The 230,686-nt window shown below is 58.6% G+C and carries 175 protein-coding genes, 1 tRNA gene and 2 pseudogenes (1 of these 178 running past the window's edge); 86 read left to right on the forward strand and 92 right to left on the reverse strand.

Annotation, left to right across the window (positions count from 1 at the left end; genetic code table 11):
* Positions 1-127 precede the first annotated feature (127 nt).
* The 10 genes from tal to H6650_05160 all read left to right on the forward strand — a co-directional run bounded on the left by tal (position 128) and on the right by H6650_05160 (position 14,841).
* On the forward strand, positions 128-1,234 hold the full coding sequence (tal, locus tag H6650_05115; GenBank protein MCB8951376.1) for a transaldolase: 1,107 nt from the start codon (positions 128-130) through the stop codon (positions 1,232-1,234).
* A gap of 90 nt (positions 1,235-1,324) precedes the next feature.
* Entirely contained in the window at positions 1,325-2,323 is a 999-nt protein-coding gene (locus tag H6650_05120; protein ID MCB8951377.1) for an endonuclease/exonuclease/phosphatase family protein, read from the forward strand.
* Positions 2,324-2,350: 27 nt separating this feature from the next.
* On the forward strand, positions 2,351-3,502 hold the full coding sequence (locus H6650_05125) for a hypothetical protein (protein ID MCB8951378.1): 1,152 nt from the start codon (positions 2,351-2,353) through the stop codon (positions 3,500-3,502).
* A complete protein-coding gene (locus H6650_05130; GenBank protein MCB8951379.1) occupies positions 3,499-4,659 on the forward strand; it encodes a glycosyltransferase in 1,161 nt (386 codons plus the stop codon). Before H6650_05125 ends, H6650_05130 begins: the two co-directional genes overlap by 4 nt.
* Before the next feature lie 5 nt (positions 4,660-4,664).
* Positions 4,665-5,033, forward strand: coding sequence for a YraN family protein (locus tag H6650_05135; GenBank protein MCB8951380.1), 369 nt, complete (start codon positions 4,665-4,667; stop codon positions 5,031-5,033).
* 3 nt (positions 5,034-5,036) lie between these two features.
* The gene (miaA, locus tag H6650_05140; GenBank protein MCB8951381.1) at positions 5,037-5,972 is read left to right on the forward strand and encodes a tRNA (adenosine(37)-N6)-dimethylallyltransferase MiaA; all 936 of its coding nucleotides are present in this window, start codon (positions 5,037-5,039) and stop codon (positions 5,970-5,972) included.
* Between the two features lie 273 nt (positions 5,973-6,245).
* Complete coding sequence (locus tag H6650_05145) at positions 6,246-8,603, forward strand: hypothetical protein (GenBank protein MCB8951382.1); 2,358 nt, start codon at positions 6,246-6,248, stop codon at positions 8,601-8,603.
* Positions 8,604-9,681: 1,078 nt separating this feature from the next.
* A complete protein-coding gene (locus H6650_05150) occupies positions 9,682-9,882 on the forward strand; it encodes a hypothetical protein (protein MCB8951383.1) in 201 nt (66 codons plus the stop codon).
* A gap of 86 nt (positions 9,883-9,968) precedes the next feature.
* Positions 9,969-14,366, forward strand: coding sequence for an RHS repeat-associated core domain-containing protein (locus tag H6650_05155; GenBank protein ID MCB8951384.1), 4,398 nt, complete (start codon positions 9,969-9,971; stop codon positions 14,364-14,366).
* Positions 14,367-14,385: 19 nt separating this feature from the next.
* Positions 14,386-14,841 (forward strand): hypothetical protein, encoded by a 456-nt coding sequence (locus H6650_05160; protein ID MCB8951385.1) that lies wholly within the window; start codon positions 14,386-14,388, stop codon positions 14,839-14,841.
* Positions 14,842-14,914: 73 nt separating this feature from the next.
* On the opposite strand, the gene H6650_05165 is transcribed toward H6650_05160, so the two are convergent.
* Positions 14,915-15,334 (reverse strand): hypothetical protein, encoded by a 420-nt coding sequence (locus H6650_05165; GenBank protein ID MCB8951386.1) that lies wholly within the window; start codon positions 15,332-15,334, stop codon positions 14,915-14,917.
* 27 nt (positions 15,335-15,361) lie between these two features.
* On the opposite strand from H6650_05165, the gene H6650_05170 reads away from it, so the two are divergent.
* Positions 15,362-16,381, forward strand: a complete 1,020-nt coding sequence (locus H6650_05170; protein MCB8951387.1) for an RHS repeat-associated core domain-containing protein — start codon at positions 15,362-15,364, stop codon at positions 16,379-16,381.
* 37 nt (positions 16,382-16,418) lie between these two features.
* Positions 16,419-16,703, forward strand: coding sequence for a hypothetical protein (locus H6650_05175; GenBank protein ID MCB8951388.1), 285 nt, complete (start codon positions 16,419-16,421; stop codon positions 16,701-16,703).
* Between the two features lie 156 nt (positions 16,704-16,859).
* On the opposite strand, the gene H6650_05180 is transcribed toward H6650_05175, so the two are convergent.
* The gene (locus H6650_05180; protein ID MCB8951389.1) at positions 16,860-17,081 is read right to left on the reverse strand and encodes a transposase; all 222 of its coding nucleotides are present in this window, start codon (positions 17,079-17,081) and stop codon (positions 16,860-16,862) included.
* A 199-nt stretch (positions 17,082-17,280) separates the two neighbouring features.
* Between H6650_05180 and H6650_05185 the strand changes: the two are divergent.
* From H6650_05185 to H6650_05200, 4 genes and pseudogenes are all read left to right on the forward strand, one after another.
* A pseudogene (locus tag H6650_05185) lies at positions 17,281-18,156 on the forward strand (RHS repeat-associated core domain-containing protein).
* A gap of 866 nt (positions 18,157-19,022) precedes the next feature.
* The gene (locus H6650_05190; GenBank protein ID MCB8951390.1) at positions 19,023-19,226 is read left to right on the forward strand and encodes a hypothetical protein; all 204 of its coding nucleotides are present in this window, start codon (positions 19,023-19,025) and stop codon (positions 19,224-19,226) included.
* Between the two features lie 231 nt (positions 19,227-19,457).
* Positions 19,458-20,522, forward strand: a complete 1,065-nt coding sequence (locus H6650_05195) for an RHS repeat-associated core domain-containing protein (protein MCB8951391.1) — start codon at positions 19,458-19,460, stop codon at positions 20,520-20,522.
* A gap of 117 nt (positions 20,523-20,639) precedes the next feature.
* Complete coding sequence (locus tag H6650_05200) at positions 20,640-20,993, forward strand: hypothetical protein (GenBank protein MCB8951392.1); 354 nt, start codon at positions 20,640-20,642, stop codon at positions 20,991-20,993.
* A 516-nt stretch (positions 20,994-21,509) separates the two neighbouring features.
* Here the strand turns inward: H6650_05200 and H6650_05205 are convergent.
* The 4 genes from H6650_05205 to H6650_05220 all read right to left on the reverse strand — a co-directional run bounded on the left by H6650_05205 (position 21,510) and on the right by H6650_05220 (position 25,231).
* The gene (locus H6650_05205) at positions 21,510-21,965 is read right to left on the reverse strand and encodes a hypothetical protein (protein ID MCB8951393.1); all 456 of its coding nucleotides are present in this window, start codon (positions 21,963-21,965) and stop codon (positions 21,510-21,512) included.
* Positions 21,966-22,014: 49 nt separating this feature from the next.
* Positions 22,015-22,371, reverse strand: a complete 357-nt coding sequence (locus H6650_05210; protein MCB8951394.1) for a hypothetical protein — start codon at positions 22,369-22,371, stop codon at positions 22,015-22,017.
* Between the two features lie 645 nt (positions 22,372-23,016).
* Positions 23,017-23,742, reverse strand: coding sequence for an IS1/IS6 family transposase (locus tag H6650_05215; protein MCB8951395.1), 726 nt, complete (start codon positions 23,740-23,742; stop codon positions 23,017-23,019).
* A 592-nt stretch (positions 23,743-24,334) separates the two neighbouring features.
* Positions 24,335-25,231, reverse strand: a complete 897-nt coding sequence (locus H6650_05220; protein ID MCB8951396.1) for a hypothetical protein — start codon at positions 25,229-25,231, stop codon at positions 24,335-24,337.
* A gap of 116 nt (positions 25,232-25,347) precedes the next feature.
* On the opposite strand from H6650_05220, the gene H6650_05225 reads away from it, so the two are divergent.
* From H6650_05225 to H6650_05240, 4 genes are read left to right on the forward strand one after another with little or no spacing between them, the layout of a single operon-like run.
* A complete protein-coding gene (locus tag H6650_05225) occupies positions 25,348-26,766 on the forward strand; it encodes a DNA cytosine methyltransferase (protein MCB8951397.1) in 1,419 nt (472 codons plus the stop codon).
* Complete coding sequence (locus H6650_05230; GenBank protein MCB8951398.1) at positions 26,750-29,017, forward strand: hypothetical protein; 2,268 nt, start codon at positions 26,750-26,752, stop codon at positions 29,015-29,017. Before H6650_05225 ends, H6650_05230 begins: the two co-directional genes overlap by 17 nt.
* A 1-nt stretch (position 29,018) precedes the next feature.
* Positions 29,019-30,557, forward strand: a complete 1,539-nt coding sequence (locus H6650_05235) for a hypothetical protein (GenBank protein ID MCB8951399.1) — start codon at positions 29,019-29,021, stop codon at positions 30,555-30,557.
* An 11-nt stretch (positions 30,558-30,568) separates the two neighbouring features.
* The gene (locus tag H6650_05240; GenBank protein ID MCB8951400.1) at positions 30,569-36,571 is read left to right on the forward strand and encodes an ATP-binding protein; all 6,003 of its coding nucleotides are present in this window, start codon (positions 30,569-30,571) and stop codon (positions 36,569-36,571) included.
* Between the two features lie 272 nt (positions 36,572-36,843).
* On the opposite strand, the gene H6650_05245 is transcribed toward H6650_05240, so the two are convergent.
* The 6 genes and pseudogenes from H6650_05245 to H6650_05270 all read right to left on the reverse strand — a co-directional run bounded on the left by H6650_05245 (position 36,844) and on the right by H6650_05270 (position 42,487).
* Positions 36,844-37,431 (reverse strand): hypothetical protein, encoded by a 588-nt coding sequence (locus H6650_05245; GenBank protein ID MCB8951401.1) that lies wholly within the window; start codon positions 37,429-37,431, stop codon positions 36,844-36,846.
* Positions 37,432-37,603: 172 nt separating this feature from the next.
* Positions 37,604-38,615, reverse strand: a pseudogene (locus tag H6650_05250) (IS3 family transposase).
* Between the two features lie 125 nt (positions 38,616-38,740).
* Positions 38,741-39,049: a hypothetical protein gene (locus H6650_05255; GenBank protein MCB8951402.1), complete on the reverse strand. Its 309-nt coding sequence runs from the start codon at positions 39,047-39,049 to the stop codon at positions 38,741-38,743.
* 29 nt (positions 39,050-39,078) lie between these two features.
* Positions 39,079-39,492, reverse strand: a complete 414-nt coding sequence (locus H6650_05260) for an IS1 family transposase (GenBank protein MCB8951403.1) — start codon at positions 39,490-39,492, stop codon at positions 39,079-39,081.
* 401 nt (positions 39,493-39,893) lie between these two features.
* The gene (locus H6650_05265) at positions 39,894-40,094 is read right to left on the reverse strand and encodes a hypothetical protein (protein ID MCB8951404.1); all 201 of its coding nucleotides are present in this window, start codon (positions 40,092-40,094) and stop codon (positions 39,894-39,896) included.
* A 1,502-nt stretch (positions 40,095-41,596) separates the two neighbouring features.
* Positions 41,597-42,487, reverse strand: coding sequence for a hypothetical protein (locus H6650_05270; GenBank protein MCB8951405.1), 891 nt, complete (start codon positions 42,485-42,487; stop codon positions 41,597-41,599).
* Between the two features lie 72 nt (positions 42,488-42,559).
* Between H6650_05270 and H6650_05275 the strand changes: the two genes are divergently transcribed.
* The gene (locus H6650_05275; protein ID MCB8951406.1) at positions 42,560-43,708 is read left to right on the forward strand and encodes a tRNA-dihydrouridine synthase family protein; all 1,149 of its coding nucleotides are present in this window, start codon (positions 42,560-42,562) and stop codon (positions 43,706-43,708) included.
* A gap of 3 nt (positions 43,709-43,711) precedes the next feature.
* Here the strand turns inward: H6650_05275 and H6650_05280 are convergent, their stop codons facing one another.
* The 13 genes from H6650_05280 to H6650_05340 form a co-directional block, all read right to left on the reverse strand.
* Positions 43,712-47,239 carry a tetratricopeptide repeat protein gene (locus H6650_05280; GenBank protein MCB8951407.1) on the reverse strand — a complete coding sequence of 1,176 codons (3,528 nt, stop codon included), beginning with the start codon at positions 47,237-47,239 and terminating at the stop codon, positions 43,712-43,714.
* A 3-nt stretch (positions 47,240-47,242) separates the two neighbouring features.
* Positions 47,243-48,766, reverse strand: coding sequence for a hypothetical protein (locus tag H6650_05285; GenBank protein MCB8951408.1), 1,524 nt, complete (start codon positions 48,764-48,766; stop codon positions 47,243-47,245).
* Positions 48,767-48,860: 94 nt separating this feature from the next.
* On the reverse strand, positions 48,861-50,024 hold the full coding sequence (locus H6650_05290) for a hypothetical protein (protein MCB8951409.1): 1,164 nt from the start codon (positions 50,022-50,024) through the stop codon (positions 48,861-48,863).
* Positions 50,025-50,286: 262 nt separating this feature from the next.
* Positions 50,287-51,057 carry a hypothetical protein gene (locus tag H6650_05295; GenBank protein ID MCB8951410.1) on the reverse strand — a complete coding sequence of 257 codons (771 nt, stop codon included), beginning with the start codon at positions 51,055-51,057 and terminating at the stop codon, positions 50,287-50,289.
* Positions 51,058-51,063: 6 nt separating this feature from the next.
* A complete protein-coding gene (locus H6650_05300; GenBank protein MCB8951411.1) occupies positions 51,064-51,684 on the reverse strand; it encodes a hypothetical protein in 621 nt (206 codons plus the stop codon).
* 64 nt (positions 51,685-51,748) lie between these two features.
* Positions 51,749-52,267 (reverse strand): B-box zinc finger protein, encoded by a 519-nt coding sequence (locus H6650_05305; GenBank protein ID MCB8951412.1) that lies wholly within the window; start codon positions 52,265-52,267, stop codon positions 51,749-51,751.
* Positions 52,268-52,327: 60 nt separating this feature from the next.
* Positions 52,328-53,584, reverse strand: coding sequence for an adenosylhomocysteinase (locus tag H6650_05310; GenBank protein ID MCB8951413.1), 1,257 nt, complete (start codon positions 53,582-53,584; stop codon positions 52,328-52,330).
* A gap of 176 nt (positions 53,585-53,760) precedes the next feature.
* Complete coding sequence (locus H6650_05315; GenBank protein ID MCB8951414.1) at positions 53,761-54,723, reverse strand: carbohydrate kinase family protein; 963 nt, start codon at positions 54,721-54,723, stop codon at positions 53,761-53,763.
* Positions 54,724-54,948: 225 nt separating this feature from the next.
* Entirely contained in the window at positions 54,949-55,692 is a 744-nt protein-coding gene (locus tag H6650_05320) for a glycosyltransferase family 2 protein (protein ID MCB8951415.1), read from the reverse strand.
* A 6-nt stretch (positions 55,693-55,698) separates the two neighbouring features.
* Positions 55,699-57,027 (reverse strand): lipopolysaccharide biosynthesis protein RfbH, encoded by a 1,329-nt coding sequence (gene rfbH / locus H6650_05325; GenBank protein MCB8951416.1) that lies wholly within the window; start codon positions 57,025-57,027, stop codon positions 55,699-55,701.
* A gap of 593 nt (positions 57,028-57,620) precedes the next feature.
* Positions 57,621-58,877 carry a LysM peptidoglycan-binding domain-containing protein gene (locus H6650_05330; GenBank protein ID MCB8951417.1) on the reverse strand — a complete coding sequence of 419 codons (1,257 nt, stop codon included), beginning with the start codon at positions 58,875-58,877 and terminating at the stop codon, positions 57,621-57,623.
* Complete coding sequence (locus H6650_05335; GenBank protein ID MCB8951418.1) at positions 58,864-61,200, reverse strand: hypothetical protein; 2,337 nt, start codon at positions 61,198-61,200, stop codon at positions 58,864-58,866. The genes H6650_05330 and H6650_05335 overlap by 14 nt, the downstream gene beginning before the upstream one ends.
* 141 nt (positions 61,201-61,341) lie before the next feature.
* Entirely contained in the window at positions 61,342-63,585 is a 2,244-nt protein-coding gene (locus H6650_05340) for a lamin tail domain-containing protein (protein ID MCB8951419.1), read from the reverse strand.
* A 714-nt stretch (positions 63,586-64,299) separates the two neighbouring features.
* Here H6650_05340 and H6650_05345 point away from each other — a divergent pair.
* From H6650_05345 to H6650_05355, 3 genes are all read left to right on the forward strand, one after another.
* Positions 64,300-64,725, forward strand: coding sequence for a PPOX class F420-dependent oxidoreductase (locus H6650_05345; protein MCB8951420.1), 426 nt, complete (start codon positions 64,300-64,302; stop codon positions 64,723-64,725).
* Positions 64,726-64,807: 82 nt separating this feature from the next.
* Positions 64,808-65,209, forward strand: a complete 402-nt coding sequence (locus tag H6650_05350) for a nuclear transport factor 2 family protein (GenBank protein MCB8951421.1) — start codon at positions 64,808-64,810, stop codon at positions 65,207-65,209.
* A gap of 399 nt (positions 65,210-65,608) precedes the next feature.
* Positions 65,609-65,968 (forward strand): VOC family protein, encoded by a 360-nt coding sequence (locus H6650_05355; protein MCB8951422.1) that lies wholly within the window; start codon positions 65,609-65,611, stop codon positions 65,966-65,968.
* 99 nt (positions 65,969-66,067) lie between these two features.
* Here the strand turns inward: H6650_05355 and H6650_05360 are convergent, their stop codons facing one another.
* Together H6650_05360 and H6650_05365 are read right to left on the reverse strand one after the other, a co-directional pair.
* Positions 66,068-66,916: a phosphodiester glycosidase family protein gene (locus H6650_05360; protein MCB8951423.1), complete on the reverse strand. Its 849-nt coding sequence runs from the start codon at positions 66,914-66,916 to the stop codon at positions 66,068-66,070.
* Positions 66,917-66,938: 22 nt separating this feature from the next.
* Positions 66,939-67,604 carry a DUF2344 domain-containing protein gene (locus H6650_05365; GenBank protein MCB8951424.1) on the reverse strand — a complete coding sequence of 222 codons (666 nt, stop codon included), beginning with the start codon at positions 67,602-67,604 and terminating at the stop codon, positions 66,939-66,941.
* Positions 67,605-67,846: 242 nt separating this feature from the next.
* Here H6650_05365 and H6650_05370 point away from each other — a divergent pair, with 242 nt between their 5' ends.
* Positions 67,847-69,409 carry a LysM peptidoglycan-binding domain-containing protein gene (locus H6650_05370; protein MCB8951425.1) on the forward strand — a complete coding sequence of 521 codons (1,563 nt, stop codon included), beginning with the start codon at positions 67,847-67,849 and terminating at the stop codon, positions 69,407-69,409.
* A 22-nt stretch (positions 69,410-69,431) separates the two neighbouring features.
* Here the strand turns inward: H6650_05370 and H6650_05375 are convergent, their stop codons facing one another.
* Entirely contained in the window at positions 69,432-70,289 is an 858-nt protein-coding gene (locus H6650_05375) for an enoyl-CoA hydratase/isomerase family protein (GenBank protein MCB8951426.1), read from the reverse strand.
* Positions 70,290-70,306: 17 nt separating this feature from the next.
* On the opposite strand from H6650_05375, the gene rnhA reads away from it, so the two are divergent.
* Positions 70,307-71,203, forward strand: coding sequence for a ribonuclease HI (gene rnhA / locus H6650_05380; protein MCB8951427.1), 897 nt, complete (start codon positions 70,307-70,309; stop codon positions 71,201-71,203).
* A 2-nt stretch (positions 71,204-71,205) separates the two neighbouring features.
* On the opposite strand, the gene H6650_05385 is transcribed toward rnhA, so the two are convergent.
* Positions 71,206-71,424, reverse strand: coding sequence for a hypothetical protein (locus H6650_05385; protein MCB8951428.1), 219 nt, complete (start codon positions 71,422-71,424; stop codon positions 71,206-71,208).
* 396 nt (positions 71,425-71,820) lie between these two features.
* On the opposite strand from H6650_05385, the gene H6650_05390 reads away from it, so the two are divergent.
* From H6650_05390 to H6650_05405, 4 genes are all read left to right on the forward strand, one after another.
* A tRNA-Leu gene (locus H6650_05390) sits at positions 71,821-71,904 on the forward strand.
* Between the two features lie 306 nt (positions 71,905-72,210).
* Positions 72,211-73,257, forward strand: a complete 1,047-nt coding sequence (locus H6650_05395) for a hypothetical protein (protein MCB8951429.1) — start codon at positions 72,211-72,213, stop codon at positions 73,255-73,257.
* 290 nt (positions 73,258-73,547) lie between these two features.
* On the forward strand, positions 73,548-75,122 hold the full coding sequence (locus H6650_05400; GenBank protein MCB8951430.1) for a PAS domain S-box protein: 1,575 nt from the start codon (positions 73,548-73,550) through the stop codon (positions 75,120-75,122).
* Positions 75,123-75,180: 58 nt separating this feature from the next.
* Positions 75,181-76,518 (forward strand): CpXC domain-containing protein, encoded by a 1,338-nt coding sequence (locus H6650_05405; protein ID MCB8951431.1) that lies wholly within the window; start codon positions 75,181-75,183, stop codon positions 76,516-76,518.
* Positions 76,519-76,627: 109 nt separating this feature from the next.
* Here the strand turns inward: H6650_05405 and H6650_05410 are convergent, their stop codons facing one another.
* On the reverse strand, positions 76,628-77,272 hold the full coding sequence (locus H6650_05410; GenBank protein ID MCB8951432.1) for an FHA domain-containing protein: 645 nt from the start codon (positions 77,270-77,272) through the stop codon (positions 76,628-76,630).
* Between the two features lie 248 nt (positions 77,273-77,520).
* Between H6650_05410 and H6650_05415 the strand changes: the two genes are divergently transcribed.
* The 4 genes from H6650_05415 (at position 77,521) to H6650_05430 (ending at position 81,560) form a co-directional block, all read left to right on the forward strand.
* Entirely contained in the window at positions 77,521-78,507 is a 987-nt protein-coding gene (locus H6650_05415; GenBank protein ID MCB8951433.1) for a serine/threonine protein kinase, read from the forward strand.
* A gap of 268 nt (positions 78,508-78,775) precedes the next feature.
* A complete protein-coding gene (gene ugpC / locus H6650_05420) occupies positions 78,776-79,876 on the forward strand; it encodes a sn-glycerol-3-phosphate ABC transporter ATP-binding protein UgpC (protein MCB8951434.1) in 1,101 nt (366 codons plus the stop codon).
* Between the two features lie 251 nt (positions 79,877-80,127).
* On the forward strand, positions 80,128-81,141 hold the full coding sequence (locus tag H6650_05425) for an EamA family transporter (GenBank protein ID MCB8951435.1): 1,014 nt from the start codon (positions 80,128-80,130) through the stop codon (positions 81,139-81,141).
* 44 nt (positions 81,142-81,185) lie between these two features.
* Positions 81,186-81,560: a hypothetical protein gene (locus H6650_05430; protein ID MCB8951436.1), complete on the forward strand. Its 375-nt coding sequence runs from the start codon at positions 81,186-81,188 to the stop codon at positions 81,558-81,560.
* 131 nt (positions 81,561-81,691) lie between these two features.
* On the opposite strand, the gene H6650_05435 is transcribed toward H6650_05430, so the two are convergent.
* The 5 genes from H6650_05435 to H6650_05455 all read right to left on the reverse strand — a co-directional run bounded on the left by H6650_05435 (position 81,692) and on the right by H6650_05455 (position 87,502).
* On the reverse strand, positions 81,692-83,191 hold the full coding sequence (locus H6650_05435; GenBank protein MCB8951437.1) for a hypothetical protein: 1,500 nt from the start codon (positions 83,189-83,191) through the stop codon (positions 81,692-81,694).
* Positions 83,192-83,308: 117 nt separating this feature from the next.
* Complete coding sequence (locus H6650_05440) at positions 83,309-84,772, reverse strand: FAD-binding oxidoreductase (GenBank protein ID MCB8951438.1); 1,464 nt, start codon at positions 84,770-84,772, stop codon at positions 83,309-83,311.
* A gap of 13 nt (positions 84,773-84,785) precedes the next feature.
* A complete protein-coding gene (locus H6650_05445) occupies positions 84,786-85,472 on the reverse strand; it encodes an SDR family NAD(P)-dependent oxidoreductase (protein ID MCB8951439.1) in 687 nt (228 codons plus the stop codon).
* A gap of 103 nt (positions 85,473-85,575) precedes the next feature.
* Positions 85,576-86,373 carry a 1-acyl-sn-glycerol-3-phosphate acyltransferase gene (locus tag H6650_05450; GenBank protein MCB8951440.1) on the reverse strand — a complete coding sequence of 266 codons (798 nt, stop codon included), beginning with the start codon at positions 86,371-86,373 and terminating at the stop codon, positions 85,576-85,578.
* Positions 86,374-86,398: 25 nt separating this feature from the next.
* Positions 86,399-87,502, reverse strand: a complete 1,104-nt coding sequence (locus H6650_05455; GenBank protein ID MCB8951441.1) for a CehA/McbA family metallohydrolase — start codon at positions 87,500-87,502, stop codon at positions 86,399-86,401.
* A gap of 200 nt (positions 87,503-87,702) precedes the next feature.
* On the opposite strand from H6650_05455, the gene H6650_05460 reads away from it, so the two are divergent.
* On the forward strand, positions 87,703-90,681 hold the full coding sequence (locus H6650_05460; GenBank protein MCB8951442.1) for a hypothetical protein: 2,979 nt from the start codon (positions 87,703-87,705) through the stop codon (positions 90,679-90,681).
* 144 nt (positions 90,682-90,825) lie between these two features.
* Here H6650_05460 and H6650_05465 read toward each other — a convergent pair whose 3' ends face one another.
* Complete coding sequence (locus H6650_05465; GenBank protein MCB8951443.1) at positions 90,826-92,418, reverse strand: gamma-glutamyltransferase; 1,593 nt, start codon at positions 92,416-92,418, stop codon at positions 90,826-90,828.
* 653 nt (positions 92,419-93,071) lie between these two features.
* On the opposite strand from H6650_05465, the gene H6650_05470 reads away from it, so the two are divergent.
* The 7 genes from H6650_05470 (at position 93,072) to H6650_05500 (ending at position 102,715) form a co-directional block, all read left to right on the forward strand.
* The gene (locus H6650_05470) at positions 93,072-93,926 is read left to right on the forward strand and encodes a hypothetical protein (GenBank protein ID MCB8951444.1); all 855 of its coding nucleotides are present in this window, start codon (positions 93,072-93,074) and stop codon (positions 93,924-93,926) included.
* Positions 93,927-93,947: 21 nt separating this feature from the next.
* A complete protein-coding gene (locus tag H6650_05475; protein MCB8951445.1) occupies positions 93,948-95,429 on the forward strand; it encodes a cytochrome c3 family protein in 1,482 nt (493 codons plus the stop codon).
* A 171-nt stretch (positions 95,430-95,600) separates the two neighbouring features.
* Positions 95,601-96,701, forward strand: coding sequence for a hypothetical protein (locus H6650_05480; protein ID MCB8951446.1), 1,101 nt, complete (start codon positions 95,601-95,603; stop codon positions 96,699-96,701).
* Between the two features lie 416 nt (positions 96,702-97,117).
* Positions 97,118-97,384 carry a 4Fe-4S dicluster domain-containing protein gene (locus tag H6650_05485; GenBank protein MCB8951447.1) on the forward strand — a complete coding sequence of 89 codons (267 nt, stop codon included), beginning with the start codon at positions 97,118-97,120 and terminating at the stop codon, positions 97,382-97,384.
* Positions 97,374-98,765, forward strand: coding sequence for an FAD-dependent oxidoreductase (locus H6650_05490; protein MCB8951448.1), 1,392 nt, complete (start codon positions 97,374-97,376; stop codon positions 98,763-98,765). The genes H6650_05485 and H6650_05490 overlap by 11 nt, the downstream gene beginning before the upstream one ends.
* 17 nt (positions 98,766-98,782) lie before the next feature.
* Entirely contained in the window at positions 98,783-101,635 is a 2,853-nt protein-coding gene (locus H6650_05495) for a pentapeptide repeat-containing protein (GenBank protein MCB8951449.1), read from the forward strand.
* Between the two features lie 282 nt (positions 101,636-101,917).
* Complete coding sequence (locus tag H6650_05500) at positions 101,918-102,715, forward strand: SGNH/GDSL hydrolase family protein (GenBank protein ID MCB8951450.1); 798 nt, start codon at positions 101,918-101,920, stop codon at positions 102,713-102,715.
* Between the two features lie 135 nt (positions 102,716-102,850).
* Here the strand turns inward: H6650_05500 and H6650_05505 are convergent, their stop codons facing one another.
* Positions 102,851-103,492, reverse strand: a complete 642-nt coding sequence (locus H6650_05505) for a lysoplasmalogenase (GenBank protein MCB8951451.1) — start codon at positions 103,490-103,492, stop codon at positions 102,851-102,853.
* A 324-nt stretch (positions 103,493-103,816) separates the two neighbouring features.
* On the opposite strand from H6650_05505, the gene H6650_05510 reads away from it, so the two are divergent.
* Complete coding sequence (locus H6650_05510; GenBank protein ID MCB8951452.1) at positions 103,817-104,791, forward strand: ABC transporter ATP-binding protein; 975 nt, start codon at positions 103,817-103,819, stop codon at positions 104,789-104,791.
* Positions 104,778-106,262, forward strand: a complete 1,485-nt coding sequence (locus tag H6650_05515) for a stage II sporulation protein M (GenBank protein MCB8951453.1) — start codon at positions 104,778-104,780, stop codon at positions 106,260-106,262. Before H6650_05510 ends, H6650_05515 begins: the two co-directional genes overlap by 14 nt.
* A 36-nt stretch (positions 106,263-106,298) precedes the next feature.
* On the opposite strand, the gene H6650_05520 is transcribed toward H6650_05515, so the two are convergent.
* The 3 genes from H6650_05520 to H6650_05530 form a co-directional block, all read right to left on the reverse strand.
* Positions 106,299-108,386, reverse strand: a complete 2,088-nt coding sequence (locus H6650_05520) for a hypothetical protein (protein MCB8951454.1) — start codon at positions 108,384-108,386, stop codon at positions 106,299-106,301.
* A gap of 19 nt (positions 108,387-108,405) precedes the next feature.
* Positions 108,406-109,794, reverse strand: coding sequence for an aspartate aminotransferase family protein (locus H6650_05525; GenBank protein ID MCB8951455.1), 1,389 nt, complete (start codon positions 109,792-109,794; stop codon positions 108,406-108,408).
* A 72-nt stretch (positions 109,795-109,866) separates the two neighbouring features.
* The gene (locus tag H6650_05530; protein ID MCB8951456.1) at positions 109,867-111,144 is read right to left on the reverse strand and encodes a hypothetical protein; all 1,278 of its coding nucleotides are present in this window, start codon (positions 111,142-111,144) and stop codon (positions 109,867-109,869) included.
* Between the two features lie 122 nt (positions 111,145-111,266).
* Here H6650_05530 and H6650_05535 point away from each other — a divergent pair, with 122 nt between their 5' ends.
* The gene (locus tag H6650_05535) at positions 111,267-113,255 is read left to right on the forward strand and encodes a hypothetical protein (protein MCB8951457.1); all 1,989 of its coding nucleotides are present in this window, start codon (positions 111,267-111,269) and stop codon (positions 113,253-113,255) included.
* A gap of 16 nt (positions 113,256-113,271) precedes the next feature.
* Here H6650_05535 and H6650_05540 read toward each other — a convergent pair whose 3' ends face one another.
* Together H6650_05540 and H6650_05545 are read right to left on the reverse strand one after the other, a co-directional pair.
* Complete coding sequence (locus H6650_05540) at positions 113,272-114,435, reverse strand: radical SAM protein (GenBank protein ID MCB8951458.1); 1,164 nt, start codon at positions 114,433-114,435, stop codon at positions 113,272-113,274.
* 98 nt (positions 114,436-114,533) lie between these two features.
* Positions 114,534-115,700: a radical SAM protein gene (locus H6650_05545; protein MCB8951459.1), complete on the reverse strand. Its 1,167-nt coding sequence runs from the start codon at positions 115,698-115,700 to the stop codon at positions 114,534-114,536.
* Positions 115,701-116,158: 458 nt separating this feature from the next.
* Between H6650_05545 and H6650_05550 the strand changes: the two genes are divergently transcribed.
* Complete coding sequence (locus tag H6650_05550) at positions 116,159-117,022, forward strand: SDR family oxidoreductase (GenBank protein MCB8951460.1); 864 nt, start codon at positions 116,159-116,161, stop codon at positions 117,020-117,022.
* Between the two features lie 17 nt (positions 117,023-117,039).
* Here the strand turns inward: H6650_05550 and H6650_05555 are convergent, their stop codons facing one another.
* The 4 genes from H6650_05555 to H6650_05570 form a co-directional block, all read right to left on the reverse strand.
* Positions 117,040-118,035, reverse strand: a complete 996-nt coding sequence (locus H6650_05555; GenBank protein ID MCB8951461.1) for a sulfotransferase — start codon at positions 118,033-118,035, stop codon at positions 117,040-117,042.
* Positions 118,035-118,874, reverse strand: a complete 840-nt coding sequence (locus H6650_05560; GenBank protein MCB8951462.1) for a class I SAM-dependent methyltransferase — start codon at positions 118,872-118,874, stop codon at positions 118,035-118,037. The genes H6650_05555 and H6650_05560 overlap by 1 nt, the downstream gene beginning before the upstream one ends.
* A gap of 76 nt (positions 118,875-118,950) precedes the next feature.
* On the reverse strand, positions 118,951-120,888 hold the full coding sequence (locus H6650_05565; GenBank protein ID MCB8951463.1) for a S9 family peptidase: 1,938 nt from the start codon (positions 120,886-120,888) through the stop codon (positions 118,951-118,953).
* A gap of 3 nt (positions 120,889-120,891) precedes the next feature.
* Positions 120,892-122,046 (reverse strand): M20 family metallopeptidase, encoded by a 1,155-nt coding sequence (locus tag H6650_05570; protein MCB8951464.1) that lies wholly within the window; start codon positions 122,044-122,046, stop codon positions 120,892-120,894.
* 241 nt (positions 122,047-122,287) lie between these two features.
* Here H6650_05570 and H6650_05575 point away from each other — a divergent pair, with 241 nt between their 5' ends.
* The 5 genes from H6650_05575 (at position 122,288) to H6650_05595 (ending at position 127,520) form a co-directional block, all read left to right on the forward strand.
* The gene (locus tag H6650_05575) at positions 122,288-122,983 is read left to right on the forward strand and encodes a phosphatidylserine decarboxylase (protein ID MCB8951465.1); all 696 of its coding nucleotides are present in this window, start codon (positions 122,288-122,290) and stop codon (positions 122,981-122,983) included.
* Positions 122,973-123,680: a CDP-alcohol phosphatidyltransferase family protein gene (locus tag H6650_05580; GenBank protein ID MCB8951466.1), complete on the forward strand. Its 708-nt coding sequence runs from the start codon at positions 122,973-122,975 to the stop codon at positions 123,678-123,680. The genes H6650_05575 and H6650_05580 overlap by 11 nt, the downstream gene beginning before the upstream one ends.
* Positions 123,677-124,351 carry a hypothetical protein gene (locus H6650_05585; protein ID MCB8951467.1) on the forward strand — a complete coding sequence of 225 codons (675 nt, stop codon included), beginning with the start codon at positions 123,677-123,679 and terminating at the stop codon, positions 124,349-124,351. The genes H6650_05580 and H6650_05585 overlap by 4 nt, the downstream gene beginning before the upstream one ends.
* Positions 124,348-125,019 (forward strand): hypothetical protein, encoded by a 672-nt coding sequence (locus H6650_05590; protein MCB8951468.1) that lies wholly within the window; start codon positions 124,348-124,350, stop codon positions 125,017-125,019. The genes H6650_05585 and H6650_05590 overlap by 4 nt, the downstream gene beginning before the upstream one ends.
* A gap of 665 nt (positions 125,020-125,684) precedes the next feature.
* Positions 125,685-127,520 carry an aryl-sulfate sulfotransferase gene (locus tag H6650_05595; protein MCB8951469.1) on the forward strand — a complete coding sequence of 612 codons (1,836 nt, stop codon included), beginning with the start codon at positions 125,685-125,687 and terminating at the stop codon, positions 127,518-127,520.
* A 241-nt stretch (positions 127,521-127,761) separates the two neighbouring features.
* On the opposite strand, the gene H6650_05600 is transcribed toward H6650_05595, so the two are convergent.
* The 3 genes from H6650_05600 to H6650_05610 form a co-directional block, all read right to left on the reverse strand.
* Positions 127,762-130,032, reverse strand: coding sequence for a heavy metal translocating P-type ATPase (locus tag H6650_05600; protein ID MCB8951470.1), 2,271 nt, complete (start codon positions 130,030-130,032; stop codon positions 127,762-127,764).
* An 86-nt stretch (positions 130,033-130,118) separates the two neighbouring features.
* Entirely contained in the window at positions 130,119-130,454 is a 336-nt protein-coding gene (locus H6650_05605) for a hypothetical protein (protein MCB8951471.1), read from the reverse strand.
* A 277-nt stretch (positions 130,455-130,731) separates the two neighbouring features.
* The gene (locus tag H6650_05610; GenBank protein MCB8951472.1) at positions 130,732-131,739 is read right to left on the reverse strand and encodes a flippase-like domain-containing protein; all 1,008 of its coding nucleotides are present in this window, start codon (positions 131,737-131,739) and stop codon (positions 130,732-130,734) included.
* A gap of 327 nt (positions 131,740-132,066) precedes the next feature.
* Between H6650_05610 and H6650_05615 the strand changes: the two genes are divergently transcribed.
* Entirely contained in the window at positions 132,067-134,304 is a 2,238-nt protein-coding gene (locus H6650_05615; GenBank protein MCB8951473.1) for an NACHT domain-containing protein, read from the forward strand.
* A gap of 173 nt (positions 134,305-134,477) precedes the next feature.
* Here the strand turns inward: H6650_05615 and H6650_05620 are convergent, their stop codons facing one another.
* Both H6650_05620 and H6650_05625 read right to left on the reverse strand, forming a co-directional pair.
* Complete coding sequence (locus tag H6650_05620; GenBank protein ID MCB8951474.1) at positions 134,478-135,716, reverse strand: CDP-alcohol phosphatidyltransferase family protein; 1,239 nt, start codon at positions 135,714-135,716, stop codon at positions 134,478-134,480.
* 5 nt (positions 135,717-135,721) lie between these two features.
* Positions 135,722-136,162: an acyl-CoA thioesterase gene (locus H6650_05625; protein MCB8951475.1), complete on the reverse strand. Its 441-nt coding sequence runs from the start codon at positions 136,160-136,162 to the stop codon at positions 135,722-135,724.
* A 477-nt stretch (positions 136,163-136,639) separates the two neighbouring features.
* On the opposite strand from H6650_05625, the gene H6650_05630 reads away from it, so the two are divergent.
* Together H6650_05630 and H6650_05635 are read left to right on the forward strand one after the other, a co-directional pair.
* The gene (locus H6650_05630; GenBank protein ID MCB8951476.1) at positions 136,640-137,779 is read left to right on the forward strand and encodes an NAD(P)/FAD-dependent oxidoreductase; all 1,140 of its coding nucleotides are present in this window, start codon (positions 136,640-136,642) and stop codon (positions 137,777-137,779) included.
* 9 nt (positions 137,780-137,788) lie between these two features.
* A complete protein-coding gene (locus tag H6650_05635) occupies positions 137,789-138,637 on the forward strand; it encodes an RsmD family RNA methyltransferase (protein ID MCB8951477.1) in 849 nt (282 codons plus the stop codon).
* Positions 138,638-138,701: 64 nt separating this feature from the next.
* On the opposite strand, the gene H6650_05640 is transcribed toward H6650_05635, so the two are convergent.
* Positions 138,702-139,514, reverse strand: coding sequence for an META domain-containing protein (locus H6650_05640; GenBank protein MCB8951478.1), 813 nt, complete (start codon positions 139,512-139,514; stop codon positions 138,702-138,704).
* A 170-nt stretch (positions 139,515-139,684) separates the two neighbouring features.
* Between H6650_05640 and ychF the strand changes: the two genes are divergently transcribed.
* From ychF to H6650_05655, 3 genes are all read left to right on the forward strand, one after another.
* On the forward strand, positions 139,685-140,764 hold the full coding sequence (ychF, locus tag H6650_05645) for a redox-regulated ATPase YchF (protein MCB8951479.1): 1,080 nt from the start codon (positions 139,685-139,687) through the stop codon (positions 140,762-140,764).
* 170 nt (positions 140,765-140,934) lie between these two features.
* Positions 140,935-141,552 carry a hypothetical protein gene (locus H6650_05650; protein ID MCB8951480.1) on the forward strand — a complete coding sequence of 206 codons (618 nt, stop codon included), beginning with the start codon at positions 140,935-140,937 and terminating at the stop codon, positions 141,550-141,552.
* Entirely contained in the window at positions 141,500-142,360 is an 861-nt protein-coding gene (locus tag H6650_05655; protein MCB8951481.1) for a hypothetical protein, read from the forward strand. The genes H6650_05650 and H6650_05655 overlap by 53 nt, the downstream gene beginning before the upstream one ends.
* Positions 142,361-142,658: 298 nt before the next feature.
* Here H6650_05655 and H6650_05660 read toward each other — a convergent pair whose 3' ends face one another.
* From H6650_05660 to H6650_05690, 7 genes are all read right to left on the reverse strand, one after another.
* Complete coding sequence (locus H6650_05660; GenBank protein MCB8951482.1) at positions 142,659-144,005, reverse strand: transposase; 1,347 nt, start codon at positions 144,003-144,005, stop codon at positions 142,659-142,661.
* A gap of 246 nt (positions 144,006-144,251) precedes the next feature.
* The gene (locus H6650_05665; GenBank protein ID MCB8951483.1) at positions 144,252-144,533 is read right to left on the reverse strand and encodes a DUF4177 domain-containing protein; all 282 of its coding nucleotides are present in this window, start codon (positions 144,531-144,533) and stop codon (positions 144,252-144,254) included.
* A 236-nt stretch (positions 144,534-144,769) separates the two neighbouring features.
* Positions 144,770-144,982 (reverse strand): hypothetical protein, encoded by a 213-nt coding sequence (locus H6650_05670; protein ID MCB8951484.1) that lies wholly within the window; start codon positions 144,980-144,982, stop codon positions 144,770-144,772.
* Positions 144,983-145,339: 357 nt separating this feature from the next.
* Positions 145,340-145,477 carry a hypothetical protein gene (locus tag H6650_05675; GenBank protein MCB8951485.1) on the reverse strand — a complete coding sequence of 46 codons (138 nt, stop codon included), beginning with the start codon at positions 145,475-145,477 and terminating at the stop codon, positions 145,340-145,342.
* Between the two features lie 328 nt (positions 145,478-145,805).
* The gene (locus tag H6650_05680) at positions 145,806-146,615 is read right to left on the reverse strand and encodes a hypothetical protein (protein ID MCB8951486.1); all 810 of its coding nucleotides are present in this window, start codon (positions 146,613-146,615) and stop codon (positions 145,806-145,808) included.
* The gene (locus H6650_05685) at positions 146,531-147,157 is read right to left on the reverse strand and encodes a hypothetical protein (GenBank protein ID MCB8951487.1); all 627 of its coding nucleotides are present in this window, start codon (positions 147,155-147,157) and stop codon (positions 146,531-146,533) included. The genes H6650_05680 and H6650_05685 overlap by 85 nt, the downstream gene beginning before the upstream one ends.
* A 10-nt stretch (positions 147,158-147,167) precedes the next feature.
* Entirely contained in the window at positions 147,168-148,478 is a 1,311-nt protein-coding gene (locus H6650_05690) for a hypothetical protein (GenBank protein MCB8951488.1), read from the reverse strand.
* Positions 148,479-149,060: 582 nt separating this feature from the next.
* On the opposite strand from H6650_05690, the gene H6650_05695 reads away from it, so the two are divergent.
* Positions 149,061-149,927 (forward strand): DUF4277 domain-containing protein, encoded by an 867-nt coding sequence (locus H6650_05695; protein ID MCB8951489.1) that lies wholly within the window; start codon positions 149,061-149,063, stop codon positions 149,925-149,927.
* On the forward strand, positions 149,881-150,651 hold the full coding sequence (locus tag H6650_05700; protein ID MCB8951490.1) for a transposase: 771 nt from the start codon (positions 149,881-149,883) through the stop codon (positions 150,649-150,651). Before H6650_05695 ends, H6650_05700 begins: the two co-directional genes overlap by 47 nt.
* Positions 150,652-151,022: 371 nt before the next feature.
* Here H6650_05700 and H6650_05705 read toward each other — a convergent pair whose 3' ends face one another.
* The gene (locus tag H6650_05705) at positions 151,023-151,748 is read right to left on the reverse strand and encodes an IS1 family transposase (protein ID MCB8951491.1); all 726 of its coding nucleotides are present in this window, start codon (positions 151,746-151,748) and stop codon (positions 151,023-151,025) included.
* 41 nt (positions 151,749-151,789) lie between these two features.
* Between H6650_05705 and H6650_05710 the strand changes: the two genes are divergently transcribed.
* The gene (locus H6650_05710; protein ID MCB8951492.1) at positions 151,790-152,086 is read left to right on the forward strand and encodes a hypothetical protein; all 297 of its coding nucleotides are present in this window, start codon (positions 151,790-151,792) and stop codon (positions 152,084-152,086) included.
* Positions 152,087-152,168: 82 nt separating this feature from the next.
* On the opposite strand, the gene H6650_05715 is transcribed toward H6650_05710, so the two are convergent.
* From H6650_05715 to H6650_05740, 6 genes are all read right to left on the reverse strand, one after another.
* On the reverse strand, positions 152,169-152,747 hold the full coding sequence (locus H6650_05715) for a hypothetical protein (protein ID MCB8951493.1): 579 nt from the start codon (positions 152,745-152,747) through the stop codon (positions 152,169-152,171).
* 280 nt (positions 152,748-153,027) lie between these two features.
* Positions 153,028-153,630 (reverse strand): tetratricopeptide repeat protein, encoded by a 603-nt coding sequence (locus H6650_05720; protein MCB8951494.1) that lies wholly within the window; start codon positions 153,628-153,630, stop codon positions 153,028-153,030.
* Positions 153,627-156,890, reverse strand: coding sequence for a hypothetical protein (locus H6650_05725; protein MCB8951495.1), 3,264 nt, complete (start codon positions 156,888-156,890; stop codon positions 153,627-153,629). Before H6650_05725 ends, H6650_05720 begins: the two co-directional genes overlap by 4 nt.
* Positions 156,891-157,668: 778 nt before the next feature.
* Positions 157,669-158,265: a lysine exporter LysO family protein gene (locus H6650_05730; protein ID MCB8951496.1), complete on the reverse strand. Its 597-nt coding sequence runs from the start codon at positions 158,263-158,265 to the stop codon at positions 157,669-157,671.
* Complete coding sequence (locus H6650_05735; protein ID MCB8951497.1) at positions 158,255-158,539, reverse strand: DUF340 domain-containing protein; 285 nt, start codon at positions 158,537-158,539, stop codon at positions 158,255-158,257. Before H6650_05735 ends, H6650_05730 begins: the two co-directional genes overlap by 11 nt.
* Positions 158,540-158,549: 10 nt before the next feature.
* Complete coding sequence (locus H6650_05740) at positions 158,550-159,806, reverse strand: pyridoxal phosphate-dependent aminotransferase (protein ID MCB8951498.1); 1,257 nt, start codon at positions 159,804-159,806, stop codon at positions 158,550-158,552.
* Between the two features lie 193 nt (positions 159,807-159,999).
* On the opposite strand from H6650_05740, the gene H6650_05745 reads away from it, so the two are divergent.
* Together H6650_05745 and H6650_05750 are read left to right on the forward strand one after the other, a co-directional pair.
* Positions 160,000-161,025, forward strand: a complete 1,026-nt coding sequence (locus H6650_05745) for a potassium channel protein (GenBank protein MCB8951499.1) — start codon at positions 160,000-160,002, stop codon at positions 161,023-161,025.
* 29 nt (positions 161,026-161,054) lie between these two features.
* Positions 161,055-162,224, forward strand: coding sequence for a PLP-dependent transferase (locus H6650_05750; GenBank protein MCB8951500.1), 1,170 nt, complete (start codon positions 161,055-161,057; stop codon positions 162,222-162,224).
* A gap of 67 nt (positions 162,225-162,291) precedes the next feature.
* Here H6650_05750 and H6650_05755 read toward each other — a convergent pair whose 3' ends face one another.
* Complete coding sequence (locus tag H6650_05755) at positions 162,292-163,323, reverse strand: hypothetical protein (GenBank protein MCB8951501.1); 1,032 nt, start codon at positions 163,321-163,323, stop codon at positions 162,292-162,294.
* A 294-nt stretch (positions 163,324-163,617) separates the two neighbouring features.
* On the opposite strand from H6650_05755, the gene H6650_05760 reads away from it, so the two are divergent.
* Positions 163,618-165,138 (forward strand): aldehyde dehydrogenase family protein, encoded by a 1,521-nt coding sequence (locus H6650_05760; GenBank protein MCB8951502.1) that lies wholly within the window; start codon positions 163,618-163,620, stop codon positions 165,136-165,138.
* Here H6650_05760 and H6650_05765 read toward each other — a convergent pair.
* The gene (locus tag H6650_05765; protein ID MCB8951503.1) at positions 165,135-165,668 is read right to left on the reverse strand and encodes a GNAT family N-acetyltransferase; all 534 of its coding nucleotides are present in this window, start codon (positions 165,666-165,668) and stop codon (positions 165,135-165,137) included. The genes H6650_05760 and H6650_05765 overlap by 4 nt on opposite strands.
* Positions 165,669-166,030: 362 nt before the next feature.
* On the opposite strand from H6650_05765, the gene H6650_05770 reads away from it, so the two are divergent.
* Positions 166,031-166,570, forward strand: a complete 540-nt coding sequence (locus H6650_05770; GenBank protein MCB8951504.1) for a GNAT family N-acetyltransferase — start codon at positions 166,031-166,033, stop codon at positions 166,568-166,570.
* A 9-nt stretch (positions 166,571-166,579) separates the two neighbouring features.
* On the opposite strand, the gene H6650_05775 is transcribed toward H6650_05770, so the two are convergent.
* Positions 166,580-167,575 carry a hypothetical protein gene (locus H6650_05775; GenBank protein MCB8951505.1) on the reverse strand — a complete coding sequence of 332 codons (996 nt, stop codon included), beginning with the start codon at positions 167,573-167,575 and terminating at the stop codon, positions 166,580-166,582.
* Between the two features lie 449 nt (positions 167,576-168,024).
* On the opposite strand from H6650_05775, the gene H6650_05780 reads away from it, so the two are divergent.
* The 4 genes from H6650_05780 to H6650_05795 all read left to right on the forward strand — a co-directional run bounded on the left by H6650_05780 (position 168,025) and on the right by H6650_05795 (position 171,194).
* Positions 168,025-168,627, forward strand: coding sequence for a TetR/AcrR family transcriptional regulator (locus H6650_05780; GenBank protein ID MCB8951506.1), 603 nt, complete (start codon positions 168,025-168,027; stop codon positions 168,625-168,627).
* Between the two features lie 248 nt (positions 168,628-168,875).
* Complete coding sequence (locus H6650_05785; protein ID MCB8951507.1) at positions 168,876-169,379, forward strand: nitroreductase family deazaflavin-dependent oxidoreductase; 504 nt, start codon at positions 168,876-168,878, stop codon at positions 169,377-169,379.
* A 51-nt stretch (positions 169,380-169,430) separates the two neighbouring features.
* Complete coding sequence (locus tag H6650_05790; protein ID MCB8951508.1) at positions 169,431-170,570, forward strand: FAD-dependent monooxygenase; 1,140 nt, start codon at positions 169,431-169,433, stop codon at positions 170,568-170,570.
* 18 nt (positions 170,571-170,588) lie between these two features.
* Positions 170,589-171,194 carry a hypothetical protein gene (locus tag H6650_05795; GenBank protein ID MCB8951509.1) on the forward strand — a complete coding sequence of 202 codons (606 nt, stop codon included), beginning with the start codon at positions 170,589-170,591 and terminating at the stop codon, positions 171,192-171,194.
* Between the two features lie 548 nt (positions 171,195-171,742).
* On the opposite strand, the gene H6650_05800 is transcribed toward H6650_05795, so the two are convergent.
* The 3 genes from H6650_05800 to H6650_05810 all read right to left on the reverse strand — a co-directional run bounded on the left by H6650_05800 (position 171,743) and on the right by H6650_05810 (position 182,192).
* On the reverse strand, positions 171,743-174,352 hold the full coding sequence (locus H6650_05800; GenBank protein MCB8951510.1) for a S8 family serine peptidase: 2,610 nt from the start codon (positions 174,350-174,352) through the stop codon (positions 171,743-171,745).
* Between the two features lie 1,198 nt (positions 174,353-175,550).
* Positions 175,551-178,280 (reverse strand): exo-alpha-sialidase, encoded by a 2,730-nt coding sequence (locus H6650_05805; GenBank protein ID MCB8951511.1) that lies wholly within the window; start codon positions 178,278-178,280, stop codon positions 175,551-175,553.
* Between the two features lie 1,062 nt (positions 178,281-179,342).
* Positions 179,343-182,192, reverse strand: a complete 2,850-nt coding sequence (locus H6650_05810) for a DUF2723 domain-containing protein (protein MCB8951512.1) — start codon at positions 182,190-182,192, stop codon at positions 179,343-179,345.
* 126 nt (positions 182,193-182,318) lie between these two features.
* On the opposite strand from H6650_05810, the gene H6650_05815 reads away from it, so the two are divergent.
* From H6650_05815 to H6650_05830, 4 genes are all read left to right on the forward strand, one after another.
* On the forward strand, positions 182,319-182,750 hold the full coding sequence (locus H6650_05815; protein ID MCB8951513.1) for a LysM peptidoglycan-binding domain-containing protein: 432 nt from the start codon (positions 182,319-182,321) through the stop codon (positions 182,748-182,750).
* Positions 182,751-182,856: 106 nt separating this feature from the next.
* On the forward strand, positions 182,857-184,608 hold the full coding sequence (locus H6650_05820; protein ID MCB8951514.1) for a universal stress protein: 1,752 nt from the start codon (positions 182,857-182,859) through the stop codon (positions 184,606-184,608).
* Between the two features lie 199 nt (positions 184,609-184,807).
* Positions 184,808-185,200, forward strand: a complete 393-nt coding sequence (locus H6650_05825) for a hypothetical protein (protein MCB8951515.1) — start codon at positions 184,808-184,810, stop codon at positions 185,198-185,200.
* On the forward strand, positions 185,184-186,158 hold the full coding sequence (locus H6650_05830) for an amidinotransferase (GenBank protein MCB8951516.1): 975 nt from the start codon (positions 185,184-185,186) through the stop codon (positions 186,156-186,158). The genes H6650_05825 and H6650_05830 overlap by 17 nt, the downstream gene beginning before the upstream one ends.
* A gap of 7 nt (positions 186,159-186,165) precedes the next feature.
* Here H6650_05830 and H6650_05835 read toward each other — a convergent pair whose 3' ends face one another.
* On the reverse strand, positions 186,166-187,059 hold the full coding sequence (locus H6650_05835; protein MCB8951517.1) for an esterase family protein: 894 nt from the start codon (positions 187,057-187,059) through the stop codon (positions 186,166-186,168).
* 279 nt (positions 187,060-187,338) lie between these two features.
* On the opposite strand from H6650_05835, the gene H6650_05840 reads away from it, so the two are divergent.
* The 9 genes from H6650_05840 to H6650_05880 all read left to right on the forward strand — a co-directional run bounded on the left by H6650_05840 (position 187,339) and on the right by H6650_05880 (position 199,418).
* Entirely contained in the window at positions 187,339-188,283 is a 945-nt protein-coding gene (locus H6650_05840; GenBank protein MCB8951518.1) for an LD-carboxypeptidase, read from the forward strand.
* 130 nt (positions 188,284-188,413) lie between these two features.
* A complete protein-coding gene (locus H6650_05845) occupies positions 188,414-189,409 on the forward strand; it encodes an NAD-dependent epimerase/dehydratase family protein (GenBank protein ID MCB8951519.1) in 996 nt (331 codons plus the stop codon).
* A gap of 234 nt (positions 189,410-189,643) precedes the next feature.
* The gene (locus tag H6650_05850; protein ID MCB8951520.1) at positions 189,644-190,924 is read left to right on the forward strand and encodes a hypothetical protein; all 1,281 of its coding nucleotides are present in this window, start codon (positions 189,644-189,646) and stop codon (positions 190,922-190,924) included.
* Between the two features lie 21 nt (positions 190,925-190,945).
* Positions 190,946-192,238: a hypothetical protein gene (locus H6650_05855; GenBank protein ID MCB8951521.1), complete on the forward strand. Its 1,293-nt coding sequence runs from the start codon at positions 190,946-190,948 to the stop codon at positions 192,236-192,238.
* A gap of 122 nt (positions 192,239-192,360) precedes the next feature.
* Positions 192,361-193,677 (forward strand): sulfatase, encoded by a 1,317-nt coding sequence (locus H6650_05860; GenBank protein MCB8951522.1) that lies wholly within the window; start codon positions 192,361-192,363, stop codon positions 193,675-193,677.
* 38 nt (positions 193,678-193,715) lie between these two features.
* Entirely contained in the window at positions 193,716-194,093 is a 378-nt protein-coding gene (locus tag H6650_05865; protein ID MCB8951523.1) for a nuclear transport factor 2 family protein, read from the forward strand.
* Positions 194,094-194,120: 27 nt separating this feature from the next.
* The gene (locus tag H6650_05870) at positions 194,121-195,617 is read left to right on the forward strand and encodes a hypothetical protein (GenBank protein ID MCB8951524.1); all 1,497 of its coding nucleotides are present in this window, start codon (positions 194,121-194,123) and stop codon (positions 195,615-195,617) included.
* Between the two features lie 28 nt (positions 195,618-195,645).
* Entirely contained in the window at positions 195,646-197,463 is a 1,818-nt protein-coding gene (locus H6650_05875) for an aryl-sulfate sulfotransferase (GenBank protein MCB8951525.1), read from the forward strand.
* Positions 197,464-197,579: 116 nt separating this feature from the next.
* Positions 197,580-199,418, forward strand: a complete 1,839-nt coding sequence (locus tag H6650_05880; protein MCB8951526.1) for an aryl-sulfate sulfotransferase — start codon at positions 197,580-197,582, stop codon at positions 199,416-199,418.
* A 129-nt stretch (positions 199,419-199,547) separates the two neighbouring features.
* On the opposite strand, the gene H6650_05885 is transcribed toward H6650_05880, so the two are convergent.
* The 9 genes from H6650_05885 to H6650_05925 form a co-directional block, all read right to left on the reverse strand.
* Positions 199,548-201,629, reverse strand: coding sequence for an alpha/beta fold hydrolase (locus H6650_05885; protein MCB8951527.1), 2,082 nt, complete (start codon positions 201,627-201,629; stop codon positions 199,548-199,550).
* Positions 201,630-202,162: 533 nt separating this feature from the next.
* Positions 202,163-203,947 (reverse strand): ABC transporter ATP-binding protein, encoded by a 1,785-nt coding sequence (locus tag H6650_05890; protein MCB8951528.1) that lies wholly within the window; start codon positions 203,945-203,947, stop codon positions 202,163-202,165.
* 36 nt (positions 203,948-203,983) lie between these two features.
* The gene (locus H6650_05895; GenBank protein MCB8951529.1) at positions 203,984-205,774 is read right to left on the reverse strand and encodes an ABC transporter ATP-binding protein; all 1,791 of its coding nucleotides are present in this window, start codon (positions 205,772-205,774) and stop codon (positions 203,984-203,986) included.
* Positions 205,775-205,791: 17 nt separating this feature from the next.
* Positions 205,792-207,516, reverse strand: coding sequence for an ABC transporter ATP-binding protein (locus H6650_05900; GenBank protein MCB8951530.1), 1,725 nt, complete (start codon positions 207,514-207,516; stop codon positions 205,792-205,794).
* A 138-nt stretch (positions 207,517-207,654) separates the two neighbouring features.
* A complete protein-coding gene (locus H6650_05905; protein ID MCB8951531.1) occupies positions 207,655-209,397 on the reverse strand; it encodes an ABC transporter ATP-binding protein in 1,743 nt (580 codons plus the stop codon).
* Positions 209,394-209,573, reverse strand: coding sequence for a hypothetical protein (locus H6650_05910; GenBank protein MCB8951532.1), 180 nt, complete (start codon positions 209,571-209,573; stop codon positions 209,394-209,396). The genes H6650_05905 and H6650_05910 overlap by 4 nt, the downstream gene beginning before the upstream one ends.
* A gap of 255 nt (positions 209,574-209,828) precedes the next feature.
* The gene (locus H6650_05915) at positions 209,829-210,452 is read right to left on the reverse strand and encodes a tetratricopeptide repeat protein (GenBank protein MCB8951533.1); all 624 of its coding nucleotides are present in this window, start codon (positions 210,450-210,452) and stop codon (positions 209,829-209,831) included.
* A gap of 27 nt (positions 210,453-210,479) precedes the next feature.
* Complete coding sequence (locus H6650_05920) at positions 210,480-210,734, reverse strand: hypothetical protein (GenBank protein MCB8951534.1); 255 nt, start codon at positions 210,732-210,734, stop codon at positions 210,480-210,482.
* Between the two features lie 324 nt (positions 210,735-211,058).
* Positions 211,059-211,493, reverse strand: coding sequence for a hypothetical protein (locus tag H6650_05925; protein ID MCB8951535.1), 435 nt, complete (start codon positions 211,491-211,493; stop codon positions 211,059-211,061).
* A 286-nt stretch (positions 211,494-211,779) separates the two neighbouring features.
* Here H6650_05925 and H6650_05930 point away from each other — a divergent pair, with 286 nt between their 5' ends.
* Complete coding sequence (locus tag H6650_05930) at positions 211,780-212,790, forward strand: serine protease (protein MCB8951536.1); 1,011 nt, start codon at positions 211,780-211,782, stop codon at positions 212,788-212,790.
* A gap of 123 nt (positions 212,791-212,913) precedes the next feature.
* Positions 212,914-213,345, forward strand: a complete 432-nt coding sequence (locus H6650_05935; protein MCB8951537.1) for a carboxypeptidase regulatory-like domain-containing protein — start codon at positions 212,914-212,916, stop codon at positions 213,343-213,345.
* Between the two features lie 813 nt (positions 213,346-214,158).
* Here H6650_05935 and H6650_05940 read toward each other — a convergent pair.
* Positions 214,159-216,909 (reverse strand): hypothetical protein, encoded by a 2,751-nt coding sequence (locus H6650_05940; protein MCB8951538.1) that lies wholly within the window; start codon positions 216,907-216,909, stop codon positions 214,159-214,161.
* Positions 216,910-217,143: 234 nt separating this feature from the next.
* On the opposite strand from H6650_05940, the gene H6650_05945 reads away from it, so the two are divergent.
* Together H6650_05945 and H6650_05950 are read left to right on the forward strand one after the other, a co-directional pair.
* Positions 217,144-217,626 carry an Lrp/AsnC family transcriptional regulator gene (locus tag H6650_05945; protein MCB8951539.1) on the forward strand — a complete coding sequence of 161 codons (483 nt, stop codon included), beginning with the start codon at positions 217,144-217,146 and terminating at the stop codon, positions 217,624-217,626.
* A 96-nt stretch (positions 217,627-217,722) separates the two neighbouring features.
* On the forward strand, positions 217,723-219,198 hold the full coding sequence (locus H6650_05950) for an O-acetylhomoserine aminocarboxypropyltransferase/cysteine synthase (protein ID MCB8951540.1): 1,476 nt from the start codon (positions 217,723-217,725) through the stop codon (positions 219,196-219,198).
* Between the two features lie 199 nt (positions 219,199-219,397).
* On the opposite strand, the gene H6650_05955 is transcribed toward H6650_05950, so the two are convergent.
* The 8 genes from H6650_05955 to H6650_05990 all read right to left on the reverse strand — a co-directional run bounded on the left by H6650_05955 (position 219,398) and on the right by H6650_05990 (position 228,581).
* Entirely contained in the window at positions 219,398-219,790 is a 393-nt protein-coding gene (locus H6650_05955; GenBank protein MCB8951541.1) for a hypothetical protein, read from the reverse strand.
* Positions 219,791-219,942: 152 nt separating this feature from the next.
* Positions 219,943-221,076, reverse strand: coding sequence for a hypothetical protein (locus H6650_05960; GenBank protein MCB8951542.1), 1,134 nt, complete (start codon positions 221,074-221,076; stop codon positions 219,943-219,945).
* Positions 221,077-221,200: 124 nt separating this feature from the next.
* Complete coding sequence (locus H6650_05965; protein ID MCB8951543.1) at positions 221,201-221,911, reverse strand: hypothetical protein; 711 nt, start codon at positions 221,909-221,911, stop codon at positions 221,201-221,203.
* A gap of 33 nt (positions 221,912-221,944) precedes the next feature.
* A complete protein-coding gene (locus tag H6650_05970) occupies positions 221,945-222,997 on the reverse strand; it encodes an ABC transporter permease (protein MCB8951544.1) in 1,053 nt (350 codons plus the stop codon).
* Between the two features lie 11 nt (positions 222,998-223,008).
* The gene (locus H6650_05975) at positions 223,009-224,073 is read right to left on the reverse strand and encodes an ABC transporter permease (GenBank protein MCB8951545.1); all 1,065 of its coding nucleotides are present in this window, start codon (positions 224,071-224,073) and stop codon (positions 223,009-223,011) included.
* Positions 224,074-224,215: 142 nt separating this feature from the next.
* A complete protein-coding gene (locus tag H6650_05980; protein MCB8951546.1) occupies positions 224,216-226,300 on the reverse strand; it encodes an ABC transporter substrate-binding protein in 2,085 nt (694 codons plus the stop codon).
* A 236-nt stretch (positions 226,301-226,536) separates the two neighbouring features.
* Positions 226,537-227,568 carry a dipeptide ABC transporter ATP-binding protein gene (locus H6650_05985; GenBank protein ID MCB8951547.1) on the reverse strand — a complete coding sequence of 344 codons (1,032 nt, stop codon included), beginning with the start codon at positions 227,566-227,568 and terminating at the stop codon, positions 226,537-226,539.
* Positions 227,565-228,581 carry an ABC transporter ATP-binding protein gene (locus tag H6650_05990; GenBank protein MCB8951548.1) on the reverse strand — a complete coding sequence of 339 codons (1,017 nt, stop codon included), beginning with the start codon at positions 228,579-228,581 and terminating at the stop codon, positions 227,565-227,567. Before H6650_05990 ends, H6650_05985 begins: the two co-directional genes overlap by 4 nt.
* Before the next feature lie 515 nt (positions 228,582-229,096).
* On the opposite strand from H6650_05990, the gene H6650_05995 reads away from it, so the two are divergent.
* Positions 229,097-230,551: a hypothetical protein gene (locus H6650_05995; GenBank protein MCB8951549.1), complete on the forward strand. Its 1,455-nt coding sequence runs from the start codon at positions 229,097-229,099 to the stop codon at positions 230,549-230,551.
* A gap of 122 nt (positions 230,552-230,673) precedes the next feature.
* On the opposite strand, the gene H6650_06000 is transcribed toward H6650_05995, so the two are convergent.
* On the reverse strand, positions 230,674-230,686 hold the 3' end of the coding sequence (locus H6650_06000; GenBank protein MCB8951550.1) for a hypothetical protein. The gene runs 500 nt beyond the window's last position; 13 of the gene's 513 nt are visible here — the last part of the coding sequence; its start codon lies off the right edge, out of view; its stop codon occupies positions 230,674-230,676.

Here is a 230,686-nt window from a genome sequence, read left to right on the forward strand (position 1 = left end):
TTTTTGGAGGAGACTTCACCGGCTGCCGCCGACCACCATGAATGAAAATGGTGTGCCGTCGTAGCCCGATTTTCCAAATCGGGCGGGCGATTTGGAAAATCGCCCTACATTTTTGGAGGAGAACAAGATGAACCCATTGGTTGAACTACAGGCGCATGGGCAGAGTTTTTGGTACGACAACATTCGCCGCAAGTTGCTCGAGGATGGCACGCTGCGGACGTTGATCGCCGCCGATGGGCTGCGTGGCATGACCTCCAACCCGTCGATTTTTGAGAAGGCGATTGGGCAGAGCGACGATTATGACGAGCAGATGGCGGAGCTGGTCTCCACGGGACTGGATACGAAAGGCATCTACGAGACGATGGCGATCACGGATATTCAGATAGCCTGCGATCTTTTTGCCGATTTGTATGCCCGTTCCCATGGGGGCGATGGCTACGTGAGTTTGGAGGTGTCTCCCTATCTGGCGCGGGATACCGAAGGGACGGTGATAGAGGCGCAGCGGTTATTCGCTGCCGTGGATCGTCCCAATTTGATGATTAAAGTGCCGGCAACAAATGCCGGCATTCCCGCCATCCGCGAACTCATCAGCACAGGCATCAACGTCAACATCACCCTCATGTTCAGCATGGACCACTACCTTGCCGTCGCCCAGGCCTACATCGACGGCCTCAACGACCTGCGCGCCAACGGTGGCAACATCCGCCACGTCGCCTCCGTCGCCTCCTTCTTCGTCAGCCGCGTAGACTCCGCCGTTGACAAGAAGCTGGCTGCCCTAGACGATCCCGCCGCTGCCGCCCTCATGGGCAAAGTTGCCGTCGCCAATTCTCGCGTCGTCTATCAGCGCTTCAAAGAGATATTCCATGGCTCCCCGTTTGGCGAACTACGGGCGGCAGGCGCACCCGTGCAGAGGCTGCTCTGGGCCTCCACCAGTACCAAGAACCCCAACTACCTCGACACCCTTTACGTGGACGAACTGATCGGCCCAGAAACCGTCAACACCATGCCGCCGCAGACGATCGAGGCGTTTCGCGATCATGGCAAACCGGGCCACAGCCTGGAACGAGACGTGGAAAAGGCGCAATTGGCGCTCGACAATCTGGCCGAATTGGGCATCGACCTGGACGAACTGGCAGAGCAGTTACAGGTGGATGGCGTTGATGCCTTCGCCAGCTCCTTTGAGGCGTTGCTCAACACCATCAGCAGCAAAGCGTACGAGATGCAAGGGAGGTAGTAAAGCTTGGTTCGTCTTGCCACCCTGTTCTTTTTTCCTCCTTCTACTAATTGACGTTTCCGGCCTTATGCCTACAGCGAGGGGCTAGAAATGAAGACTATGTTGCGACCCTTCATTGTCAGAATCATTGTGGTGGCGACTATCTCCATATTGTTACTGACTTCTGCAACTGCCCAAAGAAAGGATTCTCATCAAGGTCTGGAAATGTTCATTAATCCGGAGACGGCCACATCTTTTTCTGTGCTTACAGCAAATGTCGGTAACTTGAGCTTGGGCTGCCGAAAATACCTGAATAATTTGTGTTACAAAGAAGTCGAGCAAATAATCGCCAATAACATTCAATTATTGGCTCCAGATATTGTTGCTCTGCAAGAAATCCTTGCTCCGTGGCAATGTGCTGCCCAGAAGGAAACAAATGATAAGAAAGTCTGTTTTGAGAATCAATCAGTACCTCAGGTGCGTAGATTGCTGGGTGACGCATATACCATTGTGTGCGATTCTCGAAACCAGTTTGAATGTTTGGGTGTGCGTACCGCCAGCGGTTCGATTCTCGGCTGTGAATCAGGATTAATGTGCAACTTCGCCCGCACTGCTCCTTCTTACAACGCATGTGATCAGGGCTTTACAGCATCGGCTGTTACCGTGAAGCTTCATGATGGTATTCTATTTGACGTTGTTAATGTTCATCTGCAAAGCACAAGCGCAGACTGTCGTTCCAGAACTCTCAGAGATCTTCTTGATGAAAGTATACGCTCTACCATAATTGAACAGGATCGTGTTCTCATTTTGGGGGATTTCAATTTTGATCCCTGGCGAGATAGTGATGAAAGTGTCGACGTGTGGCAAGAATTGTTTGACCAAGGATGGAGAGATCGCTCTTTTCGCTATCATGTGGTAAACAATGAGCGCAATAAACCGTACTTCACCTCATTTTTCCTTTTAAAATGGAGAACCTTTGATTTTGTTGTTAGCAATTTTGCCACAGGGGATCTTTCAGTCTTGGGCGAGTCGCCTGGTTCTGACCGGCTCGACGGAGGCAAAGGAATGGACCATCGGGGTGTTTATGGTATCTTAGCCTTTGAGCCGTAAATCTATTTATTGGGAAATAGGGCGCAGATGTTTACGGATTACTTGTTCAACGCTGTTGGCGCTGCTGGTTTTTCTTGGTTAGCAATTGCACTTCTGCTTGCCATATTCAACTATGTTTACGATACAGTGATGTGTTGGATAACGGGTGGCCTGGCACGCATACGACTGCCATCACGGGACAAGATAAGAACCGGCAGCTTATGGAAAGATATACGTATTTTGTCTCGCCTGTTTTGGCATCAGTTTCGTTTAGGCGGGCGTGGCCGTTGGCAAGAATTCCGTGCAGATACACTTTCCTGGCTATGGCCGTTAACCATTCTGGCTGTTCCTACTTTTCTCTACGGCTTCACCAAATCTTCGATTATTGAGAGTGTACAGGGCCTGAGCCAATTTGGCATTGTACTCGATAATTATAGACTGCCGCTATTCAAAATGCTGAATGATACGCTGCAGCATATCGTTTTTGCGGCAGCCGTCATCAATTCTGCCCTGACTTTCTTTCGTTACCGTAGCCGCAAGGCGCCAACGTGGTTTTCGAGATCAGCCGTCTTTCATTTAACGAGGCTGCTGATTATCGACGTTATTCTTGGTTATATGCTGATGACCATGGTCTTTACCTGGTTAGATTACGGTACAGCGCTCTATTCAGTTTTGAGCGATAATTCGATTCACTACCAGGTATTGGATCCAGATTTGATGTATGGTTTACATGCCTCGTATCAAGTAATCGTCTTGCTATGTGCCCTGCTCACTATTATTAGCTTTCTGCCTGCCATTATGTTAATACGCGAGAAATCGCAACACTATAATTGGACGTACTATGGCTTGATGTACGCCGGCATTTCTGCCTCCATCATACTTGGCTCCCTTCTGATTTATCAATTCCATGTTCGTCTAGGAATAATTCACGAATCAGCCTTAATGGTAGTGACAAACAGTGCTAATCTTGACCCCGCTCAACTGACATCTGGTGTAGGAATAGCGGATCTGGTTGCGCTACGATTTTTTAGCGTGATAAGAGATTTACCGGGTGGGTTCCCAATTCCATCCTGGATTACTTTTCTGGTGAGTGCAAGAAGTATTCTTTTTAGCTATGAATTATTGCTGATGCTGTATAGTGACGGTGAAAGACCAACGATCAGAGACATGCTTCGCAGGATTTTAGAAGTTGGTACATGAATATCCAGGCAAACGATAAGATCGCGATCTTATATCTCTCCGTGGGTTCTGGACACCAGATTGCTGCCGAAACAGTTGGGATAGCATTCGGCGAATTTTGCTCGTCCGATATGGTTTACGTTGCCGATCCTTTTCAGAGCGTAATGCCGGCAGCCCTGCTGGGCAGACTGCAAAGAATCTCGATTCGCTCTCTGTCCCGTTTTTATGAGTGGGCCTGGCATAATCAGGCAGTTGGCTCGTGGATTAACCGGCTGGCGAGCCTATGGTTTATGCAGCAAATATTGCTGCGAGAACTCTTGAAGGCAGATGCCGGCATCGTTGTTGCCACCCACGCCTTGCCTTGCGCCGTTGCCGTTCACCTTAAGCGCAGTCAAAAACAAGTAAAAAAGGTGTACGCAGTTGTCACTGATTTCGGTCTGCACAGGTCATGGCCGTGGCAATGCGTCGATCGCTATTTTGTTGGAAGCGAAGAAATTCGTGCCGACTTGATCCGCCTCGGCGTAAACATAGAACAGATTTCTGTCACCGGTATCCCCATAAGGGCTGGATTTCAAGCGCTACCCCAGTCAAAAGTATTCAGTTCAGGCGATGTCGCGCTGAAAGTTCTGGTAATCATGAGTGGTCTCAGAGATCACAGTTATGCTGTTGCCACTGACATACTGGTGGAGATGCTAGAAAAAGTGCGTGATTTAGAACCAGACCAAGTCAGATTAACGGTCGTTACAGGTCATAACACAAGGCTTTTTAACCAATTAAGTGCCACTGCTGGTGAAAATGTTGTGGTTTTGGGGTATGTAGACAATATGCAGGAATTGATGGGCGCACATGATGTGTTGGTGACGAAACCTGGCGGGCTTTTGATGGCAGAAGCACTGGCGATGGGCATGGCAAGCATTTTAGTTGGAGTGGGGCCAGGCCAGGAGACGGCAAACCGGAAATTCCTGACAGAACAAGGCGTTGCTTTCTCGGCGCAGACAGCCTTGGACATAATCCAACTCTTTGAGAAAATTAGAAGAGAACCAAGTATTTTGCAAGGGATGAAAAACAGGGCAAGACGCCTGGGCTATCCGGGTGCAACCATAGCAATCGCCTCCCAAATTCATGAGGACTTATTAAACAGCCACCAGCGACTCAAAGCCGGACTCGTCCCCCATTAAACATCATGAGTAAAGAGCGACAGAACCTTGGCGCGTGGGGCGAATCGGTGGCCGCCACCTACCTGGAGGCACATGGTTACCGCATCGTGCGGCGCAACTGGCGCTGCGCTCGCGGGGAAATCGACATTGTGGCCCAGATGGGGGAGACGTTGGTGTTCGTGGAGGTGAAGACGCGGCGCGGGCGGGCGCGGGGCACACCGGAGGAGGCGGTGACGCCGCGCAAGGCGGCGCGGCTGCTGAGGCTGGCGCAGGCTTACTTGCTGGAGGAGGACCTGGACTTGCCCTGGCGCGTGGATGTGATGGCGGTGGAGTTGGATGGTCGGGGCAAACTGCTGCGCTGTGAGCATTTGCCGGGGGCGGTGTTGGGCTGGTAACGTATGGCGAATTCGCAACGTTTGCCCCCGCTGCTGGTGATTGTGGGACCGACGGCTTCCGGCAAAACGGCTCTCTCCATCTCTCTCGCCCAGGCATTTGCCGGGGAAATTGTTTCCGCCGACTCTCGTCTGCTGTATCGTGGCCTGGATATTGGAACGGCCAAACCGACGCGCGCGGAATGTGCCGGCATTCCCCACCACCTCATCGACATCTGCGCGCCGGACGAAACCCTGACGCTCGGTCAATATCAGCGGCTGGTGTATGCCACCATCAACGCCATCCACGCCCGTGGTCGGTTACCCATCCTCGTCGGCGGCACGGGGCAGTATGTGAAGGCCGTCGTCGAAGGATGGGGCATCCCTGAGGTTCCGCCACACCCGCGGCTGCGCGCGGCGCTGGCTCGCCTGGGGGGTGCGGAACTGGCCCGCTGGTTGGCGCTGCTGGACCCGGAGAAAGCGGCGGAACTGGAGCCGCGCAACGTGCGCCGTGTCATTCGCGCTCTGGAGGTGACGCTGGTGACGGGGCGGCCCATTTCGCGGTTGCAGCGTAAGTCCCCGCCGCCGTACCGCGTGGGGATGCTGGGGCTGGCTGGCGAACGGACGTGGTTATATGCGCGGATTGATGCGCGGGTGGAGCGGATGATGGCGGCGGGTTTGTTGACGGAGGTGATGGGGTTGTGGCAGGCCGGGTATGAGGCCAGGCTCCCGGCGCTTTCTGGTCTTGGCTACCGGCAACTATACGACCATCTGGCGGGCAGGCTCACCTTGCCCGAAGCCGTGGAACGCATCAAATTTGAAACCCACCGCTTCGCCCGCCAGCAAAATACCTGGTTCCGCCGCGACGATCCCGCCATCCACTGGCTGGACGCCACCCGCCCCGATCTGCCTGCGGCGGCCCAAACCTGGGTCTCCGCATGGCTGGCCGGAAACAATGATTAGCTGTTCAATTGCCGAATGTGGTGAGACCGCGGTTAATCGTGGTCGGCAAAGTGGGGCGAAGTTGGTTGAGCCTGTCGAAACCAACGGCCTTCGACAAGCTCAGGCCGCGGTTCCCCCGAAATATTGAGAAGTTACCCCCGCAAACCTTAAAAAATAGCGAAAACGTTCTAAAACGGTTGACAACCGCCCCCAAATGGCCTAAACTTTCGGCCATTGTTGCCAAAGAAGAGCCAAATTGAGCCAAAGCCATAAGCCAGGAGGAGGAGGAGTCCCATGGTCCCTACGGTCGGTCTGTCCTTGCGTGCCGGCACGCACCTTATCACCACGTTTGCCCTATTGCTGCAACTATTGCTGACACCGTTCGCCACGCCCCCCAGCGTGCCGCCGACCCCTGGCCTGCACCAGGCGACGGTCGGCAGGGACATGGCGCCTCGCCTCGCCGCGCCGCTCGCCGGTCCGCAACAGGCGGCCCCCCTGCTGCCCCTGGCGATGAGCCTCTCCCCCGTGACCACCACAGTGGACCTGAACACCCCCCTCACCCTCACCCTTCGCATCACCAACAGCAACCCCATCACCCTCTCCGCGCCGCGGCTGCAACTGCCGGTCAACCCCGCCGTGCGCTACCTCTCCGGGCCAGGGCTGACGGGGGAAGCGGTCCATGAGGCGACATTGGAAATGCCGGCATTCCCCCCCACCAGCACCCACCTCCTCACCCTCACCCTCCACCTCATCGCCGCCCCCGACGCCGCCCCCATCACCCTCCCCTTCCAACTCCACACCGTGGAAACCACCGCCACCCTCACAACCATTACCCTGCAACCGACGCAAGCGCAACCACTGCCGGCACAAGCCCCCGCAGAAAACAACCCCACCCCCTGGGAACCCACCTACACCCCCCCCGGCGCCGCCGCCTACACCGGGGCCGCCACCCACGCCTACAACATCCCCATCCCCCCCGGCAGCGGCGGCCTACAACCCTCCCTCACCCTCGCCTACGGCAGCCGCGGCGTCGACAGCCTCACCGCCCCCCTCATGAGCGACGGCTTCGGCCTCGGCTGGTCGCTGGCGCAACCACAAATCAGCAACGGCAACGCCACCCGCCTGTTCAGCTTCGACGAAGGCTTCACCCCCCATCGCTTCACCCTCAACCTGAACGGCGCGTCTTACCGCCTGCAACCCTTCGCTCTGGACCCGGACAACCGGCATGGCCGCTACATCGCCCTGGGTGACGCCAGCCTGCTCATCGAGTACGTGGCCGACATCACCGGCCCCAACAGCACGGGCGAATACTGGCGTGTACGCACCGCCGCCGGCATCACCTACCGCTTCGGCTACAGCGCCGACGCCGAACAAGCCATCGCCCCCATCAACGGCCAACTCAACGCCGGCCAGCCCAAAAACCCAGACATCACCGCCTCCGCCTGGAAACTGGACCGCATCAGCGACCTCTACGGACGACACGTCGTCTACCAGTACGCCACCGCCTGCGGCAAAGTGTACGGCAACCCGAACCAATGCCGCAGCCCCTACACCGAAGTAGACGTCGCCCTCCAGACCCTCTCCTACAACTACATCAACGAAGCGCCGACCACCGTCATCTCATTCAACTATGACGACGCCGCCGGCAACAACGTCTGCTACAACAACGACGCCGCCAAACAAGACACCTACATGACGGCCGGCTGCTTCCGCCCCCGCCGCGTCACCGTGCATCAAGACAACCACCTCGTCTCCGCCACCACCTTCACCTACGACGCCGGCTACACCCATCACGACGACAGCCACAACGTCAGCCTGCACTACTGGTTCCTGAGCGGCATCACCCCCTACGGCGCCGACTTCAACGAGCAAACCGGCAGCGGCACCCCGCTCCCCGCGCAAACCTTCACCTACGCCCAGAACACCCACTACACCAGTTGCCAGGGCGACGACTGCGCCCGCCTGCTCACCCGCGTCGACAACGGCTACGGCGCCGTCACCACCCTCACCTACGAACGGTGGGACAACAGCGACATCAACGCCAAACACCCCGCCGGACGCTGGTTCGCCGTCGCCCGCCTGGACACCTGGGACGGGGTCGCCCACCGGTACGGCAGCAGCGCCGCCAGCGTCGCCGCCATCTACAGCCGCGCCGATGGAAGCGGCTGCTACGACGTGGTCGATTCCGGCTGCTATCTACCCGACACCGCCGCCAGCAGTGCCCTCGCCGGTTTCCAGACCGTTATCATGGACACGATAGAACCGGCCAACAACAACCAAATCCTGACACGGCAAGAACAGCAGTTCCGCATCGACGAATACTGGCTCAACGGCAAACCGAGCCGCAGCGCCACCTACCACCCGGACGACGCGGGGCTGAAACAGGTGACGGAAACGGAGTGGGGACGGGACGCCGTCTACTTCCCAATCGTGCGCGTGCAGGAAGAGCGGCAATTCACCCAGGACGGCCTCACGGTGCGCCAACTGACGCGAAATGTATACGACTATTTCCCCATCGACTTCGCCACCGCCTTTGGTGCCGTGCGTCGAATTGAAACATTTCTAGTTCAAACGGAATTTGTGTCTGAAAGGAAACTGAGGCATTGTTGGGCTTGTGACAGAACCAACAATCCCTCAGCAACGCAAGTATAGCACAGACAAAAACAACGCTCGGTGGGAATCACGACGGATTGTGATTCCAATGCAGTACGAAGAGTACCAAGAAACGATGACCGACCCACAACAAGCCAAAACCTACATTGAACAACAAATGGCAAGCCATCCCGAATTGTTTCCACCAGCTATGCAAGCCGGATACAAACTGCACGGATGGACAAGGCCATCGAAGAAAATGCCAGAAGTACACTTGCGCCGCATTCGGTTACAGATAGAGAATGAAGCGGGGCAAAAGCTGGCCTACACCATTGCCCCATGCGACCTGCTGCCTTATCTGGTAGGAACGGTAACAGAAGTAGAGAAGGCGCTCTTCTTGAAGCAGTTCGGTGTTCCCGATTGGGCGTTGACTTACGTGTTTGGGCGCAACGATAGCTATTGGTACCGTCTTACCGAGTCGTTTGGTCGATTCAGTCTAGTGGGAACGACCGTGAAAGAAGCAGAAAAGCTGCCAACTGATCTGTTAGCAGATGAAAAACATGCCAAAGCCCATGGCGGCAAATGGTACGTAGCCACGACAGTAGCCCAGGATTGCGTACTGGGGGCGGCTGTATCCCAGAGCGCCGATGCAGAAGGGTTGACCGCTGCTTACGAGGTATTCAAAGAAGAAGCACAGCAGCTAAACCCCAGTTACAAACCCGATTCGGTCAATGTAGATGGATGGGCAGCGACAAGTAAGGCATGGCAGACCCTGTTTCCAGCCATCACAATTATCCTGTGCTTTTTACATGCCTTCATCAAAATACGGGGGCGATGCAAGCGATTGGGTAACACCTACACCCAAATCAAACAGCAAGTGTGGGGTATCTACCAGGCGACAAGTCGTCCCGATTTCAAACAGGGCATTACCATGCTTCAGCAGTGGGTGATGCACAATCGAGACAAGTTAAGTGGTTATGCAATCGAGGCCATAGACAAACTATGTCAGCGAGCTGACCAATACTGTCTCGCATTTGACCATCCTACAGCCCACCGTACCAGCAATATGCTTGACCGCCACATGGGGCTTATGGCTCGCTGGCTAGCGGGTGGACGATATTTTCATGGGAATCTACAAGTGGCTGACCTGAGGACACGTGCGTGGGCGTTGTTGCACAACTTTCGCCCTTACTGTCCGCGATCAAAAGTGAGCAAGGAGTATCAGTCACCTGCTCACAAGCTGAATGGATTTGTTTATCGAGAAAACTGGCTAGAAAACCTCTTGGTTGCCTCATCTAATCAGGGGTTTAGGTGTAGCCACAAAAAACGATTGAACTAGAAACATTTGACCCAGACGATGCGAACACCCCCCACCACTGCCTGGAATACGCCTACGCGCACAACGTCAGCGGCGGCAACTGGCTGGTGAACAAACGGCTGCGGGAGAGCCGTTATGCCGGCAACTGCGGCAGCAACAAAATCAGCACCACCCTCTACCGGTACGACAACAGCAGCACCCCCCAAGACACCACCCTCGGCGCATTCGGCCAACGCACCTGGACATTACGCTGGCTGCCGGACAACGGCGTCGACTACTACCAAACCACGCACGCCACCTACTATGACAACAGCAGTCCGTATTATGGCCTGCCCCACCAAACGGAAACGTTCACCGACCTGAGCAGCAACACCGCCTACGCCACAGACGTACGCAACACAACCACAATCCAGGGGTATACCCCCCTCGGTATGCCGGCACAAACCACCACCACCGCCACCGGCGTCCCCGCGCAAACCAACAGCATCAACTACCACCCCACCTTCCCCTGGCTGCCGGCCACCGTCACCGACGCCAACAACACCAGCAGCAGCTACAGCTACGACCTGTTCGGTCGGCTCACCCACGTCTACGCCCCCGACCCGGTCAGCGGCAGTCCGACGCTCCTACAGGCGAGCACCGACTACGACTACGACCCCGGCGCGCAGGTGTTGACCATCGAACAAACCGCCTATCCCGACCCATCCGACCCGACGCAAAACCAGGTGAGCAAGCGGTTCTACAATGGGCTGGGGCAAGTCGTGCAAGAACGGCGGCTGAACGCGGAAATTGCCGGCAGCACCGACACCGTCATCTGGAGCCACACCGAATACGACGGACGCGGCCTCCCCATCTGCCAGACCACCCCCCAAAGCGGCGGCGCGCAAAACTTCCAACCCAAAACCTGCGCCAACTACAACCACACCACCACCCAATACGACCCCTTCGGTCGCGCCACCCACATCACCGCCCCCGACGGCAGCGCCACCACCACCACCTACGGCTTCCCCACCATCACCCCCGCCGCGCAGCCCGAACTGGCCAAAGTCCAGGTCACCGACGCCAACAGCCACACCATCACCTCCTACACCAACGCCTGGGGGCAGCTTTCCGTGGTGCGCGAGTTCTTCGGCGCGGCGCTGGCAGACAACGCAGACACCGTTTATACTTACGACGTTGCCGGCAACCTCACCCAAGTACAAACCTACGACGCCTTCAACGCCGGAACCGGCAACCTGCTGCGCCAGAACAGCATGAGCTACGATACTCTGGGGCGCAAAACCGACATGACCGACGCCGACATGGGTTACTGGACCTACACCTACGACACCAACGGCAACCTCCTGCGGCAGGAAGCCAACCCCGGCACAGCCGACCACATCACCCTCTGCTTCTACTACGACAACCTCAACCGCCTCACCCACAAAGGCAAACCCCCGTCCCCGAGCGGCAACTGCCAAAACAACCCGCCCCTCTCCGGCCCCAACCACCTCGCCAGCTACGAATATGACACCGCCGCCAACGGCCTCGGTCGCCTCGCCGCCATCCGCTGGGGCAGCGACCCAAACAACAACCACGAAACCTTCGCCTACGACCAACGCGGACGGCTCACCGGCCACACCCGCACCCTGGACAGCCACCCCTTCACCCTCGCCATCACCGCCTACGACAACCTGGACCGCCCCCTCACCACCGTCTACCCCGACGGCGAACTCGTGCAGACGACCTACGACCAGGAAGGCGAAAACACCCTCACCGCCGGCGCCAACGCCATCATCACCGACATCGCCTACAACCAGCGCGGCCAGATGACCACCCTGGCGCGGGGCAACGGACGAGACACTCTCTTCACCTACTACAACGCCACCGGCAGCAACGGCAACAGCAACTTCCGCCTGCAAAGCATCCACACCGCCACCCTGCCCGGCAAAGAAGACCTCCTCTCCCTCACCTACGAATACGACCCCGTGGGCAACATCACCCAAATCGTCGATAATCTGTTGGCGACAGACAAAAAGCAGGAATTCGAGTACGACGCACGCAACCGGCTCACCCACGCCTGGACGCCCCCCGCCGCCATCGACCCCTACGACCACGACATCGCCTACGACAAACTGGGCAACATCAGCCACTACGACGGCGCCAGCTACACCTACCATCCCGTGAAAAAAGACGCCGTCATCGCCATCAGCGGCGGCCAACAGTTCGCGTACGACGCCCACGGCAACATGATAGACCGCAGCGACAGTGCCGGCAACTACAGCCAGCAATTCGACAGCGAAAACCGCCTCATCAGCGTCACCACCGGCGGGCAAACCACCCAATTCTTCTACGACGCCGACGGCCAGCGCGTGCAGACCATCCACCCCGACGGGCGCATCACCTATTCCCCCTTCCCCCAATACGAAGAAGAACACATCCCCATCCCCCCCACGCCCACCCCCACCGCCACCAACACCCCCACACGCACCCCGACGCCCACACGTACGCCCACGCCCACCCGTACCCCTACCCCAACCAACACGCCCACTCGCACCCCCACCCCAACCAACACCCCTACGCGTACCCCCACCCCAACCAACACCCCTACGCATACCCCGACGCCCACCCACACCCCTACGCATACCCCGACACCCACCCACACGCCCACCCCATCATCCACCGCTACCCCGCCGCCAACAGCCACGCACACGCCGACAGTCACTCCCACCCCGCTGCCTGCCTGTCCGCCAGCGTTGACCTCGCCCCTCAACGGCGGCATCGCCCTCGTCAAAACCTTCTCCTGGCAGCCCTGCGCCGCCGCCGTCCGCTACACCCTCAACATTCGCGGCGACGGCCTGCCTCCGCAAGGCATCACCATCCCCACCGCGGAGACCAGCACCACCGCCCCCTGGCTCAACCTCATCCCCGGCGGCAGCTACAGTTGGAACGTGAAAGCGTGCTACACCCTCACCTGCGGCGACAGCAGCGACTGGTCCGCCCCCTTCACCTTCTCCTACCTCTACCAACCCACCGCCACCCCGCCCGCCGCCACCCCCACACCCGGTGGCGGCACCATCGCCCCCAGCCCCACCCCCTACGAATGCCCCACCGCCCTGCAAGAGCCGCCCGACGGCTCCACGCAGAGCGAACCACCCACCCTCATGTGGGCAGACCCCTGCGCTCCCGGCGGCGACGTCCTCACCGCCGGCTGGCACCAGGTGGAGATAACGGGACAGAACCAATCCCCCATCATCCTCATCGTCGCCGCCGAAAGCTACGACACCGGCTGGCTGCTCCTCCCCCCCGACAGCTACACCTGGCGCGCCCGCTCCTGCGCGGACGAAGACTGCGTCCAGGCCGGCCCCTGGCCCGAAGCCTGGTCCTTCACCTACGAAGACCCCATCCCCACCACCCCCACCCCACAAAGCCCACAAGCGCCCGGCGGCAACGGCGGCGGCATCCAGAGCGGCTACACCATCACCCAACGCAGCACCTACTTCCTCGCCGGGCAGGCCGTCGCCGTGCGCCAGGTCATCCCCGGCGAGACCAACAACCTGCTGCACCTGCACAGCGACCACCTCGGCAGCAACAGCGTCATGAGCTACAATAACGGTGGCGGCATGGTTGCCGGCAGCCGCACCCGCTACCTCCCCTTCGGCGCCTACCGCACCGCACCCACCCAAACCTATACCGACCTGGGCTACACCAGCCAGAAGCACAACGACGACCTCGGCCTCATCTACTACAATGCCCGCTACTATTTGCCCGGCATCGCCCGGTTTGTGAGCGCGGATACGGTTGTGCCGGATTCGACTAACCCGCAGAATTATAATCGCTACAGCTATACCTACAATAATCCTCTCAAATACACTGACCCATCGGGACACACTATTTGCCTAATGGGAGAGAATAGATGTAAAAACCCGGTAGATTTTGACCCTGTTCCAATAGGCATCGGGAATGAAATTGTCGATAGTATTGGCACAATTATTATCAATCTTAGTTGTGGGTTGTTGGGAGGGTGGTGTGAAGCTAAAGATGGCTGGTTAAAACCTTCAAGCAACGCTGACTACTTTGAGGCTCAACAAATGGCTCTGTTAGGGATGGTCAGTCCAGCAGGCGATTTAGCGGACGACATTTCTAGTAGTGTAGTCAAAGTATTCCGTGTAGAAGGTCATATCAACCAAAGGATAAACATTCTTGAAGATGGAATGGTGGAACTAATAGGAGACAATATGCTTTTTCTAAACTTCGGTAATGAAGAAAGAGCTATAGAGTTCTTCAACAAACGACTTGCACAGGGCATAGACGATGCCACAATTAAGTCGTTTACTGTTTCCAATGAATTTCTTCAATTATTGCGCGACAACGCAGTTCCAGAACAATTGGCGCGAGAATTTCCTAATGCACCGCTGGTGGTAGATATTTCAAAAGCCGCAGATCAATATGGCCTTCGCCCAGAGCAAATAGAGCAAATTTTGGATTTTATTTTGCCTAATAGTGGGCAGATCACGAGACCTTAGTGAATTTTGGAGTACCTTCATGAAAAGCGAATCAACCAGACTCAAGGATTTCAAAAACGGCGAAATACCCCAAGATCTTTATTTGAGCTTGTGCTTTGAGAGTAATCAGCCTGATGTGTGTATTTCCCGGATCGTTCAGGTTCTCGAGCTTGTTTTCAAGCATGATCCAAAGTCATGGCCTGATGATCATTATTGGAGAGAGAGCTTACCTGATTGGTTACTGAAAACCTTCAGAGTCTATTCGAAATCGGAACTAACAAGTATTTTGGCCACCAAATCCCGATGGCCTGATTTAGATTGGACTTTTGGATCTTGGATTGACAGAATGAAAAACAGGTGCTGGCGTTGGTGGAGCCTGGAAAGACAAGTCAATCTGACTACTTTATATCTATCAGTAGATGGACTTCCATGTTCTATCAAAGCTCTAGAACACTTAATCGTAGCTGCAGGAGGAAGCTCGTTGACTTTCCGTTGAGCAAAAAGGGCTGACCTTCACTGGAGTAGTTCGCGGCGTGTCATATATAAGGTTGACATGACACAAATAGTGACTACTTCACATAATCGGAGACAAATGAGAGTCTTGGCCCCCCGATGGCAATGTCCTCACGATGGGTTGATATGAGGTGGCGGAAGTGGGCAAGAACGTTCCCCCCAAAAACCTCATCGTCGCCGCCACGAGCTACGACACCGGTTGGCTGCTGCTGCTCCCCGACAGCTACAATTGGCGCGCCCGTTCTTGCCAGGACGAAGACTGCGTCCAGGCCGGCTCCTGGCCCGACGCCTGGTCGTTTACCTACCAGGAAGCTCCCACCCCCATGCCGCAAAGCCCGCAAGCGCCCGACGGCAACGGCGGCGGCATCCAGAGCGGCTACACCATCGTCCAATGCAGCGTCTACTTCCTCGCCGGGCAAGCCGTCGCCGTGCGGCAGGTCGTCCCTGGCGAGACCAACAACCTGCTGCACCTGCACAGCGACCACCTCGGCAGCAACAGCGTCATGAGCTACAGTAGTAATGGTGGCATGGTCGGCGGCAGCCGCACCCGCTACCTCCCCTTCGGCGCCTACCGCACCGCCCCTACACAACCCTACACCGACCTCGGCTTCACCGGCCAGAAGCACAACGACGACCTCGGCCTCATCTACTACAACGCCCGCTACTACCTGCCCGGCGTGGGGCGGTTTGTGAGCGCGGATACGATTGTGCCGGATGCCACAAACCCCCAAGCCTTCAACCGCTACACGTATGTTCTTAACAATCCCATTGCCATCATTGACCCTTCGGGACATAGACCATCAGATGGCTGTGATTATGAAGGTTGCTCACTTCTCAATGGTTTCGACCCTGACAGCACGTGGCAAGCACCAGATGGTACTCAAACCCCATGGGATCCGGTGGTAGCCAGCGACCAAGATTACAATCCAATTACCGAGGCAGTAATTCCTGGAATTGCGGTGCTATTTGGTGTGGCATCTCTGCCTACAGCAGTGGGGTACTTCGCAGGAGAAGTTGCTTGGCCTGCATTAATTAGGGGCGGTCAAGCGGTTGCTTCATGGTTATGCCTGGATGGTAATTGCTTAAATGAAGCTGAAGTGATTTACGATCGTGCGTTGCCAGCAGGAAATGGAGCAACAGATATACTTGGAAGAACGATAAGAATATCTCCCTTTGGGTCTACTCTGGATAAAATGCAAGCACTTTATCATGAACAGGTCCACGTCTTTTTTACACCCAGAGGTCCCTTTCAACAAATAAGGGCTGGCATTCGCTATTGGGCCTATGAAAATTCAAACTTGTTTAGGTATGCGGAGGAAGCTATCGCCGAGTCCACAGCACAGTTGCGTACAGGAGGTTCGTTACGAACAGGATTAAGTTTTCCGTTAATAGGCTATGATATAACTCCAGCACGAGTCGCAATAGAGGGAGGTTTAGTTGCAGGCGGGACCACATTGGGAGGAATTGGATTAGGTCAGATGCTCGAAAATTGGTTCAATTTGAATGTTGAACAAGAGCCATAAGGAAAATAATACTTGAACAAGAGCTATAAGGAAACTAATGCTTGAAAGCGAACAACGTGCAGTGAAAGAGGTGATCAAGATGATGTTCTTTGGAAGAAATCTCGGAAAATCCAAGAGTATAGTTACTAAAAGACAAGCCGTCCAAATTGCACGTGCGGAGTGTAAAAAACAAGATTGGCCATGGATAGAACCTGTGGAAATATCATCAAAATTCGGAAAATGGGTGGTACGTACTAACTCGCAGGCAATAGGTGCAAGTGCGAGAATTATTATTGACAAGCAAACCGGTAAAATCAAGAAAGCAGGTTATCTTCCGCGTTAAGGTAGATAGTTTGCCTTTTTCTTTGGTGTTTTCTTCTCTTAGTTTTCCCTGATTGGGGCAACAAAAGGGATGTCTGAGTAGATGTTTTGGGGGAAATGGTAAAGTGACCCCCATTATCAAGACTACGGATTGACGAAATTAAGGTGGATCATTGGGTCACAGAATTGGAGTGTTAGCGGCAAAATGAATATCGGCAGGTGTCAGGTAGCCAAGGTCCTGATGCGGGCGTTCGTAATTGCAGAGCTGGAAGCAGCCTGCCAAGCCGGTGGTCAGGTCGGACACTGTATCGTACTCTTGGATGTAAATGTTCTCGTGTTTGACTGACCGCCACAGCCGTTCAACGAAAATGTTGTCCCAGAACCGACTGCGTCCGGCCAGGCGGTCGCCGTTCGGAAGGTCGTCCCTGGCGAGACCAACAACCTGCTACACTTACATACGGACCACACTTCGGCAGGCTCAGGGCATGCCTGGGCAGCAACAGCGTCATGAGCTTCAATAATGGTGGCGGCCTGGTTGCCGGCAGCCGCACCGCTACCTCCCCTTCGGCGCCTACCGCACCGCCCCCAGCCAAACCTATACCGACCGCGGCTACACCGGCCAGAAGCACAACGACGACCTCGGACTCATCTACTACAACGCGCGGTATTACCTCCCCGGCGTGGGCCGGTTCCTGAGCGCGGATTCGATTGTGCCGGATGCCACAAATCCCCAAAGCTTTAATCGCTACTCATATGTTCGTAACAATCCTACCAATTTAGTAGATCCTACTGGTCACTTTGATCTTGGTTCAGAAGTAGATGGGTACAATACCAATTCCGAAGTGTATCAATATTATTTAGAGCAAGGATGGAAAGATGAGGATATTCGTGAGTTATTTAGGATCTGGGAAAATCAATATAAGGATTGGTGGAATTTATTATTAAAGGCAGAGCTTAATGACATTATTGACATTGATTCGAACGATTTTGCTCGGTTTAGACGTGATGGCAACGGCCAAATAAAATTAGAGAGAGCTTCACAATTTGATTTTGCAGGGATAATTGAAATCCGTCCAGATCATTTAGTATTTGGCTATTGGGATGCTTTTTACTTTGATAGTGGTCTTGATCCAAGACTTTATATTACAGAATTTAGTCCAGGTAATATGATTTTGGTGAGAAAAGGGTTTGGTGGAGCCTCGTCAGAAAGTTATGGCTATGTTGCTGGTACAGGTGTTTATAGAGATGCAAGCAATCCAATGCCTGAAGCCCTGAACTTTACTACTGCCGTAAAAGAAAGTGTAGGTTGGTTTGGTGGTGCGGCAGCCCTATTCGTTGCAGATGGACCTCTTCCTTTTGGTGATGCTTTAGGAACTGTGGCGGGTGGTATTGGTGTTATTGATTCTGTATGTGCTTGGAATTCTAATCGTATTTTGAGACATAGACTCTCACAATATGCATATTCGCACCGTTAACTAGGGTAGGACCTATGGTCAGAGGACAAAACTGTGGCTACGTTTTGCGAAGTTCCTCTGGAAAAAGAGGGCAGGGATTGCGACAGATATTTCCGTCACTGTAGCTGAAATCACCTTTGTACCAAGATTTAGAGCGCAACTAACGGAACCGGCATGCCTACGAAAGTTGAAAATTCGGGTGCAGGGCAAGGATTGAGACTGACACTGTGTTTGGACCTCTTCTACCTCTGGCAAATAGAAACGTAGCCGAGGTAAACTATGGCTACGTTTTTCGTAGCCTTTGCTACGTTAAACGTAGCCGACACTACGAATGGACATAGCCCGTGTTAACCTATGTCCTACCCTAGTTAACATGATGCTTACAATATCGTTCTAGTACGCCACAGTGTACTAGGGTATGCCGTTCATCTGGCACCAACTCAACTCCAACCGGTACCCTACTAACTGTTTACTTTCGAAGGAGTGGTATGATAGAAGATATATTCACGATTAGCGGGCTGGTTATCTTGATGACCTGGATGATCGTCAGGTTGCGCTCGCAAAGAAAAATTGTACATGTTTTAGGTATACTTGTAGGGATTTGGTTTATATGGATATTTTCAATACTAGACGTTTTAGCTTATCTCAAAGGGGAGAATATAAATTTCGTCATTGTAATAGGAGCATTTTTAATAGGCATTAGTATCATTCTGATGAGTGTAAAAGTGTTGAAAACTTGAGCGGAATGTGTCAATAGATTTGAGACACCAAAACTGCTTTGGTTTTCCCTAACCTGGACAAGCCAGAACCAAAAAGGGGTTGACCTGTCCTTACTGATGAATTGATGTAAAGTACCTCAAAATCCCCTGGACACATGAGGTGGCACAATGGCGATATCCCTGTTGAACGAGAAATACCAAGAAGCTATATACGGCACTTTACATTGCTACGACCGTGTCGTGCTTAGTGGCGCGCTTCAGCCCATCTGTTATGCCAAAGGGATGACCAAATACTTGTACACGCATGAGATTCGCATCTTCGATTATGCCAAGTTTGCTGAACCCTTGCGCGACCTGGTGCGTGTTCACTAAAGTGAACCCCATTGTCAAGACCACGAATTGACGAAAGCAAGATGGAACATTGGATCACAAAACCGATACGCTATCCTCATTGTCGCCGCCAAGCAGCTCGACACCAGCTGGCTGCTGCTGCTCCCCGACAGCTACACCTGGCGCGCCTGCTCTTGCTAGGACGAAGACTGCGTCCAGGCCGGCTCCTGGCCCGACGCCTGGTCGTTTACCTACCAGGAAGCTCCCACCCCCATGCCGCAAAGCCCGCAAGCGCCCGACGGCAACGGCGGCGGCATCCAGAGCGGCTACACCATCGTCCAACGCAGCGTCTACTTCCTCGCCGGGCAAGCCGTCGCCGTGCGGCAGGTCGTCCCTGGCGAGACCAACAACCTGCTGCACCTGCACAGCGACCACCTCGGCAGCAACAGCGTCATGAGCTACAGTAGTAATGGTGGCATGGTCGGCGGCAGCCGCACCCGCTACCTCCCCTTCGGCGCCTACCGCACCGCCCCTACACAACCCTACACCGACCTCGGCTTCACCGGCCAGAAGCACAACGATGACCTCGGCCTCATCTACTACAATGCGCGGTACTACATCCCTGGCATCGCCCGCTTCGCCTCCGCCGATACTCTCGTCCCCGACCCTGCCAATCCCAACTCCTTCAACCGTTATGCCTATGTTGGTAACAGCCCCATCATGGGGACGGATCCAGATGGACATTGTTGGCCCCTTTGCACGGCTATTGCCGGAGCCGTCATTGGCGGTTTGATAGGCGGAGCCGTGCAGGTTGTCAATAACGTCCGACATGACATGCCGCTGACAACTGATGTGGGCAAAGCTGTCACCGTTGGCGCTGTTGCCGGGGCTGTCGGAGGGACGACATTTGGCGCTGGCGCGGCCGTGCTGGGCACAGGATTTGCCGCCACCGTTGTTTCTGGAGCTGTCAGTGGTGCCGTAGCCGGGCAGGCTTCTATTGCTACTGGCAACATCCTGGACAACCAGCCCCTGACGCAAGACCTGGGCGACCCACACGACCTGGCGCGTGATGCCGCAATTGGTGGTGTCTTAGCCAGTGTCGGTTACGGTATCAGCAAGGGTCTCCAAGCTCTCTTACCTCAAAAGGTGGAAGCTCCTGCAGGTATGTTGGAGCCAGACCAAATCCACTACACGGATAAGGTAATAAGCCAAATGGGACATGGAAACTATACGCAGCAAACCGATTTTCATGGCTTTCCGAGAGAGGTTGATTTCTGGTTGCCTGATCAAGGAGTAATAAGTCCTATAGTAGGGGGTGATGGGATAACTCGTACTTAAGTCACGATAAGCGGTGGGTATAAGGGTAGAGCAGGTGTTTTTGAATATATTTTTGAGCCGGATGGTATAATAGTGAACCATCGCTACTTCAGGCCTGATCTTCAATAAGGGTGAAATATGACAAACGACATCCTTGAGCAATTACCAGAAGAATTACGTAAGCAAAGCATTGACTTGAGTATAACTATGGGAGTCAATAGTCTCGCCTGGTATTCGTCACTGATCCCACAAATTGTTCGATGGTGCTGGGAAAATGATGTTGCTATTCTTGGCGGTGATGTACTTGAACTCGATAAAGATGGTCAACTATCATACACGTATGATAATTGGTATATTAATTTCGATTCAAAGCTCATATGGCGGGATTTTGTTGCTAAATCATTAGAGTATGCTGTCCAGAATGTCCAGTCTTATGAAAAGCTCCTTTTGCCTAAAGCTCTTGTATTTGACTTAGTCTTTCATACTCAGTAGCCACAGATCGCAACTACTAAGCCTCTCTAGGAGAGGCTTGTAGTTACCTTGCATCAATATAAACACTCTACTTTTCGCTAAGTTTGTTGACATAAATAACCAATTAAGGGAAGCCGGTATCGTTTAGATGCCGGCATCCATCACCAAGAACCCTAAAGATGCGACAAAACAGACTTGTTTTCAGGTCGAAACACTCGCGGCAACCTGTTTTGCCCGCCGGTGAGCTGAAATCCCCTTGGGTAAATGGTCGGTCATCGAGGCTTTTTGGCGAAGTTCCGGTGGCGAGGGGTAACTTTGCGTAAATGAGAGACCCACCAATGCGTGACGGAAGCGACCCGAGGTGGGTTGAGGCTGGCGGTCCCCAAAACCGGTCGGCATGGTGGGGTGGAGCACGGCTAACCTCGTCAGGATAGAACCCACCAGAATCATCAATTCGGGCAAGCGGTGGCGGGTCTCTGCCACAAAAACAAACTGGCGATCGCCCCGACTATCTGCTTGCCCGCCAGCGGTAAAGGCTCAATGGGCCAGCGGCCCGTATAAGAGCGTGAGTCGTTGGGCTGTCAGTTTCACATGAGTCGCCACAAGCAAGGGCTTATCGTATCGGGGGTCGTGGATGACATAGACATCAAAGAGGTCAGCTTGAGGGTCAGGCGCGACATCAGGGCGAACCAGGTCATACCATACCTGAACCGTAATGGTCTCGCCCGTTTCTGTTTTCCAGCTAAAGGTGGCGTCGGGGTCAGAAGCAGCGATTTTCTTTCCCTTGTGCTGGCGGGCCAGGGGACGAACAAGGTCGCCTTTTGTAGGTGGTTTGCCTCTCTTGCCTGTTGTATCCCGCAGATAGTTGCGTCGGGCGGTGAAATTCTTGGCCAATCGCAGGAGAAAGCGGGACACTTGGGCTTCTTGACAACCCTTGATTTTGAAGCCTGCATCGACCAGCATGATGTCTGACGCCTTCAGGGTGCGATTCACTTGCTTGAGTAACTCCTTTTTGAGCGCGACCTCGCTGGGGTCTTTCGGGTCAACCCGTAGAATAGAACAAGGCAATGCGTTTGTTCGCCACCGCGCCAATTCGGGTGACCAGGCCGAGAATGGCCGCGGGTAAGGCTTTCTCGGCGCCGCTGTGATAGTACTTGGATTGCAACCCTTGCAGTTTGGGCCGCCAGAAGGGTGTAGTATCAACGGCCACTGCTCCATATCCCGCATAAGAACGTGGCTGCCAGCGTTGCTGCTCTTCCATGTAATGGGTCCAGGCAACCATGAGTTCGCTAATTTGCCACATGCCGCTATGAAAGGCTTTCCAGGATCGACGAACGGCCTGCTCTCCAATGCCTGTTGATTGCAGCGCAGGGAAAATGGCGCCTCTATGGGGCACCATTGACGAGCATCCAGAGAAAATGAAGCATGGATAAATTCAATACCCTCGCCAAATTACGGGGGTGTCGGGGGCGGGAGAGGCGTATGAATCCTCCCCAGCCGTGAAACTTTGTCAATGATGCGCACCATTAATATTGGCTCCGGCTTTTTCGGAAGCCATTTTAATGTTTCCGTCACATATTTGTGACCACGATAGTACGCTTTCAAATCCAGCACATTAACGGTGAGACCACAGTTAATCGTGGTCGGTTAACACCATCGATTTATCAGTTCTAGCAACGCTTTAGAAGGCCGCCCACGTTGCTTGGGTGGTGTCCAACGCGGTGGTGGCACACGATACATTAACAATTCATCGACTGTCCAGATGTGGTCTGTCAATCCCGCTGCGATAGCTGGCGTGCGCGGCACCCAACGATACCCCTTTCGCCCACAGACAGACGACAACGCAAAGAGCGATGGGGGTCGCAAAGGTTGTACAAACACCCTGTGACATACATACCCACCGTTAAGGTCGCCGTTTGTTGCGCCAGATGCCGCGTGCGCCGGCCCAACCAGCTTAGGCGAGAGCGGAAGGTGGCATTGAGCCGCTCAATGAAAGCGGTATTGATAACACCCACTCCATTTTGCGTCGTGGCAATCAGCTTCTCTACCTGTTGCGGGTCACCCTGAGCCACTCGTCGTTCAACCTCCAGTCCAGATGGCAGACGCCGTTTGATGACTTGCACGATAGCCACTTCGGACCAGGCGTGCCATTGACAACGACCTGGCTGCCCCAGCGGGGCAACTTGCTGCGGAAACTGCGGCCAAAGGCTTTGACGTAGCCGGGCAAGCCATCCACCGCCAACAACAACGGACGACACAAGGCCATTTGGCGCACCTTGTCCGTCAGGCTTTGCAGCAAGCGCTTATCCCGTCGCGGGCTGATGACGCCACCTAACCAGAGTCGGGTGGATACCATCATCGCCAACGCCATCCACACCGAACCGCCTTGTACCTTGACTTTGATTTCATCCGCTTGCACTTGTTGCAAGTCCAGTGGCTGGCTGGCAATGACCGCTTCATGGACATGTGCGCAATGCACACCCGCTCGTTGCCACCAATTCTTGACCGTGCGCTCATCAAACCCAAAGGCTTTGACGATGGCCTGGACAGGACAGCCATACGCCAGCAAGACGATGACCCACATCACTATTTGCGGGTCGGTGCGCAAGCGATAGAACAATGTCCCTTTGCTGACGGCAAATGTTGTGTTGCAGACATGACAATGACATCGCTTTTCTTTTTGGCTATGGACGGTGATATTGCCTTCACCCCGTTGTCCTCTAGCCGGACAGTCGATATTAGGGCAAAATAGTTGTTCTGGATTCATCATGTCTCCTACTGATTTCGGTTCTGCAAAACTTACCAGTATGCATGATGAATCCTTTTTTGCCAAATTGGCCGTTTTTGACGGTCAACCACGATTTACTGTGGTGCTACCAAAAGATTGCCTGGATTTTCTTTTTAATTGTTGGAAATGTTTTGGCTATGATAATTTTTTGGTTCATATATATTAAGGATTGGCGATTTAACAACCTGGACACGTAAACCTTACAGGTCTCTAAAGACCTGGCAGGTTTGTTCAACTTATTTCGTCGCCAATCCTAAGGGTCTGTCCAGAAATAACTCAGTTAATTTTTGATTGAAAACTAGAAGTCGGATGGATGATGTAGTTCCACTCACCATGCCAAGAATCAGGTTCCAAGCAAACAGATTCAAGTTGTGCCTCAGAGACGCTGTGGCAGACCAACTTTTTTTAATGCTTCATCAGGCGACCATACGTCGGTTTGGCAGCTCTGTCCCAGAAGCCAGTCCGGATTGGCGGTAGGGTCGCCGCCAGATATTTCAATAGCGACCCGAAAATCATGGTCAGTGCCGGCAAGCGCGTGAGCGCGGTCGGGTGGTGGACATAATGCCGACCGCCGCTAGTAGACGGGGGACCAGACCTCAACCTTTATTTCAACGCTATCCTCAGCAACAAGCGTGTGCGTTTGCGTTGGTTGAGACGCAGGCAGAAGATTGTCCCCATGCTTTCGCGCCAATGGGCGCACCACTTCAGCCTGGTCGCGGCTGGGCGTTGGCCCCTTGTTGGAGGTTCGCGGCGGTATCTTGCCTGCTGTTTTGCCGAAGGTGCAGTTCTTGGCTAACCGTACCACACAGTTATTCACCCCATGCCTAACCGCATCTACCAATGAAAATCCAGCATCAAAGAGGGCCAGGTCCGTCTCCGTCAGCTTTTTGCCGACCTGCTTGTACACCTTTTCCATCTCCGCGGATGGCGCGTTTTGACTCGTATCACCGCAGACCAGTAGTTCCAGGATGGCGACCCGTTGTTCTCCAACACGCCCTGTTGTCCCCATCATGCCAAATGGCACACCGGGCACCGCTTTGTGGGCATCTGAATCATACGTTTTGCTCTTCAGCCCTTTCACTCGTGCCCTTTTGTATGCCGTCATATCGACGGGTTTCAGCTGGTACCCTTGAATCACCGTTGCCTGCCATTGACCAGCCGCGTCTACTTGCTTTTTCAACTCGTCGAGCAACTCCGCCAGATTGAACTGACCGTACGTGATCGCTTTGGCTGCCCGACGACTCCTTGCGGCTCGTTCTGCCTCGTCATCAATGAATGCGCTCAAATACGGGTCGACCGCGGGCATGATGCCACCGCCTGATTCGACAAAGTATCCGCTGTACATCGCGCTGATGACATCACAGATTCCTAAATCGGTTCCTTTCGGCAGCGTGGCAACCATTTGCTCAATTGCTTGTTGCACCTGATAATGGATAGCTGTGGGCGTGTTGGTGTTGGTGTTTGTTTTCACATACTAATCATCCATCAACACGCCCCTTTTTGCACCCCCTGTTTTCTCTCAGTTAGGGAAAACCAAAGTTACATACGGTTTGCATTATCGAAAACATTTACACAACAGGGAATTGCATGGATAACGCAAATGGAACTTCCGCAAGAGTTCTTGCTCAGACAAACGGGGTCATTGAGGAACCACCATCCTTTGGAGACATCTTTGCTGGTGCAGGCGGGTTGTCTCTTGGTCTCCTTCAGGCAGGATGGCAGGGCATATTTGCCATAGAAAAATCGCCAATGGCATTCGAGACCTTAAAATTCAACCTCATTGATCCGCGGGAAGAACCCAAGTTTGACTGGGTTGATTGGTTATCAGTTCAAGCAATCGACATAGAAGCGTTCTATCAAAAATGCCAAGACAACTTGGAGCAGATCAAGGGGCTTCCCCTTCTCGCAGGGGGGCCCCCCTGCCAGGGATACTCGCGCGCAGGCAAGAGAGACCCTAACGACGAACGCAATAAGCTTGTCGACAAATATCTCGAATTAGTTGAGCTAATAGAACCTCAAATGCTGCTACTCGAAAATGTCAGCGGCTTCGCCACAGACTTCAAATCAGCAAAAACCAAGGAAGGGGAGGAGTCACCCGAAGATCAAACAAGAGTTTACAATGCGGATCAAGAACTGCGTGAAGCACTTGATAGCATTGGTTACCAATCATTTGTTCGGCATTCTTTAAAGGCAAAAGATTTCGGTGTACCCCAATTACGCCCCCGATACATCCTGGTGGCAATCCAGAAACGCCTATTAAAGCACACTCCTAAGCTAGATCCATTTCAAATACTGGACGACATACGAAAGGGTTTCTTGCTAACAAAAAAGCTCCCCACAAACCAAGAGGTAACTCTAGAAAATGCAATTTCAGATTTGCTAAAAGAACACGGGACCACAACGTGTATTGAACCGGGTATGGGTAGGTTCGATCAAGGTGTTTACGGGCCTGCCGTGGGTAACTATCAGAAGTTGATGCGCACGTCGCGAAATGGGAATTTGATTCAAGCAGGAACGGTGGCTGACAGTCACCGCTTTCCAAATCATCGACCGCATACTATCGAGCGATTCCAGCTTATTATCGATACTTTTCGCCCTGGTATCCAATTGAGAGGGGAAGAAATAGAATCTCTGGGCTTAAACAAACATAGAATCGCACCTTTAGCTGCTGACGAAGCATGCCATACACTTACCAGTTTACCAGATGACTTAGTTCATTATTATGAGCCGAGAATCCCCACCGTAAGAGAGTATGCACGGATCCAATCATTTCCAGATTGGTATCAATTCAAGTCAAAGTACACCACAGGTGGACAACGCAGACGCGTTGAGGTCCCTCGGTATACTCAAGTCGCAAATGCCGTTCCACCCTTATTAGCTGAAGCACTAGGTATATCTTTACTTAAGGCATACACAAAACTAAAAATTGCATCGCTCCTCAAAAACCAATCAACTACGTTATTAACTCCCACGCCGAGGAGACAATCCAATGAAATATTATCGTAACGCACGTGTTGAGTGGCTACTATCTCGCTCTTATGGACAAGGTGGTACAGTCGCGCTACCAAGCTCATCGGGGGGGACAAATAAAAACCTGCTTGGTGATTTCCCCGCAGGAGTCCAGGATATTTTAAATAAATTAATAGATCAATATGCCTCGTGGATGAATCCTGCTCCACATGAGACTCCGGTAGAATGGTGTTTTCTGATAGGGGGTCCTGGCAACGGCAAATCAGAAGCGCTTAGAGTATTAGCCGATACATTAAATGTGCCTCTTCCGCATAAAGGGAAAGGGGAACCGGCACCAAGGACAGTGCCTAGCACCTGGCCTTCGGCAGCATCTCCCGTAGTCGAAGGTCTAGAAATAGCTTTCTTAAATGACGCTTCTATCCCTAGGCAAGAATCTATTGACAGCAATCACCCAGGATCACTCTTCTTAGACCTTGTGGATGGAATGAACCGGCTCCTCAACAAGAATACACCTGTTATATTATTTGGAAACGTAAATCGAGGTATCCTTATTGAAGAAGCGGCAAGGCTAAATGCGAAGCACCCTCTTCTTTCTAGTGAAGCAGGCTTAATCGCCGAACAAATAATAAAATGGATACTAGCTCCTCCCACTAATGTTTCTCCAACAAATACTATAAACAAACTAAAAACTATTGTGCCCTTCGATCCTAGAAAACCCTATTATGCACAATTTATTGTTCCTCTTGCAGGCCATGGCGCTAAACATGATGTGCGGGTACACGTTGTTTTCTTAGACGCCCTGTCTCTGTTAGAGCCGACGCCAGATACAGGGAAAGGCTCAATTGTTTTTTCCAATACAGGTATCCCAACTATCGAAAATTATCGTCCGTTCGGCTGTTTCAGTGATAAAGGAGCGGCCAGAGAAAAAACGGTGGCAGGCGACTTATTATTAAAAATAGTAAATGCAACCGAATGGGAAAATGGATACTGCAGGGATCCGCGAGACAAAACCTTATGTCACGCATTTAATGTGTGCCCGTTTGCTCAAAACACAAAATGGTTAAGAAGTCTTCCCTTGGCCAGAAATTTCCTGGATACTCTCCGATCAGCAGAAATCACCGCATCTCGCAGGTTAACTTATCGTGATCTCTTGGGGCATTTCTCGCTAGCTATTCTTGGACAGCTAGAGGAGCGTTGGTTAACAGGACAGCATCCCTGTCAGTGGGTCGAAGAAAAAGCGAGAATGACTCAGGACACTCAGGGCGAAAACCAAAAAAGTGCGGTTACTGAATTAATAAGCCATCGCATCTATAACAATCTGTTTCCTTCTCCTGATACCACAGCTTGGAATCGCCTCAAGGTACCCACAACATCAAAAGACACTGTTTATAATGTAGCAATTCAGCGAATCACCTCAGAAAATGACTCTTCACGCTCCCGTTCATTTATTATTGCTTTCAACGATCTCGACCCGGCGCGTGACGTGGAAGATTGGGGAGGTGTTCGGGAACAAGTCCTCGATGCTATTGAATCAATGGAAATACTTGATCCGAGTCAAGAACTCCTAGAAATAGGGTGCCTTCCAGTTGAAGCTTACTCGGAGATAGAGAAATTAGTAGACCAAATACTTCCAGGCGAAATAGCTCAAGAACTAAGCGTGACCTCAAGGCGCGGTGAACAACGAGCTAAACTGCTTCGCAAATGGCGGAATACGCTTCTTTTACGACAAGTAGGCTTAGCTATCGGTCAGCTAGCATTTAAACATGCTTTGAATCTATGGCTCGCAGAACAAGAAAATGCCCTACGTGGCGGTGCACCATTGGAACTGGGAAAAGGTGTTGAAGCCTTAATTCTTCCTAGCACACGAAAAGGCGAGTTCTTACTAGCGCCGCTTCGTCCAAGAACTTACAGTTTGGAAAATGGAACACTGCCTCCGAATACCGTAATTGTGTCTGTGCCATTGCGAGAGCTTTGGGTAGATATAATACCTAAAGGAGATATGCTAACTGCAGAAATTCAACGCCGTCAAGGAACTCGCCCAATCGCCTCGCTCGTGATTGATTTAGCTATTGCGAGAGAGGCAGCTTTGCATGCAGATGAACAAACCCTTTCTTTCACTGAAATCGGGGCCTCAGCTTTTGCTCGCATAGAACGAGCGCGTGCATCCTTAGTCGGGCGAGAAAGATTAAATAAAGCAACAACCTACTTCACCGATCGCCTGGGTGATCGCTACAGGGTTGCCAATAATGCAGTGGGGCCGGTCCCTTTAAAAGTCATTCGAGAATAACATGAACACTTGGATACACGAGCATTTACCTCTAGATAGACCAGAATACGCCAAACAACCAGAATCTTTGCTAACAGACTTACTTTGGCGCTCCAAAGGTTCTAGTTTATCAGGTGAAATAAAGCTGTCACGAGAAAGCAGCTTGGTACGTTTAGTCCCCAAGCAAAGGCCTAGTGGAAACAAACCAAACATCGTAGAAACAGTACCAGTCGCAGAAACAACCGATGCTAGCACCTTGCTGCTCGAACAAAATGATGTAACAACACCCGTGGAAGCATTGCTGAAATCCATCCTTGCCCCAAGGTCTAGACAAGACAAATCTCTTGCTTGCGTGCCTGTACATCCCGATGTGGTCGCCTTACAAACTTTACAAGGACTTGTAAACAAGTTAGGACCGCCTAATTTAGCCAAGATTATCGAAAACGTAGGGTGGCTCGGCGGATCAGAGGGCGAAGGACACGTAGCGAAATCGTTCCTAGAGATTATGTATTCGCAAACTCCTGGTTCAGCCGAATACTTTACAAGTTTTATAACAACCTTGCTGCCTCTAGTAGCTCAAGAAACCTGGAAAAACCTCGTGGTTTCATACGGGGAAGAATCGACAATACCTTCGTCTTGGCCCGGCGTTCAACCAGGTTCTATTGATTCAACAAGGGGCAAATCTCTTCTAGCAAGCCAACACAAGCACACTCCCTTCAGGTGGTTCTGGTCGAAGTGGGAAATATTGTGCAATCCTGAAAACGGTTGGTACAAGGTTTTACCTACAAGACGCTTTGTAGACTGGGCGACCTGCCTTTTAAGAACCGGTTTATCTTTTGCCTATCTATGGGAAGCAAATTTCTATGTAGAACTACATTCCTGCCTTGTTGAAGAGTTGCAACAAAGAAAAGATGATCAACACAAAAAAGAGCAAACTCCCGCAATAAGACAATTGATATCAAGTCTAAGACATGGAGCTGTACTTGCTACGATTGAATCTCCTCTTGCTCCAGCAACACAAAAGCATGCATGGAACGCTATGCGCTCACTTTTGTCTAGAGGATATATAGCTAGAAAACGAATCGAGGAGCATCTTCGTAATGAAGCAAAGCCTTTTGAAATATCCAATAAGGTTAGCCTTGATTCATTAATTTTAGATTGGCTCGATTCCTTGACACAATCAAGCCTTGAAAAATTATCAGCACCACTTGAGGCCGAACAGAACGCTGCAGTCAACACACAAGAATTTGTTAGGTATCTCCTCAGGCCTCGTTCTTCAGACGACGACACCAGGGATCAAGCAGACTTCTATTACCTTGCCTTAACAAATTCCTCAGGCAGCTTTTGGTTTCAACCAGGCCCCGAATGGCTAGTTGTTACAGCTAGCTTACTAAGTCAAAATCCCGGGGGGGTATGTACCTTAAAAATGTTACTAGAGGATTTACAGATGCTTGGCATCAAAGTAGACAGGTGGATATTAGTAGATTTTCTTGAAAATGCAGGGCTTAGCACAGACAGTCCGGACGCAGACAATGCATTAGTTATCCAAGCCGGTTTCTAGGGGAACTTTATATGCCAATACTGGGAAAAGCCATAGCAGCTCATATTCAAAAACTTAAGGGCTTGTATTCAGTGGAATTACCCTCCGCCCTGAATGAAGAGCTTGTTGATCTTGTATCGACTTGCAACAGCGTAACAAACCCAAGCCGAGCGTTACTCGTTGTTGAACCAAATGATGCAGATGTCAATCAAGTGAAAACAACAACTTGGGCGGAATTGCTAGGGTGGAGGACAAACGAAGATCGTGTTTTTGCATGGCAGCGAGGTGTACGCGAGCCCGACACATCATTCCAAAGCGTAGTAAAACCTTTCATTTCAAGCCGCTTTCCAGGTAACCCTGGAGGAGAATGCACACTAGACTTGCTAGCAAGGCTCAGTATTGAAGAACTGTGGAAACGACGTAATTTAAAGCCAATAGGCGACACATTCACGTGTTTTTTGAATACCGCAAGATGGATAGCCAATCTCCTTCGCTATGCATTCGAGAAAGTGGGCAGCACTCCCAGTATACATTGGAGCGATCAATTTCTTGTTCACTGGGCACAAATGCTCATTCATCTCGACCACGGATTAGAAAATCTCGCAAATCTTGGTGCCCTCCCCCAACCTCGGCATGCTTGGGAAATAGTTAGATTGGCAGGGGTTCCAGTCCCTGGGGAAATCGCTAAAGATGGAAACCCATTTCTGAAACCGCCCGAAGAATTGGGCGAGCGAGGGCAAAAAGCAACTGTTGATCTATGGCAAAGTGTTGTCGAAGATTATGTCCTAACTCAAGAAAACACGGCGGTTTTGCTGACCGCCCTTGATTGGAAGGTTTTAGGGGCAGGCGAAACCAGCTCTTGGCGCGATTTAAATTGGAATATTTCGCCTACACATACTTCATCAAGCATAGTCGCTGCCCCCAAAATTGGACAGATGGTTTTTACATCATCGCCTTCCCCAACTTTGCTTAATTCAGATCTTCCCACTTTTCCAAATGCTCCTAAACCAGCATGGTGGGGAATAACTGACGCGCATATTCAAGAGTCTATTAAACATCTGCATGAAACGGTGCAGTTCGAACCTACTTCATCATGTTCAAACCTTAGCCAAGCCCTAGAGGGGCACGATTTATATTGGTTGCACACACGTTCAGGTACAGTTGCATTCAACCACACAAAAACCCGATGGAGGTGCCAAGTAACTGTCAGAGACTTGGAACTAGTTTTTAAACACTCCTGGAAAAAATTAATAGTCTCACATTCGATGCCAAACGATAAAGGGGATGGCTATGTTTGGCTTAAGCCAGATGACGTGACTTTAAAGGTAACAGGCGCAAAGCCTGGAACACCTCCCCTAAAACTATCCACCGTAGCGAATCTTCAATTATCTCTTGCCTTTGATTTAGTCCTTGAATACTCATTCCCAAAAGACGAAGTATCAAAAGCGGTTGAAGGAAGTTGGCGCCCAATAAAAACTGTACGTATTCAAGCAAAAGTGCATGATTGTGTGGACGGGGAATGGAAAACATCAAAAAGATTCGTAGATGCTTCTTTGAAATTCGTTGTTCCATCACCGTCCAGTCCTACAATCCTGGTCGGGAAATCAAAGGGCAAGGTGATCGTTGCACCTAATAACGGTGATAACTTCACAGCTTCATTTGAACTGAGAAATCAGTGGGAAGCCGAATTGACGCCTAATCTTGTTATAAAAGAAGAGGGACTGTACGAAGCGAGCGTGTACGATGGTCGTCTGGACCCTTCAAATCCCTCATTTTTACCAGAAGCCCTTCCTGGCAAAAATGGCAAATCTTTTGCGGCAAGCACAAACCTAACTAATGAACCACATAGAAAAAAGCTCTACTTGGATGAGGGTGATGCAATCACCATTGAGGGAAAGGAGGGTACTCGTGAGATTGCAATTGTAAAGGTCCAAGAAGTATCTGGAAGTTTGTCGTCCGGGCTACTATCTGCAATACGCGGGCTTCCATCAGGACAGCGTCCACCATCCAGCGAGGCTCGTTCCAGTCTCTTGGGTCGCTATCAAGATGCCATTTCAGGCACCTTGTGTACACTCCAAAATAACATTCCTAACTCGCTCTATCAATATGTGGTCTCGACAGGTGACTCGCTAGCTGCGTGGCCATCACATAATGGCGGTCCTTCACCGCAGTTTGTTTTCGAAAAGAAGGAGGGATTTGTATTACCTGGTATCGAAAACGGGCCGAGTGAGAACCTAATCAACACGATAGAGTGGTCACATTTTATGACTACAGTGAAGAAGGTATGTTCATACCTTGGCTTTGAATCTGGCAATGATAGCTTTTGGCTTTCTGGCTTTAATCCAAAAGTTATTCCCGGCACAGTTGTCAAGTCGTATGTTGAAGACCATCAAGCTCTAGTAAAGGCAGCAAAAGAAATTAGTCTTACCGATGCTTTTTGGGCTGCATACCCTTTTTCTATTGCAATCGTGGAAGGAAAACCGGGGGCCATGCGAGGACAATTGTTGTCCCTTTTGCTTTCGCCCTTGCACCCAGCCCGTTTGGCTTGGGCTTTTTCCTTGGCATTTATTGCCAGTGGCAAAAATGTTAGTCATCACTTACTTGGACTAGCCGAAGGATGGAATATACCTTTTACAGGATATGCAATTAATGCCGCTGGGCAGAAAATACCCCTAATCGCGATACCGACAGATCCCGGCCAGGAACAAGATTTTGTAAGCTGGAGTGCACTAGCGGTCCTTGACCTTACCAAAGGATTAGCAGAATTACCGGCAAGCGCAGCAGGGTTACCTCTTCCTTGGGGGGGACAAACGGGAATAAATAGAAAAGTTGTTGAACATGCGCTTAAGGACTACTTAAAGGTATATTCTCATATCAATTCCCTAGAAATTGATATGCGGTCAATTTCTGAAACACCCCGTTCGCGAGAAATCGATGAAGCTGTATTAAGATTATTGGGAGGGTCAGACTCACTCAAAGAAATAGAGAATCTTGGAGGCAGTGTCCGCGTTTGGGACTCGACGACCCGTTTAGGTTTCCCTCCCTCGCGAGATGAACTCTTCGTGTTACGAGAAGAAGACAGTCGAAAAAGCCCCTTCGAATGGAGGATTTATAGCCCTGCTTCCAATACCCCTCTCAACGCAGATCTGGCTTTCGTTGAAAATTCAAGCGTTCATTTGGCCCCAGTCGCTGGTACGACAAAAGGGGTCATCGGTTTGTTGCCTTTAAGAAGATTTTTCCCACCCACGTTAAGAGGTCTCGAATTCGATCAAAATTATGCCGCAAGACCAGGAGAAGACTTGCTGGGGCTATCCTCACTGCTAAAGGAAATAGAATACGCGACCGACGATCCCTTGCCAGCCTTGCGTGCAAGGCCACGCGCCGAATCCCTTGGAGTTGGACTAGGTGCAAGATGGGAAGTTTTAGGAACGTTTAACCTTGATCCTGGTTTATTATCAACAGTGGTTGCTTTGGAAGCGCAATCTTCTGGGAAACGGTTACTTTGGGAATGGCGCCCCTCATGGCTAGGCACTGGTTCAAGGGGTGCAGACGAAATATCACGGCGCCCCTACTATGTCATAGGGAAAATCCCTGCATCTCTTCTGAAAGCTTTAGAGTTTAGACAAGGGTTTACATCCAAGCAGGCTTCTAGAATGTTGCTCGATCTAGGTAGACGAGGAATTGGTGTTACTTCACTTCAGGCGGCAGGCGGTACCCAGGAGAGTGCTGCAGCCGGATATTTCTATGCCTTAAATCTACTTCTTCCTTCACCAGAAAATCCATTACGTGCCTCATGGGTACCTGCTGATGATTCACGCATTATATGTGGATTGATCCCCATTGATCCCGTTGAGTCCATCTTGGAAGCCATGTCAAGCGAAAGATTAGGCCGTAGGGCAGACCTACTGGCCGTGCAAATGATACTTAAGGAACCCGCTAAAATTCAGATTTGCCTCCTCCCAATTGAGATTAAGCATCATGGAAGAGCGAGTGATCCTGAGCCGTTACCTGGTAATCAAGATAAAGAACGCAACCGTGCACGGAAACAGCTTGCTGAAACAACATCCCTGGTCAAGCAAATAACCAATGCTCTTGATCCTAAGAGCAACGAGAACATAGACGTTTTGAGCTCATACGCCAGACTTCTTGGATTAGCTACCTTGCTCGATCTAGCAATGGGGCTAACTCCCATTCCTGTAGAAGCGGATATACGCAGAAAAATCATAAGTCATGTACTCAAGGGGCAAATTAGTATTGGCGTAGGAGAACCTATACTACTTTGGTTTGCACCCGGATCTATAACCCTGAGTGGCAAGGCCTGTCTCGAAAACGAATTTTATCAAGACGAATGGCTAATAAGAGAAGTGTTCATCGATCCAACTGCTGTTCGGGGATTATGGTGGAATGATGAAGACATTGGTCCTGACGAGAAAGAGGTAAGAACAAAATTTGACTCGATAATGAAACAATCCATATCAACTTGCCAACCAAGTTTTGATGTAGATGCTCTCGGTATTCAGGCAGCCTTGAAAGACTTGCTAAACTTGGTTTCTTCTCCACGCATCGATGATTTAGATACGGCATCTGAGCAGAAGGCTAGTAACAATTATGTTGAACCACAGGACCAACCTGATTTATCATCTAAATCTTCAGAGAAAACGTTAACTGTAGAGCAAAAAAGGGCAAGCGATAAAGGCACAAATGTAGACCAGGACCATGGCGATGAAATCAATGGACAAGTTATGCAGGACGAGGATGCTTCTAGTATACCTGATAAGGAAACCAACAATAGTCAATCCAATGTCCCTAGCCCAACAACAGTCATTCAACCAGCTACTGTTGTTGGGTGGCCTGAACACACGTCTCGCTGGGCTGTTGTGGGGAAGCTTTTAGGGACAGATGAGATTGTAGCCCTAGATTTCGACCACCCTAAGACCGTTGGTATATTCGGTTACATGGGATCAGGTAAGAGCTACCTACTAGGAACGATCATAGAATCCGCCTTAGAATCAATTCCGAATATCAACTCGCTTTCGACACCTTTAGCTGTAGTTATATTTAATTATCGACGAAACGCTCTCGACCGTTTCGAACTGACTTCATTGAGCATCCCCAATCAAAAAGGCTCAGATATAGAAAGGTTAGCCACTCAATACGGGGCCACGCCTCAATCGATCCGCGATATTCATATTCTTTGCCTACCTGGGGAGTTAACACCGGAAAGACAAGAAGAATATTCAGGTATCCCTGCTTCCGAATTATATTTTGATCCAGCTACCCTCACAGTAGAGGATTGGGAGCTATTGATGGGAGAACCAGGCAGTGGGGCTGTGTTTGCACGGACCATTCGCCACGCATTAAGAGAACTACGTTCATCTGGAGAGGTTACACTTGAAAATTTAGAAAACTTGGTATCAAGTATGCTCCGAGGGCAAAGTCGAACAGCAGCACAACTTCGCTTTGAGTTTGTTCGCCAGTATATTTCTCAAGAACGCGGTTTAGATTTCAATCAAATACTCAAACCTGGCCGAGCCTTAGTACTAGACTTAAGGCAACCTCTATTTAACAAGGAAGATGCCCTGCGCTTTTTCTTAGTATGCACAAACTACGTTAGCCGTATTCAAGGCCGTTTCAACAAGTTAATTGTGTTTGATGAAGCGCATGAATATCTCAGCAATGAATTCGGAGAAAAGATAGAATCCCGTATCCGGTTAATGCGGCACGAGGGTACATCTTACGTATTCGCAACACAAGATGTAGGCTCCATTCCACTAGCTATTCGACGCTTCATAACTACGAGGTTTGTCTTCGACCTTGGTACACGGGAAAATGTTGAAGACCTCTTGAAATTTGCGCCAGAGTTTTCTGACTACCCCCTACAAGGAATGCATCCTGGTGAATGCTTTGTTCAAACTCATCAATCTACCAACAACGTCTTTGCACGCCCACGAGTCATTAATGTGCGCCCACGAGTTACGCACCATGGCGGAGCTAGCCGTATTTTTTCTAAAGGTTCATCAACGCAAGAATCATGATCGGATAAACCCACACTTTTTGTAAATATTAACGGGTTACCATCTCTTGAGGGATGTCATATTCATCGTCTATCTAATGACGGCCCGGATATTCCAGAAAACGTTGCGGCAATATACCCTGGTGAGACCACAGTTAATCGTGGTCGGTTAACACCATCGATTTATCAGTTCTAGCAACGCTTTAGAAGGCCGCCCACGTTGCTTGGGTGGTGTCCAACGCGGTGGTGGCACACGATACATTAACAATTCATCGACTGTCCAGATGTGGTCTGTCAATCCCGCTGCGATAGCTGGCGTGCGCGGCACCCAACGATACCCCTTTCGCCCACAGACAGACGACAACGCAAAGAGCGATGGGGGTCGCAAAGGTTGTACAAACACCCTGTGACATACATACCCACCGTTAAGGTCGCCGTTTGTTGCGCCAGATGCCGCGTGCGCCGGCCCAACCAGCTTAGGCGAGAGCGGAAGGTGGCATTGAGCCGCTCAATGAAAGCGGTATTGATAACACCCACTCCATTTTGCGTCGTGGCAATCAGCTTCTCTACCTGTTGCGGGTCACCCTGAGCCACTCGTCGTTCAACCTCCAGTCCAGATGGCAGACGCCGTTTGATGACTTGCACGATAGCCACTTCGGACCAGGCGTGCCATTGACAACGACCTGGCTGCCCCCAGCGGGGCAACTTGCTGCGGAAACTGCGGCCAAAGGCTTTGACGTAGCCGGGCAAGCCATCCACCGCCAACAACAACGGACGACACAAGGCCATTTGGCGCACCTTGTCCGTCAGGCTTTGCAGCAAGCGCTTATCCCGTCGCGGGCTGATGACGCCACCTAACCAGAGTCGGGTGGATACCATCATCGCCAACGCCATCCACACCGAACCGCCTTGTACCTTGACTTTGATTCGGAATGTGTCAATAGTTTTGGGACACTAAAACCGATAAATTAGTGAACAAAGCCTCGCTCACTGGGCTGATGGATAAGTGGATAACTCTCCGCTGCGCTGCGAGTTACCCACTTACCCACAGCCTCTACGACGACTGCTGGTCATTCCTCTCCAGCGGGGGATTAATCCAGACGGCCGTTGGCAACTGCGGCGCAACGGGCGCCCCATGCACAAATCGTTCCGGATGTTTCTCATAAGCGGCGGCCAAAACAGCTTGTCGCTTGAGAGTCAATTCAGCGGCCTGGCCATAGTGAACCGTGGCCGGGGTCATCAGGCCCAGACTGGTATGCCGGTGTTCATGGTTGTACCAATGAAAGAACGGGCCGTGCCCAGATGCGGGCATCGTGTAATCCGCCAAAGCGGTCGGGATAATCCGGGCGGTATTTCATCGTTTTGAACTGCGCCTCGGAGAAAGGATTGTCATCGGAGGTGTAGGGTCGGGAATGACTCTTGCCCACACCCAGGTCAGCTAGCAGCAGGGCCAAAGTCTTGCTGGTCATGGAACTGCCGCGGTCAGCATGGAGAACCAACTGGTCGGGTTCAATGCCCTGTTTGCTGCAACTGTCAGCCACCAGTTGCCTGGCCAATGAGGCCAATTCCCGCTGGGCGATCAGGTAGCCGACCACATAGCGGCTGAAGATGTCGAGAATGGTGTACATGTAATAGTAGACGTAGGGGACAGGGCCGCGCAGCTTGGTGATATCCCAGGACCAAACCTGGTTCGGCGCGGTAGCCACCAGTTCCGGCTTTTTGTAGGCTGGATGCCGCTTCTGGTTACGCCGCTCGCGCACTTCCGCGTTTGCCCGCAGGATGCGGTACATCGTACTCACCGAACAGAGATATTCCCCTTCATCCAGCAGCGTGCCATACACCTGGCGGGGCGAACTATCCACGAAGCGTTCACTGTTGAGCGTATCCCGCACCGCCTCTCGCTCCGTCACGGGCAACGACCGCGGCGATGGCGACGCCGGTTTGGGTTCCCGCGCCGGTTTCTCCTGCTGCTGCCGATAGTAGCAAGCGCTGCGCGGATAGGCCAGGGCCGTACACGCCTCGCGCGTGCTGGTTTGTTCCGCCAATTCGCCCACTTGCCGTCTCATGATTTGTCCTCGCTCTCCTGCTCCAGGGTGATCCCCAGTAGTGCGGAGAGTTTTTTGAGCCTCTATAATCAGTTCGGCTTTTGCCAACTGCCGTGTCAATCGGGCATTTTCCCGCCGCAACCGGCTCACTTCTTCCGCTTCAGGATTGCTCTTGGGACCCGTTTCCGCGGTGTCAATCCGGCTATCTGGCCTGCTTCCTGCTGCCGTCGCCAGGTTGTCAGATGGGAGGAATACAATCCTTCCCGCCGTAGCAGCGCGCCGATGCCGCCTGACCATTCCCGGCATTTCTCGGCTTCTTCCAATACCCACCGCTTGTAAGCGGCGGTAAAGGTGCGCCGGTTCGTGTTCTTGGTACGCGGCAATACTTCCGGGTCGGGTCGGTCGTCGGGTCCAATGCCATTTTTGCTGAGTTTGTTTGCCTGTTTTTGTGTCATGATGTTCCTCTTCGCCCATGAATTCTACACTAAATTCTGAGTCTGAAGTGTCCCACTCTATATTGACACAATGGGATTTCATCCGCTTGCACTTGTTGCAAGTCCAGTGGCTGGCTGGCAATGACCGCTTCATGGACATGTGCGCAATGCACACCCGCTCGTTGCCACCAATTCTTGACCGTGCGCTCATCAAACCCAAAGGCTTTGACGATGGCCTGGACGGGACAGCCATACGCCAGCAAGACGATGACCCACATCACTATTTGCGGGTCGGTGCGCAAGCGATAGAACAATGTCCCTTTGCTGACGGCAAATGTTGTATTGCAGACATGACAATGACATCGCTTTTCTTTTTGGCTATGGACGGTGATATTGCCTTCACCCCGTTGTCCTCTAGCCGGACAGTCGATATTAGGGCAAAATAGTTGTTCTGGATTCATCATGTCTCCTACTGATTTCGGTTCTGCAAAACTTACCAGTATGCATGATGAATCCTTTTTTGCCAAATTGGCCGTTTTTGACGGTCAACCACGATTTACTGTGGTGCTACCTATACCCTAGTTGACATAGAAAAGCGCATTTTGGACGCGAACGAGAGGGGGTGCGAGAAGAGATCACCTGACGTATTCGCCTGAAGGAGAGCCACCTTGGGCAAACGATGCTCCAAGCCGGAGATTAATCAACCCACAGATGAACAAGTCGCCAAGTTCAGAGGCGATATTATTACTTGGTTTCATCAACACGGCCGTCATTTCCCATGGCGTAACAAGTCGGTTTCTAATTATGGAAAAATTATAGCTGAAATACTTCTTCAACGAACCCAAGCTGAAACTATTAGAAATTTCTAGTTCAATCGTTTTTTGTGGCTACACCTAAACCCCTGATTAGATGAGGCAACCAAGAGGTTTTCTAGCCAGTTTTCTCGATAAACAAATCCATTCAGCTTGTGAGCAGGTGACTGATACTCCTTGCTCACTTTTGATCGCGGACAGTAAGGGCGAAAGTTGTGCAACAACGCCCACGCACGTGTCCTCAGGTCAGCCACTTGTAGATTCCCATGAAAATATCGTCCACCCGCTAGCCAGCGAGCCATAAGCCCCATGTGGCGGTCAAGCATATTGCTGGTACGGTGGGCTGTAGGATGGTCAAATGCGAGACAGTATTGGTCAGCTCGCTGACATAGTTTGTCTATGGCCTCGATTGCATAACCACTTAACTTGTCTCGATTGTGCATCACCCACTGCTGAAGCATGGTAATGCCCTGTTTGAAATCGGGACGACTTGTCGCCTGGTAGATACCCCACACTTGTTGTTTGATTTGGGTGTAGGTGTTACCCAATCGCTTGCATCGCCCCCGTATTTTGATGAAGGCATGTAAAAAGCACAGGATAATTGTGATGGCTGGAAACAGGGTCTGCCATGCCTTACTTGTCGCTGCCCATCCATCTACATTGACCGAATCGGGTTTGTAACTGGGGTTTAGCTGCTGTGCTTCTTCTTTGAATACCTCGTAAGCAGCGGTCAACCCTTCTGCATCGGCGCTCTGGGATACAGCCGCCCCCAGTACGCAATCCTGGGCTACTGTCGTGGCTACGTACCATTTGCCGCCATGGGCTTTGGCATGTTTTTCATCTGCTAACAGATCAGTTGGCAGCTTTTCTGCTTCTTTCACGGTCGTTCCCACTAGACTGAATCGACCAAACGACTCGGTAAGACGGTACCAATAGCTATCGTTGCGCCCAAACACGTAAGTCAACGCCCAATCGGGAACACCGAACTGCTTCAAGAAGAGCGCCTTCTCTACTTCTGTTACCGTTCCTACCAGATAAGGCAGCAGGTCGCATGGGGCAATGGTGTAGGCCAGCTTTTGCCCCGCTTCATTCTCTATCTGTAACCGAATGCGGCGCAAGTGTACTTCTGGCATTTTCTTCGATGGCCTTGTCCATCCGTGCAGTTTGTATCCGGCTTGCATAGCTGGTGGAAACAATTCGGGATGGCTTGCCATTTGTTGTTCAATGTAGGTTTTGGCTTGTTGTGGGTCGGTCATCGTTTCTTGGTACTCTTCGTACTGCATTGGAATCACAATCCGTCGTGATTCCCACCGAGCGTTGTTTTTGTCTGTGCTATACTTGCGTTGCTGAGGGATTGTTGGTTCTGTCACAAGCCCAACAATGCCTCAGTTTCCTTTCAGACACAAATTCCGTTTGAACTAGGAAATTTCTTTCCCTTTAGTTTTCCGTAAATGGGGTTTGAATTTTGGTGCTTCAAACCCGAAATCAGGCCTTTGCGAGCCGGATAGCTTCGTATCCAGGCGGCAAATGTGCCGTAACCGAAGCCTTCTTAGAAAGTTGGTTGGAAAGTGGCAGACCAACTTTTTTTAAATGCTTCATCAGGCGTCCATACGTCGGTTTGGCAGCTCTGTCCCAGAAGCCAGTCCGGATTGGCGGTAGGGTCGCCGCCAGATATTTCAATAGCGACCCGAAAATCATGGTCAGTGCCGGCAAGCGCGTGAGCGCGGTCGGGTGGTGGACATAATGCCGACCGCCGCTAGTAGACGGGGGACCAGACCTCAACCTTTATTTCAACGCTATCCTCAGCAACAAGCGTGTGCGTTTGCGTTGGTTGAGACGCTGGCAGGAGATTGTCCCCATGCTTTCGCGCCAATGGGCGCACCACTTCAGCCTGGTGGCGGCTGGGCGTTGGCCCCTTGTTGGAGGTTCGCGGCGGTATCTTGCCTGCTGTTTTGCCGAAGGTGCAGTTCTTGGCTAGCCGTACCACACAGTTATTCACCCCATGTCTAACCGCATCTACCAATGAAAATCCAGCATCAAAGAGGGCCAGGTCCGTCTCCGTCAGCTTTTTGCCGACCTGCTTGTACACCTTTTCCATCTCCGCGGATGGCGCGTTTTGACTCGTATCACCGCGGACCAGTAGTTCCAGGATGGCGACCCGTTGTTCTCCAACACGCCCTGTTGTCCCCATCATGCCAAATGGCACACCGGGCACCGCTTTGTGGGCATCTGAATCATACGTTTTGCTCTTCAGCCCTTTCACTCGTGCCCTTTTGTATGCCGTCATATCGACGGGTTTCAGCTGGTACCCTTGAATCACCGTTGCCTGCCATTGACCAGCCGCGTCTACTTGCTTTTTCAACTCGTCGAGCAACTCCGCCAGATTGAACTGACCGTACGTGATCGCTTTGGCTGCCCGACGACTCCTTGCGGCTCGTTCTGCCTCGTCATCAATGAATGTGCTCAAATACGGGTCGACCGCGGGCATGATGCCACCGCCTGATTCGACAAAGTATCCGCTGTACATCGCGCTGATGACATCACAGATTCCTAAATCAGTTCCTTTCGGCAGCGTGGCAACCATTTGCTCAATTGCTTGTTGCACCTGATAATTGATAGCTGTGGGCGTGTTGGTGTTAGTGTTCACATACGAATCATCCATCAACACGCCCTTTTTTGCACCCCCTATTTTCTCTCAGTTAGGGAAAACCAAAGTAATGTGACATTGTCGTACTACTATCGTCAGCGGCAGGTTCAGCATGCCCGTACCCCAGCGACGCCAGCCCCATCCCCACGCGCCTTGCCCGCGGCGGACTGGCTGCCGGCAGCCGCACCCCGAATGGTTAATGACGTGACATTCACCCATTCACAGATTAACTCTCTTTACGCGCCCGATTTCTGGGTCCGCGACATTCCTATCTACGGCAAAACCATCCTGGCCCCCATGGCCGGTTACTCTGACGTGCCCTACCGTGCCATTTGCCGCGCCTTTGGCTCCGCGATGCAGTATACCGAGTTCGTGGCCGTGGAGATGTTGCAAAGCGACCGCCCCAACAACCATTGGCGGCTGTTGGACCGGCGGCCGGATGAATCGCCGATGGTTTTCCAGATATTTGGCAGCGATGCCGGCAAAATTCTAAACGCGGCGCAGCGTATTGAGCAGTGGGGGCCGGACATTATCGACATCAATATGGGTTGCTCCACGCGCAAAGTGAGCGGGCGCGGCGCGGGCGTGGGCATGATGCGCGATCCACGCCTGGTGGCGGAGACGTTTCGCCTGCTGACGCAGCATCTTTCTTGCCCGGTGACAGGGAAGATTCGCCTCGGGTGGGAGGACCGGCGGAACTACCTGGAGATTGGCCGTATCATGGCGGACAATGGGGCGGCGCTGATTGCCATTCATCCGCGCACGAAGGAGCAAAAGTATGGGGGGGAGGCGGATTGGTCGGCGATTGCGGCGCTGAAGCAGGCGGTGGATGTGCCGGTGATTGGCAATGGGGATGTGACGGAGTCGGTGCATGCGGCGGAGATGATGGCGGCGACGGGGTGTGATGGGGTGATGATTGGTCGGGGGGCGATGGGTAATCCGTGGATTTTTGCCGGCATCCACCGCGCCAACCTCGCCTTTCCCGAAATCGCCCAAACCATCCGCCGCCACCTGGCGGAAATGGTCGCCTACTACGGAGAAAAACACGGCCTGCTCAAATTTCGCAAGCACGTCAGTCAATACCTGGGCGAGATAGACGCGCTGGCCGACCTGCTTCCCCCCCTGCTCCTGGCCCACAACGTGCCCGCCTTCCTCGCTCTGCTGGCGGAAGCGGAGGAGGTCGTCGCCCATTCACCGACATGGCACGAGGAGGCCGCGTGAAAATCAGTCGATAGGACGCTCCTTGATCGCGGACATGGCCTCCTCCAGCACCTGCCGGCATTCACCACTTTCCGCTGTTTCCGCTACCGATGGCGCTTCATCGAGCACTTCCCGCAAATCGCGCAGCGCCACCAGGTAGGAACCGCGCTGCTCCCAGGGATGCTTTTGCCGCGCCATCTTTACCCCGCGCTGATATTCCTGCACCGCCAGCCCGCGGCGACCGTTGTGCAGCAACGCCAGGGCCATATCAAACTGCGTAGACACCTCATCCTCGTCCACCGTCATCGCCCGGCCATAGACACGCATCGCTTCGTCAAACCGCCCCAACTTATAAAGGCACCAGGCACGAGTGGCCAACTGCGTGCTGTCCATTTCGTCCGCGGCTGACTCCGCCTGCGTCAGCGCTGTTTGATAGTACGCCGACGATCCATCCGCATCCCCCAAAATGCGCAGCGCGTCTCCCATCAGTCGCCGCCAGGTGGAATCCTCCGGCGCGAGCGCAATGGCTTGCTCATAGGCGTTGCGCGCAGCGGTCAGGTGAGGATAGCCCGTTTCGTCGCGCTGATTGTGCAACGACCAACCATAGACGCCTTGTGTCCAGGCATCCTGGCTATCCAGCGCGACGGCTTGCGCCAGCAAATCCGCCGCCACCGCGAATTCGCCGCTGTCGCATAGCAACTTTCCTTTCACGCCCAAAGCCCAGGCATAATCAGGGGCCAGGCGCAGCGCCTCGTTCAGCGTTGCCAATGCCTCTTCAAACCGATCTAGTTCCCGCTGTGCCGTAGCTTTACTGGCCAGGGTGAACTGGTCCTCCGCATTCAGCGCCAGCGCCTGATTGAAAGTGGCGATGGCTTCCTCATAGCGTTCCAGCAGGCGCAGCGCCTCCCCTTTAACGAAAAGGGCAAAGCCATAGTCGGGCTGCGTGTGGAGGACGCGATCCACGCTACGTAATGCTTCCTCATATTGCTCCAGGGCCACTTGCGCCGCGCCGATGCTGGCCAGGGTCCAGTTGAGGGATGCGTCGGACGCTTCCTTCAGTTTTAGCGCCTGCTTCAGTTTTTCCAGCGCCTCCTCGTTGCGCCCGACGCCGCGCAGTGATTCTCCCAGGTCCGCCAGAATCCAATCTGTATTGGGCATCAGGGCATCCGCCTGGGTGAGTGTTTCCACGGCCTCTGGCAGGCGGCCTAGCGAGCGCAGTACCTGGCCTTTTGTTCCCAGGGCCGTGCCATAATGGGGGTTCAGCGACAGGGCGCGGTCCAGTGGGGGCAGGGCTTCCGCGTACCGTTCGGCCAGGCGCAGCACTTCCCCTTTTTCGTAGTGCAACCAGGCCAGGTCCCCATTGACGGCAATGGCCGCGTCCAGCGCCGCCAGCGCGTCGTCATACCGCTCCAGGGAGCGCAAAATCTGCCCTTTTGTGCCCAACGTCCAGGCATCGCGCGCACCCAGTTCGATGGCGCGGTCAATGGTCTCCACGGCCTCCGCGTATTTCTTTTGCAGACGCAGCGCTTCAGCTTGCTGGGCGTAGGTCCAGGCATTATCGGGGACGAGGGCGATGGCGTGAGCGAACGCCTCCACCGCCGCGTCATATTGCTCCAGTAGGCGCAACCCCTTGCCCAGGTCGCCCCAAATCCAGGCGGCGTTTTCGTCAAGGGCCACGGCCTGCCGTTGCACGTCCGCGGCTTCGTCGTATCGGTTCAGCGATTGCAGGATGCGGCCTTTTGTCCCCAGGCCGGCGACGTCGTCAGGAGCGCGCGTCAATGCCTCGTCAATGGCGACCAGGGCTTCATCGTACCGTTCTAGCTGGCGCAGGCTTTCGGCACGGCGTAGTAGCGCCCAGGGATCATCGGGCGCGATGCGCAGGTAGACATCCAGGACGGTGAGCGCGTCTTGCGGGCGGTCCGTTAACCGCAACGACTCAATCAGGTTGGGCAGGAGCCAGGTGGCCGTGGGGAGCATTTGCAGCGCCTGCCACAGGGCGGTGGCTGCTTCTTCATAGCGCCCCATGTCGTAGAAGACCTGGCCTTTTTGCCCCACGGCCCAGGCGTAGTCGGGCTTGAGGGCAAGGGCGCGGTCGAGATTGGCGAGGGCGGCGTCATATTGTTGAAGTTGGCGCTGTACGTCGCCGAGGACGGCAAAGGCGAGGGGATTGTCCTGGGTGGTGGCCGTGACCTGGAGCAATACTTGCAGGGCCTCTTCGGTGTGGCCCAGGGTGTTGAGGACTTGCCCTTTGGTGACGAGGAGCCAGGGGGCGTTGGGTTCGAGGGTGAGGGCTTGTTCGAGGACGGTAAAGGCTTCTTGGGGTTGGTTGAGGGCCTGGTAGGCGATGCCGGCATATCCCAACACAAACGGGTCACTCGGTACAATGGCTAACGAACGTCGCAAACAATCCAGCGCCGTCTCATACTGCTGCATATCGCACAGGGTTGCCCCTTTCACGCCCAACACAAACGCATCCTGGGGGTTAAGCGCTTCCGCCTCCGCCAGCGCCGCCAGCGCCTCTTCCTTGCGACCCAGCGAGCGCAGCGCCTCTCCTTTGAAACCCAGTGCAAGGGTGTAGTTCGGGCGATAGGTCAGCGCCTCGTCTAAATGTGATAGCGCGTCGGTGAAATGGCCGGCATTACACAAAACCGCTCCTTTGATCCCCAACGCCGTACCCAGAAAAATCGGATTATCCTGGCTTTGCGCAATCGCCTGATCGAGCAGCGCCAGCGCCTCGTCGTACTGCCGCCGGATACGCAGCACTTCGGCGCGGCCAATGAGCGCGGGCGGCGACGCGGGATTCAGCGCCAGCGCCTCCCGGAACATCTCATCGGCCTCCGGCCACTTGCCGGCATCCACCAGATAAAGCCCCGCATCCTGGAAGAATTTCGCCGCCCGTTCTCCTTGCCCATCATCCCGCAAAATTTCCCCCATCAGGCGCAGCGGGCGCGGTGCGGTGGGCGTTTGTAGCAGCACCGGCTCCAGGGCCACCACAGCTGTCTCATACGCTTCTAACCGCCAGTAGGCCAGCGCCAGGCAATAGCGCGCATCCCGGTCATCGAGGTCAGCGTTTAGCGCCTGTTCCAGGTGCGTGACAGCTTCCGCGAATTGGTCCGTGAACGCCAGTGCAATGCCAAAATCATCATGGTCCTGAGGCGAGAGGTTGGCGTCTGGTTGCACCAGGTAGTCTTGAAACAACTGCGTGGCTTCTTCCGCCCGCGCGCGCATTGGCTCATCTTGGTCCTGTCGCCAATGGATGCGCGCGCCCAGGCTGGCGATGGCCGCCTGTAGGCCCAGGGCGTCCGCGGCGGGCAGCACGGCATCGGTGCGCATTTCGCCGATGACGCGCGATAGCTGGATCAGGCTCTCTTGCGCGTATTCGTACCTTTCCAGTCGGTATTCTTGCCGCGCCAGCTCTAGGCGCGCCTGCAAAATACGCAGGTTGGCCCCGGTGACGTTGGCGGCGTTAGCCGGGGGGGCGGAGGCGCCGGTGAGCGAGCTGAGGGCGGAGGAGAGGTCGGTGGATATGGGTTTGCCGTTTTGTTCGCTCATGATTTATCCTCCGCGGCGGGTGATGCCCACCTGGGTGCGTCCGGCGCGCCCCCTGCTGGGTGGGGGATTGAGAATGCGTTCCCAGAGGGCGATGGCGGCGGCGGCGATTTCATTTCGCTTTTCTGGGAAGAGGAGGCGGCTTTGCCAGGCGGCGTTGAGAACGTCACGTAGTTCGTGTTCCGGGTTGAGCGTAATGGCGGCGTTTGGTCCCTGGGCCAGCAGAGGCGGCCAGTCGGCGACGCTGTTCCAGGCGGTGATGGTGTAATCCACTTTGGCGTGCGCGTCGAGAAAATCGCCCAGGAATTCCACCATTTCCGTGAGGAGCGTTTTCTGGTCGTTGGTGAGCGCTTCCGTGGGCGTTGTTGCCGGCAACGCCGTGTCCCATTCAGTGCGTAAGGTTTGGATGATGGGGGTGTATGGGGTCATGGGGTTGCGGCGGTTCATCCAGTCGAGCATGGTAAGGATGACGAAGGCGCGTTTGGCGTGGGCGGCCTGATCGTGGCCGTCCTGGAAGGCGCGCAGCGGGTTCAGGCGGAGCAGGATGAGGGAGAGGGCGTAGCTAGGCCCCATGGCGTAGGTGGCGAAGGCGTCGGCCAGGCAATCTTGCAGGATGAGGACGGGCCAATCGGCGCTGACGCGGGCGGTGAGGAATTCGTGGACATCGGTGCTGTAGGAGACGAGGTGGCCGAATTCGTGGGCGACGAGGGGGAGCGCCCAGACGGTCCATTCGGGGAAGGGGAGGCGGATGATGTTGGCGAGGGTTTTGTCGACGGCTTCGTCGCGGGCGAGGATGGTGAAGGATTCCCAGTTGGTGTTGGGGACGAGGCGGAAGCGGCGTACTAATTCATCGGCTACCTGGCAAATGCCGGCATCCAATCCCATATCCCGCAGCGCCACCCCCCGCAAAAAGTCCACGTACTCGGCGAAAATTGGCTTGATTTGCGCCGCCGTATTGTTATTGAGTTCCGCCCACACCTCCCCCCGCAGCCGCGCCGCCGCCGCCCCGTGCGCCGCCTGCGCGGGACCGCTTGTCTGCGCGCTCAAAGCCTCCTCGGCGGCCGCGGCGGCAATCTTCTGCTGGATGGCGTCCAGGTCCTTGCTCCATCGTTCCGCCGGGCGAATCAGCGTCATGCCCAGCGTTTTGCCCAGGTCGCTCTGGTCGTCCAGTTCAATGAAGCGTTTGCGCCGCGCGGAAATAATGGTCGTGGCGCTGCCCAGGTGCGCCAACACGCCACGAAGCTGCTCCTCACTGTTGTTCAGGTCATCCTGGGCGTTATCCAATACCGTCTGATCGTCGGGGTGCAGGTCGGCGCGGCGGGACAGTCGATCCAGGGCGATGCGGGCGTTGCCCAGGCTGTACAAGGCCTCGTCGAGGAACGCCTGGATGCTGTCGTTGCGGGCCGCCAGCAGCGTTTGCAGGCGTTCGATCTCGTCGCGCTGGCCGCGGACGGCATCCAGGACGCGCTGCACCTGCTCCAGGTTGCTACGCAAGGCGTCCAGTCGTGTTTGTAGAATCAAATCGCCCATAGGAGACTCCTTGGGAGGTAGTGGTTGGTGGGGAGTGGATAGTGGTCAGTGGATAGTGGTCAGTGGATAGTGGTCAGTGGTCAGTGGATAGTGGTCAGTGGTCAGAAGCGGGTTGTCGACTGTTTTGGCGTAATTGGGCCAGGAATCGGCAGGCGGATAGGGATTGAAGGCCAATGGCTTCGGATTGCGCCCACTGCTCCAGGCGGCAGCGCCAGGCGGCGTTGAGAACATCGGTGAGGGTGTCACCCGCCTGGCAGATGGTGGTCAGGGGCTGCCCGGACATGAGGACGGTGGAGAGCCGGGTGGCACGCGCCCAGCCCGTGTAGGCGGCTTCATCGTGTAAATGGGTGCGCAACAACGCGAGAAAGCCGGTGGTCCAGTTGTCTAGTTGCTGGCGATTGGCGGAGGGCAGTTCGTGGGGCTGGTTGGTCGCTTGCAGCAGGGCGCGCCAGCGGTCGCGCAGCCAGGCGGCGACGGCGGCGAAGGGGTGGAGGATGGCCTGAGGTGGACCCAGCAAGTCGAGGGTTTTGAGGATGACGTAGGCGCGCCGGGCGCTGCCGGGGTGGTTGAAGGTGTCCTGGTCGGCGGGGTCGAGGCGGAGCAGCAGGGTGGCGTAGGCGTAGGCGGGGCCGAGGGTGTAGGTGGCGAAGATGTCGGCGAAGAAGTCGTTGAGGTGGGCGATCCGTTGTTGATCCGCCTGGGCTTCTTGCCGGATGAAGGCTTCGACGTGGTAGACGGTCTGGCCGGCGGCGCGCCCACGTATTTCCTGGGCGGCAAAGTAGCCGAATTCGCGCGCGGCCTGGGGCAGGGTCCAGAAGGTGGTTTCGGGGAAGGGGAGGCGGATGATGCCGGCAAGATCATAAAACTGGTCCGCGTCCGCCAAAATCGTAAAACGGTCCCACGCCAGCCCGCAGCGTCGGCTAATTTCGTCCAGCAGCGCATCGGCGACGGGGCACAACCCGCCATCCATGCCTTCGTTGCGGCTGAGCGCGCCTTGCAGCATGGCCAGGTATTGGCGGAAGAAAAACTGGCAGGCGGCGCGTGATTGGCGGAGGGTGGTCCAGGATGCCGGCATATCTAAACCCGCTCGAGGCAATCGCAAAGCCAGCATTTCCAGTGGGGCGCGTTGCTGCTTGATCTCCTGACGGAAGCTGTCCCGCACAGGCCGCCGCATTTGCGCCGCAATGGCTTCATGGTCCAGCCAGCCTTCCAGCAGGGCCAGTTGGTTCAGCAAGGATTGCACGTGTTGTTGCAACAAACTCACTTCATTCATTTTGATAGTCGGTCGCCGCCTGGCCTGTCTATTGCCCCAATTCCATCATTGCTGTCATTTTACCATATAAATGCAAGACTTTCCGACGTGTTTTCCCCTGATGGCTCATGTTGCGGTGCTTGGGCGCGGTCATTTGCGGAGGCGTGCCGCGTGCGCGGGGTGTGCCGGCATTTTGCCTCCCGACAAGCGCCACGATCACGGGGGATGAAGATGATCAGGATGGCGCGGATTTTGTTTTAGCCGCGTGCTATTTGCGGAGGAGGCGCAGGATTTGTTCTTCGAAGGGGCGGTTGGGGGTGAAGAGGAGGCGGTGGCGGCTGATAATGCCGGCACGGGCTATCAAATAAGCGTCCATCAACTGGCGCAGATGGGCGAGCGTGGCGTCGGTGTCCTGGCTGTAGCTCATGTGCATGAGGGGGGTGCGGACGGGGTCTTCCGGCGGCATCAAGCCTACCAACTGGTTCAACGTGAGCGCAAACAACTCCCCATAAATGGGGAATGGTTTGGCCCAGTCGCCACGGCGCAGCAGGCGGTAGGTATCCCAAAACATCACCCAGAAACGATTGTCCAGCGATTCCAGTTCGGCGGCGGTGATGGTTGGGCGTGGCAGGGGCAGGCGGGCGCAGGCAGCCTGGTACTGCCGTGCCCAATCGCCGTTATCCTTGAGGATGTGGATTTCCGCATCCCGTGGGTCTGGCTCCAGCGTGTCGCGGAGTTCGTACCGGTAGTCGGCTTTGGTTCCGTTGCTGTAGAGGCAAATGTGGAAGTAGGGGCGAATGTGGTCGGCGTCGAAGGATTTTGCCGGCACATACGGCAAAACGGACTGCACGAAAGCGGCGCGGTTCGCATAGGCAGCGTCGCGGGCGGCCATGCCGGCAAAAACGAGGGCCACGTCCAGGTCGGAGTAATCATCCTGGGTGCGACGGCCAAAGGAGCCGGACAGGAAGCAGGCGAAAATGGTTGCCTCTTGCCGCACGCGCTGCTGCAAACGAACGATAACGCGCTCTTGTTCAAACATGGCGATTCAGGTAAAGCAGCCTGCCAGGGTGAGGCTGAGGACGGTGAGGGAGCCGAGGAGCGTGCCGGCAATGATCTGCGCCGGCGTGTGCCGTTTCAAAAACAGGCGCACCCAGGCCACCAGGATTAACAGCGGCAGGGTGATCAACAGCGTCCAGGACCCGAAGACCAGCCAGGCAATCGCCACCGTGGAGGCCATGGCCGTGGCATGAATGCTGATCAACCAGAAAATGTTGATGATGCCCAATGCCGCCAACTCAATGACGTTGAACCAGGCCAGGCAGCGCAGCAGGTCTGGTCCATGAAACAGTCGGCTCAAGAGCAGCACCAGCAGGCCACAGAAGACGCTCACCAGGTAGGGCAGGTGGCGCTCGCCGGTGTTGCTCATGTGCAGTTCGGCGATGCGGCCCGTGCGCAACATAAACAGAACGAACAGGATGGGGGCGAGGGAGACAAGCAGCCCGTAGGTGATGCCCCAGGCGAGGCCGCGCCAGCCGGGGGCGGCGTACAGAGCCAGGGTCAGGCCGATGATGGCAAACATCACCGGGGGGCTGATGAGGTTGGAGAAGACGCGGGCGGCGCGCACGGCGCCGGTGCGGGCTGCGGGGGACCAATCACGAGGAGTCATGTGGGCGGTAGGTGGTGGGTGCAGTGGCGCGCTATTCGTTCTGGCGCGCCGGCGTGTATACCTGTTATGGGCTGCTGCTGATGAAGGACATGGCGATGCCAAAGAGCATGAAGAGGACGATGAGGACCAGGAAGAACAACATAAGCGCGGCGGCGGCGATACCGATGCCGGCAACCATCCGTGTGCGCTTTGGGTTGGTGGATTGTTCGGCGTTCAAGAAGGCGTAGAGACCGATGGCCCCGGCGACGAAGGGCAGGCAGTAGGCGAGACCGGTGCAGCTTGCCAGGGTGGTGATGCCGAGGATGCCGGCAATCAGGCTGGCGAGGTCGAAGGTGTTGCCGCGGTACGGGAGGTCGGCGGGTGGCGGGGGGGTGGAAGGGCTGAGGCTGGCGGGGATGGCTTCGGCGTAGGCTTCGGGTGGGGTAACGGAAATGCCGGCATCCGCCAGCAACCGCGCATCCATCTCACACAAACGCCGCCCATCCGCCGCGTACCACAGGCATTGCCCGCACAAAGGCCGCCCGCAAACCTCGCAACGCTCAATTGCCGCCTGTCCGGCATGATAAACACAGACTTCGGTCATTGCTCATCGCCAGGGGACCGGAGCAGTCTCCGCGACTGCCCCGGTCCGGTAAAGCGTCGCCTACGTCCCTTCTTGCCAGGAGTTCAGATACGCTTCCTGTTCATTCGTGAGGACGTCAATGTGAATACCCATCGCCGCCAGCTTAATGCGCGCGATTTCCTTATCCACTTCCTCCGGCACCGGATGCACCGTACGCCCCAACGTCGCCGCGTTTTGCACCATGTAGGTTGCGCTCAACGCCTGGTTGGCAAAACTCATGTCCATCACCGAGGCTGGATGCCCTTCCGCCGCCGCCAGGTTAATCAAGCGGCCTTCGCCCAACAGATTGATCTTGCGGCCATCTTTCAGTATGTACTGATCGACGAACGGGCGCACGCGGCGCGGTTCACCACCCATCTCTTGCAGCGCGGGGATATTGATTTCCACGTTAAAATGGCCGGAATTCGCCACCAATGCCCCGTTTTTCATCGCCTGGAAGTGGCGTCGGTCCAAAACGTTCAGGTCGCCCGTGGCCGTGATGAAGATGTCGCCGATCGGCGCGGCCTCGATCATGGGCATGACGCGGAAGCCGTCCATCACCGCCTCCAGCGCCTTCAGCGGATCGATTTCCGTGACGATGACGTTGCCGCCCAGCCCTTTGGCGCGCATGGCGATGCCGCGGCTGCACCAACCATAACCGGCTATGACGACGGTTTTGCCGGCAATCAGGTAATTCGTCGCCCTGATAACCCCATCTAACGTAGACTGTCCCGTGCCATACCGATTGTCGAACATATGCTTTGTCATCGCATCGTTCACGGCAATAACGGGGAACATCAACTCACCGCTCTTAGACATCGCCCGCAGCCGGATCACGCCCGTCGTCGTCTCTTCCGTGCCGCCCACCATGCCGTCCAGCAGTTCCCGCCGGTTCTTGTGCAACTCACTCACCAGATCCGCGCCATCGTCCATCGTAATGTGCGGGCGATGGTCCAGCGCCGCCGAAATGTGCTGGTAATAGGTGGCATTATCCTCTCCCTTGATGGCGAACACGGGGATTTCGTAATGCGTCACCAGGGCCGCGGCCACGTCGTCCTGCGTACTCAGCGGATTGCTGGCGCACAGCACCACATCCGCGCCCCCCTGCTGCAATGTCGCCATCAGATTGGCCGTTTCCGTGGTTACGTGCAAACAGGCGGATACGCGCACGCCTTGCAGCGGTTTCTCCTGGGCAAAACGCGCGCGAATGCCGCGCAGCACGGGCATTTCCTGCTCTGCCCATTCGATGCGATGTCGCCCACCAGGGGCGAGGTCTACGTTTTTGATGTCGAATTCCATAACGATTGAAACTCCTTCGAGAATATCTTTGTAGGTCTGTAGGACGAGTCTCTAACTCGTCCACGTTTTCAAAAAACGACGCGGATGGATGCGGAAAAACCCGGATAAAAAAAGAATCTGCGTCATCTACGTCATCTGTGATACCCTTTTCACCCTACGTAATCTGTGATCCCGTCTCATCCATCCCGCAACAGCGTGTCCAGCGCGCCGTCATCATCAAAATGCTGCCGGTAACGGGAAACAAACTCCGCCACGGTGAAGCGATGGCTTTGCGTGCCGAAATTCTCCAGGACATAGGTAGCCGCCAGCGCGCCCATGCGCCCGCTGACCGCCCACGGCAGCCCCATTTGCATTCCGCGTATCAGCCCGCCGCGAAAAGCATCCCCCGCGCCCGTCGGCTCCGTCACGCCCAGCGGCGGCACGGGGGGGATGTGGTACGTTTCGCCATTGACGTAGATAGTCGAGCCTTGCTTCCCATGCGTGATCAGCAATCCGCCCGCCAAAGCCATGATGTCGTCCTGTTTCAGGCCCGTCTTTTCCTGAATCAGATTGAACTCATACTCATTGGTCGTCAACAGGCGGCAGCCCGTGACGCCCTCGCGCAAATCATCCGCGGAGAGGCGCACGGTTTGCTGACTGGGGTCGTAGATGTAGTCAATCCCCAACCGCTTGCACTCCCGCACATAGCTGCTCATGGCCGCGGGGTCGTTGGGAGAGATGATGGCCAGGTCCGCGTCCGGCGCATACTGGGCAAACGTCAATTTGTTGGCGTGGGCCATCGCGCCTGTATAGAAACTGGCGATCTGGTTTTGATTCTCGTCCGTGCTGACGAAGAAAGACGCGCAGTATTCATCCTCAATTTCCACAATGCCGGACGTGTCCACGCCATGTTTTTCCAGCCAGGTGCGATATTCGCCGAAATCCTGCCCGGCTGTAGCCATCACTGTGGGACGGCCATGTAGCAATCCCATCGTGTACCCGATGTTGGGGGCGTTGCCCCCACGTTGCCGCTTCATGGAGTCCACGAGGAAGCTGAGGTTGACGTTGTGGAGATGGTCGGGCAGCAAGTGGTCGGTGAACTTGCCCGGAAAGAACATCAGGTAATCGTAGGCGATGGAGCCTGTTACAACGATTTTCATGGCGATATTTTCAAAACCCTTTGGTCCGCGGCCCAACCGACGGCGGCGCAGCGCAGCGCGCCGGGGGGATGCGCGGATTGTTCGTGCGTTTCGTAGCGAAGTGGCGGCTCTGATTCAGGCGTGATGCCGGCATCAAATAAACGTGCGGACCGTGATGGAAAAGATTGCTGCCGGTATTGTAAGGCTTTCAGCGGAGAAGGCCAACAAAAGACATCATGCTGATACTCAATTGGCCCGCGCGGAACGGTTGATCTGCGAATCGCGCTGGCGCACGGGCGAAAGACCCAGGCGGTCGCGCAGCATGATCAGGATGGACTTCAGGCCGTCACGGGCCTTGATCTTCTTTCCTTCCTCGTAGGTCCGGGGGTCGTAGCCGATTGGTATTTCCAGAATCTTGTGGCCGGAGAGCAGGATTTTGTCCGGCAGTTCCGTATCCAGGTCAAAACCGGTGCAGGTGAGGTGAAGCGCTTGTACCACGTCGGCGCGCACCATCTTGGTGGCCGTGAGCAAGTCGGTGACGTGGCCGCGAAAGAGCAGATTGTTGAGCGTGGAGAGAAAGCGCACGCCCAGGTAGGCGTGGGCGTATTTGTAGCGCGCGTGTCCGCCGAGGATGCGCGAGCCAAAGATGGCGGCGGCGTTTGTCTCCGCCGCAAGCTGGCAGAAGCGGCTGTGTTCGGCGGGGTCGTATTCGGCGTCGGCGTCCTGGATGAGCATGTAGTCGCCCGTCATGTTGGCAATGCCGGAGCGGATAGACATACCCTTGCCCATGTTGTATTCGTGGAAAATGAGGCGGATTTCCGGGTCCTGGAGCTGCCGCAGGATGTCGCGGGTTCCATCGGTGGAGGCGTTGTCCACGACGATGATCTCGCGCTCCCAACCTGGCCCGAGATCGACGGCCTGTGTTTTGGCAATAACGTCGCCAATGGTGGCGCGTTCGTTGTAGCAGCAAATGATGACGGATAGTTTCATGAGGGTTCAGGGGCGTTTTTTCTGTTGACGGAAGAAGGCGGCGAAGGTGTCGATGATGTAGTCGAGTTGGGGCAGGTCCAGGCCGGGGTAGACGCCGACGAAGAAGGCCCCGCGCATGATCTTGTCCGCGCCGGAGAGGTCGCCGATGGCGCGGTGGTTGATGTGTTGGTAGGCGGGTTGCTTGAGGATGTTGCCGGCAAAAATCAACCGCGTTTCTATCTGATGAGATTCCAAAAACCGGGTTAGTTCGTGACGCAAGAAGGGGGCGTCATCCCGCACCCAGAGGGGGAAGGCAAACCAGGAGGGGTCCGCCTTTTCGTGCCAGGTGGGCAGCATCAGGTACGCTTCAAACTGGCGTAAGCCGGCGTACAGGTAGGCGAAATTGCGTTTGCGGGCGGCGATGAATGCCGGCAATTTCTCCAATTGCGCCAACCCCAGTGCTGCTTGCGGGTCTGTCAGCTTCAGGTTGTAGCCGATTTCCGTATAAAAATACTTGTGGTCGTAGAAACCGGGAATCCCCGGCACTTCACGCTCAAAGCGCGTGCCGCACTTGCCGTTGGGGGGGCTGTCGTAGCCGCAGTAGCAATCCCGCCCCCAGTCGCGCACGGCGCGGGCGATTTTCGCCAGGCGGGGGCGATTGGTGTACACCGCGCCCCCTTCGCCCATGGTGATGTGGTGCGCCGGGTAGAAGCTGAGGGTGGCCAGGTGGCCGAATTTGCCCACCATTTTGCCATCCCAGGTGGAGCCGAGGGCGTCGCAGGTGTCCTCTACGAAGAGGAGACGATGCTTTTTCACGAACGCGGAGACGACGTCCATGTCCGCCGGGTTGCCCAGGGTGTGGGCGAAAATGAGGGCGCGCGTGCGTGGGGAGAGGGCGGCCTCGAGCTGGCTCAGGTCGGGGTTGTAGTCGCCGAGCTGGCTATCGATGAAGACGGGCACGAGTTGGTTTTGCAGGATGGGATTGACGGTGGTGGGGAAGCTGGTTGCCGGCACAATCACCTCATCCCCAGGCCGCAAACCCTCCGGAATTTGCGGCGAGCAAAGCGTGGTCATGGCTACCAGGTTCGCCGAGGAGCCGGAATTGACCGGCACGACCTCGCGCGCGCCCAGGAACCGCCCCAGTTCGCGCTCAAACCGCCGCGCATAGGGGCCGGCGGTGAGCCAGAAATCCAGCACGGAACTGACCATATTTTGCAGCTCGCGCTCATCAAACACGCGCCCCGCATAATGGACGCGGCTTTCTCCGGGGACAAACGCCGCGCCCGCGTGCGCCTTCTGGTAGTATTCGGCAACCTGCGCCAGGATGGCCTGGCGCAGGTCTTCAACCTCGTTCATGTTTTCTCCAATTCACCTCATCACGCTCTTGCTGCTTACAAGGGTGATGCGTTCAAGCAAATCAGGGTGATCATGGGCGTTTACGGCTGTAACCGTCCATTCATTGAAATTCCTTGTGACTATACAGGTCGTCTGCCCAGATTGGACCAATTTGCTCTGGTTAAATCCTGTTATGTCTACAAAATTGGTCCAATCTCTCGGAGACGTGAATCGTTACAATTCCTTTTGGTTCTCCAGGAATCTGCGGGGAGTGGAGGCTTTCGCCGTAATGTGTGCGCGAGAACCGGCTAAAGCCTTCACGCCAAATCCCTATGTGGGGCAGGCCCCGCGAAATCCAAAAGAGCCGCAGTCGTTGGGTGCCAGGATCGGGTAAGTCTAAGATACCCGTATCTCGAAATCGCTTGAAGTATTTTAGATGAACCTTTGCTACCTTCATATCACTTGCTGGGAGTTGGTTTCAACAAATCACAAAACGATGGGAAATCTGCTGGCACACGGTTGTTGTCGCACTTTGTTCTAGTATAGCACGGAGAATATGCCGGCACACATGACCAACAAAGTCACGGAAATGGCGTATGCCGGGCGAGGGGGAGTTATGGCGTGGGCGTGGGGGGGGGGGGCGGGGTGCTGCTGGGGGCGGTTGTCGGCGTGGCGGATGGTGGCGGCGGCGGCGGCGTGGCCGTGGCGGATGGCGGTGGCGCGGGTGTGTCCGTGGGTGGCGGCGTGGGAGCGGGCGTATCACTGGGCGCGGGGGTATAGGTGGCGGTGGGCGCGGTGGTGGCGGTGGCCGGGGGGTGGCCGTGGCGGTGGGCGGCGTCCATTTTCACCAGAGAAAATGGGGCCAATCTGGCATAGCAATTACAAGTCGGGGGGGGGTGGTGGGGCGGGGGGGGGGTGGGGGTGGGGGTGGCGGTTGGGGGCGGCGGTGTGCGAGTGGCGGTAGGCGCGCCGGTGGCTGTCGCGCTGGGCGCGGGCGTGTGCGTGGTGGTGGGGACGGGCGTGGCGGTGCGTGTTGGCGGAACGGGCGTGGCGCTGGGGGTGAGTGTGACCAGCGGCGGCCGGGTGGCGGTGGATGTGGGGGGGCGCGTGGGCTGAATGGTGGGGGGCGGCGTTGGGGTGCGGGTGGGCGCGGTTGTGGGCGTGCGGGTGGGCGGGACGGGTGTGGGGGGGACGGGTGTGGGGGGAATGGGGGATGCCGGCATTGGCGGCAAAAATAGCCCCCGGTTCGCCTGAATCGTCACGCTGCTGAGGCAGTTCGCCCGCATTATTTCGTACACCGTGGTGCCCCGGCTCAGCGCCAGCGAGAACAGCGTATCGCCCGGCTGCACCACGTAAGTCACCCAGGACAGTGGTGGACCACAGGGCGGGCGCGCGGGTGGCACGGGGGGCAAATAAAGCACGGCCCCCGCGAAAATCTGGCTGTTTTCCAGGCAGTTGGCGTGCTGGATTTCGCTGATGGTGGCCCCGGAGCGGACGGACAAGGTAAACAGGCTGTCGCCGCTGACGATGTGATACGCCTGCCAGCCGGTGGGGATGAGGCCACATGCCGGCATGATCGGTACAGCGGTGGAAGTGGGCGTGGATGCCGGCATCAGGGTTGTGCCGGGCGTCGCCAACGGCATCGGGCGCGGCGTGGATGTGGCCGTGGGCAGGGCCAGCGTCGGGCGCGGCGTTGGGGAGGGGAGATTGGCAACCGCCGGCGGGGAAGGGGGAACAATCAACCGCGCCTGCCGCTCGTCCATTCGCGCCAGCGACAGAGACATGACCAGGGCTAGAACGACGCCAACCAGCAGCAAAATGCCGCCGCGCCCACCCGTCATCTCCGCCGGGATCCCTTCACCGCGCGCCATCGCCATTCACCCCGATTGTGGGCGGGGCCAGGATCGGCAGCAGCACCGTAAACGTGCTGCCTTCGCCCATTTCACTGTCTACCCAGACGCGCCCCCCCTGCGCCAGTACCAGGTTGCGCACCGTGAACAGACCGACGCCCGTCTCCCCCAGTCCGGCAATCAGCGGATCATCCGCGGACAGGTGCGGGCGGAAGACGTGCGCGCGATCTTGCGGTGGAATACCCTTGCCGGTGTCCGCGACGGAGAGGTGCAGGAAACCCAGCAATTGTACTTCGCTGGGGGCGGCGCGCTGCAGGCGATGCACCTGGGCGCGCAGGCGCACGGCGCCGCCGCTGACGGAGGCGCGGCACGCATTCTCCAGCAGATACGCCACCACTCGATAAAGTTGCTCCCGCTCCAGGTTGACGGGTGGCAGTTCCGGGTGCAGGTCGAGATAGAGCCGCAGCGATTTTTGCCGAATCTGTCCGGTTATGGCGTCGATGGCCTCGGTGATGGCCTGGGTCGGGCTGGCGGGCGCGATCAGTTGGCGGCGCGGTGCGTTCGGTTCGGCGGTGTGGATGATTTGTTGCAAGAGCAGCCCCATGCGCTCGCTACTTCCCTTGATGCGGCGCAAGAAATCTCGCTGCACATCGTTCAGTCCCCCGATAGTCTCCGATAGCAGTAGTTCCGTGTAGCCGGCGATGACCATCATGGGGGACCGCAGTTCTTGCGCCAGGGCCACGACGGCGGCGTTCACATGTGCCTCATTCTTGTCGGCCAGTTCTTCCTGCAACCGCTGGATGCGGCTTTGCGCCTCTTCCAATTCGGCGGAGTAACGTGTGACGGTGCGCATCACCCATTCCGGGCTAAGTTTCACCTGCGCCGCCGCCAGGGAGACGGCTTCTTCCGCTTCCGCCAGGGCGGCGCGCAGGGCTTCGGTCTCCGCTTCCAGGGCTTCGACGCGGGCGCCGGCCGCGACAGGGGGCGCGTCTATATGGCGTTCCAATTCTGCGAGGCGGGGCCTGATTTGCGCCAATTCCTGGCGCGCTTCGTCTCTTTCCTGGCGTAAGATCGTGATTTCGCGCTCTCCCAGGAGACTTGCTGACCGGGCCAGCAAGGAACCCAGATAGGTTGCCGCCGCTGCCAGGAGGTCCAGATCGGCGGCGGACGAGGAGGGGGCGCCGGCGGCGGCGGCGACGAGGATGATCCCCGGCGTTTGCTCACCGGCCGGCAGCGGCAGCATGTGCAGGATGCCGCTGCCGGAGATGCCCAGTTCCTGGTAGAGGTGGAATAGTTGGCGAGCGCCCCGCCCGTCGGGGGAAAGGGTGGCGCTTTGTTGGTGCGTCATGACCTGGCTGAGGGCAGGCCAGTCCGCCAGTTTTAGCCACCAGGTGTGCGCCTGCTCGTTGTTGCTGATGCCGTGTAGCACGAGGTGGTGGGCGATTTCGTGGCTGGGCGTGGCGACGGCGACGAAGGGGGCGGCGGTGATTTGCGCGATCATCCGCGCGGCGGCGATGAACAGGTCGTCCGGCTGGTGGGCAGCGAGGGGGGGGGTGGTCAGGCGCAGGGCGGCGGCTAACTGCGTGGCGGGGGGGCGGTTGACCATTTGCGCTTGCAGCAGGCGACGCAGGTTGGCGCGGTAGGTGAAGGCCGCCAGCAGGGGCAGCGCGATGAGCTGGCCGAGGCGAATCCAGTAGGGGATTTCGTTGGCGGCGGGGAAGGATTCGGGGTAGTTCCACAGGTGGGCGACGTGGCCGAGGGTGAGCGTGCCCAGGATGATGAGGCGCAGCCAGGTGTCGGGGGGCGCGGCGCGCCAGATGAGGAACTGGGCGACGAGGAGGGGGGTGAGTTGGAGGATTCCCCAGAAGAAGGTTTGTGGGGAGGCGTTGTAGGGGAGGGGGAGGTTGCCCTGGCGGGCGAGGTTGTACCAGGCGCCGGTGAAGAAGATGGTGGTGATGGCGAGGAGGAGGAGGTAGATGCCGGCACTGGCATCCAGCAAACGAGGCGCGCGTTGTGGGGGAGGGGTGAGTGCCCAGCAGAGGGCGAGGATGGTGAGGGCGTTGAGGGACTGTTCGAGCGGGGGCAGCAGGGTGTTCAGGGTGGTGGCGGAATCGGGCGAGGTGGTGGCGAAAATGCCGGCAGCCAGAACCATCCCCAGCCGCGCCAGCAGCAAAACCCCCGCCGCCCATGCCAACCGCCGCACCTCCTCATTGCCCCGCGCCTGCCGTGCTTCTCCCCAGGCCAGCGCCAGCGTTGTCTGCAGAGCAAACAGTGTTACCAGGTGGAAGACGAGGCTGCCTGGGGATGCGCTTAATAATTGAGCCAACTGCTGTGAAATGGACACGCCGCTTACACCTGGCTGCCCGGACGAGAACCCCGGGTCAACATAAGGAAAAACCTAAACTATAGGATAGCACAAACCGGCGCGGCATGGGAACAGGCACGCTGTGAAGCGTTCGTGAAGAAGTCACCTTCCTGGAAGCTATCAGCTTCCAGGAAGATCCGGCTGTCTGCGCAGGCTGAGCAGAGAAATCAGCCCCAGGACCATGACGGCGGCGGTGAGCCAACTGGGGCGGCTTGCGTGCGGGCGCGTGGCGGCTTGCTGCAAAGTGATCGCCAGCGGTGAGCAGGCGTCATTGTCAAAGGCCACGGCATAGTATTCCATGATCGTGTCCGTGTCGTTGCCGCTGGTATCGCTGCCCGGTTCGTTTCCGCCGTCGGTGGGATCGTCGCCCACGTAGCTGTTATCGCTGTCGCCGTAGCCATCGTTGCAGCCCGGCTCGTCCACGCTCACGCCGGCGGCAATGTTGACGGGATCGCTCGTGCCACAGGCGTAGTCGGCGTCGTCGGGGTAGTCGCCAATCTGCTCGAAGTAGAGGGAGTTGCCCGTGCCGGGGCCGCTGTCATACACGTCATAGCCGTCGGCGTCGTGCGTGGTGTAAATGGCGAAATTCCAAACTATCCCGCTGGGGCGACCGCCTAACAGGGACCAGGGAAGTTTGAATTCCAGTTCGCAGTCGCCAAAATCGCCGGCCCAATCCGTGCCGTAGACGAGGTTGGTGGCGTTCCAGGTTCCGGGCGTGTCCAGCAGGGCGGCGTAGTCGTTGCCGCTCTGGATGCGCTCCACGGCGACGATATATTCCGGGTTCCAGCCGGCAAAATCGACGTTCTTGTTCCAGGGGGCGTTGGCTTCGTAGACGTTTTCCCCGGTGGCGTTGTCGGTGTCGATGGCCATGAACAGGTCAACGAGGTCGTTGCCGCCGTTGTTGTCCGCCCAGATGCCGCAGACGCCGGTGATGCCGGCATACAGATACGTATCGTCGGCGGTGAGCAGGAACTGCCGCACGTCGGCCTGGCCACCGAGGTTGGTTTCGTTCCAGGAGCCGTTGAATGTCCAGAAAGTGCCGGCAGCGGACTCACCCAAAAAGTCAGAATTTACGTCGCCGGCATCCGCGGGAGCAGGGAAAGCGTGCGCCGCCTCTGAAATCTGGAAGGTCGAACCGGGAGCCGTACTCATATCCCAACCGGCGTCTCCATTCAGGTCGCCATCCAACACCGGCACGTCGCCGCCCGGGTCGCAGGCCAGCGCCATGCCTGAAGGCGGTTCGTTGGATCCGCCGATGGAGTTGGGGCCGCGGGTGCTGCCCATGTACCCGGTGTTGCCGCCAAATGTGCCGGACGATCCGGAGGCTTCCCAACTGGCGCAATCGGCACTGGGCAATCCGGGGATCAGGCTGAGGCTGATGCCCTGGGTGGCGGTGGGATTCGGGCTGCATCCGCCTGTCCAGCCAAACGCGCCGGGGATTGTGTCGTTGCCGCCTTCCCACTGCACCACGTCCACGGGCGTATCTATGCCGTCGTCGTATCCCTGCCCGCCGCCGAGGTTTACGTACAGGAGAATTTCGTCGCCGCCATCGTTCCAGACGGTGTTGCCGGCATTTAACCAACCCACGAAAGCCTGGCTGCCGCCGGCGGGCGGCAAGGGCGGGCGCACGCCATCCTCGAAGAGGAAGTCGGCGGAATAGTTCACGGGATTCTGGCGCGTTTGGGAAGGTCTGCCTGTGTAAAGGACCAGGTATTCGCCGCCGTAGAGGCGCATATTGGGCAAATCGAAGCTGTTGTTGTCCAGGTCGTCAACGGCGAAGTTGTCCAGACTGACGCAACTGTTGCCGTCAGCATTGGTATTGACCAGTTCGATCCATTCACTGTTTGCCACGCGCACGCCGCTGCCCGGCTGGTCGTAGAGGACTTCGTTAATTTTGATGTCGTCAGGGGAACCGGCGCAGGCGTTGTCTACGGCGTAGCTCCAATTGAAGCCGGTGTAGTTGCCGGCACCGGCGGGGGGGATGCAGTCGTTGGCGGTGAAGAGTTGGTAGGTGACGGTTGTGCCGGCATTTTGCGCCGGAATGCTACAATGCCAGTTCCCCTGCCCGCTGGACAGGGCCGAAGAATAAGCGCACGTCAGGCGAAAAAAATTACTGAAATCGGGCGTATATTCCAGACACACATTTTCGCCGAGGCCCGTATCGCTGCGCGCATAAACAGTTACGGATTGCGTCGCATCCGGCTGACGGCTGGAGGGGCTGCCCAATCCCTGCCCTAACCAGGAAACATACGTCACCTCTGGCGCGTCGCCCGCGGCGCGCGCGCTGCCGCCGGGCGCGGTGAGCCATATTAAAACAACCGCGGCCAGCAGGCAGGAAAGTGAGAACAGACGGAAACGATGCATATTCATTCTCCTTCGTGACTATTCAGACTTCGGGGTACATGGTCCAACAAACCTTCCGGAAGCTCCATATCAGGCCAAATGTGTCTTGTTATTCGCGTCATTGAGTGCCAGGATTGGTTCATTCTGGGAGAATGGCCCAATCTAAAAAGGGGGAGTTATTCTTAGACGGTCATTTAGTACGACAACGGAAAATTGACATAAAGGGTGTATTCACATCTTCCTGGAAGGTCTTTTCCGGTCAAAACGCTGCATTTAGGAAGCGATTTTGGAAACGGGATCAATCTTCCTGGAAGATCTTTCCCGAAATCTCGTTGTTGGGTAGAGCTATTGTACTTGGAGACTTGATTTGCTCCACCAGATTCCCATTGGCATGACCATTATACCGTTAGATGTTTCTATTTCCTATGTAACTTTTTCCTAACGGCTAAGCCAGATTGGACCAATTCTTATTGGTGGTGAGCGGGGAGGGGCGGACGTGGGGAAATGCCGGCATTCATTGACAGCTCCGCCCCGTTTCGGTATCCTCCTATCAAGCCACATAACGACTATCCCACTTTCAGGATTGCCGAAGAAGTTCCCCTTGCGTGGGGCGTCCTGCTCGATTCGGCTCAGGCCGAAGCCACCAGGGATGAAAACTAGGAACTTTCAAATTCCGAAAAAGCCTTACCCACCGTCTTCCGAGTGCATCCGTGTTCCATTTTGCTGGAGAAAACGATGAAAAAAATGACCTCTGCCGATTGTATGCGATTTTTGCGCCAGGGCGCGCGCACGGGCAAGCTGGCGACGGTGCGCGCCGATGGACGGCCACATGTCGTGCCCGTCTGGTATGACGTAGATGGGGAGGAGATTGTCTTTATGACCTGGCACAAGAGCGTGAAGGCCGCCAACATGCGCCGTGACCCGCGCATCTGCCTTTGCGTGGACGAAGAAACGCCGCCGTTCAGTTTCGTCCAGGTCGAAGGGGAGGTTGTGATCGATGAAGCCCCCGCCGACGTCCGCTATTGGGCGGCGCGCATTGGCGGTAAGTATATGGGGGCGGACCAGGCGGAAGCGTATGGCGCGCGCAACGGCGTGCCGGGGGAGTGGGTGGTGCGGCTGAGACCGTCGAGATTCGTCGGCTTTCTGGATATGACGGGTTGAGTCATGGCGCTTCCGGGAAGCCGCGCAACTTCCCGGAAGCCGCATATCCAGCATATGATTCTTTTGAGGGGAGAAATGCGAGATGAACATGACGCGGGCTGATGACGTACGAACAATCCTGCGGGCTATTAACCAGGCCTGGCGGGAAGGACGCGCCGCGGATGCCGGGCGTTATTTGCACGATGACGTGGTGATGGTGATGCCGGATTTTGCCGGCAGAATCCGGGGGCGGGCGGCTATGGTCGCATCCTGGCAGGATTTCCTGGCGCAAGCCACCCTTGAGGATTTTGCCGAGTCCGAGTACCAGGTAGACGTTGTCGGGACGGCGGCGCTCGCCTCCTATGCGTTCCAGATTCGCTATGTCATGGAAGGGCAACGCTACCAGGGGCGTGGGCGAGAGGTGTGGGGATTCTCGTTGCAGAATGGGCAATGGACGGCCGTGTGGCGACTCATGACCGATATGCACGAGGAAGAGATGCCATGAAAGTTGAAAAATCTGGAGATTGGACCCAATTCACGCGCTCAAAGGCCAATTTCACCAGAGAACATTGGTCCAATCCAGTTGGGTGCGCGGAACTTTTGTTGATGACCCATAAGCCCATTGCCTCTCACAGAAATACGGGGAACACAAGTTGTTTCCGCCCGAGTCGAGGGCGTCGCCTGGCGCTGCGCGCCTGGCGCGGAACAGTATTCGCCCCACAAAAATGGTGGTGTCCACAAAAACCCCGCGCACCCCAATCCAGTTTAGTAGTTACAAATACAGAACAAATGTGCTATAATTTATGGTGTTGATTATGACCGGCAGACTTTCAAAAACCCCAATCTGATCGTCATAAGGCTATCAGTACGCTCAAATCCTATCACAACCCAAGAGGAGAAAAACATGCCTGACCACCAATTTGTACACATCGAATTGTCTTCACGCGATTTGCATGAATCCGCAAAATTCTATCAGGCGTTGTTCGGGTGGAATACGCAGGAATACCCGGAGATGAACTATGTCACGTTCGATACCGGCGGGCTGGGCGGCGGGTTCAATCCCATCAGCGACGGCGTCCCTGCCGGTTCCGTCGTGATCTATGTGTCAACGAACGACATCGACGCTTCGCTGGCGCAGGTGGAGGCGTTGGGTGGCAGCATCGTAGCCCCCAAGATGCCCGTGCCCGGCGTCGGCGTTATTGCCTGGTTCAAAGATTTAAGTGGGAACCTGCTGGCCCTGTTGCAGCCGGCGGACGAGATGTAGCGTACACAGCATTCTCTCTCGCGGCGCCATGCCTGGCGGAGAACCGAAGGTGAAGGACGCCGCGCCCGCCGGGTGCGGCGTTCTGTTTTCGGGCGGTGGTCAGCGGGGATAGACGAGGATCACCGTGGGGACGGCCACCATCGCGCCCACGCCTTCCGCCGGGTCGGCCAGCAGCAGGCCCGTGGATGTGCCGCCATCCAGGTTGAGGGCGCGATCCAGGTCCAGGTCGCCGCGCAGCAAGTATTCGCTGAGGCCATGTAGCGTGAAGCTGCCCCAGCCGGCGGCCAGCAGCAACAGCCGTCCTTGCCGATCCTGGGCGATGACGCCGCGGCGCGAGGGGCGGCCATCTTCGTCCGGGTAGCCGGGTTGTCCGCCCGGCTTGATGAGCATGGGGAAGGATTGGAGGGCGGCGCGCAGGGGTTCGGCGGGGTCGTAGGGCTGCTCTGCCAGCCAGCGTAATTCGGGGCCGTGGGGGGGGATGGCGAACATGCCGGCAAAATCCCCATAACTGACCCCGCTCGCCTCCCCATCCACCACAATCAGCCCCGTAGCCATAAACTCCGGCGTAAAATATCCCCCATTCATCACCACCAACGCCCCCGTCTCCGCCTGCCAGTCCGACAGCGTTTGTGGCTCCCCCGCATGGTAGGCAATATCGAAACGAAACCGCGCCGGCTCCAGGCGCAGCAGATAAAGCTGCTCGTAAGGGTGTCCATCGTCGGTAAGGAGAAAAATGATGCGCCGTTCCAATCCGGGTTGCAAGGCTTCCCAGCCGGTGTCCGGCAGCAGTGGCGGCGGCGTCGGCGTGGCCGGTGGCGGTGGCGGCGAGGGCGTGGCGGCGGGCGTCGGCGTAGGCGGAAGGGGCGTTTGCCCGCTGCACCCTATCAGCAGCAGCAGCGTTAGGAGAATACCCCAGGCGTATCGGGAAACAAAGCAGTGACGCCGCATGTTGTTATCCGTTTACATCCGGTCAAGAAGCGGGAATGGACAATGGCTCCAGTGTGATGCGCGTGCGATGCACGCGAATCGTCTGTGGGTCCAGTTCCAGCGCCTGGGCTACCTCATCGGGGCGACCGGTCTGCGAAGGTTGCAGCGCCAGGCGCATTTCCAATCGGGGCGACCCATCCGCTGCCGGCATCACTTCCAATTCATAAATGAGCGGGCGCAGGTCGTATTCCTTCTCCCGTCGTTCGCGTGGCAGCGTGGCTGCCGCCAGCAGCGCCGCCACGCGCCGGCGCAGTTCGGTGTCGTCAACGGATTGCAGCAGCGTTACCTCGTAGGTCGCATCCAGGGTGCGCGTTTGCAGCGGCGGCTCAGAAATCGGCACTTCCACGACCTCTTGAACGAGGATGCCTGGAGCCATGCGGGCGACGAGTTGCACCTGGGCGGCGGCGGGGTCCACGGCTTCTTGCAGCCAGATGTCCACCATCTCGCAGTCGCTGGTAAAGCCCAGCGGCAGGGCCGTGGCTAACTGCATTCGGGGGCGCTTGTTGAAGCCCTGGGTGTAGGCGATGGGCAGGCGGGCGCGGTTGAAGGCGCGTTCTAGCGTGCGCGCCAGGTCGAGGTGGCCGATGTAGCGCGTCGGCCCGACTTTGCTGAAACGGATGCGGAGGCGTTGGACGTAGTTTGCTTGCATGGTGGGCAGTTGTGATAGGCGACGGCACACCGGTTGGGATGGCCGTTGGGTGGTCGTTGAATGGCGCTTGTTCCCGCCAAGATTGGTTCATTCTCCAAGAATGAACCAATCTCTCCAAGATTGTAGCGTTTGCCCGTAGCCCGCGCCACCGTCAACCATCAATCGCCAACTGTGAACGACCAATGCCATGACTACCATCCAGTTGTCGCTCGTTATACAATTCGGCCATGTTTAAGAGGAAAATGACAACGTTTATTGTGGTTTGTAGCCTGGGACTGGCCCTGATTGTGGGTGGCTGCGCGCCGCCCGCCACGGAGACGCCGCCCGTTACGGTGGTGCTGTTGGCGCAGATTCCCACGCCGCCGATCACGCCCGCGGGCGCGCAGTCGCCGCCGCTGCCGTTGACGGCGACCATTGTGCCGACGCCGACGCCGGTTCCGCTGCGGCTGCCGACGTATGAGGGCGTTCCCACACCAGACCCGCCGCGCGTGGTAAATGCCGGCACGGGCGGGGAACTGACCACACACGAAGTCACCGTTGGCGAGACCCTGGGGTACATCGCCGCCGCCTATGGGACCACCGTGGAAGCCTTGATGGATCTGAACGGACTGGGCGAGGCGGACTTGCTGTACGTGGGACAGGCGCTGCAAGTGCCGGGCGCGCCGGCGATCATCGCTCCCAATACCAAGCTCATCCCGGACAGCGAACTCGTGTACGGACCGGGCGCGCGCGACTTTAGCCTCGTGGGCACGCTGACGCGCTTTAATGGCTTTCTGCCCTATTACAGTGAGGACGTGGAAGGGGAGTTGCTCACCGGACCGAAGATCGTGCAGTTGGTGGCGGACCGTTTTCGCGTGAATCCGCGGCTGCTGCTGGCGGTGCTGGAGTATCGCTCTGGTTGGGTGACGCAGCGGACAGTCACCCAGCCGCAGACGCCGATGGGCTATGGGAAGGCGGGGTATGAGGGGCTGTATCGCCAGTTGTCGTGGGCGGCAAATTTGCTCAACTGGGGGTACTATGGCACGCAGGAGGGGGGATTGCACAGTTTTACGCTGGCGGATGGGACGCGGGTGGGTTTTGCGGGGGATGTGAATGCCGGCACAATCGGCGTGCAACTCCTCTTTGGCTCAGGGGATACGGCTACCTACGAAAGCTGGTTGCGCGACATCGGTCCGCAAGGCTTCTTCAGCGTCTACCAGCGACTATTTGGCAATCCATTCGCCTACACCGTCGATCCATTGTGGCCGCCGGACCTGGCGCAGCCCGCGCTGCGGCTGCCGTGGGCGGCGGGGGAGACGTGGTATTTCACCGGCGGGCCGCACGGAGGCTGGGCTTCCGGTTCCGCCTGGGCGGCGCTGGATTTTGTGCCCACGAGCGAGCAGTTGGGCTGCTACCCGTCGGATGCCTGGGTGCGGGCGATGGCGGATGGCGTGGTGGCGCGTGCGGACAAGGGGGCGGTGGTGTTGGACCTGGATGGAGATGGGTATGTGGGAACCGGCTGGGCGATTCATTATATGCATGTGGAGAGCCGGGAGCGGGTGAATGCCGGCATTTTCGTCCACGCCGGCGATCCCCTGGGCCATCCCTCTTGCGAAGGCGGCTTCTCCAACGGAACCCACGTCCACATCGCCCGCACCTACAATGGCCGCTGGGTCTCTGCCGACGGCCCGATCCCCTTTGACCTGGGCGGCTGGTCGTCGCGCGGGCTGGGGCGCGAATACGATGGCCTGCTCACGCGCGGCGACGACGTGCGCGAAGCCTGCGAATGCCGCGAATCCACGAATGCGATCACGGCGGAACCGTGAGATGGTGATCAGTGGGTAGTGGTCAGTGGGTAGTGGATGGCGTGGAGTCGTCCGTTTTCCGTTTCCCGTTTTCCGTTGATTGTTGCTTGTTGGAAGGAAACGCCGCCTTCCGCTTTTCCCGCAGCCCGGCCACGCCCGCGGCCATGTCCACCGAGAAGAAACCCAGCATTTCCAGCGCCAGCGAATGGTCGAAAATCGGTCCTGCCTGCAACAGCCACTGGTTTAGTGCCCGCTTGGTGAATTTGATCGCGTGGCGCGGCCCTGTCGCCAGGTCCATCGCCACCGCCATTGCCTTTTCCAGCAGGTCCGCGTCGGGCACGCACAGGCTTACCAACCCCATCCGCTCCGCCGCTTCCCCGCTGACAAAATCGCTCGTCATCAGGTAATATTTGGACTTAGCCATGCCGCACAGCAGCGGCCAGATGATGGCGGCATGGTCGCCGGCGGCCACGCCCATGCGCACGTGCCCATCCGCCAGGCGTGCGCTGGCGGCGGCAATGCTGATGTCGGCCAGCAGCGCCACCACCAGTCCCGCGCCCACCGCCGCGCCATTGATGGCGGAGATGATCGGTTTCTGGCAGTGGAGCATGTTGTAAACCAGGTCGCGCGCTTCATCCAGGATGCGCGTGATCTCCTCGTAATTTTGATACGCATTCTCCACCAGTTTCAGGTCGCCGCCGGCGGAAAAAGCGCGCCCCGCGCCCGTGATCACGGCCACGGTAACTTCCGGGTCGGCGTCAATGGTGTGCCAGAGGGCGACCAGCTCCGTGTGCAGGCGGGCGTCGGCGGCGTTGAGGACTTCGGGCCGGTTGAGCGTGATCCAGAGGATGCCGTGTTCGCGTTTTTCAAATAGAATGTGCTCGTATTCGTGGTAATTCATAATTTGCTCCGGGCAGGATGATGCAAGAGACCAAAGAAAATGTTGTGATTTATACAGATGGCGGCGCGGACCCCAATCCGGGGATTGGCGGTTGGGCGGCGATATTGCGGTTTGGCCGGCATGAGAAGGTGTTGACGGGACATGACCCGAATACGACCAATAACCGCATGGAATTGCAGGCGGCGATTGCCGCGTTGCAGGCGTTGAAGCGTCCCTGCCAGGTGGAATTGTACACGGATTCGGAGTATTTGCGGCGGGGGATTACGGAGTGGATTACGACGTGGGCGGCGAAGGGGTGGAAGCGGGGGAACAAACCGGTTCCCAATGCGGACTTATGGCAGGTTTTGTGGGAGTTGGCGCAGGCGCATGAGATTGAGTGGCATTGGGTGCGGGGACATGCCGGCATTTCCCACAACGAGCGCGTGGATGAACTGGCGAGACAGGCGCGGCTATCTATCACCCCCGCCGCCGCGCTCGACCCCCACGCCCCCCGCCTCTACGTGCGCGCCGCCTGCAAAGGCAACCCCGGACCTGGCGGATGGGGTGTCGTGCTGGAAGAAGGCGCGGACACACGGCAACTGAGTGGTTCCGCGCCGCGCACGACCAATAACCGCATGGAGCTAATGGGTGCGTTGGAAGGGTTGGCGCTGCTGCCGACGGGGACCAACCTGCACCTGTTCACCACGTCCGATTACCTGTTTCAAGGGGCAACACGGTGGATCAAGGGGTGGCGTCTGCGCGACTGGCACAAGAAGGACGGCCAGCCGATTGCCAATGCGGATTTATGGCAGGCGCTGGACCAACGCAGCCGCGACTATCATATTCACTGGGTCAACGCGAAGGGGGCGGAGGAGATGCCGGAGGGGCTGCAGGAGGCGTCCAGGTTGGCCCAGGGGGCTATTGAGATGGCCTGACCTCATCCTTTTTGTTCGCGCAGGTATTGGCAGGTGGCATGGAGCAGGCCGAAGTCGCCTAATGCCGGCATCAACTCCATCACATCCAGTACGCGAAAAACCTTGCCATCGAAGGCCACCTCGTCCCCCACTCGTGGCTGCCGCCTCATATTGATGACTGCTCCCGGATGTTTCCGCCCCAAAACGACATAACTGACCTTGTAGTTAACCGATTCACTCATGCCACATCCTGCCTTGTCTGATCCCGAATCGCTACCCAACCTAACCTATGTGTCGCGGCCCGCGGATTTCCTGCGACGACTGCACGCGCTTGTAGACGCCCTTTTCACGGCACAGCACCCGCAAAAGCGGGTCGCACCTGAATAGTCGCCGTAGCGCGTCAAAACGCCAGGTCAACAACTGTCGTGGATACACTGTTACATATGAACGTTTACGTCGGCAAACCGGCACACGTAGGTAATTCTTCCCATTTTACCGGAAGTTGCGCGGATTGTCAGCCACAAAATTCGCCCAATTTTCCCTAGATGATAAGCCGCGCAGCCACGAAAAGCATCACCCGCGTGGTTGTGAAAGTGTTGACCATTTTTGCGGTTGCTGCTAGAATTTTGTTCTGCCATGCCGAAGTGGCGAAATTGGCAGACGCGCTACGTTCAGGGCGTAGTGAGCTTACGCTCATGTGGGTTCGAGTCCCACCTTCGGCACTATGACAGCCCAGCCACCATTGCCTGGGCTGTTTTGTTTTGTATCGCGCCAGTTCCTTTTTCTTCATTGTGTGTGACCATTCCGGTAGGCTCGCCGGATGTCCTCGAAAACAGACCGTAACAAGCAAAATCGTACGGGTCTTGCCGATCGGCGGAATGGTCACTTCTGGTTTGAGAAAATAGGCACAATTTGTATAATGGGCGGTATTCTGGTGGTCTTGTGCGACCGCCTGCTGCTGTCGAAATGCCAGTTCACGTCATTTTGCGTCAAGTGTCGATACGACGTAAACCTTGGGGAAACAGGTTATGAATCTTCTCACGATAACGGGAATAGTGGTGGTGTTGACCATTACGGTGGGCGCTGTGTTGGCGCTCCTATCGGGCTTTGCCAGCCGCCAGGTAACGAGTGTCCAGGCGGAGCAACAGTTGGAGCAAAGCCGCTATAACCCGATGCTAACCAAAGGTTTTAAGATTCCCGTCAATGCGGATGTGGAGGAACAGATCAAACAGGCGCGGCTGATTGCCGCCCGTCAGGCCGCGGCGACGCCCCGCTGGGGCAACATGAAAATCCACGGGCAAAATGCGACTACCAAAGCGCCCAGCGCCTACCGTGGGGTGGATAATGACCCCCTGACGGCGGTGAAGATTGCCCAGTTCCACACCTGGAGTGGCGTGCTGCATGGTCCACAGGCGGCCCAGGCGGTTGCCCCAGGCGCAGTGACCGCGGCGCCCGCCGCCGTGCCATCCAAACGGCCCGAGGACCTGGTGGCGGGGGTGGATTATCCGGTCATTGAAATTACGGATAGCATGGACCCGGCGGAGGTACGCAAGGCGCGTATCGCCAACTCAAAGGCGCGTTCCGCGGCGGTGAAGGCGTTGAAAGAAGCGGGAACGGCAGCGGTTGTGCCGGCAGCGCCCGTGCCTGGCGTCGCCCCCCGCCCGGTGGCGGCCCCCGCCGCCGCGTCCGTCGCCGCCGCGCGCGAGCCGGTTGCCGGCGTCGATTATCCCGTTATCGAAATAACCGATGCGATGTCTCCGGACGAAGTGCGCAAGGCGCGTATCGCCAATTCGAAGGCCCGTTCCGCCGCCATGAAAGCGTACAAAGCCGCCGGCGGTGGCGAAGCCGTGGTCGCGCCTGCCGCGCCCGCGCCCGTGGCTGCCGCCGCGACCCCCGCGCCGGTGGTGGTGGTCGCGCCCACGGCCAACGTGCCACCGCCGCCCGCTTACATTGATATTACGGATGACATGGACCCGGCGGACGTGCGCAAGGCGCGTATCGCTAATTCTAAAATGCGGTCTGAGTATAACAAGGCATTGAAGGCGGCGGGCATCGATCCCGGCACGGTCGGCTGACGCCTTTTGTCCTGTACATGGCCTGAATCAGCCCGTCCGGCTCTGACCGGGCGGGCTTTTTTGTTGAGGTGGGTTTCTGCCAGGTTGACGCGCTTATGTTAAAATGCGAAAAGCTGAACATGGCGCTGCCGGCTGCCACAGCGGATGTCGGACGCCAAACGTCTTGACCGGGTGTGTCGATGTCAGGGTTGCTTTGAGACTTTTGTCGTCTATTTTGAGGACGGTGACGTGGCGCTGCCGTGGTGGGTGGGCGCAAGGTTGCGGTTGAATAACAGGCGGAAGGTTTAGTTGTGTTAGTTGATTATCGCATTCGTCAACGAGAATATCTGTTGGCCATTAGTCGCGCGCTGACTTCGGAGTTGGATCTGGGGGACGTGTTGCGGATTATTGTACAGGCGTCGGTGGAGTTTATTTCGGGACGTGCCGGCATTATCGCCCTCGCCGATCCCCACGAGAAGGTCTTCCGCATTGCTGCCGCCTACGGTATCCCGCGCCATCTGATCTCTGGCTCCGAAATCCTCCTGCGCGGGCTTGCCTACGAAGAGGGACAGGAGCGACAGATCATTCCCCAACTAACGCAGATGGTGGAGGCGCTGGCTCAATCCGCGGACATTGGCCTGACACAGGTGATGCGCCTGCCCATGTTGAGCGGCGACACGGTGGTTGGCATGATTTACGTCTTTCTTGTCGGACAGCATCGCCTTAGTGCCGACGCCCCCAACTTGCTGCAAAGTTTTGCCGATCAGGCGGCCATCGCCGTCAAGAACGCGCGATTGTACCAGGAAGTGATAGCGGAAAAACAGCGGCTGGATGCCATCATGGAACAAAGCGCGGATGGCATCATGATTTTGGATGCCCACCTGAACATTCTCGTCTTCAATAATGCCCTCAGCCGCATGACGGGTTGGACGGCGGCGGAAGTGATGGGTGAACCACACGAGCAGGTGGTCCGTTGGCGCGTGTTGAAAACGAATGTCTCGTTGGAACAGGCGCAGGCGGAAGGCTGGCCCGCGCCTGGGGGCGCGCATCTGTACGTCGAAGGGGATTTGCTGCGGATGGGGGGGGATGCGATTCGCCTCGGCATTACCTATGCGCCGGTGCAGGATCAGCGGGGGCGGCTGGTGAATATCGTGGCGAATGTGCGAGACCTGACTCGTTTCCAGGAGGAGGAGGAGTTGCAGAAGACGTTTATCTCCGTGATCAGCCATGAATTGAAGACGCCCGTATCCATCATCAAAGGATATGCCGGCACGCTCCGCCGCGTTGACGCCGCCTGGCCCGCCGAAGTCCAACAAGAATACCTGGCCGTCATTGAGGAAGAAGCGGACAATCTCACCGATTTGATAGACAATCTCCTCACGGCTTCCCGCCTGCAATCCGGCACTTTTGCCTTAGATAGGAGTGGGGAGGTATATTTGCCGGCAGTGGCTCAATCCGTAGCCCGCAAATTCAGCGCCCAAACCGGCAAACACACCTTCAAAATCAGCTTTCCTGAAGAATTCCCCATCGTCCGCGGTGACGAACGACGGCTTACCCAGGTTTTCAATAACCTCGTCAGCAATGCCATCAAATACTCCCCCGCGGGTGGTCCCATTGTCCTCGCCGGGCAAACGCACGGCGATTACGTTACGGTGTCCGTGCGTGATGAAGGGATCGGCATTCCTGTTCATCAACAACATCGTATCTTCCAGAAGTTTTCCCGGTTGGACAACGCCCTCAGCCGCCAGACAGACGGCACGGGACTGGGATTGTTCCTGACCAAAGCTATCATCGAAGCCCACGACGGCAGTATTTGGTTCGAGAGCAATGCCGACGACCGTCCGGGCACGACCTTTACCTTTTCCTTGCCTCTCCATTCATCCTGACCTGCCCGCGTGGGGTGGAGCCAGGCAAACCTGATCCATCCAGACAAAGTGAGAAACCATGTTAACACAACTCAATTGCCCTCAATGCCGCACGCCGTTTACCGCCGAAGTTTTCCAGGTCGTTGATGTGGGGCAGACGCCTCAACTGAAACAACTTTTGCTCAGCGGTCGGCTGAATGTAGCCACCTGCCCCAACTGCGGCTTCACCGCGCAGTTAGGCACGCCACTGCTCTACCACGATCCCGCCCACGACATGTTCATGGTGTTCGTGCCCATGGAATTAAACCTGTCGCATAACGAACAGCAGCGACTGATCGGCGACATGGTGCAGCAGATCATCAACCAGACCCCACCGGAAAAACGGCGCGGCTATATGTTGCAGCCGCAAACCATCCTCAGTTACCAGACGCTCATTGAAAAGGTTCTGGAAACCGAGGGGATCACACCGGAGATGATCGCCCACCAGCGGAAGCAAGGGGAACTGCTGCAAACGTTGTCCACGGCGAGTCCTGATGTGGTGGATATTTTGCTGCAAGAGCGCGCGAATATGATTGATGAGACATTTTTCGCCATGTTGAGCAGCGTGCTGCAAGCGTCCACGGAGTCGAATAACATGGAGCAGACGTTGAAGCTGACCAATTTGCAGGCGCGACTCTACCAGGAAACCGAGGTGGGCAAGCGATTGGAACGGCAGCAAACGATCCTGCACCGTTTTCGTCAGGCGGCAAAGAAGCAAGGAGGGCTTTCACCGGAACTGCTCTTTGAATACGTGACGAAGTATGCGCAGGAAGATGCGCTTGTGGATGGCCTGACAACGGTGGGGCAGCCGGCATTGAATTACACATTCTTCGGGCTGCTCACGGATGAAATTGAGCGACTGAACCAGGGTGGCGAGCAGGCGCGGGCGAGCCGCCTGACAGCTATTCGTGAACGGCTGCTGCAAGTTCAGGCGAAAGCGCAGCGGGAGTCGCAGGCCATTATGGATGAGGCCAGCAAGGTGCTACAGGCCATTACCCGCGCGCCGGACCAGCGCGCCGCCGTGCAGGAGCATTTACATGAAATGGACGAAGCGTTTATGTACTTGCTTTCCATGACGATTGCCCAGGCGGAGCAAGCGGGCGCGCAGGAACAGTTTGATAACCTGACTGAAATCCGCGAGTTGATTTTGGAGGAAGTGGAGAGTCAGACGCCGCCAGAGTTGCGGTTCTTGAACGACTTGATGGAAGCAGAGACACCGGCGCAGCAGGATGCGCTGCTGACGGCCAATCCGGAGATGGTGTCTCCGCGGATGGTGGAATTGCTGCGGATGCTGGCGCAGCAAACGGACCAGGCTGGCGACAGCGATACCACGGACCGACTGAAGAGTTTGGAGAAGTTGGTTGCCAGCCGCCTGTGATGATGAAACGAGCAGGGGCAGACCCACGGCCTGCCCCTGTCGTCGCAGTCAGTTGCGCATGGCCACGCCGCTCAGGGCGCATCCGTCACTGGTATGGACGGATGTGCCCTTAATGGGGTTCATTGTCCAGGCGGAAGCCATGCCCGCGTACGGTGACGATGTAGTTGTAGTCGTCAACTTCTGCCAGGCGGTCACGCAGCCGCCGCACGAGGGCGTCAATAGCCTGTTCCGAGACGCCACTCCCCCCTGTGCCCGGCCACACAGCTTCCACGATGGTGTCGCGATCACAAACCGCGCCGTCGGCGTCGTACAACTCTTTTAAGAGTCGGTACTGCGCCAGAGACAGAGGTGGGTCTAATGGCGCATCGTCAATGAGAACGGAGCGTTGGGCTTCGTCGAGGATCAGGCTGCGGTGAACGGTGGGCGGTTCGAAGGTGAGGGGGACGGTGGCATCCGTGCCGACAAAGAGCAGTTTGACGCAGAGGGCTATCTGGATTTCATCGCCGTCTTGTAATCGCGCCGATCCCTTGATCTGTGTTCCATTCAGGTAGGTACCGTTTTTGCTGTCCAGATCGTGCAAGACGTAACCGCCGCTTTCTTTGCTGATTTTGGCGTGATAGCGAGATACTTGCCTTTCGGGGAGGGCAATGTGGCAATCGCTTCCACGCCCGATCATGATTTCGGGTGCATCTAACGGCCACTGCTGTCCGACAAGCTCGCCCTCACGTGTGATAAGTACAGGTTGTTGGTTCATGATTACCTCAGCCAATTTTACTTGCGAGACGAGAAAGGATTGTTCCGCTATTCCGCCCCAGCTTTTATTATGCAGGCGCAACTACTGACGCTCTCTGGAGATTGGTCCAATCTGGCTTAGCAGTTACATGCAGGCAATGTTGGGTGAATGCCGGCATCAACATCCACCACAACGGCAACAATTAAACAATTGTTCTATGGCAAACAATGATAAAGCGGAAAGCGCAAAACGTAAAATACTAAACGACCATGTTTCCCCCCCTGAAAGATAACACTATTCTACGCAATCGTTATAAGCTGACCAACGTTGTTGGACAAGGCGGCATGGGCAGCATCTATCGCGCCGAGGACCTGCGTCTTCCCGGTCGGCTTTGCGCCATCAAAGAAGTCCAACCCGATACGAATGCTGACCCCACCATCACCGCGCAGATGCAGAACCAGTTTCTGCAAGAAGCCAGCATCCTGGCGCAACTAGACCACCCTAATCTGCCCAAAGTATCCGACTTTTTTCGTGACAATGGCCGCGACTACCTGGTGATGGATTTTGTTGCTGGCCGCGACCTGAAGCAGATACTGGAACAGAGCCAGCAGGAAAACAGGCGACTGGACGGGAACGTGGTGTTGGAATGGGCGCTACAAATCATCGACGCGCTTGCCTATTTACACAGGCAAATGCCACCCGTGCTGCACCGTGACATCAAGCCGGCGAACATCAAGCTCACCCCCGACAATCGCATTAAGTTGGTAGATTTTGGTCTGGTGAAATTGATGGCCGGTGACGACGCACGCACCATTACCGTCATCCAGGGACGCGGCACGGCCTTGTATACGCCTCTGGAGCAGTACGGCGGCGACAATGACCATACGGACGTACGGTCTGACATTTATGCTCTGGGGGCGACGCTCTATCATTTGCTTACCGGAGTGCCGCCGCCTTCCGCCAAAGAGCGATTTCTGCGGGCGGCGGCGCTGCGCTCTCCGCGTGAGCTTGATGTACGCATTCCCCTGCATGTGTCGGAGGCCGTTTTGTGGGCGATGTCCATGCACCCGGATGACCGCCCCAAAAGCGTGATGCAGTTTCGCCAGGTGCTGCTTGGGCAGAGCCGCCGTCCTCGCGATGAGCGCAGCCAGCCGGCGCGTCCGCCTTTCTTGTTGGCGTTGCAGGAAAATCGCAATGGTTTGCTCCTTGCCGCCGGTTTGCTCTTGCTGGCGATTTTGCTGACGCTGTTGCAATGAGGCGTCCAGGCTATCGCGGTTGGGGGTCAAAACGGGTAGTCCGATTTTCTAAATCGGACTATGGGGTGGTGGCGTCCGATTTGGAAAAGGGACTACCTGGATGCCTGCCCTATCAAAATGGGGAAAATGCGTAACCTGTCAACGAATTTGGTTTTTTAACTATGCAAAGCCTTGACATCAGTAGATGGTGTGGCTATATTTTGTTGTAGTTCCTCAATGTGCGTCCTGTCTTGTTTCCAAGACGGTTAATTCCCCAAGGAGACCGTAAATGGCTAGTGTATCCTATCGCAACGTGGTAAAGAGCTTCGGCGACGTCAATGTTATCAAGAATATGAACATTGAAATCGCCGACAAAGAATTCGTCGTATTTGTCGGTCCGTCCGGATGTGGCAAATCCACCAATCTGCGTATGTTGGCTGGTTTGGAAGAGATTACGGCGGGCGAGATTTTGATTGGCGACCGAGTAGTCAACGACGTACCGCCGAAAGATCGAGACATTGCCATGGTGTTCCAGTCTTATGCACTTTATCCGCACATGTCCGTGTATGACAACATGGCCTTTGGTCTGAAACTACGGAAAGTAGATAAGGCGGAAATTGACCGTCGCGTGAAGGAAGCCGCGGATATTTTGGGGTTGGGGGCACTGCTTGATCGGAAGCCGAAGGCGCTTTCTGGTGGTCAACGCCAGCGCGTGGCGGTGGGTCGGGCGATTGTACGTGAGCCAGCCGTGTTTTTGATGGACGAGCCACTTTCGAACCTGGACGCGAAACTGCGCGTGACGGCGCGGGCGGAAATCTCCAAGCTGCACAAGCGTCTGGGCACGACCTTTATCTACGTGACCCACGACCAGGTGGAAGCGATGACGATGGGCGACCGTATTGCCGTGTTGCACGCGGGCGAATTACAGCAGATTGACCCGCCGCGTGTGTTGTACGAAGAGCCGCACAACGTGTTTGTGGCCGGTTTCATTGGCAGCCCGAGCATGAATTTCTTTGATGCTACGTTGGTGGCGGAAGAAGGGAATTTGTTTATGGATGCGGGCGATTTCCGGGCGATGGTGCCGCCGGAACGCAAATCAATGTACGGCAATTATATCGGGCGGCAGGTCGTTTTTGGGATGCGTCCTGAGCATATCCACGCCGTCAACTACGCGCCGCCCAGTATTACCCCTTCACCGCTGGAAGGCGTCGTGGAAGTGGTCGAACTCCTGGGGCACGAACTGCACCTGTACGTGAACACGGGCAGCCGCAGCCTGGTAGCGATTGTAGACACCCGTTCCGCGCCGACCATTGGCGGGCGCGTGTCCATGGTGATGGACATGGGCAATATGCACCTGTTTGACAAGGATACGGAAATAGCCATTCGTTAGTGGCTGTCCGCGAACGATTTAGCGGAAAGGTGCGGACAGGGGCTATCCTGGATAGCGGCTACCCTGGGTAGCGGCTACCCTGGGTAGCGGCTACCATAGGTAGCGGCTACCTATGGTAGCTTGTCAGTAATCGTCCGTAAAATGTGGGAAGTTGTTTTCGGGTAACTGCTAAGCCAGATTGGACCAACTTTCTCTGGTGAAAATCGTCATTGAGCGTGTGAAATTGGTCCAATGATTACGATTCGGTCAATGTGGAGGCCGCTGTCCGTCAGGGCAGCGGCCTTTTTTGTAGTGTTGCCGGCACAGGCAAATTGGAAAGCGAAGTTGACGTGCAACTGAAATATCCGTTTTCGGGAAAAGGCTTTTTTGACGACACCTGGCTGGCATTTCTCGGTCTGGCGTTGATGTGGGGGACGTCTTTCCTGTTCATCAAAGTGGCGTTGGAAACGCTGCACCCGTTGACGCTGGTGGGGTTCCGGCTGTTGATCGGTTGGCTGGCATTGGGCGTGATCATCAAGTGGCGGGGATTGGTTATGCCGGCATCCTGGACAATCTGGCGTCCTCTCCTCATTTTGGGCCTGGTGAACACAGCACTCCCCTTTGTCCTCATCACCTGGGGAGAATCGGGCGACAACGGCGTTTCCAGTGGCGTGGCTTCCGTGCTAAACAGCACAGTGCCCTTGTTCAGCATCTTCCTCTCGGGATTGATCCTGCGGCGGGAAGAGGTCACGACGGGCACGATGTTCGGCCTGTTTGTCGGCTTTGGTGGCGTGGTTTTGCTCTTGAGCCGGCGGCTGGGTTGGACCTGGGATGGCCTTTTGCCGCCGGCTGCCATCATTCTGGCGGCCTTCTGCTACGCCAGCGGCTCCGCCTACGCCCGCGCCCGGTTGCGTCAGGTAGGGCCGGTCGTCTCCGCTTTTGGGCAACTCTTTGTAGCCGACCTCTTTGTCTGGGCGGCCGCCTTTCTGTTTGACGACTTCCACGGGCAGCGGCTCACCTGGTCCACCGTGGGCGCGCTGCTTTGGCTGGGCGTGTTGGGTTCTTGCCTGGCCTACATCTGCTACTTCTTCATTTTGCAGCGGTGGGGCGCGACGCGCACAACGCTTGTAACCTATCTGCTGCCGGTGGTGGGGGTCAGCGCCGGCGTGATGTTTCTGGGGGAACAGGCTGATTGGCGTTTGTTAGTCGGTGGGTTGTTAATCTTGAGCGGCGTCGGCGCGGTGAACTGGCGTCCGCGCCCCAAAATCAGCGCCAACAGCGATTGAACGGGCGGCTTTGAATGGTTTCCATTTGCCGTTAAAATAGGTGTATGCCTGAACACAAGTACAACATTGGTGATTCGTTTCCGCTGCAATTCGCCTGGCACTTACCCGAAGGCGATTACATCCGGGCCGTTTTTGAGGCGACCGTGATCTATCTGGACAACTCTCTGGAGAAGTATGTCGTGCGCCTGGAGCAACTGCTGGCCGGGCGACAGGAGTCCGACGAGGGGGAGTTGCGCGAGGTAGACGCGCTGAGCGCGGACTATTGGCGCATGGTGGGGCAGATTCCAGGCAAGCGCGTGTCTATCGCCTTTGAGGCGGATGATGGCCGCCCCTTGTATCTGAAACTGGCGACGTTGACGGGGGAGCATTCATTTTTTACGCGCCTGGATGTGTTGGACAAGAAGAGACGTCAGGGATGACGGCTGTTTGGGGGCGTGCCCCCCGGCTGGGTGGCCGCCTATTCAGATTGGTTCATTTTCCAAGAATGAACCGATACCTTGCCTCCCGCCTGTCTTGCCCCTACGCCGGATGATTCCCAATGTGCTGGGGGTTAGCGACGCGATTGGAACTCCTGCACGGCTTTGGCGATTTCTTCGGAGACGTCTTTGGCGGAGCGCAGGCGGGTGAGTTGGTCGTGCCAGAATCCTGATCCGGCGCTGGCGGCCAATCCGGTGAGGACAATGCCGGCAGTCAGCGCGTGCAGATGCATCACATAACCAAGAATCGTCACTGAAGTATCTGGCGTCAAACCGGTCGTGAGCATGTCCGCCAGCGGCAGCATGTCGCGCAGCAAGTCTCCCGAATCCACGCGCAAAATGTAGGCCAGGCAGATGCCCACGACCACCGAGGTGAAGCGCAACCACTTCACGCGCATACTGGCGTCTTCTTCGTGCCGTCCCTGCTCGTGCAGGATGATGCTGGCCGCCGTGGTCGGCGTCAATTCATTGTAGCGAGGCTGATTGGCCGCCGGGTCGTGCTGCAGAAGGCGGTTCCATGCTTTTTCGATGCCGGCAATCAAATTGGGACCAATGACGGGCAGTTTGCGCAGCCAGCGCCAGAAACGGCGCAGCGGGCTGCTGAGCAAGCTCCGCTGTTCCTCCACGCCGCGCAGCAGTTCGCCCAATGAACTGAGGTAAATCTCCACTTCGCGGCTGATCTGACCATCTTTTTCCAGCGCCTGTAGCAGTGCCGCGAACCAGCCGTCAATCGCTTTCAATTCGTCACGGCTGAGGCCGAATCCTTCAAGTTGCGGGCGCAAGAGGGCGTAGTATCGGTCTTTCAGCAACTGGCTGGTGGTGGTGCTAACGGTGTCGATTTGCTGGCGCGTCCAGGTGACGACGACTTCCGCCAGGTTGCCCTGCAAGACGTTGATGGCCCGGCTGAGGAGGAGGACGGGATCGACCTGTTCCAGTTCGGCGAGGGCGTCGCGCACGTGGGCCTCCAGGATGTGGGTCAGGGTGGCGGGGAGTTCCAGGCGGTTGGTGAGGTTGGTGATGCCGGCATGGAGGTGATCGGTGAGCCACGTTTTAACTTCGGCCTCGCCGGGGACGTTGCCGGCATTGATCGCCGTCAGCACCGTTTGAATCACCTTCCCCATTTCCCCCTCGCGCACATTCATCAAAAATCGCTCCGCCTTTTCCACCGGTTGCAGCACTGTCTCCAGGGCCGCCAGATGCGCGGCAAACTCCTGCTGCATTTGCACGCTGGCCCCCAGGCTTTCCAGGCTGCCGGGGAGCAAATCCTTGTACGCGGCCATCGTTTCCCGCGCCGTTGGCTTGCTCTTCAAGCCCACGGCAATCTTCACCACGTCTACCACGATTTCCGTGCCGATTGCCATCGTGAACATGGTGACGATATACAGGCCGAGGACGGCGAAAATTTGCGCCAGGCCGGTGGAGAGGCTGGTTTCGGTCGGCTGCGTTTCGTCTGTTTGCGCCAGGGTGGCGACAGTGGGGAGGGGTGTGGGGGGGCTGGCGGCGTGCGCGGGGGTTGCGAGAATGCCGGCAAACAGCAGCACAATCAACAGAGTGGAAAGAAGTTGACGTGACATAATGGCCTCCTTCTAGGACAGTGGTCAGTGGGTAGTGGGCAGTTTGCAGTTGATAGTTTGCGGTTGGTGGTTGGTGCGTGCGTTGCTCGCCCCAACGCGCCACGCGCCTCTCGCCCCTCACCCCTCGCCCCTCGCCCCGAACAGCCGCCGCCACAGGTTGGTTTCCAACATGCCCTCCGGGTCGCAGCGTGCTTTGAGGGCGCGGAATCTGGCGAGGGTGTCCTGACCCAGGTACGCCTCCACCACCTCCGGGCGCAGGGTGCTATCTTTGGCGAAGTAGAACCGCCCGCCGGCGCGCAGCACGATCTCGTCCATGTCTCGCGTCAGGCGGACCACGTCGGCGCGATTGCCGCGCGTGATGCGAAAATCCATCGCCAGGGAGAAGCCATCCAGGTTGTGCGTCATGAGGAAGTCGTCGGGGCGATGCCGTTTGAGGACGCTGAGGTAGTTGGGCAGGCCGCGCCGCTGCCCCAGGCGCAGCATCTCGCTAAAGGCGGAATCGGCGGCGGCGGCGGGGATGAAGCTTTGGTACTGAATCAGTCCGCCCGGCCCGTACGCTTTCTTCCAGTCGGGGATGTAGTCCAGCAGGAAGTGGAAGCTGGCGTGCGCCTGCTGGAAGGTGTGCCCGTCGCTGAGGCGGGAGGTGAGGAATTTGCCTTCGTTGACCAGCCGCGTGCCCAGGTTGTTCCAAAACGGACGCATGAAGAGCCACATGGTGGATGCCGGCATCACCCCGAACAAAACAGACGGTGGCCGCTGAAAATCCGCCCGCAGCGTCTGCCGCGGATAGGGGTCCGTTTCCGGCGGCAGGTAATGCGCCAGATGGATTTGCCCCCGCCCCAGGCCCTTGCCCAGAGCAAACGCATCCACCCAGCCCACCGTGTAGTCAGAGCGTGAGACCGTTTCCTCAATCTGGCGCAGCATCTCCCCCAGATTGCGGCTTACCAGCGCCTCCACGCGCAGCAGCCCGGAGTAAATGCGCTTCATCCGCATCGTGATCGCCGTGAAGCAGCCCAACATGCCGAAGCCGCCAATGGCCGCGTAAAACACGTCCGCGTTTTCCTCGCGGTTGCACAAGACGATCTCCCCGGACGGCAGCATCATCTCGAACGAGAGGATGTGGTCGCCAATCGGCCCCACCTGCCAGTCGTTTTTGCCATGCACGTTCATGGCCGCGCAGCCGCCCACGGACGTTTTGCTCGTGCCCGTGACCACGGGCGGCCACCAGCCGTCTTCGATGATGTATTCCCACAGTTGCTCCAGCGTGACGCCCGGCTCCACGGTGATCACGCCCGTGCGCGGATCCCAGGCCAGGATACGGTTCATGCGCCGCAAGTCCACGAGAATGTTTTCGCCGTTGAGGGCGGCGTCGCCGTAGCTGTTGCCCGCGCCCCGGAAGCCCACGGTGCGCCCGCTCTGGCGGGCCACGTCGAAGACTTGCTCCAGGTTTTCCACGGTCGATGGGCGATAGACGTAGCAGATGTCACTGCTGGCCCCACCCCAGGCGGCGACTTTCTCCAGCCGTTGTGCCGGCAGCGGTGGGTGAAGTTGTTTTGTGCGAAGAGGGTGATGATTGCTCATGCGTTGTGATGGATCAGAAATTTAGGCGGCGGAAGATGAACGAAGGCAGATGGCGGATAATCAGGCTCACAAGCTGCCAGCGGGCGGGCACGTAGGCCGTCTGTCGCTTCTGCTGAATGGCGGCGGCGATCTGGTCCGCGGCGTCCGTGGCGGAAATCGGCCACATGGCGCGCTCCACGTGCGCCAACATTTGTGTGTTCACCATGCCCGGCTTGATCGTGGTCACGGTGACACCGTGCTGGCTGAGGCGGTTACGCAGCGATTCCAGGTAGGTGTGCAGTCCGGCTTTGCTGGCGTGGTAGGCGGGGTTGCCGCGTCGCCCGCGGTCGCCGGCGATGGAGCCAATGCCCACAATATGGCCGCGTCCGGCGCGCTGGAAGCGAATGGCGGCCTGATCCAGCCAGGCCATGGCTCCCAACAAGTTCACTTCGACCATCAATTTGTCTTTGTGGAAGTCGTATTCGTTGGCGGCAACGGGGGGCATGACGCCGGCGACGTAAATGACGAGGTCGAGTCCGTTGAGGCGGCGGGTGACTTCCTGGAATAATGCCGGCACGCGCTCATAATCCGTCACGTCATGCACCACCGATAGCGCGCAGCCGGGGCGCTGCTCGTTGATGGCCGCGCAAACAGCCTCTAGCTCCGCCTGGCGACGCGCCACGCCCGCCACGACGTACCCCTGCGCCGCCAACGTCTGCATCAAGGCCGCGCCAATGCCCGCCGACGCCCCAATAATCAGCGCCCTGGACTGCGGTTCCAGCGGCCTCTTTACCTCCAGCGCCTGTTCTTCTGGCAACTCAAATTCATCCGTGATCAAAGTAATTTCGTCCCTCTGCTACCTCTGGCGGCAAAACGCCCGGCGGATACGCCAGCGCCCGCGCAATTGCTTCATGTGTTTGTAGGGCAAGCTGCTGCGTATTGGCTTCTGGCGTGGGGTGAACCACGGGCAGGGGCATCAGGCGCGCCTGTACCGGTCCTGAACGCCCTGCCAGCCGCCATACCGCCGCCCACAGCGTTTCGTCTCCCCACTGCACCAATGCCTCACGATCATAAATGATAGCACAAGGGAGGAAAGGGGTGCTATTTTGCGCGGCAATTTCAAACGCCCCATGCCGAAACGGCAGCAGCACGCCGCCAGGGCCAATCCGCCCCTCTGGGAAGACGACGATGGGAGGATACCGCTCGACGTGGGCAAGCTGCTCCCGCGCCTGATGGCGGGACGCCTTGTCTCCCCGATTGACGAAGACCGTCCCCACCGCGCGCGCCATCCAGCCAATAAAGGGCCAGGTGCGCACGCTCTCCTTCGCCAGGAAGCGCATGGGCATGATGCTCACCAGCAGCACAATGTCCACGTAGGAGAGGTGGTTGGGGAAGATGAAGCCCTCGTGTTCCGTGAACGTCTCCGGCGGCGGCGGTTCCAGGCGCACGTCAAAAATGCGCAGAAATGCGCGCGCCATCCAACGCATGTTCCAGGCGGCAAAGCGGATGCGGCGCACGCGCACGGGAATCCAGCCGGTGAGCAGGATGATAAATGTGCCCAGAGCCAGGGCCAGGGACGTTGTGGCAATGCGAAAAATGGCGCGAATGGGATTATGCGTCATGGGTGGCAAGCCTTCCCGCGCGGCGTCAGCGCAAATAGATGGGATTGCTGAATATCCAGCCTCGTTCCCGACCCAGGTAGGGGACACGCGCTTCGACACGGTACGCCCCTTCGTCCACGGGGATGTGCGTGAGGGTGGTGTCGTTTGTTTCCGCTACCACCTCGCCGCGGTGGATGAGGCGCATCTGGCAGCGGTTGGGGGCCAACGCCTGTAGCGTCGCGCCCACGTCCATGGTGATCATGTCCCCCATGATGCCTTTGTTCACGCCCTGGCCGCTGAAGCGAAATCCTTTGGTGGATGCCGGCATATCATAGCCAACCCAACTATTTCCCTGACCGACCGCGCCCAGCAGCAACGCCTTGTCGTGGGCGAGGTCCCCGTTGAGGGGCTGGCGCGTGAGGACGTGCGTGTTGACGGCGCGGAAGAGAAACTCGTAGGGGAAAACTTCGCGCGTGATGGGGCCGAGGCTCATGGGTGTGCCGTGGGCGTCACTGTTGCCGACGGCGGCAATGCGTTTGCCCTGGGCTAGCAGTTCGTCCCATTTGGCCAGGGTCTCCGGTTCGGGGCCGGTGATGTACTTTTCCGGGCGCAGCACGAGGCGGAGGGCGCTGAGTTTGGCGATGAGGGGATGTTTGAAGGAGAGACGGTCGTGACGGCGGGCCAGGGCGGATTTGAAACTGGACATGTAGTTCCAGATTTCCAGGCCGGTGAAGCCGTCTACTTCCCAGTTGTGCCAGCCGAGTTCGGGTTCGCGCAGGAGGTCGAGGCTGCGTTCGTGGGGGTGGGCAAGGAAGCCGCAGGCACCGAGGGCGCGGGTGGCGTTGATGAGGGATTGGGGGTCGGGAGAATGCCGGCACATTTCCTCCCCCGCGCCATAGACCAGAAAGTGATTGCATTGCGGATCGCGGCGCGTATCATGCACCTCTTCCCCCACCAGCAACAGCACCCGCCCCTGGTCGTTCTCATAGTACCCCTCCACGCCATCCACCCAGATATTGTGGTCGGTGACCACGATAAAATCCAAACCCGCGGCAATGGCGGCGTCGGCGATTGCCTTGTGCCACTTTTCGCCGTCGGAGTAAGGGGTGTGCATGTGCAGATTGCCAACGTACTCATAAACCGCGGACATAGAAACACTCACTTCAGTTTCAGGAGAGGGATAGCCAGGACGAACAGGGACGATTATAAGCCAATTGTGCCGTGACACAAACGACGGCGATCAATTGGTTTTTACCTGCCCTGGCGCGGTGGTATACTCTGATGGTTGTTGTTCCACTGGCGGGTCACCGCGTATGCGCTGACCACCGCTCACACCCGGAGAAGCCACCCATGTTACGAAACCGTGCCGTCTGGTTATTTCTCGTTACCTGTTTGTTGAGTGTCCTGGCTTGCGGCGGGGCCAACGAGGCCACGCCTGTGCCGCCGACCAGCCCGCCGCCGACGGCGGAGCGGAGCGGCGGGGAGCGTGGGGAAGGGGTGAGTACGGCAACGGTGGTGGCTGCGGTGGATACGGTTGTGCCGGCATCGCCCACACCCCCGCCCGCCTTCACCCCCACGCCGGTTCCCACCGTCACCCCCGACCCCAACCTCGCCGATTGGACCATTCTCGTCTACCTCGCCGCCGACAACGACCTGGAACTGCAAGGCCTGCTGGACATCAACGAGATGGAAACCGCGGGTCGTTCCAGCAAGGTCAACGTCGTGCTGCAAGTAGACCGCACCCCAGGCGAAACCACCGTCTCCGGCGACTGGACCGACACCCGCCGCTACCTGGTCCAGGGAGACAAAGACCCGGACAGCATCAATCCCACCCTGCTGGAAGAATTGGGCGAGCAGAACATGGGCGACCCCAACGTTCTCACCGATTTCATCGTCTGGGGCATGGAGGGCTTCCCCGCCAACCATTACGCCCTCATCCTCTGGGACCACGGCGCGGGCTGGTTGGGCGTCGCCTTTGATGAGAGCACGTCCGGCTACGACGAATTGAGCATGAACGATCTGGATGGCGCGTTGCAGCGGGCGCTGGCTCAGGTTGGTCCCGACCATTTGGACATCATCGGCTTTGATGCCTGCCTCATGGGGCAGATGGAAGTGTACGATGTGGTCAGCCCGTATGCGCTGTATGCGGTCGGTTCGGAGGAGTTGGTGCCCGGTTTGGGTTGGGATTATGCCGCTTTGTTGTCTGATTTGTATGCCGCGCCGGAGATGGATGCCGGCACACTCGCGCAGCACATGGTAGACGATTTCCTCGCCTACTACACCGATGTCGAGCCAGATAAGTACGTGACCATGTCCGCCGTGCGGCTGGATGCCATGCCTCGCGTCACCGATGCCGTGGAGCAACTGGCCGCCGCCCTGATCATCGATCCCGCCCTCTCCGCCAGCGCCGTAGGTGATGCCCGCGCCGGCGCGGAGAGCTTTGCCCGCTTCTACCCGGAGGATGCCGACTACTACGCGGCTGTGGACCTGTGGCATTTTGCCTCCATCCTGGCGCAGCGTAGCACCGATGAGGCGGTGACGGCGGCGGCGCAAGAAGTGATGGCCGCCGTGGCGGATGCGGTGGTGGCCGAGGCCCACGGCGGCGGCTTGCCGCAGGCGCGGGGCATGGCTGTCTATTTCCCCCGCCTGGCGGAGTTTATGGAGCCTTCCTATGCCAGCGAAGGACCGGTGGCCGGTTGGGATACGTTCCTGTCAACGTATCATGACCTGGGATTGGCGGATATTCCCGAACCGGGTTTTGATATTGTGAATGTCCTCAGCGATGTGGCCGGCTACCAGCAGCCTGCCTACATGGACGTGGAGATTACGGGGCGTGATATAGAGAATGTTTACTTGATTGCCGGCATCTACCAACCCGACGGCCGCCTGCAACTGGTCGAATACGACTACCTCATCCCCGAACCCACCTACCTCGACGACGGCTCCCTCCTCTACGAATGGCACGACGGCGTCCACGAAGACTTCTTCGTCTGGTACACCGACGCCTCCTATATCACCGACGGCCAAAACGGCGACTACGTCGTCATGTGGCCCACCGACTACGATAGCAGCCTGTACGTCGTCGAAGGCCGCTACCGCCCCGCCGGCGAGTCGAAATACTTCGACGCCAGCCTCGTCTTTGACACAGACACCGGCGAAATGGACAGCGTTTGGGGCGTGCAGAGCAGCGGCGAAGGCGCACCCTACGAAATCTTCCCCGCCCGAGGGGACGAATTCCAGATTTACGATCAATACCTCACGGAAGATGGTGACACTATCCGCGAAGCCGGCGTCTCCCTCTTCTTCGCCGAAAACAAGCAACTGTATTACCAGTGGCGGCCCCTCCCCAGCGGCGACTACTTCCTCGGCTTTGCCGCCGAGACCATCGCCGGGCAATGGGCGGAAGTCTATCATGATTTCGCCGTGGACAACGACAACCTGATTCCCGGCTACGCCACCTACCTTGACCCGTATCAAGGCTTCCAGTTCAACTACCCCGAGGCGTGGTATCGTCCCGAATACGACGACGCGCTGCTGTACACCAGTAACCCCGACGCTACCACCTACCTGTACATCACCCTCTACCCCGACCTGGGCAGCGGCACGCCCGCCGACCTGAAAACGCAAACGCTGGACGACTTCGGCGCGGTGGACATTCTCTATGAAGATGTGACAACGGTAGACGGGGAAGACGGGCTGATCACGGCCTACGGCTACAACGACGCCGACGGCGTCACCCACACGGGCGTCTTCTTCACCTTCGCGCGCGAGGGCGTGGGCTATGTGGTGGACCTGGATGGTCCCCTGAGCGAGGAAGAGGCGAACCTGGAAGCCGCCGTGGAAATTATCGGCAGTTGGGTGTTCCAGCCCGTTGGTTTTGGCCTCTATCCCGGCAACTGGGCTACCCTTACCCTGGACGGCTTCACCGTCTCCAAGCCGGAAGAGTTCACCTACGAGGAACTGGAGAACGGCTGGCAGCTTTTCACCGGCGAAACCAGCGACACCTTTGTCGCCTTGCGCACCGATCCCGATTCCGGCGCGGGGCGGCTGCCCCTGCTGGCGGACTGGCTGGCCGTGGCCGGCGACGGCGTGGAAGGATTCGCCACCGGCGATCCCTACCGCTTCACCCTGGCGGACAACCTCTGGGTGCGCGGCGACTTTGACTACGTCAACGAGGATGGCCTCCTCATTCGCGGCTTCATCATGGTCACGCTGCGCGACGGTCAGGAAATCGTCGCCTGGGCCGAAGCCCCCGCCAACGCCTTCCCCGACCTGGAAAACCAGGTCTTCCTGGTGATCATCTCCGACCTGACCCTGCCAGGCGATTAAGGCTGGCGCTGAAATAGCACTCGAATGGCAACGCCACAAAAAGGCGTCTCGTGTGTAATGAATCTTCCCGGAAGCGCAATGACGGATGATGGCCCTGGTTAACAGCTTCCGGGAAGATGTTTTTATTGATGGTTGGTTTGTCGCCTACACGGTGGCGACGGCCCCGCCGCGGCGGGTGTCGCCGGCGGCGACGAGGCGGCCTGATTCGGTGCGGGAGACGCTGTGCGCGCCGCCGAAGTAGATGCTGCGTGTGGGCCAGCGGTTGACGACGTAGCCGGCCTGTTCTACGGTGTCTACGGCGGCGGCATCGTAGCCCGCTTCGCATTGCAGAATGCCGTTTTCGTAGTGGACGCGGGCGATGTTCACGGCGTCGCGCAGTTTCATGTGGTAGTCGAGCAGGTTGCTCAGCACTTGCAGGATGGCGCTGCGGATGCGGGTGCTGCCGCCACTGCCGACGACGAGGCGGATTTTGCCATCTTTGAGGACGATGGCGGGCGTCATCATGGTGGGGATGCGCTGACCGGGTGGCTGGCTGTGGAAGCCGCGTGGGTGCAGGTCTTCTTCGCCCATGATGTTGTTGGGGATGAAGCCTGTGCCGGGGACGATGTAGCCGGCGGATTCGCCGGCGGTGGTGGTCAGGCTGACGGCAAGGCCGTCGCCGTCGATGACGCTGAGGTGGCTGGTGTTGCTGGGGCCGGGTGGTTCGGGCGCGGGGGCGTAGGGGCGACCGCTGGCGAGGGCGGCGGATATTTGCGCGACGTAATCGTGGACGAAGTTGTTGGCGAGGAAGGTGGTGATGGCGGTGGATGCCGGCATTTCCTCCCGCCACCGATCCCAATAAACGCGTGCCCGACTTGTTGCCCCCATCACCTCCGCCAGCAAGCGCAAATGGTCCGCCGAACCATGCGCCCGTTCACGCACGGCAAACGCCGACAACAGCTTTAGCGTGAACGCCGTGAGGACGCCCCCCGTTGAACTGGGCGGTGGCAGCAGAATTTCGTAATCCCGATACGGGAACCGGATGGGCGACAGCGTGGGCACGCTGTAGGCGGCCAAATCCGCCGTCGTCAACAGCCCGCCGTTGGCATCCTGGTCCGCCACCAGCGCCTGCCCCAGCGGCCCCTGGTAGGCGAAATCCGCGCCGGACGCGGCCAGTTCCCGCAAGGTATGCCCCAGGTGTGGGATGTATAGCACGTCGCTGGGTTGGATGAAGTGGCCGTTGGGTTGGAAGACGTGCCTCATGCCGGCAGTATGTGTATACAAAGGGGCCAGCAGTTCGCACGTTTCCGTCTGGAATGGCTCCAGGTGCAGGCCATCGCGCGCCAGGCGAATGGCCGGCGCCAAAAGCTGCGCCAGCGGCAAACGTCCATAGTCGGCGGCCATCTGGCACAGGCCACGTATGTTGCCGGGCACGGCTACCGAACCGCGCCCAAGGTGGAATTCCTGGGTGGTGGCGCCGAAGTCAACTGTTACTTTGCCGAAGTCGAGAGATGCCGGCATTCCCGCGCGACCCAATCCCGGCGTGGCGCTGAAGAAATCGTAAACAGTTCCGTGGCCCGAAACCGGATTATAAATCTGGGCCATGCCGCTGCCCCCCAGATGCACTACCCCAATCTCCGCAATAAACGAAGCAAACGCCGCCGCCACCGCGGCATCAACCGCATTGCCCCCCTGCTCCAATATCGCTGCGCCGGCTCTGGCCGTCTCCTGACTGCCCGCGGCGATTACTCCTGACATAGAATGGTCTCCTCTGAAAAGGATCTTCCCGGAAACTTCATCACGGATGATGGCTCTGGGTAACAGCTTCCGGGAAGATGTTTTCATTGATGGTGGTGCGCCGCGGCGCATGAAGTCTCCTTCGAGAATGGTGGTCAGTTGACAGTGGGCAGTGGTTAGAAGCACACGCTGCCACCCATCGTCGAGATAAATCTTCGTCATCCGCGCATCATGTGCGTGTTTTTATCTGGCAATTGTCCGTTGTTGGCACGACAAATCGGAATCACCGGACATCGGTCGTTATTCGTTTCCCGTTTTCCGTTGACTGTTGCCCGTTTTTCGGCGTGGCGCTGTAGTGTAGCGGAAAAGGGATAAATGGTAAATGCCCCCTCGTTGCCGCAACTTGTTTGCCTGGCGTGACTTTTCCGCCCCTGAGGCGACTAATCCATAGGGAACAAGCGTGCAAACGGGCGATGCGGTACTGGCAGAAAATGCCGGCATAAACGGCACACCCCCACAAGACAATTTTCGTGATAACAGCGTTACAATAGTACCTAAAGACCTGTTGCGTTCACCCTTTCGCTATAATAACGAAGTAGAATGATGATGCCAGCTCATCATCTTGGAAAATCTCATGCCTTTGTTACTGTACCCACGATCAACTGAATGACGCCATGATCTCACGACCCACTACCACCGCGCCCGCGCGCAACCGACCGCGACAAGCCTTCGAGTTAGAAGTCAGCTTTGTCGTCATCTTCATCCTTTGCGGCGTGTACATCGCCTATGAAATCGTCTCCGAACCTCGCGGCGGACATCCCTTTGGCCATTGGCTGGGCATCGTGGGCACGCTCCTCATGCTGATGACGGAAACGCTCTACAGCCTGCGTAAACGCACGACCCTCCTTAATCGCGCCGGTCCCGTGCGCTACTGGCTCTCCTTCCACATCTTTACCGGACTGGTAGGCCCATTTCTCGTCCTGATGCACACCGGACTGCAATTTCGCGGTCTGGCCGGCCTCACCTTCTGGCTGACGATGGTCGTCGTCGCCAGCGGCTTCGTCGGGCGTTATCTTTACACGGCGCTCCCCCGCCGCCTCTCCGGCGTGGCCCAATCGCACGCGGAGCTGACGGCGGAGGCAAACAACCTACACGCAAGTCTAACCGCCTTCCAACAGGAAAAACCGGATCATGTGCAGGCCGTCATCACCGCGTTGAGCGAACGCACGGCGCGGCGCTCGGCCTGGTTAAGTCTCCTGGGACGCAGCTTTTTCCAGTGGCGCTATGAGCGTCGATTGCGGCGGGAATTGCGTCGCCTGGATGAGTTGGAGAGCGCGCAGCAGAAGGAGTTGGCCGCCATGTTGGCGCGACAGCGGGAGTTGGAGCGGCAAATGGAGACGCTGGAGACGGCGCGCGGCTACATGCGGTTGTGGCATATGGCGCATGTGCCCTTGGGCCTGACGCTGTTCTTTTCCGTCATTGTGCATATTGTGGCGACGGTTTATTTTCGTGCCGGCATTCTCCACTAATACCATCATCCCAGACCCTTCATGAAACGTCACCGCCTCGTCGAACGACAACACCCCATCTTTTCCCCCATTGCTCTTGCCTCCGCGGCCATCCTCATCGTGGGTCTCTCCCTCTACGTCACCTTCACCGGCGGGCGCGCCTTTAATCCCGGCGACCTTTCCGCCCACAACAGCAGCGGCCAGACCCTGGAAGGCTTCACCAACCACGCCGAGTTTCAAGACAACTGCAACCAGTGCCACGCCCCCTTCAAGGGTATCGACCCCACCCGCTGCGAAAGCTGCCACGCCAGCGTTGGCGAACAGCATCGGACCGGGCAGGGCTTGCACAGCCGCTTCGACAACGTCGCCAGGTGCGCCGCCTGTCACCAGGAACACAAAGGGCGCGCCTTTGACCTCACCGCCGCCGCCATACACGATTTTGACCACAGCCTGACCCCCTTTAGCCTGGACAAACACGAACGCGATTACGCGGATGCCCCCCTGGACTGCACCACCTGCCACACCAGTGCCGTGGCTGCCTCCGTGGATGTTTCCGCCTGTCTCGCCTGTCACAAAGAAGCCAAACCGGACTTCATGACCGTTCATGAAGACGCTTTCGGTCAGGATTGTGTCGCCTGCCATGATGGCCTGGATACCCTGGCCGCATTCACGGCGGCGGATCACGCCGAGTTTTTCGCGCTGGATGGTTTGCACGCGGACGTGGCCTGCGAAAGCTGCCACGATGGCGGTCGCTTTGAGGAAACGCCCACCGACTGCTTCGCCTGCCATGCGGAACCGGAGCGACATCGCGGCCTCTTTGGCACGGACTGCGCCGCCTGCCATGCGCCTACCGGCTGGTCGCCAGCAACGCTGGATGCCGCTCTGTTCAACCATGCCGATACGGGCTTCAGCCTGGCGCGGCACGTAACGAATTTCGACCAACAGCCTTTCTCTTGCGCTACGTGCCACACGGGGGCGCAGTTTGGATTTGCCGAATCGCAGTGCGCCGATTGTCACGCCCAGGTTGACATCGCTTTCATGACGGCGCATGTGGCCCAGTTTGGCGTGGATTGTTTGCAGTGCCATGACGGCGTGGACCGTATGGCGAATTTTGACCACGCGACGATCTGGCCGCTGGAGGGTCGGCACGCGACGGCGGATTGTGCGGGGTGTCATGTGGACCAGGTTTTTGCCGGCACGCCCCACCAATGCGTCGCCTGTCACCCGGAACCAACCCTACACGCCGGACTCTTCGGTCTTGACTGCGCCGCCTGCCACACCCCCGCCGCCTGGCGACCCGCCCGCCTCACCAACCACACCTTCCCCCTCAACCACGGCGAACAGGGCGAAATCCCCTGCGCCACCTGCCATACCGCCACATTCGACCAGTATACCTGCTACACTTGTCACGAACGGGTGGAAATGGCCGGCAAACATCAGGAGGAAGGTATCCGCGCTCCCGAACTGGAACAATGCGTTCAATGCCACCCCACCGGCACGGAGGACGAGGCTGAGAGCGACTGAGAGCGGCTGAGAGCGGCTGAGAGCGGCTGAGAGCGGCTGAGAGCGGCTTGAGAGCAATGATTAACGGTTGAATTATTGAATAAATTAATGGCGCGTCTGGCACACCTTCATTGACCATTCAACCGTTCACCCATTTACCCATTTACGATTACTTCCTCCCAGGAGCAGATCATGAAGAAAGCAATCCACGCTACCATCCTCTTATCCCTTCTTTTCCTCTTCCTCCTCGCCGCCGCTGCCCACGCCGACCAGCCGGCGCAGACCATCAACACCCGCCTCATCTTCACCGACGAAACAGAATTCCTCAACACCATCGCCTCCCTCGGCTACACCTCCCATCACGAAGGATTTGAAGACGACAACGCCTGGGGAATCGCCCGGTCTCCCATCACAGCCCCAGGTGTCACCAGCCTCGGCCTCACCTGGACCGCCAACAACGTCAACAGCCAGGTCACCACGGGCAGCGGCCCCGTCCGCACCGGACTTTGGGGTTTCTACACCCTCCCGCACGGCGACCCCTATAACGGCATCAATGACGGCTGGATTATCACCTCGGCGGAAACTCTTTTCGCCTTCGGTGGCTGGATCAAAACGAACACGCCCCCGGCCAACCTGGCCCTGATCCTCGATGGAGACGAGGGCAACCCCGTTGACTTCGATGGCGGCCAACTGTGGGCGCAGCACCAGTTTTTCGGCGTTATTGACACGGATGGTTTCACCCAGGTTGAATTCCGAGAGACGGAAGCCACGCCTCCTAACGAACTGAAATACATCTTTGGCGACGATTTCTTTTGGGCCACGGCGGCAGATGATCTTCAAAACGCGCCTCTTTTGGCCTGGAACATAGCCACGGGCACGCCGCAAGGGGGAGGGCTGGCCGCGCTGCAAGTCTCCGATGACGACTACGCCTACGTTCTTAGCGCCCCGTCCGGGTCACGCCAGATCGTCACGGCCGTCGTTGCCGCGCAAAGCCCATTGACTACCGTCTCAGCCCTCAACCTCAAACTGGAAGCCGCCGTCAGCAGCGGGAACATCTTCGGCGTCGTGCGCTTACGTAACTTTGACAATGGCTCCTGGTATACTCTTAGCTACTTCCCCATCACGATCACCGATACGCCCCAATACTTTCTTGACGCACCCGATCCAAACCGGTTCGTTCGCGATAGTGATGGTCTGGTTATGGCTCAGATCATCAGCCTGGGCTACGGCCCCATCTTCCCCAATGGCTACACGCTGCGTCTCGACCAGATTGAGGCGACCGTTGCCCCGTGATTTGATCGCACCCAACAGGTAGCCGATTCGGCGTATGCCCGTTACTTTTCCACCGCGAAGCCGACTACTCAACTAGTGCCTCAACAATGTGATTTTGAGGAGTTCGCATCCTCAGATGCGAATGGGCGGCATCTGAGGATGCCGCACTCCTCACCCCTCATTCTTAGGTTGTCGAGGTACTAGCATCGTGATGATGTCCCCCAGGTGTGACGCACTTATTTAGAAGCCAGAAGTGCGTCGCGCCTGAGCCATCACAGACCATATGACGGATGGACTCGGCGCGAACGCGCTACCTGATTACACTGTCCTGGAAATTGACTACAATAGTCTCAAACCAGCTTTGACATTGATACGCCCGGCCAAGACGTTTATCGGCTTTCACCCGATGTGGCGGCGGGCAGCGCCACGAGTAACTTATGTCCTTGTTTTCCCGATTTCTCGCTAAAGAACCGACAGCCGATGAAATTACCGTCGTTCCGCTAGGGCGTGTGCAGGCGGACGGCAGCCGCTGCATTCAGTGTGGCGTTTGCGGCTACAACTGTCCTGTCGGCATTGATGTCCGCAGCTATGCCCGTCAGGGTTTGGCCGTGGAGGATCATACTTGTATTACCTGCGGCCAATGTATTCAAGTTTGCCCACGTGGTACGCTGCGCTGGGAAAAGGCTGTGATTGATGAAGCATAACGGTTCTCATGCCAACGATCATGGCGCGCCGGGTGGGTCGTCCGCGCCCCTACATTACGTTATCGTGGGCAATGGGGCCGCCGGCGCATCTGCCGCGGAGACGATCCGCGCCCACGACGCGCACAGTCGTATCACCATCCTCACTGCCGAGCCATCTCTGATGTACTCGCGCCCTGGCCTGGCCTACGTGGCAACGGGAGAGATACCGCCGCGCCAGGTCATTGCCCGCCGCGCCGAATGGTACGAGCAGTTACGTCTAGGCCTGGTTTATGACGCCGCCGAGCGCCTGGATGTGGTAGCGCAGCGCGTTTATCTGTCCAATGGGGATTCCTTGCCCTACGATAAGCTGCTGATTGCCACGGGCGCGCGGGCGGCGGCGCCCCCGTATCCTGACGCCACGTTGAAGGGAGTGGTCTACCTGGATACGCTGGAAGGGACGAAGGAACTGCTGCGCCAGGCGCGGCGTGGGCGCAAAGGCGTAGTCATTGGCGGGGGCATCACGGCTTTGGAAATGGTGGAGGGTTTTCTCCATCGCAATGTGGAAACCCATTATTTCGTGCGGGGCGATCAACTGTGGGGGCGTGTCTTCAATGATACCGAGTCGGCATTGTTGGAAGCCAGCATGAAGGCGCATGGGGTACATATCCATTACCGGACGGAGGCGGAGGAGATTCTGCCGACGCGCTGGGGGCATAAAGTACGGGCGGCGCGGCTGAAGGGGGGCGGTGCGTTTTCCTGCCAGCTTTTTGGTGTGGCGATTGGGGTGACGCCGTCGTTGGAACTGGTTCGGGGGACCCCTTTGAAGCTGGATCGGGGCATTCTGGTGAACGAATACCTGGAAACCAGCGTTCCACATGTTTTTGCCGCGGGTGATTGCGCGCAAGTTTACGATCCGTGGACGCGCCGCCACATGCTGGACGTTCTCTGGCCGAGCGCGGTGGCGGAGGGCCAGGCGGCGGCCATGAACATGATGGGGAGGCGCCAGCCGTATGAAAAGGGGACGCCTTTTAATGTCTGCAAATTGTTCGGGCTGCACGTTACCATTATTGGGCAGATTAATCCGCGCAGCGTGGGGGATGAGGAGCCGGAAATTGTGCAGCATCTTTCTCGTGGCGCATCGGAGACGTGGTTTACGCGGCCGCGCACGCATGTGAGCGCCTGGGCGCAGGATGGTCCGAATACGCTGCGCCTGGTGATGGACGAAGACAAGTTGGTGGGTGCTATGTTGATCGGGGAGCAGACGCTGGCGGATGCGCTTCGTTTGCTGATTCAGGATGAAGTGGATATTTTCGCGATCCGCCCGGCGTTGCAGGCGGGGGGCGATGAGATGCGCCGCGCGTTGTTGCGGTTCTGGCACGCTTATCAGAGACAGGTGGGATGATGGGCAGGCGACTGGTTTTGACGATCGTGAGTGTGGTGGTGTTTGCCGGCATTATCGTCGGCGCACTCAGTTGGTCATGGGCACAAAACACGCCCTACAACCCCGGCGACCCCTTCTATGCCTGGCAGCAGGCCGCCGTGCGCCTCTGGCGCGGCTCCATGGGATCCTCGCGGGCCAACCTCGGCCTGCCCGTCACGATTGAACCGGCTGCCGTCGCCGCTGCGCCCACGCCGACGACCGCTTCCGGCGGCGAACCCACCCGCCTGCCTACCCCCTCCGCCGCCGACATTCTTGACGCCGCCCATGTCGTGCCTTTTCCGCCCGCTGCCGCCGAGCAAATTGACCACAGTTTCTTCCCGCTGGCAGGCGGCCATGACGTTGCTGACTGTGCTGCCTGTCATACGCAGGGGGATTACAAGGGAACGCCATCCGCTTGCGTCAACTGCCATGCGCCGGACGACCCACATGAGGGCGCGTATGGCGCGGATTGCGCGGGCTGCCACGTCATTGATGATTGGCAGCCGGTCAGTTTTGATCATGCGCTGATGGGTAGTCAGGATTGCCGCGTTTGCCACACGCCGCCCGCCAATCATTACACCGGCGCGTGCCGCAACTGCCATACGGACACGACGGATTTCGCCGTTTTCATTTTTAGCCATGACAATATCGGGCTGACGGATTGTCGTGGTTGTCATGCGCCGCCGTCTGGGCATTATGCCGGCACTTGCCGCTCCTGCCACGTCAGCACAAACGACTTCAACGTCATCCAATTTGACCACACCAACGTTACCGGCGTGGATTGCGGTGCCTGCCACGCTCCGCCGCCCAACCATTACACCGGCGCGTGCCGCAGTTGCCACCAAAATGCCGGCAACTTCCGCCAGGTAAACTTCAGCCACGCCAACGTTGGCGGGACGGATTGCGGCAGTTGCCATGCGCCGCCCGCCAATCATTATCCGGGCGAATGCCGCGCCTGCCACCAGGACACGGGTAGCTTCGCCAACGTCAATTTCTCCCATGCCAATTTTGCCGGCACCGACTGCGGTTCCTGTCACGCGCCACCCGCCAATCATTACCCTGGCGAATGTCAAGCCTGCCACCAGGATACGGGCAATTTTGGTCACGTGAACTTCAATCATGCCAATTTTGCCGGCACGGACTGTGGTTCCTGCCATGCGCCGCCCGCCAACCATTACCCTGGCGAGTGTCGCGCCTGCCACCAGGATACGCGCAACTTCACGCACGTCAACTTCAATCACGCCAATTTTGCCGGCACGGACTGCGGCGCCTGCCACAATCCTCCCGCCAACCACTATCCGGGCGAATGCCGCGCCTGCCACCAGGACACAGGCAATTTCGGTCATGTGAACTTCAATCATGCCAATTTTGCCGGCACGGACTGCGGCGCCTGCCACAATCCGCCCGCCAACCACTATCCGGGCGAATGTCGCGCCTGCCACGCAGACACCGGCAACTTCCACAACGTCAACTTCAACCACGCCAACTTCCCCAACACCGACTGCGGCGCGTGCCACAATCCCCCCGCAAATCACTATCCTGGCACCTGCCGCGCCTGCCATCAGGACACGAGCAACTTCCACAACGTCATCTTCAGCCACGCCAACTTCACCAACACCGACTGCGGCGCGTGCCACGCCCCACCCCCCAATCATTACGCCGGTGAATGCCGTGCCTGTCACACCGACACCGGCAACTTCAACAACGTCAACTTCAACCACGCCAACTTCCCCAACACCGATTGCGGCGCCTGTCACGCGCCGCCGCCAAACCACTACGGTGGAACCTGCCGTAACTGTCACCAGGACACGAGCAACTTCAACAACGCCACCTTCGACCACGGTACAATTGGCAACACCGATTGCAGCGCCTGCCACAACCCGCCGCCAAACCATTACAGCGGCGAGTGTCGCGCCTGCCATTCAGACACGAGCGACTTCGGCAACGCGGTCTTTAATCATGGCACGATTGGCAACACCGACTGCGGCGCCTGTCACGCGCCGCCCGCCAATCACTACAGCGGCGAGTGTCGCGCCTGCCACTCGGACACGAACGACTTCGGCAATGCAGTCTTTAATCACGGTACGATTGGCAACACCGACTGTAGTGCTTGCCACGCACCGCCGCCGAACCATTACGGTGGAAGCTGCCGCAACTGCCACCAGGACACGAGCAACTGGCACAACGCGAACTTTGACCACAGCGGCATTGGCGACACAGATTGTGGCGCCTGCCACGCGCCGCCACCCAATCACTACGGTGGAAACTGCCGCAACTGTCACCAGGATACGAGCAACTGGCACAACGCGAACTTCGACCACGGTGGCATCGGCGACACGGATTGCAGCGCCTGCCACGCGCCGCCCCCCAATCACTACGGTGGAAGCTGCCGCAATTGCCACCAGGATACGAGCAACTGGCACAACGCGAACTTCAACCACGGCGGCATCGGCGATACGGATTGCAGCGCCTGCCACGCGCCACCGCCGAACCATTACGGCGGAAGCTGCCGCAACTGCCACCAAAACACAGGCAACTGGCACGATGTCAACTTCAGCCACAATGGCTTGACTGACTGCCAGGGCTGCCATACGCCACCGGCCAACCACTTTCCGGGTCAGTGCTCCAATTGCCACAACACGGATACGTGGGAAGGGGCCACATTCAACCACTCCTTCCCGCTCAATCACGGTGGCGCGGGCGGGAACTGTGGCGCCTGCCATCCCGGTCCGCCGCCGGCGTATACGTGTTTCAACTGCCACGATCAGCAGGACATGATTAATGAACATGCGGAGCATGGTATCGGGGATATTGGCAACTGTGTTGGCTGTCACCCCACCGGAGACGATTGATCGGGCAGGAGCATAAATAAGTGCCGGAATGGTCCCGTTTCTCAAATGGGACCATTCTGGTTATCGTCAGAGTGTCTTTCTACGGGGTATACTGGGAGCCAGGCGTATTTTTGTGCCACAATTGAGACGGCAAGCTGGGATCATCCCTTCCCGTTATTCGCAGGAGACTTCACCGGCTGCCGCCGACCACCATGAATGAAAATGGTGTGCCGTCGTAGCCCGATTTTCTAAATCGGGCGGGCGATTTGGAAAATCGCCCTACATCTTCGCAGGAGGTCTGTTATGCACAAACGTGTGGTGTTGGTGATGTTGTGGTTGTTGGCCGGATGCTTATTGCTCGCGCGGCAGCAGGTGCAGGCGCAGGAGAGCGGAACGACGCTGGAGACGGAGAGCGCCAGCTTCAGCCGTACCTGGACCATTATGGGGGATTCGTGGGGGACATTGCTGCTCACGCCCACCAAAAACGAACTACAACAGCGCGGACTGGACGATGACTATTTGGTGTTGCAAACGTCAATTCCTGGCAGCACGGCGGCCATGTGGGCGGACAACACGGGTGGCATCCTGGACGTAATCAAACAGCTTGTGGCGATTTCGCCGCCGCAGCCTGTCCTGTACATTTCACTGGGCGGCAACGACCTGCTCACAGGTTACGCCGGCCAGGGGGAGGCCATCTACGACCAGATTGACGCCGACCTGCGCACGATAGTGGCGGAAATCGTCGCCGTGCGCGGCGATGTGCGCATTGTTTTTGCCGCGTACGACATTTTGAAGATGGACAAGTCGTTGTTCTGCCTGGTTTCGGCACAGACGTTTCTGGGATCGTTCCTCCCCTGGGACGTGAACCCCCTCTTTTTTCGTATAGGCCAAATCCAGGCGAGCATTGCCGCCGACTATCCCCAGGTGGTGTACGCCAACGTTTGGGGGGCGCTGCAAGGGCATCCGGGTCAGCCCAATCCCCTCATCTGGAGTCCGGGGCAATACTTTCCTGGTGACGACCTGGATTGTGTCCACCTGAACGATTCCGGGTACGCTGTGTTTATTGACGCTGTATTTGACAGGCTTCTGGGGCCTGGTTAGGGTTTTGGGGGTGGGTTGATATGCCGGCAAGATTACGATGCAATTGAAAGGGTAACTGCTAAGCCAGATTGGACCAATTTTCTCTTGTGAAAATGGTCGTTGAGCGCGTGAAATTGGTCCAATCTCCAGAGAGCGTTAGTAGTTACTTGAAAGGGCAATGAGCCATTGGGCCAGATAGTACGTGCCCAGAACCAGGACACGCCCGCCGGGGATAGGGTGGCGGAAGCGGTTATAGGCCAGGAGCGAATCCGAGAGAACAAAAAAGAGCGCGCCAACGGCGGCCAGCATATGGCCGGATGCGCCCGTGCTTTGCCACAGGCCGCCCGCCTGCCAGGCCATCGTCAGAATCGCCAGCATGTACACGAAAGCGGGTCCGCGCATCTTCCCCATTCCCGGCCAGAGCAGTTGAAACAAGACGATGCCATAAATCAGCAGGGAAGCGAGGAAAACGGGAGCCAGGTGGAAGCCGGCCACGGAAACGAAAGCGGCAATATACGCCAGGTGGGCCAGAAGGAAGCTGATCAGGCCTGCCAGGAAGCGGTCTTGCGGCAGCATGAGGAAGATGTCGCCGCCTAACGAGAAGACCAGACCGACGACGATGGCCGTGGCATAGAATGGGCGCGGCGCGGGGGCCGTCACCAGTGCCAGACCGATAATCAAGATGGTAGACAGGGGTTTCAGCAAGTAATGAAGCTGCCTGCGATCCGCCACGTCGGACCAGATGGCTCCTGTCGCCAGGAACAGAATCAGAATGGATAAGCCAGCGACTGATGTCACGTTTGTTCCTCCTGTTGTAGTCAAAAGACAGTCTGATTGCGCATGTAATCATAGCGCAACCTTGTTCGCCAGGGTATGTTTGCGCGGGTCATTTGCCTGCCGCCGATGGGGCCAGACAGGACAATTGGCCTATGAATGGGGGTAACGGGGGGTGTATTTTTCTGTCACAATTCAAGGGGTGCTGTTGTTCAATAATGTAGGACTTGACTGTTTGTGATTGTGAAAGAGCGCATAGGCGTGTGACGTTCGTTGTCGGATGGCGGTGTGGTTGGGAGACATCGCGGTACGCGGCTTATGCGGTGATGCTGAATGAGGAGCGCAAGAATGATTGAAGCGCGAAATTTGACAAAGCAATTTGACGCTTTCATGGCCGTGCGCGATTTGTCGCTGACGGTGCGGAAAGGGGAGTTACTGGCGTTGCTGGGGCCGAATGGTGCCGGCAAAACCACGACCGTCCGTATGCTCAGCGCCATTCTGAAACCGACCAGTGGACACGTCCGCATCAATGGTTTTGATGTTGTTACGCAGGCAGACCAGGTGCGGCGCAGCATTGGGATGCTCACCGAACAGCCCGGCCTTTACAGTCGCATGAGCGGCCTGGAATACCTCATCTTCTATGGGCGCCTCTATGGCATGACAGACGCGGACATCAAGGCGCGCGGGCTGAGCCTGTTTGACCGTTTTGCCATGCCGAATACGGCGCATCGTCGGCTGGGCGAGTATTCCAAGGGGATGCGGCAGAAAGTGGGCATCATCCGCGCCATGCTGCACGATCCTGCCGTCCTCCTGCTGGACGAACCCACTTCGGCGATGGACCCACACAGCGCCCGCCTGGTGCGCGACGCGATCAACGAACTGCGCCAGGACAAACGGGCCATCATCCTTTGCACGCACAATCTGGCGGAAGCGGAGACGCTGGCGGATAGGATGGCCATTATTCGCCAGGGCGAAATTGTGGCTTATGGCGCGATTCCGCAGTTGAAGCAGCAGTTATTGGGGCAGCCCTTGCTCGAATTGCGGTTGGATCGTTCTCCGAACGGGCAGATTCCAGCCCTGTCTGATCTGATCACGATTGAAGCGGTCAGCGACAGGGGTTTGCGTTTTCGCACCGATGACCCGGAGCGGACGAACCCGCGCGTGGTGCGGCGGCTGATGGAATTAGGATTGGGTGTGGTCTCACTCAGGGAAGTGTCGCAAAGCCTGGAGGAAGTCTATCTGCGCGTGATCCAGCAGGTGGATGGGCGACAAACGACGGGTAACGGACAACAGGGAACGGGAAACGAAAATGACGATGCTTGAGCAACTGTCAACGGTAGAGAAAAGTGGCCGGCACGGTTTCAATCGTGATGACGTACGGATGGCCTTGATTGTGACGCGGCGCGAAGTGCGCGATTCGTTCCGCGATTGGCGCATTATCATCCCCATTTTGTTGCTGACATTGTTCTTTCCCGCGCTGATGAATTTTACGGCGGGGCGGATGCTCGGGTTTGTGGGGCAGTTTGGCGCGGAACTGATTGCGGAGCGACTGGTTCCGTTTTTGCTGCTGGTCGTGGGCTTCTTCCCCATGTCATTTTCGCTGGTGATCGCCTTGGAGACTTTCGTGGGGGAGAAGGAGCGCAAGAGTCTGGAGCCATTGTTGGCGACGCCGCTGACGAATGTGCAATTGTACGTGGGCAAGATGATGGCGGCGGTGATTCCGCCGCTGCTGGCCAGCTACATCGGCATTACCGTGTACCTGGTGGGCCTGGCCGTGACGGCGCGCTGGTATGCGCCGCGGACGTTGTTGGTGCAGGCGTTGTTGATTACGACGGTGCAGGGGGTGGTGATGGTGGCGGGGGCGGTGGTGGTCTCCAGTCAGACGACGAGTGTGCGGGCGTCGAATTTGTTGGCGAGTTTTATTATCGTGCCGATGGCGCTGCTGCTGCAGGCGGAGGCGGTGGCGCTGTTTTATGCGAATTATGCGGGGTTGTGGTGGGTTATTGTCGGGCTACTGGTGACGGCGATTGTGTTGGTGCGGATGGGAATTCATTTGTTCAATCGGGAGGAGTTGCTGGGGCGGGATATTGATCAGATTAAGCTGGGGTGGATGTTCCGTTTTTTCTGGCGGCGGTATGTGGGCCGGACGGAGGCGGGCAGGATTCCGGGTCCGTTGGGGTGGTATCGGGAGACGTGGGGGGTGGTGGGGGATTTGAAAATGCCGGCATTCACCATCGCCATCGTCTTTTTCTTGTCCATCGTCCTGGGCAGCGTCCTGGCGCGGCGTTACGTCTTTCCCCCGGCCATCCAGGTGCAGATGACGGGCAGCACCATTCTCGACAACCTTAGCTTCGTGCAAACCATCCAGCCCCAACTCCCCTTCCTCATCTTCATGCAGAACGTGCGCGTCGTGCTGCTCCAGGCGATTCTGGGCGTTTTTTCCTTTGGCGTTATGGGCATTCTCGTATTCATGCTCCCCTGGTCGCTGCTCAGCTTTGGCGCGGCGCAGCTAGCCGCCGCCGGGCAAAGCCCCTTCGCCTTCTTGTTGGCGACCGTCATCCCCCATGCCATTGTGGAACTCCCCGCGTTGTGGCTGGTGGCCGCCGCCGCGCTGCGGTGGCAAATTCTCCTGGTTGCGCCGCCGCCCGACCGGACCGTGAGCGAAAGCTGGCTGGCCGCCGCCGCCGATTTCTTCCGCCTGCTCGTGGGCATTGCGCTCCCCCTGCTCCTCCTGTCCGCGTTTATTGAGGCGTATATCACGCCGCTGGTTCTGCAGCGTGTTTATGGGGGTTGATTGCCGTTCTCCCGTTGCCCGGCCTTCAGAGGGCCATTAGCCGGTGGACAGGAGATGGTTGGGGGAGAGAAGGCCGTGCCGGCATAATTGAACGCGGCGCGACAGTTGGTCGAGTTGGACGTGCCAGTCGAGCAGATATTGGGGTACGGAAAAATCCACATCGGTCTGGCGCAAGGCGGCCAACGTTTCCAGGGTGGCGAGCCAATCGGCGCGGCGGCACTGCTCTTCCGCCGTGGACAGTTGGGTGAGGGTGGATGCCGGCATTTCCGCACGCCGCGCCCAATCCAAAAGTGATTCAAACGTCGTCGCCGGCGTCAGCAGCGGCACGGCCACCACGTTCGACGCCGGCGAATACGCCCCTTCCGCCGATTCCGCCTGCACATAGTAAACGTGGCGATCTTCCGCGCCGGGCGCATCCAGAAAAGTCGTCTCCGTGGTTACGCCGACGCGCTCATAAGGCTGGAACATCCACACTTTTTCCGGCAGGGGAGGCAGATACACCTCACGTGCCAGCGGACGTAGACGGCGCAACGTGGGCAGCAGGCGGCGGATGACGCGCAGGATGCGTGTGGCCTGACGAAACCACGGCCGCCCCTGGAAGAAAGTGCGCTCGTCCCGCACCAGCGCCCGCCAGACGTGATAGCGTGTTCCCGGCCCGTCGGCGGAGGGATCCCAGGAGAGCAAAACCCGATCATCTAGCTGTTCCAGCGCCAGGCGCTCCGGCGGGGGGGCCGTGAAGGCGGCCAGTTGGTGCGTAGGTGGCTGGTCCGGGTTCACGGCGGGGAGTGCCGCGGCGGGGCCGAGGATCGGGGAGCCATGCCAGACGTGAAAGGCGCGCCAGTTGTTGGCGGAGCCGACGAAGAGACCATGGGGCGTGCTGGCGAGAGAGCGCACGCCGTAATCCAGATCGTTACCGAAGCCGTTGGCCGTGATGGGGGCAAAATGCCAGCCATCGCCCGTTTCGTAAAGGTCGAAGCCGAAGTTGGTGGGATGAATACGGGGCGATTTCCGCAGGGCGACGCTCATGTTCATGGTCCCTACGTAAAGGCGGCCCTCATGCTCTTGCATGCGCCAGATGTGGCCGTTGAGCCAGGTGTTGAAGCCGGCGTCAATGCCGCTGATGGGGGTTTTCCAGCCGGTGGGTGTCTCGCGGGGCATGCCGATGACGAGGTCCCAGGTGTCGTCGGGATGGATGCGGATGATCTCGGTTTGGGGGCGGTCCATGCCGGCATATAAACACCCCTGAAACACGTGCATACTGATCGGACGCAGGCTGGGTTTTGCCGGCAGATACCCTCCCTGAGTCACGACAGGCACGAATGTGTAAGGATCGCCGCTGGCATCCGTGCGCACAATCGCGTACCCATCTTGCGCGTGGACGCCCAGGTAGAGATAGCCGTTAAAGGGGACCATCTCGAAGATTTTCATCCCCGGCGGACTCACCTGGCGGAAAGCATTATTGCCGGCGGCCGGGTTGGCCGACTCCAGCAACACGCCAGAACCGTGCATGTGACCCGTGAGAACAAAAAGCCGCCCTTTGTAATCGAAAATGGAGCGAAACGTGTACGTATCCAGGTCGCCCAGAAATGTGCCCCGGTCATGCGGGATAGGCTCAAAGTGGCGGCCATCCACGGTGCGCAGCAGGCAGGGCGCGGGCAAATCGCGGTAAAGGTAACGCGCGTTCACTCCGGACACGTACATCGCCTCCGACCCATCCGACTCGGTGAAAGCCGTCATGTAACGGTACCCCACCTCGCGGGCCACAAAGCGTCCCGGATGGCCGGGAATGGGCACGTCCTGGGGAGATTGGTAGACGCGCTCCCAGCCATCGGTGGGTGTCCAGCGCCAGATTTCCGCCTGCATGGGCAGGTCCAGGACGCTATCGGGGCAGTCCGCGGCGGGGTCGGGCGGCGGAATGATGTAGCGGCCAATGGTCTTTTTCAGGAATTCGGGCACGGCGGACGTGAAGGCGGTGCGTTGGGCGCAGTACCAGGCGCGGTGCGTGCCCACATAGAGAGCGTCCTGCCACCACAACATGGCCCAAGCCCAACTATTTTGCGGGTCGCCAAAACCGGGCGGTGCGGCTTGCTGAAAGAGCATTCTGGCGGGCGCGGATGAAGTCATGGCAAACCTCAGTTTTGGCTCAGGCGCGGCGCAGGCGCATCATGTCGGGAATCGATTTCACGGCGGCTTTGGCGAAACTGCCGATTTCGTCCAGGGTTTGCGCCAGGGCATTGACAAATGTGTCCATTTCTTCCGTGGTGACGGTATAGGGAGGCTGGACGCGCAGCGTGTTGACGTTGTTGAGGGTGTAGGCGGTCATGATGCGGTGGCGGCTGAGGAGGTCTTTGATAACAATGCCGGCAAGATACTCTCGCGATAGTTTATTCGCCATCCCCGCCGTCACCAACGTACCCAACCCACTTGTGGCCGGCGCGAACTCCACGCCAATCATCAGGCCGCGACCACGTACCTCCGCAATCAGCGGCTGCTCCGCTTGCAGCGCCTTCAGCCGTCCCATCAGGTAATCGCCCGATTCCTGCACCCGCTGCGCCATATTCCCCTCAATCAACTCCTCCAGCACCACGATGCCCACGGCGCAGGCGCGTGTATTACCGCCATAGGTGGGAATGTGCAGCGGCGAGCGGGGCGTATCCCCTTTGCTGGCAAAATACAGGTCGTCCGTGGTGAGCAAGGCGCTCAGAGGCATGACGCCGCCGCCCAACGTCTTGCCCAATAGCAGAATATCGGGGACGACGCTTTCCACATCCACGGCGAAAAAGTGCCCCGTGCGACAAAGACCGCATTGAATTTCGTCGGCAATCATGAGTGTGCCGTAGCGGCTGCACAAGTCCCGCGCCGCGCGCAAATAGCCGGGTGGCGACGGCACAAAACCGCCCTCCCCCTGCACCGGTTCGAGAATAAAACCCGCCGCTTTGTTTTTGCGCAGCGCCCGCTCCAGGGCGGGAATGTCGCCAAAAGGCACGAAGACGACATCCTGCAGCAGCGGCGTGAAGGGATCGTGGAAAGCCTTGTTGTCCATGAGGGAGAGCGCGCCCACCGTGCGGCCATGAAAACTGTCGCGGCAGGTGATCATCTTGGTGCGCCCCGTGGCGGCGCGGGCCACTTTGATGGAAGCATCGATCACTTCCGCGCCGGAATTCGCTACGTAGACGCGTTTCAGGTCGCCCGGCGCCAGCGCGGCCAGGTTATGGCAGAGCGCGCCCAGCATCAGCGCCAGCCCCTCCACCAGATTGGGCATGTGGCCGACTTTTTCCAGCACTTCCACGACGCGGGGGGGATTATGCCCCAGGCTGGCCGCGCCAAAGCCGCTCATGAAATCGATGTAGCGCACGTTGTCCGCGTCCCAAAAATAGTTGCCCTCGGCGCGCACCAACGGGCTATCCGCTTCGACGACTTCCAACAGATTCGCCAGACGGGGATTGCAATGTTCGCGGTGGTAATAGATGTTTTCTTCCCTGCCCAACTGCATGGCCTCTTCCAGGCCAATTAACTGCGCATCTTTTGCCATGACAATGCTCCTTGAAGTGAATTGGCCTTCCAGGAAGCGGGGAGCTTCCCGGAAGGTGATGAGAAACTCAGCCTACAGCACACCCTCAATCAAGTCGGCGGCGCGTTCTGGGCCGCCCGCTTGCCGCAGGTGGTTGCCGATGCGCCGCGCATTCTCCTTGTAGGAGGGCGTTGCCAGTACTTCGAAGATGAGTTCCCGCAATCGTTCGGGGTGACACTTGCTCGCGGGGAGGGAAATGCCGGCACCCGTCCAGGCCATTCGTTCCGCGTTATCCGCATGGTCCCATTCCGTGTGTGCGGCAATGATGGGCACGCCGTGAGTCAGCGCCGCCAGCATCACGCCCGACCCACCCGTACAGACGAGGAGATCAATTTGTGGCAGCAGTTCATCGTGGTTGATCCAGCGTACCACTTCCACGTTTTGCGCTAACCCGGTCAGCCCTGCTTCTGCCGGCTCCCGATTGCCGCCCGTGGTGAGGATGACGGTGGCCGGCTGATCGGCCAGCGCCTCCGCCGTGGCCTTCAGGACGACGGACTCATGGTAATGAATCGTGCCTTCGGTGGCGTGGACCCAGGGCTGGTCGTGAGGCAGGTTTTGCAGCCAGGTGGAAGGCGGGTGTGGCGGATACCATGTCAATGGCCCCACGTACCGGGTGTTTCCAGGCAGATCGGGGCGGTCGAAGTCCAGTTCCGGGCAGCTTGTCACCAGGAAAAGGGGCAGATGTTTGCCTAACTGGATGATGGGGCCTTTGACGGGCGGCAGGCCGAATTGCTGGCGAAATTCTACCGCGGGGCGGCGCACGTCGGCCATGTACCACTCCATGATCTGGCCGGCGAGGCGATTGAAGCCGTTTTGCAGCAGGTTGCGCCCTGGTGTCAGCCCCATGCCCATTTGCGGGGTGTGGGGACCGGACAGGTTGTTGCCCAGGAGGTAGGAGAGGACGACGACGGGTATCTGGCGCGTGTGGGTGGTGATGAGAAAGGGTGCCCAGATGGCGGGATCGCAAACGATGAGGTCGGCGGGCCAACGATGCAGTAGTTCGTCCAGTTCGCGGTATTGCAGGGAAACGGTGTCGGAGAAGAAGTTGCGCAGGATGGCGCGCAGCCGGCGGCGCTGTGTCCAGGTTGCGCCGGCGCCGTCTGTGGGGGACGTGACGAGTCGTTGGTAGTGGGCGTTGAGTTCGGGGGAGAAGGGGAAGGGGGTGATGCCGGCATCTGCAATACGCCCACAAATGGACTGTCCGGTGAAATAGGCAACGTCATGCCCTCGCTGCGCCAGACGAACGGCAACAGACAGATTGGGATGCACAACTCCGGGAAAAGGCAATGAGATGAAGAGAATTCGGGCCATACTATTCTTTTCGGGCAGCGCTATTTTGACGATTCAACCAAACCCACAACACGCAATTATGGATTATAATACGCTTCCTATGGCGGGCAGCAATAAGTTTGGCAGAAGGAGCACACGGAATTATGAAAATCGGCAACAAACGACAATTGACTTTTGAACCCATCATTCTCGATGGATTTGGCGACAGGCATAATACGTGGGCATGGTCGCTATTATGGTGGCGGGGCAAGCTATACGCCACTACCAATCGCGCTTTCTACTGTGTGGAACAAGCGGGCCTGAATCATCATTTCCCCTTACTAGTCCGCTATCCCCCACGTGACCCCGATGTTGATTGTGCGCCTGATTTTAGCGACATGCCTTTGCAGGCGGAAATCTGGCGCTGGACCCCAGAGACAGACACCTGGGAACGTGTTTTTCAATCGCCGTTAACTGTACCGAATCCGTATCAACAAGGCAAGTTTCTGCCGCGGGCAATTGGTTTCCGCGGTATGACGTTGTTTACGGAACCGGATGGGACGGAGGCGCTGTACGTTTCTGGGGTGAATACGCGCTTTATGTATCGCCCCGTGCCGCCGCCGCGGATATTGCGTTCGACGGATGGGGAGACTTTTACGCCTGTGCCGCAAGATGCCGGCACGTTCCTTGGCGACATAGACGTTTGCAGCTTCCGCACCCCCACCGTCTACAATGGTCGCCTCTACATCCAGGCCGGCTCCGTGCGCGGCGAAGGCGTTTTGCTGCAATCCGACCACAACCCCGCCGCCGGCAACAACCACTTCCGCCAGATCACCCCCCCCGACGTGCGCCTGTTCGACATGGCCGTCTACAACGGCTACCTCTACCTCGGCCTGCGTTACACGAATCGCGGCTACGCGGTCTACAAAACGGATGGCAACGGCGCGCCCACCTGTAACCTCATCCCCGTCGTCACCAATGGCGCGCACCATCCCGAACCGAGCATGAGCGTGATCAGCATGTGCGTCTTCCGCGACCGCCTCTATGTGGGCACGGACCGCCCGGCGGAAATCATCCGCATCAACCCCGACGATAGTTGGGACCTGATCGTTGGCGCGGCGCGGCAAACGCCCGATGGCTGGAAAACACCCCTGAGCACGCTGGACGCAGGCTTCAGCAACTGGCTCAACGCCCACGTCTGGCGCATGTTCGTGTACGAAGACCGCCTCTACCTGGGAACCTGGAACATGAGTACCCTGTTTCGCCATTCCGCCGAGACGGCTCGCGTCATTCGTCACCATTACGGCTGCGACCTGTACACCACGGACGATGGCTGGCACTTCACGCCCGTGACCACGACGGGATTCGACCAGCCATTTAACGAAGGGCTGCGCTCCTTCGCTGCCACGCCGCACGGCCTCTACGTGGGCACGGTCAATGGCTGGCACGGCCTGCAAATCTGGCGCGGTCGCCCGCCGATGATGGATGAGGCGGGGCCACAGCCACCGGGAGAAGTCGCCGCCGACCGCCTGGGCCGGCGCACCGTGGTGAGCTGGCAGATCGCGCCTGGGGCGGCATCGTACCGCATCTATCGCGCCCTGGTAAGCAACGAGCGGCAGCGGATTCGCACGAACCGGCTGCTGCGGCGGGTGCTGCAAATGGCGCGTGGCCTGGTGAGGATGATGCCTAACCTCTATCTGCCACGCGCGCCGAAGGAGTTGTGGATTCCCGGACCATACGAGCAAGTGGGAGTAAGCGAGGCGTGGTATTTTGTAGACGACACGGCGGCGGCAGGTAAGCGTTATCTGTACAAAGTGGAGGCGATGGATGAAGCGGGGCGTGTTTCCGGCCCCTCAAATCTGGCGACGTGCTATGACCATCAACCGGCCATTGGCGACGAAGTCTATATCGACCGTCTGCAAAAAGAACTGGCGCACGCCCCCGCAAACATCCGCGCCGCATTGGCGCGGGTTTCCCCGGTTATGGCCACCGGCGACCCAGCCGCCGCGTTGTCACTCATTACCCAGCTAATGGACGCATTAGATGAGGAAGGCGCCAACGCTTTGGAGGACAACGTGCGCCTGGAAGCCCAGGTCTTGCTGCGCAAACTTCAACGCCGCCTGGCGCTGCGCCAACTGACAACTGCCAACTAGCCCCCCCGACTCTTATCTACGGCCCCATCATGCCTTCGCAGCGGGCGCAGATAGGCATGAGGCCCTCTTGTAGAAGCTGACGGAAGGAGCGGGCGCGCTTGTTGTTCCAGATGTCCAACAGGCTTTGCTCGCGGATGTTGCCCAGCACGACGTCGGGATAGTCACGGCAGGTGACGACGTCACCGTTGGGCATGATTTCGCCGAGGAGCCAGGGAGCCAGGCATTTGTCATAGCCGAATGTTTGCGAGTGGTCGCGGTAATATGCCGGCACATCCTCCAGGCGCAAATTAGGGTAGAAAGTGTAAGGGAAGCTCCATTGCCGCGCATTCACTTCCTCCACGCTGCGCACCACCGCCTGGGGGTCAATCTCATTCACATTCCACAACCAGCCCGCCCACGACCACGGCGTGATGTCCAGTTTTTCCTCCAGCAGAGCGGTCTGTCGTTGACCGCTCTCGCGCGTCTGGAACCAGGAGTAGAACGTCATCATCATGTCCGCATCCAGCGTTTCCGTCACCTCATACAACTCCGCCAGGTTGCGCTGATTGTTCGCCGTGATCACGGAGACGACGAAGATATACGGCTTCGTTTTGCCCTGCCGCTTCTTTTCCTCCTGAATCGCCTTCATCGCTCCCGCCGTACTCTCAAACGCCCCTTTGTAGCCACGAATATCATCATGCGTGTCCGGCGGACCGTCAATGGAGATGAGGAGAAAGTCCACGCCGATTTCTACAATCTGGCGAATGTGCTTGTCCAGTTTTGTGCCATTCGTGGAAATGGAGATCGTCAGCCCTTTTTGCTTCATGTACGTGAGGAGGGGCATGATGTCCGGGTAGAGAAATGGCTCGCCGCCCCAGACAAAAAGCCAGGGCTTAAACGGGGCAACGTCATCCAACAACGTCTGGTACGTCGCCAGGGGCACAATTTCCTTCAACTCCGCGGACGGGCGAGAAAAATTGTAGCCCGTTTCGCCCCACTGCCCACACATCTTGCAGCGCAGATTGCAGGCGTTCACCAGTTTGAAGCCCAGTTGGGCGGGCGGGCGGCTATAGCCGTCGTCGCGGCGATAATCGAGCCACTCCGCCGCGCGTTTGCGCAGCACCTGCCTCATTCCCCTGGCGAGTACGTCCGGCGAACTCATCAGCTTTGTCACGTAATGGATGGGAAGTTTGTTACCCATGGGCGATCTCCAGTGGTTGGTGGTTGTCCGTTTTGAAAAAGCCTGAAGCCAATCCAGAAAACCACGCCTCTTCTGAATTGGCCTGATTCGTCGGCGTTTTAGATGTCCATCAGCCCTTCGCAGCGGGAGCAGATAGGCAGCAGCCCTTCTCCTTGCAGCAGGTGACGGAACGTTTGGGCCTGCTGGCTGTTCCAGATGTTCAATAGGCTTTCCTGCTGGATATTCCCCAGAACCACGTCAGGATAATCACGGCAGGTGACGACGTCGCCATTGGGCATGACGCCACAGAGGGTCCAGGGGGCGACGCATTTGCTGTGGCCGAAGGTGTGGCCGTGGTTGCGATAATAGGGCGCGATTTCTTCCGGCTTTAGTTCGGGGAAAAAGGCGTATGGAAAGCGCCAGCGGCGGGATTTCAGCCGCCGCACGGTGTCGGCGACGGCCTGGGGGTCGATCTCGTCCACGTTCCACAAGTAGCCGCGCCAGGACCAGGGGGTGATGTCCATTTTCTCTTCGAGTATTTGCGTGTAATGGAGGCCGCTTTCTTCGGTCTGGAACCAGGCATAGTACGTCATCATCATGTCAATGCCGATCTCTTCGGCGATCTCGTACAGTTCCTCCATGTTGCTCTGGTTGTTGGCGGTGAAGACGGAGGTCATGACGATGTAGGGTTTGGCTTTGCGTTGACGTTTCTTTTCCGCCTGAATTTCCTGGAGGGCGGAAACGGTGAGGTCAAATGCGCCTTTATAGCCGCGTATGTTGTCGTGGGTGTCTTTGGGGCCGTCAATGGAGAAGAGGAGGATATCGGTGCCGTAGGCGACCAGGTCTTTGGCGTGCGAGCCAATTTTGGTGCCGTTGGTGGTGATGGAGACGAGTAGCTCTTTCTCTTTCATGTAGGCGATGAGGGGCATAATGTCGCGGTAGAGGAAGGGTTCGCCGCCCCAGACGTACATCCAGGGTTTGTAATGGGCGATGTCGTCGATCAGTTTTTGGTAGGCGGAAAGGGGCACGAGTTGGCGCAGTTCGGCGGCGGGGCGGATGAAGTTGTAGCCGGACTCGCCCCACTGGGAACACATTTTGCAGCGGAGGTTGCAGGCGTTGACGAGTTTGAGGCCGACTTGTGCCGGCAAACGGCTCAACCCATCCCCACGCCGATAATCGAGCGGCCCTAGCACGCGGCGGCGCAGGGCGTGACGCGCCCCATGCACGAGGATATCGGGTGACTCAATCACCTTCATGACGTATTGGATAGGAATTGGATTACCCATTGTTTGCCTCCGTGGCTGCCAGGATGCGTCTTGTAGTTAAGATAACGACTTCAATACTTCAATAATGGATGGCTGAATGACTGGACTGCAAAAGGCGTTCGATGCCGGTCGCTATGGAGTCGATGGTCAAACGGACCTTCCCGGAAGCTCAATGGCAGATCCCAATCGTCTCATTATTCCAGTCATTTAGCATCAATACAGATTCCGGGAAGATGGCGGTGATTAATTTCCAGTGGTATCGTTTATGCCGGCACAAAACGCCCATAATACAACCCCAAACGAGCTTGATCCCGTTGTCCAAAAATGATAATGTCATTGGGGTTTGGCGCACGGTAGTAAGTATCCGTGGTGCAGCGGTGACATTATAGCACCTTTGCCCATGCAACTCCATACGTGCGCGGAGGTTTTTTTCGCAATGGTCTTAATTCGCATGGTACGAACCGGAGGCGGCGTGAAGTATGGGCAAGAATAGTGTCAGGCGCGAGAGATGTGTATTGGTGACGGGGGCTTCTTCAGGGATTGGGGCGGCGACGGCGTTGTATCTGGATGAACGGGGATGGCGGGTTTTTGCCGGCATTCGCCACCCCCAAGACGCCGCGGCATTGCGCGCTCGCGCCTCGGCACGATTGACGCCCCTGCCGCTGGACATCACGGACGCGGGGCAGATTGCCGCCGCCGTGGAGACGGTGCGGGCGGCGGTGGGGGCGGATGGATTGGATGGGGTGGTGAACAATGCCGGCATTTTCCTCGGCGGCCCCGTCGAATTCATGCCCCTGGACAACCTGCGCCAACTTCTCGAAGTCAACGTCCTGGGCACAGCCGCCGTTACCCAAGCTTTTATGCCCCTCCTGCGCCAATCCCGCGGACGTATTGTGAACATCGGCTCCATCAACGGGCGTTTTGCCATGCCCATGGTGGCTCCCTATGCCATCTCCAAGTTCGCGCTGCGCGCCCTCAATGACGCCCTCCGCCGCGAGGTTGCCGGGTGGGGTGTGCGCGTGATCATCATCGATCCGGGTCAGGTGAACACCGCAATCTGGCGGAAGAATAGTGAGCGGGTGGCTGAGAATCGTGCCGGCATTTCCCCCCAATACGAAGCCTACTACGGTGTTGTTCTGGATCAGGTCAAAAGTGCGGACGAAGCCGGGCAGGGAATGCCCCCGGCCACCGTCGCCGCCATCATCCACAAAGCGTTGACCGCTCCTCGTCCACGCGCCCACTACCTCGTCGGCATGGACGCCCGCCTCGGCGTCTGGCTCATGCGCCTTCTGCCCACCCCCCTCTTCGACGCCATCCTGCGCCGCCTCGTTGGCCTCGCCTGACCCATTTTCCTGGAAGCTCATGGCTTCCGGGAAGATAGACCAAATTCCTCCACGTAACGCGCAGTCGCCCGCTCAATTTTGGTCCGATTACGCGCCACGTGGGGCAGCAGCGGACGGGTGCGCGGCGCAATAAACTGCGCATAATCCGGCTCCCGTGCCGGCTGCAAATCCAGGAACGTCGTCACGCGGCGCATCGTCTCCAGCGGCTGCGCGCACAAATCCTGGTACGTAATGTCCATTGCCCGCGCGCCCAACGCCTGACGATGCACCCGCATATACTCGCACGTGCGCGTGACGTGACGCACAATTTTCCAGTACAGATACGGCGAATTCTCCCCGTAAATCCACTGTCCCAACTTCACCTTCCACGGCTGCTCAAAAAGCTCCCCGTACCAGTCCACCAACAACAGTTCGTACTCGTTTCGCTCTTGCAATAGCGAGGCAAACATACGAATCTGCGAATCAATGATCTCCAGCGGAGAACGATGGATAAACACAAACCGCGCCGTCGGGAATGCTTCCGCCAGGTACAGAAAGTGGCGCGCATTCCACGGGTTCTTTAGCAGCAGCAGACGCTCCTGACCGTCCACATACTGGATTTTGCGCGCCAGTTCCATGAAGCCGGGCAAGTTTCGCGCGTTCAGCAGCGGCTGCCGCCCCTTGTTCCCCAACGCCTCCCCATACTCCTCCGGCGCATCCGGCCCCACCCCAATGCCATCGTAGGTGCGCGTGACCAGGTTGCGACTTTCAAAATAATCCGCCAGTTCCTTTCGCCGCGCCGCCCCTTCCTGGGGATGCAAATGCAAATGAAGCAGGCAGCGGCGATAGAGCATGTTGTACATGGTGGTGGTGTTGAAACACGCCGTTGCCAGCATACAAAGCGACAGGACGGTGGTCCCGGATCGGTGCAATCCCATCACGAACACCGGATCAATCGTCACCCTATCCAACAAATGCAGATAGGGCGTATCCAGGGGGCGCAACTCTCGCGGCAGCGGCGTTGGTTGTCGCATCACTTCTGGGCCACAACACGGATATTTACGCTACGGCGGAATGGCGCCAACGCCATTTCCAGCGGGTACAACGCCACCACCCCCAGCGGATTCCACAGATAATGTCCATCCCACTGCTTCTTGCGCCAATGCAGCCACACCGCCTGAATGCTCCACGTGATCTCCGGCGGGGACGTTTCCCCGTTCAGGCGGAAAGTTTCAAAACCCGCCTGCCGCAGCAGCCGCGTCAACGTCTCCGGCTGGAAATGGTACAGATGATAGGGGGCTTCCAGCGCAAACCAGAAACGGCCAAACAGCGGCGACCACAAACTGCCGTAGTTGGGCACTTCCAGCAGCAACGTTCCGCCCGGTTTTAGCACCCGATAAATCTCCCGCATCACCCGCAGCGGGTCAGACAGATGCTCCAAAACGTGCCAGATCGTCACCACATCGAACGTCTCGTCCGGCCAGTGGCTCATTTGCGTTTCCGCCGGTCCCGCCAGCACGGGGATGCCCAATTGCTCCCGCGCATACTGCGCCGATCCCTCGTCGTACTCGATGCCGTGCCCCTGCCACCCCAGCGAACCGACGTAAGCCAAATACTGCCCCTGGGCGCAGCCAATGTCCAGCAGTTTGCCCACGGGTCCCGGGGGGCGGCGCGTTTGCCGCAGCATTTTTAGCCCCAACTGGCCGATCCGCGTTCTCCGCACCCGCGCCAACACGTCGTCAATGGCTTCCTGGTAGGCGGGAGAGCGGCGGCGCAGTTCTTCCTCGTCCGGGCGCGGATTGAGATAGACGAGGCCGCAGCCGCCGCACTTGACCAGCGAGAACCAGGCCTCCTCCCCCCCATGCTCACGCACGGGCTTTGTCCATTCCGTATCAGTCGCTTCACACAAATTGCACGGCACGTCGTACACGCCAGAATACCCTTTTCATTTAATCTATATTGGCGATCTCTATCGGTTCGATCTCGTCCGCCAGGGGAAAATCAAATATACGGGAATAAAAATACAATTCCGCTTCCATTGACCGCTTGATATTTTCCGCGCGGCGAAAGCCGTGCTGTTCACCGGCAAAGGGGAGATAGGCAACGGGGACGCCCTTTGCTTTGAGTGCGGCGACCATTTTTTCGGCCTGGTTTGCCGGCACAACCTTGTCCTCCAACCCCTGAAAGAAAATAACGGGGCAGGAAAACTGCTCTGTCGCGTGAATCGGGGAGCGGGACAGGTATAATTCGCGCTCTTCCGGGTAAGGACCAATCAGGCGATCCAGATAGCGAGACTCAAATTTGTGCGTTTCTTGCGCCAGCCTCTCCAGATCGCTGACACCAAAATAACTGGCTCCGGCGTGAAAGACCCGGCGAAATGCCAGAACGGCCAGGGTTGTGTAGCCGCCGGCGCTGCCGCCGCGGATCGCCAGCCGCCGTCCATCCACCCATCCCTGCCGCGCTGCGTAGAGCGCCCCATTGGCGCAGTCATCTACGTCCACGATGCCCCATTGCCCATTCAGGCGCTGGCGATAGGCGCGCCCGTACCCCGTGCTGCCGCCGTAGTTCACGTCCAAGACGGCGAATCCGCGGCTGGTCCAGAATTGAATTTGCGGGTCGAGCGTGCGACGGGCCGCGAAAGTGGGACCGCCGTGGCTGATCACCAGCAGCGGTGGTTTCTCTCTGGCTGGCGCGACAAAATCGGTGTTGTGTGGTGGATAGAAAAAGGCGTGGGCCTTCTGGTCATTTTCCGTGGGGAATTCGATGGCGCGTGGCACGGAAAGATAGTTTGCGTCAATGGTTACACGGCTGGAGTGGCGAATTATCTGATATTCGCGCCGTGGGCGATCAAGCTGCACGATGGCGGCTTCGCTGCGCGGCGAGCCGGCAAGGAAGATGATCTGTTTTTGCTGATTAACCAATGGCGTGGCCAGCCAGGTAAAGGGAAAATCAAACGATTCGCGTTCACCGGTCGTCGTGTGCAGGCGCGCCAGTTGCCAGTCGCCCTGTTGCGAATAGATGCACACGATGTAGTCAGGCGAGTCAAATGTGTAGGTGGCTGCGCCCAGGGACCATTGCGGCAGGCCAAATTCCGCTTCCATGGGACAAAGCGGTTCTATGTGCCCATCAAGCCAGCGATAAAGATTCCACCAGCCGGTACGGTCGGAGACAAAGTAGAGGATGCCATCGGGAGACCAGGCAGGCTGGAAGATGGATTCGGTAGGGCCGCCCGCAATGCGTTTTACGTTGGTCAGCTTGCCGTCTGGGCGGAATTCGCCGACCCACAGTTCCGTGCCATCCCAGGGCATATTGGGGTGGTTCCAGGTTAGCCAGCATAACTGGCTGCCGTCGGGGCTGACGCGGGGGGCGGCGTAGAAGTCGTTGCCGGCAACAAGCACCTGCCCCCCATCTCCTCCACTGACGCCCACGGCTACAATTGCGTTCACCGCCTCCCGCCCCTCCTGGCCGTGGTCCTCGCGTACGCTAATGAGGCGTTGTCGCCGCCTATCCGGCACAAAGTCCGCATAACGGTAAGAGGCTGGTGGCGTAATGGGAACGGGCAAGGTGGCCGGGTCTTGACGGTAGAGCCGCTGGTCGGCAAAATGGCAGAAATAGACCGTGCCATCGACCACCAAATAGGCGCGCCCACCATACTCATGGACGCGGCTGCGCACATTATACGGCGCGGGGGTAACGTCGGCGATGTGGCCTTCACGCCCACGGCGCACCAGCACATACCGTCCTTCTTCCGTGGGGCGCATTTCAATCCAATACAGGTCGGGGCCATCAATCTGAAGTTGCCCGATGTTGATGGTTTCGGACACAATCATGTCCGTGGTAATGGGGGATCTCCAGGCTCCATAGGGAGCCGTTTGCGGTGCGATCATAAATCAGAACTCTTGTAGGAGCTGCACGTAGCCACGCAGACTTTCGGCCATCCTGTCGATGGCAATGCTCTCCTGAACTGTATGCGCCAGGTATTCTTCTCCGGGAGCAAAGCCGACGACGGGAATCTGGCGGGGTGTGAAGAGGCGTCCATCGGTGGCAAACTGGTAGCTGCTCAGAGCGACAGGCCGCCCCATGCCCCGGCTGAGGGCGGCGCTGACTCGTTCGACCAGTTCGCTATCGGGGGGGGTGTAGTAGCCGAAGATCGGCTCGTCGGTCGCGGGGATGTCTACGCCTTCCCACCCGGGGCCGATGGTGTAGTCGAGGCCGGCGGCTGTTTCGGCAATGAAGGCCATGAGGCTATTGGCGCTTTCCACGGCGGTGCGGAAGTCGAGAAAGACGCGCGTCCAGGCGGGGGTGACGTTCTTGCTCTGGGTATCTACCTGCACCAGGGTGGGGCTGACGGTGGTGGGGCCAAGTAGGTCGTGGCTGCCGAGGCGAGATTGGTTGGCGGAGAGGCGTTGGAGGAAGGTGGCGAGAGCGTAGTTGGGGTTGACGCCTTTGTGGGGCACGCTGGCGTGGACGGAACGACCGTGGAAGGTGACCCAGAGGCCGAGAATACCCCGGTGGCCGAGGCTGAGGGTGTTGCCGGAGGGTTCGCCGATGACGACGAGGTCCACGGCGTAGTTGAGGTGGTCTACCCAGTATTGGGAGCCAGCGCCGCCGATCTCTTCCTGGACGACGCCTGTAAATACGATGTCGCGGCGGGGTCGAATGCCGGCACGTTTCAAAGCCGCCATACTATACACTTGCACCGCCAGCGGACCCTTGATGTCGCAAGCGCCGCGCCCCAGAATGCGCCCGTCCACAATCTCCCCGGAATACGGTGGGACCGGCCAGAGCGCGGGGTCGCCAGGGTCGACGTGGTCGGTATGCGTGTTTAGCACCAGCGCGCCGAGGGCGCGGTCCTGACCGTGGATGCGCCCGCAAACGTTGCCGATTTCGTCCAGCCACACGTCATCGAAGCCAAGCCGCGCCATTTCGGCGTGGATAAGCCGGGCGATGGCGGCTTCCTGGTGCGACATGCTGGGTGTTTGAATGAGACGCTGCGTGAAGGAAACGCAATCTTGCAGGAGTTGTTGCCAGTCGAGGGTTGTCATAACAACCATTGTAGTGGAAAACGCGCATCCTTACAATGGTGATCAGGGAATGAAGGGGAAAATGCCGGCATTCCACAGCCGACTACTCTCCTATGTAACCATGCGGGGAAATTGCGTGAGCGCGATGCAGATTCGTGGTAAGTTGCGGTACAATACAAGTAATCTGACGATGCCGCGCCCACCGTTGCCACAGGTTGATGAAAACCAGGACGCATGCTGCGTCAGGGAGATTGAGACGTTTATGAAACAGTATGGCAATGATCGCCCCTGGCCTTTTGCGGAAGGGGGCGAGCGTACAATTCTGGCAGTGTCACTGGTATGGGCTGCCTTGATCTGGTTGTGGCGCAAGTGGCCGAACCTATTCAGCGGCGGTTTGTTTGCGCTGGGTGGGGTGCTGTGGGGATTGATTCTCTACTTCTTCCGTGACCCGCGGCGAGTAGCGCCGCAACAGGCGGGATTGGTGGTTAGCCCGGGTGATGGCAAAGTGGTGGCGATTGCCACGGAACCGGAACCACACACGTGGCAGGGGGAGGCGACACGCATCAGTATTTTTCTATCCGTGCTGGATGTCCATGTGCAGCGAGCGCCGATTGGCGGACGGGTGGTGGCCTGGTCGCATCATCCAGGCCAGTTTTTGCAGGCGTTCCGCCCGGAAGCATCGGAGGTTAATGAGCATATTACCATGGTGATTGAGAGTGCGTATGGGATGGTGGTGGTGAAGCAAATTGCCGGCATTCTCGCCCGCCGCTGCGTCAACTATACCCAGGTTGGTGATACGCTGCGCACAGGTCAGCGCTTTGGCCTGATTCGCTTTGGCTCCCGTGTGGACCTCTTCCTACCCCCCGGCGCACGTGTACTGGTCGCCATCGGCGACCAGGTTTATGGGGGCATTACCCCATTGGCCCAATTTGTGGCGGAGGTACCCTATGACGAGTAAATATCGCTATCTCATTCCCAATGGCATCACGTTCTTGTCCCTGATGTGCGGCGTCATCTCCATTTTTTCATCCGCGACAGGAAAACTGGGCCTTGCCGGGGCCTTGATCTTGACAAGCTACATTCTGGACATGTTTGATGGCGCACTCGCCCGCCGTCTGAACGCCAGGAGCAACTTCGGTCTCCAACTGGATTCACTGGTAGATATGGTTAGCCTGGGGATGGCCCCGGCCACGCTTGTCTTCATGCGTTTGCAGGAGAGCGACCTGTCTCCCGTACTCGTCTGGCCCATAGTGACGTTGATTCCCATGGCCGGGGCTTTTCGTCTGGCGCGGTTTAACTTGTTGCCGGCAAAACTGAGCGGATCAGCCGATTCCATGGGATTAACCATCTCCACCGCCGGCGCGACGCAAGCCCTGGCCGTGTTGTCCGACCTCTCCCTGCCCACGGGTTTCCTCCCAGATACCTTCTACCCCATCCTGTTGCTGACCCTGTGCGTGTTGATGGTGAGCACCATTCGCTTCCCATCCCTGGCCTGGGTGGTGTCGCGCAAGCGGCTGACGGTGGTGTTTTTGAGCGTGATGGCCGTGTCACTGCTGTTCTGGCCGTTTGTGCTGACGTGGTTTATGTTTACGAATGGGTATCTCGGCGTGAGTCTGGTCCGTGCCGGCATATTGATGCGAGGCGGACAGGTATGACAACCTGGCTCAACCAACTAGAAGGAACCGCCCTGGCCCTGGAAGCCCGTCTCGTTCATCGCACGGCCCGCTATCTCGTCCAGGGCAACGACAACTGGCAGGCAGCCCAACGCGACCCCCGTCCCGTCATCCTCGCCGCCTGGCACGGCATGACCATGATGTTGGCCGGATACTTCCTGCAACAGTATGACATGAGCCGGCTGGTCCTGATGATGCCCGACGACTGGCGCGGCGACGCCCTCAACGTTTTCGCGCAAAAACTGGGTGGAAAACCCTTTCCCATGAACCTCAAAGGGGATGAAACATTGGCGGCGGCCCGCACGTTTGCCCGCCTCGTACGCATGGTCAAGCAAGGGCATGACTGCTACATCACGCCCGACGGCCCCGACGGCCCCGCCTACGTCATCAAGCCCGGCGTCGCCTACCTGGCGCAAAAATCGAAAGCCCTTCTTCTCCCCATTGGCGCTTACACACGTGGCGGCTATCGCCTCCCCCGTTGGGACACCTACGTTGTGCCCTATCCCTTCGCCCGCATTTCCCTGGTGATCGGCGCGCCGCAGGATGTGCCCGCTGACGCCCCATACGAAACCATCACCCAACCCCTGACCGACGCTCTGCACCGTGTCACCGCCGCCGCCAGGGCCAACTATTACGAAGCGAGAAAGACATGAGCAAATGGCACCATTGGTGGGGCAATCTGCAAGGAGAATTGCTCTACCGGTACATCCGCCTCGTCACCCGCACCACGCGCATGATCGTGGAAGGGCGGGAAAACCTCGAAGCCGCCAAAGCCAGCGGCCAGCCCGTCCTCTGGGCGTTATGGCATCAGCAGGTGATGACGGTCGTCCACTACATTGACCGTTTTGAAAACACCGCCGAATACAGCTCCATCCTCGTCGGCGACGAACGCGGCGTCACACTGAACCGAGTCGGAGAGCGACTCGGCGCAGGTCCATCCTATGCCGTGGATATGCAGGGCAATCCGGTTGCTGCCGGGCGAGCCGTTCTGCAGGTGATCAAAGGCATGAAACAGGGCTATCGCTCCGTCATTGCCCCCGATGGACCGGATGGCCCCGCGTTTGTGCCCAAAGACGGGGTGTTTTTCCTGGCGCAAAAGGCGCAGGCGGCGGTGCTGCCGTTTGGCGCGGCGGCGCAACCTGTGATTGAGCTGAACCGCTGGGATCGCTACATGGTGACGCTCCCCTTCTCCCGACTTTACTACGTCTTTGGTCAGCCGATCATGGTTGGCCGCCAGAGCGATAGAGAGTCACTGCGCGAGCAAATCATCGGCGCCCTGCACGCCGCCCGCGATCGTGCGCGCAAACTGGCGGGCGCATAGGCTGTTGCCGCGATCAAGAGATAATGTGACGGAGGCCATTGGAAACGCCCCGTCTGGCGGCATGTGCGGTTGATGAAACCACAAACCGCCCAGACAGAGAGGTCTCATTGTTACATAAACGCCGCGCGCATGCCGCCAGGAGACGAAAAGCTGATTGCCGGAAATCTGGCCTGGTGGGGGTTTTCGGGATCAACTTGTGGAGCGAGTCAAAGAATACCAGTAAATAGTGCTGGATATGGTTGCTCGTGACGCCGAGCCAAAAGGTTTATGGGGATCGACCACGGCGTTGGGATGCTGCGTGCGGCTTTGCCTGCGCCGGGACCCACGGCGCGGCCTCCGCCGTACTCAGCACGTGTCTTAGTTGGGATGCTGCGCGCGGCTTTGCCTGCGCCGGGACGTTGTGCGTGCTGGAGCAAGGACGATGAAAAATGGGGCGAGCGTTGTGAGGGTGTCGTATAAGTCACGTTTATCATACGATGCTGGATACGGGCGTTTTTGGCGTGGAGGCTTCAGCCGGCCTGCCTATGGCTTTGATCCAGCTAAAGCCGGGACTCCGGCCACCATATGTCCACTAACTGCTAAGCCAGATTGGACCCATTTCAAATAGGCCCAATCTCCAGAGGACGTTAGTCGTTACCAATGACCACTTATTGGAGAGCTACAGAATGAAAAAAAGTGTTCGACCGGTCTTATTAAGTTTTTTCTTTGCCCTGCTTGTCGTCGTTGCTGGCGCGCGTGCGCGGGCCGTGGCAGCCCCTCTTCTCACGTTAACGCCCAGCCTGCCCTCTGGCCAGTACGTGGGCACGCCTATCACCTGGACCGTCGCCACGGACGAGACCGCTCCGGTTGATTTCTCCTTCGCGGTTGTTGCGCCCGATAGCCCGCAGCGGCTCGTCTTTGACTTCACCACGCGCCAGACGTTCGATTGGACCACCATTGACGATGGTGCATACACCCTCATAGCCACCATGCGCAACCTGAACACCGGTGAGACGCAGACTGTGTCCGTGCCGTATGAATTTCTGCCACGCGCCACCGCCGTGCCCGTCGTTACGGCCACCGACAACGCTCTTATTGCGTTGTATAGCGCCCCTGGTTGTGCCGCCGGGGAGACGATGCGCGTCATTTTCCGCGCGGTCAGTGGCGGCGCGCCGGCGATTATTCCGTCGCGGCCCTGCCGCCCCGGACATAGCATGAACTTCTACGTGGCTGGGTTGCATGAGCAGACAACCTATTTCCTGATCAACCAGCGGTTTGATGCGAAAGGGGGTTATTTGGGCAGCAGCCCGCTGCGCATTTTTACGAGTGGCGTGGTTCCTCTGCCGTTGCCGCAAACGGTTGTGATCAATCCCCCTGATGCCGGCACAAGCAGCGAGGATTTGCTCTATTATTCGTTGGCGCTGGTTGGTCCCAACTGGCCGGGCAATGTGCCCATGGCCACGGATTTGCAGGGGAACGTCGTCTGGTATTACGAGAAACCGATGCCCAACTGGCTCATCTTGTTTCGCCCCACGTCAGAAGGGACCATGTTGGCGAATCCGGGGGATGGGACGATGCGGAGTGTGTATTGGAGTGAGTTCGATGTTGCCGGCAATATCATCCGCGAAACGAACGCCCACAGCATGAACGTCAAACTGGCGGAACTGGGCTACCCACCCATGGGCGTCTTCCATCACGACTCTCGCCGCCTGCCCAACGGCTACACCGCCGTCCTCGCCAGCACCGAGCGGCTAATGGAAGACGTGCAGGGGCCGGGACTCGTGGACATCCTCGGCGATTACGTGCTGGTTTTTGACGAACAGATGGACCTTGTCTGGGTGTGGGATTCCTTTACGCACCTGGACGTGCAGCGCATCGCCGTGCTGGACGAGAAGTGCCTGCAAACAGATGATTGGTGCGTACCCCTGTTTTTGGCGGAGGAAGCCAACGACTGGCTGCACACCAACACGCTGGAATACGCCCCCGAGGACCACAGCCTGCTTCTCTCGCTGCGCAATCAGGATTGGGTCGTGAAAATTGACTATCAGGATGGTCAAGGCAGCGGGGACGTGATCTGGCGACTGGGTAACGAGGGTGATTTTGCCCTCCAGGGAGGCAATGGCGACCCGTGGCCCTGGTTTAGCCACCCGCACGATACCGGTTTGCTCGCAAATGGCATTATGACGATGTACGACAATGGTAATACGCGCTGCGAGTCGGGGGGGATGTGTTACAGTCGCGGTCAGGTATACCAGCTCAACGAACAAAATATGACGGCCACGCTGCATGTGAACGCGGACCTGGGGTATTATGCGGATGGGTTTGGCAGTGCGCAGCGGTTGGCGAATGGGGATTATTTCTTTGCCACGGGGACGCTGCCGCAAGCACCCGGTCAGGCGGTGGCCTCAGAGCGGGCGGTGGATGGCAGCGAGAATTATGCGATCTGGGTGCAGACGCCGGTGTATCGGATTTATCGGCTGCCTTCGATGTATAAAATGCCGGCAGGCATCACCGCCCCTTAACTCTCCAGATACCCGCTACCATGCCTTCTGTTTCGGAATGGCGGCTTTAGCCGGTTCCCCTCTGCGGGTCGGCTGAAGCCGCCACTCCCCCAAACGCCCATGTCCGGTGTGTCCTTATTCACCCCTGGCCTGGTAGCTTCCCGGTTCCGCGTTTTGGCTCGTTAGGACTGACGATGAAATAACGTGCGAAATTGCATGGTCAGTTTGAAGGAACGGCAAGGAAACAACGTCGTCGTCTTATTTAATGTCCGTCCCCTAGCGTCGTCGGTCGTCGCAGCAGGCGCATGCCATTGAGCGTCACCAACAGCGACGCGCCCACATCCGCCAGCACGGCCATCCACATCGTTCCCGCCCCTTGCAGCACCAGCAGCATAAATGCCAGCTTCAGCCCCAGGCTGATCGCCACGTTCACGCGAATCGTGCGCATAGCGGCGCGGCTGAGACGCACGGCAAACGGCAGTCTGCTCAAATCGTCGCTGAGCAGCGCCACATCCGCCGTTTCCATCGCTTGCGCTGTGCCCGCCGCGCCCATGGCGATACCCACATCCGCGCGCGCCAGGGCCGGGGCGTCGTTGATCCCATCCCCCACCATGGCCACGGGGCCATATTGTTGGCGTAATGCCTCGATTGCTTGCAATTTGCCGGCAGGCAGCAGCTCCGCCCGCACCTCTGTCACCCCCACTTCCGCCCCAACCTGGCGCGCGGTCGCCTCATTATCCCCCGTGAGCATGATGAGGTGATGGATGCCCGCCTGCTTCAACTCTTGTATCGCCGCCCGACTCGAGTCCCGCACCGTATCCGCCACCGTAATATACCCCAGATAATCCTCCCCCATGCTCACCAACAGCGGCGTCTGGCCGTTGCCTGCCGCTTCCTCCGCCGCCAGGCAATCTATTTGCGGATGCGGCAGTTCCTCATCAAAATAACCGTGGCTGCCCACCGTCACCCGCTGCCCATTGACCTGTCCCCATACGCCGCGCCCCACCAGCGCCGTCACGTCGTCTGCCGCGTACCGATGCTGCACCCCCCGCGCCGCCGACGCCTGCACCAGGGCGTAAGCCATGGGGTGTTCGCTCCGCTGCTCAACGGCGCTGGCCAGTGCCAGTAAATCGTCGCATGGTTCGCAGTTTTCATTGCCGGAATGCCGGCATTCAACCGCCCGCACCATCACCACCATCGGCTTCCCCGCCGTCAACGTGCCCGTCTTGTCAAAAGCCATCACGCGCACGCCCGCCAACGCCTCCAGAAACGCGCCTCCCTTGACGAGGACACCGTGACGAGCCGCATTGCTGATGGCGCTGATCAGGCTCACCGGCGTGCTGATCACCAGCGCGCACGGGCAGGCCACCACCAGCAGCGCCAGCGCGCGGTACAACCATCCGTGGGTTGTGGCGTCGGGGTTGAGGAACGGTTGCCCCCAGACCAGAGGCGGGATCGCGGCCACCAACACGGCCAGCGCGACAACCGCCGGCGTGTACACGCGGGCGAACCGGTCCACCAGGCGCTGCGCCGGCGCGCGTTTCTCCTGCGCCTCTTCCACCATCTGAATCACGCGGCTAATCGTATTATCCGCCGCCAGATGCGTCACGCGCAGGATCAGCGCCCCTTCCAGGTTAATGGCCCCCGCGTACACCTCATCCCCCAGCCTTTTCGTTACGGGCATACTCTCCCCCGTAATTGGGGCCTGGTTCACGCTCGACGCCCCGCTGATGATCACGCCATCCATGGGGATGCGTTCCCCCGGCTTAACGATAATCTCATCCCCCACCGCCAGCGCCGCCACGGACACGCGCTGCTCGGATGGTGGGCAAAACGGGCACGGTCCACCGGTGTAGCCATCCTGCCCCAGGTGTTCGGCGCAATCGACGCAGACGTGCCGCCGCACCGCCTCCTGTGGCGCTACAGCCATCAAGGCGCGAATCGCGTTTCGCGCCCGCTGCGCCGTGTACCCTTCCAGCGCCTCGCCAATGGCAAACAACACCATCACCAGCCCCCCTTCGGTGTACGCGCCAATGGCGACCGCGCCCAGGCTGGCAATCGTCATCAATACATTGATGTTGATTTCCCGGTTGATGCGCAGGGCGCGCCACGCGCTCATGGCAATGGGATACCCCGCCACCATCATGGCCGCGATGGAGGTAACGTTGAGCAGCGGGTGTTCCCAGCCCAGAAAGGGCAGCAGTTCGTTGAAGAGCAGGCCCGGCAGGATAAGAATGGCTCCCAAGAGCGCCAGCCGCGTGTCCCGCTGCTGCCACAGAAATGCCAGAAAACGGGGCGTGGGCGTGGCGGCGGCGTCGCGGGGCGTGTCTGTCGCCGCTACGTCGTACCCCAATTCGCGCACGCGCGCTACCACGGATTCGGGTGCGACCGTGCCCCCGACCCGCATCATCTCCGTGGCAAAATTGACGTGGCACTGGCCCACGCCTGCCAACTGCGCCACGCCTTTCTCCAAAGTGGCCGCGCAGTTGGCACAGTCCATCCCCCTTATCTGGAATTGTTGCTCGTCGAGCATGTTCATGTAGGAATTATACGACAATTCCACGCCAGTCACGAGATGACGTGGCCTGATTCAGGTCAGGCAACGTCTGGCGACAGCGCCTATGCCTCTCGTCCCATCCACAAAACAACGATCAACACCACTTCCACAACCTTGTCGAATAAGCCAAACAGACTGGCAAATGGAGCCTCGTTTACGACAAAATACGCCACAATTGTCACGGCGGTGAAAGCCATCAAGCCATACCGGATCATGCTGCGCTGGTCTGCCAGTTGCGGTAGATAATACAGCCCTGCCAACAATGCCAGGTAGCCAATCCCATTGAGGATGAATAGTATTGGCAGCGTGCCGCCGTCTCCAAGGAAGGCAATTCCCAGCAACAGATGAATCAAGCCGGTAACAATGGTGAGAATGATGGTCAGCATCTTGGTGTTCACGATGTTCTCCTTGTTTTGCGTGATACGAATGGAAGCAGGGGGCGCATGGCTCACCCATTCCCGCGACTGAGGCGATCATGCGCATGACGGAATGATAGATGTGGCGCGGCACGGCCCGACCGCTTCGTGACCGTCCCAAAACGACTCGCCGTTTTGCGGGCCAGGGGGTTAATGCACACGCATCCAACGATTCCCCGATTTATTTTTGGATGCGTCTTTACCTGAGATAACCCCTTCAGGCGGATGGAGTTGCTCTGTTGCGCGCAATGCGCGGGATTCAGCGATGGCTCCCAGGTCGCCGGTTTTGCCATTGCCAGCCGGCATAGGCCAATCCAAGCAGCCCAAACCCCACGTCGCGCGCCCGGCTGATCAGGCTGAGGCTGATGGCCACGGCCGGGTTGTAGCCCAGCGCCCCCAGTGCCAGCACCTGCCCGGCTTCCACGGCTCCTAGCGCCCCCGGCGTGGGTGCGAGCAGGCTGAGGCGGACCACTGTGAAGGCCATGATCACCTCTGTGGCCGTCAGGGTCGCGCCGAGGAAGTGCAGCATGAGCCAGTATTCGGCGATCAGGACCAGGAATGCCGCCACGGACAGCAGCAGTATCAACGCCAGCGTTCGTGGGTAGGTGCGGCAAAATGTGCCCACAATGGCTTCTGTCTCCTGTATGCCGGCACTAAACTGCGGGAAACGGCTTTGCCAGCGACGCGGGAGCCGCCGCCATGCGCCGCTGAGGGGGTATTTGCCGCTGATGGTGCTGGTGAGGAAGAATGCCGGCATTGCCAGCAAACCCAAAGCCAGCGGCAGCGCGGGCGCGGTTAGTTCGGGCAACAGCCGCCGCTGTCCCACGACGCCAATCCCCACCGCCAGGAAGGAGAAGCTCACCACCAACTCCAGCGCCTTGTCCAGCGTAACCGTCGCCGCCGCCATTCCCTGCGCCACCCCATGCCGTCGCGTCAGCATCAGCCCCTGGAACGGCTCACCGCCAAACTGCGGCCCCGGCGTGAAGAAACTGATGCTGTACGCCCCCAGTCGGTAAGCGAACAGCCGCCAGAACGGCAACCGCTGCCCCTGCGCCCGCAGCACCAGCCACCAGCGCCCGTTCATCAGCGTCAGCAGCAACCCGTTCATCCCCACCAGCGCCGCCACCTTCCCCCCATCCAACCCCCGCAGCGCCGTCACCGCCTCCCGCCACGACACCCCCCGCAGCGCCAGCCACACCAACCCCCCCGCCGCCAACCAGAAAAGCAATGGTACTATCGTTTGCCGAAAGCGTTTTCTTCTGCTCATCTACGTGGTCGCTTCTGTTGCTGCCCCATCTCCGAATACCCACTGTGTCAGTTTCGACAGGCAGTATAGCCCACGATGCACGGGTCTGGTAGAATCTCGCCAGATTCACATAGCCTTCTTCATGGAGCAAACATGACGCAATCGGAATTGACAGAAGAGAAGCGCCAGACCGCCTTTTCCCGCCTGTTGCACTTTGCTAAATCCTTTGAAGGTGCATCTGAATTAGCGGGAACTGTGGCAATTGGCGCAGCGGCAGCCGCAATATATTGTCTTTTCCCTGCTAATCTTGATGACTTGCAAACAGCCTTTCCTGTTTTGGCGAGTCTGGTGGCCGCAATTAGCGGCAATGTTCTGGCGGATATTCTGATGCAGATTGCCAGCCAGGATGACCCGTCGCTGGACGAGATAGAGGCTATCTTGCAGGCGACGTTGAGTCAGACGAAACTGGCGACGGCGCGTCTGCAGGATTTGCCCACAAAGCGGGAGCTATATCGGGCGATCAGCCTCCTGGATGCCGCGCAAAGTGATCGGCTGCAAATGCTGGTGACCCAAAACACGCTCCATAACACCCTTGTGTTGGGCCGTTTGGAGCAGTTAGAGCAGTTGTTGCGGCAGATCGGGAGTCTGAGCGAACGGGAGCCGGACATACCCCAATTTGACGAAGACGCTGCTTTGCAAAATTACCTGGATTGGGTGCAGGCGCAGTATGACACGATGCGCGTCTTGAGCATGACGCGCCCTGTGCCTTTGGAATCTATCTACACGGATGTGTACGTGCTGCGCAAAGAGCGTTATTGGCGTGAAGAAGACACAGCGGAACGAGAGCAGTTGTTTGCGCACAGGCGTAATTCCTTTACTGAAAACGATCGCACTGCAGGGGTTGCCATACTGGCGCAAACGAATCGCCTGTTCATGGTGGGACAGCCAGGGGTGGGCAAGACGACGTTTCTGCGCTGGCTGGCGTTGCGAGCGGCGCGGGAGACGCTTGCGCCTGCCAGAATTCCCCTTTACGTGGAATTGCGGCGCATGAATTCATGGGAGGGGAGCTTGTTTAGCCTGGCGGCGCACCAGTTGACGCTGGGCGGTTTTCCTGATGGGGAGGACAGGCTGGATGACTGGCTGCGCCAGGGGCGGGTGTTGCTGCTGCTGGACGGCCTGGATGAGGTACTGTCGGAGCGGCGGAATGCTGTCAACGACGAAATAGCCGATCTGCAAAAGAGGAGCGGGGAGAGCGTCATTCTCGTGACCTGCCGCCCCCATGCGGAGACGCGACGATTTGAGCATGTTACCTATGTTCAGGTAGCTGACTTCACCGAATCCCAGGTGAATACATTTGTGCGCAACTGGTTTGACGCAGACGCGGCTCGCGGCGACAGTTTGCTGCGGGAACTGGAGAAGAATGAGCATCAAAGTATTCGTGAATTGACGCGCACACCGCTGCTGCTGGCGCTGCTGTGCATTGCTTATGCCGAAAAGCCTACCTTTCCCCGCCAGCGCGGCGAGTTGTATAGTCGCGCGCTGCGCGTGGTGTTGGCGCAGTGGGACGGCGAACGCGGTGTCAAACGGGATTCCGCTTATGGGCAGTTGACGCCCAAGAGAAAGGATGAGCTATTAGCCCACCTGGCGTATCATACCTTTGCGCAGGGGCAGTATTTTATTCCCCAGCCAAGGCTGGTTGCGCTGGTGCGAGATTTCTGGCAGACGTGGCGGCAAACGCTGATGGCGCAGCAGCGACAGGAATATGGGCAGGTATATCCACCCGAGCTGCCGCCGCGAGAGGTGAATGCGACCGCTGTCATTGGGGAAATAGCGGCCCAACATGGTTTGCTGGTGGCGCAGACGGATGATCTGTATTCCTTCTCTCACCTGACGCTGCAAGAGTATTTTACGGCGCGCTACATTGTGGACAATGCGGCCGCGGACACGCTGCCGCGGTTGATGCAGCGCGTCGGGGATGGCCGCTGGCGCGAGGTGTTTTTGCTCACGGCGGGGATGCTTTATGACGCGCAGGCATTTGCCGGGGAGTACCTGGCGGCGCTGGCGCGCATGGTGGCGGAAGACCCGGTGGTGACAGAGATGCTGCGATGGGGTGCGCAGCAAAGCGCGCAGTCGTGGAGCGGCTTTAAGCCGCCCGCGCTGCGCGCTTTGCTGCTTTACCTCGCCCTCGCCCTCGCCCGCGCCCTCGCTGTCACCTATGATTGGGGTTTGCTGCGCGATCTACCTGCGGACACAGTCGGCGTCATTCAGCATTTGCGGACCTGGAGCGGCCAGGAGGAAGTGCCAGATTGGCTGCGAACCGCGTTGACAAGACTTTCCGCGCCGGCGGAAGATGCCGGCGCCGCCGCCTGGAAATCGTTTGTGTTCGAAGTAGAAGCAATCCTGCTGCGGCATTGGGGCCTGGTGCAGTTTTGGGAACTGTCTACAGCGCAGGTTGATTTGCTCGCATCCTACCTGGACGCAAACCGCCTGTTGTTGGATTGCCTGGCGCTGGCTTCCGTCCCGGACCGGGAAGTAATCGAGGCACAAATGCTGCTCCCCGCGCAACCGGTTGTGGGCAGCAGTTAGCAGGAAACGGTTTTGCAAACGTTGACTTGTGCCAGAATGTGCGCGCAACGTGACCACAGTTTTTGATTGGAGATTGTCGCGGGTGATAAGGCGTAGGACAATTCGCCGAATTGTCCTACGGGGATGATGGGACCCACGCATTACCCACTCACATGAGAGGAGTCAGCGGCTTTTCATGGAGGGTTAACCTTCTTCCCTCCGCCTTGCGCCCCCTGGTTTTCTCCCATGCGGTGGTGGAAGATGCCGTGGTGGTCGGGCTGCCAGAGGGCGAAGCGGCCGCCGCCGAGGAGGGCGAGGGCGCAGGCGGCGGCGAGGAGGAGGGCGTTGGGCCAGGTGAGGACCGCGCCGAGGATGTCGGCGGCGGCGGCGAGGATGAGCCAGAGGGCGGTGAAGTGGGGGAGGATGCCGAGGACGACGAGGAGGATGGCGAGCAGGGTGAGGGTGTTGAGGGCGGCCAGCAGCGGGGGCGCGGCGGTGAGGTGGAAGCCCGTTTGCAGAAAGGGGGTCCAGGCGGGGCGCAGGTCGTTGGCGAAGGCGAGGAGGAGAAGGCCGAGGAGCAGCGCGCGCAGGACCAGGGGCAGCCAGGTCTGGGCGAACCGGACGGGCCGGAGCCAAAAGCGGCGGTAGGCGGGGGCGTGGAGGTCTACGGCGTGGCTGGCGACGAGCCAATCGCGCAGGAAAATGGCGGTGTAGGGAAGGCAGAAGACGATGGCGGCGATGGTGGTTCCGGGGGGGCGGACGATGGGCCAGAGAAGGACGGTGAGGAAGCTCATGAAGACGCCGGCGACGGCGCGGCGGAAGACGCTGGGGGGGCTGGGGGCGTTGGGCAGGCCGCGACGGGCGCGCGCGTGCAGGCCGAGCATGTAGAGGTAGCGAAAAGTTGCCAGCAGCAGGAACCACCAGGGGAGTTTGCCATACCAGACGACGAGGGCGGCTACCAGCAGCACACTGAGGGCGTCAAACTCCACGTCCAGAACCTCGCCCAACCGGGTGGCGTGGCCGGCACGGCGAGCGGCGAAGCCATCGAACAGATCGATAAAAGCGGAGGCGGTGTAGAGCGCGGCGGGGAGCCAACCGAGCCAGCCTGGCGGCGACGGCAAAAAGAGAAAGCCGGTCATCAGGCCGACGAGTCCGCCACGCAGTAGGGTGAGCGCATTGCCCGGACCGAGGGTAGCACGGGGCGTGATGCCGTCTGGGGCGTGGTTGAGGGGCAGATAGCGGTGCAAGAGCCAGAGGAGCAGACCCAGCGCCAGCGCCGCCGTGAACGCCCACTTATTCGCATAGTCGAAACCCCAGGAGGCGGAGAGAGTCTGGTGGAGACCCAGAAGGGCGAGGGTGTAGGCGACGGCGGTGAGGACCCAGCGGCGGCGCAGCGGCAGGGGCACGGGACCACGGTTGGCGGGCGTGAGCATAGGGCTTATTCGGACAGCAGTCGCCAATCTTTTTGAAAAGCGTGTACGGCTTGCTTGAATTCTTCGGGGACGGGCACGGAGCGGCCGACGCTGTAATCGTACATGACGATGACGGTGGTGCCGCGGGCAATCAGGCGATCCTCATCGCCATCAATGCGGTAGGCCATGCGGAAACTGCGATTGCCAAACTCGGTGATGGCGACGCCGACTGTGAGTTCCTCGCCAAAGTAAGCGGGGGATTTGTAGGTACAACTGGCTTCGGCCAGGATGAGGGGCATGTCCAGGGGGCTGGTTCCTAGCTCAAAGAACTTAGTGAAGTAACGCACGCGCGCGCTTTCCATGTAGGTGAAGAAGACGGCGTTGTTGACGTGCCCCATGGGGTCGAGATGGCGAAATTCGACTTCGAGATGGTAGGTGAATGGGTATTCGCGGGCGAGTTTTTTCATGGTTGGGGTTTCTCCTTCGAAAATGATCTTCGAGAATAACTTTTCCGGAAGCTTTGTCATGGATGATGGCCCTGGGGAGCAGCTTCCGGGAAGATGTTGTTATTGATGGTGGTGCGCCGCGGCGCGTGAAGTCTCCTCTGAAAAGGATCTTCCCGGAAGCTTCGTCACGGATGATGGCCCTGGGTAATAGTTTCCGGGAAGGTGTTCCCATTTATCGTGGTGCGCTGTGGCGCATGACGTCTCCTTCGGGGATAGTGGGCAGTGGTTCGTCAATGGGACGCGGATGAACGCGGATAGGACAAGAATCTGTGTTGTGTGGGCCAGGGATGCCGGCATTTCACTACCGTAATGTAGCCGCGCGTGGGGCAATGTGCAAGGACGCAGGCTTGATCCGCGTGATTTGGATACAATTAGATCCGATGTTGGGAGAGCCGTGTTGATGGATTCCCGCACAGGAGGAATAGATTGGCAGCGAAAATGGATGAACAACCGGGGGTGGTAGTGACGACGGATACCGTGATCGTGGGCGCGAGCGCGGCGGGTTTGGCCGTGGGAGCGTGTCTGCGACGGACGGATGTGCCGTTTGTGCTGCTAGAGCAGGCGCAGCAGGTGGGAGCCGCGTGGCGACGACACTACGAACGGTTGCATTTGCACACCAGTCGGGGCCTCTCCGGGCTGCCCTATTGGCCGATGCCGCGCGATTATCCGCGTTATCCGTCGCGGCAGCAGGTGGTGGATTACCTGGAGCAGTATGCGGCGCACTTCCAGTTGCAGCCGCACTTTGAGCAAACGGTGATTGACGTGCGCCAGGGGGCGGAAAGCTGGGAGACGCGCACGGCGGATACGTGCTATCGGTCGCGCCATCTGGTGATTGCCACGGGTTACACACGCCAGCCGCATATGCCCACCTGGCCGGGACAGGAGGCGTTCGCGGGGCCGGTGCTGCACAGTTCGGCGTATCGCAATGGGGCGCCTTTTCGCGGTGGGGAGGTGTTGGTGGTGGGATTCGGCAATTCCGGCGGGGAGATTGCCATTGATTTGCACGAACATGGCGCCAGGCCGGCGCTGGCCGTGCGCAGCGCCGTCAATGTCGTGCCAAGAGACCTGCTGGGCATTCCCATTTTGGGGTGGGGAATTGCCCTGAGCCTTTTCCCCGCGCCTGTGGCGGATTTCCTGGCCGCGCCCCTGCTGCGCCTATCGATTGGCGATCTCACCCGCGCTGGGCTGCGCAAGTTGCCCTATGGCCCCAACACGCAAATGCGCGAACACGCGCGCATCCCCCTGCTGGACGTGGGGACCATGCGGTTGATTCGGCAAGGGCAGGTGCGCCTCTTTCCGGGCATTGACCATTTTGTGCCGGAGGGTGTGGTCTTTACGGACGGGCGGCAGGCGCACTTTGACGCCGTGGTGCTGGCGACGGGATACCGACCGGCGCTGGCGGATTTCCTGCGCCCGGCGGCGGAAGTGACGGACGCGGTGGGCGTGCCACTGGTCAGCGGGAGCGAAGCGGCGCTGCCGGGGTTGTATTTCTGCGGATTTTACGCGTCGCCCACGGGGATGCTGCGCGAAATTGGACTTGAGGCGCGGCGAATTGCGGCGGCAATTGCGGCGACGTGAGGCGGCGATATGTTGATGGTGCTTTCCCATTTCCAGGCGGCGGAGATGCTGCGGGCGCGAGAAGCGGGGCTGACGGAGGTCGTGTCTTCTATTGATCTGCGCATGACGACGATGACCGCGCGACCGGGGACGGATGGCGTCTGGCTGGCGGAGGGCGTGATGGTGTCCTGGGCGCAAGTGGCGGAGATCGCGGACAATCCCACCGCCTGCTATGAGGTCCTGGCGGGGGAAATCGTTCCGATCCGCGCTTTTTCGCAAATGACCGGGCGGTTTTACAGCCTGTTGCCGACGGAGGGCGCGCCGACGATGCTGGTGGCGGGGTTTCCCATGCACCGTATCAAGGGGATTGATCCGCACCGAGATACCCTGAATAAAATCAAGGCATTGGGCACGCCGCGCGGGCGCCTGTTGGATACGGCCACGGGATTGGGGTATACGGCCATCGAGGCGGCGAAGACGGCGGACGAGGTGGTGACGGTGGAGTTGGACGCGGCGGCGCAGGGGATTTGCCGGCGCAATCCCTGGTCGCAAGGTCTGTTTCGTAACGCCAAAATCCGCCAGATTATGGGTGATAGCTATGAAGTGATTGAGACATTCGCGGCAGGGACGTTTTCCTGCATCTTGCATGATCCGCCGACCTTTAGCCTGGCGGGGGAGTTGTATTCCCGGCATTTTTATGAAGAAGCGTATCGCGTGCTGCGGGCGCGGGGGCGCCTGTTTCATTACATTGGCGACCCCAGCAGCAAGAGCGGCGCGAATATCACGAGGGGCGTGGTGCGGCGGTTGCAAGAGGCGGGATTTGGGCGGGTGGTGGCGAAGCCGCGGGCGTATGGGGTGGTTGCTTATAAGAGTGGGTGAGGGGGAGAGAAAAAAGGCCGCGCGGGGCGGCCTTTTGTGCGTGCGTGCTTGCCGGGGGATGGGATCAGGGCGCGGACTCGTCAACCGGCGTGCCGTGAAAGATGAGCGTGCCCATCTCGCCGGACAATGTGATCTGTTCCCCGACAATCTGGAACGAGGTGACCGCCTGCATCGTCGCCAGAAATTCGTTCTCCTGGTCCATGATTTCCGGGGCGCAGGCCATGCGCGTGCTGCCGGGCGGGGAGAATGTGATGGTTTCGCCGTTGGTTTCGTAATCGGCGAAGTAGCGATTGCAGCCGGCGCTGCCGTTGACCTGGCCTTGCGCGAAGGTGGCCGTGATTTCCGTGCCGTTGAGCAGGGAGCGAGCTGTGTCCGCGGTGACGAATGTCGTCAACTGCCAGACGGTTCCTTCGAGGGGCAGGTCGGCAGGTTCTACAAAGGCGGCGAATTGCAGCACGCCGTCCGGGTAGAAAATGCGCAGCGTGTCTTGGGTCAATGTATAGGATGTGGCATTTTGCAGGGCGGCAAGGTACTGGCTTTCATGGTCCATGATTTCTTGCCGGCAGGCCATCATCGTGACGCCAGGCAAACCAATGGTTATTTTATCCTTGGCCGCGAGAGTGTAGTCGGCGAAATAACGGTTGCAGCCGCCGGTTCCCAGCACTCTGGCATCCTTGAAGGCGAGATCAATGGGCGCGTCAGGCAGCGGCGTGGTCGGGTTGCTTTCCGGCCCCATCGCCGTGAGTATCCATTGCGTGCCATCCAGGTTGTCTTCCGGGGCGGCAGATTCGCCGCCGGAAATGCAGGCTGTGCCAAGAATAAGGATCAGCGAAAGGGTGACGAGCAGGGTGGTAAATTTGTGGTAATTGTTTGACATCAGTTGTTTCTCCTTGAACAAAGCGTGGCTTTGCTGTTTGTGAAATTTAGCGCAAGCTATGTCGTTATGACGTGACTTGGGCGGAAAAGGTTCCCGCTGGCGAAATTTGATATACTCAAGGGCTGGGGGGTGTGCCGGCATTTATCGAACCATGAAAGCAGGAAGGAATCATGAGACTAGGCATTATTGGCCTGCCAGGCGCGGGCAAAACGACGATTTTTAATGCCCTGACGCGCGGGAACGCGCCTACGGGGCAGAGCATGGGGGGACGATTTGAGGTTTTATCGGCGGTGGTGGACGTGCCGGACACGCGCGTGGACGTGCTGACGGAGATGTTCCAGCCTAAAAAGACGACATATGCGAAGGTGACTTATTCCGATGTTGCCGGCATTCAAAAAGGCGCCAGCGAAAAAGGGGGATTCAGCGGGGCCATCCTCAACCATCTGTCCGGGCTGGACGGCTTCGTCCATGTCGTGCGTGCCTTTGCCAGTGATCTCGTGCCCCATCCCGACGGTTCCGTCAACGCCGCGCGCGACCTGCAAGCCCTGGATACCGAATTTCTTTTCAGCGACCTGGTTACGGTTGAGGGAAAACTGGCGCGACTGCGGGAGGGGTTGGGCAAAGGGGCGTTCAAAGGCAACAAGGCGGAGGCGCAGACGGAACTGGCGCTGTTTGAACGGCTGCACGAGGCGCTGCTGGTGGAGCGCCCGCTGCGGGAATTGGAATTGAGCGAAGAGGAAGAGAAATCGTTGCGCGGGTATGGGTTCCTCACGCTGAAACCGGTCCTCGTGGTGGTGAATATCGGGGACGACCAGGAGGAAATCCCGCTTGACTATCCCGTGGCGCATAGCGTGGTCACGCACTTGCGCGGCAAGCTGGAGATGGAACTTTCGCAGTTGACGGGGGACGATTTGGAGATGTTCATGGCGGAGTATGGGGTGGAGGAGTTAAGTCTGGGGCGCGTGGTCGCTCTCAGCTATGAGTTGATGGGGCTGCAATCCTTCTTCACGGTGGGGGAGGATGAGGTGCGGGCGTGGACGGTGAACCGGGGGGCGACGGCGGTGGAGGCGGCGGGGACGATTCACACGGACCTGGCGCGGGGCTTCATCCGTGCCGAGGTGGTGGCGTATGAGGAGTTGGTGGCGTTGGGGGGCATGGTGGGGGCGAAAAATGCCGGCAAACTCCGCCTGGAAGGCAAAACGTATGTGGTACAGGATGGGGACATCGTGCATATCAAGTTTAACATTTGAGTAGAAACGTCCTGATACGCAACGTTCGCTCATTTTTTGAGTTAAAAATACAATTTCAAAACCGGCATATATGGCATCTCATAAAGAGTGTTGCCCGTATATCTTTGGTTTTCCCTAACTGAGAGAAAACAGGGGGTGCAAAAAGGGGCGTGTTGATGGATGATTAGTATGTGAAAACAAACACCAACACCAACACGCCCACAGCTATCCATTATCAGGTGCAACAAGCAATTGAGCAAATGGTTGCCACGCTGCCGAAAGGAACCGATTTAGGAATCTGTGATGTCATCAGCGCGATGTACAGCGGATACTTTGTCGAATCAGGCGGTGGCATCATGCCCGCGGTCGACCAGTATTTGAGCGCATTCATTGATGATGAGGCAGAACGAGCCGCAAGGAGTCGTCGGGCAGCCAAAGCGATCACGTACGGTCAGTTCAATCTGGCGGAGTTGCTCGACGAGTTGAAAAAGCAAGTAGACGCGGCTGGTCAATGGCAGGCAACGGTGATTCAAGGGTACCAGCTGAAACCCGTCGATATGACGGCATACAAAAGGGCACGAGTGAAAGGGCTGAAGAGCAAAACGTATGATTCAGATGCCCACAAAGCGGTGCCCGGTGTGCCATTTGGCATGATGGGGACAACAGGGCGTGTTGGAGAACAACGGGTCGCCATCCTGGAACTACTGGTCCGCGGGAATACGAGTCAAAACGCGCCATCCGCGGAGATGGAAAAAGGTGTACAAGCAGGTCGGCAAAAAGCTGACGGAGACAGACCTGGCCCTCTTTGATGCTGGATTTTCATTGGTAGATGCGGTTAGACATGGGGTGAATAACTGTGTGGTACGGTTAGCCAAGAACTGCACCTTCGGCAAAACAGCAGGCAAGATACCGCCGCGAACCTCCAAGAAGGGGCCAACGCCCAGCCGCCACCAGGCTGAAGTGGTGCGCCCATTGGCGCGAAAACATGGGGACAATCTCCTGCCAGCGTCTCAACCAACGCAAACGCACACGCTTGTTGCTGAGGATAGCGTTGAAATAAAGGTTGAGGTCTGGTCCCCCGTCTACTTCCTGGAGCGACATCTGGACCGGGTTGAAGACGAAAAGCGCAAGCGCAAATTGCGGCACACACGTCTACAGATTGTCGCCATTCACCACCCTGATTTCGAAGACCCGCTGCCGCTGGGTACACCTGTGTTGGAACTGACCGCTGCCTCCATGCAGGCGGTTTATCCAGAACGCTGGCCGATTGAAGGGGTTCCGCAAACGGGCAAGTACATTTTGTCTGGTGGCGGCGGTCGGCATTATGTCCACCGCCCAACCGCCCTCACACGGCTACCGGCACTGACCATGATTTTCGGGTCGCTATTGAAATATCTGGCGGCGACCCTACCGCCAATCCGGACTGGCTTCTGGGACAGAGCTGCCAAACCGACGTATGGACGCCTGATGAAGCATTTAAAAAAGACTCTTCCGAAAAAAGCCTCAACCACCAACTGGTTGAGGCATGACATAATTAGCGGTACCAACTTGAAAAACAAGCCGCCGCTCGAAAATAATGCCCCGACGATAGAAAATAGCTATCAAAAGGGCTGTTAGCGACAAAAATAGAGACAAAATGAAAGCCCCTGACATATTTTCATCCAATTGGGACGCTTGTTCGAGATAGTAATGCGTAAGACGATGAACATTAACCAACAAGGCCGACCCCAGAACGACCATTTGCGAACGAATCAAGCCGCGCACCGGCAGCTTGCCTCCCGCAAAGGGGTTCTTGACCGAACGCACCGTCGCCTCTACGCCTGCACGAACCCCATTGTTCGTAGCGGTAATCCGTTGTCGCAACACAGCCACCTGGATAGCGCGCGTGTTTACCAGCAACGTCGGCCCACTGCGCTTACGCGGCTGAACCCGACATTCCTTTTGGAAAAAGGGGCATTCCGCACAAACATCGCTCGCCAATCGTGCCAACCAACGCCCCTCTTTCTGCCCCGGCTCCAAAATAGCCAATTGCCCCTGCGGACAACTGACCTGTTCTGGTATGCCGTCGTCTGTCAACTGCCAACTGCCAACTGTATTGCTCCCAACCCCACTGCTTCCCTTGCGATTTACCGCCGCGCAGACGAGATGGATGCAATTCTGTCCCATGCGCGTCGCACGCTTCTTCGGACTTGGGGCCGGTGTAACCGCCATCCACCGTCATTTTATCGACCTGATGGCCGCGTTCAGCCTGTTCGGCCAACGATTGCGCCAGCAATTGACCATCATCGGTGTTGTTGCTGGCTGTTTGTACGCTGGTTATCAGTTGCACTGGGTTTTCCGGGTCGCACGTTTCGCTAACGTTGCTCACAAAGCCGCGATACCGCTCCCCATTTTTCTCCCGATACGTCGCTTCCGGGTCATGGGGCGATTGCAAACTGTCGGCGGTAATTTCTTTTGGTTCCCGCAATCGAATCGTCTCGTCATCTTCTATTTGATACTGTTCGCGCAATACCCGCGCTACCAACGCTCTGGCTTCTGTTGCCCCCTCTTCCGCTTCCAATTCCGACAACAAGGCCACCAGCAGTTTTCCTGTTTGCCGCAAATAATCGGGAACTTCTTCGTTTTTCAACCGATAACAGATATGGCGCGGTTGTTTAACCACATACGCTGCCTGTTCTTGCCGCCAAATCGCTTGACGCGCTTCTGGCAAGGCCGTTACCCCTTGCTGCAAAACGCGCAATACCAATTCCAGACGACTACCCATAGCGATATTGCTCAACAATTGGGTGCTGTCCATCCGCTGCCAGCCCACTTTCAGCTTCAATTTCTCTATCTGTTCATCGGTTATGACCCCAAAGACAACTTCATACAGGTTTTCTCCCGTTGTCTCGGCATGTTCCCGCACACGCCGCCGATGATTTTGGAAGGTTCGCAGCGTGGGAACGTTTTGGCTCAAATCGTCCAGACCCAATGCGTATCGTGTTTGCAGGTCAAATTGCAAATGCCGCTCCAATTCTTCATCAGTCCAACCAAAGCCGTCTTTGAGCATATCGCCGCCTACCAGAACGTTGACGGGCGCGTTAGGACGCGAATCGGTTTCGCTGTACAAGAGGGCGAACCGTCCTTCGGGAATGCGCCTGAAAACCTCTGTGCGGAACACGCCGGCCCAGGAATCGTGCAATTGCTGGCGCATTTTGTCGGGCATCAAGAGGTCGCTGTTGAAGAAATTGGGTTGTTGATGTTGGTTGTTTTTACGAAACATAGGCTATTTTCTTGCAAGGAATGTGCCTCAATTCTATCACATTATGTCAAATGATGCCGCTTTTTAGCGACTTAACCTTTTTTCGGGAAAGTCAATAAAATTGGTCTACCACTTTCCAACCAACTTTCTAAGAAGGCTTCGGTTACGGCACATTTGCCGCCTGGATACGAAGCTATCAGGCTTTCGAGGGCGTGAAAACTCGTTTTTTACCCCCGAACTTGAATGAATTTACGGAAAACTAAAGAGCTAATTGAACGTTTTAATTCTTACTTGCTCACTAGTAACATTATTTGTATCGAGATCCCGTTCAAAAAATATTTCAATATACTCAATTCCTCCAAATAACCCTCTTGTTGGCGCAGACAAGATACTATTCAGCCGCCAACCCCGGGAAATGTATTCCTTGATTATAGAATGGTAATCTCTGCAGGGCTGCCAAAGTTTTTTCCAAAAATTGTACGTGAAATGAATGCGAACAATTTCGTATTGATACATTTCGATTCCTTTTAATGGGAGCGGCGTTAACATAATAACACCTTGATTGACTGACAAATCTTATCTAAATGAACCTTGACAAACTCATAACCTAACCACTCGATGCGTTCCAAGCGCAGGTCAGGTTGGCAAAACTTTCGCCAGGAAGTCATAGTTGGTTCAGGATCTGGGTCGGGCGTTAGCCAGAGGAAATGGAAGTGACGGCCCTGACAAACAGAAACCCGTTTAATCCGACACCAGCCAATTTGGAGGTAGCTAAAGACGCGTTGCTAATGGGTATCTCCCAGATGACGGCGGTTCGTCTCCACCAACTCCACCAGCGCAGTGCCGGTACGCACCAGGTAAAGGGTCGCTGTGACCAGAAGGTGGCAGAGACGAGAGATAAACTGGGGATATTCCAGTTGGCTGGCTTCCAATTGAAAATCAGATGCTTTATCGTCCGAAATATCAAAGCACAGACCGTACCCGTTGAAGGCTTCCAAGTTAATAGGCTCATTGTTGACAATCGCCCATTACTCTGGCGTGTGGACGTGAACCAGAGCAAGATGAAGTGGTCCGAACCGTTGTCGGGTTAGCCAGATGGAACGGAAAAACGTGCTCCACCGGATTGGAGCATCAAGGCGCACACCGTTCGCCAGCCATGAGTTGCGCAATAGATGGAGACAGAGAACTTGACTCGAAACCACCCAACTACTCGTCGCAATCAGGGCGGCTACCTCGGCCAGCATTGTTGGTAATAGACCAGCGCCACCGCCGTACTGCGGCAGGCACATGCTTAACGGCAATGCTCGTTCTCTATAAGCCAGGGCCACCCGGACTATGACGAGGCGTCGCCATAGCTAGCTGGTGTCGAGGGTTAGATAGGCAGTTTCATTAGCCCATTCGGCCAACACCTGTTTCATTAGCGGCTGGTAGACGGCCATGGACACGATCTTCTCGTCATGCAACCAACGCGAGAGCCGTCGTTCCTTACTCACCACTTGCGCTGTCCTGATCAGTGCAAAGCCCATCGTTTAGAGGGATGGTTTAACTGACTATCGGTCCCACCAACGCCCAGACGAAGGTGATTAGTGTCTGTAGGTCATGAAAGTGCGACACACAGTGCATCAAATTGTGAAAGAGCGTGTTATGATTGCTCATGGTGGTTTCCTTGTCTTTGGTTTCCTATTGGCTTGTTCGGCGATAAGGATACACTAGGACGAGAAGACCATCCTCTTATGTTAAATAAAATCTGTCAACTCCGGTCTGAACGGGAGTATCCGTTTTGATAAGTCTTTGCCATTTTATGTTAAATCCGGTCTTCTTTTAATGGCGTGGATAAGCATATTGAGACAGGCGAGAACGATCGCGATAATTTTCATACAGTGCATGTGCTGCATCTACAACACCTGCGCCAGATAATACCAGTTCACCAACGGGACCATCGGCTGGTGATGCAAATGCTGCTCCTGCCGCTGCAAACCATCCCCAGGTTTGCTTGAGAGCACCTCCAAGGTTCATTTTTGTTGGCATTAGATTATCACTGTCTCTAAAGACTCCGGTTCCCCTGATAAATCCAAACCCTGAACCACTACCACGATATCCTTGTCTTGTTAACAATATATTTGTTGCAGTAGATCCATTCCATATTCTCAAAGCGTCAATACTCCAGTCCATGCCCATATCTTCGTAGTAGTAATCCCAATAACCAAAGAATACTTGATCTAATCGGGTATCAGTAGACCATGCATCATTCATGTCCCAAGATATCTGAATTTGTAACTCGCCATTGCCATCAGTGCCAAAATGGGCATATAAATTTGACCCACCGTAATCAATATAATCCAGATAATCGCCAATCTCAGCTTCGAGTAATAAATTCCACCAGTCTGAGTATTGATATTCCCAAATTCGAAACAAATCAAAAACATCTTCATCAGACCAGCCAAGGTTCATATAGTATTGATAGACTTCAGATTCTTGATTATAACCTTCTTCATCAGAACCTAATTCAAAATGCCCCGTTGGATCATAAAACCGTAACGGGTTATTCACAACATAGCTATAGCGGTTCCAACTTTGTGGGCTGGCTGGATCGGGTACAATCGTATCGACTGCCCATTCGATAATCCCCAAATAGCAGGTAATGCCACCGTAGGCGGGTCACTGCCTCTCTGGATGGCATTGGTGCTGCCTAAATGGCCGGCGAAGATATAGACAAACTCGTCTGGCTCCACTCTGCCGGCAACATGGATGGCGATGGTCATGTTTGCCAGAGACAGTGTGGCGTGCTGGCGGGTGTAGACGACAGTGGCGGTATCTTCCAGCATGGGTACACTGTTTACACCTGCCGCTTGCGGCGGGCGCATGAGTCGAGATGCAGCACGCTGCGTCTCCACAGATAGCAGGCGCAGCGAGACGTTGGCGTACAGGCGCGGTTCCGTTCGGGCTGCGCCATTCCCTTGGCCGCCCGGCACAACCGCCGCCGCCGTCTGCCGCGCGCTCGCGCTCCAGAAGGTCCAGATGTGCAGGAAGTGACCGGTGGCGTCCGCGTTGAACCACCCATACCCCCAGATGCCCCCCTCGTCGGCCGGCACTTCATAGCCAGGCGCGTTGCTGGGAAGGTAACGCAGATGCCGTACCAACTGTATAGATGAACGAGCATACAGGTAATTCATACCCTGCAATCTATGGCAACCAAGCCAGTACATGCGCTGAGGGAATCTTTAATTGTCGTACAATTTCATTTGTCCGTAAATCAAGAATCGTAATACCCTCAAATTGTAGCGCAATATGCCGACTGTCATGTGCCCAGGCCAAATAGGTTCCGTTCTGTAAACCCGGTATCACCTGACTCGTCCAGATAACTTCTCTACTAGCCAAGTCGGTTATGAGATTACAAGCATATGTAGCACAAGTCCCAAAATAAGTGATATATCGGTTATCAGGTGACCAATCAAGCGCAGAGTAATACCTCACGTCCTGTTGATCTATTAGAAAGGATGCCAGAGTGGAACGTTCAACGAAGTGTAGCAAGTCCCTTCCTTTTTCACTATCGTACAGAGGAAAGGCTACTAAACCGCGGTCATGTGACCAGGCCCACGTATTATCAGGAGTTTTTAACTGCGCCAGGATTACTACTGGTGGTTCTGTCGTCGTCCACAAAAAGCCTGCCTCCTCGATAACCGCATAATAAGATGTCGGAGCCGTATAGTACGATTGAACGTCGATCCAACTCTCCTTTGCCGGACACCATGTTGCCACTTCCTCTGTTCTAGGCGAAGGAGCCAGAAGACAACCAAAGGCAAAACCGGTGTCTTCGACCTCAACTTGCTTCTGATGCACGTTGATGATATAGGCATGTGCCGGGACAAACAGGTTGTAGCGATGGTCGCTAATGCCAGGCTCAAGCAGCAGATAGTCGTTGCTTGGCCACCACAAATTGGCCGCGTCATGTTCTAGATCCGAAAGGCTCAGGAGTACTTCAGGTGACCACTCCGTTAAACTCGACAGCCACAGTTCCGACGTTTGCGACGTATGAATCCAGTAAGCCACCCTTCTTTGGTCAGGGGAAACGGCAAAGCGCCACAACAACCAATCTTCTTCTTTGGGTACCAGGGTTTCCACTTCGCCTGTCTCAAGCGACACCCGCAGAAAACCTTCATCAAAAGATTTAATGAACAAAGTTCCACCGGGGGCTTCCGGCTCTCTGGTTGGTGTCAACTCAGGGGTGGGCGTACTCGTCTGTGTTGCTTTGGTTGTTGCCGTTGGGGCAACGATAGTAACACTATGGTCGTCTGTAACTGTAGGCAACACTGAAATAGTGGCCGTGTTTGACTCTATTTCTGCTTGTTGACCTGGATAAGTCTGGCTGGGGGTTACTGGTCCTGTTTGAAAAGTATCCCCACCAACGTCGGTTGATGGACTACATCCAATTACCAAGCTTACCAGAACAGATACCGTGATTCTCATCAGAAAGTTTTTAACTTGCAGAGCCATTTTGTATACCTCTCTAAATGCTTAAGGCCAGAGATACCGCCGCCAATAGACCATATCTCGCGATATGCCCCGAGGTGGCTCATAACCGTTGCCCCTAAGCCAGCCAGCTGCTGCTGCATCACGAAATCGCCCTTCATCTATGGCTAAATTCTTTATCGAAGTGCTGCGTGCTTCCCCTTGCTCCATGGGCACATGGAAAAAAGAATCGGCTCCATTGGTTGGGTCTGTCGCACCACTGTTATAAGCATCAATGGCATTGCGAACCGCACCTGTATTCGTTTCGTTCAGGTACGTGTACCAACCACTCCAGGAAGCATAAGCATTCGTGACACCCGTTTCCCCAATAGGACCGGTTCCGGCCAAGTATCCGGGGAAGATCCCACCTGGATAACCTTCACGAGGGTCTCCAAAAACAACATGGTACTGTTGTGGATCACTGATCAGTATGCTTTCCAGGCGACTTGAGAAGCCTTTGGTCGTGGGAATATTGGGATTGGTGTAGCGATTTAGAATAGTCCACGTGATATCTCAACGTTCGCTCAAATTTTGCGGATAAAACCAAATTTGGTATACCCATATCCTATGGTAGACATTAACAGGTTCGACATACAGACAGAGCGAGTAGATGACATCCCGCTCATTTACAATTCGCTACAAAAAATGGGCATTCAAGCCATTGTGGATAGCATCATCGTCCCCCATGGCAACTGGCAGGGGTTGACGCCCGGTTGGGTCATTACCATCTGGCTGATACATATCCTGGTCAAGCACACCCACCGGATGGATTGCGTTCAGGAGTGGGTTGCCAAACACTTGTTGACACTGGGACACCTAACTGGGCAACTGGTTACGCCGTTAGATTTCACCGATGACCGGTTAGCCCTTTGTCTGCGGTATCTACAGCCGCAAAGCGACTGGGCTGAGGTCGAAAGTCGCCTGGGCAATCGCCTGGTGCGGGTCTATGACCTGGCCAAGAAACTGCCCGAACGGTGGTGTGCGCGGCTAGATGGCACCGTTGGCATTGTCAACCACGACCCCAACGGGTCGTGGCTGTTCCAGGTTGGCAAAGCCAAGAATGGTTTGTTCGAGACCCTGTACAAAATGATGATCGGCAGCCTCGACCCCTTGGGTTTACCGCTGGCGGTGGATATCGTCCCAGGCAACCGGGCTGATGACCCACTCTACATTCCCATTTACCAGCGCATCAAGCAGACTTTTCCGGGTCGGGCGCTGCTGGTCGTGGGAGATAGCAAGATGAGCGCGCTCCTGACACGCGCCACCGTCGCCCACAACAACGACCACTATTTGACACCCCTGGCCTATCTCAAAGATGAACCCAAGCTGCTCGACGAACTGCTGGTCGGACAGCAAGAGCGGGAAGCCCAGATACCGCTTATCTTTTTTGGATGGGGCGCTGCCGACCAATGGCACAGCGCCCAATGCGGCTGATGCGGTGGCGCGGGGTTTTGAAGTCAGCCGGTCGCGCAGCGCCATCGTCAATAAGCGCCACGTCACCTGGCAAGAGCGTTTGCTGGTGGTGCGTTCCTTCAGCTACATGCAGAGTGAACGAGACGCATTACAGAAACGGTTGGATAAAGCCGAAGCCGCTTTACGCGCCCTGACACCGCCACGGCAACGCGGCAAAAAGCAGATAGAAGACGAGAAAACGCTGTTAGCGGCCATCAAGCGCATCCAAAAACAGTACAAAGTGTCCGGCTTATTCGTCTGCACGACTAAACGTGAGGTCGCGGAGCGTCCGATACGCGCCTATAAAGACAAGCCAGCGCGGGTGGAAAAGACGGTGCGCTACCAATTGACCGTACAGCGTGACCTGGTGGCGATTGCCGCGGCCATGTTCAAGATGGGGTGGCGGATTTATGCCACCAACGCGCCCGCTGTCGAGTTGTCATTGACCCAGGCGGTGCAAGCCTATCGCAGCCAGTACGTCGCGGAGAACATCTTTCGTCGTCTGCAAGGCAAGTTGCTCTCCATTACCCCGGTCTATGTGCAGCGTGATGACCATGCCGAAGGACTTTTCCACCTGCTGACCCTGGCAGCCCGGGTATTGGCTCTGGGTGATTACGTGGCTAAAGAGGCGTTGGCGGAGGTCAAAGAGGAAGGTGAGACCACAGTTAATCGTGGTCGGTTAACACCATCGATTTATCAGTTCTAGCAACGCTTTAGAAGGCCGCCCACGTTGCTTGGGTGGTGTCCAACGCGGTGGTGGCACACGATACATTAACAATTCATCGACTGTCCAGATGTGGTCTGTCAATCCCGCTGCGATAGCTGGCGTGCGCGGCACCCAACGATACCCCCTTTCGCCCACAGACAGACGACAACGCAAAGAGCGATGGGGGTCGCAAAGGTTGTACAAACACCCTGTGACATACATACCCACCGTTAAGGTCGCCGTTTGTTGCGCCAGATGCCGCGTGCGCCGGCCCAACCAGCTTAGGCGAGAGCGGAAGGTGGCATTGAGCCGCTCAATGAAAGCGGTATTGATAACACCCACTCCATTTTGCGTCGTGGCAATCAGCTTCTCTACCTGTTGCGGGTCACCCTGAGCCACTCGTCGTTCAACCTCCAGTCCAGATGGCAGACGCCGTTTGATGACTTGCACGATAGCCACTTCGGACCAGGCGTGCCATTGACAACGACCTGGCTGCCCCCAGCGGGCAACTTGCTGCGGAAACTGCGGCCAAAGGCTTTGACGTAGCCGGGCAAGCCATCCACCGCCAACAACAACGGACGACACAAGGCCATTTGGCGCACCTTGTCCGTCAGGCTTTGCAGCAAGCGCTTATCCCGTCGCGGGCTGATGACGCCACCTAACCAGAGTCGGGTGGATACCATCATCGCCAACGCCATCCACACCGAACCGCCTTGTACCTTGACTTTGATTTCATCCGCTTGCACTTGTTGCAAGTCCAGTGGCTGGCTGGCAATGACCGCTTCATGGACATGTGCGCAATGCACACCCGCTCGTTGCCACCAATTCTTGACCGTGCGCTCATCAAACCCAAAGGCTTTGACGATGGCCTGGACGGGACAGCCATACGCCAGCAAGACGATGACCCACATCACTATTTGCGGGTCGGTGCGCAAGCGATAGAACAATGTCCCTTTGCTGACGGCAAATGTTGTATTGCAGACATGACAATGACATCGCTTTTCTTTTTGGCTATGGACGGTGATATTGCCTTCACCCCGTTGTCCTCTAGCCGGACAGTCGATATTAGGGCAAAATAGTTGTTCTGGATTCATCATGTCTCCTACTGATTTCGGTTCTGCAAAACTTACCAGTATGCATGATGAATCCTTTTTTGCCAAATTGGCCGTTTTTGACGGTCAACCACGATTTACTGTGGTGCTACCAAGAGGAATTGACCGGCATTTTTCCGGGTAATCCCAAACGAGGCACCGCCACGCCCACGATGGAGCGCATGCTGCAAGCCTTTGAGGACATCAACTTAACCGTCTTCCGGTTAGGAGCGCAGGTTCTTTACCAATTAACCCCGTTGACCGGTGTGCAAGAACGCATTTTGGGACTCTTGGGCATTCCGTTGACGGCCTACACGGGTTTGGCGGCCCTGCAATCCGCCTAATCCAGGGGAGGAGAGGGTCTATTATCTGTATGTGATTGGTAAAGTACGGTGAAAAGCCTCGATGAGTCAAGCGTTTACGGCATTATCGTAGTTTGCATTGTTTTGGAATCACCATCATCAACCGCAATCGCGCAAATTGACTTTTGGCATAAATTTTGAGCGAACGTTGAGTGATATATTCTACTTGTTGCGATGATTGGGCGCCCCCTTCGTTTATGGCAACAAGGATTAGAAGTTGTATTTCCCATTCCGCGAGTCTTATTAGTGGCCTGGTTGGTTCCTGCTCCTGTGATGGCGGTTCACGCAGAGGTGTCGAGCCACCATTGCAGTTGCCTGGCATGGCAGCATCAAGGCCAGGATCGTACCATACATGGCCGGTGGGGTCGCTATACCGAAGGGGATTTCCAAGCACGTAGCTGTACCTGTTAAAACTTTGCGGATTTGTTACATCCGGCACAATCGTATCCGCGCTCACAAACCGACCGATGCCCGGCAGATAGTAGCGAGCGTTGAAGTAGATGAGGCCGAGGTCATCGTTGTGCTTCTGGCCGGTGTAGCCGCGGTCGGTATAGGTTTGGCTGGGGGCGGTGCGGTAGCCGCCGAAGGGGAGGTAGCGGGTGCGGCTGCCACCGACCCTGTCACCATTACTACTGTAGCTCATGACACTGTTGCTGCCCAGGTGGTCGCTGTGCAGGTGCAGCAGGTTGTTGGTCTCGCCAGGGATGACCTGCCGCACGGCGACGGCTTGCCCGGCGAGGAAGTAGACGCTGCGGCAGGTGACAGTGCAGGTGGTTTGGACACTGCCCTGCCCCCGCGTCCTTGCCGAGTGATGCTGCTGCCATCGCCAGGACTGAGGAGAGTCGAGTTAGAGCGGGATCGGGGGTAGCAGTCACAGTGGCGATCTGCGAACGAGGCGACTTGGTTTGACTACAGCTATCCATTCAACGAAGTCTCTGAACAATCTCATCTGTATTCTTTAGAGAAAGCGGTCGAGGTCGTAGCAACGCACATTCGTAGGCTACTAATGCTTGATTCTGTTGACCTGCTTGGAAGTAGAGCGTACCCAACCTGAGGAAAATATCTGGATTTTCCTGTTGTGTCTGTGATGCCTTTTCCACACTAATTATCGCTTCGGATAGGCTTACTAGCTGCTCGGGAACACCTTCCAGGCCAGCCAACCCAAGATGCGCACTTACTAAATCCGGCTTCAGTTGCAGTGCTACTCTGTAGCTTTTTGCTGCTTCCTCATAATTCGGTGCATCTAATCCATAATTATAAATATCCCCTCGAGTCGCGTAGAATTCTGCTTTATTTGGTTCTTGTTCAATTGCCTTATTAATCCACTCAATAGCTTTTAAACTTCGACCAATCCTTCGTGGTTGCTCAACATCCAGTTGAAAATGAACTAGGGCAAGCACATGCATTACGTCTGCGTTGTTATTGTACTTGTCTAAGTATCTGTCATAGTACTCAATTGCGTCCTGATAACGGCATTCAACCCTAGCTTGATTGGCCCGTATTAAGAGATCTATTCTATCTTTCATGGTACTGTCCTTACCCATGCATCACTAATTTGGAAAACGCTGTTGGTCAACTCGATTCCTCTCAAGATTATTGTCTCACCTTCAATAGTATACACATATTGAATAGCAGTAACATTAGACCCACTTGATAACAATGTTCGGAGTCCATTGTCTACCGCTTGCTGCAAATATGGTTGAATCGCTTGATAATCTTGGGCCCTATTTCCTCCAAGATTTATGAGCCTGTTCCAAGCATGCTTTGGTTGCATGATATGATTAACTGTATTGGCGTTATCGGCCAGAAAATCGATCGTGCGTTTGGCAACATGGGCAGCACCTCGAGCCTCATTTGTACAGTCACCATCAGCACATAATACTTGTGATACTCTCTGCACTTCATTTGTCGGATCGCCATCACTTGAGGCGGCAGTTATAGCAGAACCGCCTGTAGCGCACACGACTGTACCTCCACCTGTCAAACAACCAATTGCTACGATACCTGTACCAACAATTGCCGTACCATGTGCCAAAGCCTCCACTCCTATATAAGCAACAGCAAGTGCCCTTTCTTCGGCTGATGCATCAGTATGTCGAATGATGGACACGGCGGCATCGATATTTTGGCACGTCGTTTGATAAAACGTATTGCGCAATCCACTGGCAAACCCCCAACAATGGCCGCTTGGATCAACATATTTCAGCGGATTATTTCGAGTATAGGCGTAGCGATTGAAGCTCTCCGGGTCTTCGCTATCCGGCACAATCGTGTCCGCGCTCAGGAACCGCCCCACGCTGGGCAGGTAGTAGCGGGCGTTGTAATAAATGAGGCCGAGGTTGTCGTTGTGCTGCTGGCCGGTGAAGCCCAGGTCGGTGTAGGGTTGTGTAGGGGCGGTGCGGTAGGCGCCGAAGGGGAGGTAGCGGGTGCGGCTGCCGTTGACTATGTCTCCACCGTTGTTGAGGCTCATGACGCTGTTGCTGCCTAAATGGTCCGCGTGGATGTGCAGGAGATTGGTAGAGCCGTTTTCCACAATCCGCCGCACGGCGACGGCTTGCCCGGTGAGGAAGTAGACTTTGCGCCGCGTGATGCCGTATTCGGTTTGGATGCCGCCGCCGTCGTCTCCGTGGGCTTGCGGGCTTTGCGGCATGGGGGTGGGAGCTTCCTGGTAGGTAAACGACCAGGCGTCGGGCCAGGGGCCGGCCTGGACGCAGTCTTCGTCCGCGCAGGAACGGGCGCGCCAGGTGTAGCTGTCGGGGAGGAGGAGCAGCCAGCCGGTGTCGTAGCTTTCGGCGGCGATGATGAGGGTGATGGGGGGCTGGTTCTGCCCGGTTATCTCCACTTCATACCAGCCGCCGCTGAGGGGGCCGTTGCCGCCGCCGCCGGGAGCGCAGGGGTCGGTCCACAGGAGGGTGGGGGGGGCGTTTTGGGTGGAGCCGTCGGGTGGCTCTTGTAGGGTGGTGGGGCATTCGTAGGGGGTGGGGGTGGGGGCGATGGTGACGAACACGGGCGTGGGCGTGGCGGCGGGGGGGGTGGCGGTGGGCTGGTAGAGGTACCAGAAGGTGAAGGGGGCGGACCAGTCGCTGTCGCTGCTGCAATCCGGGGTGTAGCACGCTTTCACGTTCCAACTGTAGCTGCCGCCGGGGATGAGGTTGAGCCAGGGGGCGGTGGTGCTGGTCTCCGCGGTGGGGATGGTGATGCCTTGCGGAGGCAGGCCGTCGCCGCGAATGTTGAGGGTGTAGCGGACGGCGGCGGCGCAGGGCTGCCAGGAGAAGGTTTTGACGAGGGCGATGCCGCCGTTGAGGGGCGAGGTCAACGCTGGCGGACAGGCAGGCAGCGGGGTGGGAGTGACTGTCGGCGTGTGCGTGGCTGTTGGCGGCGGGGTAGCGGTGGATGATGGGGTGGGCGTGTGGGTGGGTGTCGGGGTATGCGTAGGGGTGTGGGTGGGGGTGGGGGTTTGCGTGGGGGTGTTGGTTGGGGTGGGGGTACGCGTAGGGGTGTTGGTTGGGGTGGGGGTGCGAGTGGGCGTGTTGGTTGGGGTAGGGGTACGGGTGGGCGTGGGCGTACGCGTGGGCGTTGGGGTGCGTGTGGGGGTGTTGGTGGCGGTGGGGGTGGGCGTGGGGGGGATGGGGATGTGTTCTTCTTCGTATTGGGGGAAGGGGGAATAGGTGATGCGCCCGTCGGGGTGGATGGTCTGCACGCGCTGGCCGGCGGCGTCGTAGAAGAATTGGGTGGTTTGCCCGCCGGTGGTGACGCTGATGAGGCGGTTTTCGCTGTCGAATTGCTGGCTGTAGTTGCCGGCACTGTCGCTGCGGTCTATCATGTTGCCGTGGGCGTCGTACGCGAACTGTTGGCCGCCGCTGATGGCGATGACGGCGTCTTTTTTCACGGGATGGTAGGTGTAGCTGGCGCCGTCGTAGTGGCTGATGTTGCCCAGTTTGTCGTAGGCGATGTCGTGGTCGTAGGGGTCGATGGCGGCGGGGGGCGTCCAGGCGTGGGTGAGCCGGTTGCGTGCGTCGTACTCGAATTCCTGCTTTTTGTCTGTCGCCAACAGATTATCGACGATTTGGGTGATGTTGCCCACGGGGTCGTATTCGTAGGTGAGGGAGAGGAGGTCTTCTTTGCCGGGCAGGGTGGCGGTGTGGATGCTTTGCAGGCGGAAGTTGCTGTTGCCGTTGCTGCCGGTGGCGCTGTAGTAGGTGAAGAGGGTGTTTCGTCCGTTGCCCCGCGCCAGGGTGGTCATCTGGCCGCGCTGGTTGTAGGCGATGTCGGTGATGATGGCGTTGGCGCCGGCGGTGAGGGTGTTTTCGCCTTCCTGGTCGTAGGTCGTTTGCACGAGTTCGCCGTCGGGGTAGACGGTGGTGAGGGGGCGGTCGAGGTTGTCGTAGACGGTGATGGCGAGGGTGAAGGGGTGGCTGTCTATGGTGCGGGTGTGGCCGGTGAGGCGTCCGCGGGCGTCGTAGGCGAAGGTTTCGTGGTTGGCGGCGGGGTCGCTGCCCCAGCGGATGGCGGCGAGGCGTCCGAGGCCGTTGGCGGCGGTGTCGTATTCGTAGCTGGCGAGGTGATTGGGGCCGGAGAGGGGCGGGTTGTTTTGGCAGTTGCCGCTCGGCGACGGGGGTTTGCTTTTGTGGGTGAGGCGGTTGAGGTTGTCGTAGTAGAAGCAGAGGGTGATGGGGTCGGCGTCGGGGGCGGCGATGAGGTGCAGGGTGAGGGTGAGGAGGTGGGTGCTGCTGGGGGGGAATGCCGGCATTTCCAATGTCGCCTCGTGGACTGCTTCCCCGGTCAATCCCGGTCCGGAGAGGTAGCGCACGGCGGGGTGAACGGCGACAGCAGTAGTTGGAGTAATAGGGCGAGCGCGGTGATGAGGTGAATGCCGGCACGCAAGGACAGACCGACCGTAGGGACCATGGGACTCCTCCTCCTGGCTTATGGCTTTGGCTCAATTTGGCTCTTCTTTGGCAACAATGGCCGAAAGTTTAGGCCATTTGACGGCGGTTGTCAACCGTTTTAGAACATCTACGCTATTTTTTAAGGTTGGGGCCTGTATTTTCTCGATAAATCCCGGTAGAGTTGGTTGAGCCTGTCGAAACCAACGCCCTTCGACAAGCTCAGGCAGCGGTTTCCCCGACATATTGAGAAGTTACGTTTTGGACAAAACACGCACTTCTGTAACTACTAACGCTCTCTGGAGATTGGACCAATTTCACGCGTTCAATGGCGATTTTCACCAGAGCAAATTGGTCCAATTTGGCTTAGTAGTTACGCACTTCTTTCATCCGCGTATTGCTTTTGGGCGAGTGATAAAGCCCACGTGCTGGGTGGTGGAAGTGCTGCTTCGCCCAGGCAACAACTGGCGGAAGCGGTCAGACCCGCTACTGTGCCCGCTCTTGCAGGTGGGACAGACAGTCCCGCGGGACTCGGTAAAACAACACCGCTGGCAGGGTGCCCATCCGCTCCAAAACAGCTTGCGGCGATACTTCCTCTCCAAGCGCTATCCCTTCAAGGCAAGTATAGAGTAGATTGGGCATTGACTGTCAGATGACTGCTTGCGTTTTGCCTGCCGGTTAGAGCAGTAGGGTGACGAGCAGGGGGACCAGCAGCGTGAGGATGACGCCGCTGAAAAAGGCGACGATAGCCGTGTCGCTGCCGGCATATCTGACAATCACCGGCAGCGTCGTATCCATCGTCGTCGCACCCCCCGCCGCCACCGGAGCCACCTTCCCCAACCGCCCCACCAGCCACGGCGTCAGCAGCAGCGTGCCCACCTCGCGCATCATGTTCGCCAGCAGGGCCACCACGCCCAGCGCCTCGCTGTGCAACTGCGTGATCAGGATGCTGGAAAGGCTGTAGTAGCCAAACCCCGCACCCACGGCCAGGGCTTGACGCAGGCTTAATGCCGGCAGCAGCAGCGAAAACAGCGCCACCCCCACCAACGTCCCCACAATCACGCCCAACGGTACCAGCAAAATGCGCAGATTGAGGCGACGCAGCATCTTCCACGCCTGCTGATTCGCGCCCATGCCCACGCCGACAAGAAACAACAGCAGGTAGAGGGCGTACAGCGCGAGATCGGGCCGGCGCAAAAACATAGGCAGGCCGGGTTGCGTGCCCGCGAAAATGCCCAACACAAACACCGCCAGCACCAGCAAACTACCCTTCATCGTCATCTCCCGCGCCCGCCGCCCACAGCAGCCCTTTCGTCGCCAGAATGCTGCCCGCCATCCCCGCCGCGCTCAACCCCAGCGCCAGCGCCCCCAACGAATCCAACGAGGCCATCACCTGGTCATTCAGGCCCACGGATACGCCCAGCAAAAACAGCAGCGCCAGCACCGCCGCCGTCGTCACATGGTCCACGCCCGCCAGCAGCCGCGCCCGCCCCCGCAAGGCGTATCCCAGTCCCGTTCCCAACAGCAGCATCACAAAAATCAACCACATCGTAGCCCTCTCAATTCTGCCGCACCACGCGCTCAAGCGCCGCCAGGCCACGCTCCAGGGTGGGCATATCCGGTCCAAAACTGATGCGGCAGTAGTGGCGGTAGCGGGCATAGGCGCGCCGCCTTTCCGGGTTGACATCGAAAAAGACGCCGGGAACTGTGATCACCTGCTCATTCAGACCCGCCTCAAAAAAGGCCATGCCGTCGTTCAATGGCGGCGGCAGTTGCGCGAGATTGGCCCAGACATAAAACGTCCCGCGTGGCTCTGATTCCACGATGATGCCCAAAGCGCGCAGCCGCGCCAGCACGAAATCCCGCTTGGCGCGGAAATGGCGCTGCATGGCTTCGGCTTCTTGCCGTGTCGCTTCCGGTTCCAGCAGGGTGATGGCATCCGCCTGCAGCGGGTTGTTGGCGCCGCCGTCGAGGAAGGAGCCGGCGCTGGCAATTGCGTCAATCACCTGCCGCGGTCCGACGGTCCAACTGATGCGCCAACCGGGATAGCGCCAGTTCTTGGTGAGGCCGTCTACGATGATGATGGGGTCGGCGTCTACGTCATCGACGTAGGCGGCGGCGGAAACAAGGGGGGGATGGGCGTCCGTGCCGGCATCTGTGTATACATAATGCGAATAAAACTCATCCAGAATGAGCGAACAGCGATAATAACGCGCCATTTTCACCCACTGCGCCAGATCATCGCCAGCCACGAGCTGCCCCGTCGGGTTGCACGGATTGCTCACCAACAGCGCCTTCAGACCACGCCCCATGATCTCCTTCTTCAAATGGGGCAACGGAGCCTGATACCCATCTTCCGGGTCGAGCAGGATAGGAATGGGCACAAACGCCTTAAAAACACCCAACAACTCCTCGTACGCCGTATAATCGGGCAGGAAGTGCCCCATGTTGATGTTGCCCAGGGCGGCGGCCAGCCGCGTCAAAGCCACACGCCCGCCACCGGCGATGCTCACGTTGGCGGCGCTGTACTGGGATGATTTGCCCTGGCGGTAGAGTGTGTTGTATAGATGGGCCACTGTCTCACGCAGGGCAAGTTGCCCGGTGATCGGACCGTACTCATGCTGTGTGGGGTTGATGCGCACCGCTTCGATACGCGGCGGTGCGCCCGGGAGCGGCCCCGTTTCCGGCGCGCCCTGTCCCAGGTTGGCCCACCGGGGATGATCATAGCGGAAGCCTCGTTCGGTGGCGCGGTGCATGACGTAAATAACGCCCGTGCGCGGCACATCGCGGAAGCCGGGAATGGTCTTGTTGTTCATGGATACCTCGCCTGGCGGTTCTGACAGACGCCGCCTTTTCAGATAAACTTGACATGACCGCGCCGTGGTCGCCGGGCGTCGGTCAGTAAACACGCCTCGGATTTTGGTGCTTTCCTGTCCAACTGTCAAATGCGTCCGCATCGGCCTGCACCAGCCGTCTGAAGCGCGAGCGCCCGCCCCGTGGCCCGTGCATATGGAGATCAACCGTTTTCGTCGCCATATATTGCCCGTCATCATTGGCGTGATCTTGCTGTTTCTGTTGGGCACGATGGGTTACGTGCTGATTGAGCGGTGGCCGCCGCTGGATGCCTTTTACATGACGGTGATCACGTTGACGACCATCGGATTCGCGGAGACGCATCCGTTGTCGGCGGCAGGGCGGCTCTTCACGATTATGCTCATCTTCCTGGGCGTGAGCGGGGTGGCATACGGTCTGACGACGGTGGGCGAGTTTTTCTTCACGACGGATTTCAGTCGACATTTGCGGAGGCGGCGTATGATGCAGCAGATTCATCAGTTGACCAACCACGTCATTGTGTGTGGTTATGGGCGGGTGGGGCAGGCGGCGGCGCAGGCGCTGCGGGAAGCGAAGCGTCCGGTGCTGGTGCTGGAGTGGCAGTCGGAGACGGCGGAGGCGGCGCGGGGGGATGGCTTTTGGGTGTTGGAGGGGGATGGAACGCGGGATGAGGTTTTGCGAGATGCCGGCATTGATCGCGCCCGCGAACTCGTCGTGGCCACCGGACACGATGGCGATAACCTGCTGATTGTCCTCTCCGCCCGCGCCCTCAACCCCAAGCTGTACATCGTCACCCGCAGCACAGGCACCGACAATGAGCCGAAACTCCGCCGCGCCGGCGCGGATCGCGTCGTCTCTCCCTACAAAATGGGCGGGCGGCACATCGCCAACCTCATCGTCCGCCCCCACATCACCGAATTCCTGGATGTCGTCACCCTGGATGGCGGCGTGGAACTCTGGCTAGAAGAGTTGATCATCGCCCCGAACTCGCGGCTAGACGGGCAGACCGTGGTCGAGGCGGACATCCGCCGCCAAACAGGCGTTATGCTCGTTGCCGTGCGTCGCGGCGCAACGGGAGCCACGCACGTGCCGGACGAGAATATGCGCCTGGCCGCCGCCGATGAGCTTATCGTTCTGGGCACGCGTGAGCAACTTGCCCGATTGGGAAAACTGACGAACAATCAACGGAAAACGGTCAACTGAAAACGGCCAACGCCGACAAGGACTCCCTCATGTCATCAAATTGGCATCCTCAGACACGGTTGATACACGAGGGCGACGCGCATAATCCGTCCAGCGCCGTCTCCTCGCCTATTTATCAGAGCGCCACCTTTGGTTTCGAGAATGCGGCGGACATTGCCGCGGCGATGACGGCCGAGGCGCATCCTCAATTTTATGGCCGCTACGCCACGCCCAATACGGCGCAGGTGGAGGCGACAGTGGCGGCGCTGGAGCGGGCGGAAGGGGCGATTGCCGTGGCATCGGGCATGGCGGCGATCTCGCTGGTTTTACTCACCTTTTTGCGCGCGGGGGACCATGTCGTGGCACAGCAGACGCATTATCCCACCACGTCCCACGTCTTCACGGACATGCTGCCGCGCCTGGGCATCACCTGCACGCAGGTGGCGCAAACGGATCCCGCCGCGTTCGCCGCCGCCGTGCAGCCTCGGACGCGCCTGATTTACGTGGAGACGCCTGCCAATCCGACGCTGACGCTGACGGACCTGGCGGCGGTGGCCTCGCTGGCGCGGCTGCGCGGGCTGCTCACGGTCGCGGACAACACATTTGCCACGCCGTACAACCAGCAGCCGCTGGCGTTGGGGATTGATCTGGTGCTGCACAGCGCCACGAAGTATCTGGCGGGGCATTCGGATGTGGTGGCGGGGGTAATTGCCGGCACAAAATCCCACATTACCCAACTCTGGCGGCAACACGTCATGCTGGGGGCCGTGCTGCATCCGTTTGAGGCGTGGCTGCTGGAGCGGGGCTTGAAGACATTCAACCTGCGCATGGGGCTGCATAACGCCAACGCCCAGACCGTGGCCGAGTTTCTGGCGGCGCACGAGGCGGTGCGCGAGGTGTACTATCCGGGTCTGCCCGGCCATCCGCAGCACGCGCTGGCGCGGCGGCAGATGAGCGGGTATGGTGGTATGGTCTGTTTTGATTTGCGTGGGGGGCGAGAAGCGGGGTTCCGCCTGCTGCACCGGTTGCGGCTCATTCGCCTGGCGGTGAGCCTGGGCGGGGTGCATTCGCTGATCACGCACCCCGCCAGCACCATTTCTGCCGTGCAAACGGATGAGGAGATGGCCACCAGCGGCGTCATGCCCGGCCTGGTGCGGCTGTCCGTGGGGTTGGAGGATGCGCGCGACCTTATTGCCGATCTGGCGCAGGCGTTGGAATAACAAGGCGGAAGGGCTTTGTTACCACCTTCCCGGAAGCTGTCGAGCTTCCGGGAAGATGCGGGCTTCCCTAGATTTCCCACTGGAAGTGAACGAGGAAGCTGACATAATACTGCCCCTGCCACCGTTCGACGCCCACGACCCATGTGCCCCAGTCCATTTCCGGGCCGGCGGGAGGGGCGGGGCGGTAGACGGAGAAGTAGTTGATGCCGGCATATTCCCCCGGCAGCTTCACAAATCCAGCCGTACCGCCGTGCAGAATCTCATTGCAGCCCACCTGGGACCCGCCCAGGAGATCGCGCTGCAACAGTGGCAATACAACCTCGTCAAAAGCACCCGTGATGGGCAGCCCGCTGCCATCGGCAATGCCCCAACTGTAATTGGCGCCGGAAGCGTAGACGTTGCTCAACGCCGCGCCCGACAGCCACACCTCAGGGTTCCACCAGTTCAGGCGCACGTGCAGGCCGCGCTGCATGTGTAGCGGTTGCAGCGCACCGCCGGCGATGGTGGTCTGCTGCCGCACCTGCGCGATGAAGGCGTCCAGAGCTGCGCGGGCGGCGGGGTCCTGGCAAAATTGCTCCGGTGCGACCACTTCCGTGAGGTACAGGTTGTTCACCCAGCCGGACGCGCCGTTGCCGGCAATCGTTACCCACTGCGACGTGCCCACGGCGGTGGCGGATTGGGCGTTCATCTGCACACCGGTTGCATCTGGCGACAGCGTGGACACGATGCGGTTGTCCACGCCCGGCCCGCCGCGCACGTTGAGCACGTCATCCGCTACGACGTAGACGACGCGGTAGGTGACGCTGGCTTGCTGAGTAGGGGCCAGTGTGGGGGTAGGGACGGCGGTCGGTTGGCCGGTGGGGGAGATGATGGGCGCGCCGGTGGCGGTGGGTACGGGGGTGAGGGTGGCGGCGGGGGCGGGAATGGTGGTCGGCGACGTGGGGCGTTCGGCGGGGATGGCCGTTTTGGTGGGGACGGGGGGCGTGGGGATGAAGAGGGTGGGTGTGGCCTCCGGTTGGGCGTTGAAGTTGCAGGCAAATGCCGGCATCACCAATAAACACAACAGGCAAAAGAACCAGACCCGCGGCATCGTTTTCATCTTGTATTCTCCAAATAGGGCCAATCCAGAAAAATAGCGATCCGGAAAAAGCGCGGTTTTCTGGATTGGCTTGAGGCTTTTTCGGTATGGAATAGGATCATTCAAATTCCGAAAAAGCCTGGCGTGGTCCGCGAGGACGCGCTGATATTCGCAAACAAAGACTGCTGTCGCCGGGGCGGCAGCTATCTCATTCTACCCCATAAACGCGCGCGTAACTTGTTTGGTTCCCCCACGCCGCGTTGTGCTAGACTTGGGGCCATCCACCCATCAATCTCTGTTTTTGGAGGCTTACGCATGAAATCCGTACTACGAAAACTGCAAATTGCTGACGAGAATGAGGGCGTTTGTGCCGGCATCGATCAATGGTTCACCGATCCCCAGGCCCGCCCACTCGTCTCCTTTAACCCCACCACCGGCGAACCCCTGGCAGCCGTGCGCCAGGCAACCGCCGCCGGCTATGAGCAAGTCATGCCAGCGGCGCAGGCGGGCTTTGCCCGCTGGCGCACGTTGCCCGCGCCCCGGCGAGGTCAGCTCATCCGCGACCTGGGCGACGCCCTGCGCGCCCACAAAGAGCCGCTGGGCGACCTTGTCAGCCTGGAAATGGGCAAAATCCGCGTCGAAGGGCACGGCGAAGTGCAGGAAATGATCGACATTTGCGACTTCGCCGTCGGTCTCTCGCGCCAGCTTTGCGGCCTCACCATGCACTCCGAGCGCCCCGGCCACCGCATGTATGAGCAGTGGCATCCTCTGGGACCCATTGGCGTGATCACGGCCTTCAACTTTCCCGTAGCCGTCTGGTCGTGGAACGCGGCCATTGCCGCCGTCTGCGGCGACGCCGTGCTGTGGAAGCCCTCGGAACTGACCCCCCTGACGGCGGTGGCCGTGCAACACATCGCCAACCGGGTGATGGCCGACCACGGCGTCAGCGGCGTCTTTAATCTGGCGGTGGGCGGGGGCGAGGTGGGGGAGTGGATGGTGCGGGACGCGCGCCTGCCGCTGATTTCCTTCACCGGCTCCACGCGCACGGGGCGGCGGGTGGCGCAGGGCATGGCGGCGCGCCTGGGGCGCACCATTCTGGAACTGGGCGGCAACAATGCCATCATCGTGGCCGCCGACGCGGACCTGGAACTGGCGGCGCGGGCGATTGTGTTTGGCGCGGTGGGCACGGCGGGGCAGCGCTGCACGACGACGCGGCGTGTGATTGTCCATCGTGATGTGGCGGATGCGCTGGCGGAGCGATTGGTACGCGCCTATGGACAGGTGCAGATAGGGGACCCGCTGGCGGCGGGGACGTTGATGGGGCCGTTGGTGACGGAGAATGCGACGCGGGCGATGGCAGCGGCGCTGGCGCAGGCGCAGGCGGAGGGGGGGATGGTGCTGGTGGGGGGCGGAATGCGGGCGGATCTGGGTGTGAATTTCGTGGAGCCGGCGGTGGTGAAAATGCCGGCACAAACCCCCATCGTCCGCCAGGAAACCTTCGCCCCCATTCTCTACCTGCTCACCTACGACGATCTGGAAGAAGCGTTGCGGCTGCACAACGACGTGCCGCAGGGCCTGTCCAGCGCCATCTTCACCGACAGCCTGCGCGCGGCGGAAGCGTTTCTGGCGGCCACCGGCTCCGATTGCGGCATTGCCAACGTCAACGTGGGAACCAGTGGCGCCGAAATCGGCGGCGCTTTTGGCGGCGAAAAGGAAACGGGCGGCGGGCGCGAATCCGGCTCCGACGCCTGGAAGGCCTACATGCGCCGGCAGACGAACACCATCAACTGGTCCAACGCCCTCCCCCTGGCCCAGGGCATCACCTTTGGCGATTAGGCCGCGCCTCTCTCTTCACGCCGCTTGATCATGAGAAGCTCGCCCGACGCAGCGGGTTCTGCCTCTGGGTTGTCGTATACCTGGAATCCCGCCTGTTCGTAGACGCGAATGGCGCGCGCGTTCTCGCGCATCACGCCGAGGATGATTTGCGCCATGTCCGTGTTTTCAAAGACTTCCCGCACCACGGCATGGACCAGCGCGAGGCCGATTTTTCGCCCCCGGTACGCCGCCTGCACGTACATCTGAATGATCGTGCCCGTGTTCCGCAAATCGGGCGTGTCCAGGTCCCCCATCACAAACGGAATGTACCCGCAGATGCCGATCAAGCGTGGGCCGTCAAACGCGCCCCAGAGGAATCGGTTGTCAACCGGCGACTCCAGCGCCCGCTCAAACATGAGTTTCGGCAGCTTGCGCTGCGCTTCATAACCGGACCCAAAGCTCTCCGGGTGCAGTCGCAGACTCTCCAGCCTGATTTCCCGATACAACCCGGCATCAGCGGCGGCTAACTTGCGGTAAGAGATTGTCCTCATTGCCCTCTCCTGGACGCGCCAAATGACTCTTGAGTGCCCCGAAATCAACACGGCGGAGTTGCTGCTGGCCCTCGCGTGGGCTGAGCTTATCAAAGCCCTTATCAAGGCCCTTGTCGCCCTCGACAGGCTGTCGCCCTCGACAGGCCCAGGTAACGGGGGACGTAGCGACGCAGCGGAACTGATTGTACCTGCTTCACCTGGACTGATCCAGGGAGAAGGCCTGCTTCCCGCCAAATTAAGGCGAATGATCCGGTCGTCGTTATCAATGGTCGTTTGCTTGCCAGCCGCGGCAAGTTTTGCTATCCTACAGATATATGACGCGGTGCGTCATGGGAGGCAATATGCTTGTGAGACCGGCGACAATGACTTTTCGCACGAGAACGGGGTTGGATCTGTTTGTGCGCCCATTGTGTCTGGAGGATGCGCCCTACCTGACCGACCTTTTCGCGCACCTGGGGCCGGAGAGCCGCTACCTGCGTTTTAATCAGGCGTTATCGAATCCTGATCCAGCACTGGTGCAGGCGGAGGCGCGACGGCTGGCGCGGGTGGATCCGGAGGAGGGGGCGGCGTGGCTGGCGTTCGCCGACTTACCGGGAGAGCCGCACGCGCCGTTGGCGGGGGCGCGTTTCATTCGCACGGGGCCAGGGGTGGCGGAGGCGTCTATTGCCGTGCGCGACGATGCGCAGCGGCAGGGGATCGGGGCCGTTATGTTGGATTTGCTGGTGCGGGAGGCGCGGCGTGCCGGCATTCACACCCTCACCGCCGTCATCCAATACAGCAACAACGGCATCTGGCGCCTGCTCAAACAGTCCGGCCTCCCCTACCGCCGCGGCGGCGCGGGCACATGGGTGGAAATCTTCGTGGATATTGCCGCGCGGCCAGACGACCCAACGCCAATTTGAGCCAGCCGCCTACGGGTTCCAGGCACTATACGTGTCCAGCACCTCCCCCTGCGTGGCCCAGGTGATAATACCCTCCGTTTCCAGATGCCGCATCTGCATCAAGAAGTAGCGCAATGGCGCTTCATTCTCGTGGCTGTAGATGTCCACCGGTAGATAGGCGCTCAACTTGCCCACCCGTGTTGGATCGTGCAGCGCCGCCGCCGCCAGAATTTGGCGCACCAGCGTGTTTGTGTCCGCGAATGTCAGCGGGCAATCCGGCGCGCACGCGCCATCTTCCGCCATGTAATCCAGCCGCCCCAAATCCCCCGCGCTCACCAAAATCACCCCATCTTCATCCGCGACGAAATCCACCGCGTCCGCCACCATGAACGGGTGCATCCGCTGTGCCAGGTCTACGGGAGCCTGTTCGTGGAAGGCTACCTGGCGGATGTATTCGTCCGTCCAGCCATCGGGGCGATTTTGCAGCGGCATGGACAGGTAGTGCATGCCTACGATGCCGTTTACATAATCAAACCCGGCCATGTCGGCGGCCAGCGCCCAATCGTTGACGCCGCCCGCGCCAGAGCAGCCGCGATTGTTTTCCGCGCCCACCAGGTCATCAACCAGCACTTTGTTCTCGTGTAGCAGCGCGGCGAATTGGGGAATGGGCATGGGGGGATCGTTGAAGCCAATGTCGCAATGCGTGCCGACGCCGTGCCCGCGCATGATGGCCTCTAGCAGCACGTTTGTGCCCCAAATGGCATTGGCGCGGGCAAAGGGCTTCTCGCTCTCAATGGTCATTTTCGCCCCATACGTTTCAAACAACTTCATGCCGTAGCGCAGTTGCTCGACGTGCGCGTGGAAAATGTCCGGGTCCTGGTCGTCCAGAAAACTGGCTTCCATGTGGGTCATGGTGGTGAAGAGCAGGGGCGCGGGTGGGGCGGTGGCGGACGTGGTGCGGGCCGCGCCCCAGGTGGTGAGCAGCAGTGGCAGGGCCAGCAGCAGGGCGGATAGGGAGCGTTTCATGGTTTTCCTCCTGGTGATGTGGTTTTTGTTGATGGGTCAGGTGGCTTGTACTGTACTCCGCGCGTTTTATTTCTGTGCAATCGGGCTGTAAAGAGTTTGTAAACGGGGGAAATGCCGGCACTCTGCCCATGGCCCAAATTAGAAAATGGGACAACCCTTTGTCGTCCGATTTTCCAAATCGGACAGGTCCCATTTAGAAAATGGGACAACTCTCTGTAGTCCGATTTTCCAAATCGGACAGGTCCCATTTAGAAAATGGGGCAACCCTTTGTCGTCCGCTTCTCCAAATCGGACAGGTCCCATTTAGAAAATGGGACAACTCCCTCCTGTACGCCGGTTTACCAAATCGGATACCACCAACCCACAATCAGACTGCGTCTTGACAAAGCAAAAAAGCCGGGTAATATAAAACAAACCGACCGGTCGGTTTGTAATTCGAAGGTCTCATTATGTCCAAAAGCAAAGCCCAACGTAGCAGAGACAAAATCTTGCGCGCGGCCACGAGCGTTTTTGCGGAAAAGGGATTCGAGGCCGCCAGCATGGACGACATCGTGCAGGCGTCCGGCGTGAGTAAGGGAGGCATCTACTGGCACTTTAAGAGCAAAGACGAGATGATCGCCGCCGTTTTCCGCGAGTTATTTGAGCAAGAAATAGAACAGATGGCGGCACTCGTGGTCGCGGGCGGCAGCGCCAGCGAGCGATTGGCGCACATCATGCGCGCCAGCGTGGCCGATGTGCAGGCGCTCGATGCGGAACTCCCTTTCACGTTGGAGATTTACGCCCAGGCGGCGCGCCAGGAGGCGCTGGGAGAAGTGCTGCAAGCGTATTTCAGCCGTTATCATGCGATGCTGACGGAACTGGTGGCGCAGGGCGTGGCGCAGGGTGAGTTCCGCCCGGTGGACCCCGCCGACACCGCCTTAACGCTGATGTCGCTGTTTGAAGGACTGCTGCTCCTCTGGGTCTTTAGTCACGACGCGCTGGACCTGTCGCGTCAGGTGGAAGCGAGTCTGTCGTTGCTGCTGGCGGGTATTGGGCCGCCACCCACACAATAACCGCTGGCCCCCTCGTGGGCTGAGCCTGCCGCAGCCCATGTAGCCTGCCGCGGCCCGTAAACGGGCGACCGACCGCAGGCGCGGCGGCGCGCCCGCGAAATTCAGGCTGTCATGCAAGATTGGGATGGTCCCGGCAATGTCGCTCGTTTTCTCACCGCGCATTTTGGCGCATAACTCGCGGCACCAACGTAGTCATGGTTCCTTGATTCCGGTTAGGCCGCCTTGTCAGGCAAAATGGAGGTATTTCGATGAATACAGAAACTGGCTCAACACAACGTCATCCCCCACGCGGTTTCAGCCGCCTGCTTTACCGGCTGCCGATCTGGTTTTATCGCTGGCATCTGGGCTGGTTGTTAGGGGGGCGGTTTCTGCTGCTGAACCACGTGGGGCGCAAGAGTGGGCGGCCACGGCAGGCCGTGGTGGAGGTGGCCGGGTACGATAAGGCCACGGACATCTATCTCGTCGCCGCCGGATTTGGCCCTAAGTCTGACTGGTATCGCAATGTAGTGAAGACGCCCGACGTGACGATCCAGGTAGGCCGCCGCCGCCTGGCCGTCACCGCCGTTCCGTTGTCGCCGCAAGAGTCCGGGCAAGCGATGGTGGATTATGCTCACAGGCATCCAGGCGCGGCGCGCACGCTGGCGCGCGTGTTGGGATTCGTTGTGACGGGCAGTGACGATGAGTATCGTCGGCTGGCGGAGCAGCATATTCCATTTGTTGCTTTTCGCCCGCGCGCCCAGGCGAAATTGTAACGGAGCAAGGGAGGCGGTGCTGTATGTTACGGAATAGACGTGTGTTGATTTGTGGGGGGGATTGCCGGCATTTCCCTGGCCTACTGGTTGCATCAATACGGATTCGCGCCCGTGATCGTCGAGAAAAGCCACGCCCTGCGCGACGCCGGTTACATGATCGACTTCTACGGCTCCGGCTATGACGTGGCCGAAAAAATGGGCATCCTGCCGCAACTGGGTCAACGGCACTACCCCGTCCCTGAACTGGACTTCGTAAACAGCCGGGGCCAGACGCAAAGCCGCATCGAACTGGAGAAGATGCGCCAACTGCTCAACTATCGCCATTTCAACTTCATGCGCGGCGACCTGGTGGACATCCTGTACGCGCAGATTCAAGACCATGTGCCCGTACACTTTGGCGTGACTATCGCCGACTTGCGATTGCGGCCTGATGGCGTGGACGTGACCTTCGCCGATGGTCGTCAGCAAACGGTTGATCTTGTCATTGGCGCGGACGGCTACCACTCCCAGGTGCGCGCGCTGCTTTGGGGCGCGGAAAGCCAGTTTGCCTATCACCTGGGGTATCAGGTTTGCTGCGGCATTATTGATGATTTTTTGGGAAACCAGGATACGTTTTATAGTTATCTGGAGCCGGGCAAACAGGCCGCCGTCTACCCGATACGCGGCGGACGGCTGGCGACGTTCTTCGTCTGGCAATCGCCGCCGCGGTTGTCCCTGTCGCCCGCCGAACAGATGACGATGCTGAAAGAGACTTTTGCCGGCATGGGCTGGGCAATTCCCCAGGTCGTCAAGGAGATGATGGCGCTGCCCCGGTTCTATTTCGACACCGTTTCGCAAATACGCATGCCCTCCTGGTATCAGGGGCGTGTAGCCCTCGTTGGCGACGCCTGCCAATGCCTTACGCTCGTTTCCGGGCAAGGGGCCTCCATGGCGCTGGCCGGAGCCTATCTGCTGGCGGAACAGCTACGCCTGGCGAATGGTGACCATGAGCGCGCCTTCGCCGCCTATCAGGCGCAACTGAAGCCGGAAATCGAGGAGCGGCAGGTGCGGGCGGAAAAGTTCGCCCGCTCTTTTGTGCCGCACAGCGCGTTTGGGATCAGGCTGCAAAATCTCTATCTGAAAGTGGCTTTCTTGCCCGGTTTTCGTCTGCTTTTTAAGCAATTCATTGGCGCCAAGAGCATCATTAAGTAGTAGAACGGGAGAAAAAAGATGAATGTGGATTGGACACCGCCGCCGCCGCGCGAGGGGCTGGCGGGTGAATGGGACAAACTGATTGGTCCTGGGGCGACGCGAGCGGAACAATGGTTGATAGTAATGCCGGCACTCATCGCCCCTCTTTTGCTCCTCATCCATATCCTGTCCACGGACCTTGACTGGTCCATCGTGCAGATCATCGTCGGCGCGGTACTCGCCCTGGACGTTACAGGCGGCATCATCGCCAATGCCACCACGGCCGCCAAACGCTGGTATCACCGTCCTGGCCAGGGCACGCGCCAGCACCTCACCTTCATCGCCCTTCATGGCGTCCATCTGTTGCTCGTCGCCTGGTTCTTCTCTGGGCAAGATTGGCTTTACTTCGCCATCTACTTCGCTTATTTGCTCCTGGCGGCCTGGCTCATCATGCGCGCTCCCCTTTATTTGCGGCGCAGCGCGGCCTTGCTTGGGGTGAGCCTTGCCTTACTTCTCAACGCCTATCTGTTGCCCGCGGTAGCGGGCATGGAATGGTTCATCCCCTTCCTCTTCCTCAAACTCTTGCTCAGCCACCTTCTGCCCGAAGCCCCTTACACCCCGGACGCCCGCGCTCCCCTCGCCTAGGGCGCATCCGTTAATAGATTTGGAAATGACGGATGCGCTGGAAGGGTTCTTACTTGTGGGAAAATCCAAAGTAATTCTCGAACGAACCCTTAGAGCCAAAGGCGACAATGCACGGCTGCCGCCCCAGAAGTTCGATTTCAGACCAAAAGTGGGTCGCAAGCCAATTCATTTGTCGTCAAGACAACTTCCGGGAAGGTGGTCGTGAATTTTGCAGACCGGAAAAGTTCGTTACGGGACTCTGGCGTTTTAGGCGTGAAGGCTTCAGTCGGCCCACATATGGGGTTTAACCCGGCTAAAGCCTCGACTCCGGCCACCATATGTGGATTTCGCCAGACTCGAGTTCGTTACACCTGTGGGGTTTAACCCGGCTAAAGCCTCGACTCCGGCCACCATATGTGGATTTCGCCAGACTCGAGTTCGTTACATCTGTCAGCTGTTCCGCAGACGCAAAAAGACCTGCGAAGCCGTGAATACAACTTCGCAGGTCTTAATTGTTGGGGTAGAGAGCGTCAGAGCATCGGCCCTAACGCTCCATACAGGTGGTCAGGTTACTGATTGCACCAGGAAAGCGTGGTCGTCATGACCGGACCGCGTCCTGCCGCCGGGATCGCCTCATAGGGGAAGCCGAGGAAGACGGCCTTGTGCGTGCCGCTGACGATGGCGGCGCTGCCCTGGTTGCCGCTGAAGACGGTCGCTGCGCCTGCCGCGGGGGTCAGACGGTCACTGTAGTTGGTGAACGGATAAGCCAGCGTGTAGGGGCCAAGACCGGCGTAGAGGTTCGCGCCGGTGACGGTCGTTTGGCTGACGTCACTGACAGCGGAGGCGAGACCAAGATGACTCTGCATGAAGGCGGTTACGCCGCGATCATAGACGTAATCCTGGCTGCTGAGGAAGAGACAGCCGTTGGCGTCCAGGTAGGTCGCCAGGGCGGATTCACCCGCCGAACCGGGACCTGCCGCGCCGCCGAATTCGTCGCCGGTGAACCAGATCACGACGTCATACTGCTGCAGGGTGGCCGCGTCCGGCTCGTTGTCGCTGTTGCCCGTGTCCCACACGTCGTAGCCGAGACCCAACGCATCCAGAACGCCGGTGTAGGTGGCCTGCACGTCGGGGGCGTTGTCATCGTCGTCCACCACGAGGATGGGCGGAATAGCCTGGGTGCGGAAGAAACGGAACTGGGCAAAAGCGCCCGCGCCGCAGGGATTGTAGGGGCGCACGGACCAGGCGTAGACCGCCAGCGGGTCCAGCGGCGTAGCGAAGGCGTAGCTGGTGTCGTAGGTGACGGCGTACATCAGCGCGCCACTGGTCAGGTTCTTCACGGCGATGAGGTAGGCATAACCCTGCGCGCCCGCGTTCCAGGAGAACGTGGGAACCAGCGGGACGTCCATCTGCCCGTTGGCCGGGGAGACGAGCGTGACCGCGCCAGGATTGGCGGTGTAGACGCTGAGGTCAACGGAAGTGCTCTTCGGATCCGCGCCGCCGGTGCCTACGCCATCAATGGTGACGGTGTAGTTGCCGGCAACGTTGCCGCTGCTCAGGGTGAGGGCGGAACTGCCGGGAACGGCGACCGGGTTGACGCTGAAGTTAGCCGTGCCGGGTTGACCGGAGGCGGAAAGGGTGACGTTGCCCGTGTAGCCGGCGATCTGGCCCACGGCGATGTTGAAGCTGCGGTTGCCGGGAGCGCAAACAGCCGCGGAGGTGGGGTTGGCGGAGAGGCTGAAGCCAGGCGACAACTGGGAAGCCGCCGCGTAGCAGTCAATACGCCCGTAACCATAGTTGTAGTCGGGGCCGCCCGTGCCCAGGTCTACGGCACTGTCGCGCAACAGATTCTCGGCCATGTCGATAGACAGGTTGGGGTCAATGGACATGAGGAGGGCGACACAGCCGGAGACGTGCGGGCTGGCCATGGAGGTGCCATCGAAGTTGGCGTAGCCGCCGCCGTTGATGGAGGAGCGCACGTTCACGCCGGGGGCGCTGACGTCGGGCTTGATTTCGTTGGTGAGCGTGGAAGGACCGCGGCTGCTGAAGGTGGCGATGACGTCATTGATGTCTGTCGCGCCAATGCCAAAGCTTTCCGCGTAGTCGCCGGGGGAGCCGACCGTGCCCGCGCCGGGGCCGGAGTTACCGGCGGAGAAGGCGGGGAAGACCTCGGCGGCGCGCAGGTTCTGCACGGAGGTGAGGTAGGTGGTGTTGCCACCGGAGCTGCCCCAGGAGTTGTTGACAACGTTGGGGCGCATATTCGGGTCGCAGGAGGGGTCGCCAGGTTCCACGTTCAGCGGGCAAGGGGCAATAATCCACTCGAATGATTTCAGGAGGGCGTTGGTGGAGCAGGAGCCGGATTCGCAGCCTTTGGAGGCGATCCATTTGGCGCCGGGGGCCACGCCGATCTGGTTGCTGCCGCCATCGTCGCCGACCATGGTGCCCATGGTGTGCGTGCCGTGGTTGTTGTTGTCGCAGGGAGCGACACTGGGGTTGCCGCAGATCTTGGAGGGGTCGTACCAGTTGAAGTCGTGGTCGAAGCTGCCGCCGCCCAGGTTGCCGCGATATTGGTTTATAACGGCCGGGTGGTCGTAGTCGACGCCGGTGTCGATGTTGGCGACGACGGCGCCTTCACCGGTGGTCCCCAGGTCGGCCCAGATTTGTGGCGCGTTGATTTTTTGCACGCCCCATTCGATGGCTTCGGCGCCGTTGGTGGCGGCGCTGAGGCGGGGTTCTTCGATGTAGAAGGTGGGGACGGTTTCCACGCGGGCCACGTCGGGGTGTTTGGCGAGGAGGTCAAAGGTGGCGACGTTGGAGTTGACCAGGATGGCGTTGGCGATGAAGTAGGATTGGAAGTTGACGACGTTGCCGGCAACTTGCTGGTCCTTCAAAATGCGCAACAGGTCGGCCTGGCTGGTGCGGGCGGTTTCCAGCAGCGTGTCATAGACAAACTGACCGCGTGCACCCCAGTCGGTTATGCCGTCGGCGGCGCTGAGGTCGGCCTGGGTACGCAGGTAGAGGAGGTATTCGCCCGTGCCGGCATTGACGATGCTCTGGCGCAGTCCGGGGTCGATAGCCGCCGGCTCGCTGGCTTCGGAAGCACGAGAACCACCCGCGATAAACAGCAGACCACCAATGATCAACAGACTTAAAGTCAACAGAATTTTGGACTTGCTCATATTTGTGGTTTCTCCTAGTAAACTCACATTTGTGGAACCGGGCGGATCATCAGGGCGATCAGGTCGCTTCTGGCTGCCCGCCAATTCCTTTATCTTGAACAATGATGTTCCTGAGGATACAAAGCCCTCGTCGTCGAAGGCGCTGCATTCCGACGTATCAGGGGTAGCAAGACAGGCGCGTCTTGCCGTTTCCGTGACGATCAGCATCATCCATGACGATACTGATTGCATCTTGCTGAATGGCATCACCTCCTTTCGTATGCCTACCTACAGTCGCCAACAAAGAGACCGTAAGCAGTACTTGTCACAACGATATTGGGTTCCTGGTGTGTGCCAGGAGACAAAAAAAACCCACTTGATGGAGGAGCAAGGTCGCCCCATAAGTGGGTCAGGTCAACGAATCAGGATGACCCAAATACAAACAGAAGAAGATACTGTTTGCATGGCTGCCCGCCGGGTCATGTACGCGATAGGGCTGGAAAGACACGGAAGTCATCAATGTGTTCTGATACTGGGTGGGAACAAGCTTTAGCTGCTGCGAGTATAAAAGACAGTATTCCTGATTACAAACGGTTAGCCACATTGGCAAATCGGCCCAAGTGTTGAGGATAGCGTGATTTGGAAATGTGGGCAGCCGCAGTATGGGATGTAGGTACTCTTTTTGATGGACGGTATTCTAACTCGAATCATCACGAATCGTCAAATCAATCGTGCGAGGGGTTTTGGCCGCTTTGCGCCAGGACTAAGGTCAATCCAGAAAAATATCGACCCGGAAAAGGCGCGATTTTCTGGATTGGCTTGAGGCTTTTTCGGTATGGAACAGGATCATTCAAATTCCGAAAAAGCCTAAGGGTCCACTATTGACTCTACTGAAAAAAGGTCAAAAACCGGGTTTTTACACATGAACCACTCTGGTAATTTTGCCGGACAATCGAAAAACCCGGTTTTTTCCTTGTTGCGCTATCTGCGTCCCTTCCCTGGTTTTGACAAGTGCAATAAGTGGCTGTCCGCAATTAAGTTAAGGAAACAACTTCGTTATCTTAATTTAATCCCGTTCCTAAGAGTAGTACGAGCCGTGGTGTATGCCGGCAAATAAAAAACGACCTGCGATGTTATGTCAACGTCGCAGGTCGTCACCGGGTTAACCGGATGAGGTCAATCTGGCCTGGCTTTTACGCGAGGCTGATTGCCGCTGTCATTACTGGTTGCACCAATTCAGCGTCGTTTGCATGACGGGGCCGCGAGCAGATGCCGGCAACGCCTCAAACGGGAAACCCCAGAATGTGGTCTTGTACGTCGCGCCGGTCTTGTCCAGCGCCGCGCTGCCAATGTTGCCATTGAAGGCCGTTTCCGCGCCCGCGCCGGGGTTGAGCAGGTCACTGTAGTTGGTGAAGGGGTAGGCGAGTGCGTAAGGCCCGAGGCCGCCATACACCGTACCCGCACCGGTAACGGTTGATTGTCCCACGTCATTGGTCGCTGAACCCACGCCCAGGTAGGTGGTCATGAAGCCCGTGATGCCACGGTCATACACGTAGTCCTGGCTGCTGATGAACAGGCAGCCGCTGACGCCGGAATTCAAGTACGTGGCCAGGGCTGTTTCGCCCGCTGCGCCTGGACCGGCAAACCCACCGAACTCGTCGCCCGTGAACCAGATGACCACGTCGTACTGCTGCAAGGTGGCCGCGGACGGTTCGTTATCGCTGTTTGCCGTGTCCCAGATGTCATAGGTCAGGCCGAGGGCGTCGAGAACACCCGTGTAGGTGGCGCGAACGTCAGGGGCGTTGTCATCGTCGTCCACCAAGAGGATGGGCGGGATGTCCTGGGTGCGGAAGAAGCGCGGTGCGGCAAAGGAGCCGGCGCCGCAGGCGTTGTATGCGCGCACAGACCAGACATAGTTGGTCAACGGAGCCAACGGCGCGGCAAACGTGTAGCTGGTGTCGGTCGTGACGCCATAGACAAGCTGTCCGGTGGTCAGGTTCTTCACGATGATCAGGTACTGCAAACCCTGAGCCGGGGCGTCCCAGTCAAAGGTCGGGGCCAGCGGCACATTTTGCTGATTGGCCGTGGGGTAGACCAACGGGGAAGCGCCCGGAGCAGCCGTGAACAGATTCAGGTTGACGCTGCGCGTCTTTGGACCGGTGGTAGATGTACCCGTGACGTCAATGGCGTAACTGCCGGGAGCCGCGCTGGAGCCGGCCAGAACCAGGTAGCTGGTTCCGGGCGGGATCACCGGGTTGGTGCTGAAGTACGGGCTGTAGCCGGTGGGCACGCCGCTGGCGCTCAGCGCCACCGGGTCGGTGAAGCCCAACACCTGGCCGACCGCTACGTTATAGACCGCATTGTTGGGCACGCAGATGTTGCGATTCGCGGGCGTCACGTCCAGCGTGAAGTCCGGGGAGAACGCCTGCTTGTCGAACCACACGTCCGGGTCCTGGTGGCCGCTGACGACGTTGCGGTCATCCGACCACTGGATGTAGCCAAAGCCGGGAACCTGCGTCTGGGTGTCATAGTCACCGTGGTAGCAGGTGGCCAGGTTCGGGTCCAGGTAGATGGGGGACTGCACGTCGCTGATCAACTGGCTGGGTTGCCAGGTGACGCCGCCATCCTCGGAAACGCGGATGTAGTATTGGAAGAGCAGGTTGTTGCCATCATTGCGCCGGTCATACCAGCCGGCGACGACGCGCCCGGTGGCGCTCACGCTCAAGGTGGGCTGATACTGGTCGCGGGTGGTGCCGTCATCGTTCAACAGGATTTCTGGCTGCCAGGTGGCGCCATTGTCCGTGGAACGACGATAGTACACGTTAACCACGTCACCGGTGTTGTAGCCATCGGGGTCGTAGGAGTAAATGGCGTGCAGGTTGCCATTGGGGCCAACGGCGATTTGCGGTGAGGGCAGGTAACGGATGTTGCCGTTCAACGCCGGACGTCCGCAACTGGCGGTAGGCGTCGCGGCGCGCGGATTGACCTGACCCGTCATGGGGTTCGTGACCAGGCTGTAGGAGACGCCGCCGTTGGTGGAGCGGGCGATTTCGATGTCAATCGGACCGGAGGAGTACGGATTCCAACGCACCCAACCCACGTACACGTCCCCGTTGGGGGCGACGGTGGGCCAGGCGCCCTGGACATCCACGCCGGAGGCGCTCAAGGCCACGGGCGTGGACCAGTTGGTGCCGTTGTCGGAGTAGGTGCTGAAGATGCGCGCGCCGGCATTGAAGTCGGTCCAGGCAACGTAGAGACGGCCATAGTGCGGGCTGGCCGGGGTATTGTCCACGGCCATCAGCTCTTTGTCGTCCCCGCCGCCGCTGTGAATCAGGGCATGGAACTGGAACGAGGCGCAGTCATTGGTGGAGCGCCAGATACCCAGACCGCTCTGGTCCAGGGCGGCGAAGTAGAAGTAGCCATCCGACTTGCGCCAGACGAGGCTGGGGTCGCCAAAGGAGCGGCTGCCCAATGCGCCGCCGTCCACGAAGCTGGCGCCGCCATCGGTGGAGCGGCTGAAGCCGGTGTACCCCTGACCCTGCACGACGCCACTGTAGCCGTCGTTGTAGCCGGAGCAGATGGTGCCGGTGTTTTCGTTCACGGCGATGGTGGTTTCGCTTTGGGTCGTGGCCGTGCCCGTCTCGCCGGTGGAGTTATTCACTTGTACGTCCACGCCACCGAGGAGGGCGGCGATTTCCGGCGTCATGGGGGCGCTGACCTGGCCCAGCTCATTGGCGCGGCCACAGGCCAGCAGCAGTTTGGTCTCGAACATGCCACCCATGCGCTCGCGGGCGGCGGGGTTGTCCAGCAGGCTACAGTTGTTTTCAGCCGCGGACTTTTGGACGTCAACCTGGGAGGGTGCGTCCGCGCGCGTCAAGGAGGCGTGGCTGAACAACATAGCCATTGTCAGCAACATGCCCACGATCAACAGGAGTTTGGATTTAGACATTTTTTCCTTCCGTAGTGGGGAATCAATTCATACGGGGGTGAGAGGCTTCCCTTGGCGCCAATCATCTCCATTCACACGAAGTATCCTGAGGGCTACCAGCATTGAAGAATGCGCATTTCCAGAAATCGTGAGAAGTGATTGGATGTCGTTAATGGTTCGAATAGGTATTGACTCCTTTTATTGCGGCGCCACGGCGACGGGTCTCGTCTGGCGGAGAATAGACGATTTTGTGTTTTCGTGGTGGGTCGGATTGCCAACCACGGACGTCGGTCACTAGTGATTGCGACCCAATCTACCCTTCCGGTCGTCGGGCGGGAGGGTGCGCAGGTGCGGTAACGCCATCAAAACACTTTTTCATTGCAATACCGGTGGTGGGGCGCCGGTTGCGATGAGGAACCCTGGTTGCCGCACACCGTTTCCCAAAACAACCGCAACAAAGGGGACCGCGGCAACGCCACTTCTGGCGTCTGCCCGTTGTGGCAAAGGGGGATGCGCCACAACAGGGGTTTTTCAGTAGGAACAGTGTACTATCAACAGAGAGCATTATAGCAGAATTTCAGGTTACTTCAATATCTGCCGTGATGTCCGTAATGTCATAGAAATTCTCATTTTGTAACTGCTAGGCCAGATTGGACCAATTTTGACTCTACTGAAAAAAGGCCAAAAACCGGGTTTTTACACATGAACCACTCTGGTAATTTTGGCCGGGCACTCGAAAAACCCGGTTTTTTCAGTGAACTCAATTTTCTCTGGGGAAAATGGCCCTTGAGCGCGTGAAATCGGTCCAATAGCCACCCTGCGGCGTTTTTAATGGCTCGTGACGGTCAGCAGCCCTCTATCTTCAACGGATACTATTACCACAGACGCGCCCTGGGTTTGTCACTGCCCACATGTGGGCAGGAGGTGCATCAGGTTTGTGTCTTCAAAACCCTGGTCCGCCGCCGCCCACCCGATTACTGTATCTGGCGTGAATTGACATGCCGTTGAATCTTTGCCGCCCATTGCCCGTGTCCTGACTGCCACGGAGGTTGAACAAGACGCCTGGCCGGAAGCGAGGGTCAATCATCTTACAACCTTTTCCTGCGCTTCAATGTTTGCCGTGATGTCGTGCGAATCGCGTTGGGAGATGGTTGCCGGGCCGGTGGGTATCCAGATGGCGGCGGCGGTGAGGCGTTCGTCAAGTATGGGGAGGGGGCGCTGGGTGAAGGCGTCGTAGAGGCGGAGGAGGGCGTCAATGGTCTGCCCTGGGGTGGCGTCGGGGGATATGCGCAGAGGATGGGGGTCGCGTATCTGGCTGCCGGCAATCCACTTGAGTGTGGGAATTCCACCTAATGCCGGCACACTATCCCCCAAATCCCACCACGCCCAATGAAAACCGTCCTCCTCGTACCCCACCAACCGCAGCGAAACCACCAGGTCCCGCTGCACGACATTCTGGGCGCGGAACACCGGCGACACCGTCACCGACCGACCCGGCGTGAGTGGTCCCGATGATGCCAGCGTTCCGCCTGTCCACACGATCCCCGCGCCCAACGGCACATAATGTTCGTTGGCGGGCGGGCGCAGGCGGAACGGGCGCATCTGCCCCCAGGGGCCAAACCAGTCCGGCAGACCGGGGTTAGCCGCATCCACGTTATCCCGTACCTCCGTCTGGTAGCCCTGTTCTGTTTGCCAATGCAGGTAGAGGCGCGTCTGGCCGGGCAGGGTGGTGTCCCAATCGTACCCCACCAGGCGCAGCAGGGGACGTCCGCTGGGGAGGGTGCGGAAGGTGGGGTGTGCCGTTATCGGTGGGCGGGACATGGGCAGGATGGTGAGGGCGGCGAGGGGGCGGGCCGGTTCCGCGGCGCCGGCGACGCCGAGGTAGATGGTTGTTTCACCCGGCGGCGCGCCCAGGCGGGGGGTGAGGCGTAGTTGGGTGAGGGTGAGTCCGGTGGGGGCGGAAAATGCCGGCACATCCCCCTGCGCCACCAACGATCCATCCTCCTGCCGCACGTGCGCGTACCAATTGGTCGGCGTTGAGGACGTGGCGGTGGTTTCCCAGGCCACCGTCAGCACTGCTTCCGCGCCAATGGGCACGGCGGCGGGCTGCAAGGCATAACCGCGCACGTGCGCGCTGCCCAGTTGCAGGTCGAGCGGGGCGAAGTCGGCGGGCAAGGCCGTGCGCGGTGTCTGGCGGAACCAGAAGGCTTCTCCCAACGGCTCCGGCGGCGGCAGTGCCGCGTAAGCGTCCGCGTTGTACCAGGTGGCGATCACGTCCTGGCCCGCTGCCAGTTCCGCTGCAATCTCGTTCGCCCAGGTTTGCGCGTAGGGTTCGCCGCCGGGCGGGACATAGCGGATGCGCAGGTCGGGGCGCGCGCCCAGCACTTCTTGCGCGTACCAGAGGGGCGTAACCCAGTGCCAGTTTGCCAGGATGGTGGCCTCAGCCGGGGCGTTTTCGAGGATTAAATTCGTGTAGTCAATAGTGTCGCGTGCGGAACCGGTATGGGCGTAGCTGCGCCAATGGTCGGCGGCCTGCCACAGTCCGGCGAGGAGCAGGGCGGTGGTGAGGAGGGCGGCCAGGGCGCGGCGCTTGGGGGGGATTTGGAGGGCATATCCCAGGCAGAGGGCGAGGGGGATGTATGCCGGCATCATATACTCCACCGTCTGTGGCGCGCGATACATAGCCGTGATCATCGTATGCAGCAAAAACCCACCGCCCATCACCCAGGCCAGACGGCGGTTGGCACGCAGCAGGCGCAGCAGCCCCAGGCCCATACCCGCCAGCAGCCAGGGCGAAAACTGGAAGGTGAGGACGTTGCCCATCACGCACAGCCGCTGCCAGAGTATGGCCGGCTGCACGAAGTAGAAGAAATCACCGGCAAAGCCACGCGCCAGCACGTGGTTCCAGAAACCGCTCCAGGTGGTCAGGTCGGGGGGGGTGCCCCAGGCTCCCGCCGCCGCCCGCAGCGGCAGGTAGAGCAGCGGCAGCAGTCCGACCAGCCCCACCAGGAGCAGCGGCGGCCAGCGGCGCGGCGTGGTGAGCAGTGCGGGCATCCACCAGAGGACGGCGAGGAGCCACAACCCACCCATGAAGACGAGGGAGGCGTGGTGGGTGACGCCCAGGCTGAGGGCGAGGATGAGGAGGGCCAACATGCGCGTAACGTGCCGAGGGGCGGCTTTCTCGCGTAGTGCCCGTTCCAAATGGATGAGGGCGTAGAGGGCGAGGGCGGCGAAGAAGGCGGTGAGGCTGCGGACGTTGGCGATGGTTGCTTGTGCCCAAAAGGTGGTGGCGGTTCCCAGGGCGAGGGCGGCGAGGATGCCGGCACTTTTACGACCGGTCATGGCGACGACGGAGAGGTGGACGAGGAGGAGGGTGGCGGCGCTGATGAGGGCGGAGAGGGCGTTGATTTTGAAGGCGACGCCGACGGGGAGGGGGAAGTGGGCCGCCAGATGGCCGAGGAGGGTGTAGAGGGGGAAGCCGGGGGGATGGGCGATGCCCAGGCGGGCGGCGACGAGTTGGAATTCTCCGTTGTCTGCTGGTAGAATTCCGGTGGCGATAGTTGGGCTGTAGAGAAGGAGTGTGCCGGCAAAAATGCCGGCAGCGACCCCCCAATGCCCCGTTTTTCCCGCCAGCCACGCTGCTTGAGGCGTGGCCAGGTGAAAAGTGAGTAGCAGCAGCGTGCCCCCGGCGACCAGGCAAGCCACGTGCGGGTCTGGCTCCGGGTAAAAGACGTAGGCCAGCAGCCCGAGGGCGGGCCACGTCTTCCGTAACGGCCACCGCCGCGCCCCCCAACCAAGCGGGATCACCAGCAGGATGGCCGCGCCAAAAGGTGATGTGCCGCGCCATTCCGCCAACAGCCGCGTACCAAACAGGGCAGCCCCCAGCGCCGGACCTAACCTGGCAACCAGAATGAACCGTTCATTGTGTCGCATAGCGTGTTATTATATCTGAGATGATAAGAATCACGGACTGGCTTCGCCGTTACCATTCTTCAAGAATGAACCAATCTGAGAAGGCGAGTCTCTGACTTGCCCTACAAGTTTCGAAGGAGACGCCACATGGAACAGAAGAATCCCCGCAATCCTGATCAACCTGAAGAGCCAGAGAAGTATAAGAGCGCCTATGATTTGCTGGAGCGGCAGCGGGCCGAGCGCGCCGCCAAAGAAGCCGCCGCCGGCGAGGACAAGCACAGCAAGGCTTATGAACTGTTGGAACGCCAGCGCGCCGCGCGCGCGGCAGCCGAGGCCGCGGAAGCGGAGTCCGCAACCGAAACCGAAGTGGAAGCCGCGCCGGAGCCGGCAGCGCCCACCTCCATTGCGGAACATACCGTCGTTTCTGGCGACACGCTCAGCGGCATCGCCCTGAAGTATTATGGCTCGGCGGCGCGCGAGAAATGGATGGCGATCTACGAGGCAAACAAAGAGACAATTGGCAACAATCCGGGCCTCATTCGCGTGGGGCAGGTGTTCCAGATTCCGAAGCTAGACTAACCTCATCGTGCGCCCGCCATTGGGTTCGTCCGCAACACCCTGAGACTGGAGCCGTCTTCCCGACTGCTCCAGTCTGGGCGGCGCCCAACGCCTGTCCTGAAAAGTTATGTCCGATTCCCTGCACACGGAACTGCATTCGGCGCTGGAGGATTTCCAACGCGCCCGTCGTCGCGCCTTCCTGCAAGATATTGTCGGGCGCCTCACGGGGCGACAGACGCAGTTGCTTTCTTATGACGACGTGCGCCCATTGGTGAGCAACACGGGGGTTGTCGCGCGTGGTTTACAGGAGATCCCGCTGGATGCCATCGTGGGCAGTGTCGGGCGGTACGAGGACTTTACCCGTTCCTTCTTGCCACGTTCCAGCAGCGACGCGCAGCGTTGGGCCAGGGTGCGTATGGCGATTACGGAGATGACGGGGCTGCCGCCGATAGAGGTTTACAAGGTGGGGGAGGTCTATTTCGTTTTGGATGGCAATCATCGCGTGTCCGTGGCGCAGGAGATTGGCTCGAAGACTATTTCCGCGTACGTAACGGAAGTGCGCACGCGGCTGCCTGTGTCCCCCGACGATGGCATTGATGAGTTGATTTGCAAGGCGCGCTATGCGGATTTTCTGGAGGACACACAATTGCCGGCATCGCGGCCAGAAGCAGACCTGCGTATGACGGCCTGCGGACGGTATCGCGTGCTGGAGGAGCAGATTGAAGCGTGGCGACGGCAGATGTGCCACGCGGAAGGGCGCGAAGTCTCCACGCAGGAAGCAGCGGTAGCCTGGTACGATACCGCCTATACACCGGTGCGGGAGGTGATTTGCGAACAAGGCGTGCTGCGTGATTTCCCGGAGCGAACGGAAGCCGACCTGTACGTCTGGCTGGTGCAGCACCAGGAGGAACTGCGTGAAAAGTTAGGCTGGCGGATTGGCGCGGATACGGCGGCGCTGGACCTGACGGAACAGCACGGCACGCGCCCCCCCAACGTCCTCACGCGCATGAGCGAGCGACTGCGGGATGCGCTCAGGGAACGGGCCGCGCCGGGACAGTGGCGGCGAGAGCGGCTGGCGGTGCGGCGGCGGGAGCGATTGTTTGCGGATGTGCTTGTGCCGCTGCCGGACGTGTCGGTGGACGGTCTGGCCGCGGAATCGCCGTGGCCGGCGTTGACACAGGCGTTGCTGGTGGCGCAGCGTGAGTCGAGCATGGTGCATGGGCTGCATGTGATACCACCGGACTGGCCATCCGACGAAGAAAAAATAGCCCAGATGCGCCGACGCTTCACCGAAATCTGCGCCCAGGCCCAGGTGAGCGCCGATTTCGTGGTGGAAACAGGGGAAATCGCCCGCCACATTAGCCAGCGCGCGCGCTGGATTGACCTCGTCATCATCAATATGTCCTATCCGCCGGCGGCGCAGCCATTGGTCCGCCTCGGCTCCGGTTTCCACACCATCGTGCAGCAAACCAGCCGCCCCATCCTGGCCGTGCCGCGCCAGGAGCGCGCCCCCCTACGCCGCGCCCTGCTGGCCTACAATGCCAGCCTCAAAGCCAACGAAGCTCTCTTCCTGGCGGCCTACCTGGCGCAGCGGTGGAATGTGACCCTGGCCGTAGTCGTCGTCGCCGAAGATGAGACGATGCTGCGGCAAACGAATCATCGCGCCAGCGAGTACCTGGCGCAACAAGGCGTGCGCGCCACCTTCGTGCCCAAGACGGGCGCGGTGAGTGCGGCTATTCTGGAAACGGCGGCGGCGCAGATGTGCGACTTCATCATCATGGGTGGCTACAGCTACACGCCGCCGCTGGAATTGGTGCTGGGCAGCGCCGTGAATGAGGTGCTGCGCGGGACGCGCTGGCCGGTCTTGATCTGTCGTTGAGAACGCGCAACGTTAACGACTCATTACCAACTACCCGATGGGTTCATTCTTCAAGAATGGTAACTACTAACGCTCTCTGGAGATTGGACCCTTTTTACGCGCTCAAGGGCCATTTTCACCAGAGAAAATTAGTCCAATCTGGCTTAGCAGTTACCAAAATTGAACCAATCTTGGGGAGAACTAAATTGGGACGTTCATTATGAACCCTTTTTCTCGGTTTTTATCGCGTGGTGTGAAGGATGCGCCGTTGACGACGTTCGTGGCCCATTGGGATCGGCTGGAGGCGCTGGTGGTGGGCGTGTATAAGGGCGGGGTGGCGACGCCGGAGGATGAGGCGGAATGGCGGGAGGTGCGGCGATGGCTGCGGGGACATTATGCGGCCTGGGAGGAGGCATTGGCGCCGTTGTGGCCGGAGACGTTGGTGGGGGGAATGCCGGCATCCACCGACCCCTTCCTCTCTCTTATCAACCTGCCCGCCGCCGCCGATTTCGTCGCCAACTGGCAGGCCATGCAAACCCTGCCCGCCGCCCGCGAAGCCCTCAACCGACTCCTGCTGCAACGCGCCGGGAAGCACGATGAAGAACGTGGGTAGCGACGAGACCGCGCGCGCGGACATACTCGATGCAGCAGCTTATGGTGGCGCGGGATGGTTGCCGCGTCACGCTTCGCTGCGGCAGGAGATAGGCGGACTCTGGGCGGCCTGCGGCGTGGAGCGAGAATGGACGCGGCTGCGGGCGGTGCTGCTGCACACGCCGGGAGCGGAATGGGACGATCTGGCGGACGCGGACGCGGCGCAGATGTTGACCCTGCCCGACGCGGCGGCGGCGCGCCGGCAGCACCAGGCGCTCGCCGATGCTTACGCGGCGGCGGGCGTGGCCGTCTCCCAGATTGCGCCCGCGACCACGCCGTCTCCCAATCTCCTCTTTGCCGCCGACCTGTTTTTCATGACACCGGAAGGGGCGATTGTGGGGCGTCCCGCTTCCACGGTGCGCGCCGGGGAGGAGCGCTGGGTGGCGCGGCGGTTGGCGGACCTGGGCGTGCCCATTTTGCGCACGGTGCGCGGCGCGGGCGTTTTTGAGGGGGCGGATGCGATGTGGTTAGACACGCGCACGGTGTTGTTGGGGCGGGGGCTGCGCACGAATGCGGCGGGCGCGGCGCAGGTAGCGGCCATGCTGCGGGAGTTGGGCGTGGCGGTGGTGGAGACGGAGCTGCCCGTGGGGGCGATGCACCTGATGGGGCAGTTGCGTTTGGTGGATGGGGACCTGGCGCTGGCGTGGCCGTACCGGTTGGGGCATGGGGCGCTGGTGGCGCTGCGTCAACGGGGGTACGAGGTGTTGTTTGTGCCGGACGAGGTGGAGGCGGCGCGCCGGGGGGCGTTGAATGTGGTGACGTTGGGGCCGCGGGAGGTGATGATGCCGGCATCTTGTCCCCACACGCAGCGTTTCTACGAAGAAAACGGCATCACCTGCCACACCGTTGAGGTGGGGGAACTGCTAAAAGCCGCCGGCGGCATCGCCTGCATGACGGGCATCCTGTGGCGCGACGAATAGCCGCTGCTCAAAACGCCCACGTCAGAAACTCAGGCAGCGCCCGCGACCACGTCTCATAATTGTGCTTGCCGCCGCGTATTTCCACGTAGGCGATATTCTGCCCCACCTGTCCCCCTTTTTCCTCCCACGCCGCAATCAGCTCCAGCGTGTCCTGAATGGCGTCAATCACGCCGTTTTGGTCCCGATCATCCCGCTCGTCACGGGTTCCGGCCTCGAACCAGCCGCGCAGCGCCGGTCGTGGCGCGCCATGACGCACCACGTCGTGCATGATGAGGGCGTTGGGCGTGACGGCGGTTTCCGCGGGCGCGGCGCGCCACCAGAAGGAGCCGGAGAAGACGCCGACGATGCCAAAGTGGCGCGGGTGGTTCCAGGCGATGTCGAAGGCGGAGAGGCCGCCGAGGGATGCGCCGAGGATGGCGGCGGAGTGGGGATGGGTGCGGAATTGGGTGTTGATTGCCGGCATCACCTCCTCCACCACAAACCGCGCATAATCCGCCGCCCGCGTCCCCAACCCCTGCGCGTTTGCCGCTGCCGCCGTGCCATACTCCTGCAAACGGTCCGCGTTGGTGGGAATCGCCACGGCAATCAAAGGGCGGATGCGCCCCGCCAGCATCAGGTCCGCCAACGTCTCCCGCAGCCTTAGCTGCTCCCGATCCTGCCCATCGTTTACGTACAGCACCGGGTAACGCCGCTGCTGGTTGTTGTCGTATCCGGGCGGCAGAAAGACGAACAGGTCGCGGCTGTTGCCCAAGTAGGCAGAGGCAAAATGAGGCAGCGTCACCTGCCGCACGCGGGCGCGCCGCTGCGCCGCCCGCCGCCGCGCCTGCCATGCCTGGAGCAGCAGCAACCCGCCGAGGCAGCCGACAAGCAAGTAGATGTCAGGGAGGAGGAAAGGGGGCATTGGTGGAATAATTAATTGGTGAATGGGGGAATTGTTGAATGGTTAATGAGGTTGGTAGGGCGGTGGATTAGGTTGTGGAGGAGATGGACTTTGGGAGAGGGTCGCCTTCCTCTCGGACTGGCGCAGTTTCCACAACTGCGCTATGCTGGTGAGCAGGCATTAACAATATTGACTCCACTGAAAAAAGGCCAAAAACCGGGTTTTTGCACATGAACCACTCTGGTAATTTCAGCCGAACAATCAAAAAACCCGGTTTTTTCAGTGAACTCAATTATTACAATGATCCAACATTTTTCCTCTTTGATCAAGCCGCCGCGTTTGCGCCCCGGTCAGACGGTGGGGCTGGTTGCGCCTGCGGGCTATCCGAAGGAGGCGGCGCGTATTGACGCGGCGGTGGCACGGATTGTCGCGCTGGGTTTTTCGGTGCGTCCGGGTCGATTTTTGCGGGCGCGGCATGGGTATTTTGCCGGCACGGACGCCGAACGAGCCGCTGATTTGAATGAGATGTTCGCGGATGGGGAAATTGCCGGCATTTTCACCCTTCGCGGCGGTTACGGTTCGTCACGCCTGCTGCCCCTCCTGGACTACGCCGCGATTCGCCGCCATCCCAAATTCCTCTGCGGCTACAGCGACATCACCGCCATCCTCAACACCATCACCCAGCGTACAGGGCTGGTCACGTTCCACGGCCCCATCGCCGACCAACCCTTTACCCCCTACGCCGTCGCCGAACTGGAAAAGATCGCTTTTTCGCCCAAAAGTCCCCTTTCCCTGGCGCAACCGGGTGAAACGGAGCCGCCAAACGGCGTGACCACGCTGGTGCAGGGCAAGGCGCGCGGGCGGCTGGTTGGTGGCAATCTGACGATGCTCACGCACCTGCTAGGTACGCCCTACATGCCCGACCTGGGCGGCGCGATTCTCTTCTTGGAGGATGTCCATGAGGCCGTTTATCGTATCGACCGCCTGTTGACGCAGCTTTGGTTGTCGGGACGTCTGGCGCAGGTGGCGGGAATCCTGTTCGGCCATTTCACGGAGGGTGGGGAAGCGGGGGCGGTGTCGTTGGATTCGGTGTTGCGGGAGCGGTGCGTGGGGTTGGGTGTGCCGGCATTACGCGGACTGATGATCGGCCACATTGCGGACAAGGCCACCCTGCCCCTCGGCTGCCTGGTCGAGTTGGATGCCGACGGCCAGACGTTGACCCTGCTAGAACACGGCGTCAGGTAACGCCATCGGGGGACGACAAAATCGCCCGGCGTTGCACCTATGATTTGTTCAGGGACAATCAAGCGATAAGGCAGCGCACACTATCCATTTACGCTTGAAAGCATCCATTCCTACGCGCACGGTGGGAGACATGAAAGATCAACCGCGAACGATACTGGTCACAGGGGCTGCCGGCTTCATCGGCGGGCATGTAGCACGACATCTCGCTGAAGATGGCTGGCAAGTAAGCGCCCTGGTGCGGGACACGCACGGCCCTTCCGTTGTTCCCTGGCCGCACCCCAATTTGCAGCGCATTCCTGGCGATATTTGCCTACCCGCCACCCTGGAAACCGCCTGCGCGGGCATCGGCGTGGTTTTCCACGCGGCGGCGGATACCTATCTGCAAGACCAGGAACAGGCCTGGCGCACCAACGTAGAAGGGACGAAGTTTGCCTATCAGGCGGCGAAACAGGCTCATGTTCGCCGTTTCATCTTTACCAGCACCTTTGACGTTTACCTCGGTCTGGACGTCTACGAAGATGAAGACACCCCACTCCATCCTTTTGGCGACGTTTACGCCGACGGCAAGATAGCGGCGGAAGCATTCCTCCTCTCCCAGGCCCCGCCCCCAGAAGTCGTTATCCTGCGCCTGCCGCCCGTATACGGTCCCGGTTCGCGGGAATGGACCGTCAACCTGTTGCGCGACGCCCAGGCCAATCGGCTTTTCCTTCCCGCCGGCGGTCGCGCCCCCTTCCCCTATCTCTACATCACCAATCTGGCCGATGCCGTGGTCGCCGTGGCCGCCGCGCCGCACGCCCACGGCATCTACAACGTCCTCGATGGGCGCACCACTTACGCCGACTACTGGCGGTTTTTCGCGCAACTTGCCGGGCGACCGACCCGCCCGATTCCCTACTGGCTGCTTTATGCCGTTGCCTCAGGTGTGGAGTTTTTCAGTCGCCTGGCGGGCAAATGGACCGTCCTCTCCCGTCGCCGCGTTCGCGCCGTCTTTGGCGGCGGGCGGCGTGGCTTTCCCAGCGCGGATCGCTTTCAGCGTGACTTCGGCTGGACGCCGCGCGTAGACCTGGCCGCGGGCCTGGGCCACAGCGAAACGTGGCTCCGCCAAAATGGCTTTATCAACGGGTAACAATCACCCGACGGCAACCAACCGCCAAACCGCAGCCGCACTGCCAACGGCCAACTATCAACCGTCAACTTCTTTTGGACACTGGCGTTTTTGGAGTGGGGAGTTCAGCCGATCGACATATGGCGGTTTGACCCGGCTAAAGCCGCGACTCCGGCCACCATATGTGGATTTCGCCAGACTCCAGCTTCTTTTTGAAAACTCGCCCCACAAGGTATTCTCAAAGGAGGCGCAAAGATGGCGAAGATTCTCTTCGTGACACTCCCCTACCCGGGTTGTCTTCATCCTCATTTGGCGGTGGCCGTTGCCCTGGCGCGGCGCGGACACGAAGTTGCCTTCTTCACCGGCGCGGCCATGCGCCATCGCGTTGTGGAGGAAGCCGGACTGGCGTTTTTTCCCTTTCCCGCGCCGTTGGATGCCCATTATGCCGGCCTGATCACGTCACCCACGGAGAGCATTGGGGCCAACTGGTCACGGCGGGGCTGGCTGCGGGGACGCCTGCGCGCCTTCTTCGCGGATGCGATGCCCATGCAGTATGATGGGCTGGTGGAGACGCTGGCCAACTGGCCGGCGGACCTGATCGTTAGTGATCCGGCCATCTGGACGCCTTACATGATCCTGGCGGAGACGCACCGGATACCCGTGGTCATTGTCTCCTATGTGTTGGGCAACAACCTGGCCGGGCCGGGGATTCCGCCCATGGGGATGGGTTTGCGCCCCCCGCGCCATTTCCTGGAGCAACTGTACAATCGCGCGGCGGCGCAAGTGATGGCGTGGTACATGGGCGAAGTGCGGCGTCCGGCGAATGCGTTTCGGCGGGGTTTTGGCCTGCCTTCCGTGCGCGGGCCGGTGATTCAGTTGGGTGAGAAGTTGCCGTTGTTTATTGTGCCGGCATCTTCCGAACTGGATTTTTGCCGGCAAGACCGCCCCGGCAACGCCCACTACGTCGGACCGCTCACCTGGTATCCACCGCGCCCCCCGACACCCTGGCTCGACGACCTCCCACACGACCACCCCTGGGTCCATGCCACCGAAGGCACCATCCACTTCCACGACCCCGTCGTCCTCAAAACCACCGCCGCCGCCCTGGCCAATCAGCCCGCCACCGCTATCATCACCACGGGCGGCAATCGGGAGCCGGACGAGGCCGGCCTGGTTGGATTGGCGGACAACGTGAAAGTAGCCCGCTGGATCAACCACAGCGAACTACTGCCGCGCATTGACTTGCTCGTTTGCACCGCCGGCTCCGGCGTCATGCTGGCGGCCCTGTATGAAGGCGTGCCCATCATTGCCGTACCCACGGAGTGGGACCACGTGGACAACGCGCAGCGCCTTGCCTATACTGGCGCGGGCATTCTGCTGCCGCGCAAGCAGTGCCACCCGGAACGGCTGCGCCAGGAGATATTCCGCGTATTGCAAACATCCGCCTACCGCGAAAACGCCGCCCGCGTCGGCGCCGGCCTGCGTGAACTGGGCGGCGCGGAACGTGCCGCGGACCTCATCGAAGGCATTTTGTAGCGCGAGACCAGGAGCAACCCAGTGGCGAAAATCCTCTTTATCACCCTGTCCTACCCCGGCTGCCTGCATGTGAACATGGCCGTGGCTCATGCCATGTCCAGACGCGGGCACGAGATCGCCTTTTACACCAATGAGCCGGGCCGCGCGCGCGTGGAGGCGTCCGGCTTCACTTGTTTCAGCTTTGACCCGGCGCTGCAAGCCGGCTTCGACCACATGGTGGTGTCAGACGACGTCATGGGCGGCACGATAGGACGTATGCTCCGCTTCCGCCAATACATGCGCCGCGCATTTGTGGACCCCATCCCGCGGCAGGTAGCGGGCCTGGAGGCGGTCCTGCGCGATTGGCCTGCCGATCTGGTTTCCTGCGATCCCGGCATTTGGGGATCATTCCTGATCCTGGCGGAGAAACGCCCCGACCTACCCATGATTTTGTTGTCGTACATTGCCGGCAGCACCGTTCCCGGACCCGATGCGCCCCCTCTGGGATTAGGCATGGCTCCGCCGCAAAATTGGCGCAGTCGTCTCGCCGCCTGGGCCGGCACGGTCGTCCTCAACTGGTACATGTCCGACGTGCGCCGCGCTGCCGGCAAAATGCGCCAGCAGTATGGATTACCTCCCTTCCACGGCCCCGTCATCCAACTGGCGCACGACCTGCCCCTTTTCATCATCCCCAGTTGCCCCGAATTTGACTACAACCGCGGCGACTTGCCCGCCAGCGTCCACTATGTCGGCCCCTTGAGCTGGTTTCCGCCCGTGGCTCCCCCCGCGTGGCTGGCGCGACTCCCCCGCGACCGCCCCTGGATACACGTCACGGAAGCATCCGAAGCCGGGCAAGACCCCGTGGTTATCCGCGCCGTCATCACCGCCCTGGCCGACCTGCCCGTTCAGGTCATCTTCACGACGGTGGGCACACGCCAACCGACGGAAATGGATCTCGGCCCGCTGCCTCCCAACGTCGTCGGCGCGGACTGGATCAACTACAGTGACCTGCTGCCGCTGGTGGACATGGTGGTGTGTACCGGTGGCTCTGGCACCATCCTGGCTTCTTTGCAACAGGGCGTGCCGGTGATCGCCATCCCCACCTGGGATCATGGAGACAACGCGCAGCGCCTGGTGCAGGTGGGCGCGGGCATCCGCCTGGATTCGGCCCGGTTCACGCCCGCGGACGTTCGCCAGGCGGTGCAGCGCATACTTGATGACCCGTCCTACCGCGAAAACGCCCGCCGCATGTCATCCTATCTCAGCCGGCGCGGCGGTGCGGCGCGGGCGGCGGACTTAATCGAAGGCGTGCTGGCCGACCGCCAGACAGTGTGACGCGCCTCACAAATGATCAGGGGTAAGCGTTCAGACCCCAGGATTGGTTCATTCTGCAAGAATGGACCAATCTGCGTAACTACCGGGCCAGATTGGCCCCATTTCACTATCAGGAAAGGCACATGAGCGAGAAATTCAACGTGATGCTGATTGTCATTGACGCCCTACGCGCCGATCATCTGGGCTGCTATGGCTATTCCCACGCTACCAGCCCGACGCTGGACGCACTGGCGGCGGATGGCGTCTTGGGGGAGAATCTGTTTGCGCCCGCTATTCCCACGCAGCCCTCCTTCACCACTCTCTACACGGGACAGCATCCGCTCACCCACGGCGTTATCGCGCATGGGGGCGAGGCGATGCTTGCGCCAACCGCGCCCAGTCTGGCGGAGCATTTTTTGCACGGAGGCTACCACACCTGCGCCGTGGATAATCTTTGGCGGGCGCGTCCCTGGTTTGGGCGCGGGTTTGTGGATTACCTGGACCCCAGCCTGAAGCATACGCTCCCGGTGGCCGTCACCTGCGAAGAGATGAACGACAGCATCATCAAGTGGCTGCGCGTTTTTGGCGCGGACCCGTTCTTCATGCTGATCCATTACTGGGATCCCCATTATCCGTTGTTGCCGCCGCCGCAATATCGCGGGCGGTTTTATGATGGGCGGAATCCCACGGATCGCGGCAATCACTCGCTGGACAGGTGGTGGCAGCATCCGGTGGGTCTGCTGGCGCGGAATACGTGGCTGCGGACCCCCGCCGGGCGCATCACGGATGCCGACTACGTGCGCGCCCTCTATGATCAGGAGATTCGTTATGTAGATGATGGGGTGAGCAGCTTGATGCAGGCTCTGGAGGAGATGGGGCTGTCGCAGCGCACGCTGGTGCTGATTATGGCGGACCACGGGGCCAGCATGACGGAGCATGACATCTTCTTTGAGCATTATGGCCTTTATGATGCCACGACGCATGTGCCTTTGATTGTGCGCTGGCCGGGGCATTTGCCCGCCGGTCGGCGGCTGCCACATCTGCTGCGCGCCAATGACGTAGCCCCGACGTTGTTGGAAGCGGTGGGATTGCCGGCAGCGAGAGGGATGGAGGGAACGAGTTTCTGGCCGCTGCTGACCGGAGAGAGTGACGAGGGCGGCCATGATTGGGTGATCAGCCTGGAATGTAGCTGGCAGGCGAGTTGGAGTTTGCGCACGCGGGAGCATAAGTTGATTCTGAATCGGGAGTTGGATCCATGCCGGCATTTCTGGCCCTCCCGCGAACTCTACAACCTGCAAAAAGACCCCCTGGAAACACACGACCTGGCGCAGACGGAAACCCACCTTGCCGACGACATGACAGCCCAGTTGGAAGCGTGGATCGCGGCAGGCGCGGCGGCTGCCGGGCTGCCCGGAGACCCGGTTGCCGCACAAGGGATTACCCTGGGTCGGCGCGGCTGACCGCACCGCGCGCCAGACCGGACGTGGAGGTGACTTTGATGAGCGAAACAGACCTGATGGCCGTCGTGCGCGACTATCTGGCGGCCATGGAAAATCGGGATATGGAAGCGTGCCTGGCATTCTTCACCGACGACGCGGAAATTGATTTTCAGGAAGGGCGCTTTGTGGGGCAGGAGGGCGTGCGCGAATGGCACGAAGATCGCTTCCTGGCCGACCTGCGCCTGTTGGAAATTGAGGAGATGCGCCGGGAAGAGACGGACCGGGTGGTGGTGGACGTGGTGGTTGCGTCGGAGGCGCTGCGTGTCTGGCGCATGGACCGCCTGGCCGGGACGGTGACGTTCGCGTTCCGCGGCGACAAGATTCAAGAAGCGACGTTTGGCCTGCGCATGTACAACGAAGGGCTGTGGCAGGTTTGAGAAGCGGTTGATAACCAACGGGAACCCATGAATAACCAGGAATTGACGCACTATCAACGGTATCGCGGGTATCTGTTCGTGACACAGTATTCGTGCAAGGTGTTCGCGGATTTGGCGCGCCTGTTGTGGCGGGCGCGGCGGGGGGAGCCGTCCCGTCCGGGGGAGGCCCTGGGCGAGTCAGGGCCGGGAGCGTCGCCAGAAATTATGCCGCCGCTGCGAGCGGAGGATTTTCGCCAGGTAAACGAGGCGGGTTTTGGCGAACGCTGGAATACGTGGTTGTGGTCTATGGTCTGGTGGAAGGGGCGGTTATATGCCGGCACAAACCGTGCCTACCCCTGCGTCGAATACTTCAACGTGCACACCGTCGTGCCCCGCTTCCAGCGGTATCCCCCTCGCCTCGATCCCGACCTTGCCGTCGGCGACTGTACCCCCTCCCCCTACGATCTCCCCCTGCAAGCCGAAATCTGGTGCTACGCTCCCGCAGCTCACCAATGGCAGCGCATCTTCCAGTCACCGCGCAGCGTCCCCCTTCCTCACCTGCCCGGCAAAACCATTGCCCGCGACCTCGGCTTTCGCAACATGCTTCTGTACACCGAACCGGACGGCACGGAAGCCCTCTACGTGGCCGGCGTGAGTACGCGCGCCGTGGACGCCCTGCTGCCGCCGCCCCGCCTGCTGCGTTCGACCGATGGCCGGCAATTCACGGAAGTCCCATGCCGGCCGGGCACCGTCCTCGGAGACATAAGCGGCGTCTCCTACCGCACCATGACGCGCTACAAGGATCGCTTCTACGTCATTGCCGGCGTCCTGTATGGTGACGGCGTCCTCCTGGAAGCCGACCATCCCGCCCTGGGCAACAACGCCTTTCGCCAGGTGTCGCCGCCCGGTATGCGAATTTTCGAGATGGTTCCCTTCAATGGCTGGCTTTACCTGGGATTGCGCGACCCCCTGCATGGCTACTCCGTCGTGAAGACAAAGGCGGAAGGGGCGCCGCCGTATCGGTTCGAGACCGTCATTCCGCCGGGCTGTTTCCGCCATATCACGCGCAGCGGCAGCGTGGTGTGCATGGCCGTTTTCCGCGATGCCCTCTACGTGGGCACGGACGCCCCCGCCGAATTGCTCCGTATCTTTCCCGACGACGAGTGGGAGCTGATCTGCGGACGCGCTCGCGGCACGCCACGGGGTCGCAAAGCGCCCATCAGCGGCCTGGGAGATGGCCTGGGGTATCCCCTGAACCGCGTCTTTCAACGGATGCAGGTCCACAATGGCTGGTTATACCTGGCCGCCGTCAACTTCTCCACCAAGTTCCGCCGTCTGTCGCGGTTGGGCCGCTTCTTTGACGAGCGCGCGGGTTTTGGCCTTTATGCCACGCAAGATGGCGTCCATTTCCTACCGGTTACGGTTGACGGATTGGGCGATTCGTGCAACTATAACGCGCGCACGCTGACGCCCACGCCTTTTGGCATGTTTTTGGGAGCCATCAACGAGTATGAGGGGGCGAAGGTGTATTTGGGAGATGGATAAGGCGTGCCGTGGATGGAGGATTTTGCTTATGCGACGCACGCTTTATGGTCTGATTGTACTCATTCTGTTTTCCTTTTGCCTGACGCGGTCATTTATGCCGGCATCCGCCGCCCCCCAACTCCAACTCACCCCGGACCTTCCCTCCGGGCAGTATGTGGGGACGCCCGTGACCTGGAGCGTGGCGACGGACGAGACGGACCCGGTTGATTTTGCCCTCATCGTCACGCCGCCCGGCGCGCCGCCGCGGATCGTTTATGACTTCACCACGCGGCGCACGTTTGGCTGGACGGCCCTGGCGGATGGCTTGTGGCATGTGCGCGTGATGATGCGTAATTTGCGGACAGGCGAACTGACCTCGGCCTCCGTTGATTATGAGATCATGCCGAGGGCGGTGGCGGCGCCCGTGGTCACGCCCACGGATAATGCTTTGATTGCCCTCTACAGCGCCCCTTCCTGCGCGATAGGGAAGCAGATGCGCCTGCTCTTTCGTCCGGTGGCCGGCGGCGCGGAAACGATCATCCCCCCGCGTGCGTGTGCCCTGGACCAGAGCATGAATTTTTATGTTGCCGGCATTCTTCCCCAAACTCCCTATATCGTTGTACACCAGATTCTCGACGCCAATGGCAACTACCTGAGCAGCGGCCCTCCGCGCTACTTCACCAGCGGCGCAGTCTCCCTGCCCCTTCCCGATAGCGTTGTCCTCCACCCCCCAGACGCCGCGACCAGCCTGGCCGAAGACATCCTGCTCCACTCCCCCGCCGCGTCTGTGCCCGAATTCCCCGGCATTGTTCCCTTTGCCACGGACCTCTACGGTCGCCCCATTTGGTACTACGAAAAACCGGCCCCCTTTTCCATGACCTTGTTTCAGATCACGCCCGAAGTCACCCTCTTTGCCTCTCGTGGCGGCAACGACAACGCGCGCGCCATCTACTGGATGGAAATAGACGTGGCCGGCAACATCGTGCGCGAAACCAACGTCCACAGCCTCAACATGAAACTGGCCGCGCTGGGCTATCCGCCCATGAGTGGTTTCCACCATGATTCGCGCCGCCTGCCCAACGGCTACACCGCGATTCTGGGCATCAGTGAACGACTGTTGTACGATGTGCAAGGGACCGGATGGGTGGATATACTGGGGGACTATGTACTCGTTTTAGATGAGCAAATGAACCTGGTTTGGGTTTGGGATTCGTTTGACCACCTGGATGTCGAGCGCCGGGCCGTGCTAGACGAAAAATGCCTGCAGACGGATGATTGGTGCGTGCCCCTTTACCTGGCGGACGAGGCCAATGACTGGCTGCACACCAACACCGTTGCCTATTCTCCCGCGGACCACAACCTGATCCTGTCGCTTCGCAATCAGGATTGGGTGGTGAAAATTGACTATCAGGACGGTCTGGGAAGCGGAGACGTGATCTGGCGGCTGGGCAACGAAGGTGATTTTACGCTTCTGGGCGGAGGTGACGATCCCTGGCCCTGGTTCAGCCACGCGCATGACACAGTCTTGCTGCCGGATGGCGTCATGCTCCTTTATGACAATGGCAATACGCGCTGTGAGCTGGATGGCCTTTGCTACAGTCGCGGTCAGGCCTATCAACTAGACGAGGCGAACCTCACGGCTACGTTGTTCGTGAATGTTGATCTGGGGGAGTATGCCAAAGGGTTTGGCAGCGCGCAGCGGCTGCACAACGGTGATTACGCTTTTTTGTCGGGCACGCTGGTGCAGCATCCCGCTCATGCGGTCGCTACGGAACGGTCGGTGGATGGCCAGGAGACATTTGCCATCTGGGTACAGACGCCGCTCTACCGCACCTTTCGTTTGCCATCCTTCTACCCGAATCCGTAACGACTAACGCGCTCTGGAGATTGGACCAATTTCACCGGAGAAAATTGGTCCAATCCGTTACCTTAATCCTATGAACGGACTTGTTCGTTCAAATCCCGAAAATTGAGGGTTTGCTTATGCGACGTAAAATTCTGGGCTTGATAGTCGCCTTATTGTCCTGCATGGGTGTGGCGACCATGCGGACAGCCTCCGCGCTGCCACTTCTGCAACTCACCCCTGATATTCCCTCCGGCCAATACGTAGGCACGGACATCACCTGGATCGTCGCCACGGATGAGGTGGACCCCGTCGATTTTGCTCTTTCCATCACGGCCCCCGACCAGTCGCCGCGCCTGATGTACGATTACACGCCCGAAACCGCCTTCGCCTGGACGCCCATTGACGACGGCCTGTATACGTTTCAGGTGACCATGCGCAACCTGAATACGGGGGAAGTGACCACAACGACCGCGGATTTCGACATTTCGCCGCGCGCGGTGGCGTCGCCCGTCGTCACGGCCACGGGCAACACACTGCTGGCCTTGTACAGCGCGCCCGCCTGCGCGCCAGGGGAACAAATGCGCGTGGTTTTCCGCGATGCCGCCGGTGGCTACCCCACGGTTATTCCCCTGCGTCCCTGTCTCAATGGGCGCAGTATGAATTTCTATATTGCCGGCATGAAACCCCAAACCACCTACTACATCATCAACCAACGCTTCGACGCCAACGGCGGCTACCTCGGCAGCAGTCCCCTGCGCGCCTTCACCACCGGCACAGTCCCGCTCAACTTGCCCACGCGCCAGGTCACCAACCCCAGCGACCCACTCACCAGCGGCACGGAAGACCTGATCTTCCACTCGCCTGTCCTCATGGCCCCCAACTGGCCGAACGCCCCGTTCGCCACGGACATGGCCGGGCGCATTATCTGGTACAACGACAAAATCAGCCCCAATTACGCCAACGTTTTCCGCATGACGTCGGAGGGCACGATACTCCAGGACATCGGGGATGGCCTGCTACGTAGCAAAGTGTGGCAAGAAGTAGACCTGGCCGGCAATGTTGTGCGCCAGACCAGCGCCTACAGCATGAACAGGCAGTTGGCCGACCTCGGCTTTCCCCCCATGGGCGTCTTCCACCACGATTCCCGCCGCCTGCCCAACGGCTACACGGCGGTGCTGGCGACGACCGAACGGCTGATGACGGACGTGCAAGAGCCGGGGGAGGTGGACATCCTGGGGGATTATGTCCTGGTGCTGGATGAAAACATGCAACTGGTGTGGGTATGGGATAGCTTTGCCCACCTGGACGTGTACCGCAAGGCGATTCTGGACGAGAAATGCCACGCAGTTGACCCCTGGTGCCTGCCGCTTGACCTGGCGGATGTGGCAAACGACTGGTTGCACATCAACTCCATTGATTACACCCCCGCCGACCACAACCTGATTTTGTCCGTTCGTCATCAGGATTGGGTGGTAAAGCTCGATTACCAGGATGGCGCGGGCAGCGGCGCGGTGGTCTGGCGCTTGGGCGACGAGGGGGATTTTGCCCTGGTCGGCGCGGACGGGGAGCCGTGGCCGTGGCTGTCTCACTCGCACGATGCCAGCCTCATCGCGCCGAACACGTACATTGTCTACGATAACGGCAACACCCGCTGCGACGTGGGCGGCGACTGCACCAGCCGGGGGCAGGTGTACACGTTGAACGAGGCGACGATGACGGCCACGCTGGTGCGCAACCTGGACCTGGGCTACTATGCCAATGGGTTTGGTACGGCGCAGCGGCTGACCAATGGCAATTACGCCTTTACCTCCGGGACGCTGTCGCTGGTGGCGCCGACGCAGGGCGTGATGAGCGAAGTGACGCCGGATGGCGTGGAGACGTACGCTATATTGGTGAACACGCCGCTCTACCGCGCCTACCGTATGCCTGACCTGTACACCTTCAGCGGCGCAATTACGTTGAGCGAAGACGATTAGGGCGCATCCCTCAATTCCAATGTCAGATTGGTTCATTCTCCAAGAATGAACCAATCTTGGGGGTAATTGAATTCCGACGCGCACTTCGTCATCAGCTTCCGGGAAGGCGGTCGTGAATCGTTGCCTGCTTTATTGCACGGTGAGGGCGGCAAGTGCCGGCAAAAAAACCGCCTCATACAACCCATCACGATCCGCCGGCGTGCTGATCAACAGCACCACATACGCATACCCGGCATCATCCGTCACGGCAATGTCCACCGGCAGCCCCTGCACATCTCCCCCGTACAACGACCACACCCGCGCCCCATCATCATACGTGTCGCGCGGCTGCGCTACGTCCTCCAGCCCTAACTGACCCGCCAGCAGCGTCAGCAATGCCTCGCTGTTTAAGCCCGGCGCGGCCTGGAGCACCAACGCCGTTTGGTCCAGGGCATTTTGCCCACGGCCAAACGCGCCGTTGCCCAAATCCTGCCAGCCCTCCGGGACGATGCCCTCAATGGTGGCAAGGCCGTACACGTCCACCGTAAACGGCACGAGCGTGATGGCTTCCTGCGCCCCGCCCGCGCCGACGATGAAGGCGGGCGCGCCCAGGTCGGCGATGCAGGTGTCGTTTGGCGATTGAGCGGGATCATCCACGAAGGCCAGGACCATCTCGCGGGGGCAGTCGCCGGAAAGGCTGACGCCGTGCCCCATGCCGGGGAACCCGAAGAAGAAGCTGTGGCTCAGGTCTTGCTGCGCCATTTGCCCCCAGGCGGGCGGGGTGATGGGGTCGTATTCGCCGGAAAGGATGAGGGTGGGGATGTCGCTGTGGACGGGTTGGTTCTCGATGCTGCCGGCATTGCCGGCATTCCACATCGCGCACACCTCCTGAGCCAATTCACCCGTACCGATGCTCTCTTGCACAAACGCGGTCAGCTCCGGGAAATCCGGCGGTGGTTCGGGGGTGATGGGCTGGCTGAAGGCAATTTCCTCGTGGCATTGGACGGAATACTGCATCCCGATGCTGAAGAATTCGTTGGCGGCGAGAAAGGAGGAGAGGAGGGTGCTGAGGTCAGTGTAAATGCCGGCATCTACATCCCCCACCAGTTGCGGCAACAGCGGAATCACCTCCGTCTGGTACAACGACTGAAAGATCACGCCCAGTAAATCCTGTCCATTCACCGTCGCCTCGTATCGCTTCTGCGTAAAAATATCCGTCACCGGAACTGAGATCGGCTGCGCGTCTAGCCGTGCCACCAGATCAAACAGCGTCCCGCGCAAATCCGGGAAAGCCGTCGCGCACGCTGTATTCGTCGTGCAGCCGGCAAGGAACACCCGCAGCGCCCGCGCGAAGTTCTCCCCCGTCTCCGTCGTCAGGTCCACTTGCAGTGGATACGTCGAATCCAGAATAACGCTACGAATCCCCTCCGGGAAGTCGCGCATGGTCGTCAACGCCAGCCGCGTGCCATAGGAAACACCCAGCAGGTTCCACTGTTCGTACCCCAACGCGCGGCGCAGATCGTCCAGGTCCGCCGCGCTGGCCGCGCTGTTGTATGCCGCCAGATTGGCCCCTTCCTGCACCAACCGCGCGTGGCATTCGTCCAGGGCGGCCATCACCTGCGCCGCTTCCTCCGCCGGCGTGGGATTCTCCGCCAATGTGTCAAAAACCAACTGTGTATATTCCGGGCAGGCCAACGACGGCTGCGAATAGCCCGTTCCTCGCTGGTCGAACATCACCAAATCCCGCTTTGCCAGCAACGGCGCAAACCGTTCCTCAAAAACCAGCGGCAGCGCCTCCAGCGCGTCCCCGCCCGGTCCGCCCTCCAGGTAGACAATCGGATCGGGGGCCGGATTAGGGCTGTCGCTGGCGAAAACGGCGTACTGGATGACGATCTGGTTGCCATCTGGTTGGGCGCGGTCTTCGGGGACGGTGATTGTGCCGCAGCGGACCTGGCGCGGCTGCGGCAGGTCGAATGGGCAGGCGGTTGTCTCGGTTTGTGGCGCGGTCACCGCGGTGGGCGCGGGCGTTTCGGTGGGAACCGGCGTGTTCGTGGGCGCGGGGGTGTCGGTGGGGATGACGGTGGGGGTGGAAGATGCCGGCATTTCCGTCATCGGCGCACTCGTGGGCGGAATTGACGTGGGTGTGGGCGTACTCTGTTGGCAAGCCGCCAGCAGCAAGCCCAACCAAACCACCATCCAAAAGCCGGTCATTTTTTGTATAAAACGAGTCATCAGTTGCTCCTTCGTAAATAATCTTCCCGGAAGCTTCATCACGGATGATGGCCCTCGGGAGTAGCTTCCGGGAAGATGTTCTCATTGATGGGGGTGCGCCGCGGCGCATGAAGTCTCCTTCGAAAATAATCTTCCCGGAAGCTCAGTCACGGATGATGGGCCTGGGTAACAGCTTCCGGGAAGGTGTAGGGCGATTTTCCAAAGGGTGTGTTTCATTTCAGTTGACTACTGTTTGTTGTAGGACAATTCGCCGAATTGTCCTCCGCCGTGAAGGGACAATTTAGGCAAATTGTCCTACGGCGCGGGCAGCCTGAGCAACCTGTTTGAAAACACACCCTTTGGGCAATCGGGCTACGACCCACATAATCCGCCACCGTCCGCCACAACCAGACGCTGGCCGATGGCGTATGCGCCAATAGCCCATGGACGGTTGATTCCCACTCGTTTTCATGACGCATACAATCTCCATTTCGCAGCCGTTGGCGATATTGAAATGCCCATTCGTGACGATTTGCGCCATTCGCGCCCCCGCATTACCCTTCGCGCCAGAGTTGTTGCATCTCCGGCGACCGCGCCAGCAGGTCGTCCAGCGTGCCCACGGCCTCCACCCGACCATCTTTGAGGACGATGATCTGGTCCGCCTGGCGCAGCGCCGGACGGCGGTGAGAGATGACCAGGCACGTCGGGCGTTCGCCGGGGGCGGTCCCCGCCAGCAGCCGATCCCATAATTTTTGCTCTGTTTCTATGTCCAGGGCGCTGGAAAGGTCGTCGAAGACGAGCAGTTCCGGCTGGCGCACGAACATGCGCGCCGCCGCGGCGCGCTGGATTTGCCCGCCGGAAAGGCGCACGCCACGCGGCCCGACCAATGTGTCCAGGCCGTGTTCCATGTGCGCCACGTCTTGCTCCATCACCGCCTGGGCAATGGCCCCGTCCAACGAGACTTGCGCTGCCGGCATTCCCATGAGAATGTTCTGCCGCAAACTGTCGCTAAACAGGCGCGGAACCTGCCCGGTGTAGGCGCAGCGGGGCGGCGTAAAGAAGCTGGCGGGGTCGGTGATGGGTGTATCGTTCCAAGTGATGTGACCGGATTGTGCCGGCAACATACCCAGCAGCACCTTCAATAACGTCGTCTTGCCGCTGCCAATCCGCCCCGTGATCACCGTGAACGAACCGCGCGCCAGCGTCAAGTCCACCCCGCGCACCCCATTCTCCGACTTGGGATAAAGGTACGTCAGGTCGCGTGCCGTCAACGTACGCAGACGGTCCGCCGCCGTGCGCCTGGGCGCCTCCGGTTCCGGCAGCCGCCCATCCATATAAATGGGATGGTGCGCCACCACCGCGCCCGAGGGCAGCCCCTGCATCATGGCGTCCAACCGCTCCGTGGAGACGCTGACCTGTTTGTATCGCGTGACGACGCTGCCGGCAATACGCATCGTCTGCGTCATCGGCCAGATATACGCCGCGAATAGGGCAAAATCCCCAATCGTGAATGTGCCCGCGGCCATCCCCCCCGCCGCCAGCAGCAAAATCAGCCCCATGCCCACGTCAATCGTGCCGTTGCTCAACGCTTCCACGGTGCGGTCCAGCAGTTGGTCCTTGATCATCGCCTGGCGACGGTCGTCGTTGAGGGCGCGGAAGTGGGCGATGATGCGCTCTTCCGCGTCCGCCACTTTGATCGCTTGCGTGGCATTAAACATGTCGGCGATGATGCCGGTGACGCGCGTGGTGGCGGCGCGGCTGGCGATGCGGTACTTGCGCGCCCGTTCCCCTAGCTGCCGCGCCACGGCTACGACGATGGCCAGGGGGACGAATGTCCCCAGCGTGACCAGGGGGTTGATGCTCATCATAATGGTCAGGGCAATGCTCGCGGAGACGCCGTAGCCGATGACGTCGTCTATGACGACGATGGCTTGCAGCATCAGTTCTGGGTCGTCGCGCAGGGTGCTCATGACTTCGCCGGAGGACATGCGGTTGCCGTCTGGTTTGTGTGGGAGGGGGGTGGATGCCGGCATTTCCCACACCCGCGCGAACATATTCCGAATCAACAGCGCCATGCAATGAAACTCGAAATTGATATACGCCAGCGCCGCCGCCGCCAGCGCCCCCGCCACCACCAGCGCGTGCCCCACCTGCCCCGCGACCACCTGCCCCACCGTCAACGCCAGCCCCGCATCCCCCGTCAAATAGTTGAAATACGCCCGCAGCAGCAGCCCCAAAACCGCCTGCGTAGACGCATGGATCGTAAACGTCACCACATCCGCCACATAATACCGCGGACGAAACTTGATCAATTCCCAATAATACTGATACGGTTTCATAAGCAACATCCATTAACCATTCACCCGTTCCCCCATTCACCCGGCAACCGCACTTCCCGCTGTTCCTTCTTCCAGCCCTGTTTGCAGCAGCCTATAAAAACGAGAAGCCCGATCGCCCGCCAACGCCGCCCGCTTTCCATGTTCCACCACCACCCCATCTTCCAGGATCATGATCTCGTCCGCCCGCTGAACCGTGCCCAACCGGTGCGCCACAATAATGGCTGTGCGCTCCCGCAGCAGGTTGTCAATGGCCCGTTCAATCAACTGCTCCGTGGCCGGGTCCAAACGTGATGATGCCTCGTCTAAGACGACCAGCCCCGGATCGCGCAAAAACACGCGCGCAAACGCCAGCAATTGCGCCTGCCCCGCCGAGACGCTGCTGCCGCCCGCCAATTGTGTGTCCAGACCCGACGGCATTTCCGCCAGCCAATCCCCCAGCCCCACATCCCGCACCACCGCCGCAATCCGCGCATCCGGGATTGTCTCGTCAAACAACGTCAGATTCTCGCGCACGCTGGCGTGGAACAACTCCACATCCTGCGTCACCATGCCAATGCGCCCCCGCAGCTCCGCCTGCGTCGCCTGCCGTGCATCCACCCCATTCAGGCGGATCGCCCCACTCACCGGGTCATAAAAGCGAAACAGCAGTTTCGTCAGCGTGGACTTGCCGCTGCCTGTGCGTCCCAACAGGCCCAACACCTGGCCCGGAGCCAGATCGAAACTCACGTCCGCCAGCACCGCCTGCTCCGGATCATCCGCATAATGGAAGTTGACGCGCTCAAACGTCACCCCCAGCGCGCCCGCGGCCAACGCTGCGCCCGGACCATCCCGGATGGTGGGTTGTTGCCGCAACAGGTCGGCAATACGATTCATACTCGCCGCCGCCTGCTGCAAATCCTCCACCTGCCGCAAAATCTCCCACAACGGCCCCTTGATCACGTCAATGTAATAGAAGATGACGTAGAGGCTGCCAATTGTCAGCGCCCCGTTGCGAAACAGCGTCGCGCCCACGATGTGCGCGCTGACGTAGGCCATCGTGAAGACCGTAATGGGCAGCGTGATCACGAATATGTTCAGGCGCATGGCGTGGCGCATGCGCAGCCAGCGGTTGCGCGACAGGTGATGCAGTTGTCCCATGACGTAATCCACCGCCCCATTGCCGCGAATATCCTCCGTGCCGTTGAGCCACTCCTCCAGCGCCCCGAACAGGTCCGCTTCACTTTGCCGCAGCCCCTCCCAGCGCGGCACGATCCGTCGGTTCAGATACCGCAGGTACACCGCCGCCGCCCCGCTGATCAGGGTGATCGCCAGCCCCAGCGCCCAATTCAGCGCCCACAACAGCGTCAGCACGCCTACCAGCAGCAGCAGATTGCTCAACAGGCGAATGACCAGCCGCGAGAAGAAGTTCGCCAGCTTGTTCACGTCTCCATCCACTCGTTGGATTAGCTCTCCTGGCTTGTGTACTTTGTGGAAGCGCATGTCCAGCTTCAGGCAGTGCAGCGCCAGGTCTGCCCGCAGCGCGTTGGTAGCCGTCCAGGCCACGTTTTCCCCGACGTAGGTGGCGATGATGTTCACGATTTGTCGTAGTATGGCCACGGTCATGAAAATGCCGGCAGCGCCCAACAGTTGCCGCAAACCCGCCCCCGTCTGCGCGGCGTCGATGAAATACCGCACCAACTGCGGATTTGCCAACTGCAAGCCGATGCCGCCCACCAGCAGCAGCGCCAGCAGCGCCACCCGCCCCCGCTGCGGCCGCAAATACGTCCCCAACAACGCCCCATACACGCGCCATCCCGCCCCCTTTCGCCCATCATCTTCCGCCTTCATCCTTCCGCCCTCATCCTTCATCCTTTTACCTTCATCCCTCGGCCTTCTTTCATCTCTATTACCTGGTCCGCCAGCCGCAGCGCCGCCGGTCGGTGCGACACCGCCAGGACGGTCGCTTCCGGCGCGCCGGTCCGCAGTCGCCGCCACAATTCCTGCTCCGTCTCCACGTCCAGGGCGCTGGAGAGGTCGTCAAAGACGAGCAACTCCGGCTGGCGCACGAACATGCGCGCCGCTGCCGTCCGCTGCACCTGCCCCCCGGACAATTTCACGCCGCGCGGCCCGACCACCGTGTCCAGGCCCTGTTCCAGGCGGGGCGCGTCTGCTTCCAAGACGCCGGCGTAAATGGCCGCGTCTAATGCCTCCGCCCCCAGCGGCAGCCCCAGCAGCACGTTGTCCCGCAGCGATTGGCTGAACAGGCGCGGGACCTGCGGCGTGTAGGCGCAGCGCGGAGGCACAAAGAACGCTGCCGCATCCGTCACCAACCGGTCGTTCCACCAGATTTCGCCGCTGTCGCGTGGCAGCAGCCCCAACAGCGCCCGCAGCAGGGTGCTTTTCCCTGCGCCGATCTCGCCTGTGATTACGGTCAGCGTGCCCCGCTCCAGGCGCAAATCCACGTCCACGATCCCCCGCCCTGTTCCCGGATGGCGGTAGGTCAGTCCGCGCGCGCGCAGGACGTCCAGCCGGTCGGCGGGGGCGCGCGGGGGCCGGGGGATGGCGGGGTAGCGGCCGTCGCTGTACACGGGGGTGGCTTCTATTAAGGTGGCGGCGCGTGGGTCGTCTTGTAGCGTTAGCAGCCGCTCCAGGGAGACGGATTGCGTTTTGGCGTCGGCCAGCATGCCGCCGGTATGGGAGGGGAAGCGGATGATAAACCAGAGATAGGTAATGAACAAGCTGAAGTCGCCGATGGTGAAAATGCCGGCACGAATCGCTCCCCCACTCAGCAACAAAACCACCCCCACGCCCAGATCAGACAGATTGCCCGCCGCCCAGGTGAGCAAATCTTGCAGCAGCCGCACCCGCAGTCCCGCCTTCCGCCGCGCCTCGTTTAACTCATGAAAATGAGCCAACACACCCGCGTCCGCATCCGCCACCTTCATCGCCTGCACCGCCCCAAACAACTCCCCCAGGAACGCCGTCACGCGGCTGCTCGCCTCCCGATCTTGCTGATAGGTACGCAGCAACCGTTCCCGCACCGCATTCGTCAGCAAGATCACGCCCAACAGTGGCAGCACCACCACCAGCGTGATCACGGCATTGATGCGCAGCATAATCACCACGGCAATCAGGGCGAACAGGGCGTGCCCCGCCACGTAAGGCAGCCACAGCGGGAAATCGGCAATCTCCCCCGTGTCGTGGTCCAGGCGGTTGAGCGCGTCGCCCGGTGGCGCGGGCAGCGGTAGCGCCGCCGGACGCCGTAACAGGCCTCGCAGCACGTTCTTTTGCAGCAGCGCCTTCTGCAAATAGAAAAAGGTGCGTCCGTAGTACTCGGCGGCGAAGTTAAGCGCCATGCGCCCCACTTCCCACCCAACATACAATCCCAGCAGCGTGCCCACGCTGAAGCGGGCCGCCGCCCCCCCCGTGAGGCCATCAAACACCTGCTGCACAATCAGCCCCGGCACCAGGCGGCTGCTGAAATACGCCACCAGCGTCACGCTATGCGCCAGATAAACGCGCCCACTATGCCGCGCCAGCCGCCAGAAAAACGCCGCAAATCCCATATCTTTCATTGCCAGGTCGCGCATAACATTCTCCTCGTCGCGTCCTCCCCATTCACCATTCAACCATTCAACGCAACTACTAACTCTCTCGTGGGCTGAGCTTGTCGAAGCCTGTGTCAGACCTATGTTGCCTTCGACAGGCTCAGGCAACGGGCTAAGTTGTTACATTGCCCCTTTATTTTCGCCGGAACGCCATTCCTGCGCGTGCAGCAGGCGGTAAAACCGGGACTGCGTATCCGCGGCCAGGGCGGCGCGGGGGCCAAACTCCGCCACCCGCCCCTCGCTGAGGATGAGGACCTGATCCGTGCGCTGGATCGTCGCCAGGCGGTGGGCGATGATGATGGCCGTGCGCCCCTGGATCAGGCGGCTGATCGCCCGATCCAGCCGCCGCTCCGTAGCCGGGTCCAGCCGCGACGACGCTTCATCGAGGATGATCAGGCCCGGGTCCTTGAGGAAGATGCGCGCAAAGGCCAGCAACTGCCCCTCCCCGGCAGACAGCCCTTTGCCCCCGGCGGCCACGGGCGTATCCAGTCCGTGCGGCAGCCCCGCCAGCCAATTCGCCAGCCCCAGTTCCGCCAACGCCGCCAGGATGCGCTCGTCGGAGATGGCGTGGTCGAAGAAGGTGACATTGTCCCGCACGGTGGCCGCGAACAACTGCACCTCCTGCGTCACCATGCCCACGCGCCCGCGCAAGTGGGAGAGGTCCAACTGGCGCAGGTCCGTCCCGTGCAGGCGGATCGTCCCCGCGTCCACATCGTAGAGGCGGAACAGCAGGCGGCCCAACGTCGTCTTGCCGCTGCCCGTGCGCCCCAGCAGCCCCAACACTTGCCCCGCCGCCAGATGAAAACGGACATCCGTCACCGTTGGCCGCGCTTCGTAGCCAAAGGTGACGCTGTCAAAGGTCACGGATAGCGGCCCCGGTGGCAGCCGCGCCGCGCCCGCGTTGGCGATGGCCGGGCGCAGGCGCAGGAATTCGCCGATGCGCTGCACGCCGGCCAGCGCCTCGTGCAGGCGTGTGACCTGGCGGCGGATTTCACTCAGGGGGGTTTCCAGTTGCGTGACGTAGGTGACGACGAGGAAGAGGCCGCCAATCGTCATCACGCCCTGGCGCAGCAGCACCGCGCCAATGACCAACACGGCGCAGAGGGTGAAGGTGTAGAGCAGGTAGGTGGCGGTGAAGATGGTTTCCGTCATCATGCTCGCCCGCCGCATTGTCAACAACACCTGGCGCGCCAGCTCGTAGAAGCGGCGCAGCAGGTAGGCGTCGCCGCCGTTGGCGTGTATGTCCTCCAGGCTGACGAACGCTTCTTCCAGGAAGCCGATCAAGGCAGCCTGCGCCTGCCGCGCCGCCGTCATCAGGCGCACGGAACGGCGCTGGATGCCGCGCAGGAAGCCCGCCAGCAGCAGGGCGTAGGCCGTGCCCACCAGCCCCACGCGCCAATCTTCGCGCCAGAGGAGGATGAGGATGCCCAGGGCCAGCAGGCCGTTGCCCCACACCTGCACCACCAGTTGGGAGAAGAAGGTCGCCAGGGTACTCACGTCGCCATCGACGCGCTCGATCAGTTCGCCGGGGGTGTGCGCGTTGTGGAAGGACATATCCAGGCGCAGGCAGTGGGCAGTGAGGTCGGCGCGCAGCCGGTTGGTGGCGCGCCAGCCCACGTCTTCGCTGACGTAGCTGGCGGCCGTTTGCAGCACTTGCTGCGCGGCGGCCAGGGCCAGGTAGGCGAGGGCGGCGCGGAGCAGGGCGCGCTGGCTGCCGCCGCCGGTGGCCGTGTCAATGAAGGCGCGCAGGATTTGCGGGTTGATGAGTTGGGCGGCAATGCCGCCGCCGAGGAGGAGGAACAAGAGCAGGGTGCGCGGCCACCAGGGGCGCAGGTAGGTTTTGAGGAGGGCGTAGGGCGTCATGGGGGTGTTCCGTTCTGAATAATGAATGGGGCGGCGCGCGCCGCCGGAAAATAAAAAAGGCCATGAACGGGCTGCTCATGGCCGGGGGCGGGGGGCGCGTCGGGTTGCGGCGGCGCGGGGGGCGGGGGCAAAAAAGCCACGAGCAGGCGGGCATTGCCGGGAGGCTGCCTGCGCATGGCGGAACTGGTCAGGGGACGGCATTCAGCCGCGCCGGAGGGGGGCGGCTGTGACCATGGGCTGCCAGGTTGGGGAGAATCGGGGATCAGGCGTGGCTGATGGATTCCTCACGGCGCGGGCGGCGGGCGGCAAAGGTAGCTGGTAGTATGACGAGGGCGCGTGTCATGTCGGAATCCTTTTGGAAAGACGTGGTTTGTAGTCGTCTGTTGCTGATTGCTTATTGGTGGGCAGTATAGGGGAGGCGGGGGGATTTGTCAACGGGGGGGCGCGCTTTGGGCAAAAACCCGGCTTTTCGTAAAAACCGGGTTTTTCAAGTTGCCAGTTTTTGCTGCACGCGCTCCAGGGCGGGGGGGGACGTGGCTGTTTGCATAAGGCGAACCCAGGCGCTGGAAGTTGGCAAGCGACTGTTGCAGCAGGGGCAGGGCCTCGGCCAACCGCGCCTGCTTTTCCAGTAGCAGCGCCAGGTTGAACAGGTCAATGCTCATGCCGGCAACGTCCCCAATCTGCCCGCCGATGTCAATCGCCTCCCGATAGAGGCGCTCCGCTTCCGCTTCGTTCCCTTCGGCTTTTTCCAGGTTGGCTAACTGTCCCAGGGAGGTGGCAATGCCGGCACGATTCCCCAATTCCCGCATCATCGCCAGGCTCTCCTCATACCGCCGCCGCGCCAGGTCCATCTCCCCCGTGGCCTGGGCTAACATGCCAAGATTGTGCAGGATGGTAGCTACGCTCTTTTTCTCCCCAAGCTGTTCAAAAATGCCCAGGACGCGCTCCAGTTCAGCGCGGGCTTTGTCCATTTGACCTGTCTGGTAAAAGTACGTAGCCAGATTGCCGGCGAAGGCCGCTTCTTCTCGCGCTGCCCCCTCCGCTTCCGCCGCCACCACCGCCTGCTCCAGCCGCTTCCGCCGTTACCCCCAATAGCCGCGCACGTCCAGGTAGTTGTCCAATGCCCACACAAACCGGCGCACCTGCGCCCAGACGCCCGCCGCGTGCGCGCGGTCCAGCGCCAGCAGCACATCCGCCCGCGCCCGCTCCAGCGCGTCATACGCCGCCGGTTCGGCGGCTTCGTGGGCAATGGCATACGCCAGATGCACGGTGCGGTACGGCAGGAGTAGTCCGATTTTCCAAATCGGACCGTACCGCCGCGCCATCACGGATGACAACAATCTCGAAGATTTTGGAATCTTGGCCGAGCAATAGGTTTCGCCAGACCTTCCAGGTTTCCAAACGGCGTAGGGCAATTCGGGGAAGGGTTTGGTACGGTAATGGTTGTCCGATTTTCCAAATCGGACAACAAGGGGGGTGTGCGATTTTCCCGTGCCTTGCTTTTACGCTTTGATACAGGTGATCTGGATTTCAGACAGGTTGATACTCGTGAAGCCACTCACACCACGCTGGGTGAGACGCCCGTTTTCATCATCGCGGCTCGCTGCTCCTGAGCGACATGGCCATGCTGCTGATTCTATTCTACCGTGGACCGGATCGCGTCACGGTTGTTCTCGTTTATCCCGATGCGCAATCTCTCGTTCCAGCAGGATGCTGGCCAGGCGATCCAGCGCTTCGCCGCTGATTTCTTGATATGTTCGCAGTGGCAGGCCGTTTAATTGCATAGAGACGAATTCGGGAGATCGTCGGTTGATATATTGTTCCGTTAAGATCACGTAATGAAACCAGTGTTTGTCGTGATAATTGGGGGCTCCTTCATGGGGCTGCATCGTCAGGATGGCTTCATGCAGTACCTGCCGCAGGCTTAAACCCCATTCCAGCCTGGTCTTGCCGCGATGGCACGACCTGTGATGATCTTCCACCAGGTACAACTGGGCAAGCGGATGGTCAGCCATTTCCAGCAGATTCGTCCACCTTCGCAGCGCCTTTCGCAGGGACTGCCGACTTAATATGACATCCAGTGATGAGTCATCCATATCTTCCCCCAATTCGTCAATGTGCTATGAAAATATGCTGTCTTTCTGCCGAATTTTTGCGCTTTTTATGCTTCAGATCAGCATATTTCGGACATGATTTGCTCTATACTTTTGCTCAATCAATGGAATTGCTCTGATTTTTCTTTAGCGTGGCTACCCGGCTCGTCCCATTTTCTTGCTTTCCCCGGCAGGTTGCAAGCCAGCAAGAGCGGCGCTTTGGAATATTGTGAGCAGTTGCGCAAGCTCGCAGATTATACCACTATTCAATATCTAGAAGGAGGTTGCTATGTGTTTTTACAAGTATTGGAGTCAATCAAGGCAGGTGCGGATTTTTCTGCTGCTGTTGCTGGTATTGGCGTTTACGCAGGTAACTTTGTCGCATGTATCGGCTGATCAGGTCGGTAGCAGTTTGCAACCAGATACCATTGTCTCCAGCGATGGGCTGGTTTTTTCGGCAGAGCAGTTTTTAGGTCAGGTGGATGGCGCTTCTTCGACGGCTTTTCAGCCCAGTTTTGTTGGACAGGGATCAACTGTTCCCGTTGCACCAACGGTGGACGATGACGTCAATGTAAACACGCCCCCGATGCTTGGTCCCCTTCCAGGATCGGTGATTGGGCCAGATGGGCGCACCAAAGTGACCGCAACGACCACCTATCCATACCGAGCTATCGCTTACCTCAGCGTGAAGTTTCCCAACGGCGGCACTTACGGCTGCTCTGGTTGGTTTATCGGTTCACGGACGGTGGCTACTGCCGGACATTGCGTTTATTATGCCTCCTACGGCGGTTGGGCAACAAGCGTAACCGCGTATCCGGGGAAAAATGGGAGCAGTAATCCATATGGAAGCTCAACCAAGTATCGCCTGTTCTCAGTTACCGGTTGGACGCAAAATGGAAACTGGGATTATGATTATGGCGCTATCCAACTCAATTCCGCTTTGGGTGATACCGTCGGTTGGTTTGGTTTCCGCTGGCAAAGCAGCAATACATTTTCTGGTTCTTACACAGTGACCGGCTATCCTGGCGACAAACCATATGGTACGATGTGGACTATGTCAGATAATCCTGGCATTCGGGGCGTCAACACTTACCATCTGTTCTATCAGATCGACACCTACGGTGGACAGAGTGGTTCCCCCGTATATCACAACTACAGCGCCAGTTGCAATCCCTGTTCGGTCGCTATTCATTCCTATGGCGTCGGTCAGAATCCGTACCCACAATACAACAGTGGGACCCGCATTCGCGAAGCGGTCTTCAACAACCTGCTTAGTTGGAAAAACTATCCCTATCCCTAACTAACCAGCGTTGGATTGGAATTATAGAGGTCTTGGCCCGGCTGTCGTTCACGGAGCCGGGCCAAGTCTTTTGTCGTTTGGGGCAAAGCCACAGATTTTGCAGTATATATATAGGATTCCAATATGCAAAGAACAAAAACGTTTCATCTATTGTTGCGCGTGGTGCTTCTGGGGGTAATCGGCTCCTACTTGTGGGGATGCAGCAGTAGCAGCGAACCACAGCCCGCTGCGCCACAATCAACCTCCCCAGCGGATCAGCCTTTGACGAATGAGGACATCGTGTCGCCGGCTAACGTTCAGATGAGCCAGGTGACGGGACGTGTACTTGATGCCGCAGGCACTCCTGTATTTGAAGCCCAGGTCTTTGCCGTGGGCATCGGTGCGCCAGAAATGATGGCGATTACGGATGAAAAGGGTGGTTACATCTGGGCATTGCCAACCGGCGTTTTCACCATGACGGCGCAGAAGGAAGGTTATGTCTCCCAGACCGAGGAAATCGAATTAGAAAACAGCGAGTCATTGACGTTGGATTTTGTGCTACAAAAGGAGCCGTGACCCACTCTTGAGATCATGCGGTTCCGTGGACGGCGATGTTACGGGCGCGTTCGTTTACAAGCGCTTCGCTCAGGAGACAGCACGCGCCGCGGCGCACCACCTTAAATGACAACATCTTCCCGGAAACTGCTCCCCAGGACTATTATCCGTGAATGAGCTTCCGGGAAGATTATTTTCAGTGGAGTTAAGGATGTGCCGGAACGGTTATTGCTTGCCGGATTATCCGAAGGTTAATTACCCAGGTGATGCCTTGTTTGCCTCGTCTCTGAAGTAAGGTGTAGGGCAATTCGGCAACGGGTGTGGTATGGCAAGGGGGGTCCGATTTGGAAAATCGGACTACGGGTGGGTGATGTCCGGTTTTGGAATTCTTGTGTGCGGAAGGGGGGGCGATTTGGGAAAGGGTGTGTTTCACTTCAGATGACTGTTGCTTGCTGTAGGGCAATTCGCTGAATTGTCCTCCGCCGTGAAGGGACAATTTAGGCGAATTGTCCTACGGCGCGGGCAGCCTGAGCAACCCATTTGAAACACACCCTTTGGTAAATCGGAATACAAAGGGTTGTCCCATTTTCTAAATGGGACCCTGGGTCGTTGGTGTCCGATTTGGAAGAGGGTGTGCTTCATTTCCGTTGCCTGTTGCTTGCTGTCGGACAATTCGCTGGATTGTCCTCCGCCGTGAAGGGACAATTTAGGCAAATTGTCCTACGGCGCGGGCAGCCTGAGCAACCCATTTGAAACACACCCTTTGGAAAATCGGACTGTATCGTTGTGTGGCGGCAGATTACAAGAATCTCCCAGGGTTTTGTCATCTTGGTCTCAGGGGGCGGGGTGGAGGCGGATGGTGAGGGTTTCGTAGGGGGCGAGGGAGATGCGCAGGGGGTTGATGGGTAGGGGGTGGGCGTTGGCGCGTTGTTCGGTGAGGCCGTTGCTTTCGGCCCAGTCCACGGCGAAGGGCAGTGTTACGGTCACGTCGGTGGCGGGTTGGCCGCCGATCTCTTGCAGGCGCAGGATGAGGTGGCTGCCGTCGGGGTTCTCAAATTCCGCCCGCTTGAGGGTGAGCGCGGCCACGTTCGGCTGGCTCGCCTGGAGCAGCGACCCCGTGGGGCCGGGGAGCGGACCCGCCTGCGCCTGGGTGATGAGGGCGAGTTGCAGCGGTGCGTTGTAGGCGGCGCTGAATTGGGCAGCGGCGGCGGCGGCAAAGCCATCGGGTGAGGAGGTGAGAGCGAAATGGGAGGTGTAGACGCGCGGCGCGCCTGGCTCCCAGGTGGGGAAATCGATCCACCCCTGGTCTGTGGTGTCCGTGCCATCCTGGCGCACGAAGATAACGTGGAAGAGGATGGGGGTCTCCGGTTCGTTCGCGTTCCACATGGGGATGGAGCCGAAGTTCGCCAGGTAGACCTCGCGGCTGGCGACGGTGACGCCAAAGCCATCGGCGGCGCGCAGGTAGCTGCCGTCACGGATGACGCGGCTGTTGTGGCTTGTGCCGGCAATCCAGTCAACCTGCGGACTGGGCCAACCATTGGGTCCCTGGAACCGCCCGGTGAAGCCGCTTTCCCCCAGGGCGAAGGGCATGGCGGCGTAGTAGTACCAGGCGAGCGTTTCCTGGTCGGCGTAATCGGTGCGGTCGTGGTCAATGGTGTTGCGGATTTCCACGCGGGGCACGTCGTTGAGCAGCGTGATCACTGTTTCGCTGATGGGGAAGGCGGCGTGGACGATGGTTAGCTCGCTCTGCACGGGGCCGCCGCTGACCGTCACCGTCACCGCGCCCGTGGGAACCGGCTCCCAGTCGCCCCAGACGACGGCGTTCCCCTGGTCGGCGCGCAGCAGTTGGTTAAAGCCCATTTCCGCGCTATCGTCCACCAGTTCGCGCCCGTTCACCTTGTCGTAGATGCTGAGAATGTTCCCCGTGGCCTCGTCTACCGTGATGCGATAGGCGTTGTTTTCGATCTCGTTGCCGGCACGGATGGAGGTGGGCGGGGGGGCGGTCGCTTCCGTGTCGGGGGCGAAGCCGTAGAGACGGTAGCCGAAGGCGGGCACGTTTTGGGCCAGGAAGAGGAGGGATTGCCCGTCGGCGCTCCCTTGCAGCGTCACGGGTTGGCCCGTTTCCAGGTCAATGAGGGGGGCGCGGCTGCCACCGGGGGCGGCCAGTTCTTGCCATTGGGCGTAGGGAAGGGTGACGCGGTCGGTGCGCGGCCAGGAGAGGCCGTTGTAGACGACGAGGGCGGGCTGCGGGGTCTGGATGTTTTGCGCCAGACCGGTCAGGCCACGCCGCAGCAGGGCTTGCGTCGTGTCGTAGGCGCGGGTGGAGCGGTCGAAGAACCAGACATCGTTGGTTTCAATTTCCGCCGCCGTGAGTTCAAAGCCGCCGCCGGGGCCGCTGTGTTCATCCTGGATGATGAGGTCGCGGTAGGTGCGGCGGAAGAGGCTTTGCGGGTAGGCGGCGGTTCCGTTTAGCCCGGCACGCACGGCGGACAGGGTTTCCGCCTGGGGCAGGGCGTTCTTCGTCCAGCGGTTCTGGGCGATGGTGACGGGGTAGCGCATGTCATTGTTTTCCCACAGCCCGGACCAGTCGCCGCTGTAGGTGGTGAAGGCGTCTTCGCCGTATTGCTGGCGCATGTGGTCGAAGAATTGGCTGGGGGTGGCGACGACGATCTGGGGCCAGGTGTGTTCGGCGTTCCACTGGGCGACATTGTTGAGGCCGTTGCCAATCATGGCGCCGGGTCCGTCATTGTCGAAGCCGATGAGGGCGATGACGGCGTCGTAGGGGTAGCCGCCGTTTTCGTAGGCGTCAATGAACTGTTGGGTGGCGTCGGCCATGTCGGGGTAGTTGTGGGTGAAGCCCCAGTAGAACAGGCCTTCGGCGTAGCTTTTGACGCTGACCCAGGTGAGGACTTTGCTGCCGTCTACGCCCTGCCAGTTGAAGATGTAGTCGCTGATGGGGATGTCTGGCCGTCCGCCGAATGTGGTGTTGATGCCGGCAACTAAATTCCTTACGCCACTCTTCCGCAACACCTGCGGCAGCGCCCAGGATGAGCCGGGTACATCATTGGACATCGCCGTGTCCAGGTCGAGATTCCAGGCCGTTTCGTATTGGCGCGCCGTGTAGAGGAAGCGGTTGAACCCCTCGCTGCCCATGCGTCCCTGGTGCATGTTGGCATAGCCGGCCATTAGCTCAATTTTGCCCTGGTCGATCAGGCCGCGCAGGCGTTGCACCTGCTGCGGATCACTCGTTTGCGCCAGCCACTGGTCAAGCTGCCACAGGTTTTCCACCGTCCAGCGGTAGGTGGGGTACTGTTCGGCGTAGTCCATGGCCTCGTCCAGGTACTGTTTTTCCAGGGGGATGAGGTCGGGCACGGTGATGTCGTAGCCGATGTCCAGGTGGGAGAGGGGGACGACGTAGATGGTGTGGAGGGTGTCGTCGGCGATGGTGGCCGGCGGGAGCGTCTGCCGCGCCGGTAGGGGGGCGTCGTGGCCGCTGGCGACGCGGGTGGCGGCCAGGATGAGGCAGGCGAGACCGGTGAGGAGGAGGAGGGCGAGTCGATGGGGGCGCGCGGGGAGGAGGAACATGGTGGGGACTCCTGTGCAGGTTTTCCGGCATTGTATTCTCTTCCGTGGTGGTTGACCAGTGTGCCGGCATTTTCCCCAGTACAGCCCGGATTGATGCCGGCTTTGGATTCTTTTGTCAGCCGCGCCCTCACTCGTCGTTTCGGGAATGATATAAGGGAAAATGCCGGCATTGATTTATATTATTCGTCATATATGATATAATGACGAATAAATATTGACTAAAGGAGTCGAAAAATGTTAGAATATTCGCAAATTCATGGTCTGGACGAAATAGACAAGGCGATTCTAACCTTGCTGCAAAACGAAGGTCGCTTGAGCAACGCCGAACTGGCGCGACGCATCAATCTTTCTCCGCCGGCTACGCACAGCCGCCTGAAGCGGTTGGAGGATGCCGGCATCATCCGTGGCTACGCGGCCATTGTTGACCGTGAGCAACTTGGTTATGACATGCTTTGTTTCGTCAATGTGCGTATGCAGCTTCACCAGTTTGAAGCCATTGCCCACTTCAAGGAAACCATCCGCGGTATGCCGGAAGTGTTGGAATGCCATCACATCACGGGGGAGTATGACTACTTGTTGAAAGTGGTGGTGCATGGACGCAAAGACCTGGAACGTTTTATCGTCGATAAGATTACGCCTATCCCCGGCGTGGCCCGTATCTACACCAGCCTGGTGCTGACGGAGATCAAAACGACAGTGGCTGTACCACTGCCATGATGACCGCGAAGACACGGCGGGGACCGGTCAAGTTGCGATGTGAAGACCCATGATTGGCGTAGGAATGCCAACCCTGATTCTCGGAAGGAGACTCCCATGAATGAATTTGCCTATTCCCCCGGCGTTGCTGCGTATGTTCAGCGCGGCCAGGAGATGACTGCGGCTGAAGAAACACGACGGGCGCATATGCGGCGGATGAGATTTGATACCATTGCCGTGCATGGCCTCTATGGAATGGAGGCCGCCCTCGCCAACCAGGGTAGCATCATCGAACCGGGCTACCTGAGCGCGGCGCAGCATTTCGAGAACAGCGACCACATGGAAGCGGCGCTCGCCTACCTGATGCCTTCGTGGACCTACAGCCGCATTGCCAATCCGACCACGCACTATCTGGAGGAGACGCTGGCTCTGCTGGAGGGATATGGTTTTGAGGGAGAGGTCAGCGCCCTGGTAACGGCTTCCGGTATGGCTGCCGTGTTTATGGCGACGCACCCTTTTCTGGCGCGCGATGGCGTGCTGACACGGCCCAACATCGTCGTCAGCGCCAAATGTTATGGCGGTAGCTACATGCTGTTTCAGCAGCGTTATGGCGTGGAACGGGGTGTTGAGGTGCGATGGGTGCGGGATCCGCTGGACATGGCTGAATGGGAGAGCCATATTGATGAGGAGACTCGTTTTGTCTACGGGGAGATGCCCAGTAATCCCAGTCTGGCGGTGATGGACATCCCGGGCCTGGCGGAACTGGCGCACGCCCACGGCCTGCCGCTGATCGTAGATAGCACCGTGGCCTCGCCCGCTTTGTTACGCCCCTTGAGCCTGGGGGCGGATATCGTGATCCATTCGGTAAGCAAGAGCATGGCGGCCAGCGGTTTTGCCATCGCCGGCGCGGTGATTGCTCGCCATGAGATACCCAGCCGCGTGGGACCGGACGACATGCGTCGGAATTTTGCCACGTACTTGAAGCTGTTGCCTTTCCGCGATCAGGGACCCGGCCTGAGTCCGTTTAATGCGCTGATGATTCTCAATGATTTGCGCACGCTGCGCAGCCGCATGGATATTCTCAGCCGACATACGATGCAGGTGGCGGATTTCTTGCAGCGGCATCCGGGCGTGGAGGCTGTATTTTATCCTGGCCTGGAGGAGGTGCGTGGTCATGACACGGCAGCGCGCGTCATGTGGCTGGCGGACGGGGAGGATGATTACGGCGTTCCCGTGAATCGGTTTGGTCACTTGATGGGCTTTACGGTGCGTGGTGGGGCGGCGGCGGCGCGGGCGGTGTTTGACCGCCTGGAACTTATCTGGCGAGCAACGGATCTAGGCCGGATTAAGAGCGTGGCAACGATTCCGGCTATTTCTACGCACCAGCAGCAGGGGGAGGAGGGGCGAGAATTAGCGCAGCTTCCGCGGAATCTGGTTCGTTTGAGCGTGGGCGGGGAACACCCGGGTGATGTGATTGCGGACCTGGAACAGGCATTGGATGGAGCGGCGCGAACCTTTGCTGTTGCCGCACGAAGCGGCGGACAGAAACGAGACGTTTTGTCGGAAATGCCTTTCCCAGAAGGGGTCAATTAGGACTGACGATGAAATAAGATATGGAATTGCATTGTCAGTTTGAAGGAGCGACAAGGAAATGACTTCGTCATCTTATTTGATTTCCGCTCCTTGATGTGCTGGAAGGGTCATAGATTGGTTCATTCTCCCAGAATGAACCAATCTTTGGGGGAACTAAATTCTGGTACGATTCCTTGGGGAGGTGATCGCACGAAAATCCTTAACCAGCCTCCTGGCGGCTGAAGAACGTGAGCAGACTGCCCAACCCGATAATGATCAGGAAGATAGGCCAGACAACGCCCCAGTTGAGGTTGAGGAGGAAGACGATGGCCGTGGCCAGGATGACTAACCCCCAGGTGAGGCCATTGCGGCCGCGGTGGGTAAGGTGGCCGTTGGTACGATAGTCGTTCCAGGCGGAACTTAAATTGCTGACGGCGGGGATAAGAATGAACAGCGCCCACCAGTTTTGCAGTACGACCCCCCCGTAGTTGCCCAGCAGAAAAATGATCCCTAGAAGCACCAGGATGCCGCCAACGAGCCAGTTGGAATCACGTTGACGGCGTTCGCGTCCTTGTTGCTCTTCATGCTTGAGTGTGTTGACGTCTTCGTCCATTGTTTTTCCTCCCGCGGAGATAGGGGTCGCGGAGAAGCAGAGGGAATTGTTCTCTTTGACCTGGATATTTGTGGCTGTGGATTGGTCACGCCTTCCTATACGCGCCGGGACGTGGACGGTTGCGGAAAATATCGGGCCACTGTCGGAGATTCTCATGGTGGTGGTTGGCTTTCTATCTCCTGGCAGCGCTCCAGGCGCGGTGTACTGAGACCGCTGAGCCAGCACTGGACGGCAAAGCTGCCAGATGGCGATGAAACCTGCATGAGGGCATAGCTGCCCCACTGCGCCAGGCGGGAAACAGTGGGCGGATCAAGCTGATCGCGGCGCGCGCGCAGCCAGCTCAGCCAGGTTTCGTCGGCCACGGGTTGGCACCCATAACAGTTTTCGGGAGGCGACTCGCCGTTGATCAGGCTGATGAACCCGGTGGTGTAGGGCGGCGCGGCGTCGGCGCAGAAGGAAAGCTGATTGTTGATGACGCGGCAACGAACCCAGGCACCGTTACCGAAATAGGCAATGACGAAAGTCGAGGCGGAGGCCGCGTCGATACCGCTGAGGGAAAGGACGTACGTGGCGCTCATCTGGTCTCGCACGCTGTTGAGGGCGCTGTAGTTGATCCCATCCGCCAGACCCAACTGGAAAAGATCGCCTTCGTAGGTGCGTCCCACTTCGATAGCCTGATGCACCAATTGCAGCGCGTAGGCGGATTTGTCGCCGCTAATGTCGTTGGTGACGTAGCCGGCGAGGGCGGCAAACGGCAGGGGGAGGAGCAATAAAAGCCACCCCCGCGCCAGCAGCCGCCCGCGGTTGTCCTGTTCGCGGCAGATGGCTTCCAGGCGATAATCTTGGAGCAGGGCGAGGATGGCGAGAAGGAGGATGATGAAAAGGCCGGTGAAGATGACGAGCGCGGGTCCGAGGCCCTCCGGCGGTGGGTAGATGGGCCAGCCCCAGAAGCGGCGATCGTATAGCCAGACGATGAAGGTACGGCCGTAGTAAGGTTCGTAGCCGATGACGAGGGCGGAAAGGATGGCGGCGACCAGCCAGGTAAGAATGCTGAGGAGGCCGTTGTGCCAGCGGCTGGTGATCAAACCGCCGAGGCCGCAGATGATGACGAGCAGGAGGAGGCCGAGGGCGAGATTGGGCATTTGCAGCGGGACGGCAATGCGGCTGAGGCGGAGGGCGCTGATGGTCCAGGCTCCGAGGGACAGGCCGATGCCCAGAAGCAGGCCGTTGAGGATGCCGACCGTCAGGCGCAGTTGCCGCGTTTCTTCCTGATTTGGCGGCGACATGGGCTAGATTCCTTTGGGTTCGCTCGGGATCAACTTTGGACTTTCCAATACATAAGAACCCTGCAAGCGCATCCGTCAATTCCCGAGCGAAGCCTTAATTAACGGATGCGCCCTTTGTGTCGGGCTATGTTACGCCGTGGCGGGTTCTGCGCGCCCTGGTCCATATGATGCCGGCAACCGTTAGCAAAGCGAGCAGCGCGAAGGGGATCAGGCGCGGGATGGGGGATGGGGGCAGGGGGGAAGGGTCGTTTTGGGGGGGGGCGGGCGTGGCGGTGGGCGTGGTCGCCGGGTTTTCCGATGGGTGCAAGGTAAATTGCATGACATTGTCGTCGGTTAATGGGCTGCCATCCCATGCGTCGTGGGCGCGGGCGAGGAAGGCGGTGATCGCCAGGTACTCGGCGTCACTGAGTGTACCGGGAAACTCGTAGGGCATGGCGACGCGGGTATAGCCGTAAAGGGAGGCGGCGGTGGGGAAGCGAGAGAGGGTGTTGGGGCCGATTAATGCCGGCACACTCTCCGGCAACACAAATCCATTTTCATATGGCCGTGGCCCATGACACCCCGACTCCCAGCAATTTCGGTCTTCCGGCGGGTACTGCGCTCGCCACTCATCCGTCAGCCCCTGGCCGCGATCCCCATGACACGGCTGGCAGTGCAGCCAAAACAATTGCGCCCCCTCATCCGCTTGATTGGGGACAGGTACCGTTGGTGGCGGTGCCAGTCGGTCTATCGTCGGCGTTGCCGGCACGGGGGCGGCCTGAATCGCCGCCAAACCGGAGAAGGAGTACATCAAGAAAAGCATCGCCCCCAGCCACAAGGACAAATTCTTGAGCATGGCGTGCAGAAAACAGACGAGAAAGAACGGATTTTAGCGCACGCCACGTAGTTTCGGGTCCAGGATGTCCCGCAAGGCATCCCCAACCAGATTCCAGCCCAGCCCATACAGCAGCAGCGCCAGGCCAGGATATACAATGATGTACCAGTATTGGTCTAGAGCCAGAATCCACTCGCGGGCCTGACTGACGATTTGGCCCCAATCCGCGTAGCCGATTTGCACGCCTACGCCGAGGAAACTGAGCGTGGCAAAGGAGAGTACAATCGCGCCCATGTCTAGCGAGAGGTACACCAGCGTGGGGAAGATAGCATTTGGTAGTACGTGCCGTAGGATCAAGTGAATGCTGCGCGCGCCGCTGGCCCGCGATGCCAGCACGTAGTCACGCTCCTTCGTCGCCAGAATATCCCCGCGCAGCAGACGCGCATAGCGCGTCCAGCCAAACACAATCAGGGCGATAGATGCCGGCCAGATGCTGCGGCCGAAGATGGGCACGAGCATGGACGAGAGAATCAGCGCACCGACGAGGAACGGGAAGGCAATAAACACTTCCACCACGCGCATCAATACTTCGTCAGTCCAGCCACCATAGAAGCCCGCCAGCGAGCCAATGGTGATGCCGATGATGGCATCGGCCAGCACCACCAGCGTGCCATAGATGAGGGCGGTGCGACTGCCCCAGATAAGGCCATACCAGATGTCATACTGGCCGCTGGTTGTGCCCAGAATGTGAACCCATTCTTCGTTGCCCGTGATAAGTCTGTACCAGGCAGGCACCTGTTCGGGAACATTCCGGTTCCAGACGGTCCCGGGTGGCTGCGGTTCGGCTTTGAAGCCATCGCGCGGGATCAGGGAGGGATCCCATTGTTCGCTGGGCGCTGGAGCCAGCACGGGGGCGAAGATGGCAACGAGGAGGAAGATGAGGATGATAACAAGGCCCAGAATAGAGAGGGGATTGGTGAATACGCCCTTGATCAGGCGATACCATTCAGGGCCAACCCATCGTTCCAGACCGGTCAGTTCTTTAATGATGCCTTCACTCGATGTGACTCGGACTTTGTTCTCAGTTGCGTTTGTGGTTGTAGCCATTTCGTACCTCGCTAACTCAAGCGGACCCGCGGATCCAGGACGCCGTAGAGAACGTCTACAACCAGATTGGCAAATACGAACAAGGCTGCCGTGAACAGGGCATAGCCAAGCATGGTGAAAACGTCCAGACTGAGGGCGGCGGCGGCGGCGGCGGAGCCGATGCCCGGATAGTTGAAAATAGTTTCAACGACGATGGCGCCATTCATTAAGCCGGCCACGGTTGTGCCGGCAACTGTCACCACCGGAATCAGTGCATTACGCCGCACGTGCCGATTGATCACCACATTCTCGCGCAAGCCCTTTGCCCGCGCCGTCGTCACATAATCCTGCCGCAGCGACTCCAACATGGAGGAGCGCGTTACCTTCAGCAACAGCGCGGAAATAACCACGGAAAGCGTCACGACCGGCATAACCAGATGTCTCAACGCATCAACAAAGATATCGAAGCGCAGATTTAGCAGGGCGTCAAACGTCATCATGCCCGTGAACTGGCGAAAATCACCCGTCATCACTTCCTGCGCGAAGGCACTGGACAGGCGTCCCGGCGGGAACCAATCCAACTTGGCGTAGAAGATGAGGATCATTAACAGGCCAAACACAAACGTGGGAAACGACCAGCCCAGAATAGCCAAAACCCGTGATATCTGATCTATCAATTTGTTGTGATTCAATGCGGAGATAATGCCCAACCATACTCCGACGCCAATAACGGGAAGGAAACTCCAGACAGCCAGTTCAACAGTAGCCGGCAAACGGCGTTTCAACAGGTCCACCACCGGTTCGCGGCCCGTGCGTGAATACCCGAGGTCTCCGCGCAGAACGCCGCCCACACGTTCGCCCGTTTCTGGATCGATGCGACCCGTCATCCAGTTCCAATACTGCACGGGCAGCGGGTCATCCAGGCCATAACGCTTAATGATGGCGTCCACCTGTCCTTCCGTCTTGGGAATATCGCGCACATATAGCGCCGAGCGTTCCACAGGTCCCAAAATCTGCAACATGAGAAAGATAAGCACGGTCACGCCGCACAGAATCAAGGGGAGGATGAGAAGCCGACGGATGATGTAAGTTGTCATAGTTGCCTTCCCGTCTGCGTCAAGGTCCTCCCGCAAGTGTCAGCTAAGATGCCGCGCGCTTGCGGGAGGAACATCTTGCATTTTGTCAGAACAGGAAGTGGCCGTTTCCAGAACAGCCACTGCCTGTTCTATGTATGATGGATTATTGGGCCAGACTGAGCGCGTAGTAGTAGGGGTAGTCGAGCGACTGGCCGCTGAGGAAGAACCAGTCATGTACCCAACGCTGCTCATACCGCACGCCCGCAACCTGAGCCAGGGTGATTTGCGGGGCCTCATCGTGGAACAGTTTTTGCAGATCGTAGTAGATCTGCGCCCGTTCCGCGGGCACCGAGGTGGCTACGCCGGCGTTGACATATGCCAGGAACTGCTGACGCAGGTCTTCGGGCATCTGCTGACGGAAGGCATACGTGCCAACCGTGAACGGCTGCACCCAGTTGTGCGGGTCGTGGATGTCTTCGATCCAGCCGCTGGCGAGCATGGGAACCTGCGAAGCGCGGAAGGAGCGGAGGAAGGTAGGCCAGGGCAGACCAACGATGTCAATCTGGTAGTTGGAATTGATGGACGCCAGGCTAGCTTGCAGGATTTCTGCTGCCGTTTGGCGGGTGGTATTGCCGGTGTTGAAGGCCATTTGGAAGCGGAAGCCAACTTCGGGCAGGACGCCGTCCCAGGCTTGTTCCAGTTCCGCTGCGCATTGGTCGAGGTCGTAGGGGTACATCTCGCCGTCAGGGTTGTAGCCTAACATGCCCAGGATGATGGGGCCGTTGTTGCGTACGCCTTCGCCGTTCAATGCTTCAGAGATGTAGGTGTCGTAGTCGAAGCAGTAGTTCATGGCGCGACGAACGTGGATGTCGGTGAAGAAGTCCGGCGGGATGCCGTTGCCGTCCAGTTGACCACTGCCGATGTACGGGGAGTCGGGCGGAATGTTGAAGGTCATGAAGACGTCGGTGCGGGAGGGAGTGGGCAGGCCGCCCCATTTGCGCAGCGGCCCGTTGGGGTTGTCGGCGTTGGGGGTGCAGGACATGGTTGCGTAGTCGCAGAATTCGCCGACAAAGGCGTCTGCCTGGGGACGGTTGGCGACGGGGACGTCTACGTATTCAGCGTCGCCCGCTTGCAGGATGGCAAAGCGCGTGCCCCATTCGGTGACGATCTGGTTGACGATGGTCTTGATGGCGGGTGTGCCGGAGGGGCCGCCCTCCCACATGGCATCGCCCTCGGCGCGCCAGTAGTTGGGGTTGGCCACCAGGACCCAGCCCTCGCCGGGGGTCCAGCTATCGAGCATGTAGGGGCCGGTGCCGTTGATGATGGTGGAGAGTTCGTCTTCGGCGGAACCGGGAGCGTAGTAGTTCTGCCAGGTGTCGCAGCTACCATCCCAGGCGCCGTTTTCCATGGCCCATTCTTTGTCCATGACGGAACCCCAGGATTGGGCGATGGTAGCGAGGAAGGGTCCCCAGGGTTGGGCGAGGTTGATGGTGAGCGTGCCGGCATCGTCGTCGGCCACAATCGCTGCCTGCACCTTGGTACAAACAGCCGTCAACTCTTCCGCCGTTGCATTCGCCAGCAGACCTCCAGGGTCGCCGGCGTATGCGCCGTCACCGATCTCTTCGGTCACGTCGCCAGAGGAGTAGCCCAGAATGGGTTCCAGCATCAGCCACTGCGGACCATCGGGGTCGGATTGCAGCAGCCCGCGCTGGAACGTGTAGGCCGCGTCGCTGGCGGTCAGGTCATTACCATTATGGAAGGTGACGCCTGAACGGATGTTGAACGTATAGGTGAGACCATCGGCGGAGATGCCGCCATTTTCTTCCGATGGAACCTCGAGCGCCAACAGGGGAATGAAGCTGTTAGGATCCGTATAATTGTAGTAAATCAACGGTTCCATGACGTTACGCAGCAGACCGCCGCTCGCCGTGTCATACGCCAGGTTGGGGTCCATCGTATCCAGGTCGCCGAAGACGATCTGGGTATATGTGGTTGGGTCTGGGGCCATCATGTCGGCCGGTCCCATGCTGCTATCTTCCTGGCCGGACGGCACTTCCACGGTTTCCACGACTGTTTGCGTTTCCACGACGACGCGCGTAACTTCCACCTGTTCGCCGGCTACTTCGATCTGTTCCGTAACCACGCGCGTGACTTCTTTTTCCACTACTTGTGGCTGGCAGGCAACCACAAGGACAGTGAGAATCGCGGCCAGGATTAACAACAGGCCAATCTTTCTTTTCTGCAACATTAGGATCTCCTCCTAGTTGAAATTGAGATGAAGATGGCGGATAAAATGGGCTGTGGTGGCCTCAATGGCTTTTCTTCGTCTTCTTCATCCAGAGATGTGCGCCGCTTCAATTGAATGGCGCCGCGATATTGAGAAATCTCTTGCTGTTTTCTTGTTCGGGAAGACATCACCTCCTGGAGAACTATGAACAGTTGTCTATAAGTAGGTCGTTGTTGAGCTTCCTAAAAGGAGTGGTTTCAGAGAAATTTCTCGGCGTGGTGGCAGGCGACGCGGTGAGGATGGGCGTCTGTGCCCATATTGCGGAATTCGGGGTCTTGTTGCCGGCATATATCCGTCGCATAGTGGCAGCGTGTGTGGAAACGGCACGCCTGGGGTGGATTGGCCGGATTAGGCACATCACCCTCCAGAATGATTCGCTTCCGCTGCGCCTCCTCCGCCGGATCAGGTACCGGAATGGCTGAAAGCAAAGCCTGTGTATAGGGATGCAGCGGATGATCATACACGGTATCTCGCTCACCCATCTCCACGATACGGCCCAGATACATCACCGCCACCCGGTCGCTGATGTAGCGCACCATCGACAGGTCGTGAGCAATAAAAAGATACGTCAGCCCCAGGTCCGCCTTCAAATCATCAAGGAGATTGACCACCTGCGCCTGAATCGAGACATCCAGCGCGGAAATCGGCTCATCGGCAACGATGAATGACGGATTTGTGGACAGCGCCCGCGCGATGCCGATGCGCTGCCGCTGCCCGCCGGAAAACTCGTGTGGATACCGCTGAATGAAATACGGGTTCATCCCTACCAATCGCAGCAGTTCCTTCACCCGTTCTTTGCGTTCACCGCTATTCCCCATATTTTGGATTTGCAGCGGTTCGCCAATAATGTTTCCCACCGTCATGCGCGGATTCAGCGAGGAATAGGGGTCCTGGAAAATCATCTGCATATGCCGGCGCAGTTGACGCAGTTCCTCATGCCGCATCGAGGTCAGGTCCTTCCCTTCCCAATAGACCTTGCCCGCCGTTGGTTTTAGAAGCTGCAATATGGCCCGCCCGGCTGTAGACTTGCCACAGCCGCTTTCCCCCACCAGGCCCAATGTTTCGCCCCGCTTGATTTCAAACGTGACGCCATCAACGGCCTGCACCGCGCCCACCTGGCGGCGCAAGACGCCGCGACGGATAGGAAAGTGCATCTTCAGGTCACGAACCTGGATCAGGACGTCGTCGCCTGCCGCTGCGGGCGCGGCACTTGGCAATTCTTGGTTCATGCTTTTTCTCCTACCGTCAGAGCAATGCGCAGCCCGTCGTACACTTCCTGCGCGCGCCAGCAGGCCGACAAATGCTTTGGCGTGACGGCGCGCAACGAGGGGTTTTCTTCCCAGCAGCGGTCAATGGCGTAACGGCAGCGGGGAGCAAAGGGGCAAGACGTTGCCTCTTGCATCAGGTCGGGCGGCAATCCTTCAATGGGGACCAGTCGCTTTCTTTGCGCTGCCGTGACTTTGGGGAGCGACTCCAGCAAGCCCAGGGTGTAAGGGTGGCTCGGTTTCTCGTACAGATCACGCACGGGAGCCGTTTCCACCAGGAACCCGCCGTACATAACGGCCACCTTTTCCACCAGCCCGGCCACCACGCCCAGATCGTGGGTGATCCAGATGATGGCCATGCCCAACTGTTCCTTCAGTCGCGTGACAAGATCGGCGATTTGCGCCTGGATAGTCACGTCCAGGGCGGTCGTTGGCTCATCGGCAATGAGGAGGTCTGGGCTGCAAGAGAGGGCCATGGCAATGCCGATACGTTGCCGCTGCCCGCCGGAAAACTGGTGTGGATAATCTTTGAGGCGATCCGCGGCGTTGGGGATGCCTACCAGGGAAAGCAACTCCGTGGCGCGCTTGTTCGCCTGCTCCTGGGAGAGATCCAGGTGGCGTATGAGCGCCTCCGTCATTTGCATGCCAACGGTTAGCACCGGATTGAGCGAGGTCATGGGGTCTTGAAAAACCATGGCGACTTCACGCCCGCGCACGCGCGTCATTTCCTCGTTGGAGAGGTTGAGTACGTTGCGTCCGTTTAGAATGACTTCGCCCGCGGTGATGCGGCCAGGGGGAATGGGAATGAGCCGCATAATGGACAACATACTGACTGACTTGCCCGATCCACTCTCCCCGACGATGCCCATGGACTCCCCTTCGTCAAGCGTAAAGGAAATACCATTTACCGCGTGGACAATCCCTTCTTCTGTGATGAATCGGGTTTCCAGATTGCGAACCTCAAGTACATGAGTCATTTCATTGACGCTTCCTTTCTCAACAGTATTCTGCTCCCTAAACTATTAGACGCGCTATGAGGCAGATTATAACGAGGTTTGCCAAGATACGCACCTAACTTTGTGCCCAGGCCAGCAATTCTCTTTTGGCGCATGAAGTTAGGGGTGGAATAGGTGGGGCATCCTCTTGCCAACGACTAACGGGCTGCTGCCCGTATGTCTTGCCCCATTGTCCCCGATAAGAAGGGCGACGACGCGGAGAAGAGACCGCTTTTTTGGCGCCACAGGATTCTGCGCCGTCCCCACCTTATGCTCAATCATTCCAGATTGAGAATCGCGGGCACGAAGGCGGTAAAAAGGGGTGGCTGGCGACGGACGCACGGGCAGGGACGTGTGGATTGCGCGGAAATTGCCTGAGGCAGAGAATGCGTTACTATTGCCCCAGTGATTCCTGGAGATAACGCCAGGTGATGTCTGACCGGCATGACCGGCGGAAGAGCCGGTTGCGCCGGCGCTGTTTCCCAAACGGGGCCATTATGAGAGATTTACAACGACGAACAGGGATATTTACGTTCACGCTCTTGGCATCTTTGCTTTTCACGGGCATGGTTATGGGGGGGATGCGTCCGCGTGCGTCGGCGGCGGTGCAAACGGACCTTTCCGCTCTCTTTGCCGTACCGACGGGGGAGGAGATGGCGACCGTGCGCGCTGATTGGGTCGGGCGCCAACCCGTGTTGAGCGCCTGGACTGAGGTCACTTCGGGCACGGTGTTGGGGCATCAGATGATGATTGTTTCGCAACGCATCGACGGCGAATTGCATTACGGGGCAGTCCGTTTTCCCATTGGCTACGATCCTGCTCGCGCATATCCGGTGCTGATTTATAACCACAAGGGAAACTATCTGTTTCTCGAAGCGGAGCTGGCGACATTGGATGCGGTTATTGCCGGCAACTGCCCCATCAACGAATTCATCTACGTTATGCCCTCCTTTCGCGGCGAATACATCTACTCCAGCCAGTTGGGGGGCACATATACCTCGCAAGGGGAGCAGAGCCGTCTCAACTATGATGTTGACGACAGCATGGCCTTGCTGACGGACGTGCTGGCGCACATTCCCGCTGCCGATCCGGCGCGTGTGGTTTCCCTGGGCGTCAGCCGCGGGGCGGGCGTTTCGTTGCTGCAAGGTGCGCGCGATGGGCGGGTGCGGCGGTTGGTTGACTATTTTGGCCCGGCGGACCTATTTTTGCCCTCGTTGCAGGCGGACGCGACCTATTGGGTGGACCACAACGCGCCGCCTCCCGACGCGGCCAACGACGTGGTGTTGGAACGGGTGATGGAGATTGTGTGGCCTTATGTGAATGGCAGCGCCACGCTGGCGGAGAGTCGCCAACTGTTACTACAGAGTTCGGCCGTTTACTTTGTTGGTGACATGCCCCCGTTGCAAATACATCATGGGACGGCGGACGAAGCTGTGCCTATTGCGCATAGTTATAGCCTGGTGGGAAAGCTGGAGGCGTTGGGGGCGGAGGCGCCACCGTACACCTATTACGTGTACGTCGGGGGCGACCATAATATCGTGGATTTGTCGGGGAGTGGGGAGCGAGTGGTTTCGTTTGTATGTGAGTTGATTCCATCGACGGTGGCGGCGGCGGTGCGCAGCACACCGGTGCCGGTGGCGGCGGGTGATCCGCTGACCCTGATGGCGGTGGTGACGAATACGAATCAGGTGAGTCTGACGGCGGTGGTGACGGTGGAAGTGCCGGCATCCGTCATCCCCCCCACACCCGTCAACTGGCAAATCACCATCCCCGCGAACGAGACATGGACCGGAAGCGTCACCGTGCAGACCGCCCCCGATTATCTTGGCCCCCTGACGACACACCTCGTCGTCGTTACCCGCGAAGGACCGACGGCGGAGGCCGATGACGAGAACGAAGCCCTTCCCTTTGTCATGCGCACCATCTTTTTGCCGCTGGTGCGCCGTCCCTGAGCCATTGCCCTGAATAAGCGCGCGGACGAGCGCGGAAACACGCGGATTCAGGGGAGTCCGCGAAATCCGCGCTCGTGTCTATGCCTTGTGGCCTGGTGCGCGCCCGGTGGAAAAATACGTGGCTATTGCGTTGGC

The sequence above is a fragment of the Ardenticatenales bacterium genome (assembly GCA_020634515.1).
In the GTDB taxonomy this organism is placed as follows: Bacteria; Chloroflexota; Anaerolineae; order Promineifilales; family Promineifilaceae; genus JAGVTM01.

Bases quoted from the DNA above. Each gene is read 5' to 3' on its own strand.
- H6650_05200 (MCB8951392.1), top strand. From the start codon at position 20,640: ATGACAAACGACATCCTTGAGCAATTACCAGAAGAATTACGTAAGCAA.
- H6650_05960 (MCB8951542.1), bottom strand. From the start codon at position 221,076: ATGTCGCCGCCAAATCAGGAAGAAACGCGGCAACTGCGCCTGACGGTC.
- H6650_05360 (MCB8951423.1), bottom strand. From the start codon at position 66,916: ATGCGGCGTCACTGCTTTGTTTCCCGATACGCCTGGGGTATTCTCCTA.
- H6650_05535 (MCB8951457.1), top strand. From the start codon at position 111,267: ATGAAAATCGGCAACAAACGACAATTGACTTTTGAACCCATCATTCTC.
- H6650_05525 (MCB8951455.1), bottom strand. From the start codon at position 109,794: ATGGCAAAAGATGCGCAGTTAATTGGCCTGGAAGAGGCCATGCAGTTG.
- H6650_05475 (MCB8951445.1), top strand. From the start codon at position 93,948: ATGAAACGTCACCGCCTCGTCGAACGACAACACCCCATCTTTTCCCCC.
- H6650_05170 (MCB8951387.1), top strand. From the start codon at position 15,362: ATGAGCTACAGTAGTAATGGTGGCATGGTCGGCGGCAGCCGCACCCGC.
- H6650_05345 (MCB8951420.1), top strand. From the start codon at position 64,300: ATGAAAAAAATGACCTCTGCCGATTGTATGCGATTTTTGCGCCAGGGC.
- H6650_05555 (MCB8951461.1), bottom strand. From the start codon at position 118,035: ATGCGACAACCAACGCCGCTGCCGCGAGAGTTGCGCCCCCTGGATACG.
- H6650_05160 (MCB8951385.1), top strand. From the start codon at position 14,386: ATGAAAAGCGAATCAACCAGACTCAAGGATTTCAAAAACGGCGAAATA.
- H6650_05865 (MCB8951523.1), top strand. From the start codon at position 193,716: ATGAGCGAAACAGACCTGATGGCCGTCGTGCGCGACTATCTGGCGGCC.
- H6650_05805 (MCB8951511.1), bottom strand. From the start codon at position 178,280: ATGTCTAAATCCAAACTCCTGTTGATCGTGGGCATGTTGCTGACAATG.
- H6650_05295 (MCB8951410.1), bottom strand. From the start codon at position 51,057: ATGTTTGAACAAGAGCGCGTTATCGTTCGTTTGCAGCAGCGCGTGCGG.
- H6650_05440 (MCB8951438.1), bottom strand. From the start codon at position 84,772: ATGAGCAATCATCACCCTCTTCGCACAAAACAACTTCACCCACCGCTG.
- H6650_05835 (MCB8951517.1), bottom strand. From the start codon at position 187,059: ATGCCCCCTTTCCTCCTCCCTGACATCTACTTGCTTGTCGGCTGCCTC.
- H6650_05520 (MCB8951454.1), bottom strand. From the start codon at position 108,386: ATGACTTCATCCGCGCCCGCCAGAATGCTCTTTCAGCAAGCCGCACCG.
- H6650_05820 (MCB8951514.1), top strand. From the start codon at position 182,857: ATGTCCGATTCCCTGCACACGGAACTGCATTCGGCGCTGGAGGATTTC.
- H6650_05895 (MCB8951529.1), bottom strand. From the start codon at position 205,774: ATGAAGGCGGAAGATGATGGGCGAAAGGGGGCGGGATGGCGCGTGTAT.
- H6650_05770 (MCB8951504.1), top strand. From the start codon at position 166,031: ATGACTTTTCGCACGAGAACGGGGTTGGATCTGTTTGTGCGCCCATTG.
- H6650_05630 (MCB8951476.1), top strand. From the start codon at position 136,640: ATGGATGAACAACCGGGGGTGGTAGTGACGACGGATACCGTGATCGTG.
- H6650_05355 (MCB8951422.1), top strand. From the start codon at position 65,609: ATGCCTGACCACCAATTTGTACACATCGAATTGTCTTCACGCGATTTG.
- H6650_05545 (MCB8951459.1), bottom strand. From the start codon at position 115,700: ATGGGTAATCCAATTCCTATCCAATACGTCATGAAGGTGATTGAGTCA.
- H6650_05570 (MCB8951464.1), bottom strand. From the start codon at position 122,046: ATGACAACCCTCGACTGGCAACAACTCCTGCAAGATTGCGTTTCCTTC.
- H6650_05625 (MCB8951475.1), bottom strand. From the start codon at position 136,162: ATGAAAAAACTCGCCCGCGAATACCCATTCACCTACCATCTCGAAGTC.
- H6650_05365 (MCB8951424.1), bottom strand. From the start codon at position 67,604: ATGCAAGCAAACTACGTCCAACGCCTCCGCATCCGTTTCAGCAAAGTC.
- H6650_05300 (MCB8951411.1), bottom strand. From the start codon at position 51,684: ATGACTCCTCGTGATTGGTCCCCCGCAGCCCGCACCGGCGCCGTGCGC.
- H6650_05460 (MCB8951442.1), top strand. From the start codon at position 87,703: ATGTTACGAAACCGTGCCGTCTGGTTATTTCTCGTTACCTGTTTGTTG.
- H6650_05975 (MCB8951545.1), bottom strand. From the start codon at position 224,073: ATGACAACTTACATCATCCGTCGGCTTCTCATCCTCCCCTTGATTCTG.
- H6650_05815 (MCB8951513.1), top strand. From the start codon at position 182,319: ATGGAACAGAAGAATCCCCGCAATCCTGATCAACCTGAAGAGCCAGAG.
- H6650_05905 (MCB8951531.1), bottom strand. From the start codon at position 209,397: ATGACGCCCTACGCCCTCCTCAAAACCTACCTGCGCCCCTGGTGGCCG.
- H6650_05435 (MCB8951437.1), bottom strand. From the start codon at position 83,191: ATGTCACGTCAACTTCTTTCCACTCTGTTGATTGTGCTGCTGTTTGCC.
- H6650_05510 (MCB8951452.1), top strand. From the start codon at position 103,817: ATGATTGAAGCGCGAAATTTGACAAAGCAATTTGACGCTTTCATGGCC.
- H6650_05395 (MCB8951429.1), top strand. From the start codon at position 72,211: ATGAATCTTCTCACGATAACGGGAATAGTGGTGGTGTTGACCATTACG.
- H6650_05135 (MCB8951380.1), top strand. From the start codon at position 4,665: ATGAGTAAAGAGCGACAGAACCTTGGCGCGTGGGGCGAATCGGTGGCC.
- H6650_05195 (MCB8951391.1), top strand. From the start codon at position 19,458: ATGCCGCAAAGCCCGCAAGCGCCCGACGGCAACGGCGGCGGCATCCAG.
- H6650_05745 (MCB8951499.1), top strand. From the start codon at position 160,000: ATGGAGATCAACCGTTTTCGTCGCCATATATTGCCCGTCATCATTGGC.
- ugpC (MCB8951434.1), top strand. From the start codon at position 78,776: ATGGCTAGTGTATCCTATCGCAACGTGGTAAAGAGCTTCGGCGACGTC.
- H6650_05210 (MCB8951394.1), bottom strand. From the start codon at position 22,371: ATGGTGCCCCATAGAGGCGCCATTTTCCCTGCGCTGCAATCAACAGGC.
- H6650_05305 (MCB8951412.1), bottom strand. From the start codon at position 52,267: ATGACCGAAGTCTGTGTTTATCATGCCGGACAGGCGGCAATTGAGCGT.
- miaA (MCB8951381.1), top strand. From the start codon at position 5,037: ATGGCGAATTCGCAACGTTTGCCCCCGCTGCTGGTGATTGTGGGACCG.
- H6650_05310 (MCB8951413.1), bottom strand. From the start codon at position 53,584: ATGGAATTCGACATCAAAAACGTAGACCTCGCCCCTGGTGGGCGACAT.
- tal (MCB8951376.1), top strand. From the start codon at position 128: ATGAACCCATTGGTTGAACTACAGGCGCATGGGCAGAGTTTTTGGTAC.
- H6650_05690 (MCB8951488.1), bottom strand. From the start codon at position 148,478: ATGGCTCTGCAAGTTAAAAACTTTCTGATGAGAATCACGGTATCTGTT.
- H6650_05515 (MCB8951453.1), top strand. From the start codon at position 104,778: ATGACGATGCTTGAGCAACTGTCAACGGTAGAGAAAAGTGGCCGGCAC.
- H6650_05635 (MCB8951477.1), top strand. From the start codon at position 137,789: ATGTTGATGGTGCTTTCCCATTTCCAGGCGGCGGAGATGCTGCGGGCG.
- H6650_05765 (MCB8951503.1), bottom strand. From the start codon at position 165,668: ATGAGGACAATCTCTTACCGCAAGTTAGCCGCCGCTGATGCCGGGTTG.
- H6650_05415 (MCB8951433.1), top strand. From the start codon at position 77,521: ATGTTTCCCCCCCTGAAAGATAACACTATTCTACGCAATCGTTATAAG.
- H6650_05580 (MCB8951466.1), top strand. From the start codon at position 122,973: ATGACGAGTAAATATCGCTATCTCATTCCCAATGGCATCACGTTCTTG.
- H6650_05575 (MCB8951465.1), top strand. From the start codon at position 122,288: ATGAAACAGTATGGCAATGATCGCCCCTGGCCTTTTGCGGAAGGGGGC.
- H6650_05430 (MCB8951436.1), top strand. From the start codon at position 81,186: ATGCCTGAACACAAGTACAACATTGGTGATTCGTTTCCGCTGCAATTC.
- H6650_05860 (MCB8951522.1), top strand. From the start codon at position 192,361: ATGAGCGAGAAATTCAACGTGATGCTGATTGTCATTGACGCCCTACGC.
- H6650_05760 (MCB8951502.1), top strand. From the start codon at position 163,618: ATGAAATCCGTACTACGAAAACTGCAAATTGCTGACGAGAATGAGGGC.
- H6650_05795 (MCB8951509.1), top strand. From the start codon at position 170,589: ATGAATGTGGATTGGACACCGCCGCCGCCGCGCGAGGGGCTGGCGGGT.
- H6650_05900 (MCB8951530.1), bottom strand. From the start codon at position 207,516: ATGCGCGACCTGGCAATGAAAGATATGGGATTTGCGGCGTTTTTCTGG.
- H6650_05775 (MCB8951505.1), bottom strand. From the start codon at position 167,575: ATGAAACGCTCCCTATCCGCCCTGCTGCTGGCCCTGCCACTGCTGCTC.
- H6650_05970 (MCB8951544.1), bottom strand. From the start codon at position 222,997: ATGGCTACAACCACAAACGCAACTGAGAACAAAGTCCGAGTCACATCG.
- H6650_05490 (MCB8951448.1), top strand. From the start codon at position 97,374: ATGAAGCATAACGGTTCTCATGCCAACGATCATGGCGCGCCGGGTGGG.
- H6650_05215 (MCB8951395.1), bottom strand. From the start codon at position 23,742: ATGATGAATCCAGAACAACTATTTTGCCCTAATATCGACTGTCCGGCT.
- H6650_05715 (MCB8951493.1), bottom strand. From the start codon at position 152,747: ATGAGCTACAGTAGTAATGGTGACAGGGTCGGTGGCAGCCGCACCCGC.
- H6650_05710 (MCB8951492.1), top strand. From the start codon at position 151,790: ATGATGAATCCTTTTTTGCCAAATTGGCCGTTTTTGACGGTCAACCAC.
- H6650_05695 (MCB8951489.1), top strand. From the start codon at position 149,061: ATGGTAGACATTAACAGGTTCGACATACAGACAGAGCGAGTAGATGAC.
- H6650_05500 (MCB8951450.1), top strand. From the start codon at position 101,918: ATGCACAAACGTGTGGTGTTGGTGATGTTGTGGTTGTTGGCCGGATGC.
- H6650_05875 (MCB8951525.1), top strand. From the start codon at position 195,646: ATGCGACGCACGCTTTATGGTCTGATTGTACTCATTCTGTTTTCCTTT.
- H6650_05550 (MCB8951460.1), top strand. From the start codon at position 116,159: ATGGGCAAGAATAGTGTCAGGCGCGAGAGATGTGTATTGGTGACGGGG.
- H6650_05145 (MCB8951382.1), top strand. From the start codon at position 6,246: ATGGTCCCTACGGTCGGTCTGTCCTTGCGTGCCGGCACGCACCTTATC.
- H6650_05660 (MCB8951482.1), bottom strand. From the start codon at position 144,005: ATGTTTCGTAAAAACAACCAACATCAACAACCCAATTTCTTCAACAGC.
- H6650_05235 (MCB8951399.1), top strand. From the start codon at position 29,019: ATGAACACTTGGATACACGAGCATTTACCTCTAGATAGACCAGAATAC.
- H6650_05255 (MCB8951402.1), bottom strand. From the start codon at position 39,049: ATGACACAAAAACAGGCAAACAAACTCAGCAAAAATGGCATTGGACCC.
- H6650_05350 (MCB8951421.1), top strand. From the start codon at position 64,808: ATGAACATGACGCGGGCTGATGACGTACGAACAATCCTGCGGGCTATT.
- H6650_05785 (MCB8951507.1), top strand. From the start codon at position 168,876: ATGAATACAGAAACTGGCTCAACACAACGTCATCCCCCACGCGGTTTC.
- H6650_05870 (MCB8951524.1), top strand. From the start codon at position 194,121: ATGAATAACCAGGAATTGACGCACTATCAACGGTATCGCGGGTATCTG.
- H6650_05445 (MCB8951439.1), bottom strand. From the start codon at position 85,472: ATGCAGACGTTGGCGGCGCAGGGGTACGTCGTGGCGGGCGTGGCGCGT.
- H6650_05330 (MCB8951417.1), bottom strand. From the start codon at position 58,877: ATGGCGCGCGGTGAAGGGATCCCGGCGGAGATGACGGGTGGGCGCGGC.
- H6650_05965 (MCB8951543.1), bottom strand. From the start codon at position 221,911: ATGCTCAAGAATTTGTCCTTGTGGCTGGGGGCGATGCTTTTCTTGATG.
- H6650_05610 (MCB8951472.1), bottom strand. From the start codon at position 131,739: ATGAGCAGAAGAAAACGCTTTCGGCAAACGATAGTACCATTGCTTTTC.
- H6650_05405 (MCB8951431.1), top strand. From the start codon at position 75,181: ATGTTAACACAACTCAATTGCCCTCAATGCCGCACGCCGTTTACCGCC.
- H6650_05125 (MCB8951378.1), top strand. From the start codon at position 2,351: ATGTTTACGGATTACTTGTTCAACGCTGTTGGCGCTGCTGGTTTTTCT.
- H6650_05990 (MCB8951548.1), bottom strand. From the start codon at position 228,581: ATGACTCATGTACTTGAGGTTCGCAATCTGGAAACCCGATTCATCACA.
- H6650_05825 (MCB8951515.1), top strand. From the start codon at position 184,808: ATGAACCCTTTTTCTCGGTTTTTATCGCGTGGTGTGAAGGATGCGCCG.
- H6650_05720 (MCB8951494.1), bottom strand. From the start codon at position 153,630: ATGAAAGATAGAATAGATCTCTTAATACGGGCCAATCAAGCTAGGGTT.
- H6650_05755 (MCB8951501.1), bottom strand. From the start codon at position 163,323: ATGAAAACGATGCCGCGGGTCTGGTTCTTTTGCCTGTTGTGTTTATTG.
- H6650_05530 (MCB8951456.1), bottom strand. From the start codon at position 111,144: ATGGCCCGAATTCTCTTCATCTCATTGCCTTTTCCCGGAGTTGTGCAT.
- H6650_05730 (MCB8951496.1), bottom strand. From the start codon at position 158,265: ATGAAGGGTAGTTTGCTGGTGCTGGCGGTGTTTGTGTTGGGCATTTTC.
- H6650_05930 (MCB8951536.1), top strand. From the start codon at position 211,780: ATGTGTTTTTACAAGTATTGGAGTCAATCAAGGCAGGTGCGGATTTTT.
- H6650_05800 (MCB8951510.1), bottom strand. From the start codon at position 174,352: ATGAGCAAGTCCAAAATTCTGTTGACTTTAAGTCTGTTGATCATTGGT.
- H6650_05240 (MCB8951400.1), top strand. From the start codon at position 30,569: ATGCCAATACTGGGAAAAGCCATAGCAGCTCATATTCAAAAACTTAAG.
- H6650_05225 (MCB8951397.1), top strand. From the start codon at position 25,348: ATGGATAACGCAAATGGAACTTCCGCAAGAGTTCTTGCTCAGACAAAC.
- H6650_05995 (MCB8951549.1), top strand. From the start codon at position 229,097: ATGAGAGATTTACAACGACGAACAGGGATATTTACGTTCACGCTCTTG.
- H6650_05740 (MCB8951498.1), bottom strand. From the start codon at position 159,806: ATGAACAACAAGACCATTCCCGGCTTCCGCGATGTGCCGCGCACGGGC.
- ychF (MCB8951479.1), top strand. From the start codon at position 139,685: ATGAGACTAGGCATTATTGGCCTGCCAGGCGCGGGCAAAACGACGATT.
- H6650_05620 (MCB8951474.1), bottom strand. From the start codon at position 135,716: ATGCTCACGCCCGCCAACCGTGGTCCCGTGCCCCTGCCGCTGCGCCGC.
- H6650_05245 (MCB8951401.1), bottom strand. From the start codon at position 37,431: ATGATGGTATCCACCCGACTCTGGTTAGGTGGCGTCATCAGCCCGCGA.
- H6650_05470 (MCB8951444.1), top strand. From the start codon at position 93,072: ATGATCTCACGACCCACTACCACCGCGCCCGCGCGCAACCGACCGCGA.
- H6650_05450 (MCB8951440.1), bottom strand. From the start codon at position 86,373: ATGACGCATAATCCCATTCGCGCCATTTTTCGCATTGCCACAACGTCC.
- H6650_05955 (MCB8951541.1), bottom strand. From the start codon at position 219,790: ATGGACGAAGACGTCAACACACTCAAGCATGAAGAGCAACAAGGACGC.
- H6650_05230 (MCB8951398.1), top strand. From the start codon at position 26,750: ATGAAATATTATCGTAACGCACGTGTTGAGTGGCTACTATCTCGCTCT.
- H6650_05735 (MCB8951497.1), bottom strand. From the start codon at position 158,539: ATGTGGTTGATTTTTGTGATGCTGCTGTTGGGAACGGGACTGGGATAC.
- H6650_05130 (MCB8951379.1), top strand. From the start codon at position 3,499: ATGAATATCCAGGCAAACGATAAGATCGCGATCTTATATCTCTCCGTG.
- H6650_05285 (MCB8951408.1), bottom strand. From the start codon at position 48,766: ATGGGCGATTTGATTCTACAAACACGACTGGACGCCTTGCGTAGCAAC.
- H6650_05600 (MCB8951470.1), bottom strand. From the start codon at position 130,032: ATGCTCGACGAGCAACAATTCCAGATAAGGGGGATGGACTGTGCCAAC.
- H6650_05320 (MCB8951415.1), bottom strand. From the start codon at position 55,692: ATGAAACTATCCGTCATCATTTGCTGCTACAACGAACGCGCCACCATT.
- H6650_05280 (MCB8951407.1), bottom strand. From the start codon at position 47,239: ATGAGCGAACAAAACGGCAAACCCATATCCACCGACCTCTCCTCCGCC.
- H6650_05595 (MCB8951469.1), top strand. From the start codon at position 125,685: ATGAAAAAAAGTGTTCGACCGGTCTTATTAAGTTTTTTCTTTGCCCTG.
- H6650_05175 (MCB8951388.1), top strand. From the start codon at position 16,419: ATGCTTGAAAGCGAACAACGTGCAGTGAAAGAGGTGATCAAGATGATG.
- H6650_05980 (MCB8951546.1), bottom strand. From the start codon at position 226,300: ATGTTGCAGAAAAGAAAGATTGGCCTGTTGTTAATCCTGGCCGCGATT.
- H6650_05385 (MCB8951428.1), bottom strand. From the start codon at position 71,424: ATGAGTGAATCGGTTAACTACAAGGTCAGTTATGTCGTTTTGGGGCGG.
- H6650_05315 (MCB8951414.1), bottom strand. From the start codon at position 54,723: ATGAAAATCGTTGTAACAGGCTCCATCGCCTACGATTACCTGATGTTC.
- H6650_05410 (MCB8951432.1), bottom strand. From the start codon at position 77,272: ATGAACCAACAACCTGTACTTATCACACGTGAGGGCGAGCTTGTCGGA.
- H6650_05640 (MCB8951478.1), bottom strand. From the start codon at position 139,514: ATGTCAAACAATTACCACAAATTTACCACCCTGCTCGTCACCCTTTCG.
- H6650_05260 (MCB8951403.1), bottom strand. From the start codon at position 39,492: ATGATGAATCCAGAACAACTATTTTGCCCTAATATCGACTGTCCGGCT.
- H6650_05565 (MCB8951463.1), bottom strand. From the start codon at position 120,888: ATGATCGCACCGCAAACGGCTCCCTATGGAGCCTGGAGATCCCCCATT.
- H6650_05585 (MCB8951467.1), top strand. From the start codon at position 123,677: ATGACAACCTGGCTCAACCAACTAGAAGGAACCGCCCTGGCCCTGGAA.
- H6650_05890 (MCB8951528.1), bottom strand. From the start codon at position 203,947: ATGAAACCGTATCAGTATTATTGGGAATTGATCAAGTTTCGTCCGCGG.
- H6650_05540 (MCB8951458.1), bottom strand. From the start codon at position 114,435: ATGGGTAACAAACTTCCCATCCATTACGTGACAAAGCTGATGAGTTCG.
- H6650_05840 (MCB8951518.1), top strand. From the start codon at position 187,339: ATGATCCAACATTTTTCCTCTTTGATCAAGCCGCCGCGTTTGCGCCCC.
- H6650_05830 (MCB8951516.1), top strand. From the start codon at position 185,184: ATGAAGAACGTGGGTAGCGACGAGACCGCGCGCGCGGACATACTCGAT.
- H6650_05375 (MCB8951426.1), bottom strand. From the start codon at position 70,289: ATGAATTACCACGAATACGAGCACATTCTATTTGAAAAACGCGAACAC.
- H6650_05370 (MCB8951425.1), top strand. From the start codon at position 67,847: ATGACAACGTTTATTGTGGTTTGTAGCCTGGGACTGGCCCTGATTGTG.
- H6650_05120 (MCB8951377.1), top strand. From the start codon at position 1,325: ATGAAGACTATGTTGCGACCCTTCATTGTCAGAATCATTGTGGTGGCG.
- H6650_05465 (MCB8951443.1), bottom strand. From the start codon at position 92,418: ATGTCAGGAGTAATCGCCGCGGGCAGTCAGGAGACGGCCAGAGCCGGC.
- rfbH (MCB8951416.1), bottom strand. From the start codon at position 57,027: ATGAACGAGGTTGAAGACCTGCGCCAGGCCATCCTGGCGCAGGTTGCC.
- H6650_05985 (MCB8951547.1), bottom strand. From the start codon at position 227,568: ATGAACCAAGAATTGCCAAGTGCCGCGCCCGCAGCGGCAGGCGACGAC.
- H6650_05750 (MCB8951500.1), top strand. From the start codon at position 161,055: ATGTCATCAAATTGGCATCCTCAGACACGGTTGATACACGAGGGCGAC.
- H6650_05190 (MCB8951390.1), top strand. From the start codon at position 19,023: ATGGCGATATCCCTGTTGAACGAGAAATACCAAGAAGCTATATACGGC.
- H6650_05455 (MCB8951441.1), bottom strand. From the start codon at position 87,502: ATGTCCGCGGTTTATGAGTACGTTGGCAATCTGCACATGCACACCCCT.
- H6650_05780 (MCB8951506.1), top strand. From the start codon at position 168,025: ATGTCCAAAAGCAAAGCCCAACGTAGCAGAGACAAAATCTTGCGCGCG.
- H6650_05845 (MCB8951519.1), top strand. From the start codon at position 188,414: ATGAAAGATCAACCGCGAACGATACTGGTCACAGGGGCTGCCGGCTTC.
- H6650_05910 (MCB8951532.1), bottom strand. From the start codon at position 209,573: ATGCGCAGGCAGCCTCCCGGCAATGCCCGCCTGCTCGTGGCTTTTTTG.
- H6650_05810 (MCB8951512.1), bottom strand. From the start codon at position 182,192: ATGCGACACAATGAACGGTTCATTCTGGTTGCCAGGTTAGGTCCGGCG.
- H6650_05850 (MCB8951520.1), top strand. From the start codon at position 189,644: ATGGCGAAGATTCTCTTCGTGACACTCCCCTACCCGGGTTGTCTTCAT.
- H6650_05945 (MCB8951539.1), top strand. From the start codon at position 217,144: ATGTTAGAATATTCGCAAATTCATGGTCTGGACGAAATAGACAAGGCG.
- H6650_05665 (MCB8951483.1), bottom strand. From the start codon at position 144,533: ATGTTAACGCCGCTCCCATTAAAAGGAATCGAAATGTATCAATACGAA.
- H6650_05940 (MCB8951538.1), bottom strand. From the start codon at position 216,909: ATGTTCCTCCTCCCCGCGCGCCCCCATCGACTCGCCCTCCTCCTCCTC.
- H6650_05485 (MCB8951447.1), top strand. From the start codon at position 97,118: ATGTCCTTGTTTTCCCGATTTCTCGCTAAAGAACCGACAGCCGATGAA.
- H6650_05340 (MCB8951419.1), bottom strand. From the start codon at position 63,585: ATGCATCGTTTCCGTCTGTTCTCACTTTCCTGCCTGCTGGCCGCGGTT.
- H6650_05590 (MCB8951468.1), top strand. From the start codon at position 124,348: ATGAGCAAATGGCACCATTGGTGGGGCAATCTGCAAGGAGAATTGCTC.
- H6650_05685 (MCB8951487.1), bottom strand. From the start codon at position 147,157: ATGAATTACCTGTATGCTCGTTCATCTATACAGTTGGTACGGCATCTG.
- H6650_05925 (MCB8951535.1), bottom strand. From the start codon at position 211,493: ATGGATGACTCATCACTGGATGTCATATTAAGTCGGCAGTCCCTGCGA.
- H6650_05880 (MCB8951526.1), top strand. From the start codon at position 197,580: ATGCGACGTAAAATTCTGGGCTTGATAGTCGCCTTATTGTCCTGCATG.
- H6650_05705 (MCB8951491.1), bottom strand. From the start codon at position 151,748: ATGATGAATCCAGAACAACTATTTTGCCCTAATATCGACTGTCCGGCT.
- rnhA (MCB8951427.1), top strand. From the start codon at position 70,307: ATGATGCAAGAGACCAAAGAAAATGTTGTGATTTATACAGATGGCGGC.
- H6650_05480 (MCB8951446.1), top strand. From the start codon at position 95,601: ATGAAGAAAGCAATCCACGCTACCATCCTCTTATCCCTTCTTTTCCTC.
- H6650_05885 (MCB8951527.1), bottom strand. From the start codon at position 201,629: ATGACTCGTTTTATACAAAAAATGACCGGCTTTTGGATGGTGGTTTGG.
- H6650_05950 (MCB8951540.1), top strand. From the start codon at position 217,723: ATGAATGAATTTGCCTATTCCCCCGGCGTTGCTGCGTATGTTCAGCGC.
- H6650_05935 (MCB8951537.1), top strand. From the start codon at position 212,914: ATGCAAAGAACAAAAACGTTTCATCTATTGTTGCGCGTGGTGCTTCTG.